The organism is Sphingobium sp. TB-6, assembly GCF_012927365.1.
Taxonomy (GTDB): domain Bacteria; phylum Pseudomonadota; class Alphaproteobacteria; order Sphingomonadales; family Sphingomonadaceae; genus Sphingobium.
Map to the genome: position 1 here is coordinate 54,450 of NZ_JABBGL010000002.1, position 222,383 is coordinate 276,832.

223 protein-coding genes, 1 tRNA gene, 1 other RNA gene, 6 pseudogenes and 1 riboswitch (2 of these 232 cut by a window edge) are annotated in these 222,383 nt (G+C 63.3%); of the genes and pseudogenes, 149 read left to right on the forward strand and 82 right to left on the reverse strand.

Annotation, left to right across the window (positions count from 1 at the left end):
- The 4 genes from petA to HHL26_RS03280 all read left to right on the forward strand — a co-directional run.
- Window positions 1–451 carry the 3' portion of a ubiquinol-cytochrome c reductase iron-sulfur subunit gene (petA, locus tag HHL26_RS03265; RefSeq protein WP_066554783.1) on the forward strand. Its footprint begins 128 nt before the window's first position, so only the last 451 of its 579 coding nucleotides appear in the window; the start codon falls outside the window, past its left edge; its stop codon occupies window positions 449–451.
- An 11-nt stretch (window positions 452–462) separates the two neighbouring features.
- Window positions 463–1,755 (forward strand): cytochrome b/b6, encoded by a 1,293-nt coding sequence (locus HHL26_RS03270; protein WP_066554784.1) that lies wholly within the window; start codon window positions 463–465, stop codon window positions 1,753–1,755.
- 15 nt (window positions 1,756–1,770) lie between these two features.
- Window positions 1,771–2,619, forward strand: a complete 849-nt coding sequence (locus HHL26_RS03275; protein ID WP_066554786.1) for a cytochrome c1 — start codon at window positions 1,771–1,773, stop codon at window positions 2,617–2,619.
- A gap of 67 nt (window positions 2,620–2,686) precedes the next feature.
- Window positions 2,687–3,223, forward strand: a complete 537-nt coding sequence (locus HHL26_RS03280) for an adenine phosphoribosyltransferase (protein WP_066554788.1) — start codon at window positions 2,687–2,689, stop codon at window positions 3,221–3,223.
- Window positions 3,224–3,463: 240 nt separating this feature from the next.
- Here HHL26_RS03280 and HHL26_RS03285 read toward each other — a convergent pair whose 3' ends face one another.
- Window positions 3,464–4,066 carry a 5'-methylthioadenosine/S-adenosylhomocysteine nucleosidase gene (locus HHL26_RS03285; RefSeq protein WP_066554789.1) on the reverse strand — a complete coding sequence of 201 codons (603 nt, stop codon included), beginning with the start codon at window positions 4,064–4,066 and terminating at the stop codon, window positions 3,464–3,466.
- 46 nt (window positions 4,067–4,112) lie between these two features.
- On the reverse strand, window positions 4,113–4,934 hold the full coding sequence (locus HHL26_RS03290; protein ID WP_066554790.1) for a class I mannose-6-phosphate isomerase: 822 nt from the start codon (window positions 4,932–4,934) through the stop codon (window positions 4,113–4,115).
- A gap of 236 nt (window positions 4,935–5,170) precedes the next feature.
- On the opposite strand from HHL26_RS03290, the gene HHL26_RS03295 reads away from it, so the two are divergent.
- On the forward strand, window positions 5,171–5,452 hold the full coding sequence (locus tag HHL26_RS03295; RefSeq protein ID WP_240962322.1) for a hypothetical protein: 282 nt from the start codon (window positions 5,171–5,173) through the stop codon (window positions 5,450–5,452).
- On the opposite strand, the gene HHL26_RS03300 is transcribed toward HHL26_RS03295, so the two are convergent.
- On the reverse strand, window positions 5,445–6,368 hold the full coding sequence (locus tag HHL26_RS03300) for an ROK family protein (RefSeq protein ID WP_240962324.1): 924 nt from the start codon (window positions 6,366–6,368) through the stop codon (window positions 5,445–5,447). The genes HHL26_RS03295 and HHL26_RS03300 overlap by 8 nt on opposite strands.
- 231 nt (window positions 6,369–6,599) lie before the next feature.
- Between HHL26_RS03300 and HHL26_RS03305 the strand changes: the two genes are divergently transcribed.
- Window positions 6,600–6,818 carry a hypothetical protein gene (locus tag HHL26_RS03305; protein WP_169575827.1) on the forward strand — a complete coding sequence of 73 codons (219 nt, stop codon included), beginning with the start codon at window positions 6,600–6,602 and terminating at the stop codon, window positions 6,816–6,818.
- Window positions 6,819–6,828: 10 nt separating this feature from the next.
- Here the strand turns inward: HHL26_RS03305 and HHL26_RS03310 are convergent, their stop codons facing one another.
- Complete coding sequence (locus HHL26_RS03310) at window positions 6,829–7,731, reverse strand: hypothetical protein (RefSeq protein ID WP_169575828.1); 903 nt, start codon at window positions 7,729–7,731, stop codon at window positions 6,829–6,831.
- A 132-nt stretch (window positions 7,732–7,863) separates the two neighbouring features.
- On the opposite strand from HHL26_RS03310, the gene HHL26_RS03315 reads away from it, so the two are divergent.
- Window positions 7,864–9,447 (forward strand): hypothetical protein, encoded by a 1,584-nt coding sequence (locus HHL26_RS03315; protein ID WP_169575829.1) that lies wholly within the window; start codon window positions 7,864–7,866, stop codon window positions 9,445–9,447.
- On the opposite strand, the pseudogene HHL26_RS03320 reads toward HHL26_RS03315, so the two are convergent.
- Together HHL26_RS03320 and HHL26_RS03325 are read right to left on the reverse strand one after the other, a co-directional pair.
- A pseudogene (locus HHL26_RS03320) lies at window positions 9,400–10,119 on the reverse strand (IS5 family transposase); the annotation flags it as partial. The gene HHL26_RS03315 and the pseudogene HHL26_RS03320 sit on opposite strands and share 48 nt — an antisense overlap.
- 52 nt (window positions 10,120–10,171) lie before the next feature.
- A complete protein-coding gene (locus HHL26_RS03325; RefSeq protein ID WP_169575830.1) occupies window positions 10,172–11,401 on the reverse strand; it encodes a right-handed parallel beta-helix repeat-containing protein in 1,230 nt (409 codons plus the stop codon).
- A 113-nt stretch (window positions 11,402–11,514) separates the two neighbouring features.
- Here HHL26_RS03325 and HHL26_RS03330 point away from each other — a divergent pair, with 113 nt between their 5' ends.
- The 5 genes from HHL26_RS03330 (at window position 11,515) to HHL26_RS03350 (ending at window position 16,910) form a co-directional block, all read left to right on the forward strand.
- The gene (locus HHL26_RS03330; RefSeq protein WP_169575831.1) at window positions 11,515–11,778 is read left to right on the forward strand and encodes a hypothetical protein; all 264 of its coding nucleotides are present in this window, start codon (window positions 11,515–11,517) and stop codon (window positions 11,776–11,778) included.
- Between the two features lie 405 nt (window positions 11,779–12,183).
- Window positions 12,184–12,771 carry a DUF4214 domain-containing protein gene (locus HHL26_RS03335; protein ID WP_169575832.1) on the forward strand — a complete coding sequence of 196 codons (588 nt, stop codon included), beginning with the start codon at window positions 12,184–12,186 and terminating at the stop codon, window positions 12,769–12,771.
- Complete coding sequence (locus HHL26_RS03340; protein ID WP_169575833.1) at window positions 12,762–15,848, forward strand: glycosyltransferase family 1 protein; 3,087 nt, start codon at window positions 12,762–12,764, stop codon at window positions 15,846–15,848. The genes HHL26_RS03335 and HHL26_RS03340 overlap by 10 nt, the downstream gene beginning before the upstream one ends.
- 166 nt (window positions 15,849–16,014) lie before the next feature.
- Window positions 16,015–16,635 (forward strand): ParA family protein, encoded by a 621-nt coding sequence (locus HHL26_RS03345; protein ID WP_346765561.1) that lies wholly within the window; start codon window positions 16,015–16,017, stop codon window positions 16,633–16,635.
- The gene (locus HHL26_RS03350; protein WP_169575834.1) at window positions 16,635–16,910 is read left to right on the forward strand and encodes a hypothetical protein; all 276 of its coding nucleotides are present in this window, start codon (window positions 16,635–16,637) and stop codon (window positions 16,908–16,910) included. The genes HHL26_RS03345 and HHL26_RS03350 overlap by 1 nt, the downstream gene beginning before the upstream one ends.
- 161 nt (window positions 16,911–17,071) lie before the next feature.
- Here HHL26_RS03350 and HHL26_RS03355 read toward each other — a convergent pair whose 3' ends face one another.
- On the reverse strand, window positions 17,072–18,646 hold the full coding sequence (locus tag HHL26_RS03355) for a hypothetical protein (RefSeq protein ID WP_169575835.1): 1,575 nt from the start codon (window positions 18,644–18,646) through the stop codon (window positions 17,072–17,074).
- 356 nt (window positions 18,647–19,002) lie between these two features.
- On the opposite strand from HHL26_RS03355, the gene gmd reads away from it, so the two are divergent.
- Entirely contained in the window at window positions 19,003–20,037 is a 1,035-nt protein-coding gene (gmd, locus tag HHL26_RS03360; protein ID WP_169575836.1) for a GDP-mannose 4,6-dehydratase, read from the forward strand.
- 92 nt (window positions 20,038–20,129) lie between these two features.
- A complete protein-coding gene (locus HHL26_RS03365) occupies window positions 20,130–21,026 on the forward strand; it encodes a GDP-mannose 4,6-dehydratase (protein WP_169575837.1) in 897 nt (298 codons plus the stop codon).
- A gap of 72 nt (window positions 21,027–21,098) precedes the next feature.
- Here HHL26_RS03365 and HHL26_RS03370 read toward each other — a convergent pair whose 3' ends face one another.
- From HHL26_RS03370 to HHL26_RS03380, 3 genes are read right to left on the reverse strand one after another with little or no spacing between them, the layout of a single operon-like run.
- Window positions 21,099–21,758, reverse strand: coding sequence for an ABC transporter ATP-binding protein (locus HHL26_RS03370; protein ID WP_169575948.1), 660 nt, complete (start codon window positions 21,756–21,758; stop codon window positions 21,099–21,101).
- Complete coding sequence (locus tag HHL26_RS03375; RefSeq protein WP_169575838.1) at window positions 21,755–22,555, reverse strand: ABC transporter permease; 801 nt, start codon at window positions 22,553–22,555, stop codon at window positions 21,755–21,757. The genes HHL26_RS03370 and HHL26_RS03375 overlap by 4 nt, the downstream gene beginning before the upstream one ends.
- Before the next feature lie 7 nt (window positions 22,556–22,562).
- Window positions 22,563–23,834 carry a hypothetical protein gene (locus HHL26_RS03380; RefSeq protein ID WP_346765557.1) on the reverse strand — a complete coding sequence of 424 codons (1,272 nt, stop codon included), beginning with the start codon at window positions 23,832–23,834 and terminating at the stop codon, window positions 22,563–22,565.
- Between the two features lie 211 nt (window positions 23,835–24,045).
- On the opposite strand from HHL26_RS03380, the gene HHL26_RS03385 reads away from it, so the two are divergent.
- Together HHL26_RS03385 and HHL26_RS03390 are read left to right on the forward strand one after the other, a co-directional pair.
- The gene (locus HHL26_RS03385) at window positions 24,046–25,230 is read left to right on the forward strand and encodes a polysaccharide biosynthesis/export family protein (RefSeq protein ID WP_169575839.1); all 1,185 of its coding nucleotides are present in this window, start codon (window positions 24,046–24,048) and stop codon (window positions 25,228–25,230) included.
- Between the two features lie 32 nt (window positions 25,231–25,262).
- Window positions 25,263–26,504, forward strand: a complete 1,242-nt coding sequence (locus tag HHL26_RS03390; RefSeq protein ID WP_169575840.1) for a glycosyltransferase — start codon at window positions 25,263–25,265, stop codon at window positions 26,502–26,504.
- Window positions 26,505–26,518: 14 nt separating this feature from the next.
- Here the strand turns inward: HHL26_RS03390 and HHL26_RS03395 are convergent, their stop codons facing one another.
- Window positions 26,519–28,012: a phosphomannomutase gene (locus HHL26_RS03395; protein WP_169575841.1), complete on the reverse strand. Its 1,494-nt coding sequence runs from the start codon at window positions 28,010–28,012 to the stop codon at window positions 26,519–26,521.
- Window positions 28,013–28,041: 29 nt separating this feature from the next.
- Window positions 28,042–29,124 (reverse strand): mannose-1-phosphate guanylyltransferase/mannose-6-phosphate isomerase, encoded by a 1,083-nt coding sequence (locus tag HHL26_RS03400; RefSeq protein ID WP_169575842.1) that lies wholly within the window; start codon window positions 29,122–29,124, stop codon window positions 28,042–28,044.
- A gap of 334 nt (window positions 29,125–29,458) precedes the next feature.
- Between HHL26_RS03400 and HHL26_RS03405 the strand changes: the two genes are divergently transcribed.
- The gene (locus tag HHL26_RS03405; RefSeq protein WP_169575843.1) at window positions 29,459–30,328 is read left to right on the forward strand and encodes a class I mannose-6-phosphate isomerase; all 870 of its coding nucleotides are present in this window, start codon (window positions 29,459–29,461) and stop codon (window positions 30,326–30,328) included.
- Between the two features lie 261 nt (window positions 30,329–30,589).
- On the opposite strand, the gene HHL26_RS03410 is transcribed toward HHL26_RS03405, so the two are convergent.
- Window positions 30,590–31,627 carry a site-specific integrase gene (locus HHL26_RS03410; protein ID WP_169575844.1) on the reverse strand — a complete coding sequence of 346 codons (1,038 nt, stop codon included), beginning with the start codon at window positions 31,625–31,627 and terminating at the stop codon, window positions 30,590–30,592.
- Window positions 31,628–32,793: 1,166 nt separating this feature from the next.
- On the opposite strand from HHL26_RS03410, the gene HHL26_RS03415 reads away from it, so the two are divergent.
- The 4 genes from HHL26_RS03415 (at window position 32,794) to HHL26_RS03430 (ending at window position 39,128) form a co-directional block, all read left to right on the forward strand.
- Window positions 32,794–33,372 (forward strand): sigma-70 family RNA polymerase sigma factor, encoded by a 579-nt coding sequence (locus HHL26_RS03415; RefSeq protein ID WP_206377348.1) that lies wholly within the window; start codon window positions 32,794–32,796, stop codon window positions 33,370–33,372.
- Window positions 33,365–34,357, forward strand: coding sequence for a FecR domain-containing protein (locus HHL26_RS03420; RefSeq protein WP_169575846.1), 993 nt, complete (start codon window positions 33,365–33,367; stop codon window positions 34,355–34,357). The genes HHL26_RS03415 and HHL26_RS03420 overlap by 8 nt, the downstream gene beginning before the upstream one ends.
- A 95-nt stretch (window positions 34,358–34,452) precedes the next feature.
- On the forward strand, window positions 34,453–37,017 hold the full coding sequence (locus tag HHL26_RS03425) for a TonB-dependent receptor (protein ID WP_169575847.1): 2,565 nt from the start codon (window positions 34,453–34,455) through the stop codon (window positions 37,015–37,017).
- Window positions 37,018–37,022: 5 nt separating this feature from the next.
- Window positions 37,023–39,128, forward strand: coding sequence for an Atxe2 family lasso peptide isopeptidase (locus HHL26_RS03430; RefSeq protein WP_240962327.1), 2,106 nt, complete (start codon window positions 37,023–37,025; stop codon window positions 39,126–39,128).
- Here HHL26_RS03430 and HHL26_RS03435 read toward each other — a convergent pair.
- From HHL26_RS03435 to HHL26_RS03465, 7 genes are all read right to left on the reverse strand, one after another.
- Entirely contained in the window at window positions 39,125–40,876 is a 1,752-nt protein-coding gene (locus HHL26_RS03435; protein WP_169575849.1) for an asparagine synthetase B family protein, read from the reverse strand. The genes HHL26_RS03430 and HHL26_RS03435 overlap by 4 nt on opposite strands.
- Window positions 40,876–41,532: a lasso peptide biosynthesis B2 protein gene (locus HHL26_RS03440; RefSeq protein ID WP_169575850.1), complete on the reverse strand. Its 657-nt coding sequence runs from the start codon at window positions 41,530–41,532 to the stop codon at window positions 40,876–40,878. The genes HHL26_RS03435 and HHL26_RS03440 overlap by 1 nt, the downstream gene beginning before the upstream one ends.
- Before the next feature lie 53 nt (window positions 41,533–41,585).
- Entirely contained in the window at window positions 41,586–41,705 is a 120-nt protein-coding gene (locus HHL26_RS03445; RefSeq protein ID WP_169575851.1) for a benenodin family lasso peptide, read from the reverse strand.
- A 164-nt stretch (window positions 41,706–41,869) separates the two neighbouring features.
- Window positions 41,870–42,475 (reverse strand): GntR family transcriptional regulator, encoded by a 606-nt coding sequence (locus HHL26_RS03450; protein WP_277349341.1) that lies wholly within the window; start codon window positions 42,473–42,475, stop codon window positions 41,870–41,872.
- 6 nt (window positions 42,476–42,481) lie between these two features.
- Window positions 42,482–43,348, reverse strand: a complete 867-nt coding sequence (locus HHL26_RS03455) for a phytanoyl-CoA dioxygenase family protein (protein WP_240962328.1) — start codon at window positions 43,346–43,348, stop codon at window positions 42,482–42,484.
- A 16-nt stretch (window positions 43,349–43,364) separates the two neighbouring features.
- Window positions 43,365–43,964 (reverse strand): acyl-homoserine-lactone synthase, encoded by a 600-nt coding sequence (locus HHL26_RS03460; RefSeq protein ID WP_169575854.1) that lies wholly within the window; start codon window positions 43,962–43,964, stop codon window positions 43,365–43,367.
- A 56-nt stretch (window positions 43,965–44,020) separates the two neighbouring features.
- Window positions 44,021–44,788 (reverse strand): LuxR family transcriptional regulator, encoded by a 768-nt coding sequence (locus tag HHL26_RS03465; protein WP_240962331.1) that lies wholly within the window; start codon window positions 44,786–44,788, stop codon window positions 44,021–44,023.
- 360 nt (window positions 44,789–45,148) lie between these two features.
- Between HHL26_RS03465 and HHL26_RS03470 the strand changes: the two genes are divergently transcribed.
- The 4 genes from HHL26_RS03470 to HHL26_RS03485 all read left to right on the forward strand — a co-directional run bounded on the left by HHL26_RS03470 (window position 45,149) and on the right by HHL26_RS03485 (window position 47,898).
- Window positions 45,149–45,814 carry a DUF2285 domain-containing protein gene (locus tag HHL26_RS03470; protein WP_169575855.1) on the forward strand — a complete coding sequence of 222 codons (666 nt, stop codon included), beginning with the start codon at window positions 45,149–45,151 and terminating at the stop codon, window positions 45,812–45,814.
- A 363-nt stretch (window positions 45,815–46,177) separates the two neighbouring features.
- Window positions 46,178–47,236 carry a zincin-like metallopeptidase domain-containing protein gene (locus tag HHL26_RS03475; RefSeq protein WP_169575856.1) on the forward strand — a complete coding sequence of 353 codons (1,059 nt, stop codon included), beginning with the start codon at window positions 46,178–46,180 and terminating at the stop codon, window positions 47,234–47,236.
- Window positions 47,233–47,634: a DUF2958 domain-containing protein gene (locus HHL26_RS03480; protein WP_169575857.1), complete on the forward strand. Its 402-nt coding sequence runs from the start codon at window positions 47,233–47,235 to the stop codon at window positions 47,632–47,634. The genes HHL26_RS03475 and HHL26_RS03480 overlap by 4 nt, the downstream gene beginning before the upstream one ends.
- A gap of 117 nt (window positions 47,635–47,751) precedes the next feature.
- Window positions 47,752–47,898: a hypothetical protein gene (locus HHL26_RS03485; protein WP_169575858.1), complete on the forward strand. Its 147-nt coding sequence runs from the start codon at window positions 47,752–47,754 to the stop codon at window positions 47,896–47,898.
- A 32-nt stretch (window positions 47,899–47,930) separates the two neighbouring features.
- Here the strand turns inward: HHL26_RS03485 and istB are convergent, their stop codons facing one another.
- Complete coding sequence (gene istB / locus HHL26_RS03490) at window positions 47,931–48,731, reverse strand: IS21-like element helper ATPase IstB (protein ID WP_169575859.1); 801 nt, start codon at window positions 48,729–48,731, stop codon at window positions 47,931–47,933.
- On the reverse strand, window positions 48,731–49,474 hold the full coding sequence (locus tag HHL26_RS03495) for a transposase (protein ID WP_169575860.1): 744 nt from the start codon (window positions 49,472–49,474) through the stop codon (window positions 48,731–48,733). The genes istB and HHL26_RS03495 overlap by 1 nt, the downstream gene beginning before the upstream one ends.
- Before the next feature lie 88 nt (window positions 49,475–49,562).
- On the opposite strand from HHL26_RS03495, the gene HHL26_RS03500 reads away from it, so the two are divergent.
- The 25 genes from HHL26_RS03500 (at window position 49,563) to HHL26_RS03620 (ending at window position 72,180) form a co-directional block, all read left to right on the forward strand.
- Entirely contained in the window at window positions 49,563–51,305 is a 1,743-nt protein-coding gene (locus HHL26_RS03500) for a chromosome partitioning protein ParB (RefSeq protein ID WP_206377331.1), read from the forward strand.
- Window positions 51,306–51,487: 182 nt separating this feature from the next.
- Window positions 51,488–51,697 carry a hypothetical protein gene (locus HHL26_RS03505; RefSeq protein ID WP_169575861.1) on the forward strand — a complete coding sequence of 70 codons (210 nt, stop codon included), beginning with the start codon at window positions 51,488–51,490 and terminating at the stop codon, window positions 51,695–51,697.
- Window positions 51,698–51,823: 126 nt separating this feature from the next.
- Window positions 51,824–52,066: an AbrB/MazE/SpoVT family DNA-binding domain-containing protein gene (locus tag HHL26_RS03510; RefSeq protein ID WP_013041112.1), complete on the forward strand. Its 243-nt coding sequence runs from the start codon at window positions 51,824–51,826 to the stop codon at window positions 52,064–52,066.
- Complete coding sequence (mazF, locus tag HHL26_RS03515; RefSeq protein ID WP_169575862.1) at window positions 52,066–52,401, forward strand: endoribonuclease MazF; 336 nt, start codon at window positions 52,066–52,068, stop codon at window positions 52,399–52,401. Before HHL26_RS03510 ends, mazF begins: the two co-directional genes overlap by 1 nt.
- A gap of 841 nt (window positions 52,402–53,242) precedes the next feature.
- Complete coding sequence (locus HHL26_RS03520) at window positions 53,243–53,563, forward strand: DUF736 family protein (protein WP_066699763.1); 321 nt, start codon at window positions 53,243–53,245, stop codon at window positions 53,561–53,563.
- Between the two features lie 176 nt (window positions 53,564–53,739).
- Window positions 53,740–53,997 carry a helix-turn-helix domain-containing protein gene (locus HHL26_RS03525; RefSeq protein ID WP_169575863.1) on the forward strand — a complete coding sequence of 86 codons (258 nt, stop codon included), beginning with the start codon at window positions 53,740–53,742 and terminating at the stop codon, window positions 53,995–53,997.
- Window positions 53,994–54,566, forward strand: coding sequence for a S26 family signal peptidase (locus HHL26_RS03530; RefSeq protein WP_169575864.1), 573 nt, complete (start codon window positions 53,994–53,996; stop codon window positions 54,564–54,566). Before HHL26_RS03525 ends, HHL26_RS03530 begins: the two co-directional genes overlap by 4 nt.
- The gene (locus HHL26_RS03535; protein ID WP_169575865.1) at window positions 54,554–55,204 is read left to right on the forward strand and encodes a lytic transglycosylase domain-containing protein; all 651 of its coding nucleotides are present in this window, start codon (window positions 54,554–54,556) and stop codon (window positions 55,202–55,204) included. The genes HHL26_RS03530 and HHL26_RS03535 overlap by 13 nt, the downstream gene beginning before the upstream one ends.
- A 93-nt stretch (window positions 55,205–55,297) precedes the next feature.
- A complete protein-coding gene (locus HHL26_RS03540; protein ID WP_169575866.1) occupies window positions 55,298–55,987 on the forward strand; it encodes a pentapeptide repeat-containing protein in 690 nt (229 codons plus the stop codon).
- Window positions 55,988–56,259: 272 nt separating this feature from the next.
- Window positions 56,260–56,406, forward strand: coding sequence for a hypothetical protein (locus HHL26_RS03545; protein WP_169575867.1), 147 nt, complete (start codon window positions 56,260–56,262; stop codon window positions 56,404–56,406).
- Between the two features lie 336 nt (window positions 56,407–56,742).
- Window positions 56,743–58,755 carry a relaxase/mobilization nuclease RlxS gene (gene rlxS / locus HHL26_RS03550; RefSeq protein WP_169575868.1) on the forward strand — a complete coding sequence of 671 codons (2,013 nt, stop codon included), beginning with the start codon at window positions 56,743–56,745 and terminating at the stop codon, window positions 58,753–58,755.
- Window positions 58,756–58,958: 203 nt separating this feature from the next.
- Window positions 58,959–59,267: a hypothetical protein gene (locus tag HHL26_RS03555; RefSeq protein WP_169575869.1), complete on the forward strand. Its 309-nt coding sequence runs from the start codon at window positions 58,959–58,961 to the stop codon at window positions 59,265–59,267.
- A gap of 36 nt (window positions 59,268–59,303) precedes the next feature.
- A complete protein-coding gene (locus HHL26_RS03560; protein WP_346765558.1) occupies window positions 59,304–60,248 on the forward strand; it encodes a HEPN domain-containing protein in 945 nt (314 codons plus the stop codon).
- Window positions 60,249–60,393: 145 nt separating this feature from the next.
- A complete protein-coding gene (locus HHL26_RS03565; RefSeq protein ID WP_169575870.1) occupies window positions 60,394–62,415 on the forward strand; it encodes a conjugal transfer protein TraG in 2,022 nt (673 codons plus the stop codon).
- Window positions 62,412–62,828, forward strand: coding sequence for a CopG family transcriptional regulator (locus tag HHL26_RS03570; RefSeq protein ID WP_169575871.1), 417 nt, complete (start codon window positions 62,412–62,414; stop codon window positions 62,826–62,828). The genes HHL26_RS03565 and HHL26_RS03570 overlap by 4 nt, the downstream gene beginning before the upstream one ends.
- 62 nt (window positions 62,829–62,890) lie before the next feature.
- Window positions 62,891–63,847: a P-type conjugative transfer ATPase TrbB gene (trbB, locus tag HHL26_RS03575; RefSeq protein WP_169575952.1), complete on the forward strand. Its 957-nt coding sequence runs from the start codon at window positions 62,891–62,893 to the stop codon at window positions 63,845–63,847.
- Between the two features lie 56 nt (window positions 63,848–63,903).
- Window positions 63,904–64,191: a TrbC/VirB2 family protein gene (locus tag HHL26_RS03580; protein WP_013041095.1), complete on the forward strand. Its 288-nt coding sequence runs from the start codon at window positions 63,904–63,906 to the stop codon at window positions 64,189–64,191.
- Window positions 64,188–64,448: a VirB3 family type IV secretion system protein gene (locus HHL26_RS03585; protein WP_169575872.1), complete on the forward strand. Its 261-nt coding sequence runs from the start codon at window positions 64,188–64,190 to the stop codon at window positions 64,446–64,448. Before HHL26_RS03580 ends, HHL26_RS03585 begins: the two co-directional genes overlap by 4 nt.
- Window positions 64,442–66,892: a conjugal transfer protein TrbE gene (trbE, locus tag HHL26_RS03590; protein WP_169575873.1), complete on the forward strand. Its 2,451-nt coding sequence runs from the start codon at window positions 64,442–64,444 to the stop codon at window positions 66,890–66,892. The genes HHL26_RS03585 and trbE overlap by 7 nt, the downstream gene beginning before the upstream one ends.
- A gap of 1 nt (window position 66,893) precedes the next feature.
- Entirely contained in the window at window positions 66,894–67,643 is a 750-nt protein-coding gene (gene trbJ / locus HHL26_RS03595) for a P-type conjugative transfer protein TrbJ (RefSeq protein ID WP_169575874.1), read from the forward strand.
- 125 nt (window positions 67,644–67,768) lie between these two features.
- Window positions 67,769–69,064 carry a P-type conjugative transfer protein TrbL gene (gene trbL / locus HHL26_RS03600; protein ID WP_169575875.1) on the forward strand — a complete coding sequence of 432 codons (1,296 nt, stop codon included), beginning with the start codon at window positions 67,769–67,771 and terminating at the stop codon, window positions 69,062–69,064.
- Window position 69,065: 1 nt separating this feature from the next.
- The gene (trbF, locus tag HHL26_RS03605; RefSeq protein ID WP_169575876.1) at window positions 69,066–69,806 is read left to right on the forward strand and encodes a conjugal transfer protein TrbF; all 741 of its coding nucleotides are present in this window, start codon (window positions 69,066–69,068) and stop codon (window positions 69,804–69,806) included.
- 23 nt (window positions 69,807–69,829) lie between these two features.
- Window positions 69,830–70,687, forward strand: a complete 858-nt coding sequence (gene trbG / locus HHL26_RS03610) for a P-type conjugative transfer protein TrbG (protein WP_169575877.1) — start codon at window positions 69,830–69,832, stop codon at window positions 70,685–70,687.
- Window positions 70,688–70,920: 233 nt separating this feature from the next.
- On the forward strand, window positions 70,921–71,946 hold the full coding sequence (locus HHL26_RS03615; RefSeq protein WP_240962333.1) for a TrbI/VirB10 family protein: 1,026 nt from the start codon (window positions 70,921–70,923) through the stop codon (window positions 71,944–71,946).
- Window positions 71,947–71,955: 9 nt separating this feature from the next.
- Entirely contained in the window at window positions 71,956–72,180 is a 225-nt protein-coding gene (locus tag HHL26_RS03620) for a DUF2274 domain-containing protein (RefSeq protein ID WP_066699728.1), read from the forward strand.
- Between the two features lie 387 nt (window positions 72,181–72,567).
- Here the strand turns inward: HHL26_RS03620 and HHL26_RS24175 are convergent, their stop codons facing one another.
- Window positions 72,568–72,720 carry a hypothetical protein gene (locus tag HHL26_RS24175; RefSeq protein ID WP_240962335.1) on the reverse strand — a complete coding sequence of 51 codons (153 nt, stop codon included), beginning with the start codon at window positions 72,718–72,720 and terminating at the stop codon, window positions 72,568–72,570.
- Between HHL26_RS24175 and HHL26_RS03625 the strand changes: the two genes are divergently transcribed.
- Together HHL26_RS03625 and HHL26_RS03630 are read left to right on the forward strand one after the other, a co-directional pair.
- A complete protein-coding gene (locus HHL26_RS03625; protein WP_346765562.1) occupies window positions 72,688–72,876 on the forward strand; it encodes a type II toxin-antitoxin system RelE/ParE family toxin in 189 nt (62 codons plus the stop codon). The genes HHL26_RS24175 and HHL26_RS03625 overlap by 33 nt on opposite strands.
- 72 nt (window positions 72,877–72,948) lie before the next feature.
- Window positions 72,949–73,272, forward strand: a complete 324-nt coding sequence (locus HHL26_RS03630) for an XRE family transcriptional regulator (RefSeq protein ID WP_169575879.1) — start codon at window positions 72,949–72,951, stop codon at window positions 73,270–73,272.
- 9 nt (window positions 73,273–73,281) lie between these two features.
- On the opposite strand, the pseudogene HHL26_RS24180 reads toward HHL26_RS03630, so the two are convergent.
- Window positions 73,282–73,622 (reverse strand): annotated as a pseudogene (locus HHL26_RS24180) (integrase); the annotation flags it as partial.
- Window positions 73,623–73,652: 30 nt separating this feature from the next.
- Between HHL26_RS24180 and HHL26_RS03640 the strand changes: the two are divergent.
- Window positions 73,653–74,867 (forward strand): IS701 family transposase, encoded by a 1,215-nt coding sequence (locus HHL26_RS03640; RefSeq protein WP_206377352.1) that lies wholly within the window; start codon window positions 73,653–73,655, stop codon window positions 74,865–74,867.
- A 175-nt stretch (window positions 74,868–75,042) separates the two neighbouring features.
- On the opposite strand, the pseudogene HHL26_RS03645 reads toward HHL26_RS03640, so the two are convergent.
- Window positions 75,043–75,501: pseudogene (locus HHL26_RS03645) on the reverse strand (hypothetical protein); the annotation flags it as partial.
- The gene (locus HHL26_RS03650; protein WP_169575881.1) at window positions 75,452–75,823 is read right to left on the reverse strand and encodes a CopG family transcriptional regulator; all 372 of its coding nucleotides are present in this window, start codon (window positions 75,821–75,823) and stop codon (window positions 75,452–75,454) included. The gene HHL26_RS03650 and the pseudogene HHL26_RS03645, both read right to left, overlap by 50 nt.
- A gap of 285 nt (window positions 75,824–76,108) precedes the next feature.
- On the opposite strand from HHL26_RS03650, the pseudogene HHL26_RS03655 reads away from it, so the two are divergent.
- Window positions 76,109–77,110: pseudogene (locus tag HHL26_RS03655) on the forward strand (IS256 family transposase); the annotation flags it as partial.
- A 94-nt stretch (window positions 77,111–77,204) separates the two neighbouring features.
- Here the strand turns inward: HHL26_RS03655 and HHL26_RS03660 are convergent.
- Entirely contained in the window at window positions 77,205–78,413 is a 1,209-nt protein-coding gene (locus HHL26_RS03660) for an IS110 family transposase (RefSeq protein ID WP_169575953.1), read from the reverse strand.
- 263 nt (window positions 78,414–78,676) lie between these two features.
- Between HHL26_RS03660 and HHL26_RS03665 the strand changes: the two are divergent.
- A pseudogene (locus tag HHL26_RS03665) lies at window positions 78,677–78,904 on the forward strand (transposase); the annotation flags it as partial.
- Between the two features lie 436 nt (window positions 78,905–79,340).
- Window positions 79,341–81,194, forward strand: coding sequence for a HipA domain-containing protein (locus HHL26_RS03670; RefSeq protein WP_169575882.1), 1,854 nt, complete (start codon window positions 79,341–79,343; stop codon window positions 81,192–81,194).
- 219 nt (window positions 81,195–81,413) lie between these two features.
- On the opposite strand, the gene HHL26_RS03675 is transcribed toward HHL26_RS03670, so the two are convergent.
- Complete coding sequence (locus HHL26_RS03675; protein WP_240962336.1) at window positions 81,414–81,563, reverse strand: hypothetical protein; 150 nt, start codon at window positions 81,561–81,563, stop codon at window positions 81,414–81,416.
- A 112-nt stretch (window positions 81,564–81,675) separates the two neighbouring features.
- Between HHL26_RS03675 and rfbC the strand changes: the two genes are divergently transcribed.
- Genes rfbC through rfbA form a run of 6 tightly spaced genes read left to right on the forward strand, consistent with a single transcriptional unit; the run spans window position 81,676 to window position 85,776 of the window.
- The gene (gene rfbC, locus HHL26_RS03680; protein WP_169575883.1) at window positions 81,676–82,239 is read left to right on the forward strand and encodes a dTDP-4-dehydrorhamnose 3,5-epimerase; all 564 of its coding nucleotides are present in this window, start codon (window positions 81,676–81,678) and stop codon (window positions 82,237–82,239) included.
- A 4-nt stretch (window positions 82,240–82,243) separates the two neighbouring features.
- Entirely contained in the window at window positions 82,244–83,314 is a 1,071-nt protein-coding gene (rfbB, locus tag HHL26_RS03685; protein ID WP_169575884.1) for a dTDP-glucose 4,6-dehydratase, read from the forward strand.
- Window positions 83,311–84,225, forward strand: a complete 915-nt coding sequence (rfbD, locus tag HHL26_RS03690; protein ID WP_169575885.1) for a dTDP-4-dehydrorhamnose reductase — start codon at window positions 83,311–83,313, stop codon at window positions 84,223–84,225. The genes rfbB and rfbD overlap by 4 nt, the downstream gene beginning before the upstream one ends.
- A 30-nt stretch (window positions 84,226–84,255) precedes the next feature.
- On the forward strand, window positions 84,256–84,501 hold the full coding sequence (locus HHL26_RS03695; RefSeq protein ID WP_169575886.1) for a type II toxin-antitoxin system prevent-host-death family antitoxin: 246 nt from the start codon (window positions 84,256–84,258) through the stop codon (window positions 84,499–84,501).
- The gene (locus HHL26_RS03700) at window positions 84,498–84,884 is read left to right on the forward strand and encodes a type II toxin-antitoxin system VapC family toxin (RefSeq protein ID WP_169575887.1); all 387 of its coding nucleotides are present in this window, start codon (window positions 84,498–84,500) and stop codon (window positions 84,882–84,884) included. The genes HHL26_RS03695 and HHL26_RS03700 overlap by 4 nt, the downstream gene beginning before the upstream one ends.
- Before the next feature lie 28 nt (window positions 84,885–84,912).
- Complete coding sequence (gene rfbA / locus HHL26_RS03705; protein ID WP_169575888.1) at window positions 84,913–85,776, forward strand: glucose-1-phosphate thymidylyltransferase RfbA; 864 nt, start codon at window positions 84,913–84,915, stop codon at window positions 85,774–85,776.
- Window positions 85,777–85,925: 149 nt separating this feature from the next.
- Here the strand turns inward: rfbA and HHL26_RS03710 are convergent, their stop codons facing one another.
- Together HHL26_RS03710 and HHL26_RS03715 are read right to left on the reverse strand one after the other, a co-directional pair.
- Window positions 85,926–86,963, reverse strand: a complete 1,038-nt coding sequence (locus tag HHL26_RS03710) for a site-specific integrase (protein WP_169575889.1) — start codon at window positions 86,961–86,963, stop codon at window positions 85,926–85,928.
- A 499-nt stretch (window positions 86,964–87,462) separates the two neighbouring features.
- A tRNA-Val gene (locus tag HHL26_RS03715) sits at window positions 87,463–87,537 on the reverse strand.
- A gap of 129 nt (window positions 87,538–87,666) precedes the next feature.
- On the opposite strand from HHL26_RS03715, the gene HHL26_RS03720 reads away from it, so the two are divergent.
- Window positions 87,667–89,001, forward strand: a complete 1,335-nt coding sequence (locus tag HHL26_RS03720) for a dicarboxylate/amino acid:cation symporter (protein WP_066554854.1) — start codon at window positions 87,667–87,669, stop codon at window positions 88,999–89,001.
- Between the two features lie 7 nt (window positions 89,002–89,008).
- Here HHL26_RS03720 and HHL26_RS03725 read toward each other — a convergent pair whose 3' ends face one another.
- Complete coding sequence (locus HHL26_RS03725) at window positions 89,009–89,386, reverse strand: response regulator (RefSeq protein WP_066554856.1); 378 nt, start codon at window positions 89,384–89,386, stop codon at window positions 89,009–89,011.
- A 160-nt stretch (window positions 89,387–89,546) separates the two neighbouring features.
- Here HHL26_RS03725 and HHL26_RS03730 point away from each other — a divergent pair, with 160 nt between their 5' ends.
- Window positions 89,547–90,440, forward strand: coding sequence for an N-formylglutamate amidohydrolase (locus tag HHL26_RS03730; protein ID WP_066561402.1), 894 nt, complete (start codon window positions 89,547–89,549; stop codon window positions 90,438–90,440).
- A gap of 80 nt (window positions 90,441–90,520) precedes the next feature.
- The gene (locus HHL26_RS03735) at window positions 90,521–91,882 is read left to right on the forward strand and encodes a porin (RefSeq protein WP_169575890.1); all 1,362 of its coding nucleotides are present in this window, start codon (window positions 90,521–90,523) and stop codon (window positions 91,880–91,882) included.
- A 190-nt stretch (window positions 91,883–92,072) separates the two neighbouring features.
- Here the strand turns inward: HHL26_RS03735 and rplL are convergent, their stop codons facing one another.
- From rplL to HHL26_RS03755, 4 genes are all read right to left on the reverse strand, one after another.
- Entirely contained in the window at window positions 92,073–92,447 is a 375-nt protein-coding gene (gene rplL / locus HHL26_RS03740; RefSeq protein ID WP_066554860.1) for a 50S ribosomal protein L7/L12, read from the reverse strand.
- 78 nt (window positions 92,448–92,525) lie between these two features.
- Window positions 92,526–93,041 (reverse strand): 50S ribosomal protein L10, encoded by a 516-nt coding sequence (gene rplJ / locus HHL26_RS03745; protein ID WP_066561410.1) that lies wholly within the window; start codon window positions 93,039–93,041, stop codon window positions 92,526–92,528.
- Between the two features lie 595 nt (window positions 93,042–93,636).
- The gene (locus HHL26_RS03750) at window positions 93,637–94,353 is read right to left on the reverse strand and encodes a hypothetical protein (RefSeq protein WP_169575891.1); all 717 of its coding nucleotides are present in this window, start codon (window positions 94,351–94,353) and stop codon (window positions 93,637–93,639) included.
- Between the two features lie 121 nt (window positions 94,354–94,474).
- The gene (locus tag HHL26_RS03755) at window positions 94,475–96,580 is read right to left on the reverse strand and encodes a bifunctional (p)ppGpp synthetase/guanosine-3',5'-bis(diphosphate) 3'-pyrophosphohydrolase (protein WP_066554863.1); all 2,106 of its coding nucleotides are present in this window, start codon (window positions 96,578–96,580) and stop codon (window positions 94,475–94,477) included.
- A gap of 112 nt (window positions 96,581–96,692) precedes the next feature.
- Here HHL26_RS03755 and HHL26_RS03760 point away from each other — a divergent pair, with 112 nt between their 5' ends.
- The 3 genes from HHL26_RS03760 to HHL26_RS03770 all read left to right on the forward strand — a co-directional run bounded on the left by HHL26_RS03760 (window position 96,693) and on the right by HHL26_RS03770 (window position 99,221).
- Window positions 96,693–97,172, forward strand: coding sequence for a helix-turn-helix domain-containing protein (locus HHL26_RS03760; RefSeq protein ID WP_066561415.1), 480 nt, complete (start codon window positions 96,693–96,695; stop codon window positions 97,170–97,172).
- A 145-nt stretch (window positions 97,173–97,317) separates the two neighbouring features.
- The gene (locus HHL26_RS03765; protein ID WP_066554865.1) at window positions 97,318–98,424 is read left to right on the forward strand and encodes a histidine kinase; all 1,107 of its coding nucleotides are present in this window, start codon (window positions 97,318–97,320) and stop codon (window positions 98,422–98,424) included.
- Entirely contained in the window at window positions 98,421–99,221 is an 801-nt protein-coding gene (locus HHL26_RS03770) for a LytTR family DNA-binding domain-containing protein (protein WP_013848670.1), read from the forward strand. The genes HHL26_RS03765 and HHL26_RS03770 overlap by 4 nt, the downstream gene beginning before the upstream one ends.
- A 30-nt stretch (window positions 99,222–99,251) precedes the next feature.
- Here the strand turns inward: HHL26_RS03770 and HHL26_RS03775 are convergent, their stop codons facing one another.
- Entirely contained in the window at window positions 99,252–99,668 is a 417-nt protein-coding gene (locus HHL26_RS03775) for a GtrA family protein (RefSeq protein ID WP_066554867.1), read from the reverse strand.
- 44 nt (window positions 99,669–99,712) lie between these two features.
- On the opposite strand from HHL26_RS03775, the gene HHL26_RS03780 reads away from it, so the two are divergent.
- A complete protein-coding gene (locus HHL26_RS03780) occupies window positions 99,713–101,590 on the forward strand; it encodes a hypothetical protein (RefSeq protein WP_066554872.1) in 1,878 nt (625 codons plus the stop codon).
- Here HHL26_RS03780 and HHL26_RS03785 read toward each other — a convergent pair.
- Complete coding sequence (locus HHL26_RS03785) at window positions 101,576–102,034, reverse strand: nucleoside deaminase (RefSeq protein ID WP_066561417.1); 459 nt, start codon at window positions 102,032–102,034, stop codon at window positions 101,576–101,578. The two genes, HHL26_RS03780 and HHL26_RS03785, sit on opposite strands and share 15 nt — an antisense overlap.
- Before the next feature lie 40 nt (window positions 102,035–102,074).
- Window positions 102,075–102,296, reverse strand: coding sequence for a hypothetical protein (locus HHL26_RS03790; RefSeq protein ID WP_066561418.1), 222 nt, complete (start codon window positions 102,294–102,296; stop codon window positions 102,075–102,077).
- Window positions 102,297–102,444: 148 nt separating this feature from the next.
- Here HHL26_RS03790 and rpmB point away from each other — a divergent pair, with 148 nt between their 5' ends.
- Window positions 102,445–102,738: a 50S ribosomal protein L28 gene (gene rpmB / locus HHL26_RS03795; RefSeq protein ID WP_066554874.1), complete on the forward strand. Its 294-nt coding sequence runs from the start codon at window positions 102,445–102,447 to the stop codon at window positions 102,736–102,738.
- A gap of 73 nt (window positions 102,739–102,811) precedes the next feature.
- Here rpmB and HHL26_RS03800 read toward each other — a convergent pair whose 3' ends face one another.
- Window positions 102,812–103,810, reverse strand: coding sequence for an esterase-like activity of phytase family protein (locus HHL26_RS03800; RefSeq protein WP_066561420.1), 999 nt, complete (start codon window positions 103,808–103,810; stop codon window positions 102,812–102,814).
- A gap of 229 nt (window positions 103,811–104,039) precedes the next feature.
- Between HHL26_RS03800 and HHL26_RS03805 the strand changes: the two genes are divergently transcribed.
- The gene (locus tag HHL26_RS03805) at window positions 104,040–104,456 is read left to right on the forward strand and encodes a glycine zipper 2TM domain-containing protein (RefSeq protein WP_066554876.1); all 417 of its coding nucleotides are present in this window, start codon (window positions 104,040–104,042) and stop codon (window positions 104,454–104,456) included.
- Window positions 104,457–104,511: 55 nt separating this feature from the next.
- Here the strand turns inward: HHL26_RS03805 and HHL26_RS24470 are convergent, their stop codons facing one another.
- Together HHL26_RS24470 and HHL26_RS03810 are read right to left on the reverse strand one after the other, a co-directional pair.
- On the reverse strand, window positions 104,512–104,646 hold the full coding sequence (locus HHL26_RS24470; protein WP_254911604.1) for a hypothetical protein: 135 nt from the start codon (window positions 104,644–104,646) through the stop codon (window positions 104,512–104,514).
- 79 nt (window positions 104,647–104,725) lie between these two features.
- Window positions 104,726–104,953, reverse strand: coding sequence for a circumsporozoite protein (locus HHL26_RS03810; protein WP_066554878.1), 228 nt, complete (start codon window positions 104,951–104,953; stop codon window positions 104,726–104,728).
- A 214-nt stretch (window positions 104,954–105,167) separates the two neighbouring features.
- Between HHL26_RS03810 and HHL26_RS03815 the strand changes: the two genes are divergently transcribed.
- From HHL26_RS03815 to metH, 4 genes are all read left to right on the forward strand, one after another.
- Window positions 105,168–106,139, forward strand: coding sequence for a metalloregulator ArsR/SmtB family transcription factor (locus tag HHL26_RS03815; protein WP_066554880.1), 972 nt, complete (start codon window positions 105,168–105,170; stop codon window positions 106,137–106,139).
- Window positions 106,136–107,071 carry a methylenetetrahydrofolate reductase gene (metF, locus tag HHL26_RS03820; protein ID WP_066554881.1) on the forward strand — a complete coding sequence of 312 codons (936 nt, stop codon included), beginning with the start codon at window positions 106,136–106,138 and terminating at the stop codon, window positions 107,069–107,071. The genes HHL26_RS03815 and metF overlap by 4 nt, the downstream gene beginning before the upstream one ends.
- Complete coding sequence (locus HHL26_RS03825; protein WP_066554882.1) at window positions 107,068–108,114, forward strand: homocysteine S-methyltransferase family protein; 1,047 nt, start codon at window positions 107,068–107,070, stop codon at window positions 108,112–108,114. The genes metF and HHL26_RS03825 overlap by 4 nt, the downstream gene beginning before the upstream one ends.
- A gap of 111 nt (window positions 108,115–108,225) precedes the next feature.
- The gene (gene metH, locus HHL26_RS03830) at window positions 108,226–110,826 is read left to right on the forward strand and encodes a methionine synthase (protein ID WP_066554883.1); all 2,601 of its coding nucleotides are present in this window, start codon (window positions 108,226–108,228) and stop codon (window positions 110,824–110,826) included.
- Window positions 110,827–110,943: 117 nt separating this feature from the next.
- On the opposite strand, the gene HHL26_RS03835 is transcribed toward metH, so the two are convergent.
- A complete protein-coding gene (locus tag HHL26_RS03835) occupies window positions 110,944–112,098 on the reverse strand; it encodes a serine hydrolase (protein ID WP_066554885.1) in 1,155 nt (384 codons plus the stop codon).
- A gap of 169 nt (window positions 112,099–112,267) precedes the next feature.
- Here HHL26_RS03835 and HHL26_RS03840 point away from each other — a divergent pair, with 169 nt between their 5' ends.
- Window positions 112,268–113,113, forward strand: coding sequence for an alpha/beta hydrolase (locus HHL26_RS03840; RefSeq protein ID WP_169575892.1), 846 nt, complete (start codon window positions 112,268–112,270; stop codon window positions 113,111–113,113).
- A gap of 109 nt (window positions 113,114–113,222) precedes the next feature.
- Here HHL26_RS03840 and nadB read toward each other — a convergent pair whose 3' ends face one another.
- The 4 genes from nadB to purM form a co-directional block, all read right to left on the reverse strand.
- Window positions 113,223–114,839 (reverse strand): L-aspartate oxidase, encoded by a 1,617-nt coding sequence (nadB, locus tag HHL26_RS03845; RefSeq protein WP_066554897.1) that lies wholly within the window; start codon window positions 114,837–114,839, stop codon window positions 113,223–113,225.
- A gap of 30 nt (window positions 114,840–114,869) precedes the next feature.
- Window positions 114,870–115,811 carry an ABC transporter ATP-binding protein gene (locus HHL26_RS03850; RefSeq protein WP_066554899.1) on the reverse strand — a complete coding sequence of 314 codons (942 nt, stop codon included), beginning with the start codon at window positions 115,809–115,811 and terminating at the stop codon, window positions 114,870–114,872.
- Between the two features lie 132 nt (window positions 115,812–115,943).
- Entirely contained in the window at window positions 115,944–116,894 is a 951-nt protein-coding gene (gene purN, locus HHL26_RS03855; RefSeq protein ID WP_066554902.1) for a phosphoribosylglycinamide formyltransferase, read from the reverse strand.
- Window positions 116,895–116,898: 4 nt separating this feature from the next.
- Entirely contained in the window at window positions 116,899–117,993 is a 1,095-nt protein-coding gene (gene purM / locus HHL26_RS03860; RefSeq protein WP_066554907.1) for a phosphoribosylformylglycinamidine cyclo-ligase, read from the reverse strand.
- Between the two features lie 187 nt (window positions 117,994–118,180).
- Here purM and HHL26_RS03865 point away from each other — a divergent pair, with 187 nt between their 5' ends.
- The 4 genes from HHL26_RS03865 to HHL26_RS03880 are packed head-to-tail and all read left to right on the forward strand — an operon-like array spanning window position 118,181 to window position 123,686.
- A complete protein-coding gene (locus HHL26_RS03865; protein ID WP_237230036.1) occupies window positions 118,181–119,386 on the forward strand; it encodes a heavy-metal-associated domain-containing protein in 1,206 nt (401 codons plus the stop codon).
- Window positions 119,383–119,997: a chromosomal replication initiator DnaA gene (locus tag HHL26_RS03870; RefSeq protein ID WP_066554914.1), complete on the forward strand. Its 615-nt coding sequence runs from the start codon at window positions 119,383–119,385 to the stop codon at window positions 119,995–119,997. Before HHL26_RS03865 ends, HHL26_RS03870 begins: the two co-directional genes overlap by 4 nt.
- 30 nt (window positions 119,998–120,027) lie before the next feature.
- The gene (locus HHL26_RS03875) at window positions 120,028–122,166 is read left to right on the forward strand and encodes an RNA degradosome polyphosphate kinase (RefSeq protein WP_066554916.1); all 2,139 of its coding nucleotides are present in this window, start codon (window positions 120,028–120,030) and stop codon (window positions 122,164–122,166) included.
- 5 nt (window positions 122,167–122,171) lie between these two features.
- A complete protein-coding gene (locus HHL26_RS03880) occupies window positions 122,172–123,686 on the forward strand; it encodes a Ppx/GppA family phosphatase (RefSeq protein ID WP_066554918.1) in 1,515 nt (504 codons plus the stop codon).
- 352 nt (window positions 123,687–124,038) lie between these two features.
- On the opposite strand, the gene HHL26_RS03885 is transcribed toward HHL26_RS03880, so the two are convergent.
- Genes HHL26_RS03885 through HHL26_RS03900 form a run of 4 tightly spaced genes read right to left on the reverse strand, consistent with a single transcriptional unit; the run spans window position 124,039 to window position 126,644 of the window.
- A complete protein-coding gene (locus HHL26_RS03885; RefSeq protein WP_066554919.1) occupies window positions 124,039–124,581 on the reverse strand; it encodes an NUDIX hydrolase in 543 nt (180 codons plus the stop codon).
- The gene (locus HHL26_RS03890; RefSeq protein WP_066554921.1) at window positions 124,578–125,255 is read right to left on the reverse strand and encodes a hypothetical protein; all 678 of its coding nucleotides are present in this window, start codon (window positions 125,253–125,255) and stop codon (window positions 124,578–124,580) included. Before HHL26_RS03890 ends, HHL26_RS03885 begins: the two co-directional genes overlap by 4 nt.
- Entirely contained in the window at window positions 125,255–126,034 is a 780-nt protein-coding gene (locus HHL26_RS03895) for a TPM domain-containing protein (protein ID WP_066554924.1), read from the reverse strand. The genes HHL26_RS03890 and HHL26_RS03895 overlap by 1 nt, the downstream gene beginning before the upstream one ends.
- A gap of 7 nt (window positions 126,035–126,041) precedes the next feature.
- Window positions 126,042–126,644, reverse strand: a complete 603-nt coding sequence (locus HHL26_RS03900) for a LemA family protein (protein WP_066554927.1) — start codon at window positions 126,642–126,644, stop codon at window positions 126,042–126,044.
- A 101-nt stretch (window positions 126,645–126,745) separates the two neighbouring features.
- On the opposite strand from HHL26_RS03900, the gene mscL reads away from it, so the two are divergent.
- From mscL to HHL26_RS03955, 11 genes are all read left to right on the forward strand, one after another.
- On the forward strand, window positions 126,746–127,174 hold the full coding sequence (gene mscL / locus HHL26_RS03905) for a large conductance mechanosensitive channel protein MscL (protein WP_066554930.1): 429 nt from the start codon (window positions 126,746–126,748) through the stop codon (window positions 127,172–127,174).
- A 135-nt stretch (window positions 127,175–127,309) separates the two neighbouring features.
- On the forward strand, window positions 127,310–127,585 hold the full coding sequence (locus HHL26_RS03910) for a hypothetical protein (RefSeq protein WP_066554932.1): 276 nt from the start codon (window positions 127,310–127,312) through the stop codon (window positions 127,583–127,585).
- A gap of 141 nt (window positions 127,586–127,726) precedes the next feature.
- Complete coding sequence (locus HHL26_RS03915; protein ID WP_066554935.1) at window positions 127,727–130,096, forward strand: chemotaxis protein CheA; 2,370 nt, start codon at window positions 127,727–127,729, stop codon at window positions 130,094–130,096.
- Between the two features lie 18 nt (window positions 130,097–130,114).
- The gene (locus tag HHL26_RS03920; RefSeq protein ID WP_066554936.1) at window positions 130,115–130,552 is read left to right on the forward strand and encodes a chemotaxis protein CheW; all 438 of its coding nucleotides are present in this window, start codon (window positions 130,115–130,117) and stop codon (window positions 130,550–130,552) included.
- 96 nt (window positions 130,553–130,648) lie between these two features.
- Window positions 130,649–131,014 (forward strand): response regulator, encoded by a 366-nt coding sequence (locus tag HHL26_RS03925; RefSeq protein ID WP_066554940.1) that lies wholly within the window; start codon window positions 130,649–130,651, stop codon window positions 131,012–131,014.
- A gap of 69 nt (window positions 131,015–131,083) precedes the next feature.
- Window positions 131,084–132,163 (forward strand): chemotaxis protein CheB, encoded by a 1,080-nt coding sequence (locus tag HHL26_RS03930; RefSeq protein ID WP_066554942.1) that lies wholly within the window; start codon window positions 131,084–131,086, stop codon window positions 132,161–132,163.
- The gene (locus HHL26_RS03935) at window positions 132,163–133,071 is read left to right on the forward strand and encodes a protein-glutamate O-methyltransferase CheR (RefSeq protein ID WP_066554945.1); all 909 of its coding nucleotides are present in this window, start codon (window positions 132,163–132,165) and stop codon (window positions 133,069–133,071) included. The genes HHL26_RS03930 and HHL26_RS03935 overlap by 1 nt, the downstream gene beginning before the upstream one ends.
- A 117-nt stretch (window positions 133,072–133,188) precedes the next feature.
- Window positions 133,189–133,890 (forward strand): N-acetylmuramoyl-L-alanine amidase, encoded by a 702-nt coding sequence (locus HHL26_RS03940; RefSeq protein ID WP_066554949.1) that lies wholly within the window; start codon window positions 133,189–133,191, stop codon window positions 133,888–133,890.
- 43 nt (window positions 133,891–133,933) lie between these two features.
- Window positions 133,934–134,333: RNase P RNA component class A (rnpB, locus tag HHL26_RS03945), an RNA gene on the forward strand.
- A 65-nt stretch (window positions 134,334–134,398) separates the two neighbouring features.
- A complete protein-coding gene (locus HHL26_RS03950; RefSeq protein ID WP_066554952.1) occupies window positions 134,399–134,947 on the forward strand; it encodes a J domain-containing protein in 549 nt (182 codons plus the stop codon).
- The gene (locus HHL26_RS03955; protein WP_066554955.1) at window positions 134,920–135,252 is read left to right on the forward strand and encodes a hypothetical protein; all 333 of its coding nucleotides are present in this window, start codon (window positions 134,920–134,922) and stop codon (window positions 135,250–135,252) included. Before HHL26_RS03950 ends, HHL26_RS03955 begins: the two co-directional genes overlap by 28 nt.
- A gap of 8 nt (window positions 135,253–135,260) precedes the next feature.
- Here HHL26_RS03955 and HHL26_RS03960 read toward each other — a convergent pair whose 3' ends face one another.
- Window positions 135,261–135,695 carry a hemerythrin domain-containing protein gene (locus HHL26_RS03960; RefSeq protein ID WP_066554957.1) on the reverse strand — a complete coding sequence of 145 codons (435 nt, stop codon included), beginning with the start codon at window positions 135,693–135,695 and terminating at the stop codon, window positions 135,261–135,263.
- Window positions 135,696–135,818: 123 nt separating this feature from the next.
- Entirely contained in the window at window positions 135,819–136,430 is a 612-nt protein-coding gene (locus HHL26_RS03965) for a superoxide dismutase (RefSeq protein ID WP_066554959.1), read from the reverse strand.
- A gap of 245 nt (window positions 136,431–136,675) precedes the next feature.
- Between HHL26_RS03965 and HHL26_RS03970 the strand changes: the two genes are divergently transcribed.
- Complete coding sequence (locus tag HHL26_RS03970; protein WP_066554962.1) at window positions 136,676–137,233, forward strand: urate hydroxylase PuuD; 558 nt, start codon at window positions 136,676–136,678, stop codon at window positions 137,231–137,233.
- A 34-nt stretch (window positions 137,234–137,267) separates the two neighbouring features.
- Here the strand turns inward: HHL26_RS03970 and ispZ are convergent, their stop codons facing one another.
- The 5 genes from ispZ to HHL26_RS03995 all read right to left on the reverse strand — a co-directional run bounded on the left by ispZ (window position 137,268) and on the right by HHL26_RS03995 (window position 142,596).
- Window positions 137,268–137,918, reverse strand: a complete 651-nt coding sequence (ispZ, locus tag HHL26_RS03975) for a septation protein IspZ (RefSeq protein WP_066554964.1) — start codon at window positions 137,916–137,918, stop codon at window positions 137,268–137,270.
- A 104-nt stretch (window positions 137,919–138,022) separates the two neighbouring features.
- Window positions 138,023–138,955, reverse strand: coding sequence for a signal recognition particle-docking protein FtsY (gene ftsY, locus HHL26_RS03980; RefSeq protein ID WP_066554973.1), 933 nt, complete (start codon window positions 138,953–138,955; stop codon window positions 138,023–138,025).
- 96 nt (window positions 138,956–139,051) lie between these two features.
- Complete coding sequence (gene mtaB / locus HHL26_RS03985) at window positions 139,052–140,341, reverse strand: tRNA (N(6)-L-threonylcarbamoyladenosine(37)-C(2))-methylthiotransferase MtaB (protein ID WP_066554976.1); 1,290 nt, start codon at window positions 140,339–140,341, stop codon at window positions 139,052–139,054.
- The gene (gene dapF, locus HHL26_RS03990) at window positions 140,342–141,142 is read right to left on the reverse strand and encodes a diaminopimelate epimerase (protein WP_066554978.1); all 801 of its coding nucleotides are present in this window, start codon (window positions 141,140–141,142) and stop codon (window positions 140,342–140,344) included.
- A 53-nt stretch (window positions 141,143–141,195) separates the two neighbouring features.
- Window positions 141,196–142,596, reverse strand: coding sequence for an amino acid permease (locus HHL26_RS03995; RefSeq protein WP_066554981.1), 1,401 nt, complete (start codon window positions 142,594–142,596; stop codon window positions 141,196–141,198).
- A gap of 172 nt (window positions 142,597–142,768) precedes the next feature.
- Between HHL26_RS03995 and HHL26_RS04000 the strand changes: the two genes are divergently transcribed.
- The 9 genes and pseudogenes from HHL26_RS04000 (at window position 142,769) to HHL26_RS04040 (ending at window position 151,040) form a co-directional block, all read left to right on the forward strand.
- A complete protein-coding gene (locus HHL26_RS04000) occupies window positions 142,769–143,488 on the forward strand; it encodes a hypothetical protein (protein WP_066554983.1) in 720 nt (239 codons plus the stop codon).
- 203 nt (window positions 143,489–143,691) lie between these two features.
- Window positions 143,692–145,143, forward strand: coding sequence for a signal recognition particle protein (ffh, locus tag HHL26_RS04005; protein ID WP_066554985.1), 1,452 nt, complete (start codon window positions 143,692–143,694; stop codon window positions 145,141–145,143).
- Window positions 145,144–145,190: 47 nt separating this feature from the next.
- A complete protein-coding gene (rpsP, locus tag HHL26_RS04010) occupies window positions 145,191–145,649 on the forward strand; it encodes a 30S ribosomal protein S16 (protein ID WP_066554987.1) in 459 nt (152 codons plus the stop codon).
- Between the two features lie 5 nt (window positions 145,650–145,654).
- Window positions 145,655–146,149, forward strand: coding sequence for a ribosome maturation factor RimM (rimM, locus tag HHL26_RS04015; protein ID WP_066554990.1), 495 nt, complete (start codon window positions 145,655–145,657; stop codon window positions 146,147–146,149).
- Between the two features lie 87 nt (window positions 146,150–146,236).
- Window positions 146,237–146,509: a hypothetical protein gene (locus tag HHL26_RS04020; RefSeq protein ID WP_066554991.1), complete on the forward strand. Its 273-nt coding sequence runs from the start codon at window positions 146,237–146,239 to the stop codon at window positions 146,507–146,509.
- A complete protein-coding gene (gene trmD / locus HHL26_RS04025) occupies window positions 146,506–147,237 on the forward strand; it encodes a tRNA (guanosine(37)-N1)-methyltransferase TrmD (RefSeq protein WP_066554993.1) in 732 nt (243 codons plus the stop codon). Before HHL26_RS04020 ends, trmD begins: the two co-directional genes overlap by 4 nt.
- 10 nt (window positions 147,238–147,247) lie before the next feature.
- Entirely contained in the window at window positions 147,248–147,616 is a 369-nt protein-coding gene (rplS, locus tag HHL26_RS04030) for a 50S ribosomal protein L19 (protein WP_066554995.1), read from the forward strand.
- A gap of 342 nt (window positions 147,617–147,958) precedes the next feature.
- Entirely contained in the window at window positions 147,959–150,454 is a 2,496-nt protein-coding gene (locus HHL26_RS04035) for a TonB-dependent receptor (RefSeq protein ID WP_066554996.1), read from the forward strand.
- Between the two features lie 78 nt (window positions 150,455–150,532).
- Window positions 150,533–151,040, forward strand: a pseudogene (locus tag HHL26_RS04040) (GNAT family N-acetyltransferase).
- Here HHL26_RS04040 and HHL26_RS04045 read toward each other — a convergent pair.
- The 9 genes from HHL26_RS04045 to HHL26_RS04085 all read right to left on the reverse strand — a co-directional run bounded on the left by HHL26_RS04045 (window position 151,024) and on the right by HHL26_RS04085 (window position 158,848).
- Complete coding sequence (locus HHL26_RS04045; protein ID WP_145907480.1) at window positions 151,024–152,286, reverse strand: MFS transporter; 1,263 nt, start codon at window positions 152,284–152,286, stop codon at window positions 151,024–151,026. The pseudogene HHL26_RS04040 and the gene HHL26_RS04045 sit on opposite strands and share 17 nt — an antisense overlap.
- Window positions 152,287–152,330: 44 nt before the next feature.
- The gene (locus HHL26_RS04050; protein ID WP_066555002.1) at window positions 152,331–153,131 is read right to left on the reverse strand and encodes an RNA methyltransferase; all 801 of its coding nucleotides are present in this window, start codon (window positions 153,129–153,131) and stop codon (window positions 152,331–152,333) included.
- Window positions 153,132–153,273: 142 nt separating this feature from the next.
- Window positions 153,274–154,269 carry a sensor domain-containing diguanylate cyclase gene (locus HHL26_RS04055; protein WP_066555004.1) on the reverse strand — a complete coding sequence of 332 codons (996 nt, stop codon included), beginning with the start codon at window positions 154,267–154,269 and terminating at the stop codon, window positions 153,274–153,276.
- Between the two features lie 116 nt (window positions 154,270–154,385).
- The gene (locus HHL26_RS04060) at window positions 154,386–154,658 is read right to left on the reverse strand and encodes an HPr family phosphocarrier protein (RefSeq protein ID WP_066555006.1); all 273 of its coding nucleotides are present in this window, start codon (window positions 154,656–154,658) and stop codon (window positions 154,386–154,388) included.
- Window positions 154,655–155,059, reverse strand: coding sequence for a PTS sugar transporter subunit IIA (locus tag HHL26_RS04065; RefSeq protein ID WP_007687176.1), 405 nt, complete (start codon window positions 155,057–155,059; stop codon window positions 154,655–154,657). The genes HHL26_RS04060 and HHL26_RS04065 overlap by 4 nt, the downstream gene beginning before the upstream one ends.
- Window positions 155,060–155,091: 32 nt before the next feature.
- On the reverse strand, window positions 155,092–156,024 hold the full coding sequence (rapZ, locus tag HHL26_RS04070; RefSeq protein ID WP_066555008.1) for an RNase adapter RapZ: 933 nt from the start codon (window positions 156,022–156,024) through the stop codon (window positions 155,092–155,094).
- Complete coding sequence (locus HHL26_RS04075; protein WP_066555010.1) at window positions 156,021–156,470, reverse strand: HPr kinase/phosphatase C-terminal domain-containing protein; 450 nt, start codon at window positions 156,468–156,470, stop codon at window positions 156,021–156,023. Before HHL26_RS04075 ends, rapZ begins: the two co-directional genes overlap by 4 nt.
- Before the next feature lie 109 nt (window positions 156,471–156,579).
- The gene (locus tag HHL26_RS04080) at window positions 156,580–158,175 is read right to left on the reverse strand and encodes an ATP-binding protein (RefSeq protein WP_066555012.1); all 1,596 of its coding nucleotides are present in this window, start codon (window positions 158,173–158,175) and stop codon (window positions 156,580–156,582) included.
- Window positions 158,141–158,848, reverse strand: a complete 708-nt coding sequence (locus HHL26_RS04085; protein WP_066555014.1) for a response regulator transcription factor — start codon at window positions 158,846–158,848, stop codon at window positions 158,141–158,143. The genes HHL26_RS04080 and HHL26_RS04085 overlap by 35 nt, the downstream gene beginning before the upstream one ends.
- Before the next feature lie 293 nt (window positions 158,849–159,141).
- Here HHL26_RS04085 and HHL26_RS04090 point away from each other — a divergent pair, with 293 nt between their 5' ends.
- The 8 genes from HHL26_RS04090 to HHL26_RS04130 all read left to right on the forward strand — a co-directional run bounded on the left by HHL26_RS04090 (window position 159,142) and on the right by HHL26_RS04130 (window position 166,367).
- Entirely contained in the window at window positions 159,142–160,737 is a 1,596-nt protein-coding gene (locus HHL26_RS04090) for a phosphoenolpyruvate carboxykinase (RefSeq protein WP_066561421.1), read from the forward strand.
- Between the two features lie 114 nt (window positions 160,738–160,851).
- On the forward strand, window positions 160,852–161,169 hold the full coding sequence (locus tag HHL26_RS04095; RefSeq protein ID WP_066555016.1) for a hypothetical protein: 318 nt from the start codon (window positions 160,852–160,854) through the stop codon (window positions 161,167–161,169).
- A 570-nt stretch (window positions 161,170–161,739) separates the two neighbouring features.
- Window positions 161,740–162,555 carry a ferredoxin--NADP reductase gene (locus HHL26_RS04105; RefSeq protein ID WP_066555022.1) on the forward strand — a complete coding sequence of 272 codons (816 nt, stop codon included), beginning with the start codon at window positions 161,740–161,742 and terminating at the stop codon, window positions 162,553–162,555.
- Window positions 162,556–162,754: 199 nt separating this feature from the next.
- Window positions 162,755–164,116: a S41 family peptidase gene (locus HHL26_RS04110; protein ID WP_066555026.1), complete on the forward strand. Its 1,362-nt coding sequence runs from the start codon at window positions 162,755–162,757 to the stop codon at window positions 164,114–164,116.
- A 127-nt stretch (window positions 164,117–164,243) separates the two neighbouring features.
- Window positions 164,244–164,729 carry a disulfide bond formation protein B gene (locus tag HHL26_RS04115; protein ID WP_066555028.1) on the forward strand — a complete coding sequence of 162 codons (486 nt, stop codon included), beginning with the start codon at window positions 164,244–164,246 and terminating at the stop codon, window positions 164,727–164,729.
- Window positions 164,726–165,277, forward strand: a complete 552-nt coding sequence (locus tag HHL26_RS04120) for a demethoxyubiquinone hydroxylase family protein (RefSeq protein WP_066555029.1) — start codon at window positions 164,726–164,728, stop codon at window positions 165,275–165,277. The genes HHL26_RS04115 and HHL26_RS04120 overlap by 4 nt, the downstream gene beginning before the upstream one ends.
- Window positions 165,278–165,285: 8 nt before the next feature.
- A complete protein-coding gene (locus HHL26_RS04125) occupies window positions 165,286–165,876 on the forward strand; it encodes a hypothetical protein (protein WP_066555031.1) in 591 nt (196 codons plus the stop codon).
- Between the two features lie 95 nt (window positions 165,877–165,971).
- Window positions 165,972–166,367 carry a hypothetical protein gene (locus tag HHL26_RS04130; protein WP_066555033.1) on the forward strand — a complete coding sequence of 132 codons (396 nt, stop codon included), beginning with the start codon at window positions 165,972–165,974 and terminating at the stop codon, window positions 166,365–166,367.
- A 6-nt stretch (window positions 166,368–166,373) separates the two neighbouring features.
- Here the strand turns inward: HHL26_RS04130 and HHL26_RS04135 are convergent, their stop codons facing one another.
- The 3 genes from HHL26_RS04135 to HHL26_RS04145 all read right to left on the reverse strand — a co-directional run bounded on the left by HHL26_RS04135 (window position 166,374) and on the right by HHL26_RS04145 (window position 170,358).
- Complete coding sequence (locus tag HHL26_RS04135) at window positions 166,374–166,778, reverse strand: RidA family protein (protein WP_066555036.1); 405 nt, start codon at window positions 166,776–166,778, stop codon at window positions 166,374–166,376.
- Between the two features lie 65 nt (window positions 166,779–166,843).
- On the reverse strand, window positions 166,844–169,492 hold the full coding sequence (locus HHL26_RS04140; protein WP_066555038.1) for a TonB-dependent receptor: 2,649 nt from the start codon (window positions 169,490–169,492) through the stop codon (window positions 166,844–166,846).
- Window positions 169,493–169,773: 281 nt separating this feature from the next.
- Entirely contained in the window at window positions 169,774–170,358 is a 585-nt protein-coding gene (locus HHL26_RS04145) for a TlpA disulfide reductase family protein (protein ID WP_066555040.1), read from the reverse strand.
- 55 nt (window positions 170,359–170,413) lie between these two features.
- Between HHL26_RS04145 and argH the strand changes: the two genes are divergently transcribed.
- From argH to HHL26_RS04170, 5 genes are read left to right on the forward strand one after another with little or no spacing between them, the layout of a single operon-like run.
- Window positions 170,414–171,793 carry an argininosuccinate lyase gene (gene argH / locus HHL26_RS04150; RefSeq protein WP_066555047.1) on the forward strand — a complete coding sequence of 460 codons (1,380 nt, stop codon included), beginning with the start codon at window positions 170,414–170,416 and terminating at the stop codon, window positions 171,791–171,793.
- The gene (locus HHL26_RS04155; protein WP_066561422.1) at window positions 171,793–172,056 is read left to right on the forward strand and encodes a hypothetical protein; all 264 of its coding nucleotides are present in this window, start codon (window positions 171,793–171,795) and stop codon (window positions 172,054–172,056) included. The genes argH and HHL26_RS04155 overlap by 1 nt, the downstream gene beginning before the upstream one ends.
- Window positions 172,057–172,086: 30 nt before the next feature.
- The gene (gene lysA, locus HHL26_RS04160) at window positions 172,087–173,352 is read left to right on the forward strand and encodes a diaminopimelate decarboxylase (protein WP_066555048.1); all 1,266 of its coding nucleotides are present in this window, start codon (window positions 172,087–172,089) and stop codon (window positions 173,350–173,352) included.
- On the forward strand, window positions 173,352–174,110 hold the full coding sequence (locus tag HHL26_RS04165; RefSeq protein ID WP_066555051.1) for a bifunctional precorrin-2 dehydrogenase/sirohydrochlorin ferrochelatase: 759 nt from the start codon (window positions 173,352–173,354) through the stop codon (window positions 174,108–174,110). The genes lysA and HHL26_RS04165 overlap by 1 nt, the downstream gene beginning before the upstream one ends.
- Window positions 174,107–175,060, forward strand: coding sequence for a zinc transporter ZntB (locus tag HHL26_RS04170; RefSeq protein ID WP_066555059.1), 954 nt, complete (start codon window positions 174,107–174,109; stop codon window positions 175,058–175,060). The genes HHL26_RS04165 and HHL26_RS04170 overlap by 4 nt, the downstream gene beginning before the upstream one ends.
- Before the next feature lie 6 nt (window positions 175,061–175,066).
- Here the strand turns inward: HHL26_RS04170 and HHL26_RS04175 are convergent, their stop codons facing one another.
- A complete protein-coding gene (locus HHL26_RS04175; protein ID WP_066561423.1) occupies window positions 175,067–175,690 on the reverse strand; it encodes a response regulator in 624 nt (207 codons plus the stop codon).
- Between the two features lie 53 nt (window positions 175,691–175,743).
- Window positions 175,744–176,385, reverse strand: coding sequence for a TetR/AcrR family transcriptional regulator (locus tag HHL26_RS04180; protein WP_066555064.1), 642 nt, complete (start codon window positions 176,383–176,385; stop codon window positions 175,744–175,746).
- Window positions 176,386–176,475: 90 nt separating this feature from the next.
- Between HHL26_RS04180 and HHL26_RS04185 the strand changes: the two genes are divergently transcribed.
- From HHL26_RS04185 to cobA, 10 genes are all read left to right on the forward strand, one after another.
- The gene (locus tag HHL26_RS04185) at window positions 176,476–178,020 is read left to right on the forward strand and encodes an efflux transporter outer membrane subunit (RefSeq protein ID WP_066555066.1); all 1,545 of its coding nucleotides are present in this window, start codon (window positions 176,476–176,478) and stop codon (window positions 178,018–178,020) included.
- Window positions 178,013–179,164 (forward strand): EmrA/EmrK family multidrug efflux transporter periplasmic adaptor subunit, encoded by a 1,152-nt coding sequence (locus HHL26_RS04190; protein ID WP_066555069.1) that lies wholly within the window; start codon window positions 178,013–178,015, stop codon window positions 179,162–179,164. The genes HHL26_RS04185 and HHL26_RS04190 overlap by 8 nt, the downstream gene beginning before the upstream one ends.
- Before the next feature lie 11 nt (window positions 179,165–179,175).
- Window positions 179,176–180,705, forward strand: a complete 1,530-nt coding sequence (locus tag HHL26_RS04195) for a DHA2 family efflux MFS transporter permease subunit (protein ID WP_066561425.1) — start codon at window positions 179,176–179,178, stop codon at window positions 180,703–180,705.
- A 96-nt stretch (window positions 180,706–180,801) separates the two neighbouring features.
- Complete coding sequence (locus tag HHL26_RS04200; protein WP_066555072.1) at window positions 180,802–181,380, forward strand: ANTAR domain-containing protein; 579 nt, start codon at window positions 180,802–180,804, stop codon at window positions 181,378–181,380.
- Complete coding sequence (locus HHL26_RS04205) at window positions 181,380–182,582, forward strand: CmpA/NrtA family ABC transporter substrate-binding protein (protein WP_066555074.1); 1,203 nt, start codon at window positions 181,380–181,382, stop codon at window positions 182,580–182,582. Before HHL26_RS04200 ends, HHL26_RS04205 begins: the two co-directional genes overlap by 1 nt.
- Before the next feature lie 254 nt (window positions 182,583–182,836).
- Window positions 182,837–184,096 (forward strand): nitrate/nitrite transporter, encoded by a 1,260-nt coding sequence (locus HHL26_RS04210; RefSeq protein ID WP_066555077.1) that lies wholly within the window; start codon window positions 182,837–182,839, stop codon window positions 184,094–184,096.
- Window positions 184,097–184,396: 300 nt separating this feature from the next.
- The gene (nirB, locus tag HHL26_RS04215; RefSeq protein WP_066561427.1) at window positions 184,397–186,901 is read left to right on the forward strand and encodes a nitrite reductase large subunit NirB; all 2,505 of its coding nucleotides are present in this window, start codon (window positions 184,397–184,399) and stop codon (window positions 186,899–186,901) included.
- A gap of 5 nt (window positions 186,902–186,906) precedes the next feature.
- Complete coding sequence (gene nirD, locus HHL26_RS04220) at window positions 186,907–187,242, forward strand: nitrite reductase small subunit NirD (protein WP_066555080.1); 336 nt, start codon at window positions 186,907–186,909, stop codon at window positions 187,240–187,242.
- A 112-nt stretch (window positions 187,243–187,354) separates the two neighbouring features.
- On the forward strand, window positions 187,355–189,964 hold the full coding sequence (locus HHL26_RS04225; RefSeq protein WP_066555083.1) for a nitrate reductase: 2,610 nt from the start codon (window positions 187,355–187,357) through the stop codon (window positions 189,962–189,964).
- The gene (gene cobA, locus HHL26_RS04230) at window positions 189,951–190,733 is read left to right on the forward strand and encodes a uroporphyrinogen-III C-methyltransferase (RefSeq protein ID WP_066555088.1); all 783 of its coding nucleotides are present in this window, start codon (window positions 189,951–189,953) and stop codon (window positions 190,731–190,733) included. The genes HHL26_RS04225 and cobA overlap by 14 nt, the downstream gene beginning before the upstream one ends.
- Window positions 190,734–190,825: 92 nt before the next feature.
- On the opposite strand, the gene HHL26_RS04235 is transcribed toward cobA, so the two are convergent.
- The gene (locus HHL26_RS04235) at window positions 190,826–191,362 is read right to left on the reverse strand and encodes a molybdenum cofactor guanylyltransferase (RefSeq protein WP_082748453.1); all 537 of its coding nucleotides are present in this window, start codon (window positions 191,360–191,362) and stop codon (window positions 190,826–190,828) included.
- Complete coding sequence (locus HHL26_RS04240; protein WP_066555091.1) at window positions 191,362–192,345, reverse strand: threonine/serine dehydratase; 984 nt, start codon at window positions 192,343–192,345, stop codon at window positions 191,362–191,364. Before HHL26_RS04240 ends, HHL26_RS04235 begins: the two co-directional genes overlap by 1 nt.
- Before the next feature lie 81 nt (window positions 192,346–192,426).
- Window positions 192,427–192,641: riboswitch (cobalamin riboswitch) on the forward strand.
- 171 nt (window positions 192,642–192,812) lie between these two features.
- Between HHL26_RS04240 and HHL26_RS04245 the strand changes: the two genes are divergently transcribed.
- Window positions 192,813–194,657 carry a TonB-dependent receptor gene (locus HHL26_RS04245; RefSeq protein WP_066555097.1) on the forward strand — a complete coding sequence of 615 codons (1,845 nt, stop codon included), beginning with the start codon at window positions 192,813–192,815 and terminating at the stop codon, window positions 194,655–194,657.
- 42 nt (window positions 194,658–194,699) lie between these two features.
- Here HHL26_RS04245 and HHL26_RS04250 read toward each other — a convergent pair whose 3' ends face one another.
- Entirely contained in the window at window positions 194,700–195,503 is an 804-nt protein-coding gene (locus HHL26_RS04250; protein ID WP_066555100.1) for an ABC transporter substrate-binding protein, read from the reverse strand.
- Between the two features lie 95 nt (window positions 195,504–195,598).
- Between HHL26_RS04250 and HHL26_RS04255 the strand changes: the two genes are divergently transcribed.
- Complete coding sequence (locus tag HHL26_RS04255) at window positions 195,599–196,594, forward strand: iron ABC transporter permease (protein WP_066555103.1); 996 nt, start codon at window positions 195,599–195,601, stop codon at window positions 196,592–196,594.
- Entirely contained in the window at window positions 196,588–197,367 is a 780-nt protein-coding gene (locus tag HHL26_RS04260; protein ID WP_066555105.1) for an ABC transporter ATP-binding protein, read from the forward strand. The genes HHL26_RS04255 and HHL26_RS04260 overlap by 7 nt, the downstream gene beginning before the upstream one ends.
- Before the next feature lie 50 nt (window positions 197,368–197,417).
- Here the strand turns inward: HHL26_RS04260 and HHL26_RS04265 are convergent, their stop codons facing one another.
- Window positions 197,418–198,572: a penicillin-binding protein activator gene (locus HHL26_RS04265; RefSeq protein ID WP_087575285.1), complete on the reverse strand. Its 1,155-nt coding sequence runs from the start codon at window positions 198,570–198,572 to the stop codon at window positions 197,418–197,420.
- 71 nt (window positions 198,573–198,643) lie between these two features.
- On the opposite strand from HHL26_RS04265, the gene rsmI reads away from it, so the two are divergent.
- From rsmI to HHL26_RS04285, 4 genes are all read left to right on the forward strand, one after another.
- Window positions 198,644–199,498, forward strand: a complete 855-nt coding sequence (rsmI, locus tag HHL26_RS04270) for a 16S rRNA (cytidine(1402)-2'-O)-methyltransferase (RefSeq protein WP_066555119.1) — start codon at window positions 198,644–198,646, stop codon at window positions 199,496–199,498.
- Window positions 199,495–199,863: a YraN family protein gene (locus HHL26_RS04275; RefSeq protein ID WP_066555122.1), complete on the forward strand. Its 369-nt coding sequence runs from the start codon at window positions 199,495–199,497 to the stop codon at window positions 199,861–199,863. Before rsmI ends, HHL26_RS04275 begins: the two co-directional genes overlap by 4 nt.
- A 36-nt stretch (window positions 199,864–199,899) precedes the next feature.
- Window positions 199,900–200,874: a glutathione synthase gene (gshB, locus tag HHL26_RS04280; RefSeq protein ID WP_066555125.1), complete on the forward strand. Its 975-nt coding sequence runs from the start codon at window positions 199,900–199,902 to the stop codon at window positions 200,872–200,874.
- A gap of 94 nt (window positions 200,875–200,968) precedes the next feature.
- Window positions 200,969–201,568: a DedA family protein gene (locus HHL26_RS04285; RefSeq protein ID WP_066555129.1), complete on the forward strand. Its 600-nt coding sequence runs from the start codon at window positions 200,969–200,971 to the stop codon at window positions 201,566–201,568.
- On the opposite strand, the gene HHL26_RS04290 is transcribed toward HHL26_RS04285, so the two are convergent.
- Window positions 201,565–202,461, reverse strand: a complete 897-nt coding sequence (locus HHL26_RS04290; RefSeq protein WP_066555133.1) for a tyrosine recombinase XerC — start codon at window positions 202,459–202,461, stop codon at window positions 201,565–201,567. The genes HHL26_RS04285 and HHL26_RS04290 overlap by 4 nt on opposite strands.
- A 62-nt stretch (window positions 202,462–202,523) precedes the next feature.
- On the opposite strand from HHL26_RS04290, the gene HHL26_RS04295 reads away from it, so the two are divergent.
- Both HHL26_RS04295 and nadA read left to right on the forward strand, forming a co-directional pair.
- Window positions 202,524–203,402 (forward strand): MBL fold metallo-hydrolase, encoded by an 879-nt coding sequence (locus tag HHL26_RS04295; protein WP_066561429.1) that lies wholly within the window; start codon window positions 202,524–202,526, stop codon window positions 203,400–203,402.
- A gap of 99 nt (window positions 203,403–203,501) precedes the next feature.
- Window positions 203,502–204,488 (forward strand): quinolinate synthase NadA, encoded by a 987-nt coding sequence (nadA, locus tag HHL26_RS04300; RefSeq protein ID WP_066555137.1) that lies wholly within the window; start codon window positions 203,502–203,504, stop codon window positions 204,486–204,488.
- Between the two features lie 18 nt (window positions 204,489–204,506).
- Here the strand turns inward: nadA and HHL26_RS04305 are convergent, their stop codons facing one another.
- Window positions 204,507–204,992 carry an SRPBCC domain-containing protein gene (locus HHL26_RS04305; RefSeq protein ID WP_066555140.1) on the reverse strand — a complete coding sequence of 162 codons (486 nt, stop codon included), beginning with the start codon at window positions 204,990–204,992 and terminating at the stop codon, window positions 204,507–204,509.
- Complete coding sequence (locus tag HHL26_RS04310; protein WP_066555142.1) at window positions 204,989–205,312, reverse strand: metalloregulator ArsR/SmtB family transcription factor; 324 nt, start codon at window positions 205,310–205,312, stop codon at window positions 204,989–204,991. Before HHL26_RS04310 ends, HHL26_RS04305 begins: the two co-directional genes overlap by 4 nt.
- Window positions 205,313–205,399: 87 nt before the next feature.
- Here HHL26_RS04310 and nadC point away from each other — a divergent pair, with 87 nt between their 5' ends.
- Window positions 205,400–206,263: a carboxylating nicotinate-nucleotide diphosphorylase gene (nadC, locus tag HHL26_RS04315; protein ID WP_066555144.1), complete on the forward strand. Its 864-nt coding sequence runs from the start codon at window positions 205,400–205,402 to the stop codon at window positions 206,261–206,263.
- Between the two features lie 12 nt (window positions 206,264–206,275).
- Window positions 206,276–207,076, forward strand: coding sequence for a ribonuclease T (locus HHL26_RS04320; RefSeq protein ID WP_066561431.1), 801 nt, complete (start codon window positions 206,276–206,278; stop codon window positions 207,074–207,076).
- Between the two features lie 34 nt (window positions 207,077–207,110).
- Here the strand turns inward: HHL26_RS04320 and HHL26_RS04325 are convergent, their stop codons facing one another.
- Both HHL26_RS04325 and HHL26_RS04330 read right to left on the reverse strand, forming a co-directional pair.
- Entirely contained in the window at window positions 207,111–207,533 is a 423-nt protein-coding gene (locus tag HHL26_RS04325) for a DUF4112 domain-containing protein (protein WP_066561433.1), read from the reverse strand.
- A 20-nt stretch (window positions 207,534–207,553) separates the two neighbouring features.
- Complete coding sequence (locus tag HHL26_RS04330; protein ID WP_066555146.1) at window positions 207,554–209,056, reverse strand: ABC transporter substrate-binding protein; 1,503 nt, start codon at window positions 209,054–209,056, stop codon at window positions 207,554–207,556.
- Window positions 209,057–209,253: 197 nt separating this feature from the next.
- On the opposite strand from HHL26_RS04330, the gene HHL26_RS04335 reads away from it, so the two are divergent.
- The 3 genes from HHL26_RS04335 (at window position 209,254) to HHL26_RS04345 (ending at window position 211,284) form a co-directional block, all read left to right on the forward strand.
- Window positions 209,254–210,195 (forward strand): right-handed parallel beta-helix repeat-containing protein, encoded by a 942-nt coding sequence (locus HHL26_RS04335; protein WP_169575893.1) that lies wholly within the window; start codon window positions 209,254–209,256, stop codon window positions 210,193–210,195.
- Window positions 210,196–210,352: 157 nt separating this feature from the next.
- Window positions 210,353–210,556, forward strand: coding sequence for a hypothetical protein (locus HHL26_RS04340; RefSeq protein ID WP_066561435.1), 204 nt, complete (start codon window positions 210,353–210,355; stop codon window positions 210,554–210,556).
- A 119-nt stretch (window positions 210,557–210,675) separates the two neighbouring features.
- Complete coding sequence (locus tag HHL26_RS04345; protein ID WP_066555150.1) at window positions 210,676–211,284, forward strand: hypothetical protein; 609 nt, start codon at window positions 210,676–210,678, stop codon at window positions 211,282–211,284.
- Between the two features lie 68 nt (window positions 211,285–211,352).
- Here the strand turns inward: HHL26_RS04345 and HHL26_RS04350 are convergent, their stop codons facing one another.
- A complete protein-coding gene (locus tag HHL26_RS04350) occupies window positions 211,353–212,765 on the reverse strand; it encodes a helix-turn-helix transcriptional regulator (RefSeq protein WP_066555153.1) in 1,413 nt (470 codons plus the stop codon).
- Window positions 212,766–212,908: 143 nt separating this feature from the next.
- On the opposite strand from HHL26_RS04350, the gene HHL26_RS04355 reads away from it, so the two are divergent.
- From HHL26_RS04355 to HHL26_RS04395, 10 genes are all read left to right on the forward strand, one after another.
- A complete protein-coding gene (locus HHL26_RS04355; protein ID WP_066555154.1) occupies window positions 212,909–214,501 on the forward strand; it encodes an isocitrate lyase in 1,593 nt (530 codons plus the stop codon).
- A 251-nt stretch (window positions 214,502–214,752) separates the two neighbouring features.
- Window positions 214,753–215,469 carry a glutathione S-transferase family protein gene (locus HHL26_RS04360; RefSeq protein ID WP_066555157.1) on the forward strand — a complete coding sequence of 239 codons (717 nt, stop codon included), beginning with the start codon at window positions 214,753–214,755 and terminating at the stop codon, window positions 215,467–215,469.
- A 134-nt stretch (window positions 215,470–215,603) separates the two neighbouring features.
- Window positions 215,604–217,058, forward strand: a complete 1,455-nt coding sequence (gene leuC / locus HHL26_RS04365; RefSeq protein ID WP_066555165.1) for a 3-isopropylmalate dehydratase large subunit — start codon at window positions 215,604–215,606, stop codon at window positions 217,056–217,058.
- Window positions 217,055–217,180 (forward strand): hypothetical protein, encoded by a 126-nt coding sequence (locus HHL26_RS24475; protein WP_254911578.1) that lies wholly within the window; start codon window positions 217,055–217,057, stop codon window positions 217,178–217,180. Before leuC ends, HHL26_RS24475 begins: the two co-directional genes overlap by 4 nt.
- Window positions 217,180–217,788, forward strand: a complete 609-nt coding sequence (leuD, locus tag HHL26_RS04370) for a 3-isopropylmalate dehydratase small subunit (protein ID WP_066561437.1) — start codon at window positions 217,180–217,182, stop codon at window positions 217,786–217,788. The genes HHL26_RS24475 and leuD overlap by 1 nt, the downstream gene beginning before the upstream one ends.
- A 57-nt stretch (window positions 217,789–217,845) precedes the next feature.
- Window positions 217,846–218,169, forward strand: coding sequence for a DUF1476 domain-containing protein (locus tag HHL26_RS04375; protein WP_066555168.1), 324 nt, complete (start codon window positions 217,846–217,848; stop codon window positions 218,167–218,169).
- 19 nt (window positions 218,170–218,188) lie between these two features.
- On the forward strand, window positions 218,189–218,422 hold the full coding sequence (locus HHL26_RS04380) for a BolA family transcriptional regulator (RefSeq protein WP_066555170.1): 234 nt from the start codon (window positions 218,189–218,191) through the stop codon (window positions 218,420–218,422).
- Window positions 218,423–218,479: 57 nt separating this feature from the next.
- A complete protein-coding gene (gene grxD, locus HHL26_RS04385) occupies window positions 218,480–218,812 on the forward strand; it encodes a Grx4 family monothiol glutaredoxin (protein WP_066561439.1) in 333 nt (110 codons plus the stop codon).
- 358 nt (window positions 218,813–219,170) lie between these two features.
- On the forward strand, window positions 219,171–219,548 hold the full coding sequence (locus HHL26_RS04390; RefSeq protein ID WP_197672765.1) for a BlaI/MecI/CopY family transcriptional regulator: 378 nt from the start codon (window positions 219,171–219,173) through the stop codon (window positions 219,546–219,548).
- Window positions 219,545–221,050, forward strand: a complete 1,506-nt coding sequence (locus tag HHL26_RS04395) for a M56 family metallopeptidase (RefSeq protein WP_066555172.1) — start codon at window positions 219,545–219,547, stop codon at window positions 221,048–221,050. Before HHL26_RS04390 ends, HHL26_RS04395 begins: the two co-directional genes overlap by 4 nt.
- Window positions 221,051–221,056: 6 nt before the next feature.
- Here HHL26_RS04395 and hemW read toward each other — a convergent pair whose 3' ends face one another.
- Window positions 221,057–222,247 (reverse strand): radical SAM family heme chaperone HemW, encoded by a 1,191-nt coding sequence (gene hemW, locus HHL26_RS04400; protein WP_066555177.1) that lies wholly within the window; start codon window positions 222,245–222,247, stop codon window positions 221,057–221,059.
- A 121-nt stretch (window positions 222,248–222,368) separates the two neighbouring features.
- Between hemW and HHL26_RS04405 the strand changes: the two genes are divergently transcribed.
- Window positions 222,369–222,383, forward strand: the beginning of a protein-coding gene (locus HHL26_RS04405; protein ID WP_082748455.1) for a CAP domain-containing protein. It continues 519 nt past the right edge of the window; 15 of the gene's 534 nt are visible here — the first part of the coding sequence; the start codon lies at window positions 222,369–222,371; its stop codon lies off the right edge, out of view.

The following is a 222,383-nucleotide window of genomic DNA, read 5'->3' on the forward strand; positions in this document are numbered from 1 at the left end:
TGTCGTGCCGCTGGTCGACCAGATGAACCCCAGCGCGGATGTGCTGGCGCTCGCGTCGACCGAAGTCGATATCTCGTCGATCCAGCCGGGTCAGGCGATCAAGACCACCTTCCGGTCGCAGCCGCTGTTCGTGCGGCACCTGACCGACAAGGAAATAGCCGAGGCCGACAAGGTCGATCCGTCCACGCTGCGCGATCCGCAGACGCTGGAGCAACGCACGGTCGACGGCAAGAAGCAGTGGCTGATCACCATGGGCGTCTGCACCCATCTGGGCTGTGTGCCGCTGGGCGCGGGCGAGGGTGAGAATCGCGGCGAGTTCGGCGGCTATTTCTGCCCCTGCCACGGTTCGTCCTACGACACCGCCGCCCGTATCCGCAAAGGCCCCGCGCCGAAGAACCTGGAAGTGCCGAAGTACAGCTTCACTTCCGACACCGCCATTCTCGTGGGTTGAGGGGGACTGTCATGAGCTTTCCATGGGCTGAACATTATACTCCCAAGCATCCCGCGATGCAGTGGATCGACGAGAAGCTGCCGCTGCCGCGCCTCGTCTACAACGCCGTGGGCGCCGGCTATCCGGTGCCGCGCAACCTCAATTATTTCTGGAACTTCGGCGTGCTCGCCGGTCTGGCGCTGATGATCCAGATCGTCACCGGCGTGATCATGGCGATGCACTATGGCGCGAACGCTGCGGTTGCATTCAGCACCGTCGAACACACGATGCGCGACGTGAATGCGGGCTGGCTGATGCGCTACGCGCATGCCAATGGCGCCAGCTTCTTCTTCATCGTCGTCTATCTGCACATCTTCCGCGGTCTCTATTTCGGCTCCTACAAGGCGCCTCGCGAAATGGTGTGGCTGCTGGGCCTCGTGATCTTCCTCCTCATGATGGCGACCGCCTTCATGGGCTATGTGCTGCCCTGGGGTCAGATGTCCTACTGGGGGGCGAAGGTGATCACCGGCCTGTTCGGCGCGATTCCCGTGGTGGGCGAGCCGATCCAGACCTGGCTGCTCGGCGGTTTCGCGCCCGGCAACGCCTCGCTCAACCGCTTCTTCTCGCTGCACTTCCTGCTGCCCTTCGTGATCGCGGCGGTGGTGATCCTGCACATCTGGGCGCTGCACATTCCGGGCTCGTCCAACCCGACCGGCGTGGAAGTGAAGGGGCCGCAGGACACTGTGCCCTTCCACCCCTATTACACCGCGAAGGACGGCTTCGGGGCGGGCGTGTTCCTGATCATCTTCGCGATCCTGCTGTTCTATGCGCCGAACTATCTGGGGCACCCGGATAACTATATCGAGGCGAACCCGCTCTCGACGCCCGCGCATATCGTGCCGGAATGGTATTTCTGGCCCTTCTACGCGATCCTGCGCGCCTTCACCGTCGACTTCTTCTTCGTTCCGGCGAAGCTGCTGGGCGTGCTGGCGATGTTCGCGTCGATCCTGCTGCTCTTCTTCCTGCCCTGGCTTGACACCTCGGGCGTGCGTTCGGGCAGCTATCGCCCGACCTTCAAGAAGTTCTTCTGGATCCTGATCCTCGATGTATTTGTCCTGGGTTATTGCGGCGGCGCGCCGGCGGCGGAACCCTATGTGATGATCTCCCAGGTCGCTGCGGCTTATTATTTCGCGCACTTCCTGATCATCCTTCCGCTGATCTCGCGCTTTGAAAAGCCGCTGCCGTTGCCGAACTCGATCACCGAGGCGGTGCTGGCGAAATATGGCAAGACCGACGGCGAACCCGTCGCGGTTCCGGCCGAATAAGGGGGTAGACAGAAGATGGTTCGCATTGGCGCATTTCTCGTCGGCCTCTTTTTCGCTGGCTGGCTGTTGGTTTCCTTTCTGGTGGGCGCGGTGGCCTATGTCACCGATCCGCCGGCGGTCACGGTGGAACATGAATTCCACCGCGATCCCAAGCATGTCGCTTTCTCGTTCGACGGCCCCTTCGGCAAGTTCGACCAGGCGCAGCTCCAGCGCGGGTTTCAGGTCTTCAAGGAGGTCTGCTCGGCCTGTCACAGCCTGAAGTTCGTGGCTTTCCGCGACCTCAAGGGCATTGGCTATAACGAGGCGGAGATCAAGGCGATCGCCAAGCAGTGGGCGATCAAGACCCCCGACGTCGATCCCAAGACGGGCGAGATGTCGACCCGCGATCCGATCCCGGCGGATTATTTCCCCAAGCCCTTCGCCAACAATGTCGCGGCGATGGCGGCGAACAATAACGCGATCCCGCCGGATTTGTCGCTGATGACCAAGGCCCGCCACCATGGCAGCGCCTATGTCTATTCGCTGCTGACGGGCTTCCAGGCGCAGCCGGCTGAGTTGCTGAAGGAATTCCCCGACGCCAAGACGCCGGAGGGGCTGCACTTCAACCCCTATTTCGCCAACCTGAACTTGGCCATGGCGCCGCCGCTGACGGCCGATGGTCAGGTGACCTATGGCGACGGCACCAAGGCGTCGGTCGACCAGATGGCGCAGGACGTCGCGGCCTTCCTGACCTGGACGGCCGAACCCAAGCTGGAAAACCGCCGCCGCGCGGGTCTGGCGACGATCTTCTTCCTGCTGATCGCGACGGGCTTGGCTTATATGGCCTATCAGAATATCTGGGCGGACAAGAAAAAGGCCGCCTGATCGCGACCTGAAACGGACATGGGAGGGGGCACGGGAAACCGGGCCCCCTTTTTCTTATGAGGCAAAGATGAGCGCTGACAGTCTGGCGGCCCTGGTCCGCACCATCCCCGACTTCCCCAAGCCCGGCATCCAGTTCCGGGACATCACGACCCTGCTGGCGGACGGGGCCGGTCTGGCAGAACTGGTGGAGCGCATGGCGGCGGTCGCCCGGCCGCTCGATCCGGCGTTCATCGTGGGGATCGAGGCGCGGGGTTTCATTCTGGGCGCGGCGTTGGCCCATGCGCTGGGGGTGGGATTCGTGCCCGTCCGCAAGAAAGGCAAGCTGCCCGGCAAAACCGTCGGCATCGATTATGTGCTGGAATATGGCACCGACAGGCTGGAACTGCATGAAGGGCAGATTCCGGATGGCGCGCGGGTGGTGCTGGTGGACGATCTGATCGCGACCGGCGGCACCGCGCTCGCGGCGGCTCAACTGGTCCGTGAGCAGGGTGCGACCGTGTTGATGGCGCTTTTTGCCATCGATCTGCCCGATCTGGGTGGCATGGCGGCGCTGGAAGCGGACGGCGTGGCGTCTGCGGCGATCATTGCCTTTGAAGGGCATTGATCAGTTAAGGCCGCAATTGGCCAATTGCTGACGAGAGATATCCGTTCGGGCTGAGCCCTTCGTCTGCCTGCCAAGGCAGGCGCTCAGGATAAACTTGCCTTCGGCAAGTCGAAGTCCTCAACCGAGCGGAGTGAGGCTCCCATGCTTCCCCTTCGCTCAGCAAGACCCTTCGACAAGCTCAGGGCGAACGGAAACTGAAAATCCGCTCCCCACCCATTGCTCCGCTATGAGGTTAAACGTCTACCCTCCAAGCGCGCCCTCCAGCATGTCCACCGCTTTCGCCAGGCGCTCGTCCAGCAGCGCCAGCAATTGGGTCCATCCCAGCATGTCGCCCAGTTCGCCGGGGCCATCGGAAATGCCCCGCAGCCCCATCACCGGCACTCCGAAGCGCTGGCAGGCGCGGACCACCGCAAAGGTTTCCATGTCGACCATGTCGGCATCGATCGCGGCATAATCCTCCCCACCCACGATATTCGCTCCCGTGGAGAGCCGGGCAGCGCGCAGTTCCAGCGGCGTATGCAGCGGCATGTCGACCGGATGATCCGAAAAAGGCGTGACTCCCTTGGGAAAGCCGAGGCGGGAGGCATCCATGTCCCGCCAGGACACGCTGGCGACCTGATACACCTCCCCTAAAGTGCAGTTGCGCGATCCCGCCGAACCCAGCGAAACGACGAGATCCGGCAAGGACTGATCCTGGTTCAGCCGCTGGAGCGCCAGCCCGGTGCTGAGCGCCGCTTCCACCGGGCCGACCCCGATCATCAACGGATCGAATCGTGCCTTGAGATGAGGCCCATATTCATCCTCGACCGCCATCACGAACAGAACCCGCTTGTTCGCGATCATTTCTCCGCTTGGCATGGCCGTCCCCCTCTCCTTCATTGATGTCCGCTCAGGGCAGGCGGGCAAGCAGCGCGCTCATGCCGGTGTCGATGGCAAGGTCGGCAGTCCCTTCGATCAGCCAGCATTCGCCCTGCCGCCAAGCCTGCCCATCGATCGTGCCGGAGCCCGCCAGCGGAATGAACCACAGCATCTTGCCCTCGATCTGCCGGACGGTTCCTGCCTTGCCCTGCACCATGTCCAGGATGAAGGGCGCATCGGAGCTTGCGACCAGCGTCTCTTCCGCAGTGATCGGAACGATGCGGTCCGGCATCGCATGGGGCGTGGCGATGCTGACGGCCATCGCCTCGTCCAGATGCAGTTCGCGCGGACGGCCATAGTCGTAAAGGCGGTAGGTCACGTCGTTATTCTGCTGTATTTCCACCAGGGTCACACCGCCGCCGATCGTATGCACCGTACCGGCGGGGATATAATAAAAGCTGCCTGCGCTCACCGCCTTCCAGTCCATCAGCGCTTCGATTTTGCCGTCCAGGGCGGCGGTGCGCAGTTCCTGCACCGGCAGGTCGCGTGTCAGGCCGATGCCTAGCCGTGCATCGGGCTCCGCGTCCAAAATATACCAGCATTCGGACTTGCCGCCCGCCAGCCCTTGTTTCTGCGCCTGCGCATCATTGGGGTGAACCTGCACCGACAGCTTCTCGCTGGTGAAGATATATTTGACCAGCAGCGGCAGTGGCCTGGCCTGACCGGCCTCCTTTGGCGGCGAGAACCAGACTTCGCCGATGCGCTTGCCTTCGGTCGAGGCGATGGCGGAGGGGATGTCGGTGCGGCCCCAGGGTTTTTCGACCAAGTGAGTGAGAAGGCGGGTCGTGGTCATGTGGCTCTTTATGAGCGGTCGTTCCCGGCAGGCAAGCGCTCTTGTCGGGACGCGGCGGAATGCGTGTTGGAAAAACGCGCGGCGGTCGGCAACGGTAATGCTCCGCAATGGCGGGAGAAAGGCCGCAGACCATTCCTCCGTCCGGACTGGAAACGATGCGTAGCGATCTTCGCGTCTGGAAATTGGATTTCCAGTTTCTATATGAAACTAGTATTTTCAGCGAGGATAAAAAAGAGATGAACCGGCCCGGCAAGGACAGGAAGTTCGGCGTGCGCCTGCCCGACCGGCGCGGCCTAGGCCAAGGGGAGGGGTCCATCATGGCCCGGACCCGGCAGGTTCTTCCAAGGGTGGAGGAAGGCTTGGTTCGTGTCCTCTTCCCTCTTCTGGCAGGGGCGGCGGTCCTGGTGTTCTTCACGATTGTCTATCGACTGGTCGACGATCCCTTGGTCGCGGGCGTGATCGCCCTGATCGTGCCGATGATCTTCCTGCCGCTCTTCCGCGGGCACAGAGTCAATTGATCCCCGCCCCCTCCAACGCATCCATGGCCAAGGCCACCGTGCCCAGAGGGCCGGCCTGATCGCCCAGCAGCGGCGCGGTAACGATTCGACTGACGCGGTCGCTGTCGACATGCGGCAAATAGCCTCCAAGCTGGGCGACGACCTTTTCGCGGATCCGATTCAGCAGATCGACCCGCCCCATGCCGACGCCGCCCCCGATCAGCACCTGGCGGGCCGCAGTGCTGAGCAGGATGGTCGAAACCAGATGCGCGATATCGTTCGCCACATCATCCCAGCGCGGATCGGCGGCATCGATTTCATGGCCTGGAACGCCGAAGCGTTTGGCGAGTGCGGGGCCGGACACCAGCCCCTCGATGCAGTCGCCATGGAAGGGGCAACTGCCTGCGAAGCGGTCGCCTGGAGCGCGGGGCACGCGGATATGGCCGATTTCCGGATGCATGGCGCCATGGACCGTGCGGCCGTTGAAGGCGAAACCCCCGCCCACGCCGGTGCCGATGGTGATGTAGCACAGGCTGTCGGATGGCCCATCGGCTTGCGCGCCTGCTCCCCATCGCGATTCCGCCAGCGCGGCGCCGTTGACGTCGGTATCGATCGCGGCGGGGCAATCGAAAGGCGCGGTCAACGTGCCGAAAATATCCGCGCCTGCCCAATCGGGCTTGGGCGTTGGCAGCATGAAGCCGAAATCGGGCGCGCGGCGGTCCAGACGAAGCGGACCGAAGCTGCCGATCCCGATCGCTGCGAAGGGCGTCTCGGCATGCCAGCGCTCCAGGATCGCGACGGCCCTGGATAGCGTGTCTGCGGGGGTCGTGGTGGGAATTATCTCCCGGCCCAATATCGTCCTGCCGCGTGCGCGCAGCACGAAGACCTTGGTTCCCCCGAGTTCGACCCCGGCCAGCATCGGTTCAGCGTTCATCATCGCGCACCAATCATATTGGCCCAATCCTCTCAAGTCCGGAAGCGCCCCGCTTTACCGTCCATCCCGAAGGTGATGGTCCAGTCCCGGCTTCATGCGGAATATGGCTCAGGCTGTTGATGGGGATCGGCCCAAATCAAAAACCCCGCTGGCCTATCGAGGTCAGCGGGGTTTTCAATGGTGGGCGTGGCAAGGATTGAACTTGCGACCCCTGCGATGTCAAGGCGGCGGACGGTGACAGATACTGCGTTGAAAAACAATGTAATATCGAGGTTGCTAGAAGTGCTTGCCCGCATTTTGCCCAACTCGATTATCGATGCGCCTTTTCTCAAAGTTGCATCGGGCCGAGAGAAGGTCAAGCGCGACGCGGGCATCTTCTCGACAAGCGATACTCCCCTTCAATATGTCTTCGCATATCTCGCTGCCAGCTTGGCTCTTTGCAGCCTGCCTTAGAGGCTTCATTTCAGGACCGGAACGTTATGAAGGTTCGCCAATGACGTGGCCCGCGTCTGGAGAATTGGATCAGCAACGGTAGCAGCACCGCCAACATGCTGATCGCGAGGCCCGCTTTCTCCTGCCAGATCGCCACTCGTTCGATGCGGTATATGCCAGGCTCAGCATCAAAGGTGATGAGCGGTCCGTCATGCGGAACCGGCGAGCCGCCCCGCGTCACGCGCCAGATCGGGAAATCAGCTTGATGGATGGTAACGCGTCCCGCTGACCTCACCCGGATTTCGTTCCCGCGCGGCAAAGCCCGAAACCTTCGCAGATCCGTCCAGCGATATTCCTTCTCCACCAGAGATGTATCGAAGCCTCTAGGCAGATATTCCGGTGCGTCCGGTTTGATCCCGTCGATCAAAGCATAATCTACGGGGTGGTGGAGCGCGTCCAGCGCCCTCGAGGCCATGAGTCCGTAGGCAAAAATGAGGAGCGCCGCGCCTGCTGCAAGAAACAGGCGGATGCGGTGCAACTGGCACGACAAGAGCGCCGTGATCGCGGTATATTCAACGACGCCCATCATGCGCCAGGGAAACTGTGCCTTGTTGAGCAGGGGAATGTCCCAGACAAAGGGCAAGAGACGCACAGCGGCCAGCGCGCCGATCACCGTCAGCACGGTCCAGAAGGACCGCGCCGGCCAAGCGAGGATGATGAGCGCCAGGGCCGGGCCGGTGAACATCGTGAAGTTGGTGTTGTAGATCGACCAGTCCGTCGCCCGATAGCCTGGACCCCAGAGGAGGACGGTGGAGATATGGTCCTGAAGCGTCGCCGCCGGCAGCAGGAAGAAAGCGGACAGCCCCAAGGCGATCACCCCTGCGGCAGCGCCAGGCAGAAGCGCCGGGCGCTCCTGCCAGATGCGCCGGAGCATGTGCGCGGCCGGCTTCAGGCGGAGGATGCGCTAGGCACCCATGCGAAATTCGCTGCCGCAAGATGTCATTTAATTTCTCGAAATTGCGAAAATGATCCGTCTACGGAGATCTGGGGCTTACAGGGGTAAAATATGCATCTGAAAGATCGCGCGTCGAAATGGGCGCTGCTCGCCGGTGCCAGTGTCATCGCCGCGCTCGCTACCGCGTCGTACGCGCAGGCTGCCTGCACCCCCGCCAACGGCATCGTTACCTGCACCGGCGACAATAGCCCCTTTACCGTCACCTCTATCACACAGACTGTCATCGCGCAGGGCGCGACCGTCAGCGGGACCGGCCTATCCGCCGTCACCCTGAACAGCGCCCTTGCCAATCTGGTCGTAAACGGCACGGCAAGTGCGACCGGAGCTGCGGCGCTGACGGTTCAGAATGGCAGCCCTATCTTTACCTATGACCCCTATGGCGGGGCGGGGTTGCCCAATGGCACCTATTCCTACCCCTATCTCTATCCCAACGGTCGCGCCACGATCATGGTCGGACAGCAGGGCGTCATCAGCGGCGACACTGGCATCTGGATCGAGCGGTCGGGCAGCAACTATCTGGGCGGTTCGAGCGCTTTCATCGACAATAGCGGCCTCATCACCGCCACTTCGGGCAGTGCGATCCGTGGCCCCTCAGGCATTTCCGGCGTCAGCTATGCATCCATCACCAACCAGGCCAGCGGGGCGATCCACGGCATCGCCGCGCCGGTGGGGACGATCAGCAATGCAGGGCTGATCGACGGGCGCGGCAATGCGGCCATCGACCTTGCCCCGCGCTATGACGGCTTTTTTGCCAGCTACGGCACCTCCACCATCGCCAACAGCGGCACGATCACCTCGGCCGCGGCGGCGACGATCGTCAGCCAGCAAAACCCCCTCTCCCTCACCAACAGCGGCCGCATCGGCAACAGCATTGGCGGCGAGGCGATCCATGCCGGGTCGAGCATCTCTCTCACCAATACAGGCACGATCGAGGGTAATGTCGTCGCCATCGGCGCCAGCACCATCGACAGCAGCGCCGGGACCATCGCGGGCGACGTGCTGCTGGGCAGCGGCGATGACATCATCGTCGCCGCGCTCGATGCGAACAATCAGCTGAAGACTGGGATCACCGGACAGATCGACGGCGGCGCGGGCACCAACTCCATCGCCCTTACGGTGGCCGCCGATGCGACGCTGACCGGTACGCCGCTGCTGCCGACCAACTTCTCCCTGTTGCGGGCGAACCTTGCCAATCAGGCGAAGCTGACGCTCGATACCGGCTTCGACGGCACGGCGCGGCTCTATGTCTCCGGCGCGGGCACGCTGCTCAATCAGGGGGCAATCGCCACGCAGGGCCGGGCTGTAACGGCCTATGGCTTTGGCTACCCCTCCCCGCTCGGCATGCAGAATGATGGAAGCATCAAGGCGACCCTGACCAGCGCGACCGACGCCGCCGTCTCGCTCGACGGCGTCGCCCTTGCCAATAAGGGCAGCATCGAAGCGACGGGCGGGGCGGGCGTCCTGCTGAAATCGGGCTATGGCACCGCCCTTGCCAACAGCGGCACGATCAGCGCCACCGGCGGCGCTGCGGTCCTGTTCGGCGGCGGCTATGGGAGCAGCGCGGCGCTGGAGAACAAGGCGGGCGGCGTCATAGTCCTTGACGAGGCGGCGGAAGCGGGTTGCCCATGCGAATGATCGTTCGACGACCCAGCGCCGAGGCAGGAGAACGAAGCCCCGCTTTGCCTCGGGCAGCTTGATGACCTCCAGCGTGATGCCGTGGGCGGCTGCGGCATTGGCGGCCCGCGCACCCGTATAGCCCTGATCGACATAGGCGATGTCGACATTGTCGCCGGTGACGGCCTGCACGGTCCGCGCGAGCCGTTCGACCTCGCCACGGTCCTCGGCGCTGGCCGGCGTCACATGAAGCGCGAGCAGATACCCCAGCGTGTCGACCGCCATGTGGAGTTTCGATCCTTTCTTGCGCTTGCAGCCGTCATAGCTGGCACGCTCGCCGCTCTCGGGCGTGGAGCGCAACGTCCGGCTGTCGATGATGGCAGCGGTTGGTTCGACTGAGTGGCCCGCCGCCAAGCGCAGCACCGCGCGCAGGTCGTCCACCAGCGCCTCGAAGCAGCCTGCCGCCAGCCATCGTTGTGTCTGCTGATACACCGCCGCCCAAGGCGGCAGGTCGTTCGGCATCCAGCGCCACGGCGCTCCTGTCTTTACGATGTAGCGCAGGCCATTGAACACCTCACGAAGGCTGTGCTCCCGTTGTCCCGCGTCCTCACGCTGGAGCGTCAGATATGGTACGATCAGCGACCATTCCTCATCGGATACGTCAGACGGATAAGGCTTGCGATGAAAATCCATCCAAGCCTTTGAATCTATTCAGTCTCTCAAGTCCATAACAGCCTCTAGGGGGTTACGGACGACGCAGCAGAATGCATTTCGTGGTATCCATCGAGGCGAACTGCCTCGCGTCGGTTTTCGCCAGGCCCACGGATCGCGGAGCAATATTGATCGCGGGCCATGTCTTGCGCCCGCAATCGGAATCAGCCGCGCCACCTGACCGGGAAACGCTGTTGCGCACAAGCGTCATAGCGCCGGTCAGTCGGTCCACGTTCAGCCCCACCAGCGCACCAGCTACCTGATTGTCCGAGACCGTGCCGCCTGACGTGCGGGCGGGATACCAGGGTTCGCCGCCAATCATGATGCCATAGCCGCAGCGCCGCGTCGCGCCGCAGTTGATGTCGTTGCCGGAAGTCACGCTGCCGGAAAAGTTGCCGCTGCTGTTGGGCCAGGCATGCAGCATCAATTCGGCGAAGGAGGCATGGGCGAAGCTGGCCGAATGACGGAAGATATTGCGACGGAGGGTACAGTCGCGGCATCCCCCCAGGATCAGTTGGACGTCCGTATTGTCGCGAAAGATATTGCCCTCGACCCGGGCGCCGCTGCTGTCGTGAATGGTGACGCCATCGGCCCACATCTGCGGCAGATCATGCGTGCCATTGGGGCCGATCGTGCTGTTGATGATCGCGGGACGGGTGGCCGTGGCGACCACCTCCATCCCGGTATAGCAGCTGAAATTCCGGATGAGGGCATTTTGCAGTCGAAAGCCCGTGCCCTTGACGCGGACGCCGCCGCCCAGCGGACGGGTGCCGTCATTGAGACAGACCTGCCTTTCCCAATCGGCGCTGCGCCCGTTGTCCCCGACAATGGCGATCGAGCGCAAGGTCACGTTGGAAGCGACAATTTCCACGGGCATGATGCCGCGCGCCGGCTGCGACGCCATCTGCCCCACCACCAGGACCGCACAGCGTTTGGCGTCACCCTGACGGCAGGCTGCGGGCGAGGAGGGCGGTCGCGTCTCGATCGTCACGGGCCGACCGATCGTCAGCGGCGTACGCAGGCGATATTGACCGGGCGCGAGCGGCAGGGTGGCGCGGGGAGAAAGCTGCGACAGGCAGGCGGCGATGGCAGGGGAGGCATCAGCCGGCTTGTTCGCCAGCCCGTCCAAAGCGCGGCACGCGCCAGGCAGCGCGGCGCGGGCGCTGGCCTGGCTGGCTGTCGAAGCCTGCAATGCGACCAGAGCTGCCACGATCGCCAACACCGCGCCGCAAAGGGTCAGAACAAGGGCTGATCGGACCTGCATCGCATTTCCTTTACGCAAAGGGCGCTGGTCGGGCTTCTGCATCGGCGCCGCGTTGTCGGTCAGCGGGCCAGCGCCCCGATCTGCGCGACAGCGTTGGTCAGCAGCCGCTCCCAATGGAATTGCGACCGGATCGACTCGGGCGTCCCGCCGGTATAGCGTGGCGCGTCGAGTATGGCCCGGACTTTCTTGCGGAAAGAGCGGGGATCATCGGCAATATGGACGTGCGGCAGGGTGATGGCCTGTTCGAAGCCGCGAAACGCCTTGGACGTTCCGACGATGGAACAGCCCGATTCCAGCGCTTCTGCGGTTTTGAGGTTCGATCCTTCGCCCTCGACGATCGGCAGGAGGACGACATGCGCAGTCCGACGCCATCATGATCCAGAAGCCGGCGGAGTTCGGGAAATGCGGCTTATTACGAAGATCGGGAAAGGTGCGTCGATGACGCGCCAGCGGGTTGCCGTGTCGGAATGGGCTGGAGCCGTTTGCCTATGAATCATGGCTTACGGGCCCAAGCCAGCTTATGGGTTTGCAACCGGATGGATTGGCCGTTAGGCGACTTTCCCAGTGAACTCTTCATGCTTTTGCTATCATTGACGTTAGGCTGGGACGACTGGACAAAAGGCTCTTGTGAGATTTATCGGCAAAGATATGTGCTCATTCACAGGGGTAAGAGCTCGAGGATTGGATACGGCCTTTCTCACGCCTGCAATATTTTGAATAGCGTTACCCCTCTAATGCAATGGTGAGTCAATCGCTAGGTTCCTAACCTGACTGAGGTAATTATGGTTGCAGTAGAAGACCGCGAGCCACGAATCTTCGGCTTAACGAAGCTGGAGGGAGAAACGTTTATCAATGAAGCTTACGCGCTGCTGCTAAATCGGCAGCCTGACAGTGAAGGCTTCATATATTATATGGATCGCCTCCGTCGGGGAATATCTAAAAGAAAAATCATATCGCAGCTTTTGAAATCACCAGAAGTTGCATCCAGGCAAGAAATTGATCCAGAATTTAATCTAGAAGTATTATGCTGGAAAAAATTTTCCAAAAACCTATATAAAAATTTTATTTTAAATACAAAATCACTTTTTGAGACAAAAAATAATAATAAGCAATTGAATCAAATTTACACAAGTAAAGATAGTTCTGGCATAGAAAGAATTAATGAAGTTGTTAATTCCATTTCTCATCACCAATCGATTTTGAATGAGCAAATCAACTCTCTTAAATTAACGGTATCTGATAGCAATAAAGAAAATTTTGTTGATATTCGATTTGATGCTGAAATGACAAGGCAAGCTCGATATATTTATAATCTACTAACTCAACCGATGCCAGCTTCAAGACCGGATACGGAGATCCCATGCGAATAGTAATTGACCTTCAGGGCGCTCAGGGTTCAAGTAAGGATCGAGGTATCGGCCGATATAGCCTTGAATTTGCGCTTGCAGTCGCTCGCAATCGCAATGATCATGATGTAATAATCGCGTTAAATGGAATGTTTCCGGAAGCAATTGATGCGATACGTCACAGCTTTTATGATATTCTTCCTGCCAGTAACATTCGAGTATGGAACGGAATAGGGCCGGCAACAGGACATAATCCATCTGACAGGTCTCGAAGAGAAGTGTCAAAACTGTTGCGCGAATCATTTCTGGAAAGTCTCCAGCCAGACATCGTTCATATAACGAGTTTGTTTGAGGGGTTTGGTGATCACGCGGTTCATAGCGTTCCACAAATAAAATCTTACTTAGCATCTTCGACTTTTTATGACCTGATTCCGTTTAATAACGCTAGTATTTATCTTGATAATAATCAGGATTATAAAAGCTTTTACTTAAACGTCATAGCTGAACTTATAAAAGTCGATCTTCATTTATCTATTTCCCAATATTCTAGTTCTGAATTAATAGATAGTTTGCAAGTTGATCCTGAGCGCGTTCGAAACGTTTATGCTGGGGTTAACGACCTGTTCGCGCGAGTAGAAAAAGAGTCAAGCAAGCAAAAATTAGAGAAAAAATTTGGCATTGCGAAGCCTTATCTGATGTACTCAGGTGCTTCTGATGAACGGAAGAATCATCTCCGATTGATAGAAGCTTTTTCTCAATCTCGTTTCAAAAACGATTACCAGTTAGTGTTAGTAGGACGTATGCCGCCGGAAACGGCAAAGCGTTTCAAAGATCATAGTGTGTCATTTGGCTTAGATAATAATGAAGTGGTGATAACCAACACAGTTTCCGATGATGAATTGGTTAATCTTTATAATAATTGCGCGCTTTTTGTTTTTCCAGCTTGGCAAGAAGGATTTGGCTTGCCTTTAGTGGAGGCGATGAAATGCGGGGCGCCTGTTATTGGATCTAATACGTCCAGCATTCCTGAAGTCATTGGCGACCCAGATGCGTTATTTGACCCCTTTGATGTAAAATCGATTCGCGACGCAATTGATAGAGCGCTGGATAACCCTGCTTTTCTTGAACGCATGCGGGCTCATGGACTGAAGCGAGCCTCTGTTTTCTCGTGGGATCAGGTCGGCAGCGATGCGATTGCAGCTTTTGAAGTTGCAGCAAAAGGTCGCAGCTCATCCGCTACTGATAGTGGTTGTCACTCTCGCTCCTCCAGCCATGCGGAATTCCGGAAAACTGCAATCAACGCCGTTCGATATTTTCTCGGCAATCAAAAAAAGCTTTCAGGGACTAGTATGTTCGCTGACTGGCGGCCTCTTCTGCCAGTAATCGAACAGTACGAAGTTGCAACAATATCTAGATCCATAGCGCTGAATCATCCTATAAAAGAAGTTAAACAAATTTTCGTCGATGTTTCAGAATTAGTGAACCGAGACGCGAAAACTGGCATTCAACGTGTTGTTCGTAGCATATTGTATGAATTGATAAATAATCCTCCGGAGGGATATCAGGTTGAGCCCGTGTACGCCTGTACTGGTCAGGTGGGATACCGCTATGCGAGGGCATTTTATGCGCGCATGTTTGGCGGAATTTACACACCATTGCCTGATGATTTCATCGATGTGAAGTCAGGCGACATATTTATAGGTCTAGATCTTCAGCATCACTCGGTTCTGTCGCAAGCAGAAGCATATAAAATGCTGCGCAACAATGGCGTTGAAATTTATTTTATTGTTTATGACCTTCTTCCTGTCTTGATGCCGAACAAATTTCCTGATGGCGCTGAGGTCATTCACGACCAGTGGTTGACGGCTATTTCGAGAGAGGCCGATGGACTTATCTGCATATCGCGCGCTGTTGCGGACGAATTGGTCCAATGGCTAGACCAGCACGGCCTGACCCGCAGCTATCCTTTGAAAATAGGATGGTTTCATCTAGGCGCCGACGTTATGCAGTCGATGCCGTCGAAGGGCGTTACTCATGCACCGCAATCATTTGAGCGTTTGGGGGAACTGCCTACGTTTCTGATGGTAGGAACTCTGGAGCCTCGCAAGGGTCATGCTCAGACATTGGCAGCGTTCGAAAAATTGTGGGCGGATGGTCACGACATCAATCTCGTCATCGTTGGCAAACAAGGTTGGAACGTCGAAAAGCTCGTCAAATCAATCAAGGCGAGCAAGGAATTTGGCGACCGGTTACTTTGGTTGTCATCAGTCAGCGATGATACTTTGGAAGAGCTTTATGCAGCTGCGGATTGTCTAATTGCTGCTTCGGAAGGCGAAGGATTTGGCTTGCCTTTGGTCGAAGCGGCTCAACACAAGCTGCATATCGTCGCCCGCTCGCTCCCGGTTTTTCGTGAAGTCGCTGGAGAGGCGGCATTCTATTTCGACGGGCATGATCCTGCTTCCATGTCGCAAGCCTTACGCATTTGGTTGGATCGTTTCAAAAATGAAGCGGTTCCTCGATCAGATGGAATGCGCTGGCTAACCTGGAAACAATCCACGGGTCAGTTGCTCTCAATGATTATGCAGGATAATTGGTATCGTACATGGGTCAGTGGTGCAGGATGGCGACTGACGGCATCAGACCCGTCTCTCTGCACCGTCGTGGGCAGCAAGGTCGGACAGGAATTGCACACCACTGGCCGAGAAGGGTATCTGCTGTTTGGACCATTTCTCACGCTCGGTGTTGGCACCTACCGCTGTCGAATCTTCGGTGATTACAGAGGCAAAGGCGAGGCAAAATATGACCTTGTCGGAAGCGAAGGCAATGTTGTCCTTGCTAAGGGCAGGCTCAATGATCTCCCAAATTGGGGTGAATTGCTGTCAATAAAGTTTGACGTTTCTGAAGAGATAAGACGCTTTGAGGTGCGTATATTTGTAGAGGCGCATGCTCATATACGTCTATCAAGACTTGAAATATATCCCATTGATTCTGATTCATCGGAAAATAATCTGGGAGTCAAAGGGGATTTTTTGGGCGTTGACGCGAAAGATAGGGCAAACCTACCGCATGGTTTGCTAACTCGGGGCACTGCCGTCGCTTAGCAAGCCGAAGAGAAATTGCCTGTCCATTTGGCATACGATTTGACATAGTCCCTTGCGGGTAGCTATCCAGTAGCTACTCGCTAGGAGAACTTATGCCGACAGTGGCATTCATCAGCCCAAGGGAGGCGTCGGCAAGACCACCGCAGCCCTCCTTCGCGCGTCGGAAATCGCGCGCGGCGCCAGGGTCACGGTGATCGACGCCGACCCCAACCACCCGATAGCGGCATGGGGCAGGGGGGCGACGCTTCCCGACAACCTCTCCATCGTCGCCGACGTCGATGAGGACAATATCCTCGACCGGATCGAGGAGGCAGCCGCGCAAACCCCTTTCGTCATCGTCGATCTGGAAGGCACCGCCGCCAAGATCGTGCTGCTCGCGGTCAGTCAGGCGGACCTGGTGGTGATCCCGATGCAGGGGTCGCAGCTCGATGCCGAACAGGCGGGCCGCGCGATCCGCGTGCTGAAGCAGCATGAAAAGATGACCGGGAGGGCGGTTCCCTTCGGCGTGCTGCTCACCCGCACCAGCCCGATTATCCGCACGCGCACCATGGGACATATTGAGGGCGGTCTGGTCGACGCCGGGGTGCCGGTGTTCGCGACCCAGCTGCATGAGCGCGAGGCGTTTCGCGCCATCTTTTCCTTCCAGAAAACGCTGGAGGACCTGAACGAGAAGGATGTGCCCAATCTCGACAAGGCCATCGTCAATGCCGAACAGTTCGCGGTCGAGGTGATCGAGCGGCTGCGCGACAGCCGAAGCCCGGCGGCAGCAAAAGCGGAGGTAGCGTGATGAGCAGGGCCAATCCATTCGGCGACCTCGACGATTTCGCCGCGCCGCCCGCCGCCCGCCCCGTCGAGGCCAAGGCGATCGACCAGCTGGCGCAGGCGAGCGGCTTTCCAAGCCGCAAGGCGCAGGCCGCGCCAACGACCAAGGGCAGCGAAACGATGCCCTCGGCCTCGTCCGCCCGGCAGCCCCGGCGCTACACAACGGTCGCAATCGCCAGATCAACATCAAGGCGACCGAGGATACGATCGGCGAACTCTATCGCATGGCGGACGATCTGAACCTGCCGCTGGGTGCAGTCCTCGAACAGGCACTTGCCGCTCTGGAGGAAAAGCGCCGTAAGGCTGGCTGAAAGATAGCTGATAGCTATCCTGGTAGATGATGGCCCGCACCTGCCGGGATAAGGCAGGTCGGTGCAATCCTTTGCAGCGGCGGCTGTAGATCAGTTTGAGCGCATCCACGGGCGACGCCAGCGGGAATGGGCCCTCCGGTCAGCTATCGCCTCCTGTGCCCTTATGGTTTCGGCAAGGGCGGCGGCGAGGCTGTCGCGTTCCTGCTGGAGTGCTGCGATCGCTGCTTCTGCCGCCTGCCGCGCGTTTGTTGTCTCGGCAAGGGCAGCGGCTATGCCGTCCCGCTCCTGCTGAAGCGTGGCGATTGCCGCTTCTGCGGCCTGCCTTGCGCCTGCCGTTTCGGCGAGGGTGGCGGCGATGCCGTCTCGCTCCTGCTGAAGCGTGGCGACTGCCGCTTCTGCGGCCTGCCTTGCGCCTGCCGTTTCGGCAAGGGCGGCGGCGAGGCTGTCGCGTTCGCTGGCTAAGGCCGCGCTATGCGCTTCTGCTCCGGCGTGATCCTGTACGCGCTGTTCATTTTCACGCTTCAACCTGTCTGCTTCGCCATTATACCAGGCGATCGAATGCCGAGTGAGAATGTCATATCGCTCCCATTCTGCCAGCGCCTCCGCTGCCAGGCGGTGAACGAAGCCTGCTGACCGCTCCGTTGAGCAAGTGGATGCAATTATCTTCACGAACTGCTCGATTGTATCCGCGAACTGCGCTCTGTCCTGGACCGTAAGAACAGAAGAATCGAAATTATTCTGGATATCTGACAAATCCACCTGAGAGAATGTCAGTTGAGACAGTTCGGCTTCAACGGATAATCGCATATTTTCGTCATCGGAAAGCGCCGTCAAATCGATGATTAAATCCGAACTGTCGATTGCTTGGGCGTATAGGTAAAGATGCATTAGAAGAAAGACGGAAAAACTTTTTTCGTCCTGCGGCACATTCTCGCGAAGCGTAAAAACTTCATCAAGTCTGGCGAGAAAGTCGTCTTGATGAGAATTTGAGATGGTTTTTCCGATAGTTTCTATAAAATAGGGATTGCCTCGCAAGTGTTGTCCGGAATAAGAAGCCCATTGATGAAACAGGTTTCTATAAACCAGAATATTTTTTACCGGCATATGGCGTTTGATTGCCGCCATCCGGCCTATGCTGCGTGTGCAACTGAGCAGCGGTATTTTGCTGCCGCGATAGGCCTGCGCCACGAGCAGGTTAAGATAGGTCTGCTCTTCGATCGACAGCTCCCCGTGCAGGCCATCCCTGGGAAGGAAACGGGTGAACGACATGCTGGCATCAAAGCCGGAAACCCCTCCGGATGCTTTCAGCAGCGGCAGATATTCCAGAAAATAGGGTGCCTGGGGTGGGTGGTGTGACTCCCAACTTGAATAATTTGTGGCTGTGAGGGAGTGGGCCGCAATTTGCTCCAGTCCCTCATGAAAGACCTCATAATAAGCCATGACTTTGGGCAGGCTTCTCAACCTGGTCCACAGCCAGGTGCTGGAGGTCCGAAAACTCGAATGCAGGAAAATCGGCGGAGGTGGGGAAGGCCGATCGCTCAAATTCAAAGCATGAGGGCGACTGCTCGGCGTTAATTTCTCAACAACCTTAAAATTTTGGTCGGGATAATTCTGTTTTTCATGAACTTCAGATCCCGAGGATTTCTGATCATCATTTGAAATCAATGCCGCCCTCCTTTGGGCGCGCATTGTAAGATTGTAAAAGCATATTGTCGAGAACCGCATAAGGCAGGAACCCGTGCCCTGAACGCGCATTTGGGATGGGGGCGGTCAGCGGGAGAAGGCGGGGAAAGTGCGGCAGAGACGGGACGCCGCCGACTTTTAGGGCTGGCCCTGCAAACCATTAGAAAAGGCAGGTTTCTCGCGGGGTGATGTTTGGGCTGATTGACGGCGCATGGTGGCAACGCCATGGTGCGCGTCAAAATCTCATAGGAGAAGCTCGCCCGCGCTGGTACAGCGCGTGCTGCTTTGTAACGCAAAGATATTTTCGCCTGAAGTTAGATTTACAAAAGAGGGATTGTATGAAGACCGCGGTAGTGACCGGTATTTCTGGTCAGGACGGAGCATATCTTGCAGAGCTGCTGCTCAGCAAAGGTTATAAGGTATACGGGACCTATCGTCGTACAAGCTCCGTAAATTTCTGGAGAATAGAAGAACTTGGCATCGACAAGGATCCAAACCTGTTCCTTGTCGAATATGATCTGACCGATCTTTCCTCCAGCATTCGTCTCTTGCAGACCACCGGGGCCACCGAAGTCTATAATCTGGCTGCGCAGAGCTTCGTGGGCGTTTCCTTCGACCAGCCCGTGACCACGGCGGAAATTACCGGCATCGGGCCGCTCAATCTTCTGGAAGCAATCCGCATCGTCAATCCCAAGATCCGCTTCTATCAGGCCAGCACTTCGGAAATGTTCGGCAAGGTTCAGGCCGTGCCGCAGGTGGAGGACACGCCTTTCTACCCGCGCAGCCCCTATGGCGTTGCTAAGCTGTACGCGCATTGGATCACGGTCAACTATCGCGAAAGCTACGATATTTTCGGTTGCAGCGGCATTCTCTTCAACCATGAAAGCCCGCTGCGCGGACGCGAGTTCGTGACCCGGAAAATCACCGACAGCGTCGCCAAGGTGAAGCTGGGCAAGCTCGACTGCCTGGAACTGGGCAACCTGGACCCCAAGCGCGACTGGGGCTTTGCCAAGGAATATGTCGAGGGCATGTGGCGGATGCTTCAGGCCGATGAGCCCGACACCTATGTCCTGGCGACAAATCGCACCGAAACCGTCCGCGATTTCGTGAGGATGGCATTCAAGGCGGCCGAGATCGACGTCGAATTCTCCGGCAAGGAGGAGAATGAAATCGCCGTAGACACCGCCACCGGCAAGACGGTCATGCGCGTCAACCCGCGCTTCTACCGTCCCGCGGAGGTCGATCTGCTGATCGGCAATCCCGAAAAGGCCACCCGGAAGCTGGGCTGGAAGCCGGAAACCAGCCTGGAGCAGCTCTGCAAGATGATGGTCGATGCTGACCTTGTGCGGAATGAGGCGAACGCTTCTTTCTGATCAACTTCAGGTGATTTCTGGACTATAATTTTGTGCGGCCTGGCGGCGCTTTACGCTGTCGGGCCTCGCTTTAGACAGCTACGGTGGGGTCGATGAGCAGAGTTCTGATTACGGGCGTGGACGGCTTCACCGGTCGCCATCTGACCACGGTGCTGGCGGGCCAGGGTCATGAAGTGATTGGCATTTCTCACAGACCTGTCACCCATCCGGTTGAAGGGCTGGCGCAATCCCATGTGTGCGATCTGACCGACGCGCAGGGCCTCAAGGACATTGTCGCGCAGTCCCGGCCCGACAAGGTCGCCCATCTGGCGGCCATCGCTTTCGTTTCGCACGGGGTCGTCGAGGATATCTATCGGACGAATATCGTCGGGACCCGCAACTTGCTGGAGGCGGTGAGCGCGGTCGGCGGGGTCGATGCCGTGCTGCTGGCGAGCAGCGCCAATATCTACGGCAACCGTGTCAGCGGCGCGATCAACGAGGATGTGGCGCCCGATCCGGTCAATGACTATGCCGTGAGCAAGGTTGCGATGGAATATGTCGCGCAACTCTATCGGGAGAAATTGCCGATCATCATCGCCCGCCCCTTCAATTATACGGGGGTCGGGCAATCGATCAATTTCGTCATCCCCAAGATCATCGACCATGTCCGGCGCAAGGCGGCCCAGATCGAACTTGGAAATCTGGACGTCGCGCGCGATTTCTCGGACGTGCGCGATGTCGTGATGGCCTATGGCGTGCTGCTGTCGCGGCCTGAGGCGGTGGGGCAGGTCTTCAACATCTGCTCGGGCGAGGCGCAGTCGCTTCGGGACGTAATCGAAATGGTCAAGGATATCTCCGGTCACGATTTCGACGTTACCGTCAACCCGGCCTTCGTCCGCGAGAATGAGGTCAAGATGCTTTGGGGTGATCGCGCCCGGATCGAGGCATTGTCGGGCCGGAGCCCCCAATATGCCCTGCGCGATACGCTGGCATGGATGCTCGAAGCATAGCGATGGCGGGGCGGGCTTCGCGCGCATCTGTGCGCGCCAGGATCAGGGCAGGACCGACCGATGGCTTAACGCTCAGTGGCCGTGCAGATTATGCATGTGATGGCCATGCGCTTCGTCGAAATCATAATAGAAGCTCATATGTCCGTCATGAAGGACGGCAAATTTCGAGCAGTGATTTCGAACATAATTGGTGTCATGTGAGATGATCAGCATCGCGCGATCGGCGCGTTTCTGAAAAAGTTCGGCCTCGCACTTCTCATGGAAGCGGGCGTCGCCGACGGCACTGATCTCGTCGATGAGGTAGCAGTCAAATTCGATAATCATCGAAATAGCAAAGGCAAGGCGGGCGCGCATGCCTTGGGAATAGGATTTTACAGGTTCTTTCAGGTAAAGGCCTAGTTCCGTGAATTGCTCTACGAAATCTATGTTGTTCTTGAAATCCTGCTTGTAAATTCGGCTGATGAAGCGAACATTGTCCAGACCGGTGAGCGTTCCCTGAAAGGCGCCGCCAAACGCGAGGGGCCAGGAAACGGACATTGTTCTGTCGATGCTGCCGGAGGTGGGCTGCTCCGCGCCGCTGACAAGCCGGACCAGCGTCGATTTGCCCGCGCCGTTGCGGCCCAATATGCCGAGCTTTTCCCCCCGGTCGAGGGTGAAGGAGATGTCGTTCAGCACGACGCGGTCACCCGAACGGGTGGGGTAAACCTTGAAGATATTTTCGGCTTTAATCACTCTGGCGTAATTCCTCGACCGATCATGGCGACCTGCGCCAGCGCCAACAGGGTCAGCCCGATACACCATCCCAAAAGGTAGTTCACGTCATAATGGGATCGGACATGATCGCCGAAATAGCCGTCGCGCACGATCTCCACGCCGTTCACCATGGGAACATAAAGCATGAATTTCTGCGCTGCCGTCGGCAGCGCGTCGATGGTGAACGCCGCGCCGGAGAGGGGGAACATGATGTAGGACCCCGGGTGCCAGAATCTTTCTACTAGTTCGCTTTTTTCACTTAATGCTCCGAGTAGCATGGCCAGACTGGCGCCGAACCACGCAAGCAGCAGCCATCCCCCAACAACGGTCAGAACGTCTTCAGGCGGTTCCAGCCAGCCAATATAGATGTAGAACAGGCTGAGGGTGACGAAGGAGATGGTCGCCCCGCCCGCTTCCAGCAGAAGGCGGGCCAGGAAAATATCGATCGCCTTGACATGGCGGTGATACATGAGCGCGAGATTGGGTTCGATCGCGCCGATGCACCGCGCCGGCATGTTGCGCCACAGAAGGACGCTGGAATAGCCCGTCAGCGCGAAGGCGACGATCGGAAGCGAGGAGCCGTGCGCCGATTTGGAAATGGTCCACAGAATGGTGACGCCGGTCGTGAACAGCATGGGTTCGACGAACAGCCACAGAAACCCGATATTGTGCCGACCATAGCGGGTCAGGATTTCGCGCATCAGCAGCGCATAGATTACCCGGCCCTGGATCGCAGCGCTACGTCGGATGGTGGCGAGTTGGGAAAAGGTCGTCACGCTTCTGCTAGTCCCGGTGTTCCAGCATGCCCGCGATCAGCATGCTGATGATGCCCCATGCGGCAAGGCCCAGGATGAAGGTCGAGACGATGCCGCGCAAGCGGCGCGGTTCCAACGGTTCATCGGGAATGTTGGGCTGCACGATGCGTTCGACATAGGATTGTTTGCGGTTGGCTTCGTTGCGCGCGTCGTCAAGCGCCGCCATCGCGCTGGCCAGCTGTTTGTCGGCGAACTGATTTTCCAGCAATACGCGCTGATATTGGGCTGCGCGCGAGGACAGCGATCCGCTGTTGCCGGCGACCTGGCCGAGTTGCTTATCGATCTCTTGGCTCAGGCTGGTTGCCCGCGCGGCCAGAACCTCAATTTGCGGATTTTCGGGCGATACCGCGCGCGTTTCCGCCAGCTGGGTGCGGGTGGCGATCAATTCATCCTGCAGCTTCGAGATCATTTGGATCTGGACCGTCGCCTGCTTTTCCGGATCCACGACGCCTGCCGCGTTGCGATAGGCGGAAAGGGCGATCGCCGCGCTTTGCGACTTGGCCTTGGCCTCGTCCACTTCCCTCTGGGCGAAACGGATCAGGTCCTGCCGTCCACGCTCATTGAGCTTGTTGACGGTGGCCTCGGCCATTTCCAGCAGCTGTTCGTTGAACCGGCCTGCATCCCGGGGGGTGAAGGCGCGAACCTGGAGGGTGACGATGGAGGACGATGCCTCGTACTTTACGTCCACCTTCTTCTTATAATATTTGTACAGATCTTCAAAAGTCGTCCCCGTGCCCATCCCCGCAAAGCGGTCGAAGGTGGAGATGGAGGGGGCGGAATAAGCGCGCGTAAAGGCGTATTTCCGGTCGAGGGCGCGCAATGCGTCGCGGGAAAGAACATAATCCTGCGCCGCGTAAACCTCGTCCCCCGAGCTGGAGAAGCCGGAGCTTTTGAAGAGGGCGCCAAGGCCTGTCGGGGCCGATTTTTCAGGGCCTCTGACGGTAAAACGCGATTCAGAAATATAAACGTCCGACGCAATGAAACCGAAATACAGGATCGACAGCAGAGTGGGAATAATGACCGCAATCAGGAAAAGCGGGCGGATCTTTTTCAATCTGTCTGCGATCATTTCTGGCATCTCTGCATAATATGTTGAACGTTTATTTTGGATGTCCTCGAACGTATCGACGCCCGGTTCGATCTGGCCTTGAGCGGTATCCATAAACCTAATCAACCCTGAGACAAGCCAGCATCCGCTTGGGAGGCGGGGCGCCTTGGCCCTAGCCGCCTGATCCCTCATCGTCCAGCAGGGCTAAGGCAAAAGTCGCTATTTTTATTCCATGGGCAAATGGCCGCCGAGGCCTGTTATATAGGCGGAATCCGGCATGGGGCGCCCAAACTTTGAATTTCTGTCGAGCGTCCTTGATCCGTTTCTTCGGTTCAGCCATAGGTCAGCGCCTTTCGACATGATTGCGCCGCTTGTCTGTAATAGTTGGATTGGCTAAACCTCGATGAAGAAAACAACGACGGCAACCCGGTTGGCAGGGGCAGCATGCCTCGCCATGGCGCTTTCGGGCTGCGCCATCATGTCATCTTCCGGCCCCTCCGCCCGCGCCATCAGGGCAGAGCAGGATCAGCCGGTCGAGGACGCCCAGATCAAGGTCGTGGACGTGACCGACGCGGTGACCCGCGACATTATCGCCAACACTCCCCATTCCTCCTTCGCCGAGGAGCTGGGTGAAGGCATGCCGATCGGATCGGTGATCGGACAGGGCGATGTTCTCGACATCGCGATCTGGGAAGCGCCGCCCGCGACGCTGTTCGGCAGTTCCGGCAGCGACCTGCGGCTAGGGGCCACCAGTTCGGGTTCGCTTTCGCGCGGCACGTCCCTGCCCGAGCAGATGGTCGATAGCGACGGCCAGATCACCATTCCCTTTATCGGCCGCGTCCAGGCGGCGGGGCGCACCCCGCAGGAGATCGCGCGGACCATCACCTCCCGCCTCGCCGGCAAGGCGCATCAGCCCCAAGCGATCGTGCGCCTGTCGCGCAACGCGGCGGCGAACGTCACCGTGGTAGGCGAGGTCGCCAACAGCGCGCGCGTGCCGCTGACCTCGCGGGGCGAGCGTGTTCTGGACGTTCTGGCGACCGCGGGCGGGGTGCGTCAGCCCGTCGGCAAGATGACGGTCCAGATCACGCGCGGGATGAAGGTGTCCGCGCTGCCGCTCGAAACGGTGATCCGCGATCCCCGGCAGAATGTCCGGCTTGAACCCGACGATGTCATGACCCTGCTGTATCAGCCCTACAGCTTCACCGCCCTGGGCGCGATCGGCAGGAATGACGAACTGAATTTCGAGGCGACCGGGCTGACGCTGGCGCAGGCGCTGGGCCGCATTTCCGGCTTGCAGGATGCCCGCGCCAACGTGAAGGGGGTCTTCATCTTCCGGTTCGAGGACCCCGCCGCGCTTGACCCGGCGATCCGGACGACCGCCCGCACCACCCCGGACGGCAAGGTGCCGGTCATCTACCGCATCAACATGAAGGACCCCTCCAGCCTCTTCATCGCGCAAAGCTTTCCGATCCGGAACAAGGATGTGCTCTACGTTTCCAACGCGCCCCTGGCGGATATTCAGAAATTCGTGAGCGTGATCTACTCCACCTTCCTGCCGGTGGCGACGACGGCGACGACGCTGCGATAAGGGCTTTGCCCGCACGTTGGAGAGGCGTTGTCGTGAAGCCGTTCTGGGATCTATTGCCCCGCCATATCGAGCAGGCCGCGACCGCTGGCGTGATCCGCAAGCTGCGCGCGAGGTTCCAGCGCCGCAAGATCGTCCCGCCGCAGGTGCAGTCGTCACGACCCCGGCGGCTCTATGTCGATCTGGCGGTCATCAGCCGGCATGACGCCGGGACTGGAATCCAGCGGGTCGTGCGCGCGCTGGCGCTGGCGCTGCGGGACGAAGGGGCAGGGGAGTGGGATATCCGCTTCGTCGCGGCGGACCGGCGCCGGCCCTATCATGGCATAGCCTGGCCCGACCCGGGCGCGATCGTCGACCCCGCCGAAATGGACGGGCGCCCCGGCGACCTGTTCATTGGGCTCGATTTTTCGCTCGACACCATCCGTCGCTATCGGCGGCAGCTGACGCAATTCCGGCGCGACGGCGGGCGCCTTTGGTTCCTGATCTTCGATCTTCTCCCCGTGGAGAGATCGGACTGGTTCTCGCCCAACAATGTCCTTCGCTACAAGGGCTGGCTCGACACCATCGTCGGCCTGGCCGAAGGCTTTCTCTGCATCTCCGATCAGACCGAGCGCGACCTGCGGCGGGTGCTGGCGGCTCGCTATGGCCTGGCAACAGGCTATCGCACGGCCGTGGTGGCGATGGGCCACGATATTCGGGAGTCCCTGGTCGACCAGAGCCTCGCGACAGACGTGGGGGATGCCGCGCGGTTCGACATGTCGCTGCCCTTCTCGCTGATGGTGGGGACGCTGGAACCGCGCAAGGGCCATGCGGACATTCTCGCCGCCTTCAGCGCGCTCTGGCGCCAAGGGGCTGACGATCGCCTGGTGCTGGTGGGCCGACTGGGATGGCATGTCGAGGATCTGCGCGACGCGATCCGGACGCATCCCGAACATGGCGGCAAGCTCTTTTGGTTCGACGATGTGGACGATCTGGAGTTGGAGCGCATCTACAAGGCGTGCCATGGCGTCATCATCGCCTCCCATGCCGAGGGCTTCGGCCTGCCGCTGATCGAGGCCCTGGGGCATGACAAGCCGGTCCTGGCGCGCGACCTGCCGATCTTCCGCGCCCATGAGACGCTTGGCCTCCACTATTTCCCGGCGGGCGCGAACGCTGATGAACTGGGCGCCTGCATCCGGCAATGGGCCGAACAGGCGCAGGCGGGCCGGATCAAGGTGGCCCGGCCAAGCGCAAGCTGGAAGGCCTCTGCCCAAGGGCTGCTGTCGGCCATCGCATAGGCCGAGCGGCGGGATCAGGCCGGGGCTTTATGCTCGGCGATCAGGCGCAGGCTCTGTTCGTTGAGCCACGCAGCGCGATCGGCAGTGTCGCTTTCGGTGTAGCAGCGCAATTCGGGCGCATTGCCGCTGGGGCGCAGGTGGATGATGTCGTCGCCCTCGAAGCGAATGCGCAGCCCGTCGGTGGTGTCGATCGTGTCGGCGGCCCCCGCGAGATCGCCGAACATCTGCGTCAGGCGCGTCAGGATCGCGTCCCGGTCGCCCTCCAGAAGATGGGCGATCAGCGCCTGGCTCTGCGCGGTGGGATAATTTTGCAGCCGCTCGCTGAAAGTATAGCGCGCCGGCAACTGGGCCTGAAGCGCTGACAGGGACAGGCCCTGCCGCCGCGCATCGACCAGCGTGGCGATGATCGGCAGCACCGCGTCCCGCGTGGGCAGCGCCGCAAGGCGCGCCGTCCCGACATCGACCGCCGAGCCCAGGAGAAAGCCGCCATTGGCTTCATAGCCGCAGACCGGGGCCTGTCCCTTGGCGCCAAGGGCGTTCATCGCCTCGATGACGAAGGGCGACCCGATGCGGGTCCGGCGCACCGCGTCGAACAGGCCGGACAATTCGACCGCGCTGTTGCAGCTGACCGGCGTCGCCACCGCCTTGATGCCCAGCGCCCGGGCGCACAAAATGCCCAATATGTCGCCACGGATCCACGCCCCGCTCTCGTCCGCCAGCAGCGGGCGATCGGAATCCCCGTCGGTGGAGAGGATGGCGTCGAGTCCCAGTTCGGCGGCCCATTTGCGGGCGAGCGCCTGATCTTCGAGCCGGACCGCCTCGGTATCGACCGGAATGAAGCGTTCCGACCGGCCAAGGCGGTGGAGTTCGCCGCCCAATTGCTCGACCAGCGCCGCCAGAATGTCGCGGCCGACGGCGGAATGTTCATAGACGCCGAGCTTCAGCCCCTCCAGCGCCTGCGCGCCGAAGGCGTCGACATAGCGGGCGATATAGGCGGTCGCGACGTCGATCAGCGGTTCGACCGGGGCGGCTTCCCGTAGCATGTCCTGATCGTCGAACAGGTCGGGCAAGGCGATGGCCTGGGCACGGATGCTCAGTTCGTCGGACTTCAGCACCTCGCCATCGGTGCGATTGAATTTGATGCCGTTGCGGTCGTCGGGGATGTGGCTGCCCGTCACCATCAGCGACGCGATTCCGCGCTCAAAGCCATAGGCTGCGACGGCAGGGGAGGGCACGAAGCCGCAAAAGTGGACATGCCCGCCCTTGTAGCGGATCGCCGCGGCGCAGGCGGCCATGATGCGCGGGGAAGAGGGGCGCAGGTCGCCCGCGACGGCCACATGGCTGCCCGGCGCGAATTGCCCGACATCCGCAAGATGCTGTAGGAAACCGCAGGTGTAAGCGAAGCAGATCCGATCGGTCATTGCGCTGACAAGGCCGCGCGCGCCGCTGGTGCCGAAGGCGACGCCCGATTGGGCCATCAGATCGGCGATCGAGACAGGCTGGGTCATATTTTCAAGGAACCTGCGGAAAGGGGCGTTCAGGCGACGGTGGCGGGCGCGGAAGCCTTGAGCGCTTCGGTCACCTTGCGGACCTTTTGAGATTCGCCCCGGCGCAGGATCATGACCTCGCCCTGCGAAACGACGACGATCAGATCCTCGACATCGACCAGCGTGACGCGCGGGCCGTCGCTGTTGACGAGGCAATTCTGCGCCCCCAGCAGCAGCGCTTCGCCCCGGACGGCGTTATTGCCCTCGTCCCTCGCGCTGACGCTGTGCAGGGAATCCCAGCTGCCGACATCGGACCAGCCCATATTGACGGGCACGCAGGCCACCTGCGCCTCCCGTTCCATGATCGCATAATCGACGGAGTCCGAAGGGCAGGCGGCGAAGGCCTGCGGGTCGGGGGCGACGTGATGGCCCTTGCGCTCGGCCCCGTCGAGCGACGCCCTGACGGCCGCGTGCATGGCGGGCTGATGGCGTTCCAGCGCCGCCAGATAGGCGTCGGCGCGGAACATGAAGATGCCCGCGTTCCAGGCATGATTGCCCTCGGCCAGCATGTCCGCGGCACGCTTCGCATCGGGCTTTTCGACGAAGCGGACGACCTCATGGATCATGTCGCCGCAGGTTTCGCCCATCTTGATATAGCCATAGCCGGTTTCCGGGGCATCGGGCGTGATGCCGAAGGTGACGAGCCAGCCTTCCGCCACCAGCGGCAGGGCGCGGGCGATGGCCGCATGGAAAGCGGGCAGGTCGGCAATGGTGTGATCGCTCGGCATGACGAGCATTGCATCGCTCGCCTGCGCCTCCAGCGCCGCCAGCGCGATGGCGGGCGCTGTATTGCGGCCGAAGGGCTCGAGCAGGACGAGATAATCCTCGACCCCGGCCAGGCCGATCTGGGCATCGATGATGTCGGCATGGGCGGCATTGGCCACCACGATCGGGCGGCCGACCGACACGGCGCTCAAGCCGTCGACCCGCTTGACGGTCAGTTGCAGCATGGTCTCGTCGGCGGTCAGCGGCAGCAGCTGCTTGGGTCGTTCCGGTCTTGAAACGGGCCAGAGCCGCGTGCCCGAACCACCTGACAGAATTACCGGCACGATTTGGGGGAGGCTCTTGGTCATTGCTCACATCATCTAGGAAAGACAAATGGTCAGAGCCTGATCCGACAGCGTGAACAGACCCCCAACTGGGGGCTTCATGCGCGGAAAGGCCCGGCTTGCCAAGTGATTTCCAAATGGGCGATGTCCGGCTACGGCGCGATATTTCATTTCGTTTCGGATCTGTTTGAACATGGCTGAGGCTGAACGCCGGCAAGTAGGACATGCAAATCCAAGTTTTTAGTACTCCTGGCATCGGACTTTTGATCCCGCGCCATATTGGGTGAATAAAGGTGCTATGCCTAAAGAAAAAGATAGGTAAAAGAACGCCTTCTAACGGAAATGGACTAAGGGGCATATGCCGATACATCACCTTGTTGCCCATACTGTCGAAAAGCCTTGGGGCCGTACGGACATTCCCTCTCATGTCGCCGCCGGTGACGGCAGCCGCATTGGAGAGGTCTGGTTTTCGCCCGACCATGGGATCGACCTGCCCCTTTTGGTCAAATATATTTTCACGAGCGAAAAACTCTCGGTCCAGGTCCATCCCAATGACGAACAGGCCCGGCAATATGGGCTGGCCGGCGGAAAGTCCGAATGCTGGTATGTGCTCGACGCGGCGCCCGACGCACGGCTCGGCATCGGCATGTCTCTGGAACTGACGTCGGAGGAACTGCGCGCTGCGGCTCTCGACGGCACCATTGAATCGCTAATGGAATGGAAAGCCGTACAGCCCGGCAGCTTCTATTATATTCCTGCTGGCACGGTGCACGCCATCGGCGGGGGCGTGACGCTGGTAGAAATTCAGCAGAATAATGACGTGACCTATCGGCTCTATGATTACGGACGCCCGCGCGGACTGCATCTCGAGGAGGGCGTAGCGGTAAGCGTGGCCGAGCCTTATTCCATGCCCGATCGCATCATACCGGTGACAGCTGAAAAGCGGCTGATTGGCTCTGGCGCTCCTTTCACTCTCGATATGGTTCAAGGACAGGCGCACACTCGCCGTGAGGTCGAGGGCGAACTGTCATGGTTCATCCCACTGGCCGGTTCCGGAACGCTTGATGGCGAACGCTGGCGGCCCGGCGAATGCTGGCTGATAGAAGGGAAGGCCAGTGTCGAGGTTGCGGAACAGATGAGCGCCCTTATCGCTCAACCTCTGTCGTCTGGCGCACAACAGATTGGCATTCCATCTCTGCCTCGCAGAGCGATCTGTCGTTCCGTGTGACCAGATCGATCGAAGCAGTGATCACGCCCTGCCCAAGGTTGGCGACGCTGTTGATCGAGTTGATCGTCTGGATTGGCCGACGAGGGACGGTCTGCGAAACCAAGGTCAGATGCGATCGGATCGACCTGTAGACACAATCCATCTTCAAAGCCGCGGATCATACCGCCTTGCGCTATTATTGGGGCGCGTAATCGCGTCACGCGGAAGAGGCAGCAGACCGCGCGATCTGCCCCAAGCTCGCCCTGGATCAGACAACCCTCCTCAGCTCAGTCTATTGATCGACTCCCGCATATGGTCCACGCTGACGCTGGAATATCGTTGGACCATCCGCAGCGATTTCCAGCCGCCCATGTTCATGATGGTGATGAGGTCGATCCCCGCCATGACGCAGTGAGACGCCCAGTGATGGCGCCAGTCATGGACGGTGAAATCCTCGATCCCTGCGCGTTGGCAGGCGGTGGCATGCTGATTCTTGATCGGGTTGCCGCCGGGGATCTTCGCCTTGCGGGTGTCTTGATAGGGTTTACCGAACCGGTTGAGGAAAACATGCTCCTTTGTGGGCCGCCCCTGCTTCTCCCAGATCGGGCGCAGCACGTCCATCACGCGGGGATGCATCGGAACGGACCGGATGATCGCATTCTTTGTGTGATTGAGCCGGATCGATCCCTCGTGCATATCGACGCCCTCGACGCCCCACTGCAACTGCAATGCAGTCTGGATGCGCGGACCATGGAAGGCGAGCATGGTGATGATCGGCTGGATGTGAGGCGAATAGGCTGCGATCAGCCGGTCGCGGTCTTCCTTGCTGAGGAAGCGCACTCGCTCATTGTTGAACGGGATAGCCTTGATCCGCAGGGGTGGAAGGTCGTGCACCTCGTGATGAACGTTGATCGCGGCCTGGAACACGGCGCGATAGCGATCCTGACCCGCGGGATCGTGACCGGTCAGATAGGCGCGGCGAAAATGCTCCCAGGCTTGTTTGGGCTCGCGCAGGCTGAAGTCTCCGATCAGGCCATTAAGCTTGCCGATGCGCAGGACGTCAGACGCGCAAGGCGGCTTCGCCTTGGTTAGGTAGCTTTCAAACGCGTCGGCTATTCTGCCTTGCGCGGCGAGGGCTGCCGGCCCGAACATCAGCCGATGGCGCAGCTTCGTCTCGTGTTCCGCCATCAGGTGCGACGCAGCATCGCGGTCACTCGTTCCTGAACTGAACTCTTTGACGTCGATCCGCTTGTCGCCGAGCGCGATCGTTCCCCTGATATGGTAAATGCGGTTTTTCCCTCGGGTACGGAAGGAAAGCATGTGATCTTCTCCAACAACAGCTGATATTGTGCCTCTGTCGCGCGCATCTTTCCGCACGCATGGATGTAAGGGACCTCATGTTTCACGAAGGTCCGGCGCATCCATTTCGCGGGATCGGTGCTGTCGATATTCAGCCGCGACAGGATGTCACGCGGGGTCAGGAGGGTGGCTGCCCGACGTTCAGATGATGCCGTCGGCGTTTTACCAGCTATAGATGTCTCATGCAGCGTGGTCGCGTCGGCTTGGCCAGGTGCCTTCGTTGGGCGACTTCTTGTCGACATGTGGATGCCCCCTTAGTTGCCGCAGCCTTTATAGCGCTACCGATGGCTTCCTGGAGCGCCACGCCGTTCAGCGCGCGGCGCGGGCATCCGGCTGGGTGCCCGCAAGGCGATCGGCCCGAGCACATTGGGGTTCGGAAACTCCCTGTTTTTGAACGGTCGATGTTGGCGATTCATTGCAAACTCCTCAGCTTTCAGGTTGTGGCGTGGTCGGTGGCCAGCGCAGCATGGCCAGCGAACCGGCAAGCAATTTCGTCGGCCAACGAAGCAAAGAACTTGGCGTTTGCGGCCGGGCAGCCTTTCTGACCTGGTTCCTGGCAATGGCGACGGCCATCCGTCCCAGCACCGCCCTGTCCCGCGCCGGGGGATGCCGAAGCGATCCATTGCCATGCATGATTATCGCTTGTCGGCAGCCTCTAAGGGAATGGCCCAGACCGGCCCAGATCGGCCCAGATTGGACTCACATGCCGCCGATAGCGGCACCGCTGCCGCCCGGTCGATGCTACACGTGGACAACCGGTCGGTCCTGGCGCATCAATCAGGAGAGTGCCAGATGTGCCTATCTTAACCATGGTCGACGTGGACAAGGTGGAACGGAGCTGATTTCGATCTTTCTCTAATCTATTGCGCTGACTTGACATTACGATAATGTGACAGGGCGTTTCCGTTGGGAGGCGCCGAGGTTTGAGCCCCTCGCTTGGGAAGAATTGACTTGTCGCGGATGCGGCCGGGTGGTCGATGTTATGTCCAAGCCATTCGTGGCCAAAGGCATCGGCACGCGTTCTCAAGCGCGGCTCAACGCCCGGCTTATGCCGGCGCACCCTCGTCAATCGCGAGGGAGCGGCGGATGGGATCGGAAGCCAGGTTAAATGCCAAGAGCAGGCCGTGATGCGGTCCGCTTCGGAAATAGAGCGCCTGCCCCTGGCCGAGGGCGATCCCCTACCGCCGGGGCATGATCGTGCCGCCTGCTCGCCAGACCCGCTGGCGAGCCTGTATCGGTTAGAGCGGCCCTTGCTGCTGCGTTTCCTCTCGCGATGGACGGGGCACGACAAGGCGGAAGATGTCATACAGCAGGTTTTCAGCCGCATGGCCGGAAGGTCGGATAATGATGCGCCGCCGATCCAGGCGCCGGGGGCCTATCTTCGCCAGGCTGCGCGCAATGTGATGCGCGATGAGGTCAGGGCAGCGGAGCGCAGTTGTGAGCATCATCATGTTCCGATCGAGGATCTGTCCCTTTCGAGTGGTGATCCCGTGGCCGCACTGGAGGCCCGCGATCGACTGGCCCGCATTGAAGAGGCTGTGCTGGGATTGAAGCCGCTGACCCGCGAAATATTCCTCGCTTGCCGTCTCGATGGCTATAGCTATGCCGAGATTGCGGAGCGGACCGGTTTGAGCGTGCGAGGGGTTGAGAAGCAGATGAGCAGGGCGATCAAACAGCTTGGGCGGCATTTGCGGGCGCATGACTGAGCCTGAGGGGATGCCGATTCCCCAATCCATCCGTGAAGCTGCCGAAAATTGGCTGGCGCGTCTCGCCGGACATTCCGATCCGGCAGCGCAGCATGCGTTCGCGGTCTGGCTCGATGCCGATCCGCGGCATCGCCTAGCCTATGACCGGATCAAGCGCGACTGGCAGCTTGGAACGCTTCTGGGCGAACGTCCTGTCGGGCAGACCCGATCGCTTGGTCGCGCGCCCTTCTGGATGCGGCAAAAGACACATATCGCTGCCGCCGCTCTTGGCGCGGCGGCACTGCTTGGTGTGGTGACGGTCAGTCTTGTCCGGCCTGGTGGCCCATTGGCCATATCCACGGCGGCGCAGGCCGCGATCTATGAGACGGGGGTTGGCGAGATCCGCACCGTCAGGCTTTCGGACGGATCGACTGTTATCCTCGACACGGCCACGCGCCTTCGCGCGCAATTTTCGGGCGGCGATCGGCGACTCGATCTCGAGCGGGGGCGGGCGCGGTTTCGTGTCGCGGCGGAGCGGAAGCGCTCGTTCCGTGTGGTTGTGGCCGGCGGTGAGATCGTAGCTCACGGCACAATTTTCGATGTGAGCGTGATTGGCCCGAAACCGGTGGTGACCGTCCTGGATGGATCGGTAGACCTGCCCGCTTCGGATGCGGCATCCGATCAAACAAGAACTCTTCCTCCGGGCAAGACCGTGACGCTGGATGCACTAATGGCGGACCGGGCGGCTTCCCCGGCTGAGGCGCGCTGGGTGTCGGGCATGCTGGCGCTCGAAGCGACGCCGCTTGCCGAGGCGGTGGCGGCAATCAACCGCTATAATGAGGTGCAGGTCCGTCTGGCGGAACCCTTCGTCCCACAGGTGCGTGTGACGGGCGGCTTCCGGGTCCGCGATCCGGAAGCCTTCGCCCGCGCTGTTGCGACAAGCTTCCATCTGAAGGTCGAGCGGCCCGACAGCAGCACGATCCTACTGGTGGGCCCGGCGGAATAGGTGAACATGGCCCTGTAAAAAATCTGTCGGGTGATTTGGCGAACCGGCGTCTTCCCACTGTCCCGCTTGAATGGCGGCATGGGGGAGAAGGTCCAATGTCTCGGTTTTCAGTCACCGCATATTATCTGTCCGGCAGCATCGCTGCCGCCATGTTGGTAGCCAGCGCGCCGATCGTGCTCGCCCAGCCATCCGCCGAATTGGCGATCGCGCTGCCAGCCCAGCCGCTCGGCGCATCGATTCGTGAACTGGCCCTGCGCTCAGGGCAGACGATCATTGTCGATGCCGACCTTGTCGCGGGAATCAACGGCCCGGCGGTCCATGGCGTATACACGGTCGAAGATGCGCTCGATCGACTGCTCGCCGACACCGGCCTTTCCTGGACCCGGTTCGACGGCAGCATCGTCATCCGAAAGGAGAAACTGTCCCAGCAGGAGAGGGATGGGGCGGTTGGCATCGTGGTCACCGGCAGCCGCATTCGCGGTGCGCCGATCCCGTCGCCTGTCATGGTTCTCGACAACCGGGCCATAAGGGATACCGGTCTCGCCGACCTGGGCGAGGTCGCTCGCAGTCTGCCGCAAAGCTTTGGGGGCGGGCAGAATCCTGGCGTCGGCTTCAACGTGCCCTCGAGCACCGGCGGCAATGTCGGCGGCGGGTCGTCGGTCAATCTGCGCGGCCTGGGCAGCGATGCGACGCTCACCGTGCTCAACGGTCGCCGCGTGCCCTATGACTCGGCCCGGCAAGGTGTCGATATATCCGCGATCCCGCTTGCCGCTGTCGACCGGATCGAGGTGGTGGCGGACGGCGCTTCGGCCATTTACGGATCGGACGCGGTCGGCGGCGTCGTCAACGTGATCCTCAGGCGCGACTATGATGGCGTTGAAACCCGCGCCCGCATCGGCGGATCGCCCGATGGCGGCAATTTTCAGCAGCAATATGGTGTGCTGGCGGGCAGTCGCTGGAACGGCGGCGGGGGCTTCCTCACCTATGAATATGGCCGGAACACCGCCCTCATGACGAACCAGCGCAAATATGGCCGGATCAGGCCGGACCTGACCTTGCTGCCGGCCAGTCGCCGGCATGCGGTCGCGGGCAGCATTCATCAGGACATCAGCGACAATCTGACCATCGAACTGGACGGTCTCTACAACGAGCGGACCGGCGAATTTTCCTATCCCACAAGCACCGCCGCCAATCTTTCGGTCAGCCGGATCACCCAGAGCTTTGACAGCTATACGCTGGCTTTTTCAGGCGCCGCGCGCCTCTCGCTCGGGCAGTGGGAGGTCAGCCTGTCGGGCAGTTTCGGCAAGGGGCGCACCTATTTTCAGGGCGACACCTTCATCAACGACCTATTTTCGAGCCGGGCCTTCGGTCGCTATAATAACCGGACGATGTCCGGCGAGATCGCGGGCGACGGCCCCTTGTTCGCCTTGGCGGGCGGGGACGCCAAGCTGGCCCTGGGTGCCGGCATCCGGGCGAATGACTTCGCAATCTTCCGGGGCGTGGGCAATATCAACAATGCCAGGCCGTCGCAGGACAGCGTCTATGCCTTTGGCGAGGCCAGCTTCCCGCTGGTGGGACCAGCACAGGCCTTGCCGCTGATGCGCAGCCTCAGTCTCAGCGCCGCGCTTCGCTATGAGCATTATCGCGGCCTTGCCGACGTCGTGACGCCCAAATTCGGGATGATCTACGCACCGGCCGATTTTCTCGACATCAAGGCGAGCTGGGGACGATCCTTCCGGGCGCCAAGCTTCATCCAGCTTTATTCGATCGAACAGGCCATTCTCTATCCGATCACGACCTTCGGGGGGAAGGGCTATCCCGCAGGAACCACGGCCTTGCTGATCGCCGGGGGCAATAGCGACCTCAAACCGGAAAAGGCACGCAGCTGGTCGGCCACCATGGCCCTGCATCCGTCCGGCATTCCGGGCGCCTCGCTTGAACTGAGCTATTTCCACACCCGCTATGTCGATCGCATCGTAAACCCGATCCCGACGGCAGCGCTCGCCCTCGTCAATCCCATCTACTCCAACCAGATCAGCTATGCGCCGACGGCAGCGCAGCTTGCAGCGGCGATCGCCCATGCGAGCCAGTTTCTCAACGGGGCAGGCGCGCCCTATGATCCGGCAAATGTCGCCGCGATCATCAATCGCGCCAATATCAATGCCGGTCGCCAGACGATCCGGGGTATCGATGCCCAGCTTGGCTACAAGACCGATCTGGCCAATGGAAAGATCGAGATGTCCGCCAATCTCACCTATCTCGACAGCGAGCAGCAGCTTCAGGCGAACGGTCCGGTCGAGCAACTGGCGGGACGATTGTTCAACCCGCCGCACTGGCGCGGCAGGGGCATGATCAGCTGGAGCAATGGCGCTTTCAGCACTGCGGCGACGCTCAGCAGGATCGGAGGCGTCAAGGATGTGCGCTCGACGCCCGCACTGCATATTGACGGCATGACGACGGCCGACATCAGCGCCCGTTACCGCTTTGGCGAGGAAGGGGGGTGGTTGCGCGGCGTCGAGCTTAGCCTCTCGGTCCAGAATATTCTCAATGCCTTGCCTTCGGTTGTCGCGACCAGCCTCTATTATGACACACCCTATGACTCGACCAACTATTCAGCGGTCGGCCGCTTCATCGCGCTCGAACTGGTCAAGAAATGGTGAGCGTCATGGGCAGGACATCGATCGCGTTGCTGGCCGCGGGCGTCGCGCTTCTCGCCTTGCCTTCCACGGCGATGGCGGGTTGCAGCGACCTGCTGCCGGTCCCCGCGCCCATGATGAAGCGACGCGCCATCACGGCGCTGGATCTGCTTGGTGTGCGCGATATCGGGCGGGGCGATGGGGCCCTGCTTGGGAACCAGAGCCCGCTCGGACTTTCCCCGGACGGCGGACAGCTGGCCTTCATCCTGATCCGCGCGGATGCTTCGACCAATAGCTATTGTATCGGTCTTGCCGTGATGGATGTGAAGCCATCGGCCAAGCCGCGGCTTCTCGATCAGGGTGGCGAATTCATCGGTGGGACCGGCGATTATCGCGGGGTGATCCTGCCGACGGGATTTCCGATCCTGCTCGCGCCTTCCTGGTCGCCCGATGGCCGGTGGATCGCCTTCCTGCGGCGGGACAAGGGTGTCACCCAGCTCTGGACGGTACGTGCCGATGGCGGCCCCGCCCGGGCCGTCACCCATTCTCCCGTCGATGTCGAGCAATTTGCCTGGGGGCCCGATGGCGGGACGCTCCTCTATGCAAGCCGGACAGGACAGCTGGCGGAGCGGACCGCATTGGCGCGCGAGGCCGTAACCGGCTTTCGCTATGATGATCGCTATGTGCCGATGATGGGCGACAAGCCCATGCCGGTCGCCACGACACCCCTGTCCCCGTTTCGCGTCGATCCGGGTGGAGGAGAGGCCCGGCCCGGCGAAGAAGGTGACCGGACGCTGCTGGGCCCCGATCCGATCGGCTATGACGTTCTTCCGCTTTCGGCGAGGGCTGATGATGGGCGCTTTGTCCAGACGGAGCATGTCACCGCCAATCCGGCCAGCCCATGGGCGCTGGCCATGTCCTCTGCGGCTGGCGTGAAAATCCCCTGTCCGGGTGGAGCCTGTAGCGGCAAGTTTGCCGGGCTTTGGTGGATGCCCCATGGTGGTCCCCTGCTCTTCCTGCGCCGCGAGGGCTGGAATGACCGGTCGACGGCGCTCTATCGCTGGCGGCCTGACTCCGGCCCGCCACGGAGAATATTCGTCACGAGCGATGTCATCAGCGGTTGTAAGTTCGCAGACGGGGGCCTTGTCTGCTTGCGTCAGACCGCGAGCGTGCCGCCCCGGATCGTGCGGATCGATCCGGGCGATGGGCGCACCGATCTGCTCTACGATCCCAATCCGGAATATAGATCCGTCCGCTTCGGCAGGGTCGAGCGGCTCGAATGGCGAAATGATCGGGGCCTGGAAGTAGCTGGCGATCTCGTCCTGCCTCCCGATTATGATGGACGAGAAAGGCTGCCCATGATTGTGACAACCTATCGCAGCAACGGATTTCTCCGTGGCGCGACCGGCAATGAATATCCGATCCATCTGTTTGCCGCGAAAGGCTTTGCTGTTCTCAGCCTGGACCGCCCGCCCCATGTCGGCGCGATCAACCCGCTCAACAAGGACTGGCAAAAGCTTCTGGCTGAAAATGACCGGGACTGGGGAGAGAGGCGCAGCATGCAGTCCTCGGTCATGATCGGGGTGCAGCGCGTCATCGACATGGGGATTGCCGATCCCGATCGCATCGGCATCACCGGTTTGAGCGATGGATCGAGCACGGTCGGCTTCGCCCTCGTCAACAGCCGCCGCTTTGCCGCGGCCGCGATCAGTACCTGCTGTCTTGAACCCTGGACCGTGAACGCCACCATCGGTCCGGCCTTTGCCCGGAAGATGCGGGCGCAGGGTTTTCCGCCAGCGACGTCGGACGACCGGCAATATTGGGAGCCCGGTTCGATGATCCGCAATGCCGCGTCGATCGACACGCCGTTGCTCATGCAGCTGGCGGATCGCGAATATCTGACCGCGATCGACGTCTTCGCTGCCCTGCGCGAACAGGGAAAGCCGGTCGACATGTATGTCTTTCCCGATGAATATCATAATAAATGGCAGCCGCGGCACCGGCTGGCGATCTACGAACGCAATGTCGACTGGTTCCTCTATTGGCTTCAGGGCAAGAGGGATTCCGATCCGCGCAAGGCGGAGCAATATGCGATCTGGGACAGGCTGCGCCAAAAACAGCCCTTTCCTCCCTAGCCCTGCCTCTGCCCCGCCACCCATGCCTCGACATCCGCAAGATGCATGATGCGGTGATAGGCCGTGCCCTGGACGTAACCCTCGCCGTCCAGGGCATGTTCGAGCAGGGGAAGGTCAAGCAGCCCGGCACTGCGCAAATGCCCGTCAAGCAGCATGGCGCGGATGACGGGGCGGTTCGCGGTGAAGATTTCCGCGATATAGCTGTCGGGCGTGCCCTTCGTCCTGCGGTCGACGACGGCTGTCGGCAAGCGGTCGCGAAAGGCGTCGCGCGCCACGATCCGGTTCTGGCCTCGCCTGAACCACCACCAGCTCGGTATCCGCAGGCATGCTTCAACGACGGGTTGGGTGGTGAGCGGCGTCACATGGCGCACCGGGCTCCCGATATCATTGCCCTCGGCCCAGCCCTGGGCGGCGGTGATGAGCGCGATATGGGCGGCCGTCCCTGTTTCGCTACCGCGTGGCGGCTCCAGCCATGGATGGCGCGGCAAAAGAGCTGCGTCGCTCATGAGCTGCGGGGACAGAAATTGGGTCACGGGCCGCCAGCGATAGGCCGGCGACTGGCGGAACGCGCGTGATGCTGCCCGGCCAAGCACGGTAAGCGCGCTCACATCCGCTAAGGCCGCGATCGACCTGGCGGCAGACGAGCCTTCACCCAGGCTCCGTCCGCGCAGGAAAGCGTCGGTCACCGGCGCAATGGACCGCAAGGAAAAGAAGACATTGTCCCCGCCGCCGCCATCGATGGTGAGATCGGCTCCGCTTGCCCCGACCGCCTCTTGGAGCAGATGGGAGGTGCCCTGCATGAAGCTGCGGGCGAGGGGATTGGGTTGATCCTGGGCATGGGAACGGCTGATGTCGACCATGCCGATGTCCCATTGCGCTTCGACGATCGGCACGCCCAGATGGGATGCGACCCTCCGGGCATAATGGCGTTCATCGCCGATAGCGCCGAGGCTGGCGAGATTGAAACAGGTAAAGGGGCAGCCATGGGTGCCGAGCGCGGCGGCCAGTATGGAGGAGTCTATCCCGCCCGACAGCATGAGCAGGGCGCGCTGCGTCCCTGTGATGCTGGCACGCGTCGCGGTCGATACCGCGCGCCGGATCAGGCGCGCGGCCTCGTTCCGGTCATTGATCCAGTGGCGCCTCCCGGCCCAATCCCAAGGGTTCCATGTCTGGGTGACGCTGAGCCCTTTGGCGTCAAAGTGGAGACGGGAGCCGCCCCGCAATTCCTGCACCCCTGTCAGGCAGGTGGAGGACGTGGGGATATCCCTGAGCGTCAGGCGGCGTAGAATGGCGGACCATTCGACCCCATGGGACGTCCACCCGGCAAGCGACAGCAGGGCCATGTCGGACGCAAGGATCAGCTGATCGCCCTGCATCGCATGGAAGCAGGGCAGCCGCCCGAAGGCTGGGCGCAGGACATGAAAGCCTCCCGCATGATCACGCAGGATCGCGACGAAATTGCCCCAATGGTCCTGGCTGAAGCGATGGAGTTCCAACGGCTCGCCGACGAGCGTGAAAGCCGACGGCAGGGTCGCCGGATCGCTCTTGCCGGTCGCGAAAATGGGGCCGATGACCATGCCGATATCATCGCCCAGATGCCGGATTTGTCCGTCGCCGCCTGCGACCAGCATATCGTCCCGGTCGATCATGACCGACAGGCCGTCGGTGCGGGAAATTGCACTCCGGATCGCTGGCGCGATGGGGCTGCGTTCCGGCGTCGGCGCAAGTATGGCGACAAAGCTTTCCATCAGATGATCCTGATGGGGCAGAAAAGACGGACCTGATCGGGATCATCGGCGACGACCATGCCGTCGACCTCGACCCAGCTATGGGCCTGGAAGGGGTTGAGCTTGACGCCGAGGACGAGATCCGGCCGGATGCCGAGCGCGATCAGCCATGACGCGAGCGACAGCGCGGTGGGGAGGCACTGGTCACGGGCGGAGACGATCATGGCGGCCCGGCGATAGGCCTGATCAATATGGGCAAGCCGGTCGGTCGGGGCCGTCCGTGGCGCCACGCCAAGCTTTCGCCGTTCGATCGATCGGATGTTCCGCGAGAAGGGCAATTGTCTCAGTCTCGCGCGCCACCAGAGCCGGCGGGTCAGGGCGCTTGCGACATAGGCTGGTGACAGGCGCGGTTTCGCAATGGGGAGCCTGACCTCGGACGGATGCGAGCGCGGGCAGGGAGCGGGCCTGATACCGACCGGCGACCGGATGATGATGCCCGCTTCCAGCAAGGCGTCGCACTGCCGGTCATCGATGTGGTCGGCGGTGATCAGGGCCCCGAACGCCTCGTCCAGAGCTGGCCGCAGACCGAAATAGCGATCGGCATGGAGATCCAGAAAGATGGTGTGCCCCTCGGTGCGGCAGAAGCTCAGACCATCGCGCAATGTAAAGCCGGTCATGCTGTGTCTCGAACAGAGGATGGCGCGCAGCTGTGAAGCTGCGCGCCATCGCTTCAGTCGTCGGAAAGACCGAAATTGCGTTCACCAAGCCCGACGTCGCCGGTGATGCCGCCGGGACCCTTGGTTTCCACGCTGATCGCGCCGAGTTCGATCACGTCATTGCCACGTTCCATGATAGTCACTCCTTGGCTTTGCTGCGACGATTTGCAGCACCATGAAGCGTAGGAAGCGGACGGCTCTATCCGAAATTTATACGGATCCGATATCGCGAATATATGGGATGACGGGAGGGATGGATATTGCCCTTCAATATGTTGCAGGCGGCGTGTTTCGCCAGTCACTCGTCTCGATAGACGCCCCGGAGCAGTTTTGCCGCGGCGCGCCGGCGGCGCAGATGATAGGTTGATGAGGTCCTGCGCAGCAGCCCGATGTCACCGGCGCGCGCGCTGTGCGCCAGCGCCTGCAATTCATCCCCGGTGCCGCCCAGAATGTCTTCTTCGCCGATCCGCGCGACATGGAGGCGGGCATTTGTGCGTTCCATCGCTTCGCCATGTTCGCGATTGCTGGACGCGCTCGCGATGCGGTGAAGGAGGTGCGCGGCCTGGTCCGCGCCCGATAGGGAATCCGGGTCGGGTTCGATCGATCGCAGCAGCGAAAGGCGGGCGCCGCGCAGGGCGAGCTGGATGATATCGCCCGACCAGGCGTAGAGATCCTTGAGGCCTGGCTCGTCGATCAGCGGTACAAGAAATCCGCCGCCGCTTCGCGCTTCGACAAGGCCCTCGCCGGCCAGATGGTTGAGCGCCTCCCGGATCGGCGTTGTACTCGATGCCAGGATTGCGGAAAGCTCTACCGGGTCGAGACGGGATCCGGGACGATAGCCCCGTTCCATGATGAGGCGCCTCAGACTCTGCTGAACCCGCTCGGAGGTTGGACCGGCGTTCATCCTGGTTCAGCCTTGCGCCGCCGCAAAGGCCGCCACCATGTCCTGCTGGTCCGGCCGCAGCGCATCGATGGCGGCCAGCGGGCGATCAGGCGCGCCGGTCAGCAGGACCGAGGGGCATTGTCCCTCGAAATTGCCGAGATTGGGGCGGTGCTGGCGATAACCGGCGAGCGCGGCCAGTTCAGGAGAAAATCGGCGTGCGACTTCGGGCGGATAGGCGAGCCATGGATTTTCATAGGGTTTGAGCCATCCCAGGCTATAGCCTGTAACGATCGCGCGCCGCACAGCAGCGGTACGGTTCGCGCCGGCACCGTGCAGGGTTGATCCCAGCAGGATGAGGGCAGAGCCGGGCTCCATCCCGACCGCCATCGGATCTGTGACCGGACCGGGCATGAGCGCCTGTGCGCCGTGGCTGCGCGGCCAGACCAGCGTCGCGCCATTATCGGCGGTGAAGGGCGTCAATGGCCAGATGATATTGACCAGATATTCAATCTCTCCCTTGGGCGCCTGCCACATATCCTGGTCGCGATGGGGTACCTGCGCCGGCGCGCCGGGGTGGATGGCGATGGCCTGCCCGACATTAAGCTGGATGCAGTCGCACCAGGGGGCGAGAATCTGCTGGGCGATCCGGGTGATCAGTGGATGCCGCACCAGCGTTTCTCCATGGGACGAGCGTGTCAGCAGCCGCCCGAAGCGCTTGGTCGTCTCGCCATAAAATGCGCCCCGGCAGAAGGGCGTCTCTGCAAAAGCGGGTGACAGGTCTGCGTCCAGCGCAGCGATGACGCTTTCGGGCAAGGCGTTCGGAAGGATGGACCAACCCTGGTCGAACAATTGATCGATCAGGGACGAGGCGGTGGTGGAAGATTTGGCGGTCATGATCGCTTCTCCCGCCTCAGGCCGCCATCGGTGCCTGATCATGGATCCCGGCCTCGGAGAGCCGGTCGAGCGTGTCCGCGCCGATCTCGATTTCCAGCGCGACGAGCAGCGAGCCTTCATGCCATCGTGGCGTGCCCAGCGGCCGGCATTGCCAGCCAAAGGCCAGTATCTGCTGGAACCAGTTCATCTCGGCGATGGCGACATAGCGGCTGATGCGGTTCGCCAGCGCATGGTCCGCGATCGCGGTCACCAGGCGGTTGCGGACCACCCGCCGCTCGGGCGCCCGCAGGTTCCGGTCGAGGCAGAAGCGGGTGATCTCGAAGACATCCTCGCCGCGCGGCGGCGGCGCGTCGCATAATGTGGCGTAGAAGCTGTCGAGAATATGGGGGCGCAGGGTCGGCAGCAGTCTCGCCGAGGCGAGATGGGTGCCGTCGGGTTCTGACAGGATGACGTAGCGCGCATGTTCATCGTCGAACTGGTCGACCTCGAACCGGCCGTCGAGAACCGGGATCTGCCATTTGAGGAGATCGACGAAGACGGATTTGCGGGCCGCGAACATGGCGCGCAACACAGCGTCCGGCACAGGCCGGAACGGTTCTTTCACGATGTGCAACATGGACAAACTCCCTTGGTCGTGAGCGATCAAGGGTCGGTTCGAGGGTCGAGTCGCCGCTATTCCCAGAAATGGGGATGGCACCAGCCGCCAATGTCGCTGATCGTCAGGGTTCCGTCACCCAGCGCCCGGCCGACGAGCAATATCCGCTTGTTGACCTGGTAGCGTGCACAGGCTTCCTTGATATGGCTCGTCACGGTTTCCCTGCTGATGTCCAGTATTCGGCTGGTCTCCCAGTCGCTCTTGCCCCGCGCCGCCCATTGCACGCAGTCGCGCTGCCGGTCGGTGATGAGCGGGGTGGTCATGGCATGCCGGGGCATCGACCAGAGTCGCCGGGCGGCATCGAACGCATAATTGCCAAGCAGTTGCGCCAGGAGGAGCCTGTCCTCGCGCAGGGGGCGATCGCCCGCATTTGCGAAGGTGCAGGATCCTGGCGGCTGGCCGCCGATATTGGAGGGAATGGTAAAACCATCGCCGATCCCCGCCTGCCTTCCGCGCGCGAGATGCCTGTGGTCGCCGCTCGTCAATGGAATGAGTGCCGACATCTGGGTCCAGCGAAAGCCCCAGCTGGTCCTGTGGCAGGCCCTGTGGACCGGGTCGGTGATACCCAGCGCGTTTTCGGCATAGAATTCCGCCCAACGGTCGGGATAATTGTGAATGTGGATCGCGCCGCTGCCTGCGGCCATCACATCGACATGCTGCGTCAGGGCAAAATATTGAAAGCCCAGTTGCTGCGCAATCAGGCGCATGATCGATCCCATGTCGTCGCGCGTCCGAACCTGGTTGATGCATTGGAGGAAATGCATCGCTTCTTGATGCATGCTCATGCGCACGCGTCCCGACTGCGGGCGGCATCTCAAGCTGCCCCACGTCCCGCAGCCGTCCTTTCCCCGTGGCTGTCGCCGACAAGCGGGGCCTCACGCCGGCAGTCGGCTGATAGTGTCATGGGATTGTCATATCATGATTTTTTATGCCCGGGGAAATATTTGCTGCTGTGCAGCAAAGGCCGGTCGAAGCGCGGTCATCGGTTGTGGGGGGCGAGGCGCTTCTGGGCTGAACTCCGCCAGTGACAAGCGACGGCACCATTGTCGTCGCTGAAGATTGGATGAATGCCGCGCCTTATGCCGCGCTCCAGGGGGTTGGTCGCGCAGCGCTGATGTGGGAATGGCTGCGCCGCGATCCGGCTTATGTCGCCTGGCACGCGCAGGCGAGTCGCGTCACCCGAGGCGCTGCCGGCAGCTCGCCCTGGGGGTTGCACTTTCGCCGAGCATCCCGACCTCCGGGCCCCGGAAGCGCGGATCATCTGGCGCGCCGATTTCGATCCCGCGACCCTGCCTGTTTCGATCGCGCCCTGCTCTGGTCTGGACGAAGACGGCATCGATGTTGCGTGCCTGACGCCATGGCTCCGCGCCGCCACCGGCGCCATGGGCCTGGAATATGCGGTGCTCACCGATGGCCGCAGGCATTTGCGGCTCGACATACTGGAGGGGAGTCTTGCCGGATCGCAAGGCATGATCCTGCTGCGCTATGAGATGTGGGGCTTGAAAACCGCCGCAAGGCGGTTGCGAACCCTGGAGCGTTTCCTCGATCTGGCCAGGACCGGCCGTTTTCGTCCAGCGCTCTATCCGCCCGATCCCGTGGTCGGGCGGGGCGTTGCGCTGTTGCGTGTCCATGATGCCCGCGCATCGGGCGCCAGTCATCGCGACATCGGCGAGATACTCTTCGGGACACAAGCGGTGGCATCGGGCTGGGAAGGAAGGACAGACCATGTGCGTCAGCGCGTGCGGCGCATGGTAAAGTCCGCGCGGGCCATGGCGCAGGGTGGCTATCGCTTGCTGATGAGATCCAGATAGAACGTTGGGGTGGCCGGAAGTCGGTGGAAACCAGGGCCGTAGTGTCGAAGGGTTTCGGTGCCGAAGGGTTCTGGTGTCAACCTTGGCCGTGGGCCGGCCTTGCCGGCTCTCCATGGGCGCGGCGCCGGGCGCCGCGGCGTTACTGGCTGTGGTCCTCCCTTCAGGCGGGGATGGGCTCGTTCGCCCTGCTAGGCCCGCGCGCCCCTCCCGCAAATGGCGGCCAGCCGCCATTCCTCCGCTTCGCTGCGGCCCTTCCGGGTGCGCTCGGCGCTTGGCCGCGGGCCTTGCCGTGCTCCTTGCCGCCCACCCCCGCCCTCGCGGGGGACCATGTTGGTTTTGAAGGCGGTGTTTGGAGGTTTAGGCATGACGTCCCATTCTTCACGCCGCGCGCATGACCGGCAAGGACAACAGGCAATTTCAGGCGGGAAGCGTTCAGGCGTTCGGGCGAAAGGCGCGCCCGAGGGGCAGGCACCCAATATCCATGAGCAGGTGACGGCCCGCATCATATCGCAGCTCGAGGCTGGGCGCATGCCTTGGGTGCAACCTTGGGCCAAGGCGGGCGAGGGCGCGGGCTGTGGTCCAGCCCTGCCCCGCAACGCGCTGTCGGGCCGTTCCTATTCGGGCATCAACATTCTCCTGCTCTGGGGCGAGGTGATCGCCAAGGGCTATCCCAGCCAGAGCTGGCTGACCTTCCGGCAGGCGAGGCAGGCGGGCGGCACCGTCCGCAAGGGCCAGCATGGTTGCATGGTCGTCTATGCCGACCGCTTCATTCCCGAAACCGAAAAGGCGAGGGCGCAGGACAGTGGGGAGGAGGCGCGGACCATTCCCTTCCTCAAACGCTTCACGGTCTTCAATGTCGCGCAATGTGAAGGGCTGGAGAATAAAGTCCTGCCTGATCCCGCGCCGCTGCCTGAGCGTGAAACCATCCCCATAGCCGAGGAGGTCATCGCGGCGAGCGGCGTCGATTTTCGCATGGGCGGGGACAAGGCCTATTATATGCCTTCGCTCGATATCGTGCAGGTGCCGCCGCAGCCGGCCTTTTTCGAGCAGATCAATTTTTACCGGACCTGCCTGCATGAGCTGACCCACGCGACGGGGCATGTCTCGCGCTTGGGCCGCGATCTTTCCCATGGCTTTGGAACAGCGGACTATGCCCGCGAGGAACTGATCGCGGAAATGGGATCGGCCTTCCTCTGCGCCTCCTTGGGGATCGTCCCGACCGTGCGGCATGCCGACTATATCGGCGCATGGCTGGCCGTGCTTCGCGAGGACAGCAGGGCCATTTTCCGCGCGGCGCGCGCGGCCAGCCTTGCCGCCGACTGGCTGCTGGAGAAGCATCGCGCTGCCCGGCAGGGCGTGGGTGGAGAGGGCGAGGCTGATCCGGCTATCGCCGCCACGCCCATGGATGGGAGGGCGACATGATCCTCCTTTCCGATGAACTGCGCGCCCGCTTGCGCGCGCAGGCGCGGGCGAGCGCCGAAATCTTGGGCTCTGACCCTTGCCCCATCGCCAAATTCTTCAATCCCATCGGGGCCGCGACATGGCTGGTCACCGAATTGGCGCGGGATGGCGACACATTGTTCGGCCTTGCCGATCTGGGCTTTGGATGCCCGGAACTCGGATATTTTTCCCTGCGGGAGATCGAGGCCATCCGCCTGCCCTTTGGCCTGCGGATCGAGCGCGACCTTGCCTTTACATCGCTGCATCCGCTTTCGGTCTGGGCCGACACGGCCCGCCGGGCCGGATCGATCCTTGCAGCCCAGTCCTTTCTCGCCCGCAGCCTCACGGCCCGGCCGACTGACGAGCTTCCGCCGCCCTGAACGGCGGCAAGGCGCGGGCGGCCGCCTGCCGCCCATTCAAGGACAGGTCCTGTCATCTGCCGACCGCGACGGTCCGTTCACGGCGGGGCCTGCCATTTGCGACAATGGAGTGATCCCATGAAACTCGACTTCATCCCTCTCGACCGGCTCTGCATCAGCAAGGCCAATATGCGCTGGAGCAAAAAGGCCCCCGATGCGAGCGACATATTGCCGACCGTGCGCAGGCGCGGCGTCATCCAGCTGTCAACCGAACCGAGGATTTGACCCCTTGGGCGAACTGAAGAACTGACCCCCTCTCATTGCGCGGTGGTTTGAGTGTTTTCAAGCGTAGGTCCGGCCTTCTGCAGAAGGCCGGACCTACGCTTTTCGCGAAGTCGGTAACTATCGCCGCGGATGGTGATCACGGCAGAGTGGTGAAGCAACCGGTCCAAGATCGCCGTGGCCACAACCGGATCGCCGAAGACGCCGCCCCATTCACCCACCGAGCGATTGGAGGTGATCAGGATCGATCCTTTTTCGTAACGGCGTGATACCAGCTGGAAGAAGAGGTGCGCGGCATTAGCCTCGAACGGCAGATAGCCGAGTTCGTCGATGATCAGCAGCTTGGGCCGGGCTAGTTGGGTCAGCTGCTTGTCAAGCGTGCCGTCGTCGTGCGCCTTCGCCAGCATCGCCACCAGTGTCGCTGCGGTGACGAACTGGACCGAGTAATTCTGGCGGATGGCTTCGCGTCCCAAGGCCACCGCCAGGTGCGTCTTGCCCGTTCCCGGTGGGCCAAGGAACAGCGTCGTGTCGCCGTGGGCGATCCAGCGGCACGTCACAAGCTCCCGGATCTGGCCGGGATCTAGCGAAGGCTGCGCGTCGAACTCGAAGCCGTCGATCTCGCGAACGAACGGGAACTGGGCAAGCTTGCTCGCCATGGAGATACGTCGCTCATCACGCCGCGCGATCTCGCGGGAGACGAAGAACGCCAGCGCTTCGCGCAAAGTCATTTTCGAGCGCGCCGCCTCGTCAAGCAAGGTGTCGAGCTGATCCCGGATCGCTGAGAGCTTGAGCCGGTCCAGCATCGCCACCAGCGTTTCATGATCGATGGCCGTCATCACCAGCCTCCTCCGGCCACTGCTTCGTACTCTGCGAGGGGCCGCAACAAGGCGGGCGGCGGCGCTAACGGCGATGGTGCTACAGGTGGCAGTCCCGAGCCTACCAGACCTGTCAGATGCGCCCGATCGACGATCCGTTGCCGGCGCCCGTCGCACACGGGATGATCGGCCACGACCTCGCCAGCGTGGCGCACGATGATGCGGCCAGCGAGGACCACGACCTGGACCATGCGGCGCGAATAGCCCAGCGTCGCCACGAACAGATGAACGCGCACCCGCTCATCACCGATCCACACCCGGGACTCGCCGAAGTCGATCTGCAGCTGATGGCCGGGCCGCGTCTCAAAGCGCACCGTTGCCCGCTTTTGCGCCCATAATTCCCGACGCCAACATTGAACGCGAAGCTCCACCGACCGCAGACCGATCACAATTCCGTGCTCGCTCGCCAGCTCCTGGCGTATGACATCGGCGTTGCCGCCATGCCGGAAGAAACGCTCGCGCAGCCAGTCGTCCAGCCCATCAAACGCCGATTTGCGGTCCGGCTTCGCGAACGGCACCGCACCGCCGGCGCGAAGGTATCGGCGCACCGTATTGCGGGCGCAGCCAAACTCCTTCGAGAGCCGTTTCGATCCCCAGCCAAGCTTCTGCAGCCGCACCATCGCGGCAACCTCGTCGGGTTGAAGCATCTCTTCCCCCTGCACAGCCAATATCCGTGCAGGAAACTCTGCAATCCCATTGCTCATCTGTCTTTCCCCTCATCAGCCGAAGGGGGCAATTCTCAGATTCGGCAGGGGGTCAGTTTCTCAGTTCGCATGACACCAGCCCGTCATCGTGCGGCCCTGCCAATGTGCAGCCGAAGAGGCAGCCAATGGCGCGCCCTCGTTTGAGATCATTGCCGGAAGCCGCCGCTTTCATGCCGCGCGCGCCGTCTGGCAGGAAAAACGCGCGGCGGGCGAGGCTGATTCCGAATGCGCCGCGCTCCCCTGCGCCATTCTCGAGGCGGGCGATGATGCCGACGCGATCGAGGCCTCGCTGATCGAAAATGCCGCGCGCCGCGATCCTTCCGAAGTGGCGCAATGGGAGGCCTTCACCCGGCTGGTGAAGGAAGGGCGCGGCGTGGAGGAAATCGTAGCGACCTTCGGTTTGCCCGACATAGCCGTGCGGCGCATCCTTGCTCTGGGCAACCTCCTTCCCCGCATCCGCCAGCTCTACGACCGCGAGGCCATTGACCGTGCGACGGTGCGGCACCTGACCCTCGCATCGAAAGGCCAGCAGCGCGCATGGCTCGCCCTGCTCGATGACGAGGATGGCTATGCGCCGACCGGGCATCAGTTGAAGGCATGGCTTTTTGGCGGACAGTCCATTCCGGTCCGCCATGCCCTCTTCGACCCGGCGGCAAGCGGCCTCGCCATCGTCTCTGACCTTTTTGGCGAGGATGCCTATTTTGCCGATGCGGGCCTCTTCTGGGACGCGCAAAATGCCGCCATCGCCGCGCGCCGGGAGGCGTGGCTCGATGCGGGCTGGAGCGATGTGGTGATCATACCCGTCAACGAGCATTTTTCGGCCTGGGAATATGAGAAGGCGCCCAAGCGCAAAGGCGGGCGCGTCTATGTGGATCTGCGCTCCAATGGCGAGGCCGTCATCCATGAGGGCTATCTCAGCCGCAAGGAAGCCCGGCGGAAGGCGGCAGGGCAGGGCGATGCCGACCGGCCAAGGATCGTTCGTCCGGAACTGACCTCCACTCTTAACGGCTATGTCGACCTGCATCGCCATGCCGCCGTGCGCGCGGCATTGCTCGGCCGGCCCGGCATCGCGCTGCGGTTGATGCTGGCCCACGCCGTTGCAGGCTCACCGCTCTGGTCGATACGAGCCGAACCCCAGACAGCGCGCCATGAGGATGTCGCGCAGAGCCTCGCCGCGAGCCGGGGCGAGGCCCTGTTCAACGAGCGGCGGCGGGCGGTGCTTGCGCTCCTGCGCGCTGATCCCGATGACGCGCATCTTCTCGGCGGCCATGATGCACCCGATCTTGTCACCCTGTTTCACCGGATGCTCGACCTTCCCGATGCCGCGCTCATGGACATTGTGGCCATTGTCATGGGTGAAAGCCTCGCCAGCGGCAGCGCCGCCGTCGAGGCGGTCGGTCTCGTTCTGGGCCTCGACATGGGGCAATGGTGGGCGAGCGACCACGCCTTTTTTGCACTGCTGCGGGATCGCGAATTGCTGGGTGCCTTGCTGGCCGAGGTGGCGGGGGAAGCTGTCGCAGCGGCCAATGCGAAGGAAAAGGCCAAGGCCCAGCGCCGTATATTGGGCGACCATCTGCGCGGGGAAAATGGGCGGCAGGCGCGCGCCGGATGGGTGCCGCGCTGGATGGCCTTTCCGCCGTCCGCCTATACCGCGCGCGGCGGCGTCGGATCGGTGAATGCCCGTGAAGCGGCCCGCGCGGCGGCGAGCGTGGCGCAGGATCGCGAGGATGATCCGGTGCCACCGCAGGGCGGCGCGGCCCTGCCGGACCCCGATGGGGAGGAACGGGATGTGCTGGGGCATGGCGCCGAGCAGCACCGGCTCGCGGCTTGACGGAGGCTCATATGGGATGGACGGGATCGCGCGGTGGTCCCGTCCATTGGCCTCAGCGATATACAGCATGAAAAAATCGGCTGCGCGCCCACGCCGTTCCGGCCTGGGCGCGCAGCCTGCCCGTTTCTCCTTGCCTCTGCTGATGCCGTCCCGCATGGGAACGGGGTGATGTGGGGCAGATCATGAGGATATTGGACGATGTGGCGCGTTTCGTCGCGCGCCTTGGGCCCGAGCCGGTATGCGACCCTTGCATCGCGCAGAAACTCTCGCTGGATGATGTGGCGCTTGCCAGCCATGCACGCCATGAATTGGCCGGAAGCCATGGTTTTGAGCGCTTCAAGGGCGCGTGCAGCCTGTGTGATCAGAGCGGCATGGTGATCCGGCGTCACTGACCGGCATCCCGCCGCGCTCGCGACAGCCAGATGCCCAGCTTCCTCCACCCGGAATGTAGATACATTTGTTGACACATTGCGTCATTCTGCTAGTGTATCATCAATGTCGATACAAGGGAGTGTCCGATGGGTATTCAGGTAAAGAAGTGGGGCAATAGCGCGGCAATCCGCATTCCCTCCGCCATCATGGCGGCTGCCGCGCTGAATGTCGGTCAGGAGGTCGAAGTTCGCCAGGAAGGTGGCCGGCTCATCATCGAGCCCGTCCTGAAGCCTGTCTACACGCTCGACGCGTTGCTTGCGGACATGAAGCCGGAGACGTTCCACGAGATTGTCGATTTTGGTCCCCCGGTCGGCAATGAAGTGCTTTGATGGCCAGTCGCTATATTCCGGACACTGGCGATATTGTGTGGCTGCAATTCGATCCCCAGGCCGGACATGAGCAAGCGGGGCATCGTCCTGCGCTCGTCCTCTCCCCTGCGGCCTACAACAAGCTGCGGGGCATGATGATTTGCTGCCCGATGACGAGCCAGATCAAGGGCTATCCTTTCGAAGTGACCGTGTCCCAGGCACCGCCCAGCATCGTGCTGTCCGATCAGATCAAGAGCCTTGATTGGAAGGCGCGGGGAGCGAAGAAAAAGGGCTCCGTATCAACGGCCGTGATCGATGAGGTGCGCGCCAAGATAGGCGCACTTCTGGGTCTTTGAGCGATTTCCAGTCAGATGGCATCATCTGACGGTTGAGTAATCGCGGTCAGTCAGGGAAATGGAGCGGTCGATCTGATTCAGTCAGATCGACCGCTCCAGCGGGGCCAGGGCCGAGGGCGATGCCAGCTTGTCGATACCCTTTGCCGAAGGGCCGCACAATGTCGCTTGCCCCTTTCGCGGCCCTTCGGCATATTTCCTCTCCCAAAAGATGGGGACCGGCTGGAGTCGGAACCCTTGGATTTTCTGATGGCCACAGCGCAGACCTTGTGTGACGGGATGATGCACCGGTTGCTTTGTGACGATCAGTCGTCGTGCGGGTGAAGCGCGGGCGCTGCTGGTTGACGGGCGCCCGGCCGAGATTGGCATAGGGTCGAGCGAGAGTCCTCGATAGCGGAGCGCGGGCCGCGCGATGGCCATTGTGACCGGAAATCCTGTCTGGCCAGCCGCCTCTGTCGCACCCGGCTGCCCTCTCCACGAAAGATATGAGCACATGCCATTCACGCATCCGGGGCCGTTCGAAGCGGACTGGAGCATGATGCAGCGGCCTTCTTTCCTGGTTGTCGGACTGACGGGTCATGCATGCCATCGTTTCCCGGCCGCGCTGCCTCGATCCATCCCGGCGCTCTGAAAAGCAGGCTTCTGGGCCGGGCCAGTCCTCCCGCAACCGGCTCGGCTGCGCCTTATTTCCCCGCCCCTGGCAGGGCTCCTCGCGGACCAAATAAGGCTGGCCGGCCGGTCCTTCGCTGACGCTTCGGCCTGCGGTGCGGGAGGCCTTTGCGGCCCGGCCCTCCTGGCCTGCTGTCGCCCGGAAATGGTTCGCGGGCGCGACAGGAGACAGAAAATGGCTGCAATCGGTTATGTCACCCGCAACGGAAATGGCTTCAAGGGCCAGCTTCGCACCCTCTCGATCCGCACCGATGTCGAAATCATCCCCAACAGCCGCAAGAATGGCAGCACCCAGCCCGACTATCGCGTCCTGGCGTCGGGGGTGGAGATCGGGGCGGGCTGGATCCGGATCAGCGAAACCTCCGGCAAGGACTATGTGTCGCTCAGCCTCGCCGCGCCGGAATTCGGACCCCGCCGGCTCTATGCCAATCTTGGCCGGGCCGCCGGGCAGGATGATGAGGATGCCTTCGCCATCATCTGGAATCCGGCTGACTGATGGTCCGTCGCCGGTCCCGGCCGCTTCCCATGCAGCCGGGACCGGATGATCGCGACGGGGGTCGAAAAGGGCACCCCCCATTTTCCGACCGTGCCGCGATGGGCTGGATCGCCCCAGCATGAGCCGATCTGACCCACATGCTCCCTTCCGGGGCCGGGTCGCGAAGGAAAACAGCCATGGAAGATGATGCGAAGGAACGGCCCGGCGCCCATCCGCGGGACCTGGCCGAGCGCGCCCGGATCGCGCGGAATACCTGCCCCTATCTGACCGCCAAGCAGGCGGCCTTTCATCTCGGGATCGCCGCCAACACCCTGAAGCGCTTGCGCCATCAGGGGCGGGGGCCGCTCTGCCGCATGCATGGCGGAAGCTGGCGCTATCATGTCGATGATCTCGATGCGTGGTCGGCGGCCCGCAGGTCGGGAGAAGGCGCATGAGCCGGTGTCGCGACCTCCCGCTTTTCGCCTGGGGCGAGGCGTTGCGCGCGGCACGCGCGAGGCGCCGCCGCCTGCGGCGCCATGCCATCTGGATCGGGTTGGGCGCGCTTGCGCTGGGGGCGACCATTGCCTTCCCGCCGTCCCCGCGCCTGCTCTGGAATGCAACAGCGAGCGCTCCGGTCGGCTTCTATCTGGTGTCGCCTGGCGCACGGCTCGCGCGCGGCGACATGGTGGTGGCGCGCGCGCCCTATCCGGCCCGCCTGCTCGCCGCGCGGCGGCATTATCTCCCCATGAACGTGCCGCTTGTAAAGCGCGTCATCGGCGTTCCGGGCGACATCATCTGCGCGCGCGGCGAGAGGGTGACGCTGGACGGAAAGCTGATCGCGCGGCGTCTGCCGCACGACAATATGGGTCGCGCCCTGCCCTGGTGGGAGGGTTGCGAGGGCCTGCTTCCCGGCCGCTTTTTCCTCCTCATGGACAAGGTTCCGGCATCTTTCGACGGTCGATATTTCGGGCCGGTGGGAGAGGGCGACATCATCGGCAAGGCGAGCCCGCTATGGCTGGGCTGACGCGATGCCTGCGGTCGATCGCGACGGGGCTGATCCTTTGGGCAACGCCGCTGCGCGCCGACCCAGTTGCCGACTGGGTCGGGGAGATAGCCGAGGCGTCGGTCCGTTTCGGGATCGACCGGCTATGGGTCGAGGCGGTCATGCGCGCGGAGAGCGGCGGCCGCACGGTCTGGCAGGGCAGGCCCATCACCAGCTCCGCCGGGGCCATGGGCCTGATGCAGCTGATGCCCGGCACCTGGGCAGACATGCGAAGGCTTCATGGGCTCGGACAGAACCCGCATGATCCCCATGACAATATCGTTGCGGGCACCGCCTATCTTGCCGCCATGTACCAGCGCTTCGGCTATCCCGGACTGTTCGGCGCCTATCATGCCGGTCCTGAGCGCTATCGGCAATTTCTCATCGAAGGCCGGCCGTTGCCGCCGGAAACGCGCGCTTATATGGCCAATATCACTGCATCGCTCGGGGCCGCTCGGACGCTGTCGCCGCTACGCCCACCCCAGCTAAACCCGCCGGCGACAAAGCCTCCGTTCCTGTTCATCTATCGTGCCGGGCCACCCGCAGCCGAGCCTGCCGACACGCCAACTGAGGGCATAGCGAAATCCGATCCGCTTTTCGCCGTACGCCGGGACTATTGAGCATCGGCCTTGTCCTGTTGTTCAGCATTTCGGGGCAGGCCGCACCACAAGGCGGTTGTGGAATAGCGACCATTTCGGATTTAGGAGGGAGCGATGGACGATTTTTCCTCCGAGCATATGCTGTGCGGCCGATCGCTGTCGCGTGACGATGTTCAGCAGCTCAGCCCCTCGACTTGCCGCCATCTTGTCGATTGCGACCTGGAAGAGGCCGACCTGTCCCGGCTCGACCTCAGTGGCCGGCACTTCGAGCGCCGCAACCTGCGGCATGCCGATCTGAGCGGTGCGAACCTGGAGGGCGTGGTCTGGCATGGCTGTCGGGGCGCATTTGCCAATTTTACCGGCGCCACCCTTGCAGAATCCAGCTTCCGCGCCAGCGATTTCAACAATGCCAACTTTCGCCGAACCAAGCTTTATGCCGCGCGGTTCAGCGGTTGCAAACTGACTGGCGCGGACTTTACCGATGCTTCCGCCATGGAGATCGGGATCGAGGAAACGCTCCTCATCAATGCGCGATTGCCTGGATTTTCCTTTCGCAATAACAGGCTGCGGAAGGTCGATTTTTCCCAGGCCGATCTTCGAAAGTGCGATTTCCGGCAGGTGGTGTTCGAGGAGTGCAGCCTGCGCGATGCCAGCATGGCGGGATCGCGCTTCGACGGCGCGGACCTGCGCGGCGCGGATATTGGCGGCCCGCGGCTCGTCGATGCAAGCCTCTTCCGCGGCGCAACCATATCGCGCGCGCAGGCCGGAGAATTGCTGGGCGAACTCGGACTGAAGGTGCGCTAGCGCCAGGCAAAATTCGCGGGCTTGTCGCCCAGGACAGACGCATGGCCAGGCGAGGAAAGAGGAAAATCCGCTCAGGCTTTCCTATGATACCGGTGCGGAACGCGCCGCCTCAAGGACGACGGGGCCCCACCATTTTTCGTGGGGGACGCTGCGCTTTCCCCACGAAAAATCGTGACCCCCATCGCCGCTGGCGCGGCCGCTTCGCGGTCCTTGACCCGGCCCGTTCCGCCCCGGGCGACGCCTTCATCTTTCGCAAGATGATGGAGGCTGAAATGTCGATTGAACAGCAAATCGAGGAACTGCGCGCTGAACTTAGCTGCTGTCGCGACCGCCGGGAAGCCCGGCAGATCGCGGCTGAATTGCAGATTGCGCTGGACGAACGGGACCGTCTGGCAGAGGTGTCCGAGACAGCCCTTTGATGACGCCAGCCATGCCCGGAACAGTGCCATTGGCTGCTGTCCCGGGCTTTCTTTTCGTTCGCGGCAGGACCGGATGGATGTGATGAAGGGCTGGCGGCCGAAGAAGACCGAAGGGGGAGGGCGCGCGTAAGGCAAGATAAAGGTGCCGGCACCATGGGCCGTCTAACCGCTTGTCTGCACATCATTTTTCCTGGTGCCATGTTTGAGGATGGGCGCTCGTCCAGTGCCATTTCCTGCTGAAGGCGCGGATTTCCGGGCTTTCTGGCGGCACCGCTTCCCATGGCGCAGAAGATGCCGCACTCTGATGGCGAGAGGGGCCAGGGCAGGAACCATGCAATGGCCGATGATGATGATGTTACACCACGGCTTGGACGTCAGCGCGTGTCGCGTGGGCCCAAGGCACGGCGTTATGTCGGCAGGGTGACCGCGGCCGCCAATCTGGCGCGGGGCGCTGGGCCGGGACGGAAGGGACATGCCGGTTTTTCCGGCCATCGCTATGGGCGCGGCGCTGGCATCGGCCGGCTGCTTAGCGTTGGGGGAAACAATGCGCTCCTCCGGCGCCGGCGTGTCGTCGTCAAGGCGCGGCTTGTGAGGCTGGGCGGCAGGGGCGGAAACCAGGCGACCGCCCATCTGCGCTATCTGCAGCGGGACGGGACCAACCGGGCAGGCGAACGCAGCGTGCTGTACGGTCCCGGGGAGGATCATGCCGATGGCAAGGCCTTTCTGGAGAAGGGCAATGGAGACAGGCATCAGTTCCGCTTCATCGTCGCGCCGGAGGATGGCGATCGATATGAGGATCTGAAGCCCCTTGTCCGCCGTCTCATGATGCAGATAGAAGAGGATCTCGGCACGCGGCTCGAATGGGTCGCGGTCGATCATTACAATACAGGCCATCCGCACAGCCATATCCTGCTCCGGGGTGTCGATGAGAATGGCGACAATCTCGTCATTGCGCGCGACTATATCGGCAGGGGATTGCGCGAGCGTGCGGCGGAACTCGTCGAACTCGACCTTGGCCCCAGAAGCGATCGAGAAATTCTCGTCTCGCGCCGCGCGGAAATCACGCAGGACAGGTTTACGTCGATCGACCGTTCGCTGCTCCGCATCGCCGATGGCCATGTCGTCAAACCTGTGGCTCGCGATCCTCTCGAGCATGACCTGCAGGCGAGCAGGCTTGGGCATCTTGTGCGCATGGGGCTGGCCGAGCCTTTGCCCGCCGGCCGCTATCGGCTTGACCCCGATCTTGAAACGACGCTGCGGGTGATGGGAGAAAGAGGAGACATTATCCGCACGATGCAGCGCGAATTTTCGCGGCTGCGGCTGGAGCGGGCGAGCGCCGACCGGCTGATCTATGATCCGGCCGCGGCAGGCGTGTCGCCGCTCATCGGGCGCATACTCATGCGCGGGCTCGCCGATGAGTTGGAGGATCGTCATTTTCTGCTGATCGACGGCATCGACGGACGCGCCCATTATGTGCCGATCGGCAAGGGCGAGATCGACGATTTGCTCCCGCCATCGCAGGCTGAGGGGGACAGCCCTCAGCCAAGCGGTGCGGTCGTCGCCATCCGGCCGAGGGAAGCGGCCGTCCGCGAGGTCGATCGAACGATTGCCGCCGTCGCGGTGGGCAATGGCGGGCGCTATGATGGCGAAGCGCATCGCCTTCATGACCCGGGCGTGCGTTCGGACTATGTCGAGGCGCATGTCCGCAGGCTAGAAGCGCTTGCGCGTGCCGGGGATATTGCCGGGCGTTCGGGTGACGGGAGCTGGATCATCGCCCCCGACCATATCGAGCGCGTCGCGGCGTTCGAGCATCGGCAGCTCAGAACCCAGCTCGTCATGGTCGAGTTACTCTCGCCATTAGATGTTGCGGAACTGGCGACCGCCCATGCCGCAACCTGGCTCGATCGCACGCTGCTCGACGGCGATCCTCCCCAGTTGCGCAACGCGGGGTTTGGCCGAGACATGGCTGATGCGCTGGCGCGCCGGCGGCAATGGCTGGTCGAAGAGGGTTTGGCCGAGCGGGACGGCAGCGAGATCGGCTATCGCAGGGATTTGCTCGCGACCTTGCAGCGCCGTGAACTTTTGCGCGTGGCGGGTCAGTTGTCACGCGAACTGGCCTTGCCATTCGCCGAGACCGCAGAGGGCGAGAAGCTGGAGGGCATCTACAGGCGGCGCGTCGACCTTATCTCCGGGCGTTTTGCGGTGCTCGAACGGTCGCGGGATTTCGCGCTCGTGCCCTGGCGGCCGGTGCTGGAGCGGCGGGTTGGACAGAGCGTGTCGGGCCTGATGCGCGAAGATGGGGTGAGCTGGTCCTTCGGGCGAGGTCGAGGCGGGCCGATGATCAGTTGACCTTGGAAATGCCGTCGTCAGTTACGTGGAGACTGCGGCTCGCGATACGACACGCGATGATACATCGGGTCCGACCGGTCGCAGGCGCTCATGCTGGCGCAAAGAAACGGACGACGCCTTGCTGGTCCACTGAATCTTCACGCGGGGGGCGAGGGTAGCGGGCTGCCGGTCGCAAGGCTGTCAGCCCAGGCCTGAACATTCTGATGATCGATCACCCGGCCCGCGTCTACATCTGCCAAGGCTTCAAGCGTTATCTTGTGCCGATCTTCCTCCTGGTCGATCCATGCCGCCAGAGCCTCCTTCATGATCCACCGTCGCGAACGGTCAATGCGAGCAACCGGGGCATCGATCTTATCGGCCATCCCACCGGCACATGGGCTGTCAAGACCCCGGTTCCTGTTGCCATCTTCATCACTCCCAATCGTCATGAAAGTTGTTCAAAAGGCTCTTGGCTTGGCAAGCAAATGCAACAGCCGTGGCCGGGAAGCGCTGCTCTTGTCCCTGCCCCATGATTGTGCACGCTTCGCTTCTCCAGGACAAGTTCATAGGTGCTTGCCAAGGGAAGGAAATCCCGCGAGAATCCGGACATGAAAACGGATCTTGATCACCTGCCGGATATCCAGCGCGGCGAGTTGGAGCGGGTCCAGAAAATTCTCTTTGGCGAGTTTGCCGAGGCGACCTCGCGGGCAAGCCAGTCCTGGAAGCGCAATGGGCGGATCCTCAAGATCATCCTGTTCGGGAGCTATGCGCGTACGGATTGGGTCGATGAACCTGAAAATGGCTATCAGTCTGATTTCGATCTGCTGATCATCGTCAGCCATGCCGACCTCACGGACATCGCCGATTATTGGTATGTCGCCGAGGACAAGATCCTGCACGATGATGCTGTGCGCCGGCCGGTCAACATCATCGTCCATACGCTCGATGAAGTGAACCAGGGTCTGCGGAGCGGGGAATATTTCTGGGCCGATATCGCTCGCGATGGCATAGTTCTGTACGAATTGCCGGGGTCGAGTTTGGTGGCGCCGCAGCCACTCACGCCCCGGGATGCTTTCGAGATGGCGGCGGGGTACAGAAAATCTTGGATAAAGAAGATAGACCACGCGATAGATATTGCTAATTTCTGTGTATCCACGAAGAAATTGAATGACGCGGCATTCAATTTTCATCAGGCGGCGGAGAGAGCATATATCTGCTTTCTCCTCGTCCGAACATTGTATTTCCCGCGCTCTCATAATATCAAGTTTCTTCGATCCCTTGCTGAAGACATTGAAACGCGTCTGATCTCTGCCTGGCCAAGAGGCACAAGGGCAGAGCGTCGCCTGTTCGAACTGTTGAAGCGCGCCTATGTCGAGGCGCGCTATTCGGCTCAGTACGACATCAGCATCGAGGATCTGGAGGCGATTGCCCGGTCCGTCCGCATGTTGCGGGATGCCGTCGAAATATCGGCATGCGAAAGAATCGAACAGCTTCGGGTGGACGCGGGGGCCTGATCGATCGGGCGATGATCGCCCCAACCCATAGATGGCGTCCGCATTGAGCCGATCTGGGCCGATCTGCACCATGTCCTTCTGAAGCGCCGTGACGGATTCTTGAACCCGCTCGAACCGGACCAGTCCGGCGGGCGGGAGCAAAACCGTGACCCCGACCAAATTGCTGATCGGCCAGATCCTCATTGTGCTGGCCATCGTCCTTGCGGGCGTCTGGGCCGCCACCCAATGGGCGGCGGCCATGCTCGCCTATCAGCCCCAGCTCGGACCTGCCTGGTTCAGGCTCGGCGACATCCCGGTCTATCGCCCCTGGTCGCTCTTTCCCTGGTGGTATCATTTCGACGCTTATGCGCCGATCGTCTTCGACAAGGCAGGCGCGCTGGCTGCGGCCAGTGGATTCGTCGGCTGCGCCGCCGCGATCTTCGGTTCGCTATGGCGTGCCCGCCAATCCCGGCAGGTGACGACCTATGGCTCGGCGCGCTGGGCGAGCCCCAGGGATGTCCGGCGGGCGGGGCTGTACCGGCCGGCCGGCGTCATGCTCGGCCGCCATGGCTACCATTATCTGCGTCATGAGGGACCGGAGCATGTCATGGCCTTTGCGCCCACGCGTTCGGGCAAGGGCGTTGGCCTGGTGGTGCCGACCCTGCTGTCCTGGACCGGTTCCGCGGTCATTCACGACATCAAGGGGGAGAACTGGACCCTGACGGCAGGCTGGCGCGCCCGGTTCTCGCATTGCCTGCTGTTCAATCCAACGGATGCGCGCTCCGCCCGCTACAATCCTTTGCTTGAGGTTCGCCGCGGAGCGGACGAGGTCCGGGACGTCCAGAATATTGCCGATATCCTCGTCGATCCCGAGGGCGCGCTAACAACCCGGAACCACTGGGAAAAGACCAGCCATTCCCTGCTTGTCGGCGCCATTCTCCATATTCTCTATGCCGAGCAAGACAAGACGCTCGCCCATGTGGCAACCTTTCTCTCCGATCCCCGCCAGAGCTTTGCGGCGACGCTCCATCGGATGATGACCGCCAACCATCTGGGGACGGAAGAGCATCCGCAGGTCCATCCGGTCGTCGCCTCCGCCGCCCGGGAATTGCTGAACAAGAGCGAGAATGAACGCTCGGGCGTGCTCTCGACCGCCATGTCGTTCCTTGGCCTCTATCGCGACCCCACCGTCGCGCAAGTGACATCGCGCTGCGACTGGCGGATCGCCGATCTCATGGAAGGCACGCAGCCCTGTTCCCTCTATCTGGTGGTGCCGCCGTCCGACATCAGCCGTACCAAGCCACTGATCCGGCTCATCCTCAATCAGATCGGTCGGCGCCTTACCGAACGGCTCGACCAGCAGGCCGGGACGACAAGCCGACACCAGCTCCTCATGATGCTGGATGAGTTCCCCGCGCTTGGCCGGCTGGATTTCTTCGAAACGAGCCTTGCCTTCATGGCCGGCTACGGCATCCGGGCCTTCCTGATCGCGCAGAGCCTCAACCAGATCGAAAAGGCCTATGGCGAACACAACGCCATTCTCGACAATTGCCATGTCCGCATCGCTTTTGCGACCAATGACGATCGGACCGCGAAGCGGATATCGGACGCGCTGGGAACAGCGACCGAACAGCGCGCCATGCGCAACTATGCAGGGCACCGGCTGGCGCCGTGGCTTGCCCATGTCATGGTCAGCCGCCAGGAAACCGCGCGCCAGCTTCTGACACCCGGCGAAGTCATGCAGCTTCCGGCCGACGAGGAACTGGTTCTCGTCGCCGGCATGGCGCCCATCCGCGCGAAGAAGCTGCGCTATTATGGCGACCCCAATTTCGCCGCTCGTGTCGGAGCGCCGCCGTTGCTGAGCGACCGGGCCTATTCCGACATTCCCCCGTCCCGGAAGGATGACTGGAGCGCGAATAGCGATGCGGGGAGTATAGTGGTCGCTACCGCCGAGGCCAGGCAGGCAGCCGACGAAGGCGGGCGCGAGCAGCATCGGCATCCGGCGCTTGAAAATGAGGTCCGGCCGGACAGGCAGGATTCCGAACCGGAGGTGGATCGCTCCATCGTCGAGGATGAGGATGTCGTTTCCGACAAGCGCGCCATGGAGCAGGCGCAGCGCATGGCGCCTGTCATCCGCGGCCACGCCATCGATGTCGCGTCAACCCATGAAAAGGTGCTGGGGCTATGAAGCGCGCACCCAAGATCCGCCAGAATCTCTATATCGACCGCGAGATCGGCGATGCGCTCGATGCCATGGCTACCGGCCATGCAGGGAATAAGAGCCGATTGGTCAATGATGCGTTGCGGACATGGCTGCGCCATCGCGGCGCCAGCGAGGCGGAAGCGGCGCTGCGCATGCGCCTCAATGAACTGTCGAAGGAACTGGCAGCCGCCCGCCGCGACATCGACATACTGGTCGAGAGCCTGGCTCTCTTCATCCGCTACCAACTCATGGTGACGCCCCCGCTCGGGGACAATGACGAGGTTGGACGCGCCCAGGGACGCCAGCGCTTCGAGGCGTTCATCAGCCAGGTTGGCCGCCAGCTTGCAACCGGCAAGCGGACGATCGCTGTCCCATCGGCCGAGGGAGGCGAGGGGTGACCAGGCACGAAACATCCACAGCGACGACGCGCGATGAAACGGCAGCCGGACGGCGCAAGGCCATGCTGCACAGCGCGATGGGGCCGGCCATCGCTGCGGCGTTCGATGATCCCCGCGTCATCGAGATCATGGTCAATCCCGACGGTGCCCTGCGGCTCGATCTGCTGGGCGAGGGACGCGTCGACACCGATATTGTCCTTGGGCCCAGCGAAGTCGAACGGATTATCCGCCTGGTTGCCTCGCATGTCCGTGCCGAGGTCCATGCAGGCGCGCCCATATTGTCGGCCGAACTGCCGCCGCAGGCCGAAGGAAGGGCCGGCGAGCGTTTCGAGGCGATCCTGCCGCCGGTTGCGGTCGGCCCCTGCTTCGCGATCCGTAAGGCGGCATCTCGTCCCTATACTATTGGCGATTATGTCGGCGATGGCATCATCAGCGACACCGCCGCGGCGCTTCTGCGTCGCGCGGTGCGTGAACGGTGGAACATCCTTGTCGCCGGCGGCACCAGCTCGGGCAAGACGACCCTCGCCAATGCCCTGCTGGGCGAGATTGGGGCGACCGAGGAACGGCTGATCCTCATCGAAGACACGCGCGAATTGCAAAGCCCGTCGGTCGATACCGTGGCGCTGCGCACTCGGGCGGGCATCGTCACCATGACCGACCTTGTGCGTTCCACGCTCCGGTTGCGGCCCGACCGGATCATCGTGGGTGAGGTGAGGGGCCCGGAAGCCCTCGATATGCTCAAAGCCTGGAATACAGGACATCCCGGCGGGATTGCGACCGTCCACGCCAATGGGTCAGCCGCTGCGCTCGGCCGTATCGAGAGCCTGGTGCAGGAAGCCGTGGCGACGGTTCCGCGCGCCCTCATCGCAGACGCCATCGACCTCATCGTCTTTCTGTCCGGTCGCGGAGCCTTGCGGCGCGTCACCAGCCTCGTGCGCGTCGACGGTCTCGACCCGCAGGGTGGCTACCGGCTCATCGAACTCCTCGTCACTCCAGCCCCCACAGGATTAGCTCTATGACCAGAATATCATTCTCCCGACCATCCATCCTTCGCGGCGCCGGGTCCGTCGCCATCATGCTCGCCGCTGGCCTCGCCATGGCTTCGGCCGCCGCGCATGCCGCCGGCTCCGGCATGCCCTGGGAGCAGCCGCTCGAACAGGTGCTGGAATCGGTGCAGGGACCAGTGGCGAAGATCGTCGCCGTGATCATCATCATCACGACCGGCCTCACACTTGCCTTTGGCGAGACCTCGGGCGGTTTTCGCCGCCTGATCCAGATCGTCTTCGGCCTTTCCATCGCTTTTGCCGCATCGTCCTTCTTTCTTTCCTTCTTCAGCTTCGGCGGCGGGGCGCTCGTGGCATGAGCGCGATCGAAGGCTTCGAGGTGCCCATCCATGCGAGCCTCGCCTCGCCCATTTTGCTGGGCGGCGCGCCTCGGGGCCTGTCGATCCTCAATGGCACCCTGGCCGCTGCGATCGGCCTTGGCCTTCAGCAATGGCTGGTCGGGATCGCGGCATGGGCGATTGGGCACAGTATCGCGGTCATAGCGACCCGCCGCGATCCCGATTTTGCGCCCGTCCTGCTTCGCCATCTGCGTCAGAAGGGATATTGGGCATGCTGAACCTTTCTGAATATCGGTCCCGCGCCGATCGGCTGGCTGACCATCTGCCCTGGGCCGCGCTCGTCGCGCCCGGCGTGGTCCTCAACAAGGATGGCAGTTTCCAGCGCATATTCCGTTTCCGGGGTCCAGACCTTGAGAGCGCGACGGAAGCGGAACTGGTCGCCACCTGCGCGCGCGCGAACAATGTTCTGAAACGGCTCGGCTCGGGCTGGGCGATTTTCTTCGAGGCGCACCGACGGGAAGCGCAGGGTTATCCCGATGGCAAGTTCGCCGATCCTGCTTCATGGCTCGTGGATCAGGAACGGCATGCGCAATTCGCGTCTCGCGAGCAGCATTTCGAGAGCCAATATCACGCAACCCTCCTGTGGCTGCCGCCTGCTGACAGCAGCGATGCGGCGGGACGGCACCTTGTCGAACGCGAAGGGAAGAGCAGGCAGCGTGATTGGCGTCAGGCGCTCGGCGGCTTCATTGCCGAGACAGGGCGGATCATCGATCTGTTCAGCACTTTCATGCGTGAAATCCAGCCGCTGGATGATGCCGCAACCCTGACCTTTCTCCATGCGGCCGTGTCGGACCGGGATCATGGCGTGCATGTCCCCGAGACACCCTTCTATCTCGACGGCCTGCTGGCGGACACGCCGCTTGTCGGCGGTCTCGAACCCCGCCTCGGCGGGCAGCATATCCGTACGCTGACGCTGCTCGGCTTCCCCAATATGAGCAGGCCAGGCCTGCTCGACGCTCTCAATCACCAGAATTTCGGCTATCGCTGGGTCACGCGCTACATCGCGCTCGACAAGAGCGACGCCACCCGCGCCCTGACAAAGCTCCGGCGGCAATGGTTCAACAAGCGCAAATCTGTGACGGCACTGCTGCGCGAGGTGATGTACAATCAACCGGCCCAGTTGCTCGACAGCGACGCAGACAACAAGGTGATCGACGCGGACCTCGCTCTGCAGGCGCTCGGCGGCGATCATGTCGCCTTCGGATATCTGACCACCACGATCACGGTGATGGATCGCGATGCCGCTGCCGTCGATGCCAAGGTCCGCGCCGTCGAGCGGGTTGTGAACGGTCTTGGCTTCACCTGTATCCGCGAAACCGTCAATGCGGTCGAGGCCTGGTTGTCGGGCCTGCCCGGGCAGGTCTATGCCAATGTGCGACAGCCGCTGGTGCACAGCCTCAACCTCGCGCACCTGATGCCGCTTTCCGCCGTCTGGGCCGGACCTCATGGCAATCGCCACCTCGCCGGGTCGCCGCTTTTCCAGGCAAAGACCAGCGGATCGACACCGTTTCGCCTGTCGACCCATGTCGGCGACGTTGGGCATATGATCGTGGTGGGGCCAACCGGCGCGGGAAAATCGGTTCTCCTTTCCTTCATCGCTTTGCAGTTCCGCCGCTATGCCGGTGCCCGCGTCATCATGTTCGACATGGGCCGCTCGGCGCGCGCGGCGGTGCTTGCCATGGGTGGAAGCCATCATGCGCTGGGCGCCGGTGATGGGGAAGGCGATCTGCTTTCCTTCCAGCCGTTGCGCGACATCGACAGGGAAAGCGAGCGCGGCTGGGCGGCCGAATGGCTGGGCGGCATTTTCGCCCAGGAACGGGTGCTACTGACCCCCGAGATCAAGGACGCGCTCTGGTCGGCGCTCTCCAGCCTGGCAACGGCCCCTGTCGAACAACGGACGCTGACCGGCCTGTCGCTTCTTCTCCAGTCCAATGCCCTTCGGCTGGCGCTCGCGCCCTATATGCTGGATGGCAGCCATGGCGGATATCTGGACGCCGCGGAGGAGCGCCTCGCGCAGCGCAATGTCCAATGTTTCGAAACCGAGGCGCTGATGGGGCGCAAGGGTCTGGCCGCTCCGGTCCTGACCTATCTGTTCCATCGGATCGAGCAACGCTTTGATGGCCGGCCGACACTGATGATTCTGGACGAGGCCTGGAGCCTGTTCGACGATCCGCTCTTCGCCGCGCGCATCCGGGAATGGCTGAAGACCCTCCGGAAAAAGAATGTGGCGGTGCTGTTCGCGACACAGAGCCTGACCGATATCAGCGAGAGCAGCATCGCGCCCGCCATCATCGAAAGCTGTCCGCAGCGCATCCTGCTTCCCAATGATCGGGCGGTCGAACCGCAATCGCGGGCAGTCTATGAGCGTTTCGGCCTCAATACGCGCCAGATCGAGCTCATCAGTCGCGCGACGCCCAAGCGCCATTATTATCTCCAGTCCCAACGCGGCAACCGTCTGTTCGAACTGGATCTGGGACCGGTCGCCCTTGCGCTGTGCGGTGCGTCTGACCCCGACAGCCAGAGGCGGATCGATGCGATCATCACCGAACATGGTCTCGACGGATTTGCGGGCCACTTCCTGAGCGGCTGCGGCCTCCCGGCAGCAGCGGACGATCTTGAGCTTTTTCCATCCCCTGCTTCCCTCCAGTCCAAGGAGAAATAAGATGAAAGCGCGCATTCCGCTCCGTAAATATATTGTCGCTTCTGCCCTCGCATTGGGCGGGGCCGGTGCCATAGGCGGGGGTCTGTTCCTCCAGAGCCGGCCCGCTTATGCCATCCCCGTATTCGACAGCGCCAATTATACGCAGAACCTGCTGACCGCTGCCCGAACGCTCCAGCAGATCAACCAGCAGATCCAGTCGCTCCAGAATGAAGCGTCGATGCTGACCAACATGGCGAAGAATCTGAGCCGCATCAGCTTTCCCGAACTCACCGAGCTGACGAATAAATTGCGCGCCGTCGATCAGTTGATGACGGCCGCTCAGGGCATCGACTTTCGGATCGACACGCTCGACAGCCAGTTCAAGCGGTTGTTTCCCGACAATTACGACGCTGCGATGCGCAGCGACGAACGCTTGGCAGCGGCGCGGGAACGCTTCGACGCTGCCAAGGATGCGTATCAGCAGTCCATGCGCATCCAGTCGCAGGTGGTGGGCAATGTTGCGCAGGACGCCGATGCTCTCGAAACGCTGGTAAGGAAGAGCCAGGGCGCCGAGGGCGCATTGCAGGCGGCTCAGGCGACCAACCAGTTGCTGGCATTGGCCGCAAAACAGCAGCTTCAGATCCAGAACATGATGGCCGCGCATTTCCGTGCGCAGGCGGTCGAACAGGCGCGCCGAATCCAGGCCGAGGCTAATGCGCGCGCCGCGACCAGGCAATTTCTGGGGTCCGGTTCCGCCTATAACCGAAATTGAGATGAGGCAGCGCCGGTCCCACCGCTCCCCCACGGCCGGACCCTGCCTCGTCGCGGAGCCTCGCTCATCAACAGCCCCTCTCGCAGCGGGGCTCCGCGACACCCTTCCCATGAGGACTCCGTCTCATGAATGACCTCAATGTCATCGATCGTTTCCTGGCAACCTTCATCGCCTATATCGACAGCGGCTTTGGCCTGCTGGGCGGTGATGTGCGGTTTTTGACGGCCACGCTGATCGGCATCGACATGACCCTCGCAGGGCTCTTCTGGGCGATGGGCGGCGAGCAGGATGTGATCGGGCGGTTCCTGAAGAAGATCCTCTTCGTTGGCGCCTTTGCCTTCATCATCAACAGCTTCTCTTCTCTTTCCGAAATCATCTTCCGTTCCTTTGCCGCAGCCGGGCTGACGGCGGGTGGAGGCAGCATCTCGGCGGAGGATCTGCTGAAGCCAGGAAGGCTGGCCGGAGCCGGTTTCGAAGCGGCGTGGCCGCTGCTCGACCAGGCATCCGATCTGATGGGGTTCACCAGTTTCTTCGACAATTTCCTGACGATCGCCATATTGCTGTTCGCCTGGGTGATCGTCATCCTCGCCTTCTTCATCCTTGCCGTGCAGATGTTCGTCACCGTGATCGAGTTCAAGCTCGTGTCGCTGGCGGGTTTCATCCTCATTCCCTTCGCGCTCTGGAACCGCACGAGCTTCCTCGCTGAACGCGTGCTGGGTCATGTCGTGAGTTCCGGCATCAAGGTCATGGTGCTGGGCGTGATCGTCGGGATCGGCTCCAGCTTCTTTTCGCAGATGGTTGGCGCCCTAAAGGGCCAGGAAACCGATATCGGCGCCGCCATGAGCCTGGTGCTTGCGGCACTCGCCCTGTTTGGCCTCGGTATCTTTGCGCCGGCCATGGCATCGGGTCTCGCAGCCGGAGCGCCGCAATTGGGAGCGGGCGCCGCCGTTGGCAGCGTGGCCGGTGCCGCCGGGGCCGCGGTTCTGGGCGGTGCCGCCGCGATCGGTGGCGGCCGAGCGCTTGCTGGTGGCGCACTATCCGCGATCCGGGCCGGCACCATGATGGGGACGGCGGCGCAGGCAGCCTACAAGCTAGGCCAGGAGACTTCCGGCTCGTCGGGCATGGCCGCCGGACTGAGTGGTGTCGCCACGGCAGCCGGACATGCCGTCCGCAACAAGGCGGCAAGCAGCCTGGGTATCGCCGAAGCCGCCGAGCGTGGACGGGAGGCGGCCTGGTCGGCGCTGGGCACGGGCGGTGCAAAATCAGCCGTGGCGCAGCATGGCGATGTGCCGGACTGGGCGCAGGCGATGCAACGCCGGCAGGACGGGCGCCATCACCGTCACCTTGCCGCGCAGACATTGAAGGAAGGTGATCGCGGCGGCGCGTCCGTCACCCCTGACATTCACGAAAAGGACGACTGAGATGATCTTTCGACGAGCAGTCCAGCGTTATGGCCAGACTCCCGCGCCCGAAACGCCCTATCAGCGAGCGGGGCAGCTCTGGGACGAGCGGATCGGGAGCGCGCGGGTGCAGGCGCGGAACTGGCGGCTGACGGCTTTCGGCACATTGGCCTTGTCGAGCGCGATGGCATCGGGCCTGATCTGGCAATCGCTGCAAAGCCGGGTGGTGCCCTATGTCGTCGAGGTGGACCGACTGGGTGAGGCGAGGGCGGTGTCGCAGGCCGAGGCCGACTATCAGCCGACCGATCCGCAAATCGCCTATCAGCTGGCGCGCTTCATAGAGAATGTGCGCGGCGTGTCGCTCGATCCTGTACTGATGCGCCGGAACTGGTTGCAGGCCTATGATTTTACCAGCGAACGGGGCGCCATATTCCTCGGGGAATATGCGCGGGCGCGGCAACCCTTCTCCCGGATCGGCGAACAGACGGCTTCGGTGCAGGTGACGAGCGTCCTGCGCGCGTCGAACAGATCCTTTCAGGTGAAATGGGCCGAGACAGAATATGAGCGGGGGAGCCAGGCGGGTTCGTCGCGCTGGACGGCCATATTGACCTTCGTCACCAAGGTTCCGCGAACTGCCGATGACCTCCGCCGCAATCCGCTCGGCATCTATGTCGATGCGATTGACTGGAGCCGGGAGATCGAGGGCGACGCCTCCCAGGCGCAACGCGCAGCGGCAGCGCCAACAGCCATTTCCGACCCATAGGCCGACAGGATGGAGGCGCAGCCATGATCCGTATATCAACCACGTCGATCACCATGCTGACTATGATGGCATCGCCCGCCATCGCCGATGGGGGAAACATGTCAGCGCACGTGCAGAATCGTGGCCCGGCGAATGTCGAGCTTGCCAATCGCAATGCCACCTTGACGCCCAAAGCCGATGCGTTCCTCAATGCAGTGCAGGTCTATCCCTATTCGGCGGGAACGATCTACAAGCTGATCACCGCGCCCGAACGGATAACGGACATCGCGCTGGAGCAGGGGGAAATGCTCGTCTCCGTCGCAAGCGGGGATACCGTTCGCTGGGTCATAGGCGATACGTCCAGCGGAAGCGGAGCTGCGAAGCGGACCCATATATTGATCAAACCCAGCCTGGTGGGCCTGTCGACCAATCTGCTCATCACGACCGATCGCCGTGCCTATCATCTGGCGCTGGTCAGCACCGGTCGGACTGCGCTGACGGGCATTTCGTGGAGCTATCCTGAAGATGCCTTGCTGGCTCTGCACCGCGCGAGCGACGCAGCCCGTGCCGCCGAACCCATCGCGGTAGGAATTCAGGTCGAACAACTGCATTTCAATTATGAGATTTCAGGCGATGCGCCGGCATGGCGTCCGCTCCGCGCTTTTGATGACGGGCGGCAGACCTATATCGAGTTTCCGGCATCGATCGTCGTTGGCGATGCGCCGCCACTCTTTCTGGTCGATGGCAAGGGTGCAGCGCAGCTCGTCAATTATCGGCTGAAGGATCACTTCTATATTGTCGACCGGATTTTTGACCAGGCTGAGCTGCGCTTTGGCACCAGGAAGCAGCAGGTCGTGCGGGTCAAACGGATGGGTGCAACTCGCCGGCGGAGGTCCTCATGAGCGGACAGGAGTCACGGGCGGAAACCCCACCAAGCGGCGAACTGCCGGAAAACGGCACTGCTCACCCCCCGACGGAAGAAGTCCGACCAAAGGAAAATCCGGCAACGCTGCAGATGCGGGCTCAGCCGGTGAGAGCCCTAAGGTTTAAGCGCAATATTCTGGTGGGCGGTGTCGCCATTTTTTCCATTGCAATAGCGGCCACGATGTGGTGGGCGCTGGCGCCGCATCGACCGATGGCTATCAGCATGTCGGCGAATGAGGCTGATGTTGCGCGCCAGCCATCGGAACAGTTGGCGGGATTGCCCAAAAGCTATGATGCGGTGCCACAGTTGGGACCACCGCTGCCGGGCGACCTGGGGCGCCCGATCCTGAAATCGCAACGGGAAGGGAATGAGTTGGCTGGTGCGCGGCCGGATGACGCTGATGCCCGAGCAGCGGCTGCCGCCCGCGAGAAAGCCGCTGCCGATCTGCAGGCTGCCCGACAGTCTTCATTGCTGGCAATCGCCGGGCAAAAGGGTGGAACGGCAGCCAGTGCCGAAATCGCAACACTGGTCCAGGCCGTACCGACGGCAACCATGGCAGATGGCGCAACCACCGATAAGGATCTCGATCCAAACGGGCAGGAGAGCAAGCAGCGCTTCATGATGTTGGCTCAGGGGGAGAGCAATATCAATTTGCACAGGCTGGAGCCGCCCGCGTCACCGAATATATTGTCAGCCGGCAGCGTCATTGCCGCAAGCTTGATCACGGGCCTGCGATCCGACCTGCCCGGCCTCGTGACCGCCCAGGTCTCGGAACGTGTTTACGACAGTCCCAGCGGCCAAACCTTGCTCATTCCCCAGGGAGCGCGGCTGATCGGCCGCTACGATAGCGCCATCAGCTATGGGCAGAATCGCGCCCTGGTCATCTGGCAGCGCATCATCATGCCCGACGGCAGTTCGATCCGGCTGGACAATCCGCCGGCGACCGACACATCGGGCTATGCGGGGCTGGCGGACAAAGTCGACTATCATAGTCTGCGATTGCTGCAGGGGGTGGCGATATCGACCTTGCTGGGCGTCGGCGCCAATCTCTTCATTTCCGGGGAGAGCTATCTTGTGCGGGCTGTCCGCGAGGCGACCCAGCAGAATGTGTCCCGGGCGGGCGATCAGATCACGGCGCGCAACCTTCAGGTGCAGCCGACGATCATCATCCGTCCGGGAACGCCGGTGCGATTGCTGGTTCATCGCGATCTCGTCCTTCCTCCCTGGAAAGAATAGGAGTCGAATATGGCTGATCTGAAACTGCCGCGCATTCCTGATCGAACGCCGGTGAAGTGCACAATTTCGATTCTCCCGCACCTCCATCAGGCAATTGTCGAATATGCGGCGTTGTACAGCCAGACTTACGGAAGGGAGGAACCCATCACGGAATTGATACCGGCAATGCTGGAAGCCTTTCTTGAAGGCGATCGAGTATTCGCCAAGCGCAGGAATGGGCCTAAGTCCGGCTGAAACGATCAGTCCGCTAAGCATGTCTAGCGTGGTGACAGCCCTGTCGAGATGAACGCATTTGCAATCAACTGGTGTTTGCCTGCAATCTTTTGCGCACGACAACATTGGCGGACCATGTGTGGACGGCGATGGCTTCTCGCCATCGCTCCCGAGTTCGCGCGGAGTAGTGGGGAGAGGGGACAGCGCCATCCTTTCCCCGACAGAGCAAAGGATCTCGCCGGTGCCGCCGGCACGATCGGGGGCAGGGCATCGCCCTGGCCCATGCGCAAGGATCGTCGAGCGGCCGGCACGGTGGCTCGGTCGAAGCCGTCAGGCGAAGATAGAGCCGTGCCTGAAAGGCCGCGCCCCAAGCCTTATTGATCTGGAAACGGCTTGCGCCCATATTCCTTACATGGAATACAACTGCAGACGAGCTGGGACGTTGAGAACACCGATGAGTTCGGGGAATGATTCGGCGATCTGCCCCCGACCGATCAGGATGCGATCGACTTCACGGTCGATCTGCTGATCGCGCAAGGGTCGAAGCTGCGCTTTCTCCATTCGTCGGGGATCAACAATTCGCGGCACTCGCACATGCGCGAACTGCGAATCCAGAGCGGAGGCAAGCCGCTGCGGGTTTTCTACGCCTTCGATCCGCGGCGGTCGGCGATCCTGTTGATCGGAGGCGACAAGACAGGGGGACGACCGTTTCTATGAACGGATGATCCCGGTCGCGGATGACCTTTACGACGTATATGTGCAGGAATTGAAAGAGGAAGGATTGATAAAATGAGCGGACATCGCCCGTTTTCCGATCTCAAGAAGGGCTGGAGCGCCGAACGTTTCGCGGAGAACGCAGCGCGCAAGGTCGAAATGATGGCCGAGCTGGTCAGTCTCGAGCAGTTGCGCGAGGGGCTGGGCATTAGCCAGGAGGAGCTTGCTAACGTTATGGACGTGCAGCAGCCCGCCATCTCCAAGCTCGTGCGCCGGCCCGACATGAAGGTCAGCACACTGCGCGAGCTGATCGCGGCGATGGGCGGCGAGCTGCACATTACTGCAACCTTCGCCGGCCGCTCGGTCGAAATCGACAATTTCAAATCGGCCGCCGCCTGACGGCATCGGCTAAATCAGCACCCGCTCCACCTCGTCCAGCGTCACATCGTTGGGTCGGCGATCGTCGAGCTGGGTGGTGCGGGTCGAGCTATGGTTCGCCATGGTCGCGGCCGTCTCCAGGGTGCCGCCATTCTTCAGATAGGTCGTGATGCCGGTCGCGCGGAACGAGTGGTTGCCGATCGCCGTCTCGATCTCGGCCGGCGGCGCTCGCCAGCGAACCATCGCGAAGGCATTGGGCTGGGGCAGGGGGTACCGCTTAGTCGCTTAGTCTTGCGGCCGATCGTGCGGAACAGCGGCCCCTTGCGGTCCTCGCACAAGCCACATCCGTCGATATAGCTTTACAGTGCATATTGATTGAAGTTCTGAATCAATGGGTCTCCATGGTAGGGAGGCCGTGGATGACGGGTGCATCGATCGAGACGACGTTGGAGCTATGGGCATCGTCGCTGCGCGACGTGAAGGCTCGTATGCGCGGTTTGTTTACGCAGGAGCGCGTTGCGGCGTCAGCAAACCTTTTCCTGGACGGTTTGCTGGGTGATGAACGCCGCAAGACCGGCTGGATGCGCGCAGAGGCGGCCGGTGACCCGGGTCCGTGGCGGCAGCAGGCCATTTTGGGCAGGGGCCGCTGGGACGCGGACGGGCTTCGCGACATTGTGCGTGAATATGTTGTCGAGAACCTCGCTACAGATGACGCGGTGCTGGTCATTGATGAGACCGGCTTTCTCAAGCAGGGTAAGGCATCCTGCGGTGTTGCGCGTCAATATACCGGCTCGGCGGGCAAGATAACGAACTGCCAGATCGGTGTCTTCGCCGCCTATGTGTCAGCTCGTGGTCACGCCTTTATCGATCGCTCCCTCTATTTGCCCAAGAGTTGGACCGGCGATCCGTCAAGGCTTGCTGCTGCCCACGTTCCTGAAACTGTCGCCTTCGCCACCAAGCCGGCTTTGGCTGTCGATATGATAGAGCGCGCGTTGGCAGCGGATGTGCCCTTTTCCTGGGTGGCGGCAGACGCGGTGTATGGCGTCGGGGGCGTCGAGGGTGCTTTGCGTCGAGCCTGCAAAGGCTATGTTCTTGGGGTTAAATCGGATCACCATTTCGGCTCATGGGCCGGCAAGCCCATGGTCGCCGGCAAAGCGGAGGAGATCGCGCGTGATCTTGCTCCCCATGCGTGGCAGCGTCTGTCCGCTGGCGAAGGAACCAAGGGCGCGCGGCTCCATGACTGGGCCTATTGTGAACTCGCCGATCTCGAAACTGACGAATATGATGAGACGAAATCAGGGCTTTGGACCCGCGGCCTTCTGATCCGTCGCAATATCGGTGACGGCGATCTTGCTTTCTTCACAACCTGGTGCCCGGCCGGGACGGGCATCGAGACGCTCGTTTCCGTCGAAGGCCATCGCTGGGCGATCGAAGACAGCTTCGAAGCCGCCAAGAACGAGCTCGGCCTTGATCACAACGAAACGCGGTCATGGCATGGCTGGCATCGCCACGTCTCCCTCGTGATGCTCGCCTTCGCCATGATGGCGGTGATCCGGTATCGCGCCAACGACGCCACTCCCCCAAAAAGACTGAGGATGCCGATCATCAGGATCTGATCCGCTGGTCGATCCAAGAGGTCCGGCGGATCGCCACCAAGCTTGCCCAGCGCCGCATCGAGCCCGCCTACATCATCGCCTGGTCATGCTGGAGACGAGCGCATCAGGCCGCAGCTCGACGGGCTCACCTCCAATCAAATCCGCAACTGTAAAGATAGGCGAGCAGATATTCCTCAACATCATCGACCCGCATCGCCAGCGCCGCACCGATCCGCACGAAGCTATAGACCATCAACCCGATCAGGGCACGGTCGCGCCGGCCCGCATCGGTGGTCATGTTGATGCTGTCGAGCAATCGCCGCGCTTCATTGGGAGCCAGCACGGGCGTCCTGCCGCGCTGTTGGCTATGCGCCGGCCGCCGCACCGACGCGGCAGGGTTTACCGGCGCGACATGCCCCGTCACCAGCCAATCGAACAGGTGGCGCACGCCCGGCGAGCTGCTGCTTGATGCTGGGGGCCGCAAGCTCGTTCCCCAGCGCTTCGATCCAGGCCGCGACGTGAAGCGGCTGCACCTCGCCAAGCGAGGCGATGCCGCACGCCAGGCCAGGAAGTCGCCGGCGGCGCGCGCATAGGCACGAGCTGGTTCATCCCGCCACCTTCTCCCACCGCGCCGGGGCAGGGCGCGGATTGCCAAGCTCGCGGCGCAGTTCGGCGAACACCTCGTCGGCGCGGCGTGCCGATTCCAGCTCGGCCGCCGATGCGTCCAGCATCCGGCCTAGCAGCTCGTCGCGAAGATCGCGGTGCGGTTCCAGCTCGCTATAGGTCCGCACGATCGCGAATACCGCTTCGGAAGGATCGGCAAATATGCCGCGCTCGATGCGCTCAAGCATCCAATCGGCCAGCGCCGGGGGTAGATATGCCTCGAAACGCAGACCGCCCGTGCGGGCTTGGTCGCGCAGAGCCTCGGCCTGGGCACACTCGGCGGGGTTGTCATCGGGCAACTCGTCGTCGGTCATGGGGTACCCTCTTTCGCGGTAGGTCTCGGAGCCGTTTAAACGCCTCCAATGAATCTCCGGTAATGTGTGATAAGGGATATTGTCATAGTATCGCTCCGGTGAGGGGCGCCTTGCGATGATCGGCTGAGCTAGCGTCCGCGGTGATGGTGTAATTTCCCGGTGTAGATGACGGTGTTGCCGGGGGTGGGGCCGAGGCCCCACCCCCGGCGGCCCCTCTGGTGGCCACCGGGCTCATCGGTAAGGTGGAGGTGTCGAAGCTTCACCCTAACCGAGGAGTTGATCCCGATGACCGAAGACAGATTACCGCTTGCCGAGCTGATGGCGAAGAGCGGAGATGGCGACTTTCTTCGCAGCGTCGCCGAGAGCGTGCTGCAGATCATCATGGAGGCCGACGTCGACGGCCTGATTGGCGCTGGACGTCATGAGCGATCCAGCGACCGCAGCACATGGCGCAATGGCTACCGCGACCGCAGCCTGGACACCCGGCTCGGAACGCTGAACCTGAAAATCCCCAAGTTGCGGACCGGGGCCTACTTCCCTGGCTTTCTCGAGCCGCGCAAGACAGCCGAAAAGGCGCTGGTGTCGGTGATTCAGGAGGCGTGGATCGCCGGCGTCAGTACCCGCCGGGTCGACGAACTGGTCCAGGCAATGGGGATGAGCGGCATCTCCAAGTCGTCGGTGTCGAAGCTTTGCAAGGACATCGACGAGCGCGTGAACGCCTTCCTCAAGCGTCCGCTGGTCGGCGACTGGCCATATTTGTGGCTCGACGCCACCTACCTCAAGGTCCGCGAGGGCGGCAGGATCGTCAGCGTCGCCGCAATAATAGCTGTTGCGGTCACCACCGAGGGCAAACGCGAGATCGTTGGCCTGCACATCGGTCCGAGCGAGGCCGAGCCATTCTGGTCGACCTTCCTTCGCGACCTCGTCCGGCGCGGCTTGAAGGGAGTGAAGCTGGTCATCGCCGATGCCCATGAGGGCCTGAAAGCCGCCATCACCCGCGTCGTCGGGGCGACCTGGCAAAGGTGCCGCGTTCACTTCATGAGGAACGCGCTGGCGCATGTGCCCAAGGGCCAGAATACCGTCGTCGCCGCCGCGATCCGCCAGGTCTTCCTCCAGCCCGACCATGCCGCCGCGACCCAGACATGGCGCCACGTCGCCGACCAGTTGCGCGGACGCTGGCCCAAACTCGGCGACTGCATGGATGCCGCCGAGCACGACGTGCTCGCTTATATGACCTTCCCCGAACAGCACCGGGTCAAGTTGCACAGCACGGATGAGATGGAAAAGACCTGTCCCGCAAAAATGTGCTATTCAGGTGGTGCGCGGGCGACTCCGTGGCGAAGAACGGAACCCCGGCTGCGAGTTCCGTCAGGCCGCCTTATCATAGCCCTGCCGGCTTGGAGCGTCCGCGCACCTTTGGCCTCGTCTCCCATTGGACAACAAATTGCTCATAGGCCTGCTCGGCATGGCGGGCGATTTCCATTTCCTGATCGCGCAACGCCTTGACGTTGTAGGCATAGGCCGTGCCGGGCTTGTTGCCCTTCATCTGCGGCCTTCCGGCCTTGAGTTCCATTGCCCGTCGCTTGTTGGCGACCAGCGCGGGGCGCGCCCAGCGATAGTCGGTCTGCTTGGTCAGCAGGTGCCAGCACAGGACAGTCAGCTTCCGAGCCAAGGCGACAGCCGCAACCTGATGGCCACGCTTGGCCCGGATACGGACGAAGAAGGCGTGCAGCGGCCCAGGCGTCTTGGCGGCTGCCCAAGCCGCTTCAACCAGCATCGCCCTGGCGTGGCTGCGACCAACCTTGCTGATCCGACCATGATGGGCCGCTCCAAGCCCCGACTGGCGTACCCGCGGGTTGAGGCCGAAGTAGCTCACCAGCTTTTGCGGGCTGGAAAAGCGACTGATGTCTCCGATCGCCGCCACGATCCCCGCTGCCACGGTCAGGTTAACGCCTGTGATGGTAAGCAATCTGCCAATCGCATCATCGTCGAGCGCGTCGGCGGCGATCTCCTTGTCGATGGCTGCCAAGTCCTCGGTCAGCCGATCGAGCTCGCGGATGTGCCGTTCGATAGCGCCACGCTCATCTGTCGGCACAGGCTGGCGCAGAAGCCAGGCACGGCCAACGCCGCTGAACAGATCGGCATGAGGACAGCGCGGGATCAGGTGTGCGTGCAGGATGGAATGCACCTCGTTCTTGATCCGCGTGCGATGCCGGACGATTTGAAATCGCCGGGCAGCAAGCCTGCGCATCCGCTCAGTCGCGGCGTCCGGCGTCCAGATTTCCGGCAGGTAGCCGGCTGCGTACAAGCTCGCCAGCGTGCTCGCATCGATCTTGTCGGTCTTTACATGGGCGTGAGCGATCGCCTTCACCTGAAGCGGATTGGCGATCACCACGCGGGCCACAAACGGCGAGAGTACCCGCGACACAGCCATGCAGTTGCCGGTCGCCTCGATGACCACTTCATCGGTAGATTGCAGTCCTTTGCCGAAGCCTTCCAATGCCGTGCGGGTCATATCAACCCGGCCCGCATGTTTGATCCGGCCATCTTCCCAGATCACCACCTCGCCAAAGGTCCGGTGGATATCAATGCCAATGACGCGTCGCATAAACGCCTCCTGTCAGCCAAAGTGACGGGAGCGGCGGGCGACACGACAACTACGGATCCGCGCTCGCAGCGCAACCGGGTGAGTCGCAGAGGCGGTCAGCTACTAACGCGAGCTCGCAGCTCATCCTGTGTATCGACCTGCCCGCACTTTCGTGCTCCCGGTGCCTCTGTCCCGGATGGTCGCACCATATGCCACAACCTGTGAGTCGCGGCAGAAACTTCGGCACCGACGTCCTCATACCAGTTACAAATCCGCTCGAACGGCTCAACAAGGAGGTCAAGCGCCGCGCCGACGTCGTCGGCATCTTCCCCAACGAGGATAGCATCATCCGCCTGATCGGCGCCGTGCTGCTCGAACAAAATGACGAATACCAGCTCCAACACCGATACATGCAACTCGAGGGAATGACCGCCCTCACCACACCCTTGATCGAGGAGACCCAGCCGCTACAGATTACACCCAAAGCCGCCTGACCGATGCGGCCCGAGGCCACACCCTAATTACACCAAGTTGACGGACGCGACCATCGGCTGATATTTCGAGATGGCACCGGGGATAGCCTCTACTCGGAGCTGGTGGAAACCTCGGACTCAGACCAAACCATTAGTCGGCTAAGTCTCATTGCTGGCTTGTCCATGATCGATAGCCATCCCTTCCATAAATCATAAATCACGCATATCGTGATTTATAGAAAGGAGCATCGGGACCGTCGGAGAAGCCGTCGTTTGGGTGGATCAAGGGCGGCGGTGGAGATGACGGCGGATCTGCTCGAAGCCCGCTGCTGCTAGGTGCCAATCGGCGCGCTCCACTCTGGCCTTCGGAATTATCACGCATGTCAGATGCGAGATAATTCTTGCCCATTACATCGATCAGTGGAATTACTGCGCATCTGACATGCGAGATAATCCTATGACGATCCATCTGGTTGGCGAGACGATCGATGCCAAGCGCGCGCACCAGCGCGCGCAAGCCGGCGAGCTCGTCCAGCTCGTGCGGGGCATATATGTCGATCAAGGCGTCGATGCAGACGCCACCATAGTGAACCATGCGATCCGCATCGCCCATTATCTCTATCCCAATGCCTATCTGTCGTCGGCGAGCGCAGTGCTGCTTGCGCCGACACCCGATGGCCGGCTCTTTATCAGCGGCAGGCGCAACCAGCGCACGAGGCTGCGCAGCCTGGAGATCGTCCAGAACGAAGCGCCGCCGCATCCTTCGACCGCGTCAGCGGTTGTCGGTGACGATCTGGGCGAGTTGCACATCGACGCATCTTCACCCCGGCAGCGCTTTCTGGAAGCCTTTCGCCTGCGCAGCGAGCATGCCAGCGCCATTACTGCCGAGATGCGCGTCCAGATGGCCGCGCGCCTCGTTGAGGAGCATGGTACGCCCAAGGATGCCGCCGATGCAGTCTGGGCGCTGGCGCGTGAAAATGGCTGGTATCGCGAAGGAGAAGGCGCTGAACGCTTCCTTCTGGCGCAGCCGGGCACGGCCAAAGCGCCCGTCAACAAGGCGGCGCTGGATCTGGTGATCGCCTGGCACGGCGAGTCGCTCGGCCGCCTGACCCATGACGGCTTTGAGTGGCGCTGGAAGCCGGCCCGGCGCTCAGGGCCGGCGCTCGTCCGGGAGACAACGCCCGGGAAACTTCCGGCATTTGTCGAATCCCTCTTACCGGAAGGCTGGCTCGCCCAGGTGCTTCACGAGCGCGACGAGCGCGAGGCGTTGAAGCGTGGGCGGCGTTATATGTCGAACATCACCGTGGTTGAAGCTCGCGACGAGCTGGCGGCACTACCGGCGGACATTCTCACGACGACACTGAAAGGCTTTGTCGACGCGGGCCGCTTCACTGGGCGCTATAATGGCCCGGCACGCGGCGCGATCGAGGAGAGTTTCGAGCAGAACCTCGCGCGCATATTCGCTCGCGCAGAAACGCCGCGCCTGTCGGGCGTCCAGATCAAGGCACCGATGCATCTGGCGCCCGATGGCGCACTCCTCCCGGCCATCGATCTGCCATTCACCCATATTCTAAAACCGGCAGGCACCGCTCGCTTCGAGATGCTGCCGATCGTGGAATGGCTCTGCCTTGAACTTGGCCGAGCCGCCGGCTTTGCAGCGCCTGACGTCGCCCTGACGGCGATGCCCGATGGCATGGCCCCGGCACTTGTTGTGGAGCGGTTCGACATCCGCCAGGGATCAGGCGATCAGAGGCGGATTGCGCTTGAGGATTTCTGCTCGATCCTGGATCTTCCCGCCTCGGCCAAATATGATGGGACGATAGAGCGGATGGCGCGCGGACTGCGGCCGCTGTCGACCGAGCCTGGGGCCGATCTCGACATCCTCTTCCGCCGTGCGGTTTTCGCCTGGCTGATCGCCGATGGCGACATGCACCTCAAAAACCTCGCGCTGCTCAAAATTGCCGAACCGGACGCCAAGGCCTTCACCTCGGTTCGTTTCGCCCCGCTTTATGATGCGGTCACGACGCGGGTATTCCCGGGTCTTGGCGGTGATCGCATGGCGCTCAAGCTCAACGGCAAGGATGATCGGCTGACGCGCCGAGATTTCATGACGCTGGCGCGCACGATCGGCCTGCCCCAAAGCGATGTGGAGATGGCGATTGCCGAATTGACGGGCAGCCTCGCACAAGCCGTCGAAACCGTCCGGCTACCGGCTTTTGCGGCGGAGGCCGAGGCCGCTGCTACCGTCCAGGGCCAGATATTGGCCCTTATCGGCGAGCGCTGCACCGCGCTCGCCGGCGATGAGGGTTAGGCTCCGCTTGAGCCATTCCAATCGCGCACTTGGCGGTTGAATGGCAGCATTCTCCGCACGGGAAAGATTTTATCTCCGCACTTTGTGCGGAGATAAAGAGTGCCAATCTCCGCAGGATGGCCTCACCAGACACGCACTGGCTTCTTGTTCTGCCTTGAATCGAGCACATTAGAGGCCCGGTCCTCCGGTACATGAGATCCTGGTGTCGGCTGATCCGCTTCAGCTCAACTTGTTGATCGCTGCTCGCATATGGTCGACGCTGACGCTGGAATAGCGCTGGACCATGCGCAGCGACTTCCATCCTCCCATGTTCATGATGGTGATGAGGTCGATCCCTGCCATCACCCAGCGATGACGCCAATCATGCACGGTGCAATCCTCTAGGCAAAGCCAACCGGCTGCCGCCGACGGCGGATTTAGGGGTGTTTGATCCTGAATAGAGCCGATGGATTTGGTGGGAACGACAGCCTAATAGGCAAGCATGGAAATCCAATCCTTTGCCATCCCCGGCATCAAGCTTCTCACCCCCCGCCATATCGGCGACGAACGCGGCTATTTTGCTGAAACCTTCCGCGCCGACCTATTTATGGCGCAGTGCAGCGACCTTGCTTTCGTGCAAGACAATGAATCCATGAGCACAAGGGTGGGCACCATCCGTGGCCTGCATTTTCAGAGCGGACCTCATGCCCAGGGCAAGCTGGTACGATGTACCGCCGGGGCATTGTTCGATGTCGCCGTCGACATCCGGCAGGGTTCGCCAACCTATGGTTTGTGGGTCGCCGAAACACTCACGCCCGAAAACGGGAAGCAGCTCTGGATTCCTCCGGGTTTTGCGCACGGTTTTTGCTCCATCGAGCCAGATACGGTCATCTGCTACAAGGTGACGGACTATTATAGTGTCGAGTGCGACAAGGGGCTGCGCTGGGACGACCCGGCAATCGGTATCGTCTGGCCGGACATTGCCGACCCGGAAACCCTGTCCGCCAAGGATCGGCAGCAGCCGATGCTGGTCGAGCTGCCGGACTATTTCGCTTGGGGGGAGTGAAGCCATGCGCGTGATCGTTACCGGAGGCGCCGGCTTCATCGGATCGGCCTTGGTCCGCCATCTGGTGCTGGAAAAGGGCTATGACGTCCTGACCATCGACGCCCTGACCTATGCCGGGTGCGAGGCTTCGCTGAAGGCGGTTGATGGCAGGAACAACCATCGGTTCCTGCACGCCAATATCTGCGATCGAGCCACGATGGATGAGGCAATCGGCAGCTTCCGGCCCGACCGCATCATGCATCTGGCCGCGGAGAGTCACGTCGATCGCTCCATCACCGGCGCGGCGGACTTCATCCAGACCAATGTCGTGGGCACCTTCACCCTGCTGGAGGTGGCGCGGGGCTATTGGAACGGCCTTGCGGGCGAAGCGAGGGACGCTTTCCGCTTCCTCCATGTCTCGACCGACGAGGTTTATGGTTCGCTGGGCGATGAGGGGTTGTTCGAGGAAAGCACCCCCTATGATCCCAGTTCGCCCTATTCGGCGTCGAAGGCCGCGTCCGACCATCTCGCCAAGGCCTGGGCTCGCACCTATGAGCTTCCGGTGGTGGTGTCGAACTGCTCGAACAATTACGGCCCCTATCATTTCCCCGAAAAGCTGATCCCGCTCACCATTCTGAACGCGCTCGAAGGGCGTGCCCTGCCGGTCTATGGCAAGGGCGAGAACGTGCGCGACTGGCTCTATGTCGACGATCATGCCCACGCGCTCGATCTCATCATCGAGAAGGGCATGCCGGGTGAGACCTATAATGTCGGTGGGCGTAACGAACGGCGCAATATCGACGTGGTGCGGCGGATCTGCGCGGTGCTGGACGAGCTGGTCCCCGCCGACGCCCCGCGCGAGGGGCTGATCGAGTTCGTCACAGACCGCCCCGGCCATGATGCCCGCTACGCGATCGACGCGACCCGGCTTGAGACGGAACTGGGCTGGCGCGCACAGGAGAATTTCGACAGCGGCATCGAGAAGACGGTGCGCTGGTATCTCGACAATGAATGGTGGTGGCGCCCGCTCCGGGACCGTTATGACGGCCAGAGGCTGGGGCTGAACGCCGCGCCCACCGCCGGGGCCGCCGCATGAGGATTGCCGTCACCGGCAAGGCGGGGCAGGTCGTTTCGAGCTTGCTCGAACGCGGTGCGGCTGCCGGGCATGAGATAATCGCGCTGGGTCGTCCGGAGCTGGATCTGGCTGATCCGGCGTCGGTCGCCCGCGCGTTGGAGGCGGCGACGCCTAACGCCATCGTCTCGGCGGCCGCCTATACGGCAGTGGACAGGGCTGAGAGTGACAGCGACCTAGCCCATGCCGTCAACGGCCGCGGCGCGGGTACCGTGGCGCAGGCCGCTCGGACGCTGGGCGTGCCGCTGGTCCATATTTCGACTGACTATGTGTTCGACGGCACTTTGGACCGGCCCTATGTAGAGAGCGATCCGACCGGGCCGACGGGCGTCTATGGCGCATCCAAGCTGGCGGGGGAGCAGGCCGTGCTGGCCGCCTATGGCGACAATAGTGCCGTCCTGCGTGTGGCGTGGGTCTACAGCCCCTTTGGTGCGAATTTCGTGAAAACCATGTTGCGGCTTGCAGCCGACCGGGACGAGCTGGGCGTCGTTGCCGACCAGATCGGCAATCCGACCAGCGCGCTGGAGATAGCCGATGGTATTCTTCGGGTAGCTACCAATATGGTGGCGTATGGTTCTCCAGCTATGCGGGGAATCTTCCATATGACCGCGAGTGGGGAAGCGAGCTGGGCTGACTTTGCCGAGGCGATCTTCGCCGCATCCGGCGCGCTCGGTGGCCCATCGGCGCGAGTCAAGCGCATCACTACTGCCGATTATCCGACGCCTGCCAAGCGGCCTGCCAATTCCCGGCTCGATTGCGGCCTGATCGCGCGGATGCATGGGATAGCCTTGCATGATTGGCCAACGTCGCTGGAAACTATGATGAAGCGACTTGTTCCGGACTATTGCGCCTCAGAAGGTGGAGTGTTAGACTAAGTCTAACAAACTAAGTTTAGAAGTGTATTTATGGATACGGTCAACATCCACGAAGCCAAGACCCATTTGTCACGGTTGATCGACCGGGTCGCCAGCAGTGGCGGCTTCATCATTGCCAAGGCAGGCAAGCCCGTGGCCAAGATCGTGCCGCTCAATGCGCCCGATAGCGGCAAGGCGAAAAGGCTGGGCTTCATGGCGGGCCAGTTGCGCGTGCCCGCTGATTTCGATCGCATGGGCGAGCAGGAGATAGAGGTGCTGTTCGGCGGCCAGTCGTGAAGCTGCTACTGGACACGCATCTGCTGATCTGGGCTGCGGGTTTTCCGGAGCGCCTGCCGGTGGAAGCGCGCGAACTGATCGAAGACAAGGACAACGACCTTTTCTTCAGCGCGGCCAGCCTGTGGGAAGTCGCGATCAAGAGCGCATTGGGGCGGGAGGACTTCGCCGTCGATTCGCGGCTGTTGCGGCGCGGGCTGCTGGACAATAATTATCGTGAACTGCCGGTGGCTAGCGAACATGCTGTTGCAAGCGACGGGCTGCCACCCATTCACAAGAATCCCTTCGACCGGCTGCTGATTGCCCAGTCGACGGTCGAAGGGATCGCGCTGCTCACTGCGGACAGCCTTGTCAGTCAATATCCGGGGCCGATCCGTAAGGTCTGACCGGCCCACAGCAACGGGAAAAGGACGCATGAAGGGGATCATTCTCGCCGGCGGCAGCGGCACCCGCCTCTATCCAATGACGTTGGCGACCTCCAAGCAGCTGATGTCGGTCTATGATAAGCCGATGATCTATTACCCGCTCAGTACCTTGATGCTGGCGCGCATCCGCGAGGTGCTGATCATTTCGACCCCGCGCGACTTGCCTGCTTTCCAGGCCCTGCTGGGCGACGGATCGCAGTGGGGCATGCACTTCGAATATGCCGAGCAGCCCAGCCCGGACGGCTTGGCGCAAGCCTATATTATCGGCGCGGATTTCGTCCAGGGCGAGCGGTCGGCGCTGATCCTGGGCGACAATATCTATTATGGCCACGGCCTGCCTGAATTGCTCGCCAGTGCATCTTCGCGCGAGCAAGGCGCTAGCGTCTTCGCATATCATGTGAACGACCCGGAACGCTATGGCGTGGTCAGCTTCGATGAGAGTATGAAGGCCGTTTCGATCGAGGAGAAGCCCGAAAGGCCCCAGTCCAATTGGGCGGTCACTGGCCTCTATCTCTATGACGAGCAGGTGGTCGACATCGCCGCGAACCTGAAGCCGTCGGCCCGGGGCGAACTGGAGATAACTGATGTCAACAGCACCTATCTGGAACGCGGTCAACTGAACGTCGAGATCATGGGGCGTGGTTATGCCTGGCTGGATACCGGCACGCCCGATAGCATGCTGGACGCGGCTGACTTCGTTCGCGTGCTGGAAAAGCGGCAGGGCTTCAAGATCGCCAGCCCGGAGGAGATTGCCTTTCGGCAGGGCTTCATTGGTGTGGCAGAACTGGAGCATGCCATCGCGAAGCTCGGTAAGTCCGACTATGGCCGGTATCTTCAAAGGTTGCTGTCTTAAGAGGCAGCGTGGGGCTGGACATTACCCCCCCTACGTTGCCCATTGGAAGGGGGGTAAGCGTTGGTGATCCGCCGGCTGCGAAAAAGCCTATTCAAGGTCAAACAGGTTGCCAGGCCTCGGCCGCTCTGCCTGGCAACCGATAACTGCATTTAGTTCAGCTTATTGATGGATTCCCGCATGTGATCCACGCTGACGGTGGAATAGCGCTGGACCATCCGCAGAGACTTCCACCCGCCCATGTTCATGATGGTGATGAGGTCGATCCCCGCCATGACGCAGTGGGACGCCCAGTGATGGCGCCAGTCATGAACGGTGAAATCCTCTATCCCCGCGCGCTGGCAGGCGGTGGCGTGCTGGTTCTTTATCGGATTGCCGCCTGGGATCTTGGCCTGACGTGTATCCTGATAGGGCTGGCCGAACCGGTTGAGGAAAACATGCCCCTTTGTCGGCTGCCCCCGCTTTTCCCAGATCGGACGTAGAACGTCCATGACGCGAGGGTGCATCGGCACGGACTGGATGACGGCATTCTTGCTGTGGTTAAGCCGAATCGACCCTTCGTGCATATCCACGCCGTCGACGCCCCAAGGGATTTGCAGCGCCGTCTGGATGCGCGGGCCATGGAAGGCCAGCATGGTGATGATCGGCTGTATGTGCGGCGCATAGGCGGCCATCAGCCGGTCGCGATCTTCCTTGCTGAGAAAGCGCACCCGTTCATTGTTGAACGGAATGGCCTTGATCCTGAGGGGCGGAAGGTCATGCAGGTCGTGGTGGACGTTGATCGCCGCTTGAAACACGGCGCGGTAGCGGTCCTGACCCGCCGGGTCATGGCCGGTCAGATAGGCGCGACGAAAATGCTCCCAGGCCTGCTTCGGCTCGCGCAGGCTGAAGTCTCCGATCAGCCCGTTGAGCTTGCCGATGCGCAGGACGTCCGACGCGCAAGGGGCCTTCGCCTTCGTCAGATAGCTGTCAAAGGCCTGAGCGATGGTTCCTTGCGCGACGAGTGCTGCCGGACCGAACATCAGCTGATGGCGCAGCTTTGTTTCATGTTCAGCCATCAGATGGGCCGCAGCGTCGCGGTCGCTCGTTCCTGTGCTGAACTCTTTGACGATGATCTTCTTCTCGCCGAGTCCGACTGAGCCTCGGATGTAGTAGATGCCGTGTTTCCCACGGGTACGGATGGAGAGCATCTTAGTTTCCTTTGCATTTGATCGCGCGCCTATGCCGGGCGGATTTTTCCGCATGCGTGACGAGGACGCGCCCTGTTTCATGAAGGTTTGGCGCATTGTGCTGCCCAGAGTTTCGCTGGAGAGGACGGGGTGCGTCCGTGAGGGGACGGCGGCGCCCGAGGCTGGATTGAGCCGAAGTTGTTTCGCTTCGCGCCGGCGCATGGGCTGCCAGTGACGATGCCCGGTCGGCCCAGCTTCGGCGGCTTCTGCGAAGCTGTCCTGTCGGCCTTGTTCGCCAGCGCCAAAGGAGCGTCAGCCGCCTTCGCCTGACATTGTTTCAGCAGCGTCCGCGACTCGGGAATTGGGTGCGCTGGCCCGGCATTTGCATGCCCAGAATTTGCCAAAAGAGGGGGGTGATTTGCCCAAAATTTGCCGAAAAAGCCGGTGGCCGGGTTCGACCCGCGACCTGCTTCAGGCAAACAAAAACCCCGCCAAACCGTTGATTTGACGGGGTTTTCGATGGTGGGCGTGGCAAGGATTGAACTTGCGACCCCTGCGATGTCAACACAGTGCTCTACCACTGAGCTACACGCCCACGGTGGAGTGGGCCAATAGCGGGGGGCGGCAGGCAGCGCAAGCGGGAAATTGAGCGCTCCCGCTATTCTTCTGGACAGCAGCCTGCCAAGCCATATGCTGCGGTGCGAAAAAGGGGACGCCAACCACCATGTTGCCATCGACCATGCCGTCCGATCAGGCCGTCGTGCGCCTGCCATTCTATCGCCAGCTCTACGTCCAGGTGCTGATCGCCATCGGGCTGGGCGTGGGGATCGGGCATTTCTTTCCGGAAACCGGCGTGGCGCTTCAACCTTTGGGAGAGGCCTTCATCAAGCTGGTCAAGATGATCATAGCGCCGGTCATCTTCCTCACCATCGTGACCGGCGTTGCGGGGATGAAGGAACTGGGCGCGATCGGCCGGGTGGCGGCCAAGGCCTTCGCCTATTTCCTGACCTTTTCCACTCTGGCGCTGATCGTCGGGCTGATCGTCGCCAATGTCGTGCATCCGGGCTCGGGCCTCAATATCGATCCGGCGACGCTGGATGCCGGCAAGGTGGCCGAATATCAGCAGCAGGCGCACAGTAGGACGCTGACCGGCTTCCTGATGGACATCATCCCCGGCACGCTGATTTCGGCCGTGGCGGATGGGCATAATATCCTGCAGGTGCTGTTCGTCGCGATCCTGTTCGGCATCGCGCTCACCATGATCGGGGAAAAGGCCGATCCGCTGATGACCGTGCTCGAATCGGCCAGCCATGCCATCTTCAAGCTGGTATCCTTTCTGATGAAGGCCGCGCCTTTGGGCGCATTCGGCGCGATGGCCTTCACCATCGGCAAATATGGCGTGGGGGCGCTGGCCAATCTGGCGGGGCTGGTGGCGACCTTCTATCTGACCTCGCTACTGTTCGTGCTGGTGGTGCTGGGCGTGGTGGCGCGGCTGGCGGGGTTCAACATCCTGCATCTGATCCGCTATCTGAAGGCGGAACTGCTGTTGGTGCTCGGCACCTCCTCCTCCGAAGCGGCGCTGCCGAGCCTGATCGAGAAAATGGAGCGCGCCGGATGCCGGAAATCGGTGGTCGGACTGGTGGTGCCGACGGGCTACAGCTTCAACCTCGACGGCACCAACATCTACATGACGCTGGCGGCGCTGTTCATCGCGCAGGCGACCAATGTCCATCTGAGCCTGGAGGAGCAATTGCTGCTGCTGCTGGTCGCCATGCTTTCCAGCAAGGGGGCGGCGGGCGTGACCGGGGCGGGCTTCATCACTTTGGCAGCGACCCTCTCGATCGTGCCTTCGGTGCCGGTGGCGGGCATGACGCTGATCCTGGGCGTGGACCGATTCATGAGCGAATGCCGGAGCCTCACTAATTTCATCGGCAATGCGGTGGCGACCGTCGTGGTGTCGGCATGGGAAAAGGGGCTGGACCGCGAGCGATTCGCCGCGGCCATGGCCGGGCAGCCGCTGCCTCCCACGCTGGATATGGAAGAGGTCGTATCGGGCTGAACGACTCTCAGTTGAGTCCGGTCAGGCTCTCCGTGCCGAACATCCGCTCGACCTCCAGCACCAGGTCGCGCAGGTGGAAGGGCTTGGACAGAACCTTTGCCTGCGGCACAGCCTTGCCCGCCTTCAGCGTGACGGCGGCAAAGCCGGTGATGAACATGATTCGCATGTCGGGCGCCACGGCGGCGGCATGCTGGGCGAGTTCGATCCCGTCCATTTCCGGCATGACGATGTCGGTCAGCAACAGGTCGAACCGGTCGCTGTCGATATGGGGCACCGCCTGCGCACCCGTGGCGACGGCGACGACGTCATAGCCCGAACGCTCCAGGGCGCGAGCCAGATAGGCGCGCATGCTTTCATCATCTTCGGCTAGCAGAATTCGAACCATTGCCCCGTACGTCTCGTCCCCAGGCCTTTAAGGCCGCCCCCGGATGCCCCCTTCGCGGATGGCGTGAAGCGGCTATATATGCGACAAGGTGTAAATATTATCCAGCCGAGTAACCATTTTTGGGCGGCGGCCTTTGGAAACGGGCAGGGAAGGAGCTTTTTTGGGACATAGCGCGCCGCCGGTTCCGACCGAAACAACGCCCGCCTATGATCTTTACGAGCCGGATGTCTCTTCCGGCCCGGTCGTCATTTCCGTGCCGCATGCGGGGCGGGATTATGATGAGGCGCTGTTGGCGCAGGCGCGGGTGCGGCAGGATGTGTTGCAAAGGCTGGAGGATCGCTGGGCCGATCTGATCGCCTATCCGCTGGTCGAACGCGGCTTTCCGGTGCTGGTGGCGCGGGTGCCGCGCGCGACGATCGACCTCAACCGGCATGAGCGGGAAATCGATGCGGGCATGGTCAGCGGCATTCCGCGGGACATGGCCTTGCAGAGCAGCGTCAAATTGCGCGGAGGGCTGGGCCTGATACCGCGCCGCTTGCCCGGCGCGCATGAACTCTGGCTGCGGTCGCTCGGCTGGGCGGAGGTCGAACGCCGGATCGATCAGTTCCACAGACCCTATCATGCGACGCTGGGCCGGTTGATGCGGGCGGCCCGCGATGCCCATGGCCATGCGATCCTGATCGATCTGCATTCCATGCCGCCGCTTCCGCCACCCACTGCGGGGCAGGTCGCGCCGGGGCTGGTGCTGGGGGACCGATTCGGGCGCAGCGCTTCGGCCCGGTTGATGACGCTGGCGGCGGACGTGGGGGCGGCCCATGGTCTGACCGTCGCGCAAAATCACCCCTATGCCGGTGACCATATGATCGAGCGCCATGGCCGCCCCGCCCACGGCCTTTATGCGATCCAGTTGGAATGCGACCGGAGCCTCTATCTGGACAGCGCCCTGGATCAGCCGGGGGCTGGGCTTGCCCGCTTGCAGCAAGTGGTGGGCGCCATCGTGAACGCGCTTGCCCATGAGCTGCCGCGTTCGACCTACGCTTTGGCGGCGGAATGAATGTCATAAAAATGTAATCAAACAGACGCTGAATCGTAACCTGCTTTTCATATTGGCGTCCTGATTTTCAGGGGACCTTCATGAATCGAACCTCCCGATTGGCCGGTGGGCTGGCGATGTGCATCATGCCTTCGCCGGTTGCGGCCCAGGCCATCAGCGAAACCGAAGCCGTCGAACTGAGGGCGCAGATCGCGGCGCTCAAGGCGCAGGTCGAACGGCTGGAAGCGCGGCTCGGCAGCGCGCCGCCGCCGCCTCCCGTTGGCCAAGCCGCTGCCGCCGCGCCGAAGTCGGAAGCGACCAGCATCAGTTGGAAGGGCGGGCCGGTCTTCAGCAAGGGGGCGGCCAGCTTCAAGGTGAAGGGGCGCATCCAATATGACGCCGGGTTGCTGATGACGCCGCAGAGCGTGCAGGATCGGGCCAAGGGCTATTCCAATGAGCTGCGCCGCCTGCGCCTGGGCGGGGAGGGGCAATTGGGCGGCGGTTTCGGTTATAAGCTGGAACTGGAACTGTCCGATAACAGCGTCGATCTGGTCGACACCTTCATCACCTATGAGAAGGACAAGTGGCTGGTCACGCTGGGCAACCACAATGCGTTCCAGTCGCTGGACGAGCTGATCAGCGACACCGGCGGATCGGTGATGGAGCGCGCCGCCTTTACCGATGCTTTCGGTTTCGAGCGGCGGCTGGGGCTGTCGGCGCAATATCGTTCCGGCATGCTGCTGGCGCAGGCGGGCGTCTTCACCGACAGCGCGGATTCACTCACCAATGATGCGGATGGGCCGGAGGGGGGCGATGAAAATAACAGCTATGGCGTCGATGGCCGCATCGTGCTGGCGCCCAAGCTAGGCAAGACCCAGTTGCATTTCGGGCTTTCTGGTCACTGGCGGGACTTTCAGCGCTTGTCGGAAACGCCGCAGCGTTACCGCCAGCGCGCCTATCTCCACACCGCCAACAGCCGCTTCCTTTCGACGCCCCGCATGGCGGCGGATGGCGAAACCCATTATGGCGCCGAATTCGCCGGCGCGCGTGGGCCGCTCTGGTGGGCGGGCGAGGCGCATTGGCTGCGTGTGTCGTGGCCTGGCCTGGCCGATCCGACCTTCTTCGGCGGCTATGGCGAAGTCGGCTATGTGCTGACCGGGGAATCGCGGGGCTACAAGAACGGGATATTCGGCATCGTGAAGCCCGACCGCCCGGTCGGCAGCGGCGGCTGGGGCGCGCTCCAGGCGACGGTGCGCTATGATTATCTCAGCCTCAACGACAAGGACATCGTCGGGGGCACGCAGAACGGCATCATCGCGGCGCTGGTATGGACGCCGGTCGAATATCTGCGCTTCAACGTCAATTACGCGCATCTGGACTATAGCGACGCGGCGATCCTGGCCGGGGGGCGCAATGATTATGGCGTGGATGTCATCGGCTGGCGCGCGGAGCTGGATTTCTGATCCGGTTGGGTTGGGGTGCGGACATGCGATAATATCGTCATCCTAGCTTTCGCTGGGATGACGGAAATGAGGTCTGCCTTCCACCCAAAGTCGTTGTCCAAAGAAAAAGGGTGGCGCCCGAAGGCACCACCCCAATTTCCTCCGGCCGAAGCCAGACAGCGGCCCCGCTTGCGCGGGAACTCGACCGAACTTACTTGAGTTCGACGGTCGCGCCGGCTTCTTCCAGCTGCTTCTTGACCTTCTCGGCCTCGTCCTTGCTGACGCCTTCCTTGATCGCCTTGGGCGCGCCTTCGACGAGCGACTTGGCTTCGGTCAGGCCCAGGCCGGTGATGGCGCGGACTTCCTTGATGACGTTGATCTTCTTGCCACCGTCGCCGGTGAGGATCACGTCGAATTCGGTCTGCTCTTCAGCGGCCGGAGCGGCGGCGGCAGCGGCCGGGCCAGCGACGGCGACGGCAGCGGCGGCCGAAACGCCCCACTTTTCTTCCAGAGCCTTCGAGAGTTCAGCGGCTTCGAGGACGGTCAGGGCCGAGAGCTGATCGACCAGTGCGTTGATGTCTGCCATGTTAGTTTTTCCCTTCTGGGCGGGGCATATGCCCCATAAATTGAGTTGAAAACGTGACTTTCGAAAAAGCCGTGGCCCTTAGGCCGCGTTCTTTTCCGCATAGGCGTTGAAGACCCGCGCGAGCTGCGCAGCCGGCGCCTGGGTGACGGTCGCGAGCTTGGTCGCGGGTGCAACGAGCAGCCCGACGATCTTCGCACGCAGTTCATCCAGCGACGGCATCGAGGCGAGCGCTTTCACGCCCTCCGCGTCCAGCAGCACTTCGCCCATCGCGCCACCAACGATCTCAAGCTTGTCGTTGGTCTTGGCGAATTCGACTGCAACCTTGGCGGCTGCAACCGGATCGGCCGAGGAGGCAAGACCAACCGGGCCGGTCAGCAGGCTGCTGAGGCTGGTATAGTCGGTGCCTTCAAAGGCGATGCGAGCGAGGCGGTTCTTCGTAACCTTGTAGGTGCCACCGGCTTCACGCATCTTCTGACGCAGGACGGTCGACTGGGCGACGGTCATGCCGAGGTTGCGGGTCACGACGACCACGCCAACCTCTGCCAGATGTGCGTTCAGCGCGGAAACGACCTCAGCTTTCTGATTACGATCCATGCCATTCTCCACTTCATGTCCATCGGACGACCCGATGAACGGCAAAACCCGCGACGAATCGCGGGGCATTGGTCCGAAGGGGAGAGATCGACTGGCCCATATCCTCAAAAGGAACAGGCAGACCCGGACAGGCGCTTGCGCCCGGCCGGCAAAGAACTTTTCCCCGTCTAGGCCGGAAATTAAGAAGGGCATATTCCCTTCACCGACTGTCTCGGACGGAAGACCACCGGCATTGCTGCCGGGGGTCCGCTGCGGGCGCCCCTACAGATTTGGAGGCGCGCTGTCACGCAGAATCTGGCGCTGGCTGTGCAAAGCGGCGGAAAAGCGTCGTTTTTCGCCGAAGTTCACACCATATGCGCGCGCATATGCAGGCGCGCGTAGGCGTCGTGGGAAGCGGATCGACATTTCAAAGACGGGGCTGCGATAGGCACGTCTGAGGGGAGTAGGACAGGATAAAAGCGGCACCGGGTCAGGCAATAGGATGTTTTTTCGCCAGCCGTGGCACGGAGGTTACAGTTGGCGGAGCGAGGGCCGATTTCGACCAACGACGGACCCTAGCAGAATTGGCCCGTTATCCTAAAAGCTGCCCGTGAAATTAGCTTGCACGGTCTGGATAAAGATAAACTTTTTTGAAAAGATTGATTCCACTTGAAGTGAGACGGAATGACGGTTCATAATTGCATGGAATGGTAGCAACATAGTTTAATCTTATCAAACCGTGTATGAACGCTAGAATCTCGTCTATTTCTCTTTTAGGCACTGGTATTTTTCGGATCGAATTTCGTCGATGTACTGAAATTATATCTCCTTCTAAAATGGTGAGCCATCCGGCCATATAGGAGATCACCCAAAGCATCTCCTCCAACGCGGAATCCAAATCTATTCCTTTGTCATAGGCTGCATCTGTCGCGTCGCCTAACTCGTCCAGCGAACATGTAAGCACGTTATCCTTAAGCAACCCAACTTTATGAAGGTATTCATAAGCACCAGAGTAAGATGAATCATGATGGTAATAATATAGCTGCCCATCCGTCACGGATTCTGGGCCTGCCGTGAAACTATTTTTGTCTATTCCCCAAACTAGTGCAGACCGAACAAGGCAATGAAATACAATCCTCGCTGGATCGCATTTATCAATTTCCTTAAGAGAAGGTATTTCTATGTCGCGGCAGGGTCCCGCTTCCCATTCAGCAAGCCTTGCTAGGCGGGTAAAGCGCTCTTTTGCACCTCGCCGGTATGAACGGAACAAGCCAATGGCGGGGAAAATTGCTCCGGCCAATAATCCTATAATAACCCATGAGATCAATGACATTGGGCCTCGCGATCTAAGTAGCCCCATCTTTCGTCAATTTGGTTGTTCTGCAATCGTTTTTGTCGACTTTGCCGGGATGGCGTCTCCGAAACCGCCCGTCCGCAAACCACCCTTCTTTGCCCTAAACCCGATCCGCCTGAACCACCGTGTCCAGCCCGCGCAGGGCTGAAAGGATGCGGTTGAGATGCTGGGCGTCGGCCACTTCCAGGTCGATGATATCGGTGTGGAAGGGGCCTTCGCGGTTTACCAGTTGCAGGTTGAGGATGTTCGCCTTGGTCGCGCCGAACACATTGGTGACGGCGGCCAGCGCGCCCGGCTGGTTCTTCACGATCACCTGGAGCCGCGCCGTGCCGCCCTTCGACTTGCTGTCCCAGCTCAGATCGACCCAATCGTCATTCTGATCGACTTCCAGCGAGCGGCAGTCGATGGTGTGGACCTCGATCGGCTCGCCGGTGCGGCGGACGCCGACGATGCGGTCGCCGGGGACGGGGTGGCAGCAATCGCCCAGATTATAGGCGATGCCTGGCGTCAGGCCGCGGATCGAGACCGGGGCATGCTGGCGCGGATGGGCTTCCTCCATCCCTTCCCCGCTGGTGGAGCCGGGGACGAGAGCCTCCATCACTTCCGAATCGAGCAGCCGGTGCGTGGCGATGGCGACCATCAGCGAGGCGCGGTCGTCCAGTTTGAGCCGTTTCAGGGCGGCCTTCAGTGCCTTGTCGCCCAGTTCGCTTGCCAGTTCGGGGGAGAAGCGGCCGATAATCTCCTCATAGAGCTTCTCGCCCAGCGCCACTTCCTCGCCGCGCTGTTTCTGGCGGATATAGCGGCGGATGGCGGCGCGGGCCTTGCCGGTGATGGCGAAGGTCAGCCAGCCGGGCTGCGGCTCCTGCCCCTCCGACTTCAATATTTCGACCTGATCGCCATTTTCCAGCGTGGTGCGCAGCGGCACGACGCGGCCGTTGACCTTGGCGCCGACGGTCTGGTTGCCGAGCGAGGTGTGCACCGCATAGGCGAAGTCAACCGGCGTCGATCCCTTGGGCAACTGGTGCAGCTCGCCCTTGGGGGAGAAGGCGAAGATTCGGTCCTGATACATCGCCATGCGGGTATGTTCGAGCAGCTCGTCCGCATCCTGACTCTGCTCCAGGATTTCGACCAGATCGCGCAGCCAGGCGGCATGGTGGTCGCCCGCATCGCCCTTCTGCTTATAGGCCCAGTGCGCGGCGAGGCCGAGTTCGGCGTCATTGTGCATGTCGCGGCTGCGAATCTGCACCTCGATCCGGGCATTGTCCTGATGGATGACGGTGGTGTGCAGCGATCGGTAGCCGTTGCGCTTCGGGGTGGAGATGTAGTCCTTGAAGCGGCCGGGCACCATTTTATAGGTCTGGTGGATGACGCCGAGCGCGCGGTAGCAGTCCTCCGTCGTCTCGGTGATCACGCGGAACGCCATGACATCGGTGAGCTGCTCGAAGCTGATGTGGCGTTCCTGCATCTTCTTCCAGATGGAATAGGGATGCTTTTCGCGGCCCGAAACGGTAACGGGCAAGCCCTTGCCGCCCAGCAGCAGTTGCAGTTCCGCGCCGATCCGGTCGACCTTGTCATGGCCGCCTTCCTTGAGCTGTTCGAGGCGCTTGGTGATGCTGTCATAGGCTTCCGGCTCCAGCTCGCGGAAGGCCAGAAGCTGCATCTCGCGCATAAAGTCGTACATGCCGATCCGCTCCGCCAGCGGGGCGTAGATGTCCATCGTCTCGCGGGCGATGCGGCGGCGCTTCTGCTCATTCTTGATGAAATGCAGCGTGCGCATATTGTGAAGGCGATCGGCCAGCTTCACCAACAGCACGCGGATATCGTCCGACATGGCGAGCAGGAATTTGCGCAAATTCTCCGCCGCCCGCTCATTTTCGGACATGGCCTCGATCTTGCTGAGCTTGGTGACGCCGTCGACCATTTTGGCGACGTCCTTGCCGAAGGCGTGCTCGATCTCCTCATAGGTGACGAGCGTATCTTCTATCGTGTCGTGCAGCAGAGCCGTCACGATGGTCTGGTCGTCCAGATTGAAGTCGGTCAAAATGCCTGCGACTTCAATCGGATGGCTGAAATAAGGGTCGCCGCTGGCGCGCTTCTGGCTGCCATGTTTCTGGACCGAAAACACATAGGCGCGGTTGATCATCGCTTCGTCCGCATCCGGATCGTAGCGTTTTACCCGTTCAACAAGTTCGTACTGGCGTAACATCCTACTGCGATTGTCCGCGATGCCCCTTGCTGTGCAACAAAAAAATCCCATTTTAGGTGAATAGCGCTGCGCTTTTGCAACGCAGGTGGCTTTGAGCTATCAAGTGAAGACGATGACACATAATCTGGCGCAGGATCTGGAACAATGCGCGCTGCCCAGCGCATTGGAGGCGATGGGTGAACGCTGGTCGTTCCTCATCTTGCGGGGCGCTCTATCGGGAATCCGGCATTTCGAGGAGTTTCAGTCGACTCTCGGCATTGCCCGCAACATCCTGGCGAACCGGCTCGCGCGGCTGGTGGAAAACGGCATCATGGTGCGCCAGCCGATGCAATGCGACCGGCGCAAGGTCGAATATCGCCTGACCGAAAAAGGGCAGGATCTGGCGCCTGCCATGATCGCGCTGCGCCAGTGGGGCGAGAAATGGGGCTGCGGTCCCATCGCCTGCCAGGTGCTGGCCGACAGCCGTGACCGGCAACCGATCCGTCAGATGATGATCCAGGCGCATGATGGCCGTCCGCTGGAACCCAGCGATCTGGTCTGGCTGTGCGTCGATGAAGTGACGCTGATGACGCAGGAAGCGGCGGCGGCCTGAGGGCAGCGCTGGCACATCCCCTGTCGTTCAGTCATGCCGGCCCGGTTTCCGCATGGCGAATTGCCTTCGTTTTTTTCGCCTGCCTGCGCGCCATTCGCAAAAAACCGGTTCCCACTTTTTTGCCTGATGCTTTAGGCTGAATGCAATGTCAGTCCATCGCTTCCAGCCCCAGCCCTTTTTCGCGGACAAGAACCGCGCATTCTGGAACCTCCAGTCGGTGGGGTGGGCCGGTGCCTTCCTGCTGCGCGGTTCCTCCACCATCGCCAATGGGCAGCCGCTCTCCAGCCTGATCCCGGTGATGATCTCGACCGTGTCGGGCTATTCGGTGACGCTGCTGATCGCGGTGGTGTTCCGTTTTCTCCAGCGCCAGCGGCCGATCGTGACCTGGGGCGCATCGATCGTGACGGTGGTGATCGCCGCCGGGCTGGTGGCGTTCATCGATGCCTGGGTATTCTCGACCCAGAATCGGGGCAGCGATACGGCGGGCGTGCAGCTTTTCTTGGGCGCCTTCTATCTCAGCATGACGTTGCTGGGAGCCTGGTCGGCGCTTTATTATGCGATCAACTTCTACCTGACGGTGGAGGAGCAGGCGGACCAGCTTCTGCATCTGGAAAGCCAGGCATCGAGCGCGCAGCTCGCCATGCTGCGCTATCAGCTCAATCCGCATTTCCTGTTCAATACGCTGAACAGCATCTCGACCCTGGTGCTGCTCAAGCAAACTGACCGGGCCAATGCGATGCTTTCCCGCCTGTCCTCCTTTTTGCGCTATACCCTGATCAACGAACCGACCGCGCAGGTGACGATCGAGCAGGAGATCGAGACGTTGAAGCTTTATCTGGAGATCGAGAAGATGCGGTTCGAGGATCGCCTGAGGCCGGTTTTCCATATCGATCCGGCGGTCGCGCAGTCGCGCCTGCCCTCTCTGCTGCTCCAGCCGCTGGTCGAAAATGCCATCAAATATGCCGTCACGCCCAAGGAGGAAGGCGCGGAAATCTCCGTCACGGCGCAGCCTGCCGGTGAAAACGTCCGGATCATCGTATCCGATACGGGTCCGGGATTGAATGAGGGGTTCACCCGCCCGAACAATCCGGTGAGCGAAGGAACGGGCGTCGGTCTGGCGAATATCCGCGACAGGTTGATTCAGGCCTTCGGGGAACGACAGAGCTTCGAAACGCGTTCAACGCCTGGCGGCTTTTCGGTCCTGATCGAAATGCCGCTTAATTTGGATGAACCATCGAGAGTGGCCGCATGACCATCAGAACAATCCTCGTCGACGACGAAAGCCTGGCTATTCAAGGCCTCAAGCTGCGTCTGGAAGCGCATGAGGATGTCGAAATCGTAGAAACCTGCTCCAACGGCCGCGAAGCGATCCGCGCCATCAAGACGCATAAACCCGACCTTGTGTTCCTCGACATTCAAATGCCTGGCTTCGACGGATTTTCCGTGGTGCAGGGGTTGATGGAAGTCGAACCGCCGCTTTTCATCTTCTGCACCGCTTACAGCGACCATGCGATCCGCGCGTTCGAGGCGCAGGCCGTCGACTATCTGATGAAGCCGGTGGAGGAAGGCCGTCTGGCCGATGCGCTGGACCGGGTGCGGCAGCGGCTTTCCGAAAAGCGCCAAGTGCAGGAAGCGGAAAAGCTGCGCGAGGTGCTGGCGGAGGTCGCGCCCGACGCGATGAACGACTTTTCGGGCGATGGCGATGCGCCGGCCGCCAACCGCTTCGAAAAGCTCATCAACATCAAGGATCGTGGGCAGATTTTCCGCGTGGATGTCGATTCGATCGAGCGGATCGACGCGGCGGGCGACTATATGTGCATCTATACCGCCGACAATTCGCTGATCCTGCGCGAGACGATGAAGGATCTCGAAAAGCGTCTGGACCCGCGTAATTTCCAGCGCGTGCACCGCTCCACCATCGTGAATCTCAGCCAGGTACGGCAGGTGAAGCCGCATACCAATGGCGAATGCTTCCTGGTGCTGGAATCGGGCGCGCAGGTGAAGGTCAGCCGTTCCTATCGCGACGTGGTGGCGCGCTTCGTGCATTGATTCGCCCCTCCCTTCCGAGAGAGGCTCAATTTACCGAAACACCCATTGCCGGTTGAGGCCGAACATCACGGCCGGCGTCACGAAGAGCATGGCCGGGATGGGCGACCATTCCGGCCAGCGCATATGGGTGACGCACAGCCACACCCAGAGCGCGTTGAGGGTATAGCTGATCAGCGACACCGCGACGAAGCGGACGCCGCGCGCCGCCTGATTGTCGCGGCTGCCATGGCCGCGGAAGGTGAAGCTGCTGTGCGTGACATAGCCGATCGCCACCGCCGCCAGATAGCCGATGCCGTTGGCGATCTGCGGATGCAGTCCGGCGGGCGCGGCCAGCGTCCAGTAGATCGCCGCCTGACAGGCCGTCACGAACAGCCCGGTCACGCCATAGCGGACGATCTGCCAGAACAAGGCCTGCTTTTCCGCTGTGAGGATTTGGAGGATTTTCATGCGGCCCCGTTGCGCTTTGATGCGAAGCCTCTAATCGAGCCATCATGAAACTGCAAAGCTGGCCTGTCCTGCGCGCTCATATCGTCCCTCTCGCGGCGAAATTTTCCCTTTATGCCGAGCGAAATTGGAAGTGGCTGACCGTCCTTTTGTGGATGTTCGCCATGGCCTGTCTGATCGCCACGCGCTGGCCGCAGATTCATTGGCTGACGCTCAGCGATACGGACGACAATATCCGCTATTTGCAGGTGAGGGACTGGCTGGCCGGGCAGGGCTGGTACGACCTGCGGCAATATCGGCTCGATCCGCCCGCCGGGTTCAACATCCACTGGTCGCGGCTGGTGGACCTGCCGCTCGCCGGGCTGATGCTGTTCTTCCGCGCTTTCCTCGATCAGGGGCTGGCCGACCGGCTGGCTTGCGGGATCGCGCCGATGCTGCCGTTATTGCCGCTGATGCTTGGGCTGGGCTTCATCGCGCGGCGGCTGGCGGGGGGAAATAGCTGGTTCCTGGCCGCGCTCGCGCCCTTCGCCGCGCAAATGGGCATCAGCATGTTCATGCCGATGCGGATCGATCATCATGGCTGGCAATTGGCCTTCACCGTGCTGATGCTGGCAGGGCTGATCGACCGCAACTGGCTGCGCGGGGGCATCGTCGCGGGCGTGAGCAGCGCTCTCTCCATCGCTATCGGCATGGAGATGATCGTCTATCTGGCGGCGGGCGGCGCGCTGATCGCGCTGCGCTGGGTGTTCAAGGAGGGCGCGGCGCGGCGGATGCTGCCCTATGCGATCAGCCTTGGCGGAGCGACGTCGGTGCTGTTCGTGCTGTTTGCCAGCTATGCCAATCGGCAGATGGTGTGCGACGCGATCTCGCCCATCTGGGTCGCGATCTTCGCGACGGCTTCGGCGGGGATGGTGCTGCTGGCGCTGCTGCCGCTCAGAAGCTGGCCCGCGCGGCTGGGGGCTGGGATCGTGGTCGGCGCGGCGGTGGCGGCCTTTGCCTGGGTGAACTGGCCGCAATGCCTGTCCGGCGCCTATCAGATTTCGCCCGAACTGGAGAGACTGTGGCTCGCCAATATCCGCGAGGCCAAGCCGATCACGGTGCAGGCGCGCAGCCTGGTCGTGCCGCTGATGGCCATCCCGGTGGCGGGCCTTTTCGGCCTGATATGGGCGTTGTGGGATTCGCGGCGGGACGGGGACCGGCTCTGGGCCTGGGCGACCGTGGGGCTGATGATGCTCTTTTCGACCGCGCTGCTTTTCTGGCAGCTCCGCGCGGGTCCGGCGGCGCAATTGCTGGCCATTCCGCCTGCGGCCTGGGCGGCCTATCGCCTGCTGTGTCTGATCGGGGCGGGCAGGCCGGTGGCGCGTCTGGCGGCGGGGCTGGGCGTGGCGGCGTTGGCCGTGGCGGCCTTTGCGACGCCGCTCTATCCGCAGATCAACCAGTTCTGGGTCAAGACGACCGGCGAGAAGCCCAAGCCGCAAAAGCCGACGGTGCAGGCGCGCAGGAAGGCCATAGACAAGGCCAATGGCCGCTGCCGCACCCTGCCCGCGTTGGAGGTGCTCAACCAGCTGCCGCCCGCCACCATCTTCACCATGGTCGATCTGGGGCCGCGCCTGATCGTCGCCACGCACCACAGCGCCTTGGCGGGCCCCTATCATCGCAACGGCGCGACGATCCTCGACATGCACCATGCCTATGACGGTCCGGCGGAGGCTTTCCGGCCGATCGCGGCGAAGCATCATGCGACCTATTTGCTGGTCTGCCCCGGCTTTCCGGAGGGCACCATCTATCAGGCGCGCAGTCCTAGGGGCTTTTACGCCGGGCTGATGCGGGGCGAAGTGCCGGGCTGGCTGAAGCCGGTGATGCTGCGGACCGGGATGACGCTGCCTTACACGCTGTATCGCATCGATTATTCAGCGCCGGGCTAGGAAAAAATCCCGCAGCAGCGTTGATGCCTCGGCTTCGGCCAGGTCGCCATAGACATCCGGCCGGTGCAGGCATTGCGGATGGGTGAAGAGGCGCGGTCCCTGCTCGATCGCGCCGCCCTTGGGGTCGGATGCCGCATAATAGAGGCGGGCGATGCGCGCGTGCGAGATTGCCCCGGCGCACATGGCGCAGGGCTCCAGCGTCACCCAGAGATCGCAGCCGGTCAGGCGGAAGTCGCCCAGATGCGCGGCGGCGGCCCGAATCGCGACCATTTCGGCATGGGCGGTGGGATCATTGTCGCGGCGGTTGCGGTTTTCGCCTTCACCGATGATCCGGCCGTCGAGAGTGATGACCGCGCCGATGGGCACTTCCCCCGCGTCGGCGGCGGCGCGGGCAAGGTCCAGCGCGCGCCGCATCGGTTCAGGCAATGGGAAGGGCGAAACCATGGCTTCGCCCATACAGGATCATCGCACCGTTCGGAAAGGGTCAGGGCTTTTTGACGTCCACCGTCGGCACTTCGACCGTTTCCTTGCGCTTGCCGACCTCCACCTTCGCCACATTGGCCTCATATTTGGGCAGGGAGCCGCCCTTGATCGCGACTTCGGGCAGGCGTCCTTCCTGCGTTTTCTGCAGGTCGATGAAGCCGGTGGCGATGCCGCCAGCCAGGACCAGCAGCAAAATCAGCAACAAGCCACCAATGAATCGCATTTCGGCCTCCTTTGGCTTATGGGGCGTCAACGCTCATGAGTCGGAAAGGGTTGCGGCGCTTGATGGCTCTGGGCGGGTTGACGTGCGCGGGGAATCCCGTTATCCGCGCCGCTTTCCGAACGAACCCGAATTACAAGGTTGATTGACTATGTCGCGCATTTGCGAGCTGACCGGCAAGGGCCGCCAGGTGGGTCACAATGTTTCCCACGCCAATAACAAGACCAAGCGTGTGTTCCTGCCCAACCTGCAGAACGTGTCGCTGATCTCCGAAGCGCTGGAAACGACCGTGAAGCTGCGCGTGTCGACCCATGGCCTGCGTTCGGTCGAGCATAATGGCGGCCTGGACAACTGGCTGCTGAAGACTAACGACGACAAGCTGTCGCTGAAGGCTCGCCGCCTGAAGCGCGACATCGTGAAGAAGAAGGCCGCCGTAGCCGCCTGATTCGGTTCGATCCGTTCGCATGAGGAGCGGCCTGGCGACGGGCCGCTTTTTGCGTTGGTTTGGACCTTGGGTCCTATTCCTCTGCATTCCAATCCAGCGTGAATTTCAGCAGCAGGGTGCGTTGGAAGAATTCGTGATTGTCGTCGGAGGCGATCCAGATGACCCGGCGGCCCCCTTCCTGCGTGACCGCCAGCCCTTCGAAATTATCGGCCAGCAGGGGCGGCGCCAGCCGGGCGAGGGCGCGCGCCTTCAATCGGTCGCCGGGGCGTGGCCTTTCCGGCAGCTCGACGATCGCCAGCGTGGCCGTGAACAGCTCCTGCAAGGTCAGCCGCCGGTTGAGCACCAATATGTGCCGATCGTCGAGGGCGATAGCGTCCGTCGGGCGATAGCCACGCGGCGGCACATAGCGCAGGTGCATGGGGGCGGCCGTCGTGGCTTCGGCAGGGTCGCCCGCGAACAGCAGCGTGTCGTGGCTGCCGTCGGCGGTCATGCCCATCTCCGCCAGGACGAGAAAGCGGCCATCGGGCAGCCGCGCCAGCGATTCGATCGATCCGGTCTCGGGCCAGGCTTCGATCTCCGGCCAGGTCCGGCAGGCTTCGACGCGCGCGAAGCCGGGCGAATAGCGGCAGATCATCTGTTGCAGTTCGAAGCCTACCCAATAGCGCTGGGTCGCCGGATCGTGGGTCATGGCCTCCGAATCCCAGGCCCACCAGGGGCGGTCGCGGTCCTGCGGGCGGATGGGAAGGGGGGCGATGAACGGGCGCCGATCCGCTTTGCCGGGGCCGATGTGAAAGCCCATCAGCGTGCCGGAATCGCTGAGCGCCAATATCTGACCGTCCGGTTCCGCCAGCAGCGAGGAAATGCCGCCAAAGCCATGATGGGTGCTGTTGAGCTGCCATCCGCCCAGATAATGGAGGCGCCCCAGGTCGCGCTGGGCAGGATCGGCGGCGTTCAGGGACAAGGCGCGCGCCCGGACCAGCAGCGGGCCGGCGCCGAAGGGCTGGGGCTTGTTCTTGTGCGGCGCGGGGAGCAGCAGGATCGCGAGCAACAGGACGATCAGGATTCGGCGCATCGCCTTCGCCATAGGGGATTATCCGCCCTTGTGCAGGGTTTTTCGCGGCTCTGGCATCGCCCGTGAAAAAGCGTGATACTGCGTCCTTTCGGCCGGACCAATACTGAACGATGGCTGACATCGCCATTCAGGCTTGGCTCAATGCGAATCGGGCAAAAGGGCTTCAATCGATGGCGAGTCCTCCTTTGGAAGATCTGCCTGGATCGATGGCAAATTGAGGAGCAACGCCATGAAGACGAAGTTTCTGATCAATCTGGGGGCGGCGCTGGCGATGGGCGCTGCCTCTCTGGCCGCCACTGCGACGCCGGCCATGGCCCGCGACGGCTGGGGCCGCCATTATGAACGGGGCGATTATTATCGCGGCGACCGGGGCTATCGGGGCTATCGCGACGGCTACTACCGTGGCGACGGCTATTATCGCGGCGATGGCTATTATCGGGGCTATCGCGGTTATCGCGGCGGCTATCGCTGCCGGGACAGCGGCACGGGCGGCACCATCATCGGCGCGATCGCCGGTGGCCTGCTCGGTAACGAAGTCGGCAAGGGCAGCGGCCGCTATGGCCGTCGCGGCGACGGCACCACAGGCGCCATCATCGGCGCGGGCGTGGGTGCGCTGGCCGGCCGGGCGATCGACCGGGATTGCTGACCCGCTTATCCTTCGGGAGAAAGTGACGAGGGCCGCTCCATTCGGGGCGGCCCTTTCATTTTGCCGGGGGCGGTGCCTGCCGCGGATCGATCCGCTGATGATCGGAGCGGTTCGATCCGGCTTCATCGCCCGAACCCGGCGCGCAGGCGGCCAGGGCCAGCAGCAGTCCGCCGATCCAGGGACGGATCATCGCATTTTCCCCTTCCCCAAAAGAAAAAGGCCGCCCCGTTTCCGGCGCGGCCTCTTCCAGACAATTCCCCGATAGGGAATTACATCGCGTTCGCGGCGGCGTTGCCCGCAACGTTGGCAGCGTTCGAAGCGGCGTTCGAAGCGTTGTCGGCAGCGTTCAGCGCGGCATTCATGGCGTTGTCGGCAGCGTTCGAAGCGTTCTCGGCAGCATTGGCCGAAGCGTTGGCGGCATTTTCCGCACCGCCCGAGCAGGCGGCCAGGCCGAGCGACGCGGCGAGAACGAGCGAAAGAGCAATCGACTTGGTCATGGGTTAACCCCTCTCTGAGAATAAAAACGGTGCAGACCACTCTCGGAGAAAAGTTCACCCCCCATTGCGTCTGCGCCGCGATTCGTAATGAATCCGGCGACTCATGGCAATCCCATTCCTGCTTCAAGCCCCTGATTGGGGGCGTAAGGGGGTTGGAACGGCGCGGCCCGAACGGCCATTGACGCATATAAAGATTTCTTTATATGATCCTTTCATGAGCGCAGCACTCGACATTTTCCGGGCATTGGGTGACCCGACGCGGCTGCGCATCATCCATCTGTTGCGCGCCATGGAACTGGCTGTCGGAGAGATCGCGCAGGTCGTCGGGCAAAGCCAGCCGCGCGTCTCCCGCCATGTCCGCATTCTGGCCGAAGCCGGTCTGCTCGAACGGCGCAAGGAAGGCAATTGGGTTTTCCTGCGGTTGCGCAAGCAAGCGGAAATCGCGCCCTTTCTGGTCCTTTTCGATCAGTTGGTGCCGTCGGAGGCGGAGCTGTTGTGGCAACGCGCCGATCTGGCGCGGCTGGCGGCGGTGCGGGCGGATCGCAGCCGTGCAGCGGAAAGCTATTTTTCCGAACATGCCGAGGAATGGGACGCGATCCGGTCGCTGCATGTGCCGGAAGGCGATGTCGAGACGGCGATGACCGTTCTGTTGGGGGCAGAGCCGATCGGGCATCTGCTCGACATCGGCACCGGGACAGGGCGGATGATCGAGCTGTTCGGGCCGTCGGCGGACCAGGTGACGGCGCTGGATCGCAGTCCGGACATGTTGCGGCTGGCGCGGGCCAAGCTGCCGGAGGATGCCGGCGACAAATATGCGCTGGTGCTGGGCGATTTCGGCGCGCTGCCGCTGGAGACGGGCAGCGTCGATACGGTGGTGCTGCATCAGGTTCTGCATTATGCGCAGGAGCCTGAACGGGCGATCACGGAAGCGGCACGGGTTGCGGCGGCGGGCGGCCGGGTGCTGATCGCTGATTTCGCGGCGCATGAGCGGGAGGAACTGCGGCTGCGCGACCAGCATGCGCGGCTGGGCTTTTCCGATGAGCAGATCGAAAGCTGGTTCGCGGATGCGGGCCTGGTGCTGGAGCGGGTGGAGGTGCTGCCCGGCCAGGAACTGACGGTACAATTATGGCTGGGACGGCGCCGGGGCGCGCGCATCCTGCGACACGAAGGACGACTTTCCGCATGACCTTGAGCTTCCCCTCCGTCGAAGAGGCGCGGCGTGCGCTGGATGCGCCGCTCTACGCCGATCTGGCGGGCGACCTGAACGTCAGCTTCGAATTCTTCCCGCCCAAGACGGAGAAGATGGAGGAGCAGCTCTGGTCCGCGATCCAGACACTGACGCCGCTGGCGCCCAAATTCGTGTCGGTGACCTATGGTGCGGGTGGCTCGACGCGCGAGCGCACGCACAATACCGTAGCGCGGATCGCGAAGGAAACGCCGCTGTCGGCGGCGGCGCATCTGACCTGCGTGGCGGCGAGCAAGGCCGAGATTGACGAGGTGGTCGACGCCTATTGGGAAGCGGGCGTTCGGCATATCGTTGCGCTGCGCGGCGATCCGCCGGAAGCGGGGACGAAGTTCGAGCCGCATCCCGATGGTTACAAGGGCGCGGCGGAACTGGTCGAGGGGCTGGTGAAGCGGCATCCGTTCGAGATTTCGGTGGCGGCTTATCCGGAGACGCATCCGGATGCTTTGAGCGCGCAGAGCGATATCGACAATCTCAAGCGCAAGCTGGACGCGGGCGCGACGCGGGCGATCACGCAATTCTTCTTCGAGCCGGACACCTTCTTCCGCTTCCGCGACACGGTGGCGGCGGCGGGGATCGATGCGGAGATCATCCCCGGCATCATGCCGGTCAGCAATTTCGCGGCGGTCCAGCGCATGTCGGCCATGTGCAACACCGATGTGCCGGGCTGGATGGGCAAGCTGTTCGAAGGGCTGGACGATCTGCCCGCCGCGCGGCAGCTCGTGTCCGCCACGCTGGCGGCGGAATTGTGCCGCAAGCTCTATGCGGGCGGGGTGCGCGACTTTCATTTCTATACGCTCAACCGGGCGGAACTGAGCTATGCGATCTGCCATTTGCTCGGGCTTCGGCCCGCCACATTGGAGAAGACGGCATGACCGCCGAAGCACGTTTTCGCGCCGTTGCGGCGGAAAAGATCATGATCTTCGACGGCGGCTACGGCACGTCGATCCAGAAACATGGGCTGACCGAGGCGGATTATCGAGGGGATCTCGATCTGGCGAAGGATCAGAAGGGGAATAATGACCTGCTCTGCCTGACGCGACCGGACATCGTCGAAGGCATCCACACCGCCTATCTCGACGCCGGCGCGGACATGATCGAGACGAATACTTTCTCGTCCACGAAGATCGCCATGGCCGATTATGGCTGCGAGCATCTGGTGCGGGAGATCAACATCGCCGCTGCCCAGATCGCCCGGCAGGCTTGCGAGGCGGCGACGGCGAAGGATGGACGGCCGCGCTTCGTGGCGGGGTCGATCGGGCCGACGAACAAGACTTTGTCGATTTCGCCGGATGTGAACGACCCGGCCTATCGCGAGGTCGATTATGATACGCTCAAGGCCGACTATCGCGAGCAGTGCGATGCGCTGATCGAGGGTGGCGTGGACTTTCTGCTGGTCGAAACCTGCTTCGACACGCTGAACGCCAAGGCGGCGGGCATGGCCGCGCGGGAGGCCGAGGCGGCGGCGGGGCGGCCTGTGCCGCTGATGCTGAGCTTCACCATCACCGATATGTCGGGGCGGAACCTGTCGGGGCATACGATCAACGCCTTCTGGTATTCGCTGCGGCATTTGAAGCCGCTCACCATCGGGGTGAATTGCGCTTTCGGGGCGGATTTGCTGCGGCCTTATCTGAGCGAGCTAGCGAAGAATGCCGATACGCTGATCCTGGCTTATCCCAATGCGGGCTTGCCCAATGAGCTGGGGCAATATGATGAGCTGCCCGAGACCACGGCTTCGCTGATCCGCCAGTGGGTGGATGAGGGGCTGGTGAATATGGTCGGCGGCTGCTGCGGCACCACGCCCGCGCATATCGGCGCGGTGGCGAAGGCGCTGGCGGGGCAGAAGCCGCGTATCGTTCCGGAACTGCCGGTGGTGACGCGGCTTGCGGGTCTCGAACCGATGCACATCGCGGCTTAAACAGAATATCGTCATCCCCGCGAAGGCGGGGATTCATCTCAGACGTGAGCGTCTGGACGCGAGGTAAGGGAGATAGATTCCCGCCTTCGCGGGAATGACGGAAGAGAAGAAATGACCACCCAATCCACCGCCACTTTCGTCAATATCGGTGAGCGCACCAACGTCACCGGATCGGCCAAGTTCAAGAAGCTGATCATGGCGGGCGACTATGCAGCCGCCATCGACATCGCCCGCGATCAGGTGGAGAACGGCGCGCAGATCGTCGACGTCAACATGGACGAAGGCCTGCTCGACGCGGTCGAGGCGATGACGACCTTCCTGAAGCTCATGACCTCCGAGCCGGACATCAGCCGCGTGCCGGTGATGATCGACAGCTCGAAATGGGAAGTGATTGAGGCGGGGTTGAAGTGCGTCAGCGGCAAGCCGGTCGTCAATTCGATCAGCATGAAGGAGGGCGAGGAGGCCTTCTTGCATCATGCGCGGCTCTGCATGGCCTATGGCGCGGCGGTGGTCGTCATGGCCTTCGACGAGACGGGGCAGGCGGACACGAAGCAGCGTAAGGTCGAGATTTGCGAGCGGGCTTACAAGCTGCTGATGACCATTGGTTTCCCGCCTGAAGACATCATCTTCGACCCCAATATCTTCGCGGTGGCGACGGGGATCGAAGAGCATAATAATTATGGCGTCGACTTCATCGAGGCTTGCCGCGAGATCAAGAAGCGCTGCCCGCATGTCCATATTTCGGGCGGACTGTCGAACTTCTCCTTCTCCTTCCGCGGCAATGAGCCGGTGCGGCGGGCGATGCATTCGGTCTTCCTCTACCACGCCATTCCGGCGGGGCTGGACATGGCGATCGTCAATGCGGGCCAGCTCGACGTTTACGACGCTATCGATCCGGCGCTGCGCAAGGCCTGCGAGGATGTGCTGCTGAACAGCGATCCCGAAGCCGGGGATCGCCTGGTCGCGCTGGCCGAGAGCTTCAAGGGCAAGGATGCGGCTTCGGAAAAGGCGGCGCAGGAATGGCGCGGCTGGCCGGTCGCCAAGCGGCTGGAACATGCGCTGGTCAAGGGCATCGACATGTATGTGGTTGAGGATACGGAGGAAGCCCGCCTCGCCGCCGCCAAGCCGATCGAGGTGATCGAAGGCCCGCTGATGGACGGCATGAACGTCGTGGGCGACCTGTTCGGCGCGGGCAAGATGTTCTTGCCGCAGGTCGTCAAATCCGCCCGCGTCATGAAGAAGGCGGTGGCGCATCTGCTGCCCTTCATCGAGGCTTCGAAGGAACCCGGCGCCAAGGGCAAGGGCAAGATCATCATGGCGACGGTGAAGGGCGACGTCCATGACATCGGCAAGAATATCGTCGGCGTCGTGCTCCAGTGCAACGGCTTCGAGGTGATCGACATGGGCGTGATGGTGCCCTGGCAGGACATCATCAAGGCCGCGAACGATCATGATGCCGACATGATTGGGCTTTCGGGCCTCATCACGCCCTCGCTGGACGAGATGGTGACGGTGGCGGTGGAGATGCAGCGCGCGGAGATGACCATGCCGCTGCTGATCGGCGGCGCGACGACATCGCGGGTGCATACGGCGCTGCGCATCGATCCGGCCTTTACCGGGCCGGTGGTGCATGTGCTGGACGCGAGCCGCGCCGTGGGCGTGGCGACGGCCTTGGTGTCGGAGACGCAGAAAACCGATTTCGTCCAGAAGACCAAGGATGATTATGAGCATGTCCGCGTCGCCCGCGCCAATAAGGGGCAGAGCGCGCTGGTGCCGATCGAGGATGCGCGCGCCAATGGCTTCGAGATTGACGAGAGCCTGAAGCCCGGCAAGCCGCGCCTGCCCGGCGTCCATCGCTTCCCGGACTGGGATCTGAAGGACCTGCGCAACTATATCGACTGGACGCCCTTCTTCCGCGCCTGGGAGCTGGCGGGCAATTATCCGGCGATCCTCGAAGACAAGGTGGTGGGCGAGAGCGCGACCAGCCTGTTCAACGACGCGCAGGCGATGCTCGACCGCATCATCAACGAGAAGTGGCTGACGGCGCGCGGCGTGTGCGGCCTGTGGCCCTGCCGCCGTGAGGGCGACGACATCATCGTCCATGTCGAGGATGAGAAGCATTTCACCCTGCCCATGCTGCGCCAGCAGATCGCCAAGCGGGAGGGGCGGGCCAATATGTGCCTGGCCGACTTCATCAGCCATGACGGCGACTGGATGGGCGGCTTTGCCGTGTCGATCCATGGCATTGAGCCGCATCTGGCGCGCTTCAAGAACGCCATCGATGACTATTCGGACATTCTGTTGAAGGCGCTGGCCGACCGTCTGGCGGAAGCCTTTGCCGAGCGGCTGCACCATTATGTCCGCACCGCGCTTTGGGGTTATGCCGAGGGCGAGCAGCTCACGAACGAGGCGTTGATCAAGGAGCAATATCGCGGCATCCGTCCGGCGCCGGGCTATCCGGCCTGCCCCGAGCATAGCCTCAAGCCGCTATTGTTCGACATGCTCGACGCGCACCATGCGACCGGCATCACGCTGACGGAGAGCTTTGCGATGCTGCCGACGGCTGCGGTCAGTGGCTTTTATTTCGGGCATCCGCAGGCCGAATATTTTGGCGTGGCGCGGGTCGGGCGCGATCAGCTGGAGGATTATGCGGCGCGGCGCGGCGTGGATCTGGAGACGGCCGAGCGCTGGCTGCGGCCGAATCTGGATTGAGCTGCCGCATAAAGGTTTTGTGTTCCTGCGTACGCAGGAACCCAGTCCCACGGTAGCCATGATACGGAGACGGCGGAACTGGGCTCCTGCCTGCGCAGGAGCACGGTGGTTAGCTATTCAACGTGCCTCGTGGTTGGCCGCGACTGCCTTGGCCACCGCCTGCATCAGTTGCCAGCGCGTCGGGATCGGTTCGGTCGTGCTGCCGATCATCACCGCGACCGCATAGCTGGTGCCGTCGGGCGCGGTCATGATGCCGATGTCGTTGAACCCGGTCGACCGCGCGCCCAGTTCCTGCCCGGTGCCGGTCTTGTGCAGATAATGCCAGCCCGCCGGCACGCCGCCCTTGATCCGCTGCGGGCCGGTTTTCGCCTCGCTCATGATCGACATCAGCAGTTGCGAGGAAGCGGGCGAGAGCATGTCGTTCTGCTTGAGCTTCGCCAGCGCCTGCACGATCGAGGAGGGCGCCGCCCCGTCCGGCGGGCTGGCGAGATAATTGTCCAGCGCCTTCTGCCGCACCGATAGGGGCAGCTTGGCGCGGGCGGCGTAGAAATTGCGGCCGATCGAATAATCCTGCCGCCAGTCCAACCCTGCCGTCGTCGATTGCAGCAGCCGCTCGCCCGGACCGAAGCGGATATCCTTGATGTACCGCCGCGCCAGATAGCTCCGCACCGCATCCGGCCCGCCGACGGCGCGCAGCAGCGTGTCGTTGGCGGTATTGTCGCTCTGCGTCATGGCGCGGCGCATCAGGTCGGAATAGGTCGTGGTCCAGCCCGAATTCCCCACCAAAGCGGCGGTCGGCTGGTGGAAGAGGGTCAGATCCTTCTTCGTGATCGTCGTGCTGTCGCTGAGGCGAATCTTGCCCCTGTCGACCGCGTCGAGGAAGGTCATCGACACCCAGAGCTTCGACACGCTCTGCTGCGGAAAGAGCAGGTTGCCGTTCCAGGCGACGGTCCAGTCGCTGCCGACGCGGCGCACGGCGATGCCGACCTTGCCGTTGAAGCTTTGGCCGAGATTGCGCACGACGCTGACCAGCGCGGGCGGCGGCGTTTCCCGCTGATCGACATCGAGAGCCTGGAAGGATTTGGGCGGATTGGCGACCGGCTTGATCGGATAGGTCGCCGTCGTGGGCTGCGGCCGCTGGACCGCCGCATAAGGCTGCTGCGGCGCGCTGACGCAGGCCGAAAGCGCCGCCATCAACAGGACGAGGCGGGCCGAGCCGCTATTGCCGCCGCCATTTGGGCGCTTGCCGCGCCCTCCCTTCAAAATGGTCATCAAAATCCCCGCACTCTCCTTTCGCATTAGGGTTCAGACCCGCGCCGGGTGACAAGAATCATGCGACGAATGATTCTACAAATGCGATGTAAGGAGGCTGAACGAGGCGTGCCTTAACTCAGTTGAGGTTCAGGCGGCAGGCTGCAACAAAGCGCGCATGAATCGAGCGATGAACAGACGGATCATGATGCGGGCCATGATGCAGGGCGCGGCGGCCCTGCTGGCGGGCGGTGTGCTGGCGTCGAAGGCGTGGGCAGCGCCCTTCGCTTCCCGCCGAATCGCGGTGACGACGCGCGGGGCGGGGCGCGACGTCGTGCTGATCGCGGGGCTGGCGAGCGGGCCGGGGCTGTGGAACGGGGTGGTCGGCGCGCTCCCCGGCTATCGCTGGCATCTGGCCCATGTCCGGGGCTTTGCGGGCCTTGCCGCAGACGCCAATGCCAGCGGGCCGCTGGTTCAGCCGCTGGCGGATGAGATCGCCCGCTATATCGCGGCGGCGGGGCTGGAGCGGCCCGCGATCGTCGGCCACAGCATGGGCGGCACGCTGGCGATGATGCTGGGCCTCAAGGGACTGGCGGGGCGGCTGATGGTGGTCGACATGTTGCCCGAAGGCGCGGCGATGGTCGGCGGCACGGCGCAGGGCATGGGCTTTCTGGCCGATCAACTGGGCCAATATTTTACGGGAACCAAGGCGGGGCGAGCCTATCTGGCGCAGATGCTGGCGGACATGCCCGGCGCCAGAGGCAGCGATCCGGATGTCATCGCCAATGCGTTGCGCGATCTGGCCAATGTCGATCTGGGGCCGCAACTGGCGCGGCTGACGGCGCCGATGGAGGTGGTCTATGCCGTGGGCAGCGATGCGGCGCAGGCGGGCGAGATCGGCAGAACCTTCCGCGCTGCCTATGCGGCGAAGCGCGGCGTCCGGCTGGTGCCCATCGGCCCCAGCGGCCATGTCGTCATGGCGGACCAGCCCGCGCGCTTCAACGCGGTGCTGGGCGATTTTCTGAAAGGCTTTTGACGCCGATCAAAGGCGGGGCGTCATAGCCGGGCTAGAAGGAGTTCGACGCCGACCTTCGCGTCACTCCTCCCCTAATGGCGCAGCGCGATGGACCGCTGCGCCATTTTTTTCATGGCGTCAGCACCGTGTCGACGGCTTGCGGCAGCATGTCGGGATAGTCGAGCGTATAGTGCAGGCCCCGGCTTTCCTTGCGATGCAGCGCCGAACGGACGACCAGGCGCGCCACTTCCAGCAGGTTGCGCAGCTCGATCAGGTCGGGCGTCACGCGGAAATGGCCGTAATATTCGTCCACTTCCTTGGCCAGCAGGTCGATGCGATGCTGGGCGCGCTCCAGCCGCTTGGTGGTGCGGACGATGCCCACATAGTCCCACATGAAGCGGCGGATTTCCTTCCAATTATGCTGGACGATGACCTCCTCGTCCGAATCGGTCACGCGGCTTTCGTCCCAGGGGCGGATCGGTGGGGGCGAGGGCAGATCGTCCCAATGGGCGCGGATGTGCCGGGCGGCGGCTTCCCCAAAGACGAAGCATTCGAGCAGCGAATTGGAGGCGAGGCGATTGGCGCCGTGCAGGCCGCTTTCCGTGACTTCGCCCGCCGCGTAGAGACCCGGCAGGTCGGTGCGGCCATCAAGGTCGATCACCACGCCGCCGCAGGTATAATGCTGCGCCGGGACGACCGGGATCGGTTCCTTGGTGATATCGATGTCGAGGTCGAGCAGGCGCGCATAGATTGTGGGGAAGTGGGTGCGCACGAATTCCGGCGGCTTGTGGCTGATGTCGAGATGGACATAGTCGAGGCCGAGCCGCTTGATCTCATGGTCGATGGCGCGGGCCACCACGTCGCGGGGCGCCAGTTCGGCGCGCTCGTCGAAGCGGGGCATGAAGCGCTCGCCGCCGCCAGGGACGCCGGGGGGGAGCTTGAGATGCCCGCCTTCGCCCCGCACGGCCTCGGTGATGAGGAAATTCTTGACCTCCAGATTGTAGAGGCAGGTCGGGTGGAACTGGTTCATCTCCATGTTGGAGACGCGGCAGCCCGCGCGCCAGGCCATGGCGATGCCGTCGCCGGTCGCTCCCCTGGGCGCAGTCGAGAAGAGATAGGTGCGGCCCGCGCCGCCGGTGCACAGGATGGTCGCGCGGCCCACTATGGCATCGACATGGTCGGTCTGCTTGTTGAAGGCGTAGATGCCCCAGACATGGCCGTCGCCCGAATATTTCTCGCCATGGCGGCTGGTGATGAGGTCGAGGGCGACCATATCCTCCAGCAGCGTGATGTTCGGATTGGCGCGGGCCGCTTTCAGCAGCGCGACCTGCACGGCATGGCCGGTGGCGTCGTCGACATGGACGATGCGGCGGTGGCTGTGGCCGCCCTCGCGGGTCAGGTGCCAGCGTTCGCCAAACTCCTCGCCGCCCTCTTCATTGGCGTTGAAGGGGACGCCGAGTTCCGCGAGCCGCTCGATCGCGGCGGGAGCTTCGGAGACGACGAACTCCACCGTGCTGCGGTCGTTGAGGCCAGCGCCCGCGACCATCGTGTCTTCAATATGTGCCTCGAAACTGTCACCGGCGTCGAGTACGGCGGCAATGCCGCCCTGCGCCCAGTTGGTGGAGCCACCGTCGAGCGCGCCCTTGGCCAGAACCACGACCTTGCGGTCCTGCGCGAGGTTGATGGCGGCCGTCAGCCCTGCCGCGCCGGAGCCGATGATGACGACGTCATAGGTGGTGATGGGCATCTTCGTCCTGACGTTTTTCTTATGTGCGGGCTAGGCTGCGGCCGTTAGGTTGAGGAACACATCCTCCAGGTCTGGGTCGCGCGTTACGACGTCCACGATCGAAAGTCCGCTCGCCTGCACGGCGCTCAGCACCTGACCCGCATTGGCGCGGTTCTTCATATAGGTGATGGTCAGCGTGCGTTCGTCCGACAGTTCGATCTTCTCGAAGCTGGGGTCGGCGGGCGGCGTCACGATGTCGCGGTCGACCGTCACCTGCACCACCTTTTCCTGCGCCATGGCGATCAGTTCGCGGGTCGGCTTGTCGGTGATGACCTTGCCATGGTTGATGATGGCGATGCGGTCGCACAGTTCCTCGGCTTCCTCCAGATAGTGCGTCGTCAGCACGATCGTCACGCCCTGCCGGTTGAGTTCGCGGACATAGGCCCAGAGCTGCTGGCGAAGCTGCACGTCCACGCCTGCAGTCGGTTCGTCCAGCACCAGGATCGGCGGGCTGTGCACCATCGCCTTCGCGACCAGCAGGCGGCGTTTCATGCCGCCCGAGAGGGTGCGGGCATAGGCATTGGCCTTGTCCTCCAGATGCACGGCGCGCAACAATTCCATCGAGCGGCGGCGCTCCTTGGGCACGCCATAATAGCCAGCTTGATTCTCCAGCGTCTCGAACGGGGTGAAGAAGGGATCGAAGACGATCTCCTGCGGCACGATGCCGATCGAGTTCTTGGCGTTGCGGGAGTTCTGGTCGATGTCGAAGCCCCAGATCCTTGCGCTGCCGCTGGTCTTGTTCACCAGCCCCGCGAGGATGTTGATCGTCGTCGACTTGCCCGCGCCATTCGGACCCAGCAGGCCGTAGATCTGCCCGCGCGGGATCGACAGGTTGATATTGTCGAGCGCTCGCTTGCCGCCCTTATAGTCCTTGGTGAGGTTGGTGATCTCGATGGCGGGGGGCGGGGCGGGGGAGGGGGCGGTGTCGGTCATGGCTGCCTATTTGGTGGGGAACAGCGGAAAATTAAAGCACCGTGCTCCTGCGAAGGCAGGAGTCCAGTCCCACTGTTCGATCTGGGCTCCTGCCTTCGCAGGAGCACGGAACACTGTAAAGGCGATGCAGCTTCAAAACTCGTCCGCAGCGTCTATCAGGGTTGTGAGCTTCCTCGGCGCCACCTCCCTCCAACTGCGCTCCAGCCGCTCGCTGATCTGGTCCCAGTCCGTGTCGCCCAGGTCGACGCGGATGCCGACCCAGCCGTCACCGAAATAAGCGGGGCGGTAATAGCGGGCGGGGTCGCTTTCGATCAGCATCGCCTGTTCCTCGGGCGCGGTCGTCTTGACGAGGACGGCTATGATGCCGTCGCCATGATGATCCTGCGTGAAATAGGCGAATTTCTTGCCCTTCTCGATACCGAAGCAGGGCATGCCGTGGGAGGTGACCTCATCCGTTTGCGGCAAGGCGAACACGCGTTCGCGCACCTTGCCCAGCAGCCATTCGGGCTGCCGTTCGCGGGTGACGAAATCGGCCAGGGTGCGGGAATAGAGCTGATGTTCGGCCATCAGGATGCGCGCGGCGAGACTGTCGGCGGTGTCGCCGGGCAGGATCGCGACTTCGGTCTGGCCCAGCACCGGGCCGTCGTCCAGTTCGGCGGTCACGATATGGACCGAGCAGCCCGCATGGCTGTCGCCCGCGTCGAGCGCTTTCTGGTGGGTATCGAGACCCTTATATTTGGGCAGCAGGCTGGGGTGGATGTTGAGCATCCGGCCTTCCCATCCGGCCACGAATTCCGGCGAGAGCAGGCGCATATAGCCCGCCAGCGCGACATATTCGGCGCCTGCCTTGCGCAGTTCGCCGTCGATGATCCGGTCGAATTCGGCGCGCTTCATCCCCTTGTGGCTCTGGCCGAAGGTCGCGATGCCCTCCGCAGCGGCGAGGGTCAGGCCGGGGGCTTCAGGATCGTTGGCCGCGACCAGCACGATCTCATAGGGGCAGGACGGGTGCTTGGCGGCGTAAAGCAACGCCGCCATGTTCGAACCGCGCCCGGAAATCAGAACGCCGACCTTGGCTTTTTGCATGAGGCTACCCCAGATGCGTGGCGGTCCAGTCGGCCTTGGCGCTCCATGTGCCTTGGCTTCCCTTGACCGTGCAGCCCTTTTCGCCCGCTTCCACGACACCGACGCGGACGACGGTTTCGCCTGCCGCTTCCAGCTCGGTGGTAACCGCGTCGGCGGCATCCGCATCGACCGCCAGCACCATGCCGACGCCGCAGTTGAAGGTGCGCGCCATCTCCTCCGGCTCGATATGGCCCTGCGCCTGCAGGAAGGCCATCAGGCGCGGCTGTTCCCACGCGTCGGCATCGACCACGGCATGACAGCCGTCGGGCAGCACGCGCGGGATATTCTCCAGCAGGCCGCCGCCGGTGATATGGGCGAGGGCGTTGATTTGGCCAGCCCGCACCAGCGGCAACAGCGATTTCACGTAAATGCGCGTCGGCGCCATCAGCGCGTCGATCAGCAGCACTTCATTGTCGAAGATCGCCGGGCGGTCGAGCTTCCAGCCCTTGTCGGCAGCCAGGCGGCGCACCAGCGAGAAGCCGTTGGAATGCACGCCCGAGGAGGTGAGGCCGATCAGCACGTCACCCGCCTTGACCTTGTTGCCGGTCAGCGCCTGGGACCGCTCCACCGCTCCGACGCAGAAACCGGCGAGGTCATAGTCGCCCGGCGCATACATGCCCGGCATTTCCGCCGTTTCGCCGCCGATCAGCGCGCAGCCCGCTTGCTTGCAGCCTTCCGCTATGCCCGCGATCACGCGTTCGGCCACGCCGCTCTCCAGCTTGCCGGTGGCGTAATAGTCGAGGAAGAAAAGTGGCTCGGCGCCCTGTACGATCAGGTCGTTGGCGCACATGGCGACCAGGTCGATGCCCACGCCGTCATGGGCGTTGTGGTCGATGGCGAGCTTCAGCTTGGTGCCGACGCCGTCATTGGCCGCGACCAGCAGAGGGTCGTCATAGCCCGCCGCCTTCAGGTCGAAGAAACCGCCAAAGCCGCCCAGTTCGGCGTCGGCGCCGGGGCGGCGGGTGGCCTTGGCAAGCGGGGCGATGGCGCGGACCAGCGCATTGCCTGCGGCGATGTCGACGCCAGCCTTGGCGTAGCTATAGGATTCGGTGTCGCTCATAAGGACGCGCCCTAGAACAAAGCTCAAGAAAACGGAACGGGAAATGGGTTGCCGCTTGGCAGGGCAGGCAAATCTCGCCAAAAGGGCGCGCGTGAATGTGCCTCATGTCCTTCGTGGCCTGTCTTTTCGGCCTCTGAACCTGTTTCGCGTGCGCTCTCTTCGGGTGTTGGCGCGACCACTCCAGATTATGGGGGCGATCGCGCTCGGCCTCGCCGCAGCAGCGCTGGTGGCGCAGATGGAGGGGGAGCGCGGGGTTCCGCCGATCGCCAGCGGCGGCGACTTCCAGGTGAGCCATGTGAAGGTCGACGTCTTCGCCAAGGATGCCGACAGCGCGCGCAAGGCGGGCTGGCGTCTGGCGCAGCGGCGGGCCTGGCAGATGCTCTGGACGCGGACTCATGGCGGCACCGGAGTGCCCTCGCTCTCCGATTCGCAGTTGGAAGGCATGATCTCCGGAATTGAGATCGAATATGAGCAGGCCGGGCCGAACCGCTATGTGGCGACGCTGGGGGTGATGTTCGACCGGGCGCGCACCGGGCAGTTGCTGGGCGTTACCGGCAGCAATGTGGTGCATTCGCCGCCTTTGCTGGTGATCCCGGTGATGTGGGATGGCGGATCGGCCGTGTCCTATGAGCGCATCAATGAATGGCAGAAGGCCTGGGCGCGGTTCCGCACCGGCGACAGCGCGATCGATTATGTGCGCGTGGCGGGCTCGATCGCTGATCCGATCCTGCTGAACGCGGGGCAGATCGGGCGGCGCGGGCGGCTGTGGTGGCGGGTGCTGCTGGACCAATATGGCGCGGCCGACGTGGTGATTCCCATGGCCCGGCTGGATCGCCAATATCCCGGCGGCCCCGTGACCGGCACCTTCACCGCGCGCTATGGCCCGGACAACAGCCTGATCGGCAGCTTTTCGCTCCGCGCCTCCAATGACAGCGCCATCCCGCAGATGCTGGATCAGGCGACGCAGCGGATCGACCAGCTTTACACGCAGGCGCTGAACGATGGCCGTCTGCGGCCCGATCCGTCGCTGATTATCGAGGAGCCGGTCGATCCTGACGCTCTGGCCATCGAAAATGCAGCCGATCTGCCGGTGGAAACCCTGGACGTGCCCACGCCGGCCGCCACGACCGGCAGCTTCTCGATTCAGTTCGACACGCCCGATGTCGGATCGGTGGCGCAGGGCGAGGCGGCGCTGCGCTCCATCGCGGGAGTCCGTTCCGCCGCGACCAGCAGCCTGGCGCTCGGCGGCACCTCCGTCATGCAGGTGAGCTTCGACGGCACGGTCGATGCGCTGCGAGCGGCTTTGGCGGCGAAGGGTTATAGCGTCGCGGTGTCCGGCAATACGCTGCGCATCCGCCGCGCCGCTGCGACGGGAGCCGCTCCGGCACAATGAGACAGATCAGCCTGCCGTTCGACCGGCCGGGCCAGGGAGCGGGCGACGAATTCCTGGTCAGCGAAGCCAACCGCATCGCCGTTCGCCATCTGGAAAATTGGCAGGGCTGGCCGCTGGCGATCAGCGTGCTGACAGGGCCGCCTCTGTCGGGCCGCTCCACCCTGGGCCGCCATTTCGTCGCGATGAGCGGCGGCGCCGTGATCGACGACGCGCCTGGGCAGGACGAACAGATGCTGTTCAACGCCTGGAACGAGGCGCAGACGACGCGGCGGCCATTGCTGATGATCGGTGACGTTCCGCCGGAGCAATGGCCGGTGGTGCTGCCCGATCTTCGCTCCCGCCTTGCCGCGGTGCCGCATGTCGCTTTGGAGGAACCGGACGAGGCGCTGGCCCATGCGCTGATCGAGCGGTCTTTCGTCGTCGCGGGCGCCAAATATGCCGCCGATCTGCCCGACTGGCTGCTGCGGCGGATTGAGCGCAGCTATGCGTCGATCGCAGCGGTCACGCGGCTGCTGGACGAGGCCGCATTGTCATCCGGGCGTAAGATTTCTATCGCTATGGCGAAAGATGTCCTGCAAGGCGCGGGATTTTTGCCTATAGTCCCGGACTGACCATCCGGTTCTGAAAAATATGAGAGATATGTGGCCGAAGCTGACCCCTCCGCCAGCCTGACCCTGCCCGGCGACCGCTATTTCAACCGGGAGCTGTCCTGGCTGGCTTTCAACCAGCGCGTGCTGGAGGAAGCGATGAACCGGGCGCATCCCCTGCTGGAGCGCCTGCGGTTCCTGTCGATTTCCGGAGCCAATCTGGATGAGTTCTTTTCCGTACGCGTGGCGGGCCTTAAGGGTCAGCAGTTGCAGGATGTCGACATGCGCTCCGCCGATGGGCTGACCCCGGCGCAGCAACTGGCCGCCATTACCGATGAAACCGCCCGGCTGATGGGTGCGCAGCAGAAGGTCTGGGGCGCACTGCACGGCGAACTGGGGAAGGTGGGGATCGAAGTCATCGGCCCATCCAGCGCGCTCGACCCGAGCTGCGAGAATTGGCTGCGGGAGCATTTCCTGACGCAAGTCTTCCCGATCCTGACGCCGCAGGCGCTGGACCCGGCGCATCCCTTCCCCTTCATCCCCAATCAGGGGCTGTCGATCGTCTTCGATCTGGAACGGTTGTCGGACAAGGAATCGATTCGCGAACTGGTGATGATCCCGTCCTCGCTCGCCCGCTTCGTGCGGATGCCGGGGGAAACGGCGCGCTATATGGCGCTGGAGGCGGTGATCCGGCGCTTTTCCGCCGATCTCTTCCCCGGTTATCGGGTGCGCAACAGCGGTGTGTTCCGCATCATCCGCGACAGCGATATCGAGATCGAGGAAGAGGCGGAGGATCTAGTCCGCTATTTCCGCAGCGCGATCAAGCGCCGGCGGCGGGGCCGTGTGATCCGCATGGAGATAGAGGAGCGCATCCCCGAGCCGGTCGAGGAGATGTTGCAGGACATGCTCCAGGGCCATGAGGCGATCATCGCGGAGGTGGAGGGGTTCGTCGGGATCGGTGACCTGAGCGGGATTGTCGAAGAGGACCGGCCCGACCTGAAATTCGAGCCCTATGCCCCGCGCTTTCCGGAGCGCATCCGCGAATATGGCGGGGATTGCTTTGCCGCGATCCGGGCGAAGGACATTGTCGTCCATCATCCCTACGAAGCCTTCGACGTGGTTGTTTCGTTTCTGAAACAGGCGGCATCCGACCCCGATGTGGTCGCGATCAAGCAGACGCTCTACCGCGCGGGCAAGCAGTCCGCGATCATCCGCGCCCTGATCGACGCGGCGGAGGCGGGCAAGTCGGTGACCGCCGTGGTGGAACTCAAGGCCCGCTTCGATGAGGAGCAGAATCTGATGTGGGCCGACGCGCTGGAACGCGCGGGCGTGCAGGTGGTCTATGGCTTCATCGACTGGAAGACCCACGCCAAGGTGTCGATGATCGTCCGGCGCGAAGGCGGGCAGTTCCGCAGCTACTGCCATTTCGGCACGGGCAATTATCATCCGGTGACGGCGCGCATCTATACCGATTTGAGCTTCTTCACGGCTGACCCGGCCTATAGTCGCGATGCGGCGGCGTTGTTCAACTACATCACCGGCTATGTCGAACCGCAGCGGCTGGAAAAGCTGGTCATGTCGCCCCGCGACCTGCGCAATCGCCTGTGCGAGCTGATCGATGCGGAGATCGAGCATGTCCGGGCCGGGCGGCCGGGAACCATCTGGGCGAAGATGAATTCGCTGGTGGACCCGGCGATCATGGAAAAGCTTTATGCGGCGAGCAATGCGGGCGTGCAGATCGAACTCATCGTGCGGGGCATTTGCTGCCTGCGGCCGGGCGTTCCGGGCATGTCGGAGAATATCCGGGTGAAGTCGGTGGTCGGCCGCTTCCTGGAACATAGCCGCATCACCGTGTTCGGCAATGGCAAGGCGCTGCCGAACAATGGCGCCAAGGTATATATCAGCTCGGCCGACTGGATGCCGCGCAATTTCGACCGGCGCGTGGAGTTTCTGGCGCCGGTCGAGAATCCGACCGTGCACGACCAGATTCTCGACCAGGTGATGGTCGCCAACCTGATCGACACCGAGCAGAGCTGGGAACTGGATTGCGACGGCCAATATCATCGGGTCGAGGCGACCGACCGGCCGTTCAACCTGCACCGCTATTTCATGACCAACCCATCGCTGTCGGGCCGCGGCGCGTCGCTGGACAGCGGGGCGGTGCCGACCCTTCGCCTGCGCGGGCGGGCCTGAGGTCCATGAATTCCATGCTGAGCCAGGTCCGGGCGCTCGCCCCCGGCATGGCGACGTCGCCGCAGCAGGCCAAGGCGCGCACGGCGATCATCGACATCGGCTCCAACAGCGTGCGTCTGGTCGTTTATGACGGGCCGCGCCGCATTCCCTTCATCCTCTTCAACGAGAAGGTGATGGCGGGGCTGGGCGCGTCGCTGGGCAAGACCGGGCGAATCGAGCCGGAGGCGATGGACCGGGGTCTGCGGGCCGTGGGCCGCTTCGCCCATCTCTGCCGCGAAATGGAGGTGCAGGAGGTGCGCTGCGTCGCCACTGCGGCTGTCCGGGATGCGGACAATGGCGACGAGTTCATCCAGCGTGCAAAGGCCATGGGGCTGGACGTCGAGCTGCTGTCGGGTGGGCAGGAGGCGATCGCGGCGGCGCATGGCGTGCTGTCGGGCATTCCCGGAGCGGACGGCATCGTCGGGGATCTGGGCGGCGGCAGCCTGGAACTCGCCCGTATTCGCGATGGCGCGGTGCATGAGACGGTCTCGCTGCCGCTGGGCGTGCTGCGCCTGCCGCAGATCCGGGCCAAGGGGCCGGCCGTGCTGGAGCGGCTGGTCAAGAAGATGCTGGTCAAGGCGGGATGGGACGCGCCCGCGGACCTGCCCTTCTACATGGTCGGCGGGTCGTGGCGCGCGCTGGCGCGATTCGACATGGAACTCACCCAATTCCCGCTGCCGGTGGTGCATCAATATGATATGCCTGCCGGGCGCGCCGAACAGTTGACGCGCATCGTGTCCCATGTCGGCAAGGCGCGGTTCAAGGATATTCCCCAGATCACCGGATCGCGCGTGCCGACCCTGCCCAACGCGGCGGCGCTGCTGTCAGTGATCGTGCGGCAGTTGAAGTCGAGCCGGCTGGTGGTGTCGGCTTACGGTCTGCGCGAAGGGTTGCTGTTCAGCGATCTGCCTTCGGACATTCAGGCGCACGATCCGCTGCTGATCGCGGCCGAGGCGGAGGGGGAGGCGCAGGGCCGCTTCGCCGGTCATGGCGACATGATCGAACGCTGGATCGCGCCCCTGTTCCTGGAGGACGGCAGCGCATGGCGCCGGATAAGGCGGGCGGCTTGCCTGCTGGCGGATGTCGGCTGGCGCGCCAATCCCGATTTCCGGTCGGAACGGGGGGTCGAGATCGCACTGCACAGCAATTGGGTGGGCATCACCGCGGCCGAGCGAGCGATGCTGGCGCAGGCGCTGCACAGCAATTTCGGCGGCGGCGTGTCGACGCCGCCCGGGATCGAGCGGCTGGCTTCGCCCGAAGCGCTGCAGCGCGCTACCTTATGGGGGCTGGCCATCCGATTGGGCCAGCGGCTTTCCGGCGGGGTCGAAGGGCCGCTGCTCGCCTCCCGGCTGGAGATGGAGGGCAATGTGCTCGAACTGCGGTTGCGGGGCGTGGACGCCGATCTGTTCGGGGAAGCGGTGGAGCGGCGGCAGCGTCAACTCGCGCAGGCCATGGGCGTGAAGTACCGCCTGGCTTGGTAGGGATTGGGTGGAGAGAGCGGGCTGGTTGGTCGGAGCAGGTATCATTTAGTGGCGGCAATTGGCCATTGGCAGCCATTGAGCGCATCCGTGTTCCTGCGAAGGCAGGAACCCAGTTCCGCCGCTTGTGGATCATCGCGCCGTAGGAACTAGGCTCCTGCCTTCGCAGGAGCATGATGTGTTTCTAGAGCATCGTGCGGAAAAGTGGGAACCGATTTTCCGCTTAAAACGATGCGACAACAAGGAATTAGAGCGCGCGCCCTGCGTCTGATTTAGCGCAGCGCGCTCTAGGAAACGGTGCGAGTAGACCGTCCGCCTTCCACCCTCATCCCGCCTTCCACTCGTCCGGAATGCCTCAGCCCACCATCCCTGCGCCCAGCAGCAGCAGTAGTTTCACATCGATTGCTAAACCCTCCGCCCGCCATGCCGCGATCCGATCATGAATCCCATTCAGCGGCACGCGGTGGACGCGGATATCCTCCCCCGCGACGCCGCCGCCTTCGCCGGTTTTCTTAAGGTCATGGGCGCGGAACAGGGTGAAGCTTTCCGACACCATGCCGGGCGAGCTGTAGAACTCCCCCAGCGATTCCATCCGGCCGGGAAGATAGCCGGTTTCCTCCTCCAGTTCGCGGGTCGCGGCGAGCACGGCTTCCTCGCCCTCGTCATGGTCGCCCACCAGTCCCGCGGGCAGTTCGATGCAGCGGCGGCCCAGCGGTACGCGATATTGGTCGACCAGCAGCACATGGGGGCCATCGGCTGCGTCCTCGACGGCCAGGATGACGGCGGCATGGATGCCCCGCGCCCTGCCGACATATTCCCAACGCCCCCGCCGCTTGGCCGTGATGAAGCGGCCTTCCCACATGATTTCTTCGGGGGAGATCATGTCCTGCTCGCTCATAATTCGATCAACCTGTCGGGCAATTCATTGGGATTGTCGCCGGTCGCCGGGAAATGCCGGGCCAGCACCACGCCGACCTGCCGCACCGCTTGCGCCATGCCGTCGGCGGCGCGGCCTTCCCGCACGCCGTCGATCAGCGCGGCCATGGCCTCGCCCCAGATTTCGGGCGCGACCTTTGCGTTGATGGCGGCATCCGCGACCAGTTCCGCCCGATGCTCGTCCAGCGAAAGGTAGATGAGCACGCCGGTCTTGCCGCGCGTGCGCCCCTGGGCGACGGCGCGGAACAGGGTGATGGCGCGGCGGCGCACGCGGCGCGCCTTGGTGGCTTTCGGGGTTAGCGCCATGCGCAGCGGCATCCAGGCCAGCGCATAGCGGACGATCAGGAATTTGAGGATCAACAGGCCCAGCAGAACCGTCAGCAGCTTCCAGTCCTCGACCTCATGCTCCCAGCTTTGCAGCAGCCAGGAGCAAAGCGCCCGGAACTGCTGCGGAAAAGCCGCAGCGGCGGACAGAGCCAGGAACACCGCGCCGATCGCCCAGTGCAGCCCGGCATCATGATAGGCATCCGAGCGGCGCGCGACGATGGTGACGATCTCGCCGTCGGTCGCCTTTTCCGCTTCGGCCACCGCGGCGGTCACGCGGTCATGGTCGGCTTCGTTCAAATGCAGACGCATCACCAATCCCCCGAAGCGCCGCCGCCGCCGAAGCTGCCGCCGCCGCCCGAAAAGCCGCCGCCGTCTCCGCCGCCCCAACTTGATCCACCGCCGCTGCCCCAGCCGGAATCGCCTGGTCCCCAGAGGATGATCGGGCCGGACCCACCGCGATAGCGGCGGCCTTTGCCCCGGCTGGAGAACATGGACAGGACGATGATCGCGACCACGAACAGCCAGAACACCAGCATGAAACCACCGCCATCGTCCGACGCGTCCCGCGCCTTGGCCTCCGCTTGTGCCGCCAGCGCCTTCGCCTCCTCAGGCGGGAGGGTGAGCAACCTGCCGATCGCGTCCACCCCCGCATCGATCCCGCCGGGCATGTCGCCGGCCTTGAAACGGGGCGTGATGTCGTTGCGGATGATCTGGGACGACAGCGCGTCGGTCATGATGCCTTCCAGGCCATAGCCGACCTCGATCCGCACCTTGCGCTCATTGGGCGCGACGATCAGCAGCGCGCCGTTGTTCTTTTCCTTGTCGCCTATCCCCCAGGCCCGGCCGAGCTGATAGCCATAATCGGATATGTCATAGCCCTGAAGGTCGGGCAGCGTCGCGACGACCAGTTGCCGCCCGCTCTGCTGCTCCAGCGCCGCGAGCTTGTCGGTCAGCGCCTGTTCCTGTTGCGGGGAGAGCAGGGCGGCGTCATCCACCACCCGCCCGGTCAGTTTGGGAAAGCTCTGCGCTCCCGCCGCCGCCGGGATGAACAGCAGCAGCGACATGATCAGGAGCAGGCGGCGGAGCATCACCGGCTCAGTTGCCGAAATCGACCTTCGGCGCTTCTTCCGCGCCCGGCGTGGTGGCCTGGAACGGGGTCATGGGCTTGGCGCCGTGGATGATCTTGGCGCCGATCGCGTCCGGGAAGGTGCGGATGCGGGTATTATAGGCGCGCACCGCTTCATTATAGTCGCGGATGGCGACGGCGATGCGGTTCTCCGTCCCTTCGAGCTGCGATTGCAGGTCGAGGAAATTCTGGTTGGTCTTGAGGTCCGGATAGGCTTCGACCGAAGCGAGCAGACGGCCCAGACCTTGTGAAAGCTGCGCCTGCGCCTGTTGGAACTGCTGCACCTTGGCGGGATCGGACAAATCCTCGGCGCTGACCTGCACGGAGGTCGCCTTGGCGCGAGCCTCCGTCACCTTGACCAGCGTGTCCTGTTCCTGCTTGCCCGCCGCCTTTACCGTGGCGACGAGATTGCCGACCAGATTGGAACGGCGCTGATATTGCGCCTGCACGTCGGCCCATTTGGCCTTGGCAACCTCCTCGGCGGCGGGGACGCTGTTGATGCCGCAGGCGGTTAGCGCAAAGGCGCCCAACAGCGGCAGGAGGAACAGGCGGAGTTGGCGCAGGATCGTCATGGAACATCCTTAAGCTTGTTTCGCTGACGGAAATAGGCGGTTGTGGAAGTCTTCGCAACGGCCCATGCTGTCAATATCGCAATCAGGACAAGGGGTTCACCATGGGGCTGATTTCCGAATTCAAGACGTTCATCGCTCGCGGCAATGTCATGGACCTGGCCGTCGGCGTGATCATCGGCGGCGCCTTCGCCACCATCACCAAATCGCTGACCGATGACCTGATCATGCCGGTCGTCGGCTATGTTTTCGGCGGCGCGGATTTTTCGCGCTACTTCATCCGGCTGGGCGATATTCCCGCCGGGTTCAAGGGCAATCCGGAAAGCTATGCGGACCTGAAAGGGGCGGGCGTCGCGATGCTTGGCTGGGGCGAATTTCTGACCGTGTTCGTCAATTTCCTTATCCTGGCCTTCATTATCTTCCTGCTTGTCAGGGCGGTGAACAAATTGATGCCCAAGCCCGAAGACGCGCCCGCCGCTACGCCTGAAGACGTGCTTCTGCTTCGGGAAATCAGGGATTCCCTCAAAAAATAAGTCGTTTCCGCGACGAAAGGAGCGTGCGGCGGGAACCATCCTTCGCGCGACCAGTTGATGGGCGTCAGGGTTCCGGGCATCCGGTCCCCTTGCCGCATGACGTCAGCCCATGGGGGCGCAACAGGAGAAAACGCCGTGAAAACCTTCGTATCAGTCCTTGGCCTTGCCAGCCTGATCGCGCTTGCTGCGTGCGATTCCAAGCAGGAGAACAAGGTCGAGAACGCGTATGAGAATCAGGCGGACGCCATCGACAATCAGGCCGATAATATGGAAGCGATGGCCGACAATCTGAGCGGCAATGCCGAAAATGCCGCTGAAAATGCTGCTGACGCACTGGAGAACAAGGCCGACGCCACCCGCGAGGCTGGCGAAAAGGCGGCTGATGCGGTTGAAAAGACCGAAAAGCATTAAATCCAGCGCCGCTGCCAGATCCGCAAGGGGCGTCGCGACGACAAGTCGCGGCGCCCCCCTTTTATTGCGGATTTTCTGTCTTTAACGGGGATTTAACCACAGCTCCGCCATGGTCCGCCCGCTATCCATTGAGGCGGTGGAATGGACGAGTTACTCCAGGAATTCATATCCGAAACGCAGGAAACGCTTGAGGCGTTGGCGGGGGAAGTCGTCGCCTGGGAAGCCGATCCCACGGATCGCGACCGGCTGGACGCCATTTTCCGCTTTTTCCATACCGTGAAGGGGAGTTGCGGTTTCCTGAATCTGCCGCGCTTCGAACGGCTGAGCCATGCGGCGGAGGATGTGCTGGCCGAGATACGCGCCGACAAGCGCATTGCCGATCCCGCCACGGTCAGCGCCGTTCTGGGGATCATGGATCGCATCGCTGAACTGGCCGAAGCGGTCGCCATCGGCGCCGCGCTGCCGCATGAAAATGACGATTATCTGATCGCCGCCCTGACCGAGAAGGAGGCTGCGGCGCCTGAGGAAAGCGAGGCTCCCACGGCGCCTGTCGCGGTGGCGCGGACATCGGGGGGGCAGGCGGCGCCGCGCACCATCCGCCTGCCGCTATCGCTGATCGACCAGTTGATGAACGGCGTGTCGGACATGGTGCTGGCCCGCAACGAACTGTCACGCAAGCTGCGCGAGCGGTCGGGCGATCCGGAACTGGAAAGCGCCTTCGAACGGCTGTCGACCTGCGTTGCGGACATGCGCGACGCCATTTCCAAAACGCGGATGCAGCGGGTCGACCGCCTGTTCACCGCGATCCCTCGCATGGTCCGCGACCTGGGCCGCGATCTGGGCAAGCGCATCGACCTGACGCTGGAGGGCGGCGATGTCGAGATGGACCGGGAAATGGTCGAGATGGTGGTCGATCCGCTCACCCATATCGTCCGCAACAGCATCGACCATGGCATAGAGACGCCGGAAAAGCGCCGCGCGCTGGGCAAGCCCGAAACGGGACGGCTGAAGCTGGAAGCGCGCCAGTCGGGCAACCAGATCGTCATCGAGATTTCCGACGACGGGCAAGGCATCGACACGCGCAGGCTGGTCGACAAGGCGATCGCGGCGGGCCGGATGACGCCGGAAGCGGCGGCTCGCATGAGCGAGGCCGAAAAGCTGGACCTGATCTTCCACCCCGGCCTTTCGACCGCGAGCGAGGTGACGGCCATTTCCGGGCGCGGCGTCGGCATGGACGTGGTCCGCGCCAATGTGGAGCGGATCGGCGGCGTCATCGCGCTCGACAACCGGCCGGGCTGTGGTTTGACGATCATGCTGCGGGTGCCCCTGACGCTGACCATCATTCCGGGGCTGATCGTCCGGGCGGGGGGTCTGCATTTTGCGATTCCCCGTTCTGCGGTGGTGGAAATCCTGCACGACAACAATGAAACGCTACGCATCGCGGAAGTCGGCGGCGCCAAGATCGCCACGATCCGATCCATCCGTCATTCGATGATCGATCTGGAAGAGGTTCTGGGCATGGAACGGATCGCCCAGCCCGGCCCGCGCGCGATCATGGTCGTGCGATCGGCAACCGGCGTTCCCTTTGCCATGGGCGTGTCGGCGGTGGAAAATCATGAGGAACTGGTGATCCGTCCCGCCTCGCCGCTGGTGATGGCGACGGGCGTCTATGCCGGCATGACCCTGCCCGACAATGGCAAGCCGATGCTGCTGCTGGATGCGGCGGGCCTCGCCAACGCGGCGCGCCTGCCCAATATCATCGACGATCAGGCGGCGCGCCGGGCCGAAGAGACGCAGGAGGCACAGGGCGGCGTCGAGATGGTTTCCGCCTTGCGGTTCGAGGAATATTCGGGCGAGCGGCGGTTGCTCAAGCTGTCGCTGATCGAGCGGGTCGAGGATATCGACGCGCGGCTGTTCGGCCGGTCGGGCGGGCACGGCTTCGTGCGGCTGGACGGACGGCTGGTGCCGGTCGCCAATGGCCATCACGACTTTGCCGGGGAAAAGGTTGCGGCGCTCCGCCTGCGCGATGGCGCCCGCGAAGCCTGTTATCCTGTCGCTGCGGTACTCGACATCGTGGACATGCCCGCCGTGCCGGACATGGTCGCGATGCACGGTTTGTTGAGCGGCGTCGCCGTCATCGACGGCGAGCATCTGGAGGTGATCAATCCCTTCGCCCTGTTCGCCGCCTTGCCGGATGCGCCGATTGTTGAACGAACTGGCGGCCGCTGCCTGCTGGCCGACAGCGAGGACGGTTGGACGCGTGAGATATTGGCGCCGCTGCTGCGCCAGGCGGGGCATGAGGTGGTGATGGGCCTGCCCGGCGATGCGGCGGTCGATCCGCAGGATGTCGTGCTGTTCACTGGATCGGAAGCGTCGGAGGCGAGCGAATTGCTGGGTTGCCGCGTCGTCCATCTGCGCGCCACCCCCCGGCCCAACGGCCCGCAGGACAGCAGCATCTATCGCTATGATCAGGACGCGCTGATGGCGGCGCTGTCCGGATCGCGGCGGTAAAGGGAGGAGCATAGCCCCATGAACCAGCTTTATCTCTTCGCCACGCTGGCCGGCACGCGGGTCGCCGTCGAGGCTCGCGAGGTCGAGGCGGTGGTCAAGCTCACCGACATCTCGCCGGTGCCGGGCATGGGCGCGCATGTCGCCGGGCTTTCCGCGCTGCGCAGCCGGGTGCTGACCATCATCGATGTCGCGGCGCTCGTCCGGGGGCGGCCGACGCCCGCGGAACAGCGCGGCTTTGCGATCATCGCGGACATTAGCGGCCACAGCTATGGGCTGATGGTCGATGCCGTCTACGACATCTGCCAGGTGCCGGAGGGCGAACTGCCGCTACGCGGTCAGCTCGATCCCGTCTGGTCGCCCTATGCCCGCGGCCTGGTGGAGCATGAGGGCCAGCCCTATCTGCTCGTGTCGCTGAGCGGTTTCATCGAGGCGGGCGCCATGGCCCAAGCGGCATGACCGCAGCCGGCATGACGATATTGTACCGGCGTTTACCAAATGCTCGCCTTTGCCGGTTAGGCTCGTGAAGATGGGACGCAAAACAAGGGACGCTCTATGAAAAACTGCCTGGTCGTGGATGATTCGAAAGTCATCCGCAAAGTTGCCCGCCACATATTGGAATCGCTCGACCTTTCCGTGAGCGAGGCGGTCGATGGCCGTGACGCCCTCACGCAATGCGAAACGTCCCTGCCCGACGTGGTTCTGCTCGACTGGAACATGCCGGTGATGAGCGGCATGGAATTTCTCCAGGCGCTGCCGGGCGCCAATCTGGCCGCCCGGCCCAAGATCATCTTCTGCACCACGGAAAACGGCATCGGCCATATCAAGGCGGCCGTCGAAGCGGGGGCGGACGAATATGTGATGAAGCCGTTCGACCGGGAAACGCTGGAAAGCAAGCTGACGATCGTCGGCGTGATCTAGCGCTGACTGGCGATCGATCGCCCTGCTCCTGACCTGATTTCTTGCCTTCGTTCAGAAAGATTTCCCTCGATGACCGTTCACGTGCCGATCATGGCCAGCAACCGGGACGAAGACAGGGCGTTGCGCACCCTGATCGTCGACGATTCGGTCGTGGTCAGGACGGTCATCGAACGGATATTGAACGCTGACCCGAGATTTTCCGTCTCCCACAAGACCAACAGCGCCGAACATGCGCTGGGATATCTGAGCGAGCATGAGGTCGATCTGGTCCTGCTGGACATCGAACTGGCGGGGCAGAGCGGGCTGATGGCGCTGCCCGCGATCCTGCGGACCAATCCGCGCGCCAAGGTCGTAATCCTGTCGGGCAATTGCGAGGAGGGGAGCGCCGCGGCGGTCGAAGCGCTGGCGCTGGGCGCGAGCGATATATTGGCCAAGCCTGGCAGCGGCAGCTTTGGCGAACATTTCCCCCAGGCCTTGATCGATCGGCTGTCGCGCCTGTTCAACGGCGACGCGACGCCTGTCATCGCCCGGCCCCCGCTGCGGATCGAACCGGAGCAGGCGGCCCAGCCGCTCGCCTGCCTGGGCATCGGCGCATCGACTGGCGGCATCCATGCCTTGGGACAGCTTTTCGCCGGTCTGGCCGCGCCGCTCGGCGTGCCGATCCTGCTGACCCAGCATCTGCCGGCCAGCTTCACTCATTATTTCGTCCAGCAATTGGGCCGCATGACCCCCTTGCGCGTCAAGGCGGCGGAACAGGGCGAAATCCTTGCCCCGGACACCGTCTATGTCGCGCCCGGCGACGCCAATCTCCAGTTGCGGCGGGGGCTCTATGGCCGGGTTTCCATCATGCTGAATCCGGACCGCACGCCCGCGGGCAATCTGCCTGGCGTCGACCCGATGTTCGCCAGCATGGCGCACGTTTACGGCGCGGGGGCTGCGGGCGTGGTCCTGACCGGCATGGGACGGGACGGCACGGTCGGCGCGCGGGATATCGTGGCGGCGGGCGGCTGGATTGTGGCGCAGGACGAAGCGAGCAGCGTCGTCTGGGGCATGCCCGGATCGATCGCGGGCGAAGGATTGAACTGCGCCCTGCTGGAACCCCATGCGATCATGGATTTCGTGGCGCGAAGAGGAAAGAACAGAAACTGATGGCATTGCCCCCTTCGGCCCCTTCCGTCTCGTCCGGTTCCGCTTCGTCCGCTTCCTCATCGTCCGGGGCGGCGCGCATCTTTTCCGGCCTGCTGGAAGCGCGCACCGGGCAGATATTGTCCGAAAGCCGCGCCTGGCGGATGGAAACGGTGCTGAAGCCGGTGCTGCGCGCCCATGGCCTTGGCGATATGGACGCGCTGGCGTCCCGGCTGATGGCGCGCAAGGACGCGGCGCTCGAAAATGACGTGGTCAACGCGCTGCTCAACAATGAAAGCAGCTTTTTCCGCGATTTCCAGATTTTCGACATGATCCATCGCCACATCCTGCCGCACATTCAGGCGCAGCGGTCCGACCGGACGCTGCGCATCTGGAGCGCGGGTTGCTCGACGGGGCAGGAGGTCTATTCGCTCGCGATCCAGCTTTGCAACGACATGGCGCGCTGGCGCGGCTGGCGGATCGAGATATTGGCAACCGACATTTCCACCGCCGCCATCACCCAGGCGAAAGCGGGCACCTTCACCCAGATGGACGTGCAGCGTGGCCTGCCTGTGAGCGACCTTCTCAAATGGTTCGAACCGTCGGGCGATGACTGGTGCGCCAATCCGGAGTTGCGCCGGATGATCGATTTCCGCACCGACAATCTGTTCGATGCGCAGGCGCCGAAGGGGGAATATGACCTTCTGCTCTGCCGGAATGTGCTGCTCTATTTCACGCCCGAACGTCGGCAGAACGTGCTGCGCCTGCTGTCCCGGCACAGCCATGGGCGGTCTGTCCTGCTGCTGGGGGCGGGCGAGACGGTGATCGGGCATAGCGACGAGTTCGTTCCCCATGCCGAATTCCGCGGCGGTTATGGCCGCCGCGCCGACGTTACGGCACAGACGGAGGGAGCGATGCGCCGGGCGCTTTGATCCTGCCGACCGCAAAATGCTGCGAGTCCGCTTGATTGGCCTGCCGCTGTCGGTCATGGTCTGCCTTGCGCCCGATGGCGGCGCTGACAGATAAGTGCGAGTGACTGGCCCTTCGCGATGACCGACTTTCCGATGATCGATACGCCGTCGCCCAATTTCGACGAGCGCAGCCTGCCGGTTTCCATGCTGGTGCTGCACTATACCGGAATGGTCGACGCGGCGACCGCGATCCACTGGCTGGTCAGCCCGGAATCCAAGGTGTCCGCCCATTATGTCGTGACCGAGGATGGGCAGGTCATCCGCATGGTGGATGAGGACAAGCGCGCCTGGCATGCAGGCCGGGCGCATTGGCGGGGCATTGACGACATCAATTCCGCCAGCATCGGGATCGAGATCGTCAATCCGGGCCATGAATGGGGCTATCGGCCGTTTCCGGATACGCAGATGGGGTCGTTGATCCCGCTGATCCACCAGATCGTCCAGCGCCACAAGATCACGCGCGGCAATATCGTCGGCCATAGCGACGTCGCCCCGGCGCGCAAGCAGGATCCCGGCGAGCTTTTTCCCTGGGGGCAGTTGGCGCGGCTGCGGCTGGCCCTGCCGCGCCCGACCAAGAATCTGATGGACCCCCATTGGAGCGACGGCGGCTTCATGCTGGCGCTGGAACGCTTCGGCTATGACATAGCCGAGCCGCAGGCGGCGGTGGTCGCGTTCCAGCGGCGCTTCCGGCCCGAACTGATCGACGGGATCATCGACGGCGAGTGCCGCGCGATCCTGCTGGCGCTGCTCCTCCCCAAACCGCGAGGGGATGATGATTAAGTGGGGATGACGGGGGGGGCGGACCTGTGTATAGGCGCCTCTGCCAGAGGGCCGGGCGGCCGCGGCGTGGAGGGGTACTTCCACGGCGAGGAAAGTCCGGGCTCCACGAAATGACGGTGCCGGCTAACGGCCGGCTGGAGTGATCCAAGGGACAGTGCAACAGAAAGCAGGTCGCCCAGTCTTTACGACTAAGCCTTCGGGCGGGCGAAATTGAAAGGGTGCGGTAAGAGCGCACCGCGTCTCCGGCAACGGAAGGCGGCACGGTAAACCCCACCGGGAGCAAGACCGAATAGGGGCGGCGCGCAGCTTGACTGCTAGGCTAAGTTTCGGCTGAGACCGCCCGGGTTGGTTGCTTGAGGGACGGAGCAATCTGTCCCCTAGAGGAATGGTCGCCACTCTCCTTACGGGGAGGACAGAACCCGGCTTACAGGCCCTCTGGCATTGGGACCGCATGATTTTAACCCCGCCGGGGGTGGCTTTCCGTCGGCGCCTTACCTAGTTTGAGTCGATGGCAAGAAGCAGCCGATCCAATGACTGGGGCTTTCCCCGCTGGCGCAGTTATGGCGCATCGCGAGAGGCGCAACAGGTGCGCCTGTGCGATCGGCATGGCTGCGACCGGCCGGGCGACTGCCCCGCGCCCAAATCGCCCAACAGCCGCGAGCGCTGGTATTTCTGTTCCGATCATGCGGCCGAATATAACCGCAACTGGGACTATTTTGAGGGTCTCGACCAGGAAGAACGGGAACAGCGCGAGCGCGCCGAGCGGCGCGATGCCGGTGGCTATCAGAACAGCGCCTATCATGGCTGGGGCGGTCCGGGCGATGGCACCCGATCGCGGGACGAGATGCATGCGCTCCAGGCGCTGGAGCTGGAGGACGATGCCGATTTCGAGGCGGTGAAGAAAAGCTGGCGCCGTCTCGCCAAGGAATATCATCCCGATGTGAAGCCCGGCGACGCGCAGGCGGCTGTGCGCTTCCAGACGATCCAGGCCGCCTATGAAGTGCTGCGCGCCGCCGAGGAACGGCGGACATGGAAGCCGCGGGAGCGGGCGGATTGAAGGATCATGTCCGGTCGAACTGGGATCATGCGGTGCTTGTCTGCCGCAAATGTTCGAAGAAACTGGACGGCGGCTTTGGCCGCGATGGCGACGAGCGGTTGGCCAAGGCGCTGCGCCGCCATCTTTCGCTGAAAAAGGGGCGTAAGGCGGCGGCGGGGATCGTGGAGGTCAATTGCCTGGGCGTTTGCCCCAAGGGCGCGGTGACGGTCGTTAACGGCGCCAGCGCACGCCAATGGCTGTTGGTGCAGCCCGATGCCGACCTTGATGAACTGGCCGCTACGTTGGGTCTTTTGCCCCACGCCTGAACCAATGGTCAGCCGGCACGGCGAACCGAGATGGGCGAAGCCAGATTTTTGTTGAGCATGGGGATCAGCGTCCGTTCCTCCTGATCGATCCGGCTCATGAGGCTTTTCACGATCTCGCGCGTCTCCTGGCAGAAGTCGGCCCATTCGCCGGCGATCCGGTGGTCGCTCCAGCGGGTCATATAGGCGGCAAAGGCCTCGCCCAGCGGTCCCATCTCGATCTGGAGACGCTGGGCGGTGGTGCGCAGTTGTTCATCGGCCATGCGCTGAACGCCGGGGTAGAATATCCGGTCCTCCAGCGCCAGATGGGCCATCAGCAGGCGCGCAAACTGCCAGCGCAGCGCGCCGATGGCTTGCGGCACGCGGTCATCCGCCACGGCGCGGGACAATTTGCCCGCCAGCACATGCAGTTCTTCATGTTGTCTGCACAGTTCAGTGAGATCCATCGCCGCTTCCTCGCTACCCTGAAGGCATCATGCGCGGCGTGCCTTAACAAAGGGTTGTGCAGACCTTCGGCAAAGCGGAAGGGCCGTCCGCCACCCGTCCCGGGCGGCGGACGGCCTGCCCGATCAGGCGGGCTGGTCGGCGCGGCTGACGCCTTCGCCGTCCAGGTTCAGTGCGACGAAATCCCAGTCGATCGCTTCCTTCAGCAGCTTTTCGGCATAGTTGGGGCGCAGGTTGCGATAGTCGATATAATAGGCATGTTCCCACACATCGAGGATCAGCAGCGGCGTGTGGCCATGCGCGACCGGCGTGTCGGCGTCATGATAGCTGGTGACTTCCAGCTTGCCGTCCTTCAGGATCAGCGCGGCCCAGCCGCTGGCGAAATGGCCGACGGCTTCGGCCTTAAGCTTGTCGACCAGAGCGTCGACCGAGCCGAAGCCTTCGTTGATGAGGTCGAGCAGCTTGCCAGAGGGCGCCTTCTTTTCGGGCGAAAGCGACAGCCAGTAGAATGTGTGGTTCCAGATCTGGCCGACCTGGTTGAACAGGCCGCCCTTGCTGGTCTTGATCAGCTCGACCAGCGACTTGCCCTGGAGCGAGGCGTCGGCGGCGACCAGTTCATTGGCCTTCACGACATAGGCATTATGGTGCTTGCCATGGTGAAAATCGAAGGTTTCAACCGAAAGAATATCGCCAAAGGCGTCTTTGGGATAGGGCAGGGGGGGCAGAATAAATGCCATGTCGGAACTCCTCGGTTCGTGATGGGATGGCCGCATAACGTTGATGCGGCCGGAAGGCTCCACGCCCCTAGCAGTCTTATTGCGCTGCGGAAAATACGATATTTTCTTTCAAGAGCGCGGAAATATCCATGTGACAGGACCGTAATGATGACATAGACTTAACGGTTAGGATCGGATGGCCGAATGGCGACCGGTTCGGAGGCCGCCCCGAAGAATGCGGCGGTCATAAATGGGGGAAGGGTCCAATGGCAAAATTCTTCGGCAATCTGCATCTTGTGCTGATCGCGGGGCTGCTGCTCGCGATCGTGGTGATGTTCGGCGCGCATGCCGGGCTGGTCGACGCCAACAGCATCTTTCGCTGGCTGCACCTGTTCTTCGGCATCACCTGGATCGGGCTGCTTTATTATTTCAACTTCGTCCAGATCCCGACCATGCCGGAAATCCCGGCGGAACTGAAGCCGGGCGTGTCCAAGCATATCGCGCCGGCGGCATTGTTCTTCTTTCGCTGGGCGGCGGCCTTTACGGTTCTGACGGGCCTCATCGTCGCCTGGCTGGCCGGTTACATCCACCAGGCGCTGCTGGTTCAGGCGCCCTATACGCTGATCGGCATCGGCATGTGGCTGGCGCTGATCATGGCGTTCAACGTCTGGTTCGTGATCTGGCCGAACCAGAAGAAGGCGCTCGGCATCGTTCCGGCAGAGGATGATGTGAAGGCGAAGGCGGCGACCACGGCGATGATCGCCAGCCGCACCAATACGATCCTGTCGCTGGCGATGCTTTATTGCATGGTCAATTTCAGTTGAATTGGCAGGGGCGGGCGTCCCGTGACGCCTGCCCCTATCCCTGTGGCGGGGTGGTTTCGCCAATCTCTTCGCTGTCCAGCTTTTCGCCCAGGTCAAGGCCGTGGCGCATCAGCATGGGAATGTTGGCGGCGGCGAAGACGACCGACACGATGGTCACGCCCCACACTTTGACGGCGAGCCAGCTATCGAAGCTCATGGAGCGACGCATGATTTCATTGGCGAGCGCCATGGCGACGAAGAAAAAGGCCCAGTTGCGCGACAGCTTGCGCCAGCCGGCTTCGGTCAGGCCGTCATAGGCGGCCTGTAGCAGATATTTGAGCAGCGGCTTGCCGCGCATCAGCCCCGCGAACAGCATCAGCGCGAAGAAGGCGTAGATGATGGTCGGCTTCAACTGGATGAAGCTCTGGTCGCGGAAATAGATGGTGAGGCCGCCGAAAAAGAGGATCAGCATTGCCGACAGCCAGAGCATTGGGGAAACGCGGCCGAGCTTCACCTTGGAGATGAGGACGGCGATGACGATGGCGGCCATGAAGGCGGCGGTGCCGAAGGTCATGGCGGTGATCGGATTGCCCGGCCCCCAGACCCAGCCCGCGCCCTTGTAGGTGAGGAAGAAGACCAGCAGTGGACCGAAGTCCAGCGCGAGGCTGAGATTGCCGCCATGGGTGGGTTTTTTCGGGTCAGCCATGACTAGACGCTCCGTTGCTCCTGCGAAGGCAGGAGCCCAGGCCCGCCGTCTGAACTGGGCTCCTGCCTTCGCAGGAGCACGTTGTTACGCCACGGGAAGGCCATTCACCGCGCATAGGCCGTCCCCGCAATCGCCCGCGCCATGTCGCCGGGATCGAAGGGGCGCAGATCCTCGATCTTCTCGCCCACGCCGATGGCATGGATGGGCAGGCGATATTTCTCCGCCGCCGCGACCAGCACGCCGCCGCGCGCCGTGCCGTCCAGCTTGGTCATGACCAGCCCCGTCACCTGCGCGACTTCCTTGAAAACCTCGATCTGGCTCAACGCATTCTGCCCCGTGGTGGCATCCAGCACCAGCACAACGTCATGCGGCGCTGCCGGGTTCAACCGGCCGAGCACGCGGCGAATCTTGGCCAACTCGTCCATCAGCTCGGTCTTGTTCTGAAGTCGGCCCGCCGTGTCCACGATCAGCACGTCGATGCCGGTGGCAGTCGCCTGCTTGACCGCATCGAAGACGATGCCCGCCGCGTCGCCGCCTTCCTTGCCCGCGACGATGGGGATGCCGAGGCGCTCCGCCCAGACCTTGAGCTGGCCGATCGCGGCGGCGCGGAACGTGTCGCCGGCCGCCAGCATCACGCCATAATCCTGTTCAAGGAAGAGGTTGGCGAGCTTGGCGATAGTGGTGGTCTTGCCCGATCCGTTGACGCCGATGACGAGGATGACCTGCGGGCGGGGAAAGGCTTCGATCTCCAGCGGGCGGGCCACGGGGGCGAGGGTCTTCTCGATCTCCTCCGCAATGATCTCGCGCAGATAGTCTTCGGTCAGTTCGCGGTTATAGCGGCCTTCGGAGAGCCGGTCGCGCACGCGGGCGGCCATGGCCGGGCCAAGGTCGCTGACGATCAGCGCTTCCTCGATCTCGTCCAGGGTCTGCTCATCGAGCGCGGCCCTGGTGAACAGGCCGGTGAGATTTTCTCCGAGCTTGTCGGAAGTGCGCTTGAGGCCGCCGAAGAGGCGATCGCGCCAGGATGTTTCAGCCATTATGCAATACCGTCATTCCCGCGAGGGCAGGAATCCATCTCCCGCCATATCCGTAAAGGGCTTGCGCCGGAGATGACGAAGAAATGGAAATCCCAATCACGCCGCCTCTTGCGCGATCAGCGCGCCATTCTCAAGGCCTGTGATGGTCGCGCGGACGATGGAGGAGGGAGGCTGGGGCACGGCGAACCGCACCGGGGCGAAATTTTCCGCATGGCCCGAAAGCCCGTTGCGCTCCACCAGCACCGATTGTTCGGAGCCGAGGAGGCTTTTGAGCCAGTCTTCCCGCTGCGCCTCGCAGGCCGAGCGGAGGCAGGCGGCGCGCTCCTTGACGCGCAAGCGATCGACCTGCGGCATGCGGGCGGCAGGGGTTCCGGTGCGCGGCGAATAGGGGAAGATATGGCCGTGGACGATGGCGCATTCCTCGACCAGCTTCAGGCTGTTTGCGAACATCGCTTCATCCTCCGTCGGGAAGCCCGCGATGATGTCGGCGCCGATGCTGATGTCGGCGCGGGCGGCCTTGAGGCGTTCCACGATGCGGATCGCATCGGCGCGGCTGTGGCGGCGCTTCATGCGCTTGAGGATCATGTCGTCGCCCGCCTGGAGCGAGAGATGGAGGTGCGGCATCATGCGCGGCTCATGGGCGAGCAGGTCGAAGAGGCGCTCGTCAATCTCCACGCTGTCGAGCGAGGAAAGGCGCAGGCGAGGGAGGTCGGGCACGCCCTTCAATATGCGTTCGATCAGCAGGCCGAGCGAAGGCGCGCCGGGCAGGTCGGGGCCGTAGCTGGTGACATCCACGCCGGTCAGGACGATTTCCTTATAGCCCGCATCGACCAGAAAGCGGGCCTTTTCGATGACCGCGCCCGCGGGGACCGAGCGGCTGTTTCCGCGGCCATAGGGAATGATGCAGAAGGTGCAGCGGTGGTCGCAGCCATTCTGCACCTCCAGAAAGGCGCGGGCATGTTCGGCAAAGGCGCTCGCCATATGCGGCGCGGTTTCGCGCACGGCCATGATGTCGGAGACCTGGACTTTTTCCGCCGCCCCAAGATCATTCGTCATCCCAGCATAGTGGCTGGCCTCCATCTTCTCGCGATTGCCGATCACGGCATCGACTTCGGCCATGGCGGCGAAAGTCTCAGGCTCGGTCTGCGCCGCGCAGCCCGTCACCATGATCCGCGCATCGGGCCGATCCCGGCGGGCGCGGCGGATGGCCTGCCGGGTCTGGCGCACCGCCTCGGCCGTCACGGCGCAGCTATTGACGACGATCAGATCTTGCCTGTCGCCCGCCATTTCGCGGCCAGCAATCTCCCGAATCGCCTCGCTCTCCGCGATGTTGAGGCGGCAGCCTAAGGTGATGATCTGCGGCGCGTTTTTGGTGGGGGTAGGCATCTAAAAGCGCGCCCAGTCAGCCTCGCCGTCAAAGACATGGGTGGCAGGCCCGGTCATCAATATGTGCCCGCCCGGCGCCCAGTCGATCACGAGATCGCCGCCGGGCAGCGTGACTCGGGTGGGGCCGCTCACCAGCTTGCGGCGCACCGCCGCCACCGCCGTCGCGCAGGCGCCGGTGCCGCAGGCGCGGGTGAGGCCTGCGCCGCGCTCCCAGACGATCAGGCGGATATGATTCTCACCCATAATTTGCGCGAAATTCACGTTCACTCGAGCCGGGAACAGCGGGTCCGTCTCGATAAGCGGTCCCAGCCGCTCGATATCCACCGCGTCCAGATCGTCGCAGAAGAAGATGACATGCGGATTGCCGACATTGACCGCTACTGGCGCGGGCAGCTCTTCCCAGCTTACCGGCATGACCAGCGTGTCCATGGCGTAGGCGAGGGGGATCGCATCCCACTCCAGCCGGGGTTCGCCCATGTCGACGCTGGCGCCGCCGTCCACGCCCTTCGCGTCCAGCAGTCCGGCCTTGGTTTCGATCAGCACGTCCCGCCCGACGAACAGCGGCACGCAGCGGGTCGCGTTGCCGCAAGCCTCCACTTCGCTGCCGTCGCTGTTGAAGATGCGCATCGACACGTCGGCGCGGTCGGAATGGCCGATGAGGATGAGCTGATCGCAGCCGATCCCGGCATGGCGGTCGGCAATGGCCTGCGCGCGCGCAGGCGTCATGTCGAGCGCCGCGTCCCGCGCGTCGATCACGACGAAGTCGTTGCCCAAACCATGCATTTTCGAAAAACGGCCCATAGCGCGGCGCATGTAAGGCCAATGCGGGGAAAAGACCAGCCTATCCGGCGTGCCTATCCCGTATTCAGGGCCGCACGCTTGCGTCCATAGAGGAAATAGACAGCCAGCCCGATCGCGTTCCAGATGAAGCAGGCGAGGATGGTCTTCACCGGCAGGCTGATGAACAGATAGGCGCAGCCGCCAATCGCGCCAAGGCCGACCAGCCATCCCGCAGGGGCGCGGAAGGGGCGCTTGAGGTCGGGCATCCGCCGTCGCAGGATCAAGAGGCAAGCGCCCACGGCGGTAAAGGCGATCAGCGTCCCCGCATTGGCGAGCGCGGCGATCTCATCGATGGGTAGCACGCCCGCTATGATCGCGACCAGCACGGCGGTCATGCCGGTGATCCGGGCGGGCGTGCCGCGCTTGGAGATCAGCGCCAGCCTCTGCGGCAGGAAGCCGTCCCGCGCCATGACGAGGAAGATGCGGCTCTGCCCATAGAGAAAGCCGAGCAGCACCGTCGGCAGCGCAATCACCGCCGCTATGGCGACGATCCTGGCCACCTGTCCCTGCCCCATCTCCCGCAGGATCAGCGCCAGCGGCTCCGGGCTGTCGGCAAAGCGGGTGAAGGGCATCGCCCCGATCGCCGCCGCCGCTACAGCCACATAGATCAAAGTGCAGACGATCAGCGACCCGACGATGCCGATGGCAAGGTCGCGATCCGGGTTCTTCGCTTCCTCCGCCGCGGTCGAGATCGCGTCGAAGCCGTAAAAGGCGAAGAAGATAATCGCCGCCGCCGCCATGACGCCGCGCTCGACGCCATCCGGCCCCATCGACTTGGCGAAGCCGAAGGGCATGAAAGGCGAGAGATTCTGCGCGTCGAAGGCGGGCAGAGCGATGGCGACGAACAGGCTGAGGGTGGCGATCTTGATGAGGACCAGCAGCGCGTTCAGTCGCGCGCTTTCATGGGTGCCCAGCATCAGCAGCCCCGCCACCACGGCGATGATGAAGATGGCAGGCACATTGACGAGACCGCCCAGTTCCGGCCCCTTGGTCAACAGCTCGGGAAAGCCCACCAAGGTCAGCAGCGGCGCGGCATAGCCCGACCAGCCCACCGCCACGGTCGACACCACCAGCGAATATTCGAGGATCAAGCTCCATCCGACGATCCAGGCGATGCCTTCGCCCAGGACCACATAGCTGTAGCTATAGGCACTCCCGGCCGCGGGCATCATGGTGGAAAGCTCGGCATAGGCCAGCGCCGCGCAGGCGCAGATCGCGCCCGCGATGGCGAAGGACAGCAGCACCGCTGGCCCCGCCCGGTCCGCGCCGACGCCGATCAGCGTCAATATGCCGGTGCCGACGATCGCTCCCACGCCCAGCGCCAGCAGATGCGGCCAGGACAAGGTGCGTGCCAGCCTATGCCCTTCCTGTGCGGGCATCATCGCCCCCATCGGCTTGCGGCGCGTCCAGCTCATGTCCTTTTTCTCCCCCTTTTGCGGGCACCTTGCCGTTGCAGGAGCGGCTGGCAAGAAAAATTTATACAAATGTAAATCAACTGATCGCCGCCTCTCGCGACTCCGCTGATATTCTGTTACAGGGCCGTAAACAAAGGTCGCGACAGCTTTAATCTTCCAAGGGGGGCGTCCGATGGATGCTGCTGCGTCGACCGTTCCGGTATCGGTCCGGAACAATGGCTTTTATCTGGGAATGTCGGTCGCCATCGCGGCGACGGTGATTGGCGGTTTCGGTTCCTTCGCGCTGCGCGGGTTCGTGGATGTCGGACGCGTGCCCTATTGGGTGCATGTCCATGGCGCCGTGTTCGTGAGCTGGACGCTGCTGTTCGTGATGCAGAACGCCTTCGCCCATCGCGGGTCGATGGCCCTGCATCGGCGCATGGGATGGGTCGCTGTCGGGCTGGCCACGGCGATGGTGCCGCTGGGCGTCGTTACCGTGTGCATGGCGGTGGTCCTCGATCGGGTGCCGCCTTTCTTCACCCCCACGATCTTCCTGGCGTTGAGCGTGCTGGAGCTGATCGGCTTCATCACGTTGCTGACTGGCGCGATCCGGCTGCGGCGCTCCACCGAATGGCATCGGCGGCTGATGCTGTGCGCGATGGTGGCGATTATCGGACCGGCCTTCGGGCGCTTGCTGCCGATGCCGCTATTGGGGCCTTGGGGCGGGCTGGCGGTCATGAGCGGGCAGATGCTGTTCGTGGCGGTCGGCGTCGTCCATGATCTCGCCTCGCGTGGGCGGGTGCATCCGGCCTATGCGGTGGGCGCGGCGGTGATTTTGGCGGAAGGGCTGGCGGTGCCGATCCTCGCCGCCACGCCGCCCATCGTCTGGCTGGCCTCCGCTTTGGCAGGCTGAGCCGCTTTCGGTTGCGTCGGGGGCGTGCTTGCGTTAAGGGCGCCCCTGCAATCGGACGGCTTGCCGTTTGATACCCTGACAGATCCATGGCGCTTGAAATGGGGCACCGGATGGACGCTGGCCGGCGAGGATTCGCCCGCCGGCGATTTTGTCGTTTGGCGGGGTAAGCACAGTTTTCCGGGCTTTTCGGCCCAAATGAGGTGATGATGTTCGATTCGCTAAGCGATCGTCTCGGTGGGGTATTCGACAAGCTGCGTGGGCGCGGTGCGCTTACGGAGGACGATGTCCGCGCCGCGATGCGCGAGGTGCGAATCGCGTTGCTCGAAGCCGATGTCGCCCTTTCCGTCGTCCGCGAGTTCGTCGAGGATGTGACCGAACAGGCGGTCGGCCAGAACGTCCTGCGTTCGGTGACGCCGGGCCAGCAGGTGGTGAAGATCGTCAGCGACGCGCTGACCGCCGTGCTGGGGTCGGAAACCTCCGATCTGCTGATCGACGTGACGCCACCCGCCGTCATCATGATGGTCGGCTTGCAGGGGTCGGGCAAGACCACCTCCACCGCCAAGATCGCCAAGCGCCTCAAGGAAAAAGAGCGCAAGAAGGTGCTGATGGCGTCGCTCGACGTCCAGCGCCCCGCCGCGCAGGAGCAGTTGGCGGTTCTGGGCACCCAGACCGATGTGGCGACGCTGCCGATCGTGCCGGGCCAGCAGCCGGTCGAGATCGCCAAGCGCGCCTTGCAGGCGGCGAAGCTCCAGGGTTTCGACGTGGTGATGCTCGACACCGCCGGGCGTCTGCATGTCGATCAGGCGCTGATGGACGAGATGAAGGCTGTCGCTGACGTCTCCAACCCGGCGGAAATCCTGCTGGTGGTCGACTCGCTGACCGGCCAGGACGCGGTGAATGTCGCGTCCAGCTTTACGAGCCAAGTGCCGCTGACCGGCGTGGTGCTGACCCGTATGGACGGCGACGCCCGTGGCGGTGCGGCGCTGTCGATGCGCGCGGTGACCGGCCGTCCGATCAAGTTTGCGGGCACCGGCGAAAAGCTGGATGCCATTGAGCAGTTCCATCCGCAGCGTGTCGCGCAGCGCATTCTGGGCATGGGCGACGTCGTGTCGCTGGTCGAGAAGGCGGCCGAGAGCATCGACGCCGAGGAAGCCGACAAGCTCGCCAAGAAAATGGCCAAGGGTCAGTTCGACATGAACGACCTGCGCGCCCAACTGGGTCAGATGCGCCGCATGGGCGGCCTTGGCGCGCTGGCGGGCATGTTGCCGGGCTTGAAAAAGGCGCAGGCGGCGATGGCCAATAGCGGCGCCAACGACAAGACGCTGATTCATCTCGACGCGATGATCGGCTCTATGACGCCCAAGGAGCGGGAAAAGCCCGCCCTCATCAACGCCAAGCGCAAGATTCGCATCGCCAAGGGTAGCGGCACCACGGTGCAGGAAGTGAACCGTCTCCTGAAAATGCATCAGGAAATGGAAACGGCGATGAAGAAGATCCGCAAGATGGGCGGCCTGAAGGGGCTGGCCAAGATGTTCACCGGTGGTGGGCTCGATGGGATGCTCGGCGGTGGCGGCGCGCCTCCGCAGGGTCTGCCGGGGCTGGGGGGCAATATGCCCAACCTTCCGCCCGGTTTTCAGAATTTCCTCAAGAAATAAATATTTTCAAGCAATTAGATTAGTCAGAAAGGTAAGGTCAGTTATCCATGGCAACGTCCATTCGTCTTTCGCGCGGCGGTTCCAAGAAGCGTCCCTATTATCGCATCGTCGTGGCCGACAGCCGCGCCCCGCGTGACGGCAAGTTCATCGAGCGCATCGGCAGCTACAACCCCGTCCTGCCCAAGGGCGACGAAAAGCGCGTCGTGATCGACGTCGAGCGCGCCAAGCACTGGGTTGCCGCAGGCGCCCAGCCGACCGACCGCGTGGCCCGCTTCCTCGATGCCGCGGGCGTGAAGGAACGCGCTGCCCGCAACAACCCGAAGAAGGCCGAGCCGGGTCAGAAGGCCAAGGATCGCGCCGAAGACCGCGCCGCCAAGGCTGCGGAAGCCGCTGAAGCTGCCGAAGCCGCCAAGGCTGCCGCCGCTGAAGCCGCTGCCGCTCCGGCCGTGGAAGAAGCCCCGGCTGCTGAAGAAGCGGCTCCGGCTGAAGAACAGGCTGAAGGCTGAATCCTTTGACCGACACGCCCGTCACTCTCGCCGTCATCATCGGTGCGCATGGGGTGGCGGGCGAAGTCCGTCTGAAGCTCTTTGGGGAGGGGGCTGAGGCTCTCAAATCCTATAAGGGCTTCGATGCGGCGGGGCGCACGCTGACCTTGAAGTCGGTGCGCCCCGGCCCCAATGGCGCCGTCGCGCGCTTCGCTGAGATTGGCGACCGGAGCGCTGCCGAAGCCCTGCGCGGGACCGAACTCACCGTGCCCCGTTCCGCCCTGCCTCCGCTGGGGGAGGGCGAATATTATCATGCCGATCTCATTGGCTTGCCCTGCCTCTCCAGCGATGGCGAGGCGTTGGGCCATATCGTCGCGGTCGAGAATTTCGGCGCGGGCGATATCATCGAAGTCGAACGGACAGCTATTGATGGCAAGGGCGGCAAACGCTTCATGGCGCCGATGCACGCCGTGACCATCGCGGATGATCGGGCGGTGATCGAGGTGGCATTCGCCGTCTGATTGATCGAGTTTAGTGAAGCATGGAAGATCGTGCTCCAGCCTTTGCAGGAGCGCGCATAGTTGAAAACCACAGTAAGGCGCCCAACCATGCCGAAAATCCTTGCTGCCCTCTATCTGCTGTTGATGGTCGCCGCTGGCTGGCGGCTGTTCACCATGTCCTGGTCACGCGGGCTGAAAATCGCTGCGGCGGTAGGGCTGATCATTCCTATTCCCATGCTGTTCCTGCTGCCGGCGCTGATGCAGCCGGATCGGCCCTTCGCCGATCTGCTGCGCGCCATCGGCGTCGCATTGATGGGTGGTGGCGCGGTGTCGCTGCTGGGCGGCATGGCGGGGGCATGGCTCAAGGCGCGCAAGGCATGAGCTTTCATGCGCAGATACTGACGCTTTATCCAGAGATGTTTCCGGGGCCGCTTGGCCTATCGCTTGCGGGACGGGCGCTGGTTGAGGGAAAGTGGGCCTGCGACCCTATCCATATTCGCGACTTTGCCACTGACAAGCATCGCACGGTGGACGATACTCCGGCGGGCGGCGGTGCGGGCATGGTGCTGCGCGCCGATATCCTTGGCCTCGCCATCGACCATGCGCTGGAAAAGGCGCCCGATCTGCCCGTCATCGCCATGACGCCGCGCGGGGCGCCGATCACCCAGCGCCGTATCCGCCAGCTCGCCGCCGGACCCGGAGCCACCATCCTCTGCGGCCGGTTCGAGGGTTTTGACGAACGGATTTTCGAGGCGCGCCCGGTCGAGCAGATCAGCATGGGCGACATCATCCTCTCCGGCGGAGAGATGGGCGCGCTGATGCTGCTGGATGCTTGCATCCGCCTGCTTCCTGGGGTAATGGGCGCCGCTTCCAGTGGGGATGAAGAGAGCTTCGAAAGCGGCCTTCTCGAATATCCGCACTATACCCGACCCGCTGAGTGGGAAGGGCGCACGATCCCTGAAGTGTTGCGATCGGGGGATCATGCGAAGATCGCCGCCTGGCGGAAACAAAGGGCGGAGGATGACACACGGCTAAGGCGGCCGGACCTTTGGGAACGCCATATCGGCGTTCGGGACCAGTCGCCCTCTGGTGCGCAACGCGAAAAGTAGGACTAAGCTCATGAACTTGATCCAGCAGATCGAGGCTGAAAACATCGCGGCTCTCGCCAAGGATATTCCGGAATTCCGTCCGGGTGACACGCTGCGCGTCGGCGTGAAGGTCATCGAAGGTGAGCGCAGCCGCGTTCAGAATTATGAAGGCGTCTGCATCGCCCGCTCGAACAAGGGCATGGGCAGCAACTTCACCGTGCGCAAGATCAGCTTCGGTGAAGGTGTGGAGCGCGTCTTCCCGCTCTATTCCCCGAACATCGATTCGATCACCGTCGTCCGCAAGGGCGTGGTGCGTCGCGCGAAGCTCTATTATCTGCGCGGCCGCACCGGCAAGCGCGCTCGCATTGCCGAGCGCCGCGACGTGCGCAGCGAGGATTGATCGCTTTTACGCCGTCTTGACAGTTGTAAAAAAGAGACAGGCGGCGTCCCATCGGGACGCCGCCTTTTTCTTTATATCTCAATGATTTGATGAAAGATGAACGCGTTTTTCGTCTTCCGTTTTCCAAGAGATTTTGCGCCGCAGCAGAAATTCATTTTTCTTTGATGGCGGTTTTGTGTCAGCGTTCCGTTTCCAGAGATTGCTCAATATTTCCAAAATTCAATCCTGCGGGTTTGGAGCAGGATCAATGCGTCTCAAATAATTTGCCGAAAACGGATAAATAATAACGAGAAAATATCGGTCGGGAGAGGCTCTCTTCATAATGAAGCAAGGGGCTGGTTCATGAACCGTAAGAGTTTCGTTTCTCGCGCAGCCATGGTTATAGCGCTGTCTTCTCCAGCGGCCGTTCTGGCACAGACCGATCCGCAGGCGGCCTCCGCTACCGATGGCGCGGCGATCATCGTCACCGGCACACGCGCGACCGGCGTCACGGCGGCCGAAAGCGCTGCGCCGATCAAGGTTCTCGATAGCGAAGCGCTGACCAAGGTCGGGCAACCCAATCTCAACCAGGTGCTGACGCAGCTTGTTCCTTCCTTCACTGCGGAAGCCTTTGGCGGGGACACGGCGAACCTGACACTCTCGGCGCGTCTGCGCGGCCTCAGCCCGAACCATGCACTGGTCCTGGTGAACGGCAAGCGGCGGCACGGCACGGCCAATCTTCACGTTCTGGGTGGGCCCTTCCAGGGTGCGGTGGCGCCCGACCTCGACCTGATCCCGCCGGGCGCAATCGGCCGGATCGAGGTGCTGGAGGACGGCGCGGCGGCGCAATATGGGTCCGATGCGATCGCGGGCGTCATCAACATCATCCTCAAGGAAGACAAGGGCTCCATCTCCGGCAATCTGACCGCCGGGCAATATTATAAGGGCGACGGCAACACTTATTCGGGCAGCGTGACCTTCGCGCCGGACGTCGGGCCGGACGGCTATCTCAACTTCACCATGTTCCATCGCTTCCACGGTTTCTCGCAGCGCGGTGGCGTTGATTCGCGCATCTATAATGAAGACGGCACGCTGCGGTCCGATCTTGGCGCCGCGCATACGGCGATGGCGGCGATCGGCCTGCCCAATGCGCCCTATACCAACCGCATCGTTGGCGATTCGCGCTCGACGCTCAGCACTATCATGTATAATGCGGGCTATGATTTCGGGGGCGTCGAACTTTACGCTTTCGGCAGCTATGGGCGGCGCGAGGCGAGCGCCTATGAAAATTACCGCCAACCCTGGCGCGTCTCTCGCTCCCCGGTCCTGGGCGTTGCTGGCGAGCAGATTCTATATAGTGCCACCGGCTTCAACCCGCGTGAGGCGATCAAGGAGGATGATTTCTCCAACACCGGCGGGATCAAGGGCGAGGCGGGCGGCTTCCGCTGGGATCTCAGCACCACCTATGGGCAGGATTATGCCAAGCTCTACACGCTGGATTCCGCCAACCGGAGCCTGTTCATCAACACCGGATCGACGCCGAGCAATTTCTATGACGGCTTCCTGAAGGCGACGGAATGGACCAGCAATCTCGACATCGCAAAGGAGTTTGATGTCGGCCTGGTGCAGCCGGTCAATCTGGCCTTCGGCGCGGAATATCGGGAGAATACATTCTCCATCGGCAAGGGCGACTTCGCATCGACCTATTTCGAGGGGGGCCAGTCCTATCCGGGCTTCGTGTCGACCGACGCTGGCAAGCATAAGCGGCACAACGTCGCGGCCTATGTGGACCTGGCGCTGAATCCGATCGACATGTGGAAGATCGACGGAGCTGTCCGTTACGAGGATTATAGCGATTTCGGCACAAAATGGACGTGGAAGGTCACGACCCGCTTCGACTTTACCGAGCAGTTCGCATTGCGCGGTACGGTCAGCACCGGCTTCCGCGCGCCGTCGCTGCTGGAGGAATATTATTCCTCGACCAATGTCGGGCCGACGACGGCCTTCGTTCAGTTGCCGCCCAACTCGGCCGCGGCGAAGCTGCTGGGCTATGACGACCTGAAACCGGAAACGTCGACCAATTTCAGCGCTGGCCTGGTCATCCGGCCAATCCCCAAGCTGAACGTCACGATCGATGCTTATCAGGTGAAGGTGAAGGACCGAATCGTCGGGACAGGGTCCATCTTCGGTCTCGTCGGTGGGCAATTGGCGCCGAGCAACGGCCAGTTTTCAGGTCAGGACGTGCTCGATGCCATTGCCGCCCATGGCAATGTTCTCGATCCCTTCGTGCTGCAGAATGGCGATGCTGGCATCACGCTCTTCACCAACGGTGCCGACACCCGGACGCGCGGCGTCGACGTGACGGCCAGCTATCCGACGCCCATCGGGGACGGCAGCATCCTCTGGTCCCTGTCAGCGAATTATAATGAAACGAAGATCACCCATCTCAATCTGACCGATGCCTTCTTCGCGGCGGACTCGCGCAGCATATTGGAGAACGCCTCACCCAAATATAAGGTGATTCTGGGCGCTCTGCTGACCTGGGGCGGCTTCAGCATGAACCTGCGGGAGACCTTCTACGGCAAAGCCTCGCAGGTGGTGCTGTATAATGGCACGACTCCCACGGTGAAGTCGGGGGCCGCCGCGCTCACCGATCTGGAAGCGAGCTACGACCTGACCCCGGCGATCAAGCTGTCGTTCGGCGCCAACAACCTCTTCAACAAGAAGGCGGATACGGTGCCCAATGGGGCTGACGGCCTGCCGATCGATGGTGGAGCGGTGCTGAATGCGCCGGTCACGTTCACGCCCTATGGCATCAATGGCGGCTATTATTACGGCCGTATCAACTTCAGCTTCTGACGGCACCTTGGGCGGTCACCGGCTTTCGGGCCGGTGGCCGCTTTCCTTTCGGGGATATGGCCGCCAACCGGGCCGATCATGACCTTACTGACTCACAGGCTGGCCACGCTCACGGATGAAGCATCGCTTTCCGCTGCTATGACATTGGCCATTGACCGGTTGCAGGATGATTTCCTCACGCCGGCACAGGTGAGGGCCAGCCATGCCTTCATGGGGCTGGACAGCCGGTTGATCAGCGACGGCACTTATTTCGTGATCGAGGATCGGGGGCAGATCGCCGGTTGCGACGGCTTATGGCGGCAATCATAGCGCAGGCCGTGACGACCGGCTGCTCGATCCGGGGACAGAGGCGGCCAAGGTGCGGGCGATGTACACGCATCCCGACCATGTGCGCAAAGGCGTTGGCAGGTTGATCCTGTCGCTCTGCGAACAGGCGGCGCGGGTGGAGGGTTTCTCCGCGCTGGAACTGTCCGCCACCATGGCGGGCGTGCCGCTTTATCGCAGCTTCGGTTTCATCGATGTGCACGCGTTCGAGGATCGCGGCGTGCCGCTGATCTTGATGCGCAAGCCTATTGCCGACTTGTGAACCAGAGGCCGATCAGGCTGAGCGCCGCTGCCGCCGACATATAGAGGCCGACCAGTTCCACCCCCTGAACCTGGATCAGCCAGGTCGCGACGATCGGCGCCAGCGCGCCGCCGATGATCCCGCCCAGATTGAAGGCGAAGGACGCGCCGGTATAGCGAAGCTGCACCGGGAAGAGATGCGGCAGATAGGCGCCCAGCGGGCCATAGACGAAGCCCATCAGAAACAGCGCGAGGCTGAGGATCAGGAAGATCGGCAGCAATTGCCCGGTGCCGATGGCGGGGCCGAAAATCACGCCCATCAGCACCGTGCCGATGCAGCCCGCCACCAGCACGCGGGTCGGGCTGCTCCTGTCCGCCCACCAGCCGGCGAGGATGATGCTGAGCGCCATGAACAGGATCGCGCCGAGCTGGATCGCCAGGAAGGTTTCCCGGTCGATCATGAGCGTGGCGGTGCCGTAGCCAAGGGCAAAGGCTGTCGCGATATAATAGACCGCGAAGCAGGCGGCGCAGGCAAAGGTGCCCGCGATCGCGGCGCCCAAATGGTTCTTGAACAGCGTGGCCAGCGGCACGGCGGGCGGCGGGGCTTCGGCTCTGGCGGCGGCGAATTCCGGCGTCTCGGTGAGTTTCAGGCGAATCCACAGACCCAGGAACACCAGGACCGCGCTGCCCAGGAAAGGCAGGCGCCAGCCCCAGGCGAAGAAATCCTTGTCGCTGAGGAAGGTGCCAAGGATCAGGAACAGCCCGTTGGCGGCGAGGAATCCGACCGGCGCGCCCAATTGCGGGAACATGCCGAAGCGCGCCCGCCAGCCAGGCGGGGCGTTCTCCACCGCCAGCAGAGCCGCGCCGCCCCATTCGCCGCCCAGCCCGAACCCCTGACCGAAGCGCAGGATGCAGAGGATCAGCGGCGCCCACCAGCCGATGCTCTGATAGGTCGGCAGGAAACCGATGGCGAGGGTCGATCCGCCCATCAGCATCAGCGACGTCACCAGCGTCGTCTTGCGCCCGATGCGGTCGCCATAATGGCCGAACACCGCCGCGCCCAAGGGCCGGGCGAAAAAGGCGAGGGCAAGGCTGCCATAGGCCGCCAGCAATTGCGCGGAAGGGGAGGAGGAGGGAAAGAAAAGCGGGCCGAAGACCAGGCTGGCGGCGGTGGCGTAGATATAGAAGTCGTAAAATTCGACCGCCGTGCCGATCAGGCTGGCCGCCAGCACCCGCTTGTGGCGCAGCATCGCGTCCATCCCGCCCATTTTCCCGGCCCCTGCCTCCACCGCTTGCACGCCCCCCGTCGCCATTATTTCGTCGCCCGCTTCTGGTTCAGCAATTCATAGGCCATGACCGCGCAGGCGACCGCCGCGTTCAAACTGTCGGCCTTGCCCAGCATCGGCATCTTCACCAGCAGGTCGCATTCGGCCTCATAGCTTTCAGGTAAACCCTGCGCTTCATTGCCGACCAGCAGGAAGCTGGGGCTTTGGTAGCGCGGCTCCTGATAGTCGTGCGTGGCCTTCAGGCTGGTGCCGATCAGTTCGCCCGGCCCCTCGCGCAGCCAGTGCATGAACTCGCCCCAGCGCGCCTGGGTGATACTTTGGGTGAAGAGGGCGCCCATGCTGGCGCGCACGGATTCGACGGAAAAAGGATCGACGCAATCGTCGATCAGGATCAGCCCGCCCGCGCCCACGGCATCTCCGGTGCGCAATATGGTGCCCAGATTGCCGGGATCGCGCAGCGACTGGGCGACGATCCAGATATCGGCCTTGCCGCGGTCGAGCTTCGCCAGCGGGGTCAGCCGGTCGCGATAGACGCCGACCACGGCCTGCGCATTATCCTTGCCGGAGATTTTCGAGAGGATATCGGGCGTGGTTTCGATGACGTCGCCGCCCGCCGCCTCCATCGCCGCGATCAGATCGGCGGCCAGCGGGTGGGTCGACCCGGCATGGAACAGCATTTCTGGCAGCACGCCTTCCTCGCGCGCTTCGGTCAGGATGCGCAGCCCTTCGGCCAGGAACAGCCCCTCGGCCTTGCGGAATTTCTTCTCCCGCAGGGAGCGGACGCGCTTCACCAGCGGGTTGGAAAATCCGGTGATTTCTCGCGCCACGATCCTGTCTCAAACCTTTTGAATGTCCGCCGAAACGGCCTCTCTATAGGGGGATCGCGGAAAAGGGTAGGGGGCTTGGATGTGAAGGGATTTGGTCGGAAATGGCCAGAGATGGCTATTTGCAGTCCGTCATTCCCGCACCCTAGGTCGCGTGGGACGCGTCATGCCGTGCGACGGCGATCCGGTTGCGGCCGGAGCGCTTGGCTTCGTAGAGCGCCATGTCCGCCACCGCCATCCAGCTTTCGCCGGTCGGCCAGTCGCCGCGCAGTTCCGCCACGCCGAAGCTGACCGTGACGTGCAGCGGCGGCGTGCCGGGGATTTCGGTTACGGCAATCGCCTCGCAGAAGCGTTGCGCCGCTCTGGCGGCATCGTCTTCCCCGGTTTCGGGCAGCAATATGCCGAATTCCTCACCGCCAAGCCGGCCAAGCGAATCGCTGGGCCGTTGCAGGCTGGTGCAGAGCCGGGCGATGCCGCGGATGACCTGGTCGCCGGCGGGGTGGCCGTGGGTATCGTTGATCCGCTTGAAATGATCGATGTCGAACAGCAGCAGGCTGGCGGGCCGCTCATGCCGTTCGAACAGCGCGATGGCGCGGTTCATTTCGTTGAGGAAGGCCCGGCGGCTGAGCGCGCCGGTCAGATGATCGCGTTCAGCGATGCGGCGCAGTTCGAGCTGCTCGACCACCAGCGCCGCCAGATTCTGGAGGATGGCGATCTGGCCGGGGTCAAACTGGCGCGGCACCGTATCGATCGCGCAAAGCGAGCCGATATTATAGCCGTCGGGCGTTTCCAGCGGGATGCCGGCATAGCTGCGGATATTGGGATCGCCCGTCACCAGCGGATTGTCGCGAAAGCGCGCATCTTCCCTCGCGTCGGTGACGACCATCGGCGCCCGCTCGCGGATGGTATGGTTGCAAAAGGCGACGTCGCGCGCCGTTTCGCTGCCGTCGAGACCGGCCAGCGACTTGAACCATTGCCGATCGGCGTCCACCAGCGAGACGGCGGAAATCGGCACGCCCAAAATGCTGCGGACCAGATCGGTGATGCGATCGAAAGAGGGTTCCCGTGGCGTGTCCAGAACTTCGTAGCGATCAAGCGCGGCGAGACGCGCCGGTTCGTCCATCAGCTTTGGATCGAGCATGGCCAATTACCCTCAACTGGCGAGGTGGCCTCTCCCACGTCCCGCGATTCTCGTTCAGTCTTCTCGTGATAATCGCCTGCCGATATTTAACAAAGGCTTGGCGGGCGCAGCCTGCCTTATTCTTCCCCGAACTTGTCCTCGACCAGCGTCACCAGCTTGCCCAGCGAATCGGCCGCTTCCGGACCAGTGGCGCTGATGGTGATACTGTCGCCCATCGCCGCGCCCAGCATCATCAGGCCCATGATGGACGTGCCGGTGACTTCGCTGCTGTCCTTGCGCACGGTGATCTGGGCGGGCAGGCCGCTGGCCAGCGTCACGAATTTCGCGCTGGCGCGGGCATGCAGGCCGCGCCGGTTGCTGATCCTGACTTCCTGGCTGATTTCGCTCATGTGGTGCTGCCCAACAGTTCCGATGCAACGCTGATATATTTCTGGCCCGCTTCCCGCGCGGCGGCGACGGCCTGGCGCACGTCCATGACCTTGCGGGCGCTTTCCAGGCGGATCAGCATGGGCAGGTTGATGCCCGCGATCACCTCGATCTCGCCCGCCTTCAGCAGCGAAATGGCCAGATTGGACGGGGTGCCGCCGAACAGGTCGGTCAGCAGGATGACGCCCGACCCGTCATTGACGCGGGCGACCGCATCCGCAATGTCGGCGCGGCGCATCTCCATATCGTCCTCAGGGCCGATGCAGATGGTCTCGATCTGCTGCTGCGGACCGACCACATGCTCCATCGCGACGACAAATTCCGTCGCCAGCGCCCCGTGGGTGACGAGTACCAGTCCAATCATCTTGCTTACGTGGCCCACCTGTTTTTCATGGATTACGCTTTCGGGCCTCCCGGTCCGCGCTTCTCCAGGGCGTCCTGGGGCGCTGATTCCATATTGCGGTGCGAGACCGTGGGCGAAAAGCCCGCATCTTGCAAGTATCTGGCGACGCGTTCGGTCACATGGACGGAGCGATGACGGCCCCCCGTACATCCGAAAGCAACGGTAATGTAGCTTTTTCCGCCCCCCGCATAGCGCGGCAGCAGCAGGGTCAGCAATTGTTCGATGCGCCCGATCGCCTCCTCATAGGCCGGATCTTCCATGATATAGGCGGCGACATCGGGATCGAGGCCGGTTTTCGGCCGCAATGCGTCCTCCCAATGCGGATTGCGCAGGAAGCGCATGTCGAACATCAGGTCGGCGCTCAGCGGCACGCCGCGCGAATAGCCGAAGGACATGATCGTCAGAACCGGGTCCGACAGCCCCTCGCGGGAGAAGCGGTTGCGGATTTCCTGCTGCAATCCATTGCTGGACAGGCTGCTGGTGTCGATCACCTGATTGGCCCAGCGGCGCAGCGGCTCGGTCAGTTCGCGTTCGCGGGCGATGCCATGGGCGGCGGGGCGGTCGGCGGCCAGCGGGTGACGGCGGCGCGTCTCGGCAAAACGGCGCTCCAGCTCCGCGTCCGAACAATCCAGGAACAGCGTCTCCACGTCATGGCCGTGGCGGGACCGCAGCGCCTTGATCCGCTGGACGATGGCGCCAGCGTCGAAGCCGCGGGTACGCGCATCGATGCCCAGCGCGAGCGGCCGGTCGATCCCCTCGTTATGCCCTTCGGGCAGGGGAGTGTCGAGCAGCCGGCCGAGCAGCACCAGCGGCAGATTGTCCACCACTTCCCAACCCATATCCTCCAGCGTCTTGAGCGCGGTGGTCTTGCCCGCGCCAGACAGGCCGGAAACGAGCAATATGGTCTTCGGCGTTTCGAAACTCACGATAGGCTCATGGTCTTCAGGCCCATGTTCCTGACGGCCAGTTCCACCTTGATCGCGGCGGAGGCTTCGAACGGGGCGAGCCGGACGACGGGGACGTCGATACCGGCGATCGGACGCATCGCGGGTTCCAGCGGCATGCGCTCCACCATGTCGCTAAGGTCGACGGCGAGGGCGACAGGGGCGTTGTCGGCATGGGGCATGTCGATGAGGCCAATCCCGCGCACTTCCATCATGCCGACGATCCGGTCGGGCGCGCGGGCGAACAGGCGGCCCTCGATTTCAAGCACGCGGGTATAGTCGTCGCTGACGAGCACGGCGCCGCGATCGATCAGGCGCAGCGCCAGATCGGATTTGCCCATGCCGCTGGGACCGCAGAGCAGGACGGCCTGGCCATTGATCGCCACGCTGGTCGCATGCAGGGTTTCGGAAGAAGGTGTCGACGCCATATCGCCTTATCGCTTTGACGTCATATTAGCTCTTGTTGGCGCTGGTGGGAATGGAATTAACCGGGGCGTTTCTCATTATGGTGCACGTTCAATGCACGAAGCGGTGCGCCTATTCCGAAATCATGCCGGGGTCGCGTTCCACCGCCATGGGCAGGCGCATGATGAAGCAGGCGCCGCTCTGCGCATCCTGGCGGTCGGCAATGCTGATCTTGCCCTGATGCCCCTCCACGATCGAGCGGGCGATGGCCAGGCCAAGGCCCGAATGCTTGCCGAACGCCTCATTTTCCGGACGGACGCTGTGGAAGCGGCGAAAGACATGTTCGCGCTCGGATTCAGGGACGCCCGGTCCCTGATCCTCGACGCTGACCAGCACTTCATTGTCCGCCACCGTCGCGACGATCTGGACCAGCCCGCCATCGGGGGAGAAGGACACCGCATTGTCGATGAGATTGTCGAGCACGCGGATGATCCGCTGTTCCTCGCCCAGCACCACCGCGACATTCTTGCGCGGGCGGGCGAAGGCCAGGCGGACGCCGCGGCCGACGCCGCGCGCCTCCCGCGCGACGACCATCTTCTCGATCAGCAGGCCAAGGTCGATCGGCTCGAACCGGGTGCGCGACAATTGGGCGTCGATGCGGGAGGCTTCGGCAATGTCGGTGACCAGCCGGTCGAGCCGGCGCACATCGTCCTGCGCGATCGCCATGAGCTGGGCGCGCAGCTCCGGCTTGTCCACCCGGTCCAGCGCGTCCAGCGCGGAGCGGAGCGAGGCGATCGGGTTCTTGAGTTCATGGCTGACATCGGCGGCAAAGGCGTCGGTCGCGTCGATCCGCTGGCGCAGCGCATGGCTCATGTCCGACAGGGCGCGGGCGAGCATGCCGATTTCGTCGCGCCGGTCGGGCAGGCGCGGCACGGTGACTTCGCGCGCCCGGCCCAGCCGCACCCGCACCGCCGCGCGGGCGAGGCGCTGCAACGGCTGCACGATGGTCCGCGCCAGGAAAAGCGATAGCAGCACCGAAGCCAGCACCGCTGCCGCCAGCACCATGCCCAGGCGGAACCGCTCGGCCCGGACGACGCGGGTGATGTCGCGGGCATTTTCGGTCCCGAGCAGGTTGGTGCCGTCCTTCACGATGACGGCGGCCGAAATCATGAAAGTGCGGTCTGGCGCATAGCGGTTCACCGCCTGGGTCCGGCCGCTTTTCCGCGCCAGCACCAGTTCGGGCCAGGCCTGCGCCCGGTCGACTGCCGGCTCCTCGAAATTGGGCGGCCGGTCGGCGGAGACGACGCGGTCGATCACCTTGTCCAGGAAGCGGGCGACATGGCGCTGCCATTCTTCCTCATCGGGCAGGCGCAGGCGATAGCGCGGCGCATTCATGGTGAAGCTGTCCGCGATCAGCCGCCCCGCGCCGTCATAGCGGCGGACGCGATCCCCCGTCTGCCACGCATAAGTGGCGATGAGCGCGTTCTGCCGGTCCGCCGGGGCATTTTCCAGGCCGATCGCCAGCAGCTCCAGTTCCCGCGCCGATTGCTCCAGCCGGTCGTCGACGATGCGCGTGCGATAGCTGTCGAGATAGAAGAAGCCCCCCGCCAGCAGCGCCAGCGCGAACACATTGACCGCCAGGATGCGCGGGGTCAGGCTGATCCGGCCGGACCAGCTCCACCCTGCGCCCGCGTCATACTTCTTCGGAGAAGCGGTAGCCGGCGCCATAGAGGGTGTCGATTGCGTTGAATTCGGGGTCGGCTTCGCGGAACTTGCGGCGCAGGCGCTTGATGTGGCTGTCGATGGTGCGGTCGTCGACATAGACGTCATCCTGATAGGCGGCATCCATCAACTGGTTGCGGTTCTTGACCACGCCGGGACGCTGGGCGAGCGTTTCCAGGATCAGGAATTCGGTGACGGTCAGCGTCACGTCCCGGCCCATCCATTTCACCCGGTGGCGGGCCGGGTCCATTTCCAGCCGTCCGCGCACGATCGGTTCCGCGACCGGCTCGTCGGGCGCGGCATCCGCCTTGCTGACCTCCGCCCGGCGCAGGATGGCGCGGATGCGCGCGATCAGCAGCCGCTGGGAGAAGGGCTTGGAGATATAGTCGTCCGCGCCCATGGCCAGGCCCAGCGCCTCGTCCAGCTCATCGGCCTTGGACGTCAGGAAGATGACCGGCATATGGCTTTTCTCGCGCAGCCGCCGCAGCAGTTCCAGGCCGTCCATGCGCGGCATCTTGATGTCGAACACGGCAAGGTCGGCCGGATTGTCGATCAACGCCTTCAGCGCGGACTCCGGATCCGAATAGAGGCGCGTCATGAACCCCTCCGTCTGCAACGCGATCGAGACGGAGGTCAGGATATTCTTGTCATCGTCCACCAGAGCGATGGTTGCGGTCATACTGCGCCCCGAAAATCGTCGGCAATGGAAATGTGCCCATGCGTTAGACGAAGGTGGCTCCCCCCGCAAGGAAGCTCGGGCAGGCGGGTTATGCGGCGTACCCGTGGGAATTCGGGATAAATGCAGCGGTTGCGGCGTTTTCCGGGGTTTGACGCACCATCTGCAAAAGCTTATGCCCGCTTCGTCTGCAGCAGATGGCGCCACGCGGCACGAAGATCGCGGCGCTGAGAGGCGGACCGGTCGTGAACATGATAAGATGGCGGCCGGACATAATGATATTCAGGAGCAAAGGCGTGCAGGCCAAATCCTCTTTCACCCTCGATCAGCAGGGCATTTCCACCAAGGCTGATCAATTTTGGAATCTGGGCACCGCGCCCCTCGTCGAAGCCGCGCTCGCCAATGGCGAAGGCATTTTGGCCAAGGACGGCCCGCTGGTCGTCAAGACCGGCAAGCATACCGGCCGCAGCGCCAGCGACAAGTTCATCGTGAAGGATGCGGAAACCGAAAGCACCGTCTGGTGGGGCAAGACCAATGTGCCCATGACGCCGGAGCATTTCGCCGCGCTCAAGGCCGATTTCTTCGCCGCTCTGGGGCAGAAGGACAAGCTCTACGTCGCTGACCTGTTCGGCGGGTCGCAACCCGAACATCGCGTCAATGTGCGCGTCATCAACGAATTGGCCTGGCACAATCTGTTCATCCGCACGCTGCTGGTCCGTCCGGGCGCGGATGAGCTGAGCGGCTTCGCGCCCGAATATACGATCATCGACCTGCCGACCTTCAAGGCCGATCCGGCCCGCCATGGCAGCCGCAGCGAGACCGTGATCGCGGTCAACTTCACCGAGAAGCTGATCCTGATCGGCGGCACGCGTTATGCGGGCGAGATGAAGAAGTCGGTCTTCGGGATCTTGAACTATCTGCTGCCGACCCACGGCGTGATGCCGATGCACTGTTCGGCCAATATCGGCCCCAATGGCGACACCGCCGTCTTCTTTGGCCTGTCGGGCACCGGCAAGACCACCCTGTCGGCCGACGCCAGCCGCACGCTGATTGGGGACGACGAGCATGGCTGGTCGGACACTGCCGTCTTCAATTTCGAGGGTGGCTGCTACGCCAAGATGATCAACCTGTCGGCCGAGGCCGAGCCGGAGATCTTCGCCACCACCAAGCGGTTCGGCACGGTGCTGGAAAATGTCGTGATCGACGAGGAAACCCGCGAGATCGACCTGGACGACAACAGCCTGGCCGAGAACAGCCGAGGTTCCTATCCGATCGATTTCATCCCGAACGCGTCGGAAAAGAATCTGGGGCCGGTGCCGAAGAACATCATCTTCCTCACCGCTGACGCTTATGGCGTGCTGCCGCCGATCGCGCGGCTGACGCCGGATCAGGCCATGTATCACTTCCTCTCGGGCTATACCGCGCGCGTCGCGGGGACCGAGATCGGCGTGACGGAGCCGTCGGCCACTTTCTCGACCTGCTTCGGCGCGCCGTTCATGCCGCGTCATCCGTCCGTCTACGGCAATCTGCTCAAGGAACGCATCAACAAGGGCGGCGTCACTTGCTGGCTGGTCAACACCGGCTGGACCGGCGGCAAATATGGCGTCGGCAAGCGCATGCCGATCAAGGTCACGCGTGCTTTGCTCAACGCGGCGCTCGATGGCAGCCTGAATAATGCCGAATTCCGGACCGATCCGAATTTCGGCTTCCAGGTGCCGGTAGCGGTGCCGGGCGTAGATTCGACCATGCTCGATCCGCGGGCGACCTGGACCGACAAGGCGGCTTATGACGAAACCGCCGGCAAGCTGGTGAAGCAGTTCGTGGACAATTTCGCCCAGTTCGAGGACCATGTCGACGCATCGGTGCGCGAAGCGGCGCTGACGGCTGCCTGACGCCAGAGCGATCCGTAACGAAAGAGGCCGGGGGAGCAATCTCCCGGCCTCTTTCGCTTTCTGTCGGCGGCGCGGAATGCTATCATGCATCGAATTTTCAGCGGGATATTTCCTATGGCTATGTTTGATGATCTGATGGGCAATTTCGGTGGTCTGGAGGCGGTTGCCGCGAAGATCGGCCTTCAGCCTGAGCAGATGCAGGCGTTGATGAGCGAAATCGGCGGCAAGATCGCTTCGGGCGAAACGGATGTCGCTGCCCTGGCGACCACGGCTGCCGAACATGGCGTTTCGGCGGACAAGCTGCAGGAACTGTTCGCGCATTTCGGCGGACCCGAGGCCATATTGTCGAAAATCGGCGGCCTGTTCGACCGTGACGGCGACGGCAATCCGCTCAATGAACTGGGCGGGCTGGCCAAAGGCCTGTTCGGCTAATCTCCGTCATCCCAGCGCAGGCTGGGATCTCGTGAGGCCGGGTCGTGCCCTATCGCCTGAGATCCCAGCTTGTGCTGGGATGACGTTTGGCGGAAATAGCCGGACATACCCATGATGAGGTATGCTTTTCGATAGGGAAGCGGCTATGGCCTTGCTGCGGGGACGGGCGTGTCGGCGCTCGGCAAGCAGGGGAATTCATCATGATGGGGGATATGCTGCGCGGCAGCGCCGCCATTGCAGCCATATTAAGCGGCAATGCACAGGCGCAGAGCCAATTTTTGTCTGGGGAATGGATGCAGGACGGCGCGTGCGCCCCCAGCTATCGCGCGCTGCATGCTGCGGAGCCGCGCAATCTTCCCTGCTGCGTTCCGGCGCGCCGGGCGGTGCCGCCCCTTTGCCCACGATCCTGAATCGGGCGCGGATGATCGTCAGCTTTCGCACCGACAAGTTTTTTTCGCCTTGCCTTGAAACGTCCCAGGGGGCATTCGCGCTGCATAGCTTATTGCGAAGCCCACGCAACTGACGCTCTTACCGGCGACGGTCGCCCTGGATTTGGCAGGGGAAAAGGTTTTGAACGACGTGACGATCGAAAAGCCGGTGCTGGAACCGACCGGCGCGCTTTCAGTGGAAACCGTGCTGTCGGTGCGGCATTGGAACGAACATCTTTTCAGCTTCCGCATCACGCGGCCGGCAAGCTTCCGCTTCCGTTCGGGCGAGTTCGTGATGATCGGCTTGGCTGGCGACAATGGCAAGCCGCTGCTGCGCGCCTATTCGGTCGCCAGCCCCGCCTGGGACGAGGAACTGGAATTCCTGTCGATCAAGGTGCAGGACGGCCCGCTGACCTCCAGGCTGCAATTGATCCAGCCTGGCGACCAGATTTATCTGGGCCGCAAGCCGACCGGCACGCTGGTGACGGACGCGCTGCTGCCGGGCAAGCGGCTGTTCATGCTGTCGACCGGCACCGGGCTTGCGCCGTTCCTCAGCCTGGCGCGCGATCCGGACGTCTATGAATTTTACGAGCAGGTCGTGGTCGTCCATTCCGTCCGCCGGGTGAGCGATCTGGCCTTTCATGACGAACTGTCGGGCAAGCTGACGGAGGATCCGCTGGTGGCCGAACAGGCGGCGAGCCAGTTCCATTATGTGCCGACCGTGACGCGCGAGCCGTTCCGGAACAATGTCCGCATCGACACGCTGATGGAGACGGGCGCGCTGTTCGAAGGCATAGCGGGCGAGGCCAAGTTCAATCCGGAAACCGACCGGATCATGATGTGCGGCAGCATGGAAATGATCAAGCAGTTCGGCGCCTGGTTCGAGGAACATGGCTTTGCCGAGGGCTCCAACGCAGCCCCGGGCGCTTATGTGATCGAGCGCGCCTTTGTCGGCTGATGGGGTTGTTGTCATAACGGGAAAGAAGGGGCTGGCGGCGACGCCGGCCCTTTTTGCTTTTTGGGGAATTGTCTGAATTTAGCCGTCGCGGCCGTCGCTTGGCCGTGCCGTTCCGATAATTTCTCGACCCCACCAAGCTTTTTGCGTCTGCAAGGAAATGCCCTATACTGTTCGCTTGATGCCAGGACTCAGGACAAGCATGAAATCCAATTTCTTCCGGGGCGCGGTTGCCCTTGGCGCGCTCGCGCTTATTCCCGCCACCACCGCGGCGCTCGCTGACGGGGAAGCGAGCAGCTACAAGGCGCTCGACGAGTTCATGGACGTGTTCCAGAAGGTCCGCAGCGACTATGTCGAAAAGGTCGACGACGAAAAGCTGATCAAGGGCGCGATCGACGGCATGCTTGCCAGCCTCGACCCGCATTCCAGCTTCCTCGACGCGCGCGATTTCCAGAATCTGCGCACCCAGACCGAGGGCAGCTATGGCGGCCTCGGCCTCTCCGTCACGCAGGAGGACGGTGCGGTCAAGGTGATCGCGCCGACGCAGGATACTCCGGCCTGGCGCGCCGGGATCAAGGCGGGCGACTATATCACCCATCTCGACGGGCAGCTCATCTATGGCGGCACGCTGGATGAGGCGGTCGACAAGATGCGCGGCGCGCCGGGCACGCAGATCAAGCTCACCATCGTCCGCCCCGGTCGCGACAAGCCGATCGACCTCACGCTCACCCGCGAGATCATTCAGCTCAAGCCCGTGAAATGGGAAGTGAAGAACGGCATCGGCGTCATCAACATCGTCAGCTTCTCTGCCAATACTGGCGCCGACGTGCGTCAGGCGATCCGCAGCATCGACAAGAGCCTGGGCCGCAAGCCGACCGGCTATATTCTCGACCTGCGCTCCAACCCCGGCGGCCTGCTGGATGAAGCCGTGTCGGTCAGCGACACCTTCCTGGAACGTGGCGAGATCGTGTCGCAGCGCGGTCGTCAGAAGGGCGATGTCGAGCGCTATTATGCCAAGCCCGGCGATGACGCGAAGGGTCTGCCGATGATCGTGCTGGTCGACGCAGGGTCCGCTTCGGCGTCTGAAATCGTCGCGGGAGCCTTGCAGGACCAGCATCGGGCGCTGGTGATGGGCGAGCGCAGCTTCGGCAAGGGCAGCGTCCAGACTATGCTCCCCCTGAGCAACACCACGGCGCTCAAGCTGACCACGGCGCGCTATTACACGCCCTCGGGTCGTTCCGTGCAGGAAGGCGGGATCGAGCCGGATGTGCGGGTGCCGCAGCTTAGCGATCCCGATTACAAGAACCGTCCGAAGTTCCGCGAGAGCGACCTGCGCCGGCATCTGATCAATGAGATCAAGACCGACAATGCCGCGCTGGAAGAGGACAGCAAGGACGATCCGCGCTTCGCCGCGACGGCGGAGGAATTGAAGAAGAAGGGGGTCGAGGACTTCCAGCTCGACTATGCGCTAAAGACCATTTCCCGCCTGGCAGCCAAGCCGGGGGCTGCCGTCGCTCAGGTCGATCCCAAGGCCCAGCCGGCGCGCAAGCCTGCGACGCGCTGACAACAAAATGACCTTACCGGCTGAACTGCTCCTGCCTTCGCAGGAGCACAACGGATAAAAACGATGTCCTTCCGTCCGCCCGCAAGTTCAGCATGACGAAAGGTGCGGGACGGTTTAAGCGAACGCTATGAAAAGCCTGCCCCTCGCCCGCGCTCTGGCGCTGATCGTGCCCTTGGCCATGCTGGCGGGCGCTTATGCCTTTCAGTTTATCGGCGGCCTGCACCCTTGCGAAATGTGCTGGTGGCAGCGTTATGCCCATATTGCGGCGATTCCGCTGGCGCTGATCGCCTATGCGACGCGGGGCAAGGCCTGCATCAGCGCGCTGTTCACGGGCCTTGCGGGCTTCGCCATCGGCATTGGCGGCGGCATCGGCCTGTTCCATGCGGGAGTCGAATATGGCTGGTGGCAGGGGCTGACCGCCTGCTCGACCAGTCCCGGCGGCGGCAGTTCGGCGGACATTCTCAACCAGATCATGGCGACGCCCATCACCCGCTGTGACGTCGCGCCGTGGAGCCTGTTCGGCATCTCCATGGCGGGTTATAACGGCCTCTTGTCGGGGGCGGCCGCGCTCCTCATCTTGGTGCTGCTGCTCGGAAAAGGGAGCAAGGTATGAGCGCAAAGGATTTCCCCCGCCCCGGCCGCCGCGTCACCGACAGGCAGCGCGCTTCCATGCTGCGCGTCGATCAGGCCGGCGAGTTCGGCGCGACCCGCATCTATGCGGGCCAGCTCGCCGTGATGGGGGACCGCCATCCTGATTCCCGCGTCATCGCCGGCATGGCTGTGCAGGAAGAACGGCACCGCAAGCATTTCGATGCGATGATCACGCGGCGGGGCGTGCGGCCGACGGTGTTGCAGCCGATCTGGAGCGTGGCGGGCTTTGCCTTGGGCGCGGTGACGGCGGCGATCGGGCCGCGCGCCGCCATGGCTTGCACCGCCGCGATCGAGACCGAAATCGACCGCCATTATGCCGAGCAGCTCGAGCAATTGGGGCAGGACGATCCGGAACTCTCCACCGCCATCGCGGATTTCCAGGCGGAGGAGGTGGAGCATCGCGACGCCGCCATTGCCCATGGCGCTGAGCAGGCTCCGGTCTATCCCTTATTGTCGGGCGTCATCCGATTGGGCTGTCGTGCCGCCATCGCCCTGTCGAAGCGCATTTGAGGAGAAGCATGATGAAGACCCGCCTGATCGCCGCCATGCTTTTGCTGGGCGCCGCCTCTCCCGTCATGGCGCAACAGGGGCCGAGCGTTCCGCAGGAGCAAGCCCCTGCCGCCCAATCGGGATCGGAACGCGTCAATCTGGTCATCGTCTACGGCGATGATCCCTGTCCGCAAAGCCAGGGCAGCGACATCGTCGTCTGCGCGCGCAAGGGTGAGGAGGAGCGCTATCGCATCCCCGAACCGCTGCGCGGCGATCCGAATCAGCCGAGCCACCAGGCCTGGGGCGAACGGGTGAAGTCGATGGAATATGTCGGCCGCAGCGGCACCGAAAGCTGCTCGCCGGTCGGCGGTGGCGGCGCGACGGGCTGCTTCGCGCAATTGGCGCGGTTGGCCAAGGCGGAACGGCAGGCGGCGGACAATGCAAGCTGGAAGGATCTTGTCGCGGCGGAGCGGGCCCGGCGTCTTTCCACCATCGATGTGGAGAGCAAGGCGATCGAAGCGCAGGCCGTGGCCGAGGAGAAGGCGCAGGCTGCCCAGCAACAGCAGCAGCAAAGCCAACCACAGGGTGCGGGGCAAGGAACGGCGACGCCGCAGCCCTGACGGCATTTGCCGTCGGGCGGCGTCTCGCAAAAAGGCTGCCGGCAACCGGATAATCCGGACGGCGGAAACAGGGGACGAACAAGGAATATGAATCGATGCGTCTCCTCACCACCCTTTCCCTGGCCGCCGTCGCGCTTGCGCCCTTGACGGTCGGCGGGGCGGCCCATGCCGAACCGCCGCAGAAAATCTTCAACCTGGTCGTCTATGGCGACGATCCCTGCCCGAAGGGGCAAGGCGACGAGATCATCGTCTGCGCGCGCAAACCCGAATCCGAACGCTACCGTATCCCCAAGAAGCTGCGCGAAAAACCCGAACCGGCGGGTGGTCCCGGTTGGGGCAGCCAGGTCGCGACCATGGAACAGGTGCAGCGGCAGACCTTGCCGGGCAGTTGTTCCGCCATCGGCAGCAACGGCTTCACCGGCTGCACCGCCAAGGCGCTGGAGCAATGGTTCGCGGAGCGGCGGATGCAGGAATCCAAGGGCGAGCCTTGAGCCGTCCTATTTGAAGCTCGCGATGCACTCGATTTCCAGCGGCGCGCCCCTTGCCAGCCCATCCGCGCCGAACGCGCTGCGGGCGGGCAGTCGCTTGCCCTGGTAATAGCTGACATAAACGTCATTGAAGCGCGGCCAGTCCGCCATATCGTCCAGCATCACCGTGCATTTGACGACATGGCCGAAGTCGAGGCCGTTATCCTTCAATATCTTGCCGATCGAATCCATCGAGTTGCGGACGGCAGCGTCGAAACCCTCCTTATGCGGGTCCATGCCGGTGGGCACCTGCCCGATCTGGCCGGAAAGATAGAGGGTATCGCCTGCCCGCACCGCGGGGGAGAAGGGAAGAGGCTGCTGGGCCGCCAGCGGCGCGGCGCCGAGAGCCAGGAACAAGGCAAGCCATTTCTTCATGTGCAAGTTTCCCCAATGCAAAAAGGGCCGGTCCTTTTCCGGACCGGCCCTTCCTTCGTGACGCTTTAGAATTTGAAGTCGAGGCGGGCGTAATAATAGCCGCCCGACGTGCTGTAGGGACCATGGCCATAATAGCTGTTATAGGCGCCGGCGCCGTTGATATAGGGTGAAACGCCCGCGCCCGGCGTGACGCCTTGCATCAGCGCCGGGATTTCAGGCCGCTTGTTGAATAGGTTGTTCGCGCCCACCGAGAAGGTGACGGAATCGGTGAAGTCGTAGCTCGCCTCCAGATCGGTGAGCGCGGTCGCCTTGACCACGCCGTTGAAATAGAGCTGGTTGGCGTTCACCCCGTTCACGAGGGCGCCGTCCGCAATCAGGAAGCCGCCATTCGGAATGAAGCCCCCGGCGGGCGTGAAGGCGGGACGGACAAGCACGCTGGTCTTGCCATAGAATGTTTCCCGCAGGTTGAGCGCGAACTTCCCGCTCTTGAACAGCGCCCCGGCGACGATCTTATAGTCGGGATTAGAGCGTTCGATATTGCTTTCCGACGCGGCGTTGAAGATGGGATAGCCCACCTTGTTGTTGGTGATCTTCGTCTTATTGTAGTTCGCCGTCAGCGACAGGTTCAGCGTGCCAAAGTCCAGCGCGACCGGATAGGCGGCCGAGAAATCGATGCCCCAGGTGCGGGTGTCGATGCCGTTGGTGAAGCTCGACACGCCGATCGTGCCGTTCGTGAACAGGGCACTGTCGAGGACGATACCCGCCGCGTTCAGGGCGTTCAGGATTTGCGCCCCGCCCGGCTGCGGCACGCCGTTGAGGACGGCGTTGCGCGCCGCCGTGCCGGTGATGCGATCCTTGATCTTGATGATGTAGCCGTCGACCGTGACGGCCAGCTTGGGCACCGGACGCAGCACGACACCGGCCGAGAAGTTCTTCGACTTTTCCGGCTTCAGGCTGCCGAAGCCCAGCAACGCCGCCGCTGGGGTTCCGGCGGGGAGCTGGGCGATGGCGCTGGTCGGGCCGACGTTGATGGTCGAATATTTCTGTTCCGCCAGCGTCGGTGCGCGGAAGCCGGTGCTGACCGTGCCGCGAAGCGCGAAGGCGTCGCTGAAGTCGTAGCGCGTGGTGATCTTGCCGATCGTCGTGTCGCCGAAGTCGGTATAATCCTCGTAACGGCCGGCAAGGTCGACGGACCAATGTTCGATTGGTTCTGCGATCAGGTTGATGTAGCCCGCGCGCGAACTGCGGCGGAACTTGCCTGCGTCGGTCGCCTTGTAGCCGGGGAAGGACTGAACGCCGGTCTTGTAGGTCGAATAATAGTCGCCCGCGACGATCTCATAGGTGTCGCGGCGATATTCGCCGCCGAACGCGAAAGTCAGCGGCCCGGCTAGCCCGGCTTCGAATTCCTTGCGGATGTCGGCGGTGACGGTGGTCTGGCTCAGGCGGAAGCCTCCGTCATAGGCCTTGTCCACCGTATTCGGCGCGCCGATGCCTCGCAGCGATGCGGCATAGCTTTCCTGCCAGACTTCGCGGTGGGCGGACGATTCCGTCCAGATGTCGTCCTTCTGATGGCCGTAGGTGGTGCTGAGGTCGTAATTCCAGCCCGAAACCTCTCCCTTGGCGCCAACGGTGAAGCTGTATTCGTCCTCGATCACATGTTGCAACGGGACCATGCCATTGATGCCGGTGTCGCCATAGCAGACATTCGGATTATAGGGCGCAGTCGTGATGCCGCCGCCCGCGTTTGTCTGAGTGATGACACCACCGACGTTCGTATATTCGTAGCAGATGCGCTTGGGATGACGGTAGCCCTGCTTGGCATAGCCGATGCGGCGGGCATAGTCGCCAAAGCTGTAGAGTTCGATGCCACCGAAATCATAGCCCATATTGTAGAAGGCTTCGGTCAGATAGGTTTTGGGCTGGCCGCCATTGATGCCCGACAGCGCGTCGCCGGCCAGGTTCGACCATTGGGCGGGCGTGTTGGGTTGAAGCGTGCCGTCCGGCTTGGTGATCTGCACCTGCCCGGTGCCGACGGTGGTGTAATCCTGGCGGCGGTGGAACAGGCTGAGGTTGAAGAAGCCGTCCTCGCCCAGCTTGAAGCCCATATTGCCGGAGACGGAGAACAGCTCGCCCTCGCTGTCATAATATTGGCCGCCAGTGACCTTGAAGCTGCCGCCTTCGTTGTTGTCCTTGAGGATGAAGTTGATGACGCCCGCGATCGCGTCCGTGCCGTACACGGCCGCCGCACCTTCCTGAAACACTTCGACGCGGGCGATGGCGTCCGGCGGGATCAGGTCGATGCTGGGCGCCGCCGAACCCTGGAAGGCGCCGGAGATCACCTGGAGGATGCCGTTGCCGTGGCGGCGCTTGCCGTTGACCAGCACCAGCGTGTGGTTGGGGCTGAGGCCGCGCAGACGGGCGGAGAGGGAGAAGCTGGAAAGGTCGGTGCCCTGCGTTTGCGCGGTGAAGCTCGGGACGATCTGGGTCAGCACCTGGTTGAGGTTCGGCTGGCCGACGTGGCTGATCGCTTCCTGGCTCAATACCTGGATCGGCGCGGCGCTTTCAGCGGCCTGCATGCCGACGGCGCGGGTGCCGGTGACGATGATGGCGGCGCCTTCATCGGCCTGCGCGGTTTGCGCTTCTTGCGCCATCGCGCAGGCCGACCAGGACGAGGCCAGCGCAAGTGAAAGTCGAAGAGCGGATAATCTTGTCATCTATGCCCCCTGTTTTGCATTTATTCATGACAAGGGGATCAACGAACTTTTCGGATTAAACCTCTATTGCGCTGCACAAAAATTTAAGAAAAATGACATGTTTCTCGTTTATTTCCATGATAAAATCACGCCAGATTGCTATGTTGCAGGGCGGCTTGGCAATTGATTAGGACGCACGTGGCCATGCGCATTTTGCAAGCAATGCGCATAGCGGGTTTTTGACGTAGGTTCGTTTCAGGCAACTTCACCTCTAATTCAGCATGACGGTGGGGTAAGGGGCGTCAGCTCGCCATCGCCGCATCGATCAATGCACGGCCTTCCTTGCTGCTCCAGTCCATCGCGCCGACCACCCGCGCCATTTCCTTGCCCTGCGCGTCATAGATGACGGTCGTGGGCAGCATCCCGGTGTTGTAATGGAAACCGAACTGGTTTTCCGGATCGATCCAGCCCTTCAAATGCGGCAGCGGGTGCTTCTCGAAAAAGGGCTTGATGACCGTTTCGCCCTGGCTGTCCTGCGAGATGGTGAGGACGGCCAGGCCTTTCTTGCCATATTCCGCCGCGACCGCATCGAGGGTGGGCATTTCCGCCACACAGGGCGCGCACCAGGTCGCCCAGAGATTGACCAGCATCGGCTTGCCCGCGAAATCCTTGAGACTGGCGTCGCTGCCGTCTGGGTTCTGGAAGGTGAAGTCGGGCGCGGGGGTGCCGGCCTTCGACCTGTCGAGCGTGTAGCTGAACTCGCCTCCCTTGCCCGGAGCGCCGCTTTGCGCGGGTCCGGTCGCCTCCCCGCTGGCGTTCGGGCCTTGCCCGGCGGGCGGCGATTGCTTATCGCACGCGCCAAGGCCAGCCAGCAGGAGCAGTGTCATTACGCAGGGTAAAGATCGGAACGGGGAAGATCGCACGGGAAAAAGCTCCAACAGCATGTGGGGCGGACGCTTTGCGGCCGGTCCGGCTTCGGTCATGCGGGAGATAAATGCCTCCATCCCCTTCGACAAGCGCTTGTGGAAACAGGATATCGCCGGATCGAAGGCGCATGTCGCGATGCTGGCCAAGCAGGGCATCGTCGACGGCGAGGACGCGCAGGCGATCACCGAGGGGCTGAACCGCATCGCCGCCGAATATGAAGCGGACGGCGTGCCGGTCGATCTGGACCTGGAAGACATCCACATGGTCACGGAATCGCGGCTGGCCGAACTCATCGGTCCGGCGGCGGGGCGGCTGCACACGGCGCGCTCGCGCAACGATCAGGTGGCGACGGATTTCCGCCTCTGGGTGCGCGACGCCATCGATGAGGTCGAGGCGGGGTTGGAAGGCTTGCAGGCGATGCTGCTGACCCGTGCCGAGGAACATGCCGATGCGGTGATGCCGGGCTTCACCCATCTCCAGTCCGCGCAGCCAGTGACCTTGGGTCATCATCTGATGGCCTATTATGAGATGGTTCGCCGCGACCGCAGCCGCTTTGCCGATGCGCGCGAGCGGTCGAACGAATGCCCGCTGGGCGCGGCGGCGCTGGCGGGGACGGGCTTCCCCATCGACCGGCATGCCACGGCGGCGGCGCTCGGTTTCGCCAAGCCGACCGACAACAGCCTCGACAGCGTATCGGATCGCGACTTCGCGCTCGATTATCTGATGGCGGCGACCCAGTGCAGCCTGCACCTTTCGCGGCTGGCGGAAGAGTTCATCATCTGGGCGAGCCAACCCTTCGGTTTCGTCAAGCTGCCCGACGCTTATTCGACTGGCAGCTCGATCATGCCGCAGAAGCGCAACCCCGACGCCGCCGAGCTGGTGCGCGGCCATGCCGGGCGGATCATGGGCTGTATGAACGCGCTATGCGTCACGATGAAGGGCCTGCCGCTCGCTTATTCGAAGGACATGCAGGATGACAAGCCGCCGGTGTTCGAGGCGCATGACCTGCTGGGCCTGTCCATCGCGGCGATGACCGGCATGATCGAGACGGTGACGTTCCGCACCGACCGGATGCGCGGGCTGGCGGAGAGCGGCTTCGCCACCGCGACTGATCTGGCCGACTGGCTGGTGCGGGAGGGCGATATTCCCTTCCGTGAGGCGCATCACATCACGGGCCGCGCCGTGGCGGCGGCGGAGGCGGCGGGCGTGCAGCTTGCCGATCTGCCGCTGGAAACGCTCAAGGCCATTGATGCGCGGATCGATGAGCGTATCTATGCGGTGCTGACGGTCGACGCCTCGGTCGCCAGCCGCAGGAGCCATGGCGGCACCGCGCCCGATCAGGTGCGGGCGCGGATCGCGCAGGCCCGGAACGACGCGAAAGGGCAGAAGAAGTGATGACGGCACGGATCGCCAAGGGAGTTGCACTAGCCGCGCTGGCGCTGGCTTTGGCGTCCTGCGGCGGTCGCCAGCCGTTGAAGCCGGTACAGGGGCAAAACCTGCCCGCCGTGCCGGTGGGTGCGGCGACGGCGCCGACCGCTGCGCAACTCACCACGCCCTCTATCCAGGCGCGGCCGGAACGGAACGTCGAACTGCTGACCCAATCGAGGGTGCGCGGCGACGACCCGTTCGACCTGCCGCCGGAGAGTGACCCCCGCTGATTTTAGCGAAGATTTCTAGGATAGACTGACTTGGACCATTTTACCTATGTCGACGGCGCGATGCTGGTGGAGCAGGTGCCGATGGCGGAGATCGCCGCGCAGGTCGGCACGCCCGTCTATATCTATTCGACCGCGACGCTGACTCGCCATGTCGGCGTGTTCCGCGACGGGTTGTCGCAGCTCAATGATCCGCTGATCGCCTTCGCGGTGAAGGCCAATCCCAATGCCGCCGTGCTGGCGACTTTGGCGAAGCTGGGTCTGGGCGCGGACGTGGTGTCGGCGGGCGAGTTGCTGCGCGCCATCGCGGCGGGCATTCCGGCGAACCGTATCGTCTTTTCCGGCGTCGGCAAGACTGCCGAGGAAATGCGCATCGCGCTGGAGCAGGGCATCTACCAGTTCAATCTGGAGAGCGAACCCGAAGCCGAGATGCTGTCCGAAGTGGCGCTGTTGATGGGGAAGAAGGCGCCGGTCGCCTATCGCATCAATCCTGATGTCGATGCCGGAACCCATGCCAAGATTTCCACCGGCAAATCTGAAAACAAGTTCGGCATCCCCTATGACCGTGCGCTGGCCAGCTATGCCGCCGCCCGCGCGCTCCCCGGCCTCGATGTGCAGGGCGTGGCGGTGCATATCGGCAGCCAGCTTACCGACCTCAGCCCGCTGGAAGCCGCTTTCATCAAGGTCGGCGCGCTGATCGAGAAGCTGCGCGGCGAAGGCCATGACATTCGCACCGCCGATCTCGGTGGCGGGCTTGGCGTGCCCTATGATCCTTCGCAGCCGTTGCCGCCCAGCCCCGCCGCCTATGGCGCGATGGTGACGAAGGTGACGCAGGGCTGGAATGTCCGCCTGATGTTCGAGCCGGGCCGCCTGATCGTCGGCAATGCGGGCGTGCTGCTGTCGCAGGTGGTGCGGGTGAAGCAGGGCGCGCAGGCGCCTTTCGTGATTGTCGATGCGGCGATGAACGACCTGCTGCGCCCCAGCCTCTATGACGCCTGGCACGACATCCGCGCCGTGCATCCCAAGGGCGACCGCGCCGCCGCCAATGTCGTCGGCCCGGTCTGCGAGACGGGGGACACCTTCGCCATGCATCGCGACATGGACGTGGTCGGGGCGGGCGATCTGATCGCGTTCATGACCGCCGGAGCCTATGGCGCGACCATGGCGAGCACCTATAACAGCCGCGCGCTGACCCCGGAGGTGCTGGTTTCCGGCGACAAATGGGCCGTTGTCCGCGCCCGCCCGCCGATCGAGGCGCTCATCCAGGGCGACAACATCCCCGGCTGGGTGAATGATTGATGCATAGCCTGCCCGTCTTCCTGCGATTGCATGGGCGGGCCGTCATTCTGACGGGCGAAGGTGAGGCTGCAGACGCCAAGCGCCGCTTGCTGGAACGGGCAGGGGCGCGGATCGTGGGCGAGGCGGAAGACGCCGCACTCGCCATCGTGTCGGATGGCGACGAGGTGACGGTAGCCCGGCTCCAGGCACGCGGGATATTGGTCAATGCGACCGACAAACCAGAGCTTTGCGACTTCACCCTGCCTGCGATTGTCGATCGCGAGCCGGTGTTGATCGCCATCGGCACGGGTGGCGCTTCGGCGGGGCTGGCCAAGGCCTTGCGTCAGCGGATCGAGGCTTTGCTGCCTGCACGGCTCGGCACGTTGGCAACGGCACTTTACGATGCGCGTGCTGCGATTCGGGCGCGTTGGCCGGATGCGGCGGCGCGGCGACGGGCGATCGATGCCGGGCTGGCGGTGGGCGGGCTGATCGATCCGCTGTCGGACAAGGCGGCCGACGCCGTGCCGGACTGGCTGGCGGGAAGTGCCGATGTCGGTGCCGACCGGCTGGAAACGATCCGGCTGCTCTCCGCCGATCCGGATGATCTCACCCTGCGCGCTGCGCGCCTGCTGGGCGAGGCGGACCGTGTCTATCATGCGCCCGATGTCCCTGCCGCGATCCTCGACCGGGCGCGGGCCGACGCCGTGCGGATCGAGGCGAGTACGCCGCCCGATCGGCCGGGCGAAGGTTTGTCGCTCTGGCTGGAGAGAGTGCCATAAGCCGGGTCTTTCTCTTCGATGGCGGCAAGGCGCACGAAATCTCGCTGGAGGCTTTCTGCGCCAGGACCGAAGATGCGCCGTTTAGCTGGGTTCACGCCGATGGCTGGCGGGAGGATGCCCGCGCCGTCGCTTCCCGATGCGACCATATGCCTGAAGCTGCGCTTTCCGCGCTGCTCGCGCAGGAAACCCGGCCGCGCTGCACGCTGATGGCCCATGGCGCGCTGGTGAACTTGCGCGGGCTCGGCGCGGCGGATGACGATGTGGGCGATCCGCTGGTGTCGATCCGCCTGTGGGCCGAACAGGCGCGTGTCATCTCCGTCAGCTATCGCCCGCTTGCAGCGATGGAACCGGTGACGGCGCAGATGCTGGGCGGCCTGATCCGCGATCCGGGCGATCTGATCGCCGCCTTCGCGCAGCAGATCACTGAAGCGCTCGACCCCGAAGTCGCCGATTTGGGCGACGGCCTGGACGAGATCGAAAGCGCGCTCACCGCACATGGTCCGGCCGAAGCGCGGCGGCGCGTGTCGGAAATCCGCGCTACCGCGATCAGCTACCGCCGCTTTATCGCGCCTCAAAGGCAGGCGCTGGAAAGACTGTCCACCGCCGACGCGCCGTGGCTGGAACCTGACGACCGGCTGCATTTGCAGGAAGCCGCCGACCGCTGCGCCCGCATGGCCGAAGAACTGGAAGCGGTGCGCGAACGGTCTGCGCTCGCCCATGAAGAGCTGACCGATCTGCGTGCCGAGCAGATGAACCGGCAGGCGCTGATCATTTCCGTCGTGGCTTTGGTTTTCCTGCCGCTGACCTTTCTGACCGGCCTGCTCGGCATGAATGTCGAAGGCATTCCTTATGCCCATGAACCCTGGGCCTTTTGGGGCGTGGTTGGAGTCTGCGTTGCCATGGCGGGTGGGATCGCTGGCTGGTTCGCCGCAACCCAATGGCTGAGGTGAAGGACGTCAGTTCCGCGCCGCGTTGAGGCGGGCGATCTCGTCATGCAGCGCCTGGATCGAGGAGACCAGACGTGCCCGGTCCGCCTGCATTTCGGCCAGGGCATCGCGTGTCTCGCCCAGTTCCAGCGCGCGGCGGGCGATCCGGGCGTCCAATTCCGCATTGTGCCGGGCCATCGTGCCGATCTGCTCGGCCCGCGCGCACAAATGGCGTAGCCGCGCATCCAGGAGGTCGAAGTCGAACGGCTTTACCACATGGTCGTCCGCGCCCGCGTCCAGCGCCTCGACGGCGGACACCTTGTCCTGCCGCCCGCCGATCATGACGAAGCAGGCATTGTCGGCCAAGCCCGCCGCGCGAATCTTCCGCATCGTCACCAGTGCCGGCAGCAGCGTCAGCCCCATGTCGATCAGGATGATGTCCACCGGCCGCGCCACCAGCATGCTGAGCGCGCCAAAGCCGTTTTCCGCCAGCGCCACATCATAGCCCAGATGCGACAGCCGCCGGGCCACGACCGCGCGCGACGTGGCGTCTTCATCGACCAGCAGAAGCCGCAATCGCCGGGCCGAGCGCGCCGTTTCCGGAGCCTGTGCCGGTTGCAGCCTGCTGATGCTGTCGCGTTTCCAAAATTGCATGACGTCCCACCTCTTGCCACCGCGCAGCATAGGATTGGGAGCCAAAGAAATGGTTAACGGGCGTCCGGCGCATAGGCGCGCATGAAGCAGTCGAGCCCATGGTCGACATCGGCCGCGATCTGGTCCGGGGTCGCCTGTGGGATCTGTCCCCAGATGACCAGTTGATGGCAGCCCGAAAGCATCATCATCGTGAAGGTGCGCGCCGCCAGTTCCGGGTCGGCCCGGCGCAGCAGGCCGCGATCCATGGCCCGTTCCAGAAATTCAGCGACCAGCCGCCGCGTATGGCCGGGGACGTGTTCGTAGAAGATGGCGCCCATTTCGGGAAAGCGTCCCGATTCGGACACGACCAGCCGGTACAGGGCAACGCTGTCGGACGAGGTGATCTTCGTGAGCAGGTTCAGTCCCAGCCTGCGCAACGTTTCCACCAGGTCGCCGCCAGGATCGAGGATTTCGGCCAGGCGGGCGAGATAGGCGGTGGTCGCGTCATCCAGAAAGGCGGCGAACAGGGCTTCCTTGGACGGGAAATAGCTCCATAATGTGCCCTTCGACCCGCCCAGCGTCGCTGCGATCCCCGACATCGTCGTCGCGGCATAGCCATTTTCCAGGAAGGACCGCGATGCCACCGCCAATATGGCTTTGCGCCGGTCGCGGCGACGCGCTTCTCGTCGGCTGAGCGGAGGGAGGAGCTTTGTCATAAAACCGTACCATATAGTACGCTATTTCTGTTGACAAGGATTCGCAACCGGCGCAAAGGCCAATTTCATACTATTTGGTACGGTTTGCTAATGTCCGTGAGTCGCCCCCCGAGTCTTCCCGCTCTTTCCGGTCGCGCCGGGCTTCTCGCAGGAGGCTTGGCGCTGCTCTCTGCCTGCGCGGCGGTGCCGGATCTGGGATCCCAGCCGGCGGTGCGCGCGCCTGGCAGCATTGCGGCGGAGCGCAGCCTTCAGGCTGACTATGCCACGCAATGGCCGTCCGAAGGCTGGTGGACGGCTTATGGCGATCCGCAATTGGATGCGTTGATCGAGGAGGGGCTGAAGGGATCGCCGGACGTGAGCGCTGCCGCCGCCCGCTTCGCCCAGGCCAACGCGGCCGCGCAGCAGGCGGGGGCGCCGTTGTTGCCGTCGGTCGATCTCGACGCCAATAGTGGCGTGACCAAATCCAGCTACAATATGGGCATGCCCAAGGAATTCGTGCCCAAGGGCTGGCTCGGTACGGGCCGGGTGGGCCTGAATTTCGGCTTCGACCTCGATCTTTGGGGCAAGAATCGCGCGGCGCTGGCGGCGGCGACGTCCGAAGCGCGCGCGGCGGAGATCGACGCGCGGCAGGCGCGGCTGGCGCTGGCGACCGGCGTGGCCGATGCCTACGCCGATCTCGCCAGGCTCCATGATGAGCGCGACATTCAGGCGCGGGCGCTGGAAATCCGTACCGCCAGCCAGAAGCTGGTGGCGGATCGCCGCGCCAACGGGTTGGAAACGCGTGGCAGCGAGCGGCAGGCCGATGCTACCGTCTCCTCCGCCAAGGCGCAGCTTGCCGCCGCCGATCAGGCGATCGCGGTGCGCCGGCATCAGATCGCGGCGCTGATCGGCGCGGGGCCGGATCGGGGCATCGCCATCGCCCGGCCGCAACTCCGCAAGCCCGGTCCGCTGGGTCTGCCCGCCGATGTGACGACCAATCTGGTCGCCCGCCGTCCGGACATTGCGGCCGCGCTCGCCCGGACCGAGGCGGCGGCCAAGGGGATCAAGGTGGCGCGGGCCGATTTCTTCCCCGCCATCCGCTTGAGCGCGCTGATCGGCGTGCAGTCGCTGGGCTATCAGACCCTGCTCCAGAACGGCGCTTTTTCCGGCGGGGCCAGTTCCTTTGCGGACACGCTGTTTAAGAAGGATTCGCTGTTCGGCAATGCCGGGCCCGCGATCAGCCTGCCGATCTTCCATGGGGGTGCGCTGAGCGGCCAATATCGCGGCGCGCGCGCCTTCTATGACGAGGCGGTGGCCAGCTATGACAAGACCGTGCTCGGCGCCTATCAGCAAGTGGCCGACGCGGTGACCGGGCGGCGGACGCTCGACCAGCGGCTGATCGACGCCCGCGCCGCGCTGACCGCATCGGAAGAAGCCTATGGCATCGCCCGCCAGCGTTATGAAGGCGGCCTCAACACCTATCTTGACGTACTGAACGTGGAAGACCAGCTTCTGGCCGCCCGTCAGACCGTCGCGGAGCTGGAGGCCAGCGCCTTCACGTCCGACATCGCCCTCATTCGCGCGCTGGGCGGCGGCTTTGCCGCCAGCGACGCCCAAATATCGCACCAGTTGTCCAAGGATATCCCCAATGGCTGATGCCAGGCCCGAATTCACGTCCGAAGCGAGCAAGGCCGAGGGTGCCACGCAGCGTCAGGACACCCGCAGAAAATGGCTGGTGCGGCTGGCGCTGGTCGTGCTGGTCGTCGGCGCGGCCTATGCGATCTGGTATCTGCTGATCGGGCGCAATCATGTCAGCACCGACAATGCCTATGTGAATGCGGAAGTGGCGCAGGTGACGCCGCTGATTTCCGCGCAGGCGGTCGAGGTGCTGGTGACGGACACCCAAGCCGTGAAGCGCGGCGACATATTGGTGAAGCTGGACCCCACCAACGCCCGCATCGCCATGGCGCAGGCGGAGGCCGATCTGGCCGAAGCCCGGCGCAAATTCCGCCAGACCGTCGCGACGAGCGGCGCGCTGGCCGCGCAGGTCGAGGCGCGTGGCGCCGACATCAACCAGGCGCGTGCCCAGCTTGCGACGGCGCAGGCTGATTTCGACAAGGCGCGCATCGACCTTCGGCGGCGCGAGGCGCTGGCGCCCAATGGCGCTGTCTCGGGCGAGGAACTGACCAGCGCGCGCAAGGGCTATGCCGCGGCGCAGGCGGCGCTCGACCTGGCGAGGGCCGGCGTGGCGACGGCGGAGGCGACACGCGGCGCGGCCAGCGGCCAGCTTGCCGCCAATGACGCGCTGGTGCGGGGTTCTACCATCGACACCGATCCCGCCGTGCTGGCGGCCAAGGCGAAGCTGGACAATGCCCGGCTCGATCTTGGCCGCTCCGTCATCCGCGCCCCGATCGACGGCGTGGTGACGCGGCGGCAGGTGCAGGTCGGACAGCGCGTCGCGCAGGGCACGCCGATCATGAGCATCGTGCCGCTCGCCCATGTCTATGTCGACGCCAATTTCAAGGAGCGGCAGCTTGGCCGGGTGAAGCCAGGCATGCCCGCCACCGTCACGTCCGACCTTTATGGCGGCGGCGTCGTCTATCATGGCAAGGTGGTCGGTTTTTCGGGCGGCACGGGGGCTTCCATGGCGCTGATCCCTGCGCAGAACGCAACCGGCAACTGGATCAAGGTGGTGCAGCGCCTGCCCGTGCGCATCGCGCTCGATCCCAGGGAACTGGCTGAGCATCCACTGCGCGTCGGCCTCTCCATGGAAGCCGAGATCGACCTCTCCGGCGAATAAGGAAGCCTTTGGTGAGCCGTCCGGCAGAGACATTCTCGCTCCTGTCGCCCCGTCACCGCCTGCTGGCGGGGCTGACGCTGGCGCTCAGCAATTTCATGGTCATGCTCGACCTGACCATCGCCAATGTGTCGGTGCCGCATATTGCCGGCAATCTGGGCATTTCCGCCGATCAGGGCACCTGGATCATCACCAGCTATGCCGTGGCGGAGGCGATCTGCGTGCCGCTGACCGGCTGGCTGGCGCAGCGGTTCGGCGCGGTCAGGCTGTTCGTCTTCAGCATGTTGGGTTTCGGCCTGTTCTCGCTGCTGTGCGGCCTGTCGATGAGCCTGACCATGATCGTGGTCTGCCGCATTGGCCAGGGTCTATGCGGCGGTCCGCTGATGCCGATGTCGCAGACCTTGCTGATTCGTATCTTCCCGCCGGAGCGGCGCGGGCGCGTCATGGGGTTGTGGGCGATGACGACTCTGCTCGGCCCGGCGCTCGGCCCGATCGTCGGCGGCTATATCAGCGACAATTGGAGCTGGCACTGGATCTTCTTCATCAACCTGCCGATCGCGGCATTGTGCGTCTTTTCCGCGCTGCTGCTGCTGCGCCCGGTGGAAACGGAGCGGGTGAAGCTGCCCATCGACTATATCGGCCTGGGGCTGCTGATCTTCTGGATCGGCTGCCTGCAGATCATGCTGGATATCGGGCGCGACCATGATTGGTTCGGTGACCCGCTGATCGTCGTGCTGGCGGTGCTGGCGGCCATCGGCTTCTGCGTGTTCATCATATGGGAACTGACGGAGGAGCATCCGATCGTCGACCTGCGCGTGTTCCGCCATGTCGGCTTCACTTCGGGGGTGTTCACGCTGGCGCTGTGTTTCGGCGCCTATTTCGCGGGCATCGTCATCATCCCGCAATGGCTGCAGATATCGATGGGCTATACCGCCGCCTCGGCCGGCCTGGCGACGGCGTTCACGGCGATGACGGCCATGCTCGTGGCGCCGATCGCCGGGCGGCTGGTTGACAAGGTCGACGTGCGCATCATGATTTCGGGCGCGGTCGCCTGGATCGGGTTGATGACGCTGTGGCGGGCGCATTGGACCACCGATGCGGATTTCTGGACGATCGCGATGCCGCAGTTGGTGCAGGGCTTCGGCATGCCCTTTTTCATGATCCCGCTGACGACGCTGACCCTGGGGTCGGTCCGGCCGGAGGAAACCGCCTCGGCTGCGGGCATGCAGAATTTCCTCCGCACGCTGGCCATCGCCATTTCTACCTCCATCGTGCTGACTGGCTGGGGCGATGGACAGCGCATATCGCGCAACGAGATGGTCGGCACGCTCCACGCCGATACGACCATGGCCGACCTGACGAGCAGGGGTTTCACCCAGGACCAGGCGCGGCAGATGGTGGCCAATCTGGTCGACGCGCAATCGCTGGTGCTGTCGATGAACCATGTCTTCTTCATCGCCGCCATGGTGCTGTTCCTGGCCGCGGCCGTGGTGTGGCTTGCCCCGCGCCCGACTAGAACCGTGGATCGCTCGGCAGCGCACTGAGCCCGACCGATGCGCCGTCATGGGCGAGCGTCGCGCATCGCGCCCGATTGACGCGGCGCGGCATCGCCGTCACTGAGTGGCAAAAAGGTGGGGTCCATGCGAATCGTCATCATCGACGACAGCGGCTTGCGCGCGACAGTCCTGGAAGAAGGCCTGCGCGAGGCGGGCTATGACGATATTCACATCGTCCCTCCGCGCGGCGGCTTCGTCGCGCGGCTGGAACGCATGGCGCCCGACGTCGTGCTGATGGACCTGGGAAGCCCCAGCCGCGACACGCTGGAGGAAATGCTGACCGTCAGCCGCGCGCTGGCCCGGCCCATCGCGATGTTCGTCGACCAGTCGGACGAATCCATGATCGGCGCGGCCATCGACGCAGGCGTGTCGGCCTATGTCGTGGATGGGCTGCGCAAGGAGCGGGTGAAGCCGGTGCTGGAACTGGCGGTGCGGCGCTTCAACGCCTTCGCCCGGCTGCAGACCGAACTGGACGAGGCGCGCACGGCGCTCTCCGACCGCAAGATCATCGACCGCGCCAAATCCATCCTGATGAGTCAGCGCGGCCTTTCGGAGCCGGATGCCTATGCGTTGCTGCGGTCGAGCGCGATGAATCAGGGGAAGAAGATCGTGGATGTCGCTCAGGCCCTCATCACGGCCAGCGATCTGTTGGGAGGGATGTGATGACGACCGACCTGCGCATCGCTTTCCTGCCGTTGACCGACGCCGCCGTGCTGGCGGTGGCACGGGAAAAGGGTTTCGCGGAAGAGGAAGGGCTGCATCTCGACCTCGTCCGCACGACGAGCTGGGCGACATTGCGCGACCGGCTGGTGTTCGGGCAGGTGCAGGCGGCGCATATGCTGGCGCCGCTGGCCGTCGCGGTGACGCTGGGATTGAGCCAGCAGGCGGCGCCGCTTTCCGCGCCCTACAAGCTCAACGTCAACGGCAATATGCTCGTGATGGCGAACGAGTTCGCGCAGGCGCTGGATCCCGACATATCGGCGCGGCTGGACGATCCGCTGGGCACCGCGCATGATTTCGCGGCGGCCATCGGTTTGTGGAAGCGCAAGCCGGTGATCGGCGTCGTCCATCGTTATTCCAGCCATTCGATGATGTTGCGCTACTGGCTGGCGAGCGCGGGCGTCGATCCGGATCGCGACGTGGTGCTGCGCGTCCTGCCGCCGTCGCTTACCGTGGAGGCGATGCGCGCCGGGGAGGTCGATGGGTTCATCGCAGGCGAGCCCTGGGGCAGCGCGGCGGTCGACGCGGGCCTGGCCGAAGCGGTGGCGATCGGGGAACGCATTTGGCGGCGCGGCGTGGAGAAGGTCCTGGCCTTCCGCACGCCCTGGCTGGATGAAAATCCCGACAGCGTCGACCGGCTGCTCCGGGCGCTGGTGCGGGCTGCGGCCTGGTGCGACGAGCCGGACCATCATGAGGCGCTCGCCCACCTCTTGTCGCAACCTCATTATGTCGACCAGCCCGCCGAGGTGATCCTGCGCGCTCTGTCGGGCGGGATCGTGGCGCGGGTGGACATGGCGCCGCTGTCCATGCCCGATTTCATGCTCTTCTCGCGCGAGGCCACGCCCTTTCCGTGGCGCAGCCAGGCGCTGTGGATCTATTCGCAGCTCGTTCGCTGGAAGATGGTGGAACATAGCCCGGAAAATGCCGCCAAGGCCGCGTCGGTCTTCCGCCCGGACATCTTCCGCCGCGCACTGGCCGACAGCGATGTGGCGATGCCGGGGGCCAGCATGAAGGTGGAGGGAGCGGTAGCCTCTCCGCTGGCAGTGGGATCGAAACGGGGTGAATTGACGCTGGGGCCTGACAGCTTTTTCGATGGGCGGGTGTTCGATCCCGAGCGGATCGAGGATTTTCTGGCAAGTTTCTAAAATCCGCCCCAAGCCTTCGGCGCAGGGAGGATTGGATTGGCTTTCGCAAATTTGTGCCTTGCAACATGAGGCGAATCACGAGATAAGATAAGAGTCGCGCGATGAAGCGCGTTTTCCGGGATGAGCCCTTCCCAAGGCTGGGATCGCGTTCTCCCTACGATTTTACAGCAAAGCCGCTGGCCGGATTTCGCAAAGAGCGAGGTCCGGACGCGGCTTTTTTCGTGTCCATTTTACAAGATTCGAGGGACATCATCATGGCAACTGCTCATTGGGAGAGCCCGGAAGGGGGCGAAGGGCCAGAAGGTCAGAAACAAACCGGCCAGACCAGTTTCTGGAAGGCTGGGCATACGCCGACCCTGATAGCCGCTTTCCTCTATTTCGACCTCGCCTTCATGGTGTGGGTGCTGCTTGGGCCGCTGGCGCCCTCCATCTCCAAGACGCTGGGCCTGACCCCGGCTGAAAAGGGGTTGATGGTCGCCGTGCCGACGCTGGCGGGGGCCGTGCTGCGCGTCGTCAACGGCCTGCTGGTCGACCGGATCGGCTGCAAGCAGGCGGGCGCAATCAGCCAGGTGATCGTCATCCTCGGTCTTGCGACGGCGTGGTTCATGGGCGTCAACAGCTTCGGCGGCACGCTGGCGCTGGGCGTGATCCTGGGCTTTGCCGGGGCGAGCTTCGCGATCGCGCTGCCGCTCGCCAGCCGCTGGTATCCGGCCGAGCATCAGGGCAAGGCCATGGGCCTGGCCGGCATGGGCAATTCCGGCACGGTGCTGGCCTCGCTGTTCGCGCCGATGCTGGCCAAGCTGTTCGGCTGGAACGCGGTGCTGGGTCTGGCCTGCATTCCGCTGACCATCGTCTTCGTCATCTATATGATCATGGCCAAGAACGCGCCCAATGCGCCCGCGCCCAAGAAGCTGGTCGACTATTTCCACCCGCTGAAAAGCGCCGACGCCTGGTGGCTGATGGGCTTTTACTCGGTGACTTTCGGCGGTTTCGTAGGGCTGGCCGCCTCGCTGCCGATCTACTTCACCGACCAGTTCGGGCTGACCCCGGTGGTTGCCGGCTATTGCACGGCTGGCTGCGTGTTCGCAGGGTCGCTGGTGCGTCCGATGGGCGGCGCGCTGGCTGACAGGATCGGCGGCGTCAAGGCGCTGATGATGGTCTATATCGCCGCCGCGCTGGCGCTGTCGGGTGTTGCTTATGCGCCGACGCTGGTCTCCGCCCTTGGCTTCTTCGTCGCCGCGATGCTGGCGCTGGGCGTGGGCAATGGCTCGGTGTTCCAGCTCGTGCCGCAGCGCTTCAAGGAAGAGATCGGCGTCATGACCGGCCTGGTCGGCATGGCGGGCGGCGTCGGCGGCTTCTACCTGGCATCCTCGCTGGGTATCGCAAAGCAGCTCACCGGCAGCTTCGCGCCCGGCTTCCTGATCTTCGCGGGTCTGGCCCTGGTCGCGTTCCTTGGCATCTCCCTGGTTCGCGCCCGCTGGCGCACGACTTGGACCAGCGCTGCCCGCATCTGATTGTTTCACGCTCTGACAGGAGGGGAGGCGGCGGCCCGCGACAGGCCGCCGCCCTTTTCGCGTTTGCGATAAAATGCGGTGGCGCGGAAGCAAAATACATCGTGCTGCGAGGAATCGCTTGACCTCGTCGCGATTCGGAATATGCTGCAATGCAAGGGACAGGGTTGTCCTTCTTCCATAGCTGCGGTGGTCCAGGGACGGACGATCAAGGCGCTTATGATGGCAAGGCCGCCATCCAGACCTTCGGTTTCAAAGCCGAGGGTCCGGATGGCGGCCTTTTTCTTTTTCTGGAGTCAAGGGATGGATTTTCAGAACAACGGACCGGAAGCGGCGAACGAAGAGGACATCTTCGTGCCGTCCGAGGATGTTCAGGAACATCTGGTTGTCGTGGGCAACGGCATGGCCGGTTGCCGCGCGGTCGAGGAACTGCTGGCGCGCGACAAGGATCGCTATCGCGTCACCATCTTCGGCGCAGAGCCTTATGTGAACTATAACCGCATCATGCTCTCGCCGGTTCTGGCCGGGGAAAAGAGCTTCGATGACATCATCATCAACAGCCGCGAATGGTACTCGGAAAATAATATCGAGCTGATCGCGGGTGATCCGGTGACGGCCATAGACCGCACCGCAAAGACCGTCACGAGCCATTCGGGTCGCACCGTCGGCTATGACAAGCTGTTGATCGCCACCGGGTCGGACCCCTTCATCGTCCCGGTTCCGGGGAAGGATCTGCCCGGTGTCATCAGCTTCCGCGACATGAAGGATGTCGACACCATGCTGGAGGCCGCCGATAAGGGCGGCAGCGCGGTGGTGATCGGCGGCGGCCTGCTCGGCCTGGAAGCCGCGCACGGCCTGACGTTGCGCGGCATGAAGGTGACGGTCATCCACCTCATGGACACGCTGATGGAGCGGCAGCTCGACGAAGCGGCGGGCTGGTTGCTCAAGAGCGCGCTGGAAGGACGGGGCCAGACCATCCTGACCGGCGCCAATACCGAAGCCATCTATGGCGACGGCAAGGTCGAGGGCGTGCGCCTTAAGGACGGCACCGAAATCCCGGCGAGCCTGGTGGTGATGGCGGTGGGCATCCGCCCCTCGACTGCTCTGGCGCGGGAAGCCGGCCTCGACGTCAATCGCGGCATCAAGGTCGACGATCACATGGTGACGAGCGACCCCGATGTTCTCGCGGTCGGTGAATGCGTCGAGCATGACGGCAATGTTTACGGCCTCGTCGCGCCGCTTTGGGAAATGTGCCGCAGCCTCGCGGACGGCCTGACGGATCAGCATACCGGCTACAAGGGCTCGGTCACTTCGACCAAGCTGAAGGTCGCGGGTCTGGACGTTTTCTCCGCCGGTGACTTCTCGGGCGGTGAGGGCTGCGAGGATATCGTCCTGCGCGACGCTTCGCGCGGCGTGTACAAGCGCGTCGTCGTCAGGGACGATAAGGTCATCGGCGCCGTGCTCTATGGCGACACGGCGGACGGCGGCTGGTATTTCGACCTGCTCAAGAAACAGGAAGACGTCGCGGACATCCGCGACCTGCTGATCTTCGGTCAGGCTTTCGCCTCGGGAGGGGGCGCGCTGGACCCTAAGGCGGCCGTTGCGGCGCTCTCGGACGATGCCGAGATCTGCGGCTGCAACGGCGTCAGCAAGGGCCAGGTCGTCGCCTGCATTGCAGCGGGCAATTGCAGCCTCGACGCGGTGCGCGGCACCTGCAAGGCTTCGGCAAGCTGCGGAAGCTGCACGGGGCTGGTCGAAAATCTGCTGGCGGTGGTGCTGGGCGATGACGTCCAGTCCGGGCCGAAGACGATGTGCAAATGCACCAGCTTCACCCATGATGATGTCCGCCGCGAGATCGTGGCGCAGAATATGCGCTCCATCCCCGAGGTGATGCAGCTTCTGCACTGGTCGACCCCGGACGGCTGCTCTTCCTGCCGCCCGGCGCTGAACTATTATCTGCTCTGCGCGCTTCCCGGTGAATATCAGGACGACCAGCAGAGCCGCTTCGTCAATGAGCGCATGCACGCCAATATCCAGAAGGACGGCACCTATTCGGTCGTTCCGCGCATGTGGGGTGGTCTTACCAACCCGCGTGAATTGCGCGCCATTGCCGATGTGGTCGAGAAATATGATGCGCCGATGGTGAAGGTCACCGGCGGCCAGCGTCTCGATATCTTCGGCATCAAGAAGGAAGATCTGCCCGCCGTCTGGGCCGACCTCAATGCCGCGGGCATGGTGTCGGGTCACGCCTATGGCAAGTCGCTGCGCACGGTGAAGACCTGCGTGGGGTCCGAATGGTGCCGCTTCGGCACGCAGGACTCCACCGGCCTTGGCGTCAAGATCGAGCGGATGACCTGGGGATCGTGGATGCCGCACAAGTTCAAGATCGCGGTGTCGGGCTGCCCCCGCAACTGCGCGGAGGCGACGATCAAGGACTTTGGCGTGGTCTGCGTGGACTCGGGTTACGAGCTGCATGTCGGCGGCAATGGCGGCATCCATGTCCGCGCTACCGACCTCTTGTGCAAGGTCGCGACCGAGCAGGAGGCGATGGACTATTGCGCTGCCTTCACCCAGCTCTATCGCGAGGAGGCGCGCTATCTGGAGCGCACTGCGCCGTGGATCGAGCGTGTCGGCGTCGACTATATCAAGCAGCGGATCGTGGAAGACGATGCGGGCCGCGAGGCGCTCCGCAGCCGCTTCCTCTATTCGCAGAGCTTCAGCCAGGATGACCCCTGGGCGCAGCGCGCAGCGGGTGCGGATAGCGAACTGCACCAGCCTCTCGCCCCTATCGCCATCGCTGCGGAGTGAACGACATGACCGATTGGATCGACATCGGAACGCTGGCCGACATTCCCCAGCGCGGCGCTCGCACGGTTCAGATCGCCGGGGAGAAGGAAATCGCCATATTCCGCACCGGCGACGACCATGTCTTCGCGCTGGTCAACGAATGCCCGCACAAGCAAGGCCCGCTGAGCCAGGGCATTGTGCACGGCCACAGCGTCGCCTGCCCGCTCCATAATTGGAACATCGCCCTGAAGACGGGCGAGGCGCAGGGCAATGACGAGGGCTGCACGCCGACCATCGAGGTCAAACAGGAAGGCGGTCGCATCCTGATCGCCCGCCCGGCCAAGCTCAAGGCGGCAGCATGAGCTTCCGGTCCCTGCTCTTGCCGGCAGGGGCCAGGGTGGAGGGGACGTGCTGTCCATCCCTTGCGGCACGCACCTCCACCCAATTCTCTCTCAAGGAAGATGAGGTAAGGGCATGAATCAGGCCATCCGCACCACCTGCGCCTATTGCGGCGTCGGCTGCGGCATCTCGGCCACGCCGACCGGCCCGCGGTCGGTCACGATCAAGGGCGATGAGGCGCACCCGGCCAATGGCGGGCGCCTCTGCTCCAAGGGCACGCATCTGGGCGAGACGGTGGGCCTGACCGGCCGCCTGCTCCACCCGATGATCGGCAACAAGCGAGCGAGCTGGGACAAGGCATTGGACCTTGTCGCCAAGCGTTTTCGCGAAACCGTCGAGCGCTACGGTCCCGACAGCGTGGCTTTCTACGTCTCCGGCCAGTTGATGACCGAAGACTATTATGTCGCCAACAAGCTGATGAAGGGCTTTATCGGCTCGTCCAATATCGACACCAATTCGCGCCTCTGTATGTCCAGCGCGGTCGCCGGTCACAACCGTGCCTTTGGCGAGGATGTGGTGCCCGCCAGCTATGACGATCTGGAGGAAGCCGACCTGATCGTGCTGGTCGGCTCCAACACCGCCTGGTGCCACCCCATCGTTTATCAGCGCATCCAGGCGGCCCGTGCCGCGCGTGGCACCAAGCTGGTCGTCATCGACCCGCGCCGTACCGAAACCTGCGAAGGCGCCGACCTGCACCTCCCGGTGAAACCCGGCACCGACGTCGCGTTGATGAACGGCCTGCTGGCATGGTGCGACGCCGAGGGGATCACCGATCCCGGCTATGTGGCCGATCATGTCAACGCCCCCGAAGGCTTCTGGGAGCATATCCGCACCGGCCACGATCTCTGGAGCACGGCCAAGACCTGCGACATCGCGCCCGCGCTGCTGGAGCAATTCTACAAGCTGTTCGCCGCGACTCCGCGCACGGTCACGATGTTCAGCCAGGGCATCAACCAGTCGATCCGCGGCACCGATCAGGTCAATGCGATCATCAATGTCCACCTCGCCACCGGCCGCATCGGCAAGCCGGGCGCGGTGCCCTTCTCGATCACCGGCCAGCCCAACGCCATGGGCGGGCGCGAGGTGGGTGGCTTGGCCTCGACGCTGGCCTCGCACATGGACTTCGCGCCGGAAAATGTGGAACGGGTGGGCCGCTTCTGGGCCGCGCCGGCCATGGCGACCAAGCCGGGCCTGAAAGCCGTCGACCTGTTCCGCGCCATCAACGAAGGCCGGGTCAAGGCGCTGTGGGTGATGGCCACCAACCCCGCCGTGTCGCTGCCCGATGCTGGCCGCGTGCGCGAGGCGCTGGAGGGCTGCCCCTTCGTCGTGGTGTCGGACATCATGGCCGACACCGATACCGGCGTTCATGCCGATGTTCGCTTGCCCGCCGCCGGCTGGGGCGAGAAGGACGGTACCGTCACCAATTCGGACCGCACCATCAGCCGCCAGCGGCCCTTCCTCGCGCTGCCCGGCGAGGCCAAGCCCGACTGGTGGATCGTCAAGGAAGTCGGCCGCCGCATGGGCTGGCGCAATGCCTTCGCCTATGACCGGCCTGCCGATATCTGGCGCGAACATGCCCGCCTGACTGCCTATCAGAATGACGGCCAACGGGTGCTGAACCTGCGTGCCCAGGCGACCATCGGCAATGATGCCTATGACGCCATGGAGCCGTTCCGCTGGGGCGATACGCCCTTCACCGATGGTCGCTTCCCGACGCCCGACGGCAAGGCGCGGCTGGTGTTGACGAAGCAGATGGAGATTCAGGAGCCGCTGAAGCAGTGGCCGATGACGCTCAACACCGGCCGTTATCGCGACCAGTGGCACACGATGAGCCGCACCGGGCTTTCACCGAAACTGGCTCGCCATCGCGAGGAACCGCTGGTGGAAATCCATCCCCAGGACGCCGAAGCGCTGGGCATTGTCGACCACGACCTCGCCCGCGTCCAGACGGCGCAGGGCAACAGCATCTTCCGCGTGAGCCTGAGCGAAGGCCAGCGCTTGGGGGAAATCTTCACCCCCATTCACTGGACCGATCAGATGTCGAGCGGCGGCCGCACGGGCCTGCTGCCCCGTCCGCTGGTCGATCCGCATTCGGGCCAGCCCGGCTTCAAATCCACCCCGGCCAGCGTCGAGAAGGTCGCGACCGAGTGGAAGGGCTTCCTGATCCTGCATGGCGATCAACCCGTCAAATTACCTTGTCTCTGGTCCACCCGCATCACCGTGCCGGGCGGCGCGCTGTACGAGATCGCCGGCAATGGCGACCCCGTGCGGCTTGAGGCCTGCCTGCCCAAGGGCGACCGCGTCGAAGCCATCGACCAGACGCGTGGCACGCGCCGCATCGCCATCATCAGCGAAGGCCGCCTTGCGGGCGTGCTGTTTGTCACCCGCACCGGCCTGCTACCCTCGCGCGACTGGCTCATCAGCCAGCTTGAAGTCGAGGGGGTGGGGGCTTCCGTCCTTGCTGCGCGTGGGCCGGGCAATCAGCCGGACAAGGGGCCGACCGTCTGCGTCTGTTTCGACATCGGCCTTTATCAGATCATGGCGGCGATCCGTGAACAGCAACTGGTCGATGTGCCCGCCATCGGCAAGGCGATCGGCGCCGGGACCAATTGCGGGTCTTGCCGTCCCGCGCTCGCCAATATCCTTGCTCAAACCACGCAGGAGACGCTCCATGCAGCCGAATGAACTGATCGCCCCCGGTGAGGTCTGGCTGGTCGGCGCAGGCCCCGGCGACCCGGACTTGCTGACCCGCAAGGCCGAAAAGCTGATCGCGGCGGCGGAGATCGTCTTTTACGATGCGCTGGTGGGGCCGGGCGTGCTGGACCTGATCCCCGAGGGCGTGGAGCGCGTGAGTGTCGGCAAGCGCTCCGGCCGCCATTCGAAAGCGCAGGAGAGCATCAACGACCTGCTCCTCGCGGCGGCGAAGGCGGGCAAGCGCGTCGTGCGCCTCAAGGGCGGCGACCCGTCGGTCTTCGGCCGCTCGGCGGAGGAGATGGAGCATCTGGCGGCGGATGGCATTTCTTTCCGCATCTGCCCCGGCATCACCACGGCCAGCGCGGCGGCGGCGAGCGGTCATGCCTCGCTCACCCTGCGCGGCGTGGCGCGGGGACTGACGCTGGTGACGGCGCATCTCAAGGCGGGTGAGCCATTGAAGCTGGACTGGGAAATGCTGGCGCGGCCGGGCGGCACGCTCGGCATCTATATGGGCCGCGCCGCTGCGGGCGAGATCAGCCGCTCGCTGATCGCCGCCGGGCGTGATCCCGAAACGCCGGTGATGGTGGCGGTCAACGTCTCGCTGCCCAGTGAACGGCTGATCCGGGGCCAGCTGTCGGCGCTGGCCTTCCTGGTGGCGACGATCAGCGATGAAGATCCGACTTTGCTGATGATCGGTGAGGCGGTGGCGGGCACTTACTCTTCGGCGGACATGTCGGTGAGTGCTACGCTGACGGTTTGAACTGAAGCGATGTGCTCCTGCGGAGGCAGGAGCCCAGTTCGAACGCCTGATCTGGGTTCCTGCCTTCGCAGGAACACGCTGCTTTGTCGATTCTATTGATTACTCTTTTCCAACTTCTCCAAATCTTCGGGCCGATTGATATTGGGCAATATAAACTCCGGCCGCTCGACGATCCGCGCGCCGATCCGTTCCAGCCAGCCATAGATTGATCGGTTGTTGTCCTCGGCCAGATGCGTGTCCAGTTCGGTCGCCAATGAAACAGGCCAGAACCCCGCCAACTGCTGGCCTTTGAGGATCGCCGCACCTTCCCCGATCAACGCTTCCGCCAGCCCGTCCGGATAGGCGGGAACATCGCACCCCGTCGTCAGCACCGCGTCATAGCCCTCCGCCAGCGCGTGATGCAGCGCTGCATTCAGTCCGCCCAAAGGCCCCATATCCGCCGCCGGTCGATCCGGCAGCCCGGTCATTCCGTCCACCTGTCGTCCGCAAATCACGACCGCCTCGACATGGCGCCCTAGCGCCGCCGCCGCATGGTCCAGCAGGGTCCGCCCATCCAGCATCGCCAGCGCCTTGTCGCTCCCGAACCGGCTGGATCGCCCCCCGGCCAGAACCGCTCCCAGCAACCGCATCATGCCTCTCCCGAGATGATCCGGGCATAGGCGTCCGGGTCGACATTGCTCCCCGAAATCACCACCACGCTGGCGTCCTCCGCCGCCGGAGCCAGCCCCGCCAGCATCGCCGCCAGAGCGACCGCGCCGCCCGGTTCGACCACCAGCTTCAATGCTGAAAAGGCCAAGCGCATCGCTTCCCGCACCTGATCGTCGTTCACCACCAGGCCACCGGACAGCAACGCCCGATTGATCGGAAAGGTCAAAGCCCCCGGGGTGGGTGACAGCAAGGCATCGCAGATCGACCGTGCATCGGGCGAGACGCTTTCCCGCACGCCGCTGGCGAGCGCCCGCGCCGTATCGTCGAACCCTTCCGGCTCGACCGCATAGATCGCCACGCCGGGCTGCCGCGCTTTCACCACCGTCGCGATCCCCGACACCATGCCGCCGCCGCCGCAATTGACGAGGATCTGCCCGATCTTCGCGCCCCATTCGGCCGCCTGCTCCATTATCTCCAGCCCGATCGTCCCTTGCCCCGCCATGATGAAGGGATCGTCGAAGGACGGCACCAACACCGCGCCGCGCTCGGTCGCCAGCGTCGTCGCGATCTCCTCCCGGTTTTCGGTGAAACGGTCATAGGCGACGATTTCCGCGCCCAGCGCCCGCGTATTGGCCGTCTTGATGGCGGGCGCGTCGGCTGGCATCACGATCGTCGCCGCGATCCCCAGCAGCCGCGCGGCAAAGGCCACCCCCTGCGCATGATTGCCCGACGACCAGGCGACGACCCCCGCCTTGCGCTCCGCCGCGCTCAATCGCGCCAGCCGGTTATAGGCGCCACGGAATTTGAACGAACCGCTGTGCTGCGCGCCCTCGAACTTCACCAGCACCCGCCGTCCGCAGCGCTCGTTCAGCACCGCATTCTCCAGCAGCGGCGTGCGGATCGCCGCCGGCGCGATGATCCGCGCGGCGTCCTCGACATCGGCGGCGCTAATGGCGAACGGCATGCAATCTCCCTCCGTGGCCGCCTCTTGGCATGGCCAATGCTTTCCCTTATGGCGCGGGGCGCGGGCGGGGCAAACCCCGTACGCAAAGAAGATCGCGCCGGTGCCCGAAAGGGCTGAAAACGGGAATGTGGTGCGGACGGGAAACCGTCCTATTCCGCGGCTGTCCCTGCAACTGTAAGCGGTGAGCGCGATGCATTTCGGTCGAACGACCGGCCACTGGGCGACAAGTCCGGGAAGGCGTGCATCGCTGCATTGACCCGCGAGCCAGGAGACCTGCCGGCGCATGGTCGCTCTTGCCCTGGCCCAGGGGTTGGCCATGGCACGGTGTTTTCCGTCTGAGCGACGAAGCGGCGCAGGGCCGCATCGGTGCGGGGGGAGGGCATTGGCGTCGACTTCCCCCAGTTCCGACCGCGCGAGCGGATGCCCTGAGCCATGAAGTCGCAGCGGCGCTCAGGGAAACAGATATAATGTTGAAAGCCACCATCTCTCTTGCGGCTCTGCTCGCCGCCACGCCCGCGCTCGCGGAGGATGAGATCATCGTCACCGCGCTGGGCATCGAGCAGCCCCGCGACGAAGTCGGCCAGGCCGTCACCGTCATCGACGCCGAAACCATCCAAACGCGCCAGAGCGTGAGCGTCGCAGACCTGCTCGCCACCACGCCCGGCGTCCGCTTCAACCGGGCCGATGCGGTCGGCGGCGTCACCGGCATTTCGCTGCGCGGCGCGGAAACGACCCAGACGCTGGTGCTGATCGACGGGGTGAAGGTCAACGATCCCAGCAGCATTGGCGATGCCTATGATTTCGGCAATCTGCTGGTCGGCAACATCCGCCGGATCGAGGTGCTGCGCGGTTCCAACTCGGTGGTCTATGGCAGCCAGGCGATCGGCGGCGTCGTCAACATCATGACCGGCACGCCCGCCGAAGGATTCGCGGCCAACGCGTCGGTCGATTATGGCTATAGCGATACACTGAATGCCAAGGCGGATGTTTCGGGCACCAGCGGCATCGCATCGGGCGGCCTTGGCGTCGCCTATTTCCGCACGGACGGCATCTCCGCCGAGGCTGGCGACGCGGAAAAGGACGGTTATGAGAATATCGCCGCCAACGCCAAGTTGAAGCTCGACTTCAGCGATGCCTTGAGCCTCGACCTGCGCGGCTATTATATCCATGCCGATCTCGACACGGATCTCTTTTCTTTCCCCCCGATAGACCGGACCGCCACCAGCACGCTTGATCAATATGTCGGCTATGCTGGCCTGAACCTCAGGCTGTTCGATGGCAAGCTGACCAATCGCGCGGCGGTGACATGGTCCCGCAACGATCGCGACTACACCTCCATTTTCGGCCCTTATGGCTATTCGGGCACGAATCTGCGTTTCGAATATGAAGGCGTTTATCAGCCGGTCGAACAGGTGACGCTGGTGTTCGGCTATGAGCATGAGCGGCCGGACTATGATTTCGCCGGCTTCGGTTCGCATGACCGCGCGAAGATCGACATCGACAGCGTCTATGCCGTCGCCGTTGTGAAGCCGGTGGAGGGTCTGACGCTGACGGGTGGCGTGCGCCGCGACGACCATAGCCAGTTCGGCGGTGCGACGACCTTTGGCGCCAACGCGAACTACACGCCCAATGGCGGCCGCACCAACATCCGCGCCAGCTATGGCGAGGGTTTCAAGGCGCCCTCGCTCTATCAGCTTTACGATCCCTTTGTCGGCAATAGCGGGCTGCGCCCGGAACGGTCCAAGAGCTATGATATCGGCTTCGACCAGAAGCTGGCCGGGGATCGTGCTATCTTCTCCGTCACCGCCTTCCGCCGCGATACGCGTGACCAGATCGACTTTGACGGCGCCTTTGGAGCATTTGGCGGCTATAACAATCTCGATCGCACCCGCGCCAAGGGAGTGGAAGCGTCCTTCGCGCTGAAGCCGGTCGACGCGCTGACCGTCACGGCATCCTACAGCTATGTCGATGCGCGCAACCGCTCGCCGGGCAGCCCGGACGAAGGCCTGCGTCTGCTGCGCCGGGCGCCCAATGCGGCCAGTGTGTCGGCGGACTATGTCTGGCCTTTCGGCCTGTCGACCGGCGCAACGATCACGATGGTGGATGACAGCGTCGATATCGATTCCAGCACGCATAAGCGTGTCCAGCTCGACGGCTTTGCGCTGGTTGGCGTTCGCGCGTCCTTCCCGATCAATGAGCATCTGGAAGTCTATGGCCGCATCGACAATCTGTTCGATGAAGGATACGCCACGGCTTATGGCTATGGCACCTATGGCCGGTCGGCCTTTGGCGGCGTGCGTGTCCGCTTCTGATGGAACAGGCGAGGGGCGGGCGTGACGCTTGCCCCTTCAGCGTCAGGGCGCAGCGTTGACCTGCGTCACGATATAGCGCGCGGCCTCGACATAAGCGGGGCCGCCGCACACCGTCCATGCCTGCGGCACGCGGATGCGCGGGATGGCGCGCAGGATCGGATGGTGCAGCATTTCCGTCCCCTGGTCGACGATTGTCTCGCTGCCGCTTTCGACGATCAGCCAGTCCGGGCGGGCGGCGAGCATCTCTTCCAATGGAAGCTGCGACAAAGCGGGCTTCCCCAGCTTCCCCGCCAGATTGACGAGGCCTGCGCGCTTCATGAGGTCATCGACCAACGTGCCTGTCCCGGTCATATAGCCGCGCCGCTGATAATAGGCGGCAACCCCGCCGCGCCTGGATCGAGGCAGGGCGATGAGGTCGCGGTTCATGCGCGCAATCAGCGCTTCGCCCCGTTCGGGATGGCCGACCGCCGCCGCCACCTGCCGGATCTGCGCCAGGATCATGGGATAGCTGTCCGCGCTCGCCAGTCCCAAAGTCCGCCATTGGCCGGGAGGCGCTCCGACGACGCCGTTTCCGGAAGGAAAGCCGACCAGCAGATCGGGCCGGAGCGCCATCACTTCCTCGGCGGGCCGCTTGAGCGTCTTGAAGCGGCGCGCCTTGTCGACCGCCGCAGAGAGTTCCGGATCATGGCCATAGGGGCTGAGCGCCGCGATCTGCCCCGGATCGGCCAGCGCCAGCACATATTGGTCGGCGCAGGTATTGAGCGACACGATCCGTTTCGGCGGAGCGGGCGCGGCGCCGGTCAGCATGAGCGCGCAGAGCGCCGTCGCGATTATTCTGCCGCGCATCCATTTGCCTCTAAGTCTTGCCTCGAAAAGCAGCCGTGCTCCTGCCTTTGCAGGAGTAGGGAGCGCTGTAGCAAGCAACGCGAGGCGCGCAAGCCATGAGCGTGCGCCGCCATCCCCTGCTGATCCCCGCGCTGATCGCGCTGGCCCTGCTTGCCGCCCTCGGCTCTGTCACGCTTGGCGCCGTGCCGCTCTCTCCGGCGCGCATCTTCGCGGTCCTGATGGGCGGTGGCGATGATGTCGCCCGCGCCATCCTCATCGACCTGCGCCTGCCGCGCATGCTGCTTGGCCTGATCGTCGGCGCGATGCTCGGCCTGTCGGGCGCGGCGCTTCAGGGCTATTTGCGCAACCCCTTGGCTGAACCCTCCGTACTGGGCGCGTCCAATGCCGCGGCCCTCGGTGCTGTGGGCGCGCTCTATTTCGGCCTGGCGCAGATGCACCCGCTGGCGCTTCCGGCCTTGGCCATCGCGACCAGCCTCATCGGCATCGGCGCGCTGTTCCTGCTTGCCGGACCGGCGGAAAGCCCGCTCACCCTGATCCTCGCCGGGATAGCCATCGCCACGCTGGCGGGGGCGGGGATCAGCCTGTCGCTGAACCTCTCGCCCAATCCCTTCGCGGCGATGGAGATCATGAGCTGGTTGATGGGGAGTCTGGAAAACCGTGCCTACGGTCATGTCTGGATCGCGCTGCCCTGCGTGGCGGTCGGGGCGGCGCTGCTGATCGCGGATGGCCGGACGCTCGACGCGCTGACCCTGGGCGAGGATGGCGCGCAGGCGCTTGGAATCGATCTCCGCCGGGCGCGCCTGCGGCTGATGCTGGGCGTCGCCATAGGTGTGGGCGGCGCGGTGGCGGTGTCGGGCGCGATCGGTTTCGTCGGCCTGATCGTGCCGCATCTGGTGCGGCCGTTGACCGACCGTTCGCCCTCCGCGATCCTGCTGCCTTCCATGCTGGGCGGCGCGGTGCTGCTGACGCTGGCGGATATCGGCGTGCGGCTGATCCCGACCAGCAGCGAACTCAAGCTGGGCGTGCTGACGGCCTTGCTCGGCGTGCCCGTTTTCCTGATCCACCTGATGCGGGAGCGGCGGCTATGGTGACGATCCGCACGCAGGGGCTTTCCGTCCGCCTTGGCCGTCATCCGGCAGTGAACGGCATCGACCTTCATCTGGAGCCGGGACAGCTTGTCGGCATCATCGGTCCCAATGGCGCGGGCAAATCGACCCTGATCCGCGCGATGCTGGGCCTGGTGAAGCGGGAAAGTGGCATCGTCCTGATCGACGGCGCCGACAGTGCGCGCCTGACCCGGCGGGAAATCGCCCGACGCATCGCCTATCTGCCCCAGGGCCAGACCCTGCATTGGCCGCTGGCGGTCGAGCGGCTGGTGGCGCTGGGCCGGATGCCGCATCTGGGGCCGCTCTCGCGCCTCTCGACAGAGGATGAGGCGCAGATCGACGCAGCGCTTGCCCGCGCCGATGTGCTGCATCTCAAAGGGAGGGTGGCGACCGAACTGTCAGGCGGCGAGCGTGCCCGCGTGTTGCTCGCCCGCGCGCTGGCGGTGGGCGCGCCTGCGTTGATTGCGGATGAGCCGCTGGCGGCGCTCGATCCGGGGCATCAGATCGATGTCATGGATTTGCTCAAGGCTGAAGCGCGGGCGGGTTCGCTGGTCGTTACCGTGCTGCATGATCTCGGCATGGCGGCGCGCTATTGCGATCGGCTGGTGTTGATGGATCGCGGTTCGCTGGTGGCCGATGGCGCGCCGCTGGCTGTGCTGACCGAGGCGAGCCTCGCCAGCGTCTATGGCATTTCCGCCTGTATCGAGGCGGATGGAGACTGGCCGCTGATCCTGCCGACGGGGCGTATCAAAAGCTGAACTTGCCGTCGTTCCCGCGCAGGCGGAAACGACGAGAGGGTGTACGCCCGTTACTCCGCGAAAGCCCGAGGCGCGGGCGCGACCACCGTGAAGGTGCCCGCACCGATCTCGGAAACCTCCAGCGCCCGCTCGGCTATCCCGTCGCGTCCGAACCGGAACGCCCCGTCGATTCCGGCAAAGCCCCCCGCATCGCGCAGCCGCGCCGCCGGGAAGGTGGTGCCCGGCTTCCAGTCGCGCGCGATCCGCACCGTCAGTAGCACCGAGTCGTAACCCAAAGCCGACAGCCGAAACGGCGCATTGCCATAGCGCGCCCGATATTTGGTCGCGAGTTGGCCGTAGAGGCCATCCGACACGCTGGCGAACCAGGCGCCGCGCAGCGCCGGGCCGGATGCCAGACCGCTGTCGGTGTTCCAGAGTTCCGTGCCCAGCAGCCGCGCCGTCGCGCCGCCATTTTTCCGCACGATCGGCGCCACCTGCATCGCCACCTTGCCGCTGTCCGCGATCAGCAGCGCGTCATAGCTGGAAGAGGCCTGCAATTTCTTGACCGCCGCGGTGATCGAGCCCGGCGTCCGGTCGAAGCTCTGCATCGACACCACGGTCCCGCCCACACCCTCGACCGCGCGCAGCAGGGCCGTGCCCGACCGCTCGCCATAGGTCCCCTTGGGCACCAGAGCGGCGAAATGCGACATGCCCTTGCCCTTGGCGAACTGGACAACGCGCTCGATCGACTGGTTGGGGTTATAGCCCATGATGTAGACGCCATTCCCGGCGACGCTGGTGTCGTTGGAGAAGCTGATCACCGGCACATTGGCCCGCGCCGCGATCGGCCCCACAATCCGCGCATCCTCCGCCAGCAACGGTCCCAGGATCAGCTTGTTGCCGTCCGCCAGCGCCTTGTTGACCGCCGCCGCCGCGCCGATGCCGGTGTCATAGGTGGTGATGCGCACCTTGTCGGCCTTGGTATCCAGCAGGGCGAGGGTGGTCGCATTGGCGATGGACTGGCCGACCCCCGCATTGGGTCCGCTCATCGGCACCAGCAGCGCGACGCGATGGCGCAGCGTATCGGTGGGCAGGCCTTCGGTGACTTCCGGGCCGGTCTGCGTGGGTCCGGGCTGAGCCGGACCTGGCCCCTTGGGCACGATCGACTGACAGGCGGCGACCAGCAGCGCAGTGGCCGCGAACAAAATCCGCCCGGCGCGTTGCATCCCCACCCCTTTTATCAAAGCGAACAAGTCCGCTTGCCGGGGGGCATCCGTCTCTGTCATCTGGCGTCCTTATGGAAACTGATAAGAATCTTGGTTCTTTGGGGCTTGAGGCTGGGCTTTACATTGTTGCAGGGCCGATCGGCAACCTTGGAGACCTTACCCCCCGCGCGGCGGAAGTCCTGCGGCTGGCCGATGTAGTCGCCGTGGAAGATACACGGGTCAGCGCACGGCTGCTGCGCCATGCCGGGTCTGACCGGCCGATGGTGCCCTATCACGACCATAGCGCCGAAGGGGTGCGCGCCCGCCTGATCGAGCGGATGGCGAGCGAATCGGTCGCGCTGCTGTCCGATGCGGGAACCCCGCTGATCTCCGATCCGGGCTATAAGCTGGTGCGCGACGCCCGCGCCGCCGGGCGCAGGATCACGACGCTGCCCGGCCCGAGCGCCGCCATTGCCGCGCTGACCTTGTCGGGTTTGCCGACCGATCGTTTCCTGTTCATGGGCTTCCTGCCATCGAAGCAGAAGGCCCGAGGGGATGCTCTGGGCGAGGTCGCGGCCCTGCGCGCCACGCTGGTCTTCTACGAAAGCGGCCCGCGCCTGTCCGAAAGCCTTGCCGCCATGGCCGAGCATCTGGGCGACCGTGAGGCCGCCGTCTCCCGCGAGATCAGCAAGACGTTCGAGGAAACCGCCACTGGCACGCTCACCGAACTTTCCGCCCGCTATGCCGACGCGCCGCCCAAGGGCGAGATCGTCGTCATTGTCGGCCCGCCTGGCGAAGCCGCTCCCGCCAGCGCAGAGGATGCCGACGCGGCATTGCTCGAAGCCATGGAACGCCTTCCTGTCTCCAAGGCGGCGGGAGAAGTCGCCAAGAAACTCGGTCTCGACCGCCGCGCCCTTTACGACCGTGCGTTGGAACTCAAAGCGTGAAGAAGCCCCTAAGTGCCAAATTGGCGGCCGAAAAGCGGGGACGGCAGGCCGAACGCATTGCGGGCTGGTGGCTGCGGCTCAAGGGCTGGCAGATCGTCGGCCGCCGCCTGCGTACGCCCGCGGGGGAGGTCGATCTGGTCGCCCGGCGGGGCAAGATGCTCGCCTTCGTCGAGGTCAAGGCCCGCGCAACCGGAGCCGATCTCGACCTGGCCATCGACGAACGCCGCCTTTCGCGGGTCGCGGCGGCGGCGGAAATTCTCTTCCACGACCTTGCAAAACCGGGCGATGACATGCGAATCGACGTGATGCTCCTTGCGCCCGGCCGCCCGCCGCGCCATCTGGCCAATGTCTGGCACGGGGGCTAAAGGCCTTCCTGCTCTGGAAGGGAATTGAACACGCCTATGACCCAGCTCAATCCGCTCACCGTCGCCGTGCAGATGGACCCGATGGAAGGGATCAAGATCGGCGGCGATTCGACCTTCCACATCATGCTGGCGGGACAGGCGCGGGGGCACAGCCTCTATCATTATCTCGCCACCGACCTCACTTACCGCGACGGCCGCGTGCTGGCCAAGGCGCGCCCGGTGAAGGTGCAGAAGGTCGAGGGCGATCATTATGTCTTCGGTGAGCCGGAAACGCTCGACCTTGGCCGCGATGTCGATGTGGTGCTGATGCGCCAGGATCCGCCCTTCGACCTCAGCTACATCACCGCCACCCATTTGCTGGAGCGGGTGCAGGCAGAAACGCTGGTGGTGAACGACCCGGCCTCCGTCCGCAATGCGCCCGAAAAGCTGTTCGTGCTGGATTATGCGCGCTTCATGCCGCCGACGATGATCACCCGCGATCTGGATGAGGTGAAATCTTTCCTCGCCCAGCATGGCGAAGTCGTGGTGAAGCCGCTCTATGGCAATGCTGGCAATGCCGTCTTCCATGTGGGGCAGTCCGGCGCGAATCTCTCGGCGCTGGTGGAACTGTTCAACGCCTCCTGGGTCGAGCCCTTCATGGTCCAGGCTTTTATTCCCGGCGTCGCGGAAGGCGATAAGCGCATCGTCCTGATCGACGGCGAAGTCGCGGGCGCGGTCAACCGCATCCCCGGCGCGGGCGAGATTCGTTCGAACCTTGCCGTCGGCGGTTCGGCGGCGAAAACCGTGCTGACCGAGCGTGAACTGGAAATTTGCGAAGCCCTCAGTCCCGAACTCAAGCGCCGCGGCCTGCTGTTCGTCGGCATCGACGTGATCGGCGGCGAGTGGCTGACGGAGATCAACGTGACATCTCCCACCGGCATCGTCTCGATCGACGCCTTCAACGGCACCGACACAGGCGGCATGATCTGGGACGCGATCGACGCTCGGCTCGCTGCGCGGGCTGCTGCTTGATTTTGTGTTCGTCATCCCGGCGAAAGCTGGGATCTCGCGCCCCAGCCCGTGTCCTATGGAGAGAGATGCCAACCTCCGCCGGAATGACGCGTAAATGACCGACTGGGTTCTCCGCCTGATCGACGCGGGCGGCTATTGGGGCATTTTCGCCCTGATGGTGATCGAAAACCTTTTTCCGCCAATCCCGTCCGAACTCATCATGGGCATTGGCGGCATCCGCGTCGGACAGGGGCGGATGGACATGGGCTGGCTGCTCTTTGCGGGCACGATCGGCACGACCATCGGCAATTATTTCTGGTATCTGGTCGGCCATGTTCTGGGCTTCGGCCGATTGAAGCCGGTGATCGACCGCTATGGCCGATGGGCGACGCTGGAGTGGAAGGATGTCGAGGCGCTCGACCATATTTTCGGCAAATATGGTCAGATCGTGGTGTTCGTCTTCCGCTTCATGCCTGCCTTCCGGACGATGATTTCCTTGCCTGCCGGTCTGTTCCGCATGGGCCATATGCGCTTCCTGCTATGGACCAGCGGCGGCGCGTTGGTGTGGAACGTCATCCTTGCCTATGCGGGCTATATTCTGGGCCAGAATTTCCGCGACATCGACAAATATGTCGGTCCTGTGGCGACGGCCTGCGTGGTCGGCGCGATCGTCTTTTACCTCTGGCGTCTCGCCACCTGGAAACCGCGCGGCTAAGCTCGCGGATGCGCATTCCGGTAGATGTCGAGCAGATGCGCCGCATCCACCTGCGTATAGATTTGCGTCGAGGACAGGCTGGCATGGCCCAGCAACTCCTGCAACGACCGCAAGTCCGCCCCGCGCCCCAGCAGATGCGTCGCGAAGCTGTGCCGCAACGCATGGGGCGTCGTCCGGTCGGATAGCCCCAGCCGCCCCCGCGCACTCTGTACCGCCCGCCGGATTAACGCTGGCGATAGCGGCCCGCCCCGCGCCCCCCGGAACAGCTGCGCATCCCTTTCCTGCCGGAAGGGACAGAGCGCCACATAGGCCTCGATCGCGTCCCGCACCTGGGGCAGCAGCGGCACGATGCGCATCTTGCCCCGCTTGCCCGTCACCCGCAGCGTCTCGCCCAGCGGCAGCACCGCTCCGGTCAGCCCAATCGCTTCCCCGATGCGCAGGCCCGCCCCGTAAAGCAGCAGCAGCACCGCCCAGTCCCGCGCCCCGATCCATGGCTCGCGCGCCGTTTCGGCAATGTCGCCCGCCAGCGCGATGGCCTCATCGGGCGACACCGGGCGGGGCAGGCCGCGCTTTACCCGCGGACCTTTCATCATCGGCACGCGGGCATCCTCGCCACCGACAAATTTCAGGAAGCCCCGCACCGCCGACAATTCCCGCGCCGCCGAGACATTGCCGATCCCGTCCATCCGCCGCGCCGTCAGATATGCGCGCAGATCGGCCTGCTCGACCCCGGCCAGCAACGCCGCCGTCACCGCTTCGCCGCGATGCTCCTCCAGAAAGGCCACCAGCCGTTCGGCGGTCGCCACATAGGCGCGCACCGTATGTACCGACCGCCGCCGGTCGAGCGCCAGATGCCGCCGCCACTGTTCGCAAAGATCGCCTGAAGCCGTCATGGCGCCACTGTAGGGCAGGGGATCGCCCTTGAAAACCGCCCGGAAATGGGCACATGGGGGATATGGCACCTCCCTTCGACCTGGACGATCTCCCCACGGGTACGCTTATGCGGCTTTCTCCGCTGGTGGGGCGCGTGCTGGCGCCCAATCCGTCGCCCTTCACCTATACGGGCACGCAGACCTATGTGGTGGGCGGGGAGGATGTGGCGGTCATTGATCCCGGCCCGGACGATCCGGCGCATCTCGACGCGCTGCTGGCCGTGATAGGCGGCCGTCCGGTCAGCGCGATTCTCTGCACCCACACCCATCGCGACCACAGCCCCGCCGCCGCGCCGCTCAGCGCGCAGACCGGCGCGCCGATCATCGGCTGCGCGCCGCTGACGCTGGACGATGACGGCCCCCGCGCCGATGCCGCTTTCGACGCCGCCTACCGGCCCGACCGGGTGCTGGCGGACGGCGAACGGCTGGGCGGTCAGGGCTGGACGCTCGCCGCCGTCGCGACCCCCGGCCACACCTCCAACCATCTCTGCTTCGCATTGCTGGAGGAAAAGGCGCTCTTCACCGGCGATCATGTGATGGGCTGGTCGACCAGCGTCGTTTCGCCGCCCGATGGCGACATGGCCGCCTATATGGCGTCGATGCAGCGCCTGCTGGAGCGCGATGATGCGATCTATTATCCCGCCCATGGCGAGCCGGTGGAAAGCCCTCAGCGGCTGGTGCGCGGCATGATGGGCCACCGCAAGCAGCGCGAAGGCCAGATTCTTCGCTTCCTGGAACGCAACGGTGCATCGGAAATCCCGGCCATGGTCATGGAAATGTACAAGGGCGTCGACCCGCGCCTCCACAGCGCGGCGGGGCGATCGGTGCTGGCTCATCTGATCGACCTCGACGGACGCGGCATCGCCGGCGCGACGGGGGATGGACGGTGGCAGTTGCGTTGAGAAAACGCCATGCCGTCTCGATCGCCTGTCAATGAGATGCTGGCCAACAAGCGCAACGCCCGCTAGGGGCGCGCATGGAGGCCGAGAGGAGTGAGGCACATGACTGCGATGACCACTATCCCGCAGGGGATCGACCTGCGCGCGGAAATCGACCGGCTGCGCAAGGAACGCAACGCCGTCATCCTTGGCCATTATTATCAGAAGCCGGAAATCCAGGATCTGTCCGATTTCGTCGGAGACTCCCTTGAACTCTCACGCAAGGCGGCGGAGACGGACGCGGACGTGATCGCCTTCTGCGGCGTGCGTTTCATGGCGGAAACGGCGAAGATCCTCAGCCCCGAAAAGATCGTGGTGTTGCCCGACATGGACGCCGGCTGCAGCCTGGAGGACAGTTGCCCACCGGCGCAGTTCAAGGCCTTCCGCGAAGCCCATCCCGATCATATCGCCTTGAGCTACATCAACTGCTCGGCGGAGGTGAAGGCGCTCAGCGACATCATCGTCACCAGTTCGTCGGCGGAAAAGATCCTCTCGCAGATTCCCAAGGACCAGAAGATCATCTTCGGCCCCGACAAGCATCTGGGCGGCTATCTCAAGCGCAAGCTTGGCCGCGATATGCTGCTCTGGCCGGGCGTCTGCATCGTGCATGAGGCGTTCAGCGAGACCGAACTCCTAAAGCTCAAGGCCCAGCATCCCGACGCGCCGGTCGCCGCGCACCCGGAGTGCCCGCCATATATTGTCGACCATGCCGATTATGTCGGTTCGACCAGCGGCATCCTGGAATTTTCCAAGACCATGCCCGGCGACACGCTGATCGTCGCCACCGAACCGCACATCATCCACCAGATGCAGAAGGCGGTGCCTGAAAAGACCTTCATCGGCGCGCCCGGCGCGGACGGCAATTGCAACTGCAATATCTGCCCGTACATGGCGCTCAACACGATGGAAAAGCTCTATCTGGCGCTGCGCGACCTCCAACCGCGCATAGAGATGGACGAGCAGCTTCGCCTCGGCGCGAAGAAGAGCCTCGACCGCATGCTCGAAATGGCGAGCGGTACGGTGGGGCAGGGCGACCTCGGCAACCGTTGATCCAGGGGAAGGGCGGGATCAGCCCCCGCCCATTTCCGCCGCCAATTCCGCTACGCCCTCTTCCAACTGGTCGAGGCCGCTGTTCGTCCCTTCCTCGAAGCCCTGACCCAGATAGTCGTCCCGCATCGCCTTGCTTTCGAAGACGGTGTGATGGGTGAGCAGCGTGCGCCCCTCCGCATCCTCGTCAAAGCTGATCGTCGTCACCATCACCGGCGATCCCGGTTCCTCGAAACTATTGTCGTAGCGGATGCGGCGATGGGGAACGATCTCCAGATAGGTGCCGCCAAAGGGCGGGCCCAGCTCGCCCTTATCGCTGGTCATCTGGAACCGGAAGCGGCCTCCCACCCGAAAATCCATCTCGCATTTGGTGAGCGGCCAGCCCACTGGCCCGAACCAGCGCTTCACATGGACCGGATCGGCATGGGCGGCGAAGACCAGATGGGCGGGGGCGTCGATCAGCCGGGTGATGAAAATCTCGCGGACGGATTGCGGTTCGTCGCTCATGTTTCCTCTCCATTCAGATAGGTTTCCAGCCGGTCATAGCTGGCGTTCCAGAAGACCTCATAATCGCCCAGCCAGTGCGCTGCCGCCCGAAGCGGAGCGGGTTCCAGCCGTACTGGACGGGTCTGCGCGGCCCGTCCCCGCGACACGAGGCCCGCCTGCTCCAATATCTTCAGATGCTTGGAAACGGTCGGCTGGCTGAGGCCGGACGGCTCGACCAGCGCATTCACGGTCGCTTCGCCTTTGGCAAGGCGGCTGAGGATCGCGCGGCGCGTGGGATCGGCCAGGGCGCTGAAAATCCGGTCGAGCTGGGCAGGCTGCAAAATATCGCTCTCTATCTATATAGCTAATAGGCTATATAATGAATCAGGGGCTGTCAACCGCCTGGCGACTATGCCACATCGCTCGGCATGACCGCTGATTCTTCCTCCTTTTCGCTCCCTGGCTTCGATCTCGACGCCTTCATCGCTTCCACCCTGGCGGAAGATCTCGGCCCAGATCGCCGCGACGTGACCAGCGAGGCGGTGATTCCCGGCGATGCGATCTTCGATGGCGTGATGGACAGCCGTGACGCCGTGACGCTGGCGGGCCTGCCGATCGCCGCCGCCTTCTTCCGCGCGCTCGACCCCGATGTGGAGGTCGAACTGCTGAAACAGGATGGCGACCGCGTGGCGGCGGGCACCGACATCATGCGCATCCGGGGCAAGGCCCGCGCCATGCTGACTGCCGAGCGGTCCGCGCTCAATACCGTCCAGCATCTGAGCGGCATCGCCACCATGACCCGCGCCTATGTCGACGCGATCCTGGGCACCGGCACGACCCTGCTCGACACGCGCAAGACCATTCCCGGCCTGCGCATATTGGAAAAATATGCGACCCGCATGGGCGGCGCGACCAATCACCGCATGGGCCTGTGGGATGCGGCGATGATCAAGGACAATCATGTCGCCGTCGCCGGATCGGTCGAGGAAGCCGTCCGCCGCGCCGCCGCCGCCGGCATCGCTAGCATCATCGTGGAAGTCGACCGTATCGACCAGATCGAACCGGCGCTTGCCGCCGGAGCCACCCATCTCCTCCTCGACAATATGGATGCGCCCACCCTGCGCGGCGCTGTCACGCTGGTCGGCGGCCGCGTTCCCACCGAGGCGTCGGGCGGCGTGACGCTGGAAACCATCCGCGCAAAGGCGGAAACCGGCGTCACCTATATCAGCGTCGGCCGTCTGACCCAGTCGGCTCCGGCCGCCGATATCGGCCTGGACTTCGCTTTCGCATAGGGGGTGGGCTTTTTGCTTAAACTTGCGCTGCCGCTGCTCCTGCTCGCGGCGCCCGCGAGCGCTCTGGCGCAGGCGGCGCAGTGCAGCCTGCCAGCACAGATGCCCCGACCGCGTCCGGACCTGCCGAGCGAGAGTCAGGGCCGGCGCCTGCTGCCCATAGGCGGCTATACCCTGGCGCTCACCTGGTCGCCGCAATATTGTGCCGGTGCTAAAGGTGGCGACGACGCCTTCCAGTGCAGCGGCCGCAACGGGCGTTTCGGCTTCACCCTGCATGGTCTTTGGCCCGACGGCGTAGGCAAGGAATGGCCGCAATATTGCCGTGCGACAGACCTGCTGCCGCGTCCGGTGATCTGGCAAAATCTCTGCGTCACCCCTTCGGTCCAGTTGCTCCAGCATGAATGGGCCAAACATGGCACCTGCATGGCGACGAGGCCGGAACTCTATTTCAATCTTTCCCGCGCCTTATACCAGTCGATCCGCTATCCTGATATGGCCGCGCTGGCCCGCCGAAAGACGTTGACGGTGGGACGGTTTACCGAGGCCTTCGCCGCCGCCAACCAGGGGATGCGGGCCGATATGATGCGCGTCACCGCGACCCGCGACAATCGGCTGAGTGAGGTCTGGCTCTGCATGGACAAGGCGCTGGAGTTCGCCCGTTGTCCAAAGCATCAGGGCGGGACAAGCAACCAAACCAGCCTGCGCATTGCGCCCGGTCCGAATATTCCCAATCCGAAGCGTGCCAAGCCTGCGCCGGCAAGTCGGTCCGGCCTGATCCTGCACCTCGATCCCAATGCCGAATTGCCGGAGAATTAGGAGCGACGTTCGCGTCCGTCAGCGGCGAGAGAGGCTAACCGTCGATCACCACCGTCGAGGGGTGATGCCTGTCCAGATGCTTGCGGATGATCCGCAGATTCTTCGTGTTGGACTTGTAGAAAAAGTCGAAAATATCCCCGGCGAAGGGAATGGCGCCGATCAGCGTATCGAAGCCGACATTGGCCGCCATGCGGGTGAGTTGCCATTTCGACATGCCCAGATTGCGCGCTTCCCACACCATCCATGCGCCCATCGCCGCCGTGGCGAAATCGCCCACCACCGGGATCAATCCCACTAGGCTGTCCAGCCCGACGCGCCGGTTTGTACCGGGCAGCACGAACAGCCCCTCCAGCAGCGCCTCCATCGCCTCTATCCGTTTGCGCACCGAGGCGGGATCGCGGCCGAACCCCGGCATGTCGCGCACGATCCGGTCGAACTGGTCCTGCGAAATCGCCATCATCTTGTCCTCCAGCGACCTTAATTGGTGCTCTTGAACAGATGGTTCAATGGGTGTCGCGCCCGTGGCGAGGCCATGAAGCCCGTCAGCCGCCGCGCCACCAGCGACCAGCGAACCGGCGCGCCCAAGGCGACGAAGCCGTTATGCGCCTGCATCAGCGCCTCGGCCTGCGCCACCCGCGCCATGCGTTCCTCCAGGCTGCTGGCGAGGCTCGCCGCCTGCAATTGCGCGTCCGCTTGCAGCGAACAATGCACTTTCCGCGCGCAGCCGATCCGGCCCAGATACCAGAGCGCGCTGTCATAGGCGGCGACCTCATCGACCAGCCGCAGGTCGGCATCCGCCGCCATGTCGACCCGCTCGACCGCCAGCCCGATCATGCCGAGATCATGCCGCACCAATCCGAACAGCATGGTCGCGCCCGGCCCCTTGGGCAGCGCCACGCGCAGCACCGGCGGATCGCCATGCTCGCTGCGCCAGCGTTTCATGACCGCCTGCCCTTGCGCCCAGCGATCCTCCTGCGACAGCCCTGTCCAGTCGGGCACGGCGGGCGGCACAGGCAGGTCGAGTTGCCCCGGCACGATCTGCTCGGTCGTGGCCCATCCGCCGACCGGGAACATCACCGGCAACTGGCTGCGGTCGATCGCCATGTTGATCGCCCGCCGCACGCCGTCATCGTCCAGCAGCTTGCCTCTGTCTCCGCCCTGGCCGGTTATCGCCAGCCCCAGCAGCCCCTGCACCGGATCGATCCGCACATCGTCCCGGTCGACCCCGGCAGGCACCAGCAGCGGCAGGTCGGAAAAGCGCCCGCCCAGCACCAGCGCGGATTTCCCCTGCTGAAAGCGGGTGATGGCCAGCGCCGCCCGCTCTGCCCGGACGATCCGGGTCTGCCAGGTGGGCACCGGCAATTCGTCCCCGGATTCGTTCGTCGCCCGCTCCACCGGCGTCAGCACAAGCGCCTTGCCCCGCATCGCGCGGCGATAGGGGCCGGTGCCCCCGTCGCGCGACAGGATCGCCATCTGGGGCTGGGCCAGCATCTGCAGCACATAGGGGCGCGGCGCGGCAAGGCGGATTTCGATCACTTCGCCGGTCATCGCCACGACATCCTGCACCGCGTCCAGCGGCCCGGCCGGGTCCAGCCGCCGCAGCGCCTCTATCCGCGCCATCAGCAGCCGCCCGACATCCTTCGCCATCACCTTGCTGCCGTCCGGCCAGAAGGCTCGGCGCAGGCGGAAGATATAACTGCGCCCGTCATCCTCGACGATCCAGCGTTGGGCCAGCGCCGGCAATATCTCCCCACTGGCGTCGAACGCCACCAATCCCTGCGCAGTGGTTTCCAGGAACAGTTTCGCGCCGGGATCGGGCAGATTCTCCAGCGGTTTGGCGAAATCGGCGGGGGCGCCCACGACACTGACCGTCACCGTTCCGCTGCCTTCGTCCGAACAGCCGCCCAGCATAGCCGCCATCAGGGCGGCCCCGCCCAGGGTCAGGCAGGCAAAAGGCGAGCGGGGGCGGCCGGAAATCATGTCCGGACAAGGCTTAACCCGCAACCGCGTCCGCGCCAACCATCATGACGTGCCTTTTGCGCGCGGACGAAAGGTCATGAAATCCAACCGTCCCGGTCGATGCAAGGGCGGTTTCCCGGCTGTCCCATAGCGGAACAATATTTCGTTAACCATGACTCCGCATTGCTGATGGCCGCTGTGTCCCTATAACTTTCGTTATGCGCCTCTTCTCGACCGTCCTGCTCCTGTCCGCCGCCGCGGTGGCGGCAACCGCGCTGGCGCAGGGCGTCGCCTCGCCCTTCACCGTGGCCGAAAGCGGGCGCAGCTATGCGACGCTCAGCGATGCGATCAAGGCGATCGGCAATGGCCGCGGCACCATATTGGTGGCGCCCGGCAGCTACGCCCAGTGCGCGGTGCAGCAGGGCGGCGACCTTACAATCCGCGCGCAGAAACCCGGCACCGCGATCCTCGACGGGGTGGCGTGCGAGGAAAAGGCCGCGCTTGTCCTGCGTGGCCGGTCGAGCGCGATCGACGGCCTCATCTTCCAGAATCTGCGCGTGCCCGACGGCAATGGCGCGGGCATCCGGCTGGAAAGCGGCAATCTGACCGTCGCCAACAGCCTGTTCCGCAACAGCGAGGAAGGCATTTTGACGGGCGATGCGCCCGGCAACAGCGTGCAGATCGACAAATCGACCTTCCGCCATCTGGGCCGCTGCGACCGTGACCTCGCCTGCGCGCACGGCATTTATGTGGGCCGTTATGCCAGTCTGACCGTCACCCGTTCGCGCTTCGATCAGGGGGATGGCGGCCATTATCTCAAAACACGGACGCCGCGCGTCACCATCACCGACAACAGCTTCGACGACAGCGCGGGGCGGCTCACCAACTACATGATCGATCTGTCCAATGGGGCCAGCGGCACGATCAGCGGCAATGAAATGGTGCAGGGCAAGGATAAGGACAATTACAGCGCCTTCATCACTGTCGCGCCTGAAGGCCGAGAGCAGGACAGCGCCAATCTCTCCATCGCCAACAACAGCGCCTCCTTCGTGTCGGGGCTCCAGCGCAGCAGCAGCTTCGTCGCCAATTTCACCGACGATGCGGTGAAGATCGGCCCGAACCGGCTGGCGAGCGGCATAAAGGTCACGGATCGGCGCTGAGCGGGTTTGGCCAATACAAGCCATTAAGTGATACGTGTTCCTGCCTTCGCAGGAACACGGTGTACTTCAAGAAAACAGCGCGAAACAGAACGTCCGCCTTCCACCCAAGAATGCATCCGACTTGCGCAACGGTATCGCCGGGCCGATAATCCTGCTCATGCGCACCACCTATAATTCGGCCACTGTTCGCCTTTATCATCTCAGCGACGCCGATGGGGGCGGCGCGGCGACAACGCTGTTCTATGGTCCCTTGAGCGAAGCGATGCTGATTGCCGGACAACAGCCGCAGGATATGCAGGACGGCCTGTTTCTCGCCACGGACAATGACGTCGTGGCTTATCTCGATCTTATAGAGGGTTAGCCTTCTCTTTTTCCGAAGGCCCGGAGGCAGTCGGAACAAAGCCCGTCAACACTGGTTGATCCCTTGCAGGCGGCGGGCGTCGATTGCGGCTTTCCAAGGGCCGCGAGGAGAGAGATGTCATGGTCACTCTGACCCCGCTGGAAGTCGGTTTGGCGCTTCTGGCCCTTGTTCTGGTCGCCGCAATTGCCGTCATGATCGTCACCAACCGCCGCCGCGCCAATCTGCGCGCCAAATTCGGCCCGGAATATGGCCGGACCGTGGAAATGACCGGCAGCCCGCGCAAGGCCGAGGCGGAATTGCAGGAGCGCGAGAAGCGCGTCGCCGCCTTCACCATCCGTCCGCTTTCGCCGCAGCAGGCCGACGCCTTCACCGATGCCTGGGTGCGGGTTCAGGCGCAGTTCGTCGACGATCCCCAAGGCGCGGTGTCGCGGGCCGACGTGCTGCTGACCGAAGTGATGGAGGTGCGCGGTTATCCGATCACTGACTTCGAGCAGCGCTCCGCCGACCTTTCCGTCGACCATCCGGAAGTGGTCCAGAATTACCGCTCCGCCCATGACATCGCCGTCCGCCATGCGCGGGGCGAAGCCGATACGGAAGATCTCCGCCGGGCGATGATCCATTATCGCGCGCTGTTCGACGATCTGGTCCATGAGCCGGTCGATCATCGCATGGCGCCCTCCGTCTCGCGATTGAGACAGGATGATTTGCGCGGGTCTGATCCGCGCTAAAAGGAAAAAGGGGCGGACGGGTCCGGCTCAGGTCAGCCGGACCCGCCACGATCGGCAGTCATCCCGGATTACCCGTCCGCAAAGCCGAAAGGCGCGTGAGTCCGCCGGAAATCCTCCGGCAGCATGTCGCGCCCGATCGGCGGGGCGGATCGCGCCATGCACTGGCTGCGATGGCACAGGCGGCAAGTGACGCCGATCGGGGTTGGTTCGGACGGCGTTTCGCCCGCCGTATATATCAGCCGATGGGCATGTTCCGCCGCGCAGCATAGCGCGATCGCCCGCTCGATCTTCGGCACGCCCCAGCCGCCGCCGCCCGCCGTCACCGTCCGTGCGATCGAAAAGAAGCGCTGCCCGTCCGGCAATTCCAGCCATTGCGTCAGCAATTCCCTGGGACGCTCAAAGGCGTGATGCACCGACCAGAGCGGGCATGAACCGCCATGGCGGGCAAAGGGAAAGCCTGCGCTGTCCAGCCTCTTGCTGACATTGCCCGCATGATCGACACGCAGGAAGAAGAAGGGAACGCGCTCCTGTCCCGGCTTTTGCAGCGTGGTGAGGCGGTGCGCGGTCTGCTCGAAGCTCGTGCCGAACTGCCGGGCCAGCGCCTCCACGTCATAACGTCGCGCCTCCACCGCCTTGGCGAAGGCGGTATAGGGCATCAGGATCGCCGCCGCGCCATAGCTGGCGAGCGCCCGCCGGGTCAGCCTCCGGCCGCTTTCGCTGGCGAATTGGCCATCCTTCAGCACCGCGTCGAAATCGCGGCGCATCTCCAGATAGGCGATTTGCAGCGCCAGTTGGAATTGCGTGCTCGCCCCGTCCAGCGCATCGTCCAGCAGCACCGCGTCGCGATGCCGGTCCAGCCGCCGCATCGACCCCGCCATGACATCCGAAGGCAAGCGCCGGACGCGCAGATTATGCTTTGTCTTCAGCCAGCCGGAGAGGCCGCCCGCCGCCTCGACCTCTTGACCCAGCTTTTCCCCGGCATCGTCCAGCAGGGGAAAGCTGTTCCGCCGCGCACCCAGAAAGCGCCGGGATTCGGCCACGGGATCGGGCGCTTCGGCGGCATCCTCCCCCTCCATGCCCGTTGATCCCGCATCTCTGTCGGCCAGCGCAAGTTGCTCCTCGCGATAGGCGGTGTGCAACCGCAACAGGGCTTCGGTAATGCCGGGATAATTGACCGCAACATCCCCGGTCGCCAGCGTGGGCAGGTCGATGTCCGCGAACATCGGATCCTTCAGCACCGCCTGCAAACGCGCCGTCTGCTCCGCGCCGCCGTCGCCCGCCAGTTCGCTCATGTCCATCTTGTATGTGCGGGCGAGGCGCAGCAGCATGTCGGCGGTCAAGGGCCGCTGGTTGCGCTCCAGCAGGGCGACATAGCTGGCGGAAATCTCCAGATCCGCCGCCATGTCCGCCTGGGTCAGGCCCAGCTCGCGGCGCAGCCTGCGCAGGCGCGGCCCCATGTAAACCGGACGATCCTTGGCCATCTCGTAAAGCGCTCCTGTGCAGCCTTTACAACTTTACACGCAAATATTGTAAAGTTCTACAACTGAACTTCGCGCCCTCTGCCGCGCCGCACAAAAGGCGATTAGGTCGGCTTCATTCCCCATCGAGCGACCAAGGACTGAGCATGACCTACCAACAGGAAATCACGAAGGCTGGCACCGCCATCGAGGGCCAGGGCCATTGGGACGGCATCGCGGCCGAATCGGTCGCTCGCATGCGCCTCCAGAACCGTTTCCACACCGGCCTCGACATCGCGCGCTACACCGCCGGGATCATGCGCCGCGACATGGCGGCCTATGATGCCGATCCGGCCAATTATACCCAGTCGCTGGGTTGCTGGCACGGTTTCATCGGTCAGCAGAAGATGATCAGCATCAAGAAGCATTTCGGCACGACCAAGGGCCGCTATCTATACCTGTCCGGCTGGATGGTCGCGGCGCTGCGCAGCGAATTCGGCCCGCTGCCCGACCAGTCGATGCACGAAAAGACCAGCGTTCCTGCGCTGATCGAGGAACTCTACACCTTCCTCAAGCAGGCCGACGCCCGCGAGTTGGGCATGATGTTCCGCGATCTGGATGCCGCCCGCGAGGCCGGTGATGAGGTCAAGGCGCAGAAGATTCAGCACGACATCGACAATTACGAAACCCATGTCGTTCCGATCGTCGCGGACATCGACGCCGGGTTCGGCAATGCCGAGGCGACCTATCTGCTCGCCAAGAAGTTCATCGAGGCGGGCGCCTGCTGCATCCAGATCGAGAACCAGGTCTCGGACGAAAAGCAGTGCGGCCATCAGGACGGCAAGGTCACCGTGCCGCATGAGGACTTCATCGCGAAGATCCGCGCTGTCCGCTACGCCTTCCTGGAGCTGGGCATCGATGACGGCATCATCGTCGCGCGCACCGACTCGCTGGGCGCAGGCCTGACCAAGCAGATCGCCTACAGCAAGGAAGATGGCGACCTGGGCGACCAGTATAACAGCTTCCTCGATGTCGAAGAGGTGACGGACATCAACAGCCTGCGCGGCGATGTCGTTCTGGCTCGTGAGGGCAAGCTGTTCCGTCCGAAGCGCTTGCCGTCGAACCTCTTCCAGTTCCGCTCCGGCACCGGCGAGGACCGTTGCGTTCTCGACTGCATCACCTCGCTCCAGAACGGCGCGGACCTGCTGTGGATCGAAACCGAAAAGCCGCACATCCAGCAGATCGCAGGCATGGTCGACCGCATCCGCGAAGTCGTGCCCAATGCGAAGCTGGTCTACAACAACTCGCCCAGCTTCAACTGGACGCTGAACTTCCGTCAGCAGGTGTTCGATAGCTGGGCTGCCGAGGGCAAGGACGTCAGCGCCTATGACCGGGCGAAGCTGATGAGCGCGGACTATGACGCGACCGATCTGGGCCGGGAGGCCGATGAGAAGATCCGCACCTTCCAGAAGGATGCGGCGGCGCGGGCCGGCATCTTCCATCACCTCATCACCCTGCCGACCTATCACACGGCTGCCTTGTCGACCGACAATCTGGCCAAGGAATATTTCGGTGAGGCGGGCATGCTCGGCTATGTCGAGGGCGTCCAGCGCAAGGAAATCCGCCAGGGCATCGCTTGCGTCAAGCACCAGAACATGTCGGGCTCTGACATTGGTGACGATCACAAGGAATATTTCGCGGGTGAAGCGGCGCTGAAGGCTGGCGGCGTGCACAACACGATGAATCAGTTTGCGGCCTAAAGGCCGCGGGGGAACCAGTTTGCGGCCTGAAGGCCGAGAGGGAACCGGCTTGCAGCCTGAAAGCTGCTGACAAGTCCGGGTCGTGGGGGTGCAAGCCTCGCGATCAGGGTGGAAGGACTGGACGGCCCGGAGCTGCATGCTCCGGGCCGTTTTTTCATAAGCGCAGCTTGTGTGACCCTCGCTCGTTCCGGCTTTTGTCCCGAAGCGGAGGCGCCTATTCTTCGCGCGCCTTTCAACAAGGGGAGAAGCCGATGTCCTACGCCCTCATCACCGCCAACCGGAATTATTCGAGCTGGTCGCTGCGCCCCTGGGTGCTGATGAAGGTGCTGGGCATTCCGTTCACCGACCGGATGGAGCCTTTCGCCGCCGCTGAAAATTACGCGGCCTTTCGTGAGTTTTCGCCAACGGGTCAGGTGCCGGTGCTGATCGACGGCGACCGGACCGCCTGGGATTCGCTCGGCATCACCCTTTATCTGGCGGACCGCCATCCCGGCGTCTGGCCGCAGGAAGCGGCTGCGCGGGCCTGGGCGCAATGCGCCGTCGCGGAAATGCACAGCGGCTTTGCCGCGCTGCGCAACGATTGTCCGATGAATGTCGGGGTGCGGGTGGAACCGCATCTGCCTTCGCCCGCGCTCAACCGGAACATCGCCCGGCTAACCGAATTGTGGGGGGAGGGGCTGTCCCGTTTCGGCGGGCCTTTTCTGGCCGGGGACGGCTTTACCGCCGTCGACGCTTTTTACGCGCCAGTGGTGTTCCGGGTGCGGACCTATGGGCTGGACGTCGGGCCGGTCGCCATGGCCTGGGTCGATCTTATGCTGGCGCTGCCTGCCTTGCGCGAATGGGAAAGCGCGGCGCTGGCCGAAACATGGCGCGAGGAAAGCCATGAAGCGGAAGTCGGCGCCACCGGGCGCATCGTGGAGGATCATCGCGCCGCCACTCTTTCGATGCCGCATTTTCCAAGCCGTTGACCGTCAACGGTCAACTTGAAAATGCTCTAACTGTCTGACCTTGCATCATCGCAGCGCGGCTATCTGCGAAAACAGGAAAAATTGGCCGCTTTCCCCCTTTTCCCCCGTCCTGTCTGGGTCTAGGGGGAAGGGATATGGTAAAGCCCCGCACGCTCTATGAGAAGATTTGGGACGCGCACGTCGTCGAACGCCGTCCTGACGGAACCTGTCTGATCTATATCGATCGCCATCTCGTGCATGAAGTGACGAGCCCGCAGGCATTTGAAGGGCTGCGCCTTGCCGGCCGCAAGGTGCGCCGCGCCGATCTGACGCTGGCGGTGCCGGATCACAACCTGCCGACCACGGCGCGCCGTGATGCGGCGGGCAACCGCATTCCGATAGCCGATCCGGAAAGCGCGCAGCAACTCGCCGCGCTGGAAAAGAACGCGCCCGAATTCGGCATCCGTTACTTTGGCGATGCCGATGCGGAACAGGGCATCGTCCATGTCGTCGGGCCGGAACAGGGCTTCACCCTGCCGGGCACGACGCTGGTCTGCGGCGACAGCCATACCAGTTCGCATGGTGCGCTGGGTGCGCTGGCCTTCGGCATCGGCACGTCGGAGGTCGAGCATGTGCTCGCCACCCAGACGCTGCTGCTGAAACAGTCCAAGACGATGGAAGTCCTGGTCGAAGGCGAATTGGGTTTTGGCGTCACGCCCAAGGATGTGGCGCTGGCGATCTGCGGCCGCATCGGCACGGCGGGCGGCACCGGCTATGTCATGGAATATCGCGGTTCGGTGTTCCGCGACATGTCGATCGAGGGGCGTCTGACCGTCGCCAACATGTCGATCGAGGCGGGCGCGCGTTCGGGCCTGTTCGCGCCCGATGAGAAGACCTTCGCCTATTTGAAGGGCCGTCCCATGGCGCCCAAGGGCGCGGATTGGGATGCCGCCCTTGCCTATTGGAAGACGCTGGTGACGGACGAAGGCGCGGCGTTCGACAAGAGCGTCGTGATCGACGCCGCCGACATCGTGCCCAATGTCACCTGGGGCACCAGCCCCGAGGATGTGGTGCCGGTGACGGGCGTCGTGCCCGATCCGGAGAGCTTTGCCGATGCTTCCAAGCGGGCGGCTGCGCAGAAGTCGCTCGACTATATGGGCCTGACCGCCGGGCAGCGGATGGAGGATGTGGCGATCGAGCATATCTTCATCGGAAGCTGCACCAACAGCCGGATCGAGGATCTGCGCGCCGCGGCCACGCTGCTCAAGGGCCGCCATATCGCCAGCGGCATCAAGCACGCCATGGTCGTTCCCGGTTCCGGTCTAGTCAAGCGCCAGGCGGAAGCCGAAGGGCTGGACCGCATATTCACCGAAGCCGGTTTCGAATGGCGTGAGCCGGGCTGTTCGGCCTGTCTCGGCATGAATCCGGACAAGGTGCCCGCAGGCGAGCGCTGCGCGTCGACCAGCAACCGCAATTTCATGGGCCGGCAGGGGCCGGGGTCGCGGACGCATCTCGTCTCGCCCGTCATGGCCGCCGCCGCCGCCATCACCGGACATCTCACCGACGTGCGCGAACTGTTGGGTGAAAAAAGGGGAGAGGCGGTCGCATGAAAAAGGTTTTCTGGCTGCTGGCGCTAGGCGCGCTGGCGAGTGCCGCCATGGCGGCGACCTTGGGGCGCGCGGAAGACTCGCATCGCTCCGCCGTCAAAAACGCGAGCAAACAGGCGCATTGATGGAAAAGCTGAATATCGTCGACGGCAAGGCCTATCCGTTCGGGATGAAGAATGTCGACACCGACATCGTCATTCCGGCGCATTGGTTGAAAACCATCAGCCGTGCGGGTCTGGGCAAGGGCGCGTTCGAAGTGCTGCGCAAGGAACCGGGCAATGTCTTCGACGACCCCGACTATGCGGGCAGCCCGATCCTGATCGCGGGCGACAATTTCGGTTGCGGGTCCAGCCGCGAACATGCCGCGTGGGCGTTGGCGGACCTTGGCATCAAGGTGGTGATCGCGCCCAGCTTTTCCGACATTTTCTCCGGCAATGCGTTCAAGAACGGCATATTGACGGTGGTGCTGCCGCAAGAGGCGATCGACCGGCTGATGGAGGTTGCCCAAGGAATCAATGGGACTCCTGACCCGATCCATGTCGATCTGGAGCATCAGACCGTCACGACGCAGTTCCAGGACCGCTTCCAGTTCGAGATCGACCCGTTCCGCAAGCATTGCCTGCTCGGCGGCCTGGACGAGATCGGCCTCACGCTGGGGCAGGCGGACACGATCGGCGCGTTCGAGGCGAAGGACGCCGGAACGCGTCCCTGGCTCGTTCCCGCCGTTGCGTAAGCATCCCGATCTTCCTATTTCGGACGAGACGATCCGTTTTTTATACAGGGCACAGGCATGACCACCTTCGACGACCGCGAAAAGGCCTTTGAAAACATGTTCGCGCACGACCAGGAGATGCAGTTCCGCATCCAGGCGCGGCGCAACCGTCTGCTCGGAGAATGGGCAGCGGTGAAAATGGGCCTGACCCCCGAAGAGACCGACGCCTATGCCAAGGCGGTCGTGCAGGCCGATTTCGAGGAAGCGGGGGACGAGGATGTCATCCGCAAGCTGCTGGGCGACATGACCCAGGCCGGCATTGAAATCGACGAGGCTGGCGTCCGCGCCGCGCTGGACGAGCAGCAGGTCATTGCCCGCCGCACGTTCATCGAAGCCCAATAAGCGTCAGGATCCTCCCGCCGTGCCGATGGCCTCCGACGAAATTGCGGACATGATCCGCGCCGCGATCCCCGATGCGGAGGTCGAGATCACCGACCTTGCCGGAGATGGCGACCATTATGCGGCGCGTGTCGTTGCGGAGAGTTTCCGGGGCATGAGCCGCGTCGCGCAGCAGCGGGCGGTCTATGCCGCGCTCGGCGGGCGGATGGGCGGCGTGCTTCATGCCTTGCAACTCACCACTGCCGTTCCCAATTAACGGCCATCGGACAAAGCGCGCGCCGAATTGCGGCGCCTGACAGGAATGGACCAGATAATGACCGACGCCGTGCAGCAGCGGATTGCTGATATCGTCACTGGCAATGACGTTGTGCTTTTCATGAAGGGCACGCCGCTGTTTCCGCAATGCGGCTTTTCCAGCCGCGCCATCGCGATCCTGGAGCATCTGGGCGTCGCCTATGAAAGCGTCGACGTCTTGCAGGATCAGGCCGTCCGTCAGGGGATCAAGGCCTTTTCCGACTGGCCGACCATTCCGCAGCTCTATGTGAAGGGCGAATTTGTCGGCGGCAGCGACATCATGATGGAAATGTATGAGGCTGGCGAATTGCAGCAGTTGATGGCCGATCAGGGCGTCGCCTTGGCCAACTGAGCTTTTCTTGCGCGAGATTGGAGGCGGTCCGGTTTTCCGGGCCGCTTTTTTTATGCTCCGCCGAGTTCCTGCCTTCGCGGGAACATCGTTCGCTGAACCGGATGAGTCAGGGAAACCCGGGTGGGAGAATGCGGCGGAGACTGGTGCCACATCCTCCCGGTAGTTGAACGGTTCGGGTATGACTGAAACATAGCAAAGTCAGTGCCAGTTTCAGCAAAGGCTGCATTCCCAGGCTTCAGAAAGGTTAATCGGCTCTGGGCGGGAACCTCCCGTGTAAAGCGCACCGACAGTTTATGTCCGCGCGCTTGACTACGGATGTAATCAATGCGATTACGTCTGTAGTCGATTCTGGACGCGGATGATTGCTGTGAGCGAGAAGATCAGCGAAGCGGAACTGGTGGTGATGGAGGCGCTGTGGGAACGCGCGCCGCAGACCGCCACCGATGTGGCGGACCGCGTTGCCGCCGGGCGCGACTGGAGCGTCCAGACCGTCAAGACGCTGCTTTCCCGCCTGATGGCGAAGGATGTCATCGCCGCCGATCAGGATGGCCGCCGCTTTTTGTATCGCCCGCTCGTCGCGCGGGAGGAGTATGTTGCCATCGAGTCGGGACGGCTGGTCAACCGGCTGTTCGGTGGGCGCGTCTCGCCCCTGGTGGCGCAGCTTGCCAGCGCGGACCAGTTGACGGCGGAGGATATAGCCGAGCTTGAGGAAATCCTGAGGGGATTGAAATCATGAGCGTCTGGATCGCAGAAACGCTGATCGCCACGACCCTGCTGATGGCGTTGGTCATGCTGTTGCGTGGGCCAGTGGCGCGATGGCTGGGTGCGGGAGTGGCCTATTGGCTGTGGTTGCTGCCGCTGGCGCGCATGATGTTGCCCGCTCTGCCGCAGGAGGTCTCCAGCCCTTCGCCCCTGCAGCGGGCGGTGGACCAGGCGGGCCTGTCGACCTTGCTGGATGCGGCGCCGTCCGCGCTTCCCGTCCAGTCGCAATGGAGCATCCCCTGGCTGGAGATCGCGGCGTCGCTTTGGCTGCTGGGCGTTGCTGCCTTCCTGATCGTACAGGTGATCGGCTATGTCCGCTTCCGGCGTTTCATCCTGAATGGCGCGACGCCGATCGGTGAGGAAGGACGCATTCGCCTGATCACCAGCCCACGGGCAAGCGGGCCGCTCGCCTTCGGGGTGCTGCGGCCCATTATCGTGCTGCCCGCCGATTTCGCGCTGCGCTTCGACCCGCAGGAGCAGGCCATGGCGATCGCGCATGAGCGCGCCCATCATCGGGGCGGCGATCTGGCCGCCAATATGATCGCGCTGCTGCTGCTGGGCCTGCACTGGTGCAATCCCATCGCCTGGCTCGCCTATCGTGCCTATCGGGCGGATCAGGAACAGGCCTGCGATGCACGGGTCTTGTCGCTCTACGGGCAGGATCAGGCCCATGCCTATGGCCGCGCCATATTGAAGGCTGCCGGAGGGCGCCAGTTCGCCGGCGCCTGTCATCTCAATCGCATCACTGCGCTCAAAGGGAGGCTGAAAATGCTGTCTGCCCATGAAATGTCGCTGCGCCGGATTAGCTGGGGCATGGCGGCGGTCGCTCTGGTGACTGCATCGGGCTTGGTGCTGACCGCTTCGGGGAGCCGTGCGGCGCAGCAGGTCGCCGCGATCACCGGCAAGGTCGATTCGATGAATTTCGGCCGGCTTGCCGATCTGGTCGCGCAGCCTGCCTCCGCCAGCGAGATTGCGTTGCCGCAACCGCCGGTCGCGCCCGCTGCGCCCCAGCCGCTATCCCATGTCAGGGCTGCGGAGGAAGCCGATGGCGTGCCCCCGGCACCTCCCGCCCCGCTTGCCCCTCCAGCGCCCGTCGCCGACATGGTGCCGCCGATCCCGCCGGTTCCTCCCGCGCCGCCCATGGATATGCGCGATGAGGGCGACCGGGCCTTGTCCCACGCCATCCCGAGCGAAGCCGAGATCCGCCGCATGGTGCCGCATGTCGATGTCGCCAATGGCTGCGAAGACGGCAAAAGCGTGAACCGGCGCGAGACGGTCGATGCCGATGGCCACCGCCACATCCGCGTCCGCATTTGCGAGGCGCAGATCTCGGCGCAGGCGCACCGCGCCGCCCGTGCCGGGCTGATCGCTGCACGGGCGCAGATCGCCGCCGCTGCCAGGATGTCGGACAAGATCAAAGCCGATGTGCTGCGAGACCTGGACAAGGAAATCGCGCAGATGGATGGAGAGGAATGAGGGGTCTTAGACCGCCACAATTTCCGGCAGGATAGCGTCCAGCAATAGCATGCCGGAAGGTTCGACGTACAGCCGCTGTCCCTGTCGCCGGACAAGCCCATGATCGGCCAATCGTGCGACCGCGTTCCCATCGACAAGAGCCTCGACCGCCAGGCCTGAGAGGCGCGAGATCCGGTCCAGATCGACGCCTTCCCCAAGCCGCAGCCCCATCAGCAGCGCTTCCCTGGCCCGATCGTTCCCATCCAGCGGTTCCTCGCTTTGCAGGCCGTGCCCGTTGCGGATGACCGCATTCATCCAGTTTTCCGGCTTCTTGTGCCGCAGCGTCGCCAGCCCTCCGCGCCGGCCATGTGCGCCCGGCCCCACACCCGCATAGTCGCCATAGCGCCAATAGGTGAGGTTATGGCGGCTTTCCTGCCCCGGCCGGGCATGGTTGCTGATCTCATAGGCGGGAATGCCGGCCGCTGCGGTCATCGCCTGTGTCTGCTCATAGAGATTGGCGGCATGGTCCGGATCGGCAAGCGTCAGCTTGCCCTGCGCCACCAGTGTCGCAAAGCGGGTGCCGGGCTCTATGGTGAGTTGATAGAGCGAGAGATGGTCGGTGCCGAAGGACAGTCCCTGCGCCAGTTCTGTTTCCCAATCCGCCTCGCTCTGGCCGGGCCGGGCGTAGATGAGGTCGAAATTCACCCGATTGAAAACCGATTGCGCGATATCCAACGCCGCCAATCCCTCACGCACGTCATGGGCGCGGCCCAGGAAATGCAGCGCTTCATCGTCCAGCGCCTGGAGACCAAGCGACACCCGGTTCACGCCCGCCGCCGCAAGATCGGCAAAGCGTGCAGCCTCGACCGAGCTGGGATTGGCCTCCAGCGTGATCTCGATATCGGACGCGGGCGCCCAGTGGCACGCCGCCGCCTCGATCAGCGCTTCCACGATTCGGGGCGGCATCAGCGAGGGCGTGCCGCCGCCGAAGAAGATCGAGGAGAGCGGCCGCCCGCCGTTCAGTGCCGCTTCATGGGCAAGATCTTTTAGCAGCGCATCGCGCCACGCATCGCTGTCGATGTCCGTCCGCACATGACTGTTAAAATCGCAGTAAGGACATTTCGAAACGCAAAATGGCCAATGCACATATAGGGCTATGGGGTCGGCCAAGTCCGATGCGTGAGGCGCGGGAGCGGGTATCAAGGGGTCGGGTGACATGAGTGGGGGCGTTCTTAAAGGGCTTTGGCCTGCGCGGCTAGCGTGGGCTGCTGTTTTGCTGACGGTTGCGGGGCAGGGCAGTGCTGCGCCTTCCCGTGGAGCGCCTTCCCTGCCGCCCGCCATGCCTGCTTCCTAT

Excerpts from the sequence above, each read along its gene's own strand:
- HHL26_RS24475 (WP_254911578.1), top strand. The coding sequence starts at position 217,055 with ATGAAAAAGGTTTTCTGGCTGCTGGCGCTAGGCGCGCTGGCGAGTGCC.
- HHL26_RS03425 (WP_169575847.1), top strand. The coding sequence starts at position 34,453 with ATGTCTCGGTTTTCAGTCACCGCATATTATCTGTCCGGCAGCATCGCT.
- HHL26_RS04340 (WP_066561435.1), top strand. The coding sequence starts at position 210,353 with ATGCGCACCACCTATAATTCGGCCACTGTTCGCCTTTATCATCTCAGC.
- HHL26_RS24470 (WP_254911604.1), bottom strand. The coding sequence starts at position 104,646 with ATGATCCGTCCCTGGATCGGCGGACTGCTGCTGGCCCTGGCCGCCTGC.
- rpsP (WP_066554987.1), top strand. The coding sequence starts at position 145,191 with ATGGCAACGTCCATTCGTCTTTCGCGCGGCGGTTCCAAGAAGCGTCCC.
- HHL26_RS03380 (WP_346765557.1), bottom strand. The coding sequence starts at position 23,834 with ATGAGGGATCAGGCGGCTAGGGCCAAGGCGCCCCGCCTCCCAAGCGGA.
- trbJ (WP_169575874.1), top strand. The coding sequence starts at position 66,894 with ATGAAAGCGCGCATTCCGCTCCGTAAATATATTGTCGCTTCTGCCCTC.
- dapF (WP_066554978.1), bottom strand. The coding sequence starts at position 141,142 with ATGGGCCGTTTTTCGAAAATGCATGGTTTGGGCAACGACTTCGTCGTG.
- HHL26_RS04055 (WP_066555004.1), bottom strand. The coding sequence starts at position 154,269 with ATGCTCGATCCAAAGCTGATGGACGAACCGGCGCGTCTCGCCGCGCTT.
- purM (WP_066554907.1), bottom strand. The coding sequence starts at position 117,993 with ATGAGCGACACCGAATCCTATAGCTACGCCAAGGCTGGCGTCGACATC.
- HHL26_RS03410 (WP_169575844.1), bottom strand. The coding sequence starts at position 31,627 with ATGCTTTCCTTCCGTACCCGAGGGAAAAACCGCATTTACCATATCAGG.
- hemW (WP_066555177.1), bottom strand. The coding sequence starts at position 222,247 with ATGTCACCCGACCCCTTGATACCCGCTCCCGCGCCTCACGCATCGGAC.
- rfbC (WP_169575883.1), top strand. The coding sequence starts at position 81,676 with ATGGAAATCCAATCCTTTGCCATCCCCGGCATCAAGCTTCTCACCCCC.
- HHL26_RS04190 (WP_066555069.1), top strand. The coding sequence starts at position 178,013 with ATGGCTGATGCCAGGCCCGAATTCACGTCCGAAGCGAGCAAGGCCGAG.
- HHL26_RS04125 (WP_066555031.1), top strand. The coding sequence starts at position 165,286 with ATGATGAAGACCCGCCTGATCGCCGCCATGCTTTTGCTGGGCGCCGCC.
- HHL26_RS03650 (WP_169575881.1), bottom strand. The coding sequence starts at position 75,823 with ATGACCGACGACGAGTTGCCCGATGACAACCCCGCCGAGTGTGCCCAG.
- HHL26_RS04205 (WP_066555074.1), top strand. The coding sequence starts at position 181,380 with ATGACGACCGACCTGCGCATCGCTTTCCTGCCGTTGACCGACGCCGCC.
- purN (WP_066554902.1), bottom strand. The coding sequence starts at position 116,894 with ATGCAAAAAGCCAAGGTCGGCGTTCTGATTTCCGGGCGCGGTTCGAAC.
- HHL26_RS03850 (WP_066554899.1), bottom strand. The coding sequence starts at position 115,811 with ATGACCGACACCGCCCCCTCCCCCGCCCCGCCCCCCGCCATCGAGATC.
- HHL26_RS03880 (WP_066554918.1), top strand. The coding sequence starts at position 122,172 with ATGAATTCCATGCTGAGCCAGGTCCGGGCGCTCGCCCCCGGCATGGCG.
- trbG (WP_169575877.1), top strand. The coding sequence starts at position 69,830 with ATGATCCGTATATCAACCACGTCGATCACCATGCTGACTATGATGGCA.
- trmD (WP_066554993.1), top strand. The coding sequence starts at position 146,506 with ATGAGCTTTCATGCGCAGATACTGACGCTTTATCCAGAGATGTTTCCG.
- HHL26_RS03935 (WP_066554945.1), top strand. The coding sequence starts at position 132,163 with ATGGCATTGCCCCCTTCGGCCCCTTCCGTCTCGTCCGGTTCCGCTTCG.
- nirD (WP_066555080.1), top strand. The coding sequence starts at position 186,907 with ATGACCGATTGGATCGACATCGGAACGCTGGCCGACATTCCCCAGCGC.
- HHL26_RS03580 (WP_013041095.1), top strand. The coding sequence starts at position 63,904 with ATGCTCGCCGCTGGCCTCGCCATGGCTTCGGCCGCCGCGCATGCCGCC.
- HHL26_RS03310 (WP_169575828.1), bottom strand. The coding sequence starts at position 7,731 with ATGCTCCGGCGCATCTGGCAGGAGCGCCCGGCGCTTCTGCCTGGCGCT.
- HHL26_RS04305 (WP_066555140.1), bottom strand. The coding sequence starts at position 204,992 with ATGAGCGACGAACCGCAATCCGTCCGCGAGATTTTCATCACCCGGCTG.
- HHL26_RS04225 (WP_066555083.1), top strand. The coding sequence starts at position 187,355 with ATGAATCAGGCCATCCGCACCACCTGCGCCTATTGCGGCGTCGGCTGC.
- rplJ (WP_066561410.1), bottom strand. The coding sequence starts at position 93,041 with ATGGATCGTAATCAGAAAGCTGAGGTCGTTTCCGCGCTGAACGCACAT.
- HHL26_RS04085 (WP_066555014.1), bottom strand. The coding sequence starts at position 158,848 with ATGACCGCAACCATCGCTCTGGTGGACGATGACAAGAATATCCTGACC.
- HHL26_RS04240 (WP_066555091.1), bottom strand. The coding sequence starts at position 192,345 with ATGCCGTTCGCCATTAGCGCCGCCGATGTCGAGGACGCCGCGCGGATC.
- ispZ (WP_066554964.1), bottom strand. The coding sequence starts at position 137,918 with ATGGCTGACCCGAAAAAACCCACCCATGGCGGCAATCTCAGCCTCGCG.
- HHL26_RS03400 (WP_169575842.1), bottom strand. The coding sequence starts at position 29,124 with ATGACCAAGAGCCTCCCCCAAATCGTGCCGGTAATTCTGTCAGGTGGT.
- HHL26_RS04390 (WP_197672765.1), top strand. The coding sequence starts at position 219,171 with ATGATTGCTGTGAGCGAGAAGATCAGCGAAGCGGAACTGGTGGTGATG.
- HHL26_RS04120 (WP_066555029.1), top strand. The coding sequence starts at position 164,726 with ATGAGCGCAAAGGATTTCCCCCGCCCCGGCCGCCGCGTCACCGACAGG.
- nadB (WP_066554897.1), bottom strand. The coding sequence starts at position 114,839 with ATGCCCATCACCACCTATGACGTCGTCATCATCGGCTCCGGCGCGGCA.
- HHL26_RS04045 (WP_145907480.1), bottom strand. The coding sequence starts at position 152,286 with ATGGGCGGGATGGACGCGATGCTGCGCCACAAGCGGGTGCTGGCGGCC.
- HHL26_RS03750 (WP_169575891.1), bottom strand. The coding sequence starts at position 94,353 with ATGTCATTGATCTCATGGGTTATTATAGGATTATTGGCCGGAGCAATT.
- HHL26_RS03885 (WP_066554919.1), bottom strand. The coding sequence starts at position 124,581 with ATGAGCGAGCAGGACATGATCTCCCCCGAAGAAATCATGTGGGAAGGC.
- HHL26_RS03290 (WP_066554790.1), bottom strand. The coding sequence starts at position 4,934 with ATGACCACGACCCGCCTTCTCACTCACTTGGTCGAAAAACCCTGGGGC.
- HHL26_RS03805 (WP_066554876.1), top strand. The coding sequence starts at position 104,040 with ATGAAGACGAAGTTTCTGATCAATCTGGGGGCGGCGCTGGCGATGGGC.
- HHL26_RS03810 (WP_066554878.1), bottom strand. The coding sequence starts at position 104,953 with ATGACCAAGTCGATTGCTCTTTCGCTCGTTCTCGCCGCGTCGCTCGGC.
- argH (WP_066555047.1), top strand. The coding sequence starts at position 170,414 with ATGTGGGGCGGACGCTTTGCGGCCGGTCCGGCTTCGGTCATGCGGGAG.
- HHL26_RS03525 (WP_169575863.1), top strand. The coding sequence starts at position 53,740 with ATGGAAGATGATGCGAAGGAACGGCCCGGCGCCCATCCGCGGGACCTG.
- HHL26_RS03510 (WP_013041112.1), top strand. The coding sequence starts at position 51,824 with ATGGGTATTCAGGTAAAGAAGTGGGGCAATAGCGCGGCAATCCGCATT.
- HHL26_RS04180 (WP_066555064.1), bottom strand. The coding sequence starts at position 176,385 with ATGACAAAGCTCCTCCCTCCGCTCAGCCGACGAGAAGCGCGTCGCCGC.
- HHL26_RS03385 (WP_169575839.1), top strand. The coding sequence starts at position 24,046 with ATGAAGAAAACAACGACGGCAACCCGGTTGGCAGGGGCAGCATGCCTC.
- HHL26_RS04200 (WP_066555072.1), top strand. The coding sequence starts at position 180,802 with ATGCGAATCGTCATCATCGACGACAGCGGCTTGCGCGCGACAGTCCTG.
- rplS (WP_066554995.1), top strand. The coding sequence starts at position 147,248 with ATGAACTTGATCCAGCAGATCGAGGCTGAAAACATCGCGGCTCTCGCC.
- HHL26_RS03530 (WP_169575864.1), top strand. The coding sequence starts at position 53,994 with ATGAGCCGGTGTCGCGACCTCCCGCTTTTCGCCTGGGGCGAGGCGTTG.
- HHL26_RS03615 (WP_240962333.1), top strand. The coding sequence starts at position 70,921 with ATGGCTATCAGCATGTCGGCGAATGAGGCTGATGTTGCGCGCCAGCCA.
- gshB (WP_066555125.1), top strand. The coding sequence starts at position 199,900 with ATGACCCAGCTCAATCCGCTCACCGTCGCCGTGCAGATGGACCCGATG.
- HHL26_RS04095 (WP_066555016.1), top strand. The coding sequence starts at position 160,852 with ATGGCTATGTTTGATGATCTGATGGGCAATTTCGGTGGTCTGGAGGCG.
- HHL26_RS03325 (WP_169575830.1), bottom strand. The coding sequence starts at position 11,401 with ATGCAGGTCCGATCAGCCCTTGTTCTGACCCTTTGCGGCGCGGTGTTG.
- HHL26_RS03350 (WP_169575834.1), top strand. The coding sequence starts at position 16,635 with ATGAGCAGGGCCAATCCATTCGGCGACCTCGACGATTTCGCCGCGCCG.
- HHL26_RS03970 (WP_066554962.1), top strand. The coding sequence starts at position 136,676 with ATGGCAAAATTCTTCGGCAATCTGCATCTTGTGCTGATCGCGGGGCTG.
- HHL26_RS03415 (WP_206377348.1), top strand. The coding sequence starts at position 32,794 with ATGCGGTCCGCTTCGGAAATAGAGCGCCTGCCCCTGGCCGAGGGCGAT.
- rpmB (WP_066554874.1), top strand. The coding sequence starts at position 102,445 with ATGTCGCGCATTTGCGAGCTGACCGGCAAGGGCCGCCAGGTGGGTCAC.
- rsmI (WP_066555119.1), top strand. The coding sequence starts at position 198,644 with ATGGAAACTGATAAGAATCTTGGTTCTTTGGGGCTTGAGGCTGGGCTT.
- HHL26_RS03960 (WP_066554957.1), bottom strand. The coding sequence starts at position 135,695 with ATGGATCTCACTGAACTGTGCAGACAACATGAAGAACTGCATGTGCTG.
- HHL26_RS04250 (WP_066555100.1), bottom strand. The coding sequence starts at position 195,503 with ATGCGCGGCAGAATAATCGCGACGGCGCTCTGCGCGCTCATGCTGACC.
- HHL26_RS04255 (WP_066555103.1), top strand. The coding sequence starts at position 195,599 with ATGAGCGTGCGCCGCCATCCCCTGCTGATCCCCGCGCTGATCGCGCTG.
- HHL26_RS03790 (WP_066561418.1), bottom strand. The coding sequence starts at position 102,296 with ATGCGATTCATTGGTGGCTTGTTGCTGATTTTGCTGCTGGTCCTGGCT.
- HHL26_RS03270 (WP_066554784.1), top strand. The coding sequence starts at position 463 with ATGAGCTTTCCATGGGCTGAACATTATACTCCCAAGCATCCCGCGATG.
- HHL26_RS03640 (WP_206377352.1), top strand. The coding sequence starts at position 73,653 with ATGGTAGGGAGGCCGTGGATGACGGGTGCATCGATCGAGACGACGTTG.
- HHL26_RS04115 (WP_066555028.1), top strand. The coding sequence starts at position 164,244 with ATGAAAAGCCTGCCCCTCGCCCGCGCTCTGGCGCTGATCGTGCCCTTG.
- HHL26_RS04330 (WP_066555146.1), bottom strand. The coding sequence starts at position 209,056 with ATGATTTCCGGCCGCCCCCGCTCGCCTTTTGCCTGCCTGACCCTGGGC.
- HHL26_RS03495 (WP_169575860.1), bottom strand. The coding sequence starts at position 49,474 with ATGAGCAATGGGATTGCAGAGTTTCCTGCACGGATATTGGCTGTGCAG.
- HHL26_RS03995 (WP_066554981.1), bottom strand. The coding sequence starts at position 142,596 with ATGAGCTGGACGCGCCGCAAGCCGATGGGGGCGATGATGCCCGCACAG.
- nadC (WP_066555144.1), top strand. The coding sequence starts at position 205,400 with ATGACCGCTGATTCTTCCTCCTTTTCGCTCCCTGGCTTCGATCTCGAC.
- HHL26_RS03825 (WP_066554882.1), top strand. The coding sequence starts at position 107,068 with ATGACCGCCGAAGCACGTTTTCGCGCCGTTGCGGCGGAAAAGATCATG.
- HHL26_RS03340 (WP_169575833.1), top strand. The coding sequence starts at position 12,762 with ATGCGAATAGTAATTGACCTTCAGGGCGCTCAGGGTTCAAGTAAGGAT.
- HHL26_RS03940 (WP_066554949.1), top strand. The coding sequence starts at position 133,189 with ATGACCGACTTTCCGATGATCGATACGCCGTCGCCCAATTTCGACGAG.
- HHL26_RS04295 (WP_066561429.1), top strand. The coding sequence starts at position 202,524 with ATGGCACCTCCCTTCGACCTGGACGATCTCCCCACGGGTACGCTTATG.
- trbF (WP_169575876.1), top strand. The coding sequence starts at position 69,066 with ATGATCTTTCGACGAGCAGTCCAGCGTTATGGCCAGACTCCCGCGCCC.
- HHL26_RS03965 (WP_066554959.1), bottom strand. The coding sequence starts at position 136,430 with ATGGCATTTATTCTGCCCCCCCTGCCCTATCCCAAAGACGCCTTTGGC.
- HHL26_RS04235 (WP_082748453.1), bottom strand. The coding sequence starts at position 191,362 with ATGCGGTTGCTGGGAGCGGTTCTGGCCGGGGGGCGATCCAGCCGGTTC.
- HHL26_RS03365 (WP_169575837.1), top strand. The coding sequence starts at position 20,130 with ATGAGCAGAGTTCTGATTACGGGCGTGGACGGCTTCACCGGTCGCCAT.
- HHL26_RS03475 (WP_169575856.1), top strand. The coding sequence starts at position 46,178 with ATGACGTCCCATTCTTCACGCCGCGCGCATGACCGGCAAGGACAACAG.
- gmd (WP_169575836.1), top strand. The coding sequence starts at position 19,003 with ATGAAGACCGCGGTAGTGACCGGTATTTCTGGTCAGGACGGAGCATAT.
- HHL26_RS03840 (WP_169575892.1), top strand. The coding sequence starts at position 112,268 with ATGAACAGACGGATCATGATGCGGGCCATGATGCAGGGCGCGGCGGCC.
- HHL26_RS03520 (WP_066699763.1), top strand. The coding sequence starts at position 53,243 with ATGGCTGCAATCGGTTATGTCACCCGCAACGGAAATGGCTTCAAGGGC.
- mscL (WP_066554930.1), top strand. The coding sequence starts at position 126,746 with ATGGGGCTGATTTCCGAATTCAAGACGTTCATCGCTCGCGGCAATGTC.
- HHL26_RS03620 (WP_066699728.1), top strand. The coding sequence starts at position 71,956 with ATGGCTGATCTGAAACTGCCGCGCATTCCTGATCGAACGCCGGTGAAG.
- HHL26_RS03695 (WP_169575886.1), top strand. The coding sequence starts at position 84,256 with ATGGATACGGTCAACATCCACGAAGCCAAGACCCATTTGTCACGGTTG.
- HHL26_RS03440 (WP_169575850.1), bottom strand. The coding sequence starts at position 41,532 with ATGACCGGCTTTACATTGCGCGATGGTCTGAGCTTCTGCCGCACCGAG.
- cobA (WP_066555088.1), top strand. The coding sequence starts at position 189,951 with ATGCAGCCGAATGAACTGATCGCCCCCGGTGAGGTCTGGCTGGTCGGC.
- HHL26_RS04035 (WP_066554996.1), top strand. The coding sequence starts at position 147,959 with ATGAACCGTAAGAGTTTCGTTTCTCGCGCAGCCATGGTTATAGCGCTG.
- ftsY (WP_066554973.1), bottom strand. The coding sequence starts at position 138,955 with ATGGCTGAAACATCCTGGCGCGATCGCCTCTTCGGCGGCCTCAAGCGC.
- HHL26_RS04265 (WP_087575285.1), bottom strand. The coding sequence starts at position 198,572 with ATGCAACGCGCCGGGCGGATTTTGTTCGCGGCCACTGCGCTGCTGGTC.
- HHL26_RS03770 (WP_013848670.1), top strand. The coding sequence starts at position 98,421 with ATGACCATCAGAACAATCCTCGTCGACGACGAAAGCCTGGCTATTCAA.
- HHL26_RS04290 (WP_066555133.1), bottom strand. The coding sequence starts at position 202,461 with ATGACGGCTTCAGGCGATCTTTGCGAACAGTGGCGGCGGCATCTGGCG.
- HHL26_RS03405 (WP_169575843.1), top strand. The coding sequence starts at position 29,459 with ATGCCGATACATCACCTTGTTGCCCATACTGTCGAAAAGCCTTGGGGC.
- HHL26_RS03920 (WP_066554936.1), top strand. The coding sequence starts at position 130,115 with ATGAACCAGCTTTATCTCTTCGCCACGCTGGCCGGCACGCGGGTCGCC.
- rfbA (WP_169575888.1), top strand. The coding sequence starts at position 84,913 with ATGAAGGGGATCATTCTCGCCGGCGGCAGCGGCACCCGCCTCTATCCA.
- metF (WP_066554881.1), top strand. The coding sequence starts at position 106,136 with ATGACCTTGAGCTTCCCCTCCGTCGAAGAGGCGCGGCGTGCGCTGGAT.
- HHL26_RS03535 (WP_169575865.1), top strand. The coding sequence starts at position 54,554 with ATGGCTGGGCTGACGCGATGCCTGCGGTCGATCGCGACGGGGCTGATC.
- mazF (WP_169575862.1), top strand. The coding sequence starts at position 52,066 with ATGGCCAGTCGCTATATTCCGGACACTGGCGATATTGTGTGGCTGCAA.
- nadA (WP_066555137.1), top strand. The coding sequence starts at position 203,502 with ATGACTGCGATGACCACTATCCCGCAGGGGATCGACCTGCGCGCGGAA.
- HHL26_RS03930 (WP_066554942.1), top strand. The coding sequence starts at position 131,084 with ATGACCGTTCACGTGCCGATCATGGCCAGCAACCGGGACGAAGACAGG.
- HHL26_RS04355 (WP_066555154.1), top strand. The coding sequence starts at position 212,909 with ATGACCTACCAACAGGAAATCACGAAGGCTGGCACCGCCATCGAGGGC.
- HHL26_RS03295 (WP_240962322.1), top strand. The coding sequence starts at position 5,171 with ATGAACCGGCCCGGCAAGGACAGGAAGTTCGGCGTGCGCCTGCCCGAC.
- HHL26_RS04185 (WP_066555066.1), top strand. The coding sequence starts at position 176,476 with ATGTCCGTGAGTCGCCCCCCGAGTCTTCCCGCTCTTTCCGGTCGCGCC.
- HHL26_RS24175 (WP_240962335.1), bottom strand. The coding sequence starts at position 72,720 with ATGGAGAAAGCGCAGCTTCGACCCTTGCGCGATCAGCAGATCGACCGT.
- nirB (WP_066561427.1), top strand. The coding sequence starts at position 184,397 with ATGGATTTTCAGAACAACGGACCGGAAGCGGCGAACGAAGAGGACATC.
- HHL26_RS03710 (WP_169575889.1), bottom strand. The coding sequence starts at position 86,963 with ATGCTCTCCATCCGTACCCGTGGGAAACACGGCATCTACTACATCCGA.
- HHL26_RS04175 (WP_066561423.1), bottom strand. The coding sequence starts at position 175,690 with ATGCAATTTTGGAAACGCGACAGCATCAGCAGGCTGCAACCGGCACAG.
- HHL26_RS03420 (WP_169575846.1), top strand. The coding sequence starts at position 33,365 with ATGACTGAGCCTGAGGGGATGCCGATTCCCCAATCCATCCGTGAAGCT.
- HHL26_RS04260 (WP_066555105.1), top strand. The coding sequence starts at position 196,588 with ATGGTGACGATCCGCACGCAGGGGCTTTCCGTCCGCCTTGGCCGTCAT.
- HHL26_RS03285 (WP_066554789.1), bottom strand. The coding sequence starts at position 4,066 with ATGATCGCGAACAAGCGGGTTCTGTTCGTGATGGCGGTCGAGGATGAA.
- trbB (WP_169575952.1), top strand. The coding sequence starts at position 62,891 with ATGCTGCACAGCGCGATGGGGCCGGCCATCGCTGCGGCGTTCGATGAT.
- HHL26_RS04165 (WP_066555051.1), top strand. The coding sequence starts at position 173,352 with ATGCATAGCCTGCCCGTCTTCCTGCGATTGCATGGGCGGGCCGTCATT.
- HHL26_RS03835 (WP_066554885.1), bottom strand. The coding sequence starts at position 112,098 with ATGACCATTTTGAAGGGAGGGCGCGGCAAGCGCCCAAATGGCGGCGGC.
- HHL26_RS03760 (WP_066561415.1), top strand. The coding sequence starts at position 96,693 with ATGACACATAATCTGGCGCAGGATCTGGAACAATGCGCGCTGCCCAGC.
- HHL26_RS04360 (WP_066555157.1), top strand. The coding sequence starts at position 214,753 with ATGTCCTACGCCCTCATCACCGCCAACCGGAATTATTCGAGCTGGTCG.
- HHL26_RS03765 (WP_066554865.1), top strand. The coding sequence starts at position 97,318 with ATGTCAGTCCATCGCTTCCAGCCCCAGCCCTTTTTCGCGGACAAGAAC.
- HHL26_RS03280 (WP_066554788.1), top strand. The coding sequence starts at position 2,687 with ATGAGCGCTGACAGTCTGGCGGCCCTGGTCCGCACCATCCCCGACTTC.
- HHL26_RS04335 (WP_169575893.1), top strand. The coding sequence starts at position 209,254 with ATGCGCCTCTTCTCGACCGTCCTGCTCCTGTCCGCCGCCGCGGTGGCG.
- rfbB (WP_169575884.1), top strand. The coding sequence starts at position 82,244 with ATGCGCGTGATCGTTACCGGAGGCGCCGGCTTCATCGGATCGGCCTTG.
- HHL26_RS03330 (WP_169575831.1), top strand. The coding sequence starts at position 11,515 with ATGGAATTGCGACCGGATCGACTCGGGCGTCCCGCCGGTATAGCGTGG.
- HHL26_RS04350 (WP_066555153.1), bottom strand. The coding sequence starts at position 212,765 with ATGGCCAAGGATCGTCCGGTTTACATGGGGCCGCGCCTGCGCAGGCTG.
- HHL26_RS04325 (WP_066561433.1), bottom strand. The coding sequence starts at position 207,533 with ATGGCGATTTCGCAGGACCAGTTCGACCGGATCGTGCGCGACATGCCG.
- HHL26_RS03775 (WP_066554867.1), bottom strand. The coding sequence starts at position 99,668 with ATGAAAATCCTCCAAATCCTCACAGCGGAAAAGCAGGCCTTGTTCTGG.
- HHL26_RS03895 (WP_066554924.1), bottom strand. The coding sequence starts at position 126,034 with ATGCTCCGCCGCCTGCTCCTGATCATGTCGCTGCTGCTGTTCATCCCG.
- HHL26_RS04345 (WP_066555150.1), top strand. The coding sequence starts at position 210,676 with ATGGTCACTCTGACCCCGCTGGAAGTCGGTTTGGCGCTTCTGGCCCTT.
- HHL26_RS03785 (WP_066561417.1), bottom strand. The coding sequence starts at position 102,034 with ATGGTTTCGCCCTTCCCATTGCCTGAACCGATGCGGCGCGCGCTGGAC.
- HHL26_RS04210 (WP_066555077.1), top strand. The coding sequence starts at position 182,837 with ATGGCAACTGCTCATTGGGAGAGCCCGGAAGGGGGCGAAGGGCCAGAA.
- HHL26_RS03485 (WP_169575858.1), top strand. The coding sequence starts at position 47,752 with ATGAAACTCGACTTCATCCCTCTCGACCGGCTCTGCATCAGCAAGGCC.
- HHL26_RS03470 (WP_169575855.1), top strand. The coding sequence starts at position 45,149 with ATGTCGCCTGGCACGCGCAGGCGAGTCGCGTCACCCGAGGCGCTGCCG.
- HHL26_RS04395 (WP_066555172.1), top strand. The coding sequence starts at position 219,545 with ATGAGCGTCTGGATCGCAGAAACGCTGATCGCCACGACCCTGCTGATG.
- HHL26_RS03300 (WP_240962324.1), bottom strand. The coding sequence starts at position 6,368 with ATGATGAACGCTGAACCGATGCTGGCCGGGGTCGAACTCGGGGGAACC.
- HHL26_RS03545 (WP_169575867.1), top strand. The coding sequence starts at position 56,260 with ATGTCGATTGAACAGCAAATCGAGGAACTGCGCGCTGAACTTAGCTGC.
- rfbD (WP_169575885.1), top strand. The coding sequence starts at position 83,311 with ATGAGGATTGCCGTCACCGGCAAGGCGGGGCAGGTCGTTTCGAGCTTG.
- HHL26_RS03460 (WP_169575854.1), bottom strand. The coding sequence starts at position 43,964 with ATGTTGCACATCGTGAAAGAACCGTTCCGGCCTGTGCCGGACGCTGTG.
- HHL26_RS03720 (WP_066554854.1), top strand. The coding sequence starts at position 87,667 with ATGTTGCCATCGACCATGCCGTCCGATCAGGCCGTCGTGCGCCTGCCA.
- HHL26_RS03315 (WP_169575829.1), top strand. The coding sequence starts at position 7,864 with ATGCATCTGAAAGATCGCGCGTCGAAATGGGCGCTGCTCGCCGGTGCC.
- HHL26_RS04080 (WP_066555012.1), bottom strand. The coding sequence starts at position 158,175 with ATGGCGCCGGCTACCGCTTCTCCGAAGAAGTATGACGCGGGCGCAGGG.
- ffh (WP_066554985.1), top strand. The coding sequence starts at position 143,692 with ATGATGTTCGATTCGCTAAGCGATCGTCTCGGTGGGGTATTCGACAAG.
- HHL26_RS03890 (WP_066554921.1), bottom strand. The coding sequence starts at position 125,255 with ATGCGTCTGCATTTGAACGAAGCCGACCATGACCGCGTGACCGCCGCG.
- leuC (WP_066555165.1), top strand. The coding sequence starts at position 215,604 with ATGGTAAAGCCCCGCACGCTCTATGAGAAGATTTGGGACGCGCACGTC.
- istB (WP_169575859.1), bottom strand. The coding sequence starts at position 48,731 with ATGACGGCCATCGATCATGAAACGCTGGTGGCGATGCTGGACCGGCTC.
- HHL26_RS04375 (WP_066555168.1), top strand. The coding sequence starts at position 217,846 with ATGACCACCTTCGACGACCGCGAAAAGGCCTTTGAAAACATGTTCGCG.
- HHL26_RS04060 (WP_066555006.1), bottom strand. The coding sequence starts at position 154,658 with ATGAGCGAAATCAGCCAGGAAGTCAGGATCAGCAACCGGCGCGGCCTG.
- leuD (WP_066561437.1), top strand. The coding sequence starts at position 217,180 with ATGGAAAAGCTGAATATCGTCGACGGCAAGGCCTATCCGTTCGGGATG.
- HHL26_RS03465 (WP_240962331.1), bottom strand. The coding sequence starts at position 44,788 with ATGAGCATGCATCAAGAAGCGATGCATTTCCTCCAATGCATCAACCAG.
- metH (WP_066554883.1), top strand. The coding sequence starts at position 108,226 with ATGACCACCCAATCCACCGCCACTTTCGTCAATATCGGTGAGCGCACC.
- HHL26_RS03480 (WP_169575857.1), top strand. The coding sequence starts at position 47,233 with ATGATCCTCCTTTCCGATGAACTGCGCGCCCGCTTGCGCGCGCAGGCG.
- HHL26_RS03430 (WP_240962327.1), top strand. The coding sequence starts at position 37,023 with ATGGGCAGGACATCGATCGCGTTGCTGGCCGCGGGCGTCGCGCTTCTC.
- HHL26_RS03555 (WP_169575869.1), top strand. The coding sequence starts at position 58,959 with ATGATCGATCACCCGGCCCGCGTCTACATCTGCCAAGGCTTCAAGCGT.
- HHL26_RS03725 (WP_066554856.1), bottom strand. The coding sequence starts at position 89,386 with ATGGTTCGAATTCTGCTAGCCGAAGATGATGAAAGCATGCGCGCCTAT.
- HHL26_RS04000 (WP_066554983.1), top strand. The coding sequence starts at position 142,769 with ATGGATGCTGCTGCGTCGACCGTTCCGGTATCGGTCCGGAACAATGGC.
- HHL26_RS04110 (WP_066555026.1), top strand. The coding sequence starts at position 162,755 with ATGAAATCCAATTTCTTCCGGGGCGCGGTTGCCCTTGGCGCGCTCGCG.
- HHL26_RS04135 (WP_066555036.1), bottom strand. The coding sequence starts at position 166,778 with ATGAAGAAATGGCTTGCCTTGTTCCTGGCTCTCGGCGCCGCGCCGCTG.
- HHL26_RS03870 (WP_066554914.1), top strand. The coding sequence starts at position 119,383 with ATGAGACAGATCAGCCTGCCGTTCGACCGGCCGGGCCAGGGAGCGGGC.
- HHL26_RS03815 (WP_066554880.1), top strand. The coding sequence starts at position 105,168 with ATGAGCGCAGCACTCGACATTTTCCGGGCATTGGGTGACCCGACGCGG.
- HHL26_RS03735 (WP_169575890.1), top strand. The coding sequence starts at position 90,521 with ATGAATCGAACCTCCCGATTGGCCGGTGGGCTGGCGATGTGCATCATG.
- HHL26_RS04020 (WP_066554991.1), top strand. The coding sequence starts at position 146,237 with ATGCCGAAAATCCTTGCTGCCCTCTATCTGCTGTTGATGGTCGCCGCT.
- HHL26_RS04130 (WP_066555033.1), top strand. The coding sequence starts at position 165,972 with ATGCGTCTCCTCACCACCCTTTCCCTGGCCGCCGTCGCGCTTGCGCCC.
- HHL26_RS03455 (WP_240962328.1), bottom strand. The coding sequence starts at position 43,348 with ATGACCGCCAAATCTTCCACCACCGCCTCGTCCCTGATCGATCAATTG.
- HHL26_RS04145 (WP_066555040.1), bottom strand. The coding sequence starts at position 170,358 with ATGACACTGCTCCTGCTGGCTGGCCTTGGCGCGTGCGATAAGCAATCG.
- HHL26_RS04245 (WP_066555097.1), top strand. The coding sequence starts at position 192,813 with ATGTTGAAAGCCACCATCTCTCTTGCGGCTCTGCTCGCCGCCACGCCC.
- HHL26_RS03925 (WP_066554940.1), top strand. The coding sequence starts at position 130,649 with ATGAAAAACTGCCTGGTCGTGGATGATTCGAAAGTCATCCGCAAAGTT.
- trbL (WP_169575875.1), top strand. The coding sequence starts at position 67,769 with ATGAATGACCTCAATGTCATCGATCGTTTCCTGGCAACCTTCATCGCC.
- HHL26_RS04285 (WP_066555129.1), top strand. The coding sequence starts at position 200,969 with ATGACCGACTGGGTTCTCCGCCTGATCGACGCGGGCGGCTATTGGGGC.
- HHL26_RS03915 (WP_066554935.1), top strand. The coding sequence starts at position 127,727 with ATGGACGAGTTACTCCAGGAATTCATATCCGAAACGCAGGAAACGCTT.
- HHL26_RS03950 (WP_066554952.1), top strand. The coding sequence starts at position 134,399 with ATGGCAAGAAGCAGCCGATCCAATGACTGGGGCTTTCCCCGCTGGCGC.
- HHL26_RS03570 (WP_169575871.1), top strand. The coding sequence starts at position 62,412 with ATGAAGCGCGCACCCAAGATCCGCCAGAATCTCTATATCGACCGCGAG.
- HHL26_RS03670 (WP_169575882.1), top strand. The coding sequence starts at position 79,341 with ATGACGATCCATCTGGTTGGCGAGACGATCGATGCCAAGCGCGCGCAC.
- HHL26_RS03445 (WP_169575851.1), bottom strand. The coding sequence starts at position 41,705 with ATGGAACGTGGCAATGACGTGATCGAACTCGGCGCGATCAGCGTGGAA.
- HHL26_RS03450 (WP_277349341.1), bottom strand. The coding sequence starts at position 42,475 with ATGAACGCCGGTCCAACCTCCGAGCGGGTTCAGCAGAGTCTGAGGCGC.
- HHL26_RS03505 (WP_169575861.1), top strand. The coding sequence starts at position 51,488 with ATGAGGATATTGGACGATGTGGCGCGTTTCGTCGCGCGCCTTGGGCCC.
- HHL26_RS03865 (WP_237230036.1), top strand. The coding sequence starts at position 118,181 with ATGGGGGCGATCGCGCTCGGCCTCGCCGCAGCAGCGCTGGTGGCGCAG.
- trbE (WP_169575873.1), top strand. The coding sequence starts at position 64,442 with ATGCTGAACCTTTCTGAATATCGGTCCCGCGCCGATCGGCTGGCTGAC.
- HHL26_RS04140 (WP_066555038.1), bottom strand. The coding sequence starts at position 169,492 with ATGACAAGATTATCCGCTCTTCGACTTTCACTTGCGCTGGCCTCGTCC.
- HHL26_RS03780 (WP_066554872.1), top strand. The coding sequence starts at position 99,713 with ATGAAACTGCAAAGCTGGCCTGTCCTGCGCGCTCATATCGTCCCTCTC.
- HHL26_RS03955 (WP_066554955.1), top strand. The coding sequence starts at position 134,920 with ATGGAAGCCGCGGGAGCGGGCGGATTGAAGGATCATGTCCGGTCGAAC.
- HHL26_RS03540 (WP_169575866.1), top strand. The coding sequence starts at position 55,298 with ATGGACGATTTTTCCTCCGAGCATATGCTGTGCGGCCGATCGCTGTCG.
- rlxS (WP_169575868.1), top strand. The coding sequence starts at position 56,743 with ATGGCCGATGATGATGATGTTACACCACGGCTTGGACGTCAGCGCGTG.
- HHL26_RS03335 (WP_169575832.1), top strand. The coding sequence starts at position 12,184 with ATGGTTGCAGTAGAAGACCGCGAGCCACGAATCTTCGGCTTAACGAAG.
- HHL26_RS04155 (WP_066561422.1), top strand. The coding sequence starts at position 171,793 with ATGACGGCACGGATCGCCAAGGGAGTTGCACTAGCCGCGCTGGCGCTG.
- HHL26_RS04065 (WP_007687176.1), bottom strand. The coding sequence starts at position 155,059 with ATGATTGGACTGGTACTCGTCACCCACGGGGCGCTGGCGACGGAATTT.
- HHL26_RS03800 (WP_066561420.1), bottom strand. The coding sequence starts at position 103,810 with ATGCGCCGAATCCTGATCGTCCTGTTGCTCGCGATCCTGCTGCTCCCC.
- mtaB (WP_066554976.1), bottom strand. The coding sequence starts at position 140,341 with ATGCCTACCCCCACCAAAAACGCGCCGCAGATCATCACCTTAGGCTGC.
- rplL (WP_066554860.1), bottom strand. The coding sequence starts at position 92,447 with ATGGCAGACATCAACGCACTGGTCGATCAGCTCTCGGCCCTGACCGTC.
- HHL26_RS03630 (WP_169575879.1), top strand. The coding sequence starts at position 72,949 with ATGAGCGGACATCGCCCGTTTTCCGATCTCAAGAAGGGCTGGAGCGCC.
- HHL26_RS04075 (WP_066555010.1), bottom strand. The coding sequence starts at position 156,470 with ATGGCGTCGACACCTTCTTCCGAAACCCTGCATGCGACCAGCGTGGCG.
- grxD (WP_066561439.1), top strand. The coding sequence starts at position 218,480 with ATGACCGACGCCGTGCAGCAGCGGATTGCTGATATCGTCACTGGCAAT.
- HHL26_RS03275 (WP_066554786.1), top strand. The coding sequence starts at position 1,771 with ATGGTTCGCATTGGCGCATTTCTCGTCGGCCTCTTTTTCGCTGGCTGG.
- HHL26_RS03755 (WP_066554863.1), bottom strand. The coding sequence starts at position 96,580 with ATGTTACGCCAGTACGAACTTGTTGAACGGGTAAAACGCTACGATCCG.
- HHL26_RS03900 (WP_066554927.1), bottom strand. The coding sequence starts at position 126,644 with ATGACGATCCTGCGCCAACTCCGCCTGTTCCTCCTGCCGCTGTTGGGC.
- HHL26_RS03435 (WP_169575849.1), bottom strand. The coding sequence starts at position 40,876 with ATGGAAAGCTTTGTCGCCATACTTGCGCCGACGCCGGAACGCAGCCCC.
- HHL26_RS03395 (WP_169575841.1), bottom strand. The coding sequence starts at position 28,012 with ATGACCCAGCCTGTCTCGATCGCCGATCTGATGGCCCAATCGGGCGTC.
- HHL26_RS03585 (WP_169575872.1), top strand. The coding sequence starts at position 64,188 with ATGAGCGCGATCGAAGGCTTCGAGGTGCCCATCCATGCGAGCCTCGCC.